This is a genomic window from Vibrio gallaecicus (genome assembly GCF_024347495.1).
GTDB classification, from domain to species: domain Bacteria; phylum Pseudomonadota; class Gammaproteobacteria; order Enterobacterales; family Vibrionaceae; genus Vibrio; species Vibrio gallaecicus.
Genome location: NZ_AP025490.1, coordinates 57,672 through 288,357, shown reverse-complemented (window position 1 = coordinate 288,357; position 230,686 = coordinate 57,672). Strand labels below are relative to the sequence as shown.

The 230,686-nt window shown below is 41.2% G+C and carries 201 protein-coding genes, 3 pseudogenes and 1 riboswitch; of the genes and pseudogenes, 66 read left to right on the top strand and 138 right to left on the bottom strand.

Annotated elements, in window-relative coordinates:
- Positions 1–44 precede the first annotated feature (44 nt).
- Positions 45–590, bottom strand: coding sequence for an oligoribonuclease (orn, locus tag OCU78_RS01270; protein ID WP_137374079.1), 546 nt, complete (start codon positions 588–590; stop codon positions 45–47).
- 152 nt (positions 591–742) lie between these two features.
- Here orn and rsgA point away from each other — a divergent pair, with 152 nt between their 5' ends.
- From rsgA to OCU78_RS01250, 4 genes are all read left to right on the top strand, one after another.
- Positions 743–1,798, top strand: coding sequence for a small ribosomal subunit biogenesis GTPase RsgA (gene rsgA / locus OCU78_RS01265; protein WP_137374078.1), 1,056 nt, complete (start codon positions 743–745; stop codon positions 1,796–1,798).
- 141 nt (positions 1,799–1,939) lie between these two features.
- Positions 1,940–2,869 (top strand): archaetidylserine decarboxylase, encoded by a 930-nt coding sequence (gene asd / locus OCU78_RS01260; RefSeq protein ID WP_137374077.1) that lies wholly within the window; start codon positions 1,940–1,942, stop codon positions 2,867–2,869.
- A gap of 325 nt (positions 2,870–3,194) precedes the next feature.
- Complete coding sequence (locus OCU78_RS01255) at positions 3,195–4,610, top strand: SLC13 family permease (protein ID WP_137374076.1); 1,416 nt, start codon at positions 3,195–3,197, stop codon at positions 4,608–4,610.
- Between the two features lie 225 nt (positions 4,611–4,835).
- The gene (locus OCU78_RS01250; protein ID WP_137374075.1) at positions 4,836–5,723 is read left to right on the top strand and encodes a DMT family transporter; all 888 of its coding nucleotides are present in this window, start codon (positions 4,836–4,838) and stop codon (positions 5,721–5,723) included.
- Between the two features lie 151 nt (positions 5,724–5,874).
- Here OCU78_RS01250 and epmA read toward each other — a convergent pair whose 3' ends face one another.
- Positions 5,875–6,846, bottom strand: a complete 972-nt coding sequence (gene epmA / locus OCU78_RS01245; protein WP_137374074.1) for an elongation factor P--(R)-beta-lysine ligase — start codon at positions 6,844–6,846, stop codon at positions 5,875–5,877.
- A gap of 452 nt (positions 6,847–7,298) precedes the next feature.
- Between epmA and frdA the strand changes: the two genes are divergently transcribed.
- Genes frdA through frdD form a run of 4 tightly spaced genes read left to right on the top strand, consistent with a single transcriptional unit; the run spans position 7,299 to position 10,720 of the window.
- Positions 7,299–9,167 carry a fumarate reductase (quinol) flavoprotein subunit gene (gene frdA / locus OCU78_RS01240; RefSeq protein ID WP_137374073.1) on the top strand — a complete coding sequence of 623 codons (1,869 nt, stop codon included), beginning with the start codon at positions 7,299–7,301 and terminating at the stop codon, positions 9,165–9,167.
- A complete protein-coding gene (locus OCU78_RS01235; RefSeq protein ID WP_137374072.1) occupies positions 9,167–9,931 on the top strand; it encodes a succinate dehydrogenase/fumarate reductase iron-sulfur subunit in 765 nt (254 codons plus the stop codon). Before frdA ends, OCU78_RS01235 begins: the two co-directional genes overlap by 1 nt.
- Before the next feature lies 1 nt (position 9,932).
- Positions 9,933–10,316, top strand: a complete 384-nt coding sequence (gene frdC, locus OCU78_RS01230; protein WP_137374071.1) for a fumarate reductase subunit FrdC — start codon at positions 9,933–9,935, stop codon at positions 10,314–10,316.
- An 11-nt stretch (positions 10,317–10,327) separates the two neighbouring features.
- Positions 10,328–10,720 (top strand): fumarate reductase subunit FrdD, encoded by a 393-nt coding sequence (frdD, locus tag OCU78_RS01225; protein WP_137374070.1) that lies wholly within the window; start codon positions 10,328–10,330, stop codon positions 10,718–10,720.
- A gap of 76 nt (positions 10,721–10,796) precedes the next feature.
- On the opposite strand, the gene OCU78_RS01220 is transcribed toward frdD, so the two are convergent.
- On the bottom strand, positions 10,797–12,200 hold the full coding sequence (locus OCU78_RS01220) for an SPFH domain-containing protein (RefSeq protein ID WP_137374069.1): 1,404 nt from the start codon (positions 12,198–12,200) through the stop codon (positions 10,797–10,799).
- A 300-nt stretch (positions 12,201–12,500) separates the two neighbouring features.
- Complete coding sequence (efp, locus tag OCU78_RS01215) at positions 12,501–13,067, bottom strand: elongation factor P (protein ID WP_137374068.1); 567 nt, start codon at positions 13,065–13,067, stop codon at positions 12,501–12,503.
- 33 nt (positions 13,068–13,100) lie between these two features.
- Here efp and epmB point away from each other — a divergent pair, with 33 nt between their 5' ends.
- Positions 13,101–14,123, top strand: coding sequence for an EF-P beta-lysylation protein EpmB (epmB, locus tag OCU78_RS01210; protein WP_137374067.1), 1,023 nt, complete (start codon positions 13,101–13,103; stop codon positions 14,121–14,123).
- Between the two features lie 82 nt (positions 14,124–14,205).
- Here the strand turns inward: epmB and OCU78_RS01205 are convergent, their stop codons facing one another.
- Entirely contained in the window at positions 14,206–18,075 is a 3,870-nt protein-coding gene (locus OCU78_RS01205) for a DUF6701 domain-containing protein (RefSeq protein ID WP_137374066.1), read from the bottom strand.
- A gap of 336 nt (positions 18,076–18,411) precedes the next feature.
- Here OCU78_RS01205 and OCU78_RS01200 point away from each other — a divergent pair, with 336 nt between their 5' ends.
- Complete coding sequence (locus tag OCU78_RS01200; RefSeq protein ID WP_137374065.1) at positions 18,412–18,900, top strand: MgtC/SapB family protein; 489 nt, start codon at positions 18,412–18,414, stop codon at positions 18,898–18,900.
- Positions 18,901–19,047: 147 nt separating this feature from the next.
- Here the strand turns inward: OCU78_RS01200 and OCU78_RS01195 are convergent, their stop codons facing one another.
- The 3 genes from OCU78_RS01195 to OCU78_RS01185 form a co-directional block, all read right to left on the bottom strand.
- A complete protein-coding gene (locus OCU78_RS01195) occupies positions 19,048–19,605 on the bottom strand; it encodes a VC2662 family protein (RefSeq protein ID WP_137374064.1) in 558 nt (185 codons plus the stop codon).
- A gap of 288 nt (positions 19,606–19,893) precedes the next feature.
- On the bottom strand, positions 19,894–21,540 hold the full coding sequence (gene groL / locus OCU78_RS01190; RefSeq protein ID WP_137374063.1) for a chaperonin GroEL: 1,647 nt from the start codon (positions 21,538–21,540) through the stop codon (positions 19,894–19,896).
- A gap of 53 nt (positions 21,541–21,593) precedes the next feature.
- Positions 21,594–21,884 (bottom strand): co-chaperone GroES, encoded by a 291-nt coding sequence (locus OCU78_RS01185; protein WP_137374062.1) that lies wholly within the window; start codon positions 21,882–21,884, stop codon positions 21,594–21,596.
- Between the two features lie 254 nt (positions 21,885–22,138).
- On the opposite strand from OCU78_RS01185, the gene OCU78_RS01180 reads away from it, so the two are divergent.
- A complete protein-coding gene (locus OCU78_RS01180) occupies positions 22,139–23,476 on the top strand; it encodes an MATE family efflux transporter (protein WP_137374061.1) in 1,338 nt (445 codons plus the stop codon).
- An 82-nt stretch (positions 23,477–23,558) separates the two neighbouring features.
- On the top strand, positions 23,559–24,035 hold the full coding sequence (locus OCU78_RS01175) for a methylated-DNA--[protein]-cysteine S-methyltransferase (protein WP_137374060.1): 477 nt from the start codon (positions 23,559–23,561) through the stop codon (positions 24,033–24,035).
- 82 nt (positions 24,036–24,117) lie between these two features.
- Here OCU78_RS01175 and gpmM read toward each other — a convergent pair whose 3' ends face one another.
- The 33 genes from gpmM to OCU78_RS01010 all read right to left on the bottom strand — a co-directional run bounded on the left by gpmM (position 24,118) and on the right by OCU78_RS01010 (position 63,098).
- Positions 24,118–25,650, bottom strand: a complete 1,533-nt coding sequence (gene gpmM / locus OCU78_RS01170) for a 2,3-bisphosphoglycerate-independent phosphoglycerate mutase (protein WP_137374059.1) — start codon at positions 25,648–25,650, stop codon at positions 24,118–24,120.
- Between the two features lie 243 nt (positions 25,651–25,893).
- Positions 25,894–26,313: a VanZ family protein gene (locus OCU78_RS01165; protein ID WP_218941045.1), complete on the bottom strand. Its 420-nt coding sequence runs from the start codon at positions 26,311–26,313 to the stop codon at positions 25,894–25,896.
- A 293-nt stretch (positions 26,314–26,606) separates the two neighbouring features.
- A complete protein-coding gene (galE, locus tag OCU78_RS01160; RefSeq protein ID WP_137374058.1) occupies positions 26,607–27,617 on the bottom strand; it encodes a UDP-glucose 4-epimerase GalE in 1,011 nt (336 codons plus the stop codon).
- A 261-nt stretch (positions 27,618–27,878) separates the two neighbouring features.
- A complete protein-coding gene (locus OCU78_RS01155) occupies positions 27,879–29,807 on the bottom strand; it encodes a polysaccharide biosynthesis protein (RefSeq protein ID WP_137374057.1) in 1,929 nt (642 codons plus the stop codon).
- Between the two features lie 312 nt (positions 29,808–30,119).
- Positions 30,120–30,671, bottom strand: a complete 552-nt coding sequence (locus OCU78_RS01150) for a sugar transferase (protein WP_137374056.1) — start codon at positions 30,669–30,671, stop codon at positions 30,120–30,122.
- Entirely contained in the window at positions 30,668–31,630 is a 963-nt protein-coding gene (locus OCU78_RS01145) for a UDP-glucose 4-epimerase family protein (protein ID WP_137374055.1), read from the bottom strand. The genes OCU78_RS01150 and OCU78_RS01145 overlap by 4 nt, the downstream gene beginning before the upstream one ends.
- The gene (locus tag OCU78_RS01140; RefSeq protein ID WP_137374054.1) at positions 31,627–32,796 is read right to left on the bottom strand and encodes a glycosyltransferase family 4 protein; all 1,170 of its coding nucleotides are present in this window, start codon (positions 32,794–32,796) and stop codon (positions 31,627–31,629) included. Before OCU78_RS01140 ends, OCU78_RS01145 begins: the two co-directional genes overlap by 4 nt.
- Entirely contained in the window at positions 32,793–34,433 is a 1,641-nt protein-coding gene (locus OCU78_RS01135; RefSeq protein WP_137374053.1) for a heparinase II/III family protein, read from the bottom strand. The genes OCU78_RS01140 and OCU78_RS01135 overlap by 4 nt, the downstream gene beginning before the upstream one ends.
- A gap of 8 nt (positions 34,434–34,441) precedes the next feature.
- On the bottom strand, positions 34,442–36,289 hold the full coding sequence (asnB, locus tag OCU78_RS01130; protein WP_137374052.1) for an asparagine synthase (glutamine-hydrolyzing): 1,848 nt from the start codon (positions 36,287–36,289) through the stop codon (positions 34,442–34,444).
- 36 nt (positions 36,290–36,325) lie between these two features.
- Positions 36,326–38,068 carry a hypothetical protein gene (locus OCU78_RS01125; protein WP_137374051.1) on the bottom strand — a complete coding sequence of 581 codons (1,743 nt, stop codon included), beginning with the start codon at positions 38,066–38,068 and terminating at the stop codon, positions 36,326–36,328.
- Complete coding sequence (locus OCU78_RS01120) at positions 38,068–39,267, bottom strand: hypothetical protein (RefSeq protein ID WP_137374050.1); 1,200 nt, start codon at positions 39,265–39,267, stop codon at positions 38,068–38,070. Before OCU78_RS01120 ends, OCU78_RS01125 begins: the two co-directional genes overlap by 1 nt.
- Entirely contained in the window at positions 39,261–40,625 is a 1,365-nt protein-coding gene (locus tag OCU78_RS01115) for an oligosaccharide flippase family protein (protein ID WP_167494049.1), read from the bottom strand. The genes OCU78_RS01120 and OCU78_RS01115 overlap by 7 nt, the downstream gene beginning before the upstream one ends.
- Positions 40,622–41,314: a hypothetical protein gene (locus OCU78_RS01110; protein ID WP_137374048.1), complete on the bottom strand. Its 693-nt coding sequence runs from the start codon at positions 41,312–41,314 to the stop codon at positions 40,622–40,624. The genes OCU78_RS01115 and OCU78_RS01110 overlap by 4 nt, the downstream gene beginning before the upstream one ends.
- An 8-nt stretch (positions 41,315–41,322) precedes the next feature.
- Positions 41,323–42,267, bottom strand: coding sequence for a Gfo/Idh/MocA family oxidoreductase (locus tag OCU78_RS01105; protein ID WP_137374047.1), 945 nt, complete (start codon positions 42,265–42,267; stop codon positions 41,323–41,325).
- A 14-nt stretch (positions 42,268–42,281) separates the two neighbouring features.
- Positions 42,282–43,244: a Gfo/Idh/MocA family oxidoreductase gene (locus tag OCU78_RS01100; protein WP_137374046.1), complete on the bottom strand. Its 963-nt coding sequence runs from the start codon at positions 43,242–43,244 to the stop codon at positions 42,282–42,284.
- The gene (locus tag OCU78_RS01095; RefSeq protein ID WP_137374045.1) at positions 43,237–43,938 is read right to left on the bottom strand and encodes an acylneuraminate cytidylyltransferase family protein; all 702 of its coding nucleotides are present in this window, start codon (positions 43,936–43,938) and stop codon (positions 43,237–43,239) included. Before OCU78_RS01095 ends, OCU78_RS01100 begins: the two co-directional genes overlap by 8 nt.
- Before the next feature lie 5 nt (positions 43,939–43,943).
- Positions 43,944–44,990 (bottom strand): nucleotidyltransferase family protein, encoded by a 1,047-nt coding sequence (locus OCU78_RS01090; protein ID WP_137374044.1) that lies wholly within the window; start codon positions 44,988–44,990, stop codon positions 43,944–43,946.
- 12 nt (positions 44,991–45,002) lie between these two features.
- Entirely contained in the window at positions 45,003–45,491 is a 489-nt protein-coding gene (locus OCU78_RS01085) for a GNAT family N-acetyltransferase (protein WP_137374043.1), read from the bottom strand.
- Positions 45,481–46,473, bottom strand: coding sequence for an aspartate aminotransferase family protein (locus OCU78_RS01080; RefSeq protein WP_137374042.1), 993 nt, complete (start codon positions 46,471–46,473; stop codon positions 45,481–45,483). Before OCU78_RS01080 ends, OCU78_RS01085 begins: the two co-directional genes overlap by 11 nt.
- Positions 46,457–47,620 (bottom strand): UDP-N-acetylglucosamine 2-epimerase, encoded by a 1,164-nt coding sequence (gene neuC / locus OCU78_RS01075; RefSeq protein ID WP_137374041.1) that lies wholly within the window; start codon positions 47,618–47,620, stop codon positions 46,457–46,459. Before neuC (OCU78_RS01075) ends, OCU78_RS01080 begins: the two co-directional genes overlap by 17 nt.
- Positions 47,620–48,618, bottom strand: a complete 999-nt coding sequence (gene neuB / locus OCU78_RS01070) for an N-acetylneuraminate synthase (protein WP_137374040.1) — start codon at positions 48,616–48,618, stop codon at positions 47,620–47,622. Before neuB (OCU78_RS01070) ends, neuC (OCU78_RS01075) begins: the two co-directional genes overlap by 1 nt.
- Before the next feature lie 11 nt (positions 48,619–48,629).
- Positions 48,630–49,625: a GNAT family N-acetyltransferase gene (locus OCU78_RS01065; RefSeq protein WP_137374039.1), complete on the bottom strand. Its 996-nt coding sequence runs from the start codon at positions 49,623–49,625 to the stop codon at positions 48,630–48,632.
- A complete protein-coding gene (locus OCU78_RS01060) occupies positions 49,622–50,776 on the bottom strand; it encodes a LegC family aminotransferase (RefSeq protein WP_137374130.1) in 1,155 nt (384 codons plus the stop codon). The genes OCU78_RS01065 and OCU78_RS01060 overlap by 4 nt, the downstream gene beginning before the upstream one ends.
- Positions 50,777–50,785: 9 nt before the next feature.
- Entirely contained in the window at positions 50,786–51,976 is a 1,191-nt protein-coding gene (locus tag OCU78_RS01055; protein ID WP_137374038.1) for a UDP-N-acetylglucosamine 4,6-dehydratase, read from the bottom strand.
- The gene (gene wecC, locus OCU78_RS01050) at positions 51,976–53,241 is read right to left on the bottom strand and encodes a UDP-N-acetyl-D-mannosamine dehydrogenase (RefSeq protein WP_137374037.1); all 1,266 of its coding nucleotides are present in this window, start codon (positions 53,239–53,241) and stop codon (positions 51,976–51,978) included. Before wecC ends, OCU78_RS01055 begins: the two co-directional genes overlap by 1 nt.
- 17 nt (positions 53,242–53,258) lie before the next feature.
- The gene (gene wecB, locus OCU78_RS01045; RefSeq protein WP_137374036.1) at positions 53,259–54,383 is read right to left on the bottom strand and encodes a non-hydrolyzing UDP-N-acetylglucosamine 2-epimerase; all 1,125 of its coding nucleotides are present in this window, start codon (positions 54,381–54,383) and stop codon (positions 53,259–53,261) included.
- A 181-nt stretch (positions 54,384–54,564) separates the two neighbouring features.
- Positions 54,565–56,736, bottom strand: coding sequence for a polysaccharide biosynthesis tyrosine autokinase (locus OCU78_RS01040; protein ID WP_137374035.1), 2,172 nt, complete (start codon positions 56,734–56,736; stop codon positions 54,565–54,567).
- Between the two features lie 137 nt (positions 56,737–56,873).
- Positions 56,874–57,314, bottom strand: a complete 441-nt coding sequence (locus OCU78_RS01035; protein ID WP_137374034.1) for a low molecular weight protein-tyrosine-phosphatase — start codon at positions 57,312–57,314, stop codon at positions 56,874–56,876.
- 60 nt (positions 57,315–57,374) lie between these two features.
- Complete coding sequence (locus OCU78_RS01030) at positions 57,375–58,511, bottom strand: polysaccharide export protein (protein ID WP_137374033.1); 1,137 nt, start codon at positions 58,509–58,511, stop codon at positions 57,375–57,377.
- A gap of 513 nt (positions 58,512–59,024) precedes the next feature.
- A complete protein-coding gene (locus OCU78_RS01025; protein ID WP_137374032.1) occupies positions 59,025–61,253 on the bottom strand; it encodes a YjbH domain-containing protein in 2,229 nt (742 codons plus the stop codon).
- Positions 61,253–62,068: a capsule biosynthesis GfcC family protein gene (locus tag OCU78_RS01020; RefSeq protein ID WP_167494048.1), complete on the bottom strand. Its 816-nt coding sequence runs from the start codon at positions 62,066–62,068 to the stop codon at positions 61,253–61,255. Before OCU78_RS01020 ends, OCU78_RS01025 begins: the two co-directional genes overlap by 1 nt.
- Before the next feature lie 21 nt (positions 62,069–62,089).
- Positions 62,090–62,749 carry a YjbF family lipoprotein gene (locus tag OCU78_RS01015; RefSeq protein ID WP_137374030.1) on the bottom strand — a complete coding sequence of 220 codons (660 nt, stop codon included), beginning with the start codon at positions 62,747–62,749 and terminating at the stop codon, positions 62,090–62,092.
- Positions 62,750–62,858: 109 nt separating this feature from the next.
- The gene (locus OCU78_RS01010; protein ID WP_261856020.1) at positions 62,859–63,098 is read right to left on the bottom strand and encodes a hypothetical protein; all 240 of its coding nucleotides are present in this window, start codon (positions 63,096–63,098) and stop codon (positions 62,859–62,861) included.
- 353 nt (positions 63,099–63,451) lie between these two features.
- On the opposite strand from OCU78_RS01010, the gene OCU78_RS01005 reads away from it, so the two are divergent.
- The 5 genes from OCU78_RS01005 to OCU78_RS00985 all read left to right on the top strand — a co-directional run bounded on the left by OCU78_RS01005 (position 63,452) and on the right by OCU78_RS00985 (position 67,888).
- Positions 63,452–63,886, top strand: coding sequence for a rhodanese-like domain-containing protein (locus tag OCU78_RS01005; protein ID WP_137374028.1), 435 nt, complete (start codon positions 63,452–63,454; stop codon positions 63,884–63,886).
- 87 nt (positions 63,887–63,973) lie between these two features.
- Positions 63,974–64,441 carry a protein-export chaperone SecB gene (gene secB / locus OCU78_RS01000; protein WP_137374027.1) on the top strand — a complete coding sequence of 156 codons (468 nt, stop codon included), beginning with the start codon at positions 63,974–63,976 and terminating at the stop codon, positions 64,439–64,441.
- A gap of 186 nt (positions 64,442–64,627) precedes the next feature.
- Positions 64,628–65,692 carry an NAD(P)H-dependent glycerol-3-phosphate dehydrogenase gene (gpsA, locus tag OCU78_RS00995; protein WP_137374026.1) on the top strand — a complete coding sequence of 355 codons (1,065 nt, stop codon included), beginning with the start codon at positions 64,628–64,630 and terminating at the stop codon, positions 65,690–65,692.
- A 101-nt stretch (positions 65,693–65,793) separates the two neighbouring features.
- Positions 65,794–66,615 carry a serine O-acetyltransferase gene (gene cysE, locus OCU78_RS00990; protein ID WP_137374129.1) on the top strand — a complete coding sequence of 274 codons (822 nt, stop codon included), beginning with the start codon at positions 65,794–65,796 and terminating at the stop codon, positions 66,613–66,615.
- Positions 66,616–66,796: 181 nt separating this feature from the next.
- Complete coding sequence (locus OCU78_RS00985; protein WP_137374025.1) at positions 66,797–67,888, top strand: murein hydrolase activator EnvC family protein; 1,092 nt, start codon at positions 66,797–66,799, stop codon at positions 67,886–67,888.
- Positions 67,889–67,924: 36 nt separating this feature from the next.
- On the opposite strand, the gene OCU78_RS00980 is transcribed toward OCU78_RS00985, so the two are convergent.
- Complete coding sequence (locus tag OCU78_RS00980; protein WP_137374024.1) at positions 67,925–68,569, bottom strand: TetR/AcrR family transcriptional regulator; 645 nt, start codon at positions 68,567–68,569, stop codon at positions 67,925–67,927.
- Between the two features lie 275 nt (positions 68,570–68,844).
- On the opposite strand from OCU78_RS00980, the gene rfaD reads away from it, so the two are divergent.
- From rfaD to OCU78_RS00955, 5 genes are all read left to right on the top strand, one after another.
- A complete protein-coding gene (rfaD, locus tag OCU78_RS00975) occupies positions 68,845–69,789 on the top strand; it encodes an ADP-glyceromanno-heptose 6-epimerase (protein ID WP_137374023.1) in 945 nt (314 codons plus the stop codon).
- Between the two features lie 133 nt (positions 69,790–69,922).
- On the top strand, positions 69,923–70,918 hold the full coding sequence (gene lpxM, locus OCU78_RS00970; RefSeq protein ID WP_137374022.1) for a lauroyl-Kdo(2)-lipid IV(A) myristoyltransferase: 996 nt from the start codon (positions 69,923–69,925) through the stop codon (positions 70,916–70,918).
- Complete coding sequence (gene waaF, locus OCU78_RS00965) at positions 70,915–71,976, top strand: lipopolysaccharide heptosyltransferase II (protein WP_137374021.1); 1,062 nt, start codon at positions 70,915–70,917, stop codon at positions 71,974–71,976. Before lpxM ends, waaF begins: the two co-directional genes overlap by 4 nt.
- A gap of 5 nt (positions 71,977–71,981) precedes the next feature.
- Positions 71,982–73,241, top strand: a complete 1,260-nt coding sequence (waaA, locus tag OCU78_RS00960) for a lipid IV(A) 3-deoxy-D-manno-octulosonic acid transferase (protein WP_137374020.1) — start codon at positions 71,982–71,984, stop codon at positions 73,239–73,241.
- A 13-nt stretch (positions 73,242–73,254) separates the two neighbouring features.
- Positions 73,255–74,256, top strand: a complete 1,002-nt coding sequence (locus OCU78_RS00955) for a hypothetical protein (protein WP_137374019.1) — start codon at positions 73,255–73,257, stop codon at positions 74,254–74,256.
- A 28-nt stretch (positions 74,257–74,284) separates the two neighbouring features.
- Here OCU78_RS00955 and OCU78_RS00950 read toward each other — a convergent pair whose 3' ends face one another.
- From OCU78_RS00950 to OCU78_RS00900, 11 genes are read right to left on the bottom strand one after another with little or no spacing between them, the layout of a single operon-like run.
- Complete coding sequence (locus OCU78_RS00950) at positions 74,285–75,223, bottom strand: Gfo/Idh/MocA family oxidoreductase (protein ID WP_137374018.1); 939 nt, start codon at positions 75,221–75,223, stop codon at positions 74,285–74,287.
- A 13-nt stretch (positions 75,224–75,236) separates the two neighbouring features.
- Entirely contained in the window at positions 75,237–76,199 is a 963-nt protein-coding gene (locus OCU78_RS00945; protein WP_137374017.1) for a Gfo/Idh/MocA family oxidoreductase, read from the bottom strand.
- Positions 76,192–76,893, bottom strand: a complete 702-nt coding sequence (locus OCU78_RS00940; protein ID WP_137374016.1) for an acylneuraminate cytidylyltransferase family protein — start codon at positions 76,891–76,893, stop codon at positions 76,192–76,194. Before OCU78_RS00940 ends, OCU78_RS00945 begins: the two co-directional genes overlap by 8 nt.
- Before the next feature lie 2 nt (positions 76,894–76,895).
- Entirely contained in the window at positions 76,896–77,942 is a 1,047-nt protein-coding gene (locus OCU78_RS00935; RefSeq protein ID WP_137374015.1) for a nucleotidyltransferase family protein, read from the bottom strand.
- Between the two features lie 21 nt (positions 77,943–77,963).
- A complete protein-coding gene (locus tag OCU78_RS00930) occupies positions 77,964–78,455 on the bottom strand; it encodes a GNAT family N-acetyltransferase (protein ID WP_137374014.1) in 492 nt (163 codons plus the stop codon).
- Positions 78,448–79,428, bottom strand: coding sequence for an aspartate aminotransferase family protein (locus OCU78_RS00925; RefSeq protein ID WP_137374013.1), 981 nt, complete (start codon positions 79,426–79,428; stop codon positions 78,448–78,450). The genes OCU78_RS00930 and OCU78_RS00925 overlap by 8 nt, the downstream gene beginning before the upstream one ends.
- A complete protein-coding gene (neuC, locus tag OCU78_RS00920) occupies positions 79,412–80,575 on the bottom strand; it encodes a UDP-N-acetylglucosamine 2-epimerase (RefSeq protein WP_137374012.1) in 1,164 nt (387 codons plus the stop codon). Before neuC (OCU78_RS00920) ends, OCU78_RS00925 begins: the two co-directional genes overlap by 17 nt.
- Entirely contained in the window at positions 80,575–81,576 is a 1,002-nt protein-coding gene (gene neuB, locus OCU78_RS00915) for an N-acetylneuraminate synthase (RefSeq protein WP_137374011.1), read from the bottom strand. Before neuB (OCU78_RS00915) ends, neuC (OCU78_RS00920) begins: the two co-directional genes overlap by 1 nt.
- A 9-nt stretch (positions 81,577–81,585) precedes the next feature.
- Positions 81,586–82,584, bottom strand: a complete 999-nt coding sequence (locus OCU78_RS00910; protein WP_137374010.1) for a GNAT family N-acetyltransferase — start codon at positions 82,582–82,584, stop codon at positions 81,586–81,588.
- A complete protein-coding gene (locus OCU78_RS00905) occupies positions 82,584–83,735 on the bottom strand; it encodes a LegC family aminotransferase (protein WP_137374009.1) in 1,152 nt (383 codons plus the stop codon). The genes OCU78_RS00910 and OCU78_RS00905 overlap by 1 nt, the downstream gene beginning before the upstream one ends.
- A gap of 10 nt (positions 83,736–83,745) precedes the next feature.
- Positions 83,746–84,936, bottom strand: a complete 1,191-nt coding sequence (locus OCU78_RS00900; RefSeq protein WP_137374008.1) for a UDP-N-acetylglucosamine 4,6-dehydratase — start codon at positions 84,934–84,936, stop codon at positions 83,746–83,748.
- Between the two features lie 205 nt (positions 84,937–85,141).
- Between OCU78_RS00900 and OCU78_RS00895 the strand changes: the two genes are divergently transcribed.
- A complete protein-coding gene (locus OCU78_RS00895) occupies positions 85,142–86,131 on the top strand; it encodes a hypothetical protein (RefSeq protein ID WP_137374007.1) in 990 nt (329 codons plus the stop codon).
- 52 nt (positions 86,132–86,183) lie between these two features.
- Here the strand turns inward: OCU78_RS00895 and OCU78_RS00890 are convergent, their stop codons facing one another.
- The 3 genes from OCU78_RS00890 to OCU78_RS00880 are packed head-to-tail and all read right to left on the bottom strand — an operon-like array spanning position 86,184 to position 89,157.
- On the bottom strand, positions 86,184–88,019 hold the full coding sequence (locus OCU78_RS00890; RefSeq protein ID WP_137374006.1) for a DUF3413 domain-containing protein: 1,836 nt from the start codon (positions 88,017–88,019) through the stop codon (positions 86,184–86,186).
- A gap of 15 nt (positions 88,020–88,034) precedes the next feature.
- Positions 88,035–88,769 carry a 3-deoxy-D-manno-octulosonic acid kinase gene (locus OCU78_RS00885; protein ID WP_137374005.1) on the bottom strand — a complete coding sequence of 245 codons (735 nt, stop codon included), beginning with the start codon at positions 88,767–88,769 and terminating at the stop codon, positions 88,035–88,037.
- A gap of 10 nt (positions 88,770–88,779) precedes the next feature.
- On the bottom strand, positions 88,780–89,157 hold the full coding sequence (locus OCU78_RS00880; RefSeq protein WP_137374004.1) for a diacylglycerol kinase: 378 nt from the start codon (positions 89,155–89,157) through the stop codon (positions 88,780–88,782).
- A gap of 105 nt (positions 89,158–89,262) precedes the next feature.
- Between OCU78_RS00880 and OCU78_RS00875 the strand changes: the two genes are divergently transcribed.
- Both OCU78_RS00875 and OCU78_RS00870 read left to right on the top strand, forming a co-directional pair.
- Complete coding sequence (locus OCU78_RS00875; protein ID WP_137374003.1) at positions 89,263–90,321, top strand: glycosyltransferase family 9 protein; 1,059 nt, start codon at positions 89,263–89,265, stop codon at positions 90,319–90,321.
- A complete protein-coding gene (locus tag OCU78_RS00870) occupies positions 90,311–91,099 on the top strand; it encodes a glycosyltransferase family 2 protein (protein WP_137374002.1) in 789 nt (262 codons plus the stop codon). Before OCU78_RS00875 ends, OCU78_RS00870 begins: the two co-directional genes overlap by 11 nt.
- Here OCU78_RS00870 and OCU78_RS00865 read toward each other — a convergent pair.
- Positions 91,068–92,102, bottom strand: coding sequence for a glycosyltransferase family 9 protein (locus tag OCU78_RS00865; RefSeq protein WP_137374001.1), 1,035 nt, complete (start codon positions 92,100–92,102; stop codon positions 91,068–91,070). The genes OCU78_RS00870 and OCU78_RS00865 overlap by 32 nt on opposite strands.
- A 105-nt stretch (positions 92,103–92,207) precedes the next feature.
- On the opposite strand from OCU78_RS00865, the gene coaD reads away from it, so the two are divergent.
- A complete protein-coding gene (coaD, locus tag OCU78_RS00860) occupies positions 92,208–92,702 on the top strand; it encodes a pantetheine-phosphate adenylyltransferase (protein ID WP_137374000.1) in 495 nt (164 codons plus the stop codon).
- 74 nt (positions 92,703–92,776) lie between these two features.
- Here the strand turns inward: coaD and OCU78_RS00855 are convergent, their stop codons facing one another.
- The 6 genes from OCU78_RS00855 to radC form a co-directional block, all read right to left on the bottom strand.
- Positions 92,777–94,759, bottom strand: a complete 1,983-nt coding sequence (locus OCU78_RS00855; RefSeq protein ID WP_137373999.1) for an LTA synthase family protein — start codon at positions 94,757–94,759, stop codon at positions 92,777–92,779.
- Positions 94,760–94,881: 122 nt separating this feature from the next.
- The gene (mutM, locus tag OCU78_RS00850) at positions 94,882–95,691 is read right to left on the bottom strand and encodes a bifunctional DNA-formamidopyrimidine glycosylase/DNA-(apurinic or apyrimidinic site) lyase (RefSeq protein WP_137373998.1); all 810 of its coding nucleotides are present in this window, start codon (positions 95,689–95,691) and stop codon (positions 94,882–94,884) included.
- Between the two features lie 58 nt (positions 95,692–95,749).
- Entirely contained in the window at positions 95,750–96,238 is a 489-nt protein-coding gene (locus OCU78_RS00845) for a hypothetical protein (RefSeq protein WP_137373997.1), read from the bottom strand.
- Positions 96,239–96,422: 184 nt separating this feature from the next.
- Positions 96,423–96,590, bottom strand: a complete 168-nt coding sequence (gene rpmG, locus OCU78_RS00840) for a 50S ribosomal protein L33 (RefSeq protein ID WP_002535344.1) — start codon at positions 96,588–96,590, stop codon at positions 96,423–96,425.
- A 13-nt stretch (positions 96,591–96,603) separates the two neighbouring features.
- Positions 96,604–96,840, bottom strand: coding sequence for a 50S ribosomal protein L28 (gene rpmB, locus OCU78_RS00835; RefSeq protein WP_004728407.1), 237 nt, complete (start codon positions 96,838–96,840; stop codon positions 96,604–96,606).
- Between the two features lie 292 nt (positions 96,841–97,132).
- On the bottom strand, positions 97,133–97,807 hold the full coding sequence (gene radC / locus OCU78_RS00830; protein WP_137373996.1) for a RadC family protein: 675 nt from the start codon (positions 97,805–97,807) through the stop codon (positions 97,133–97,135).
- A gap of 271 nt (positions 97,808–98,078) precedes the next feature.
- On the opposite strand from radC, the gene coaBC reads away from it, so the two are divergent.
- The 3 genes from coaBC to lpxL all read left to right on the top strand — a co-directional run bounded on the left by coaBC (position 98,079) and on the right by lpxL (position 101,002).
- A complete protein-coding gene (coaBC, locus tag OCU78_RS00825) occupies positions 98,079–99,320 on the top strand; it encodes a bifunctional phosphopantothenoylcysteine decarboxylase/phosphopantothenate--cysteine ligase CoaBC (protein ID WP_137373995.1) in 1,242 nt (413 codons plus the stop codon).
- 111 nt (positions 99,321–99,431) lie between these two features.
- Complete coding sequence (gene slmA, locus OCU78_RS00820) at positions 99,432–100,022, top strand: nucleoid occlusion factor SlmA (RefSeq protein ID WP_137373994.1); 591 nt, start codon at positions 99,432–99,434, stop codon at positions 100,020–100,022.
- 14 nt (positions 100,023–100,036) lie between these two features.
- Entirely contained in the window at positions 100,037–101,002 is a 966-nt protein-coding gene (gene lpxL, locus OCU78_RS00815; protein WP_137373993.1) for an LpxL/LpxP family Kdo(2)-lipid IV(A) lauroyl/palmitoleoyl acyltransferase, read from the top strand.
- Positions 101,003–101,159: 157 nt separating this feature from the next.
- Here the strand turns inward: lpxL and pyrE are convergent, their stop codons facing one another.
- The gene (pyrE, locus tag OCU78_RS00810) at positions 101,160–101,801 is read right to left on the bottom strand and encodes an orotate phosphoribosyltransferase (RefSeq protein ID WP_137373992.1); all 642 of its coding nucleotides are present in this window, start codon (positions 101,799–101,801) and stop codon (positions 101,160–101,162) included.
- A gap of 108 nt (positions 101,802–101,909) precedes the next feature.
- Complete coding sequence (rph, locus tag OCU78_RS00805; protein WP_137373991.1) at positions 101,910–102,626, bottom strand: ribonuclease PH; 717 nt, start codon at positions 102,624–102,626, stop codon at positions 101,910–101,912.
- A gap of 185 nt (positions 102,627–102,811) precedes the next feature.
- On the opposite strand from rph, the gene OCU78_RS00800 reads away from it, so the two are divergent.
- Positions 102,812–103,678: a YicC/YloC family endoribonuclease gene (locus OCU78_RS00800; protein ID WP_137373990.1), complete on the top strand. Its 867-nt coding sequence runs from the start codon at positions 102,812–102,814 to the stop codon at positions 103,676–103,678.
- A gap of 150 nt (positions 103,679–103,828) precedes the next feature.
- Here the strand turns inward: OCU78_RS00800 and OCU78_RS00795 are convergent, their stop codons facing one another.
- The 5 genes from OCU78_RS00795 to OCU78_RS00775 form a co-directional block, all read right to left on the bottom strand.
- The gene (locus OCU78_RS00795) at positions 103,829–104,962 is read right to left on the bottom strand and encodes a hypothetical protein (protein WP_137373989.1); all 1,134 of its coding nucleotides are present in this window, start codon (positions 104,960–104,962) and stop codon (positions 103,829–103,831) included.
- Entirely contained in the window at positions 104,963–106,405 is a 1,443-nt protein-coding gene (locus OCU78_RS00790; protein ID WP_137373988.1) for a DUF6844 domain-containing protein, read from the bottom strand.
- A 76-nt stretch (positions 106,406–106,481) separates the two neighbouring features.
- Positions 106,482–107,084, bottom strand: coding sequence for a penicillin-binding protein activator LpoB (gene lpoB / locus OCU78_RS00785; protein WP_137373987.1), 603 nt, complete (start codon positions 107,082–107,084; stop codon positions 106,482–106,484).
- A 9-nt stretch (positions 107,085–107,093) separates the two neighbouring features.
- Positions 107,094–108,476, bottom strand: coding sequence for a COG3014 family protein (locus OCU78_RS00780; protein ID WP_137373986.1), 1,383 nt, complete (start codon positions 108,474–108,476; stop codon positions 107,094–107,096).
- A 135-nt stretch (positions 108,477–108,611) separates the two neighbouring features.
- Positions 108,612–109,037: a phosphate-starvation-inducible protein PsiE gene (locus OCU78_RS00775; protein ID WP_167494046.1), complete on the bottom strand. Its 426-nt coding sequence runs from the start codon at positions 109,035–109,037 to the stop codon at positions 108,612–108,614.
- A 313-nt stretch (positions 109,038–109,350) separates the two neighbouring features.
- On the opposite strand from OCU78_RS00775, the gene OCU78_RS00770 reads away from it, so the two are divergent.
- Complete coding sequence (locus OCU78_RS00770; protein ID WP_240701753.1) at positions 109,351–111,474, top strand: bifunctional 2',3'-cyclic-nucleotide 2'-phosphodiesterase/3'-nucleotidase; 2,124 nt, start codon at positions 109,351–109,353, stop codon at positions 111,472–111,474.
- 94 nt (positions 111,475–111,568) lie between these two features.
- Here OCU78_RS00770 and OCU78_RS00765 read toward each other — a convergent pair whose 3' ends face one another.
- Entirely contained in the window at positions 111,569–112,939 is a 1,371-nt protein-coding gene (locus tag OCU78_RS00765) for an NCS2 family permease (protein ID WP_137373984.1), read from the bottom strand.
- A 60-nt stretch (positions 112,940–112,999) separates the two neighbouring features.
- Positions 113,000–113,099: riboswitch (purine riboswitch) on the bottom strand.
- Positions 113,100–113,398: 299 nt separating this feature from the next.
- Between OCU78_RS00765 and gmk the strand changes: the two genes are divergently transcribed.
- The 4 genes from gmk (at position 113,399) to recG (ending at position 118,939) form a co-directional block, all read left to right on the top strand.
- Positions 113,399–114,022: a guanylate kinase gene (gene gmk / locus OCU78_RS00760; protein ID WP_137373983.1), complete on the top strand. Its 624-nt coding sequence runs from the start codon at positions 113,399–113,401 to the stop codon at positions 114,020–114,022.
- A 119-nt stretch (positions 114,023–114,141) separates the two neighbouring features.
- Positions 114,142–114,414: a DNA-directed RNA polymerase subunit omega gene (gene rpoZ / locus OCU78_RS00755; protein WP_137373982.1), complete on the top strand. Its 273-nt coding sequence runs from the start codon at positions 114,142–114,144 to the stop codon at positions 114,412–114,414.
- Positions 114,415–114,470: 56 nt separating this feature from the next.
- Positions 114,471–116,597 (top strand): bifunctional GTP diphosphokinase/guanosine-3',5'-bis pyrophosphate 3'-pyrophosphohydrolase, encoded by a 2,127-nt coding sequence (gene spoT, locus OCU78_RS00750; RefSeq protein ID WP_137373981.1) that lies wholly within the window; start codon positions 114,471–114,473, stop codon positions 116,595–116,597.
- Between the two features lie 263 nt (positions 116,598–116,860).
- Positions 116,861–118,939, top strand: a complete 2,079-nt coding sequence (recG, locus tag OCU78_RS00745; protein WP_137373980.1) for an ATP-dependent DNA helicase RecG — start codon at positions 116,861–116,863, stop codon at positions 118,937–118,939.
- A gap of 131 nt (positions 118,940–119,070) precedes the next feature.
- Here recG and envZ read toward each other — a convergent pair whose 3' ends face one another.
- A complete protein-coding gene (gene envZ, locus OCU78_RS00740) occupies positions 119,071–120,375 on the bottom strand; it encodes a two-component system sensor histidine kinase EnvZ (RefSeq protein ID WP_137373979.1) in 1,305 nt (434 codons plus the stop codon).
- Positions 120,376–120,502: 127 nt separating this feature from the next.
- Entirely contained in the window at positions 120,503–121,222 is a 720-nt protein-coding gene (gene ompR, locus OCU78_RS00735; protein ID WP_137373978.1) for an osmolarity response regulator transcription factor OmpR, read from the bottom strand.
- Between the two features lie 163 nt (positions 121,223–121,385).
- Here ompR and greB point away from each other — a divergent pair, with 163 nt between their 5' ends.
- Complete coding sequence (gene greB, locus OCU78_RS00730; RefSeq protein WP_137373977.1) at positions 121,386–121,868, top strand: transcription elongation factor GreB; 483 nt, start codon at positions 121,386–121,388, stop codon at positions 121,866–121,868.
- Here greB and OCU78_RS00725 read toward each other — a convergent pair.
- From OCU78_RS00725 to OCU78_RS00710, 4 genes are all read right to left on the bottom strand, one after another.
- Complete coding sequence (locus OCU78_RS00725; protein ID WP_137373976.1) at positions 121,865–122,536, bottom strand: Crp/Fnr family transcriptional regulator; 672 nt, start codon at positions 122,534–122,536, stop codon at positions 121,865–121,867. The genes greB and OCU78_RS00725 overlap by 4 nt on opposite strands.
- Before the next feature lie 176 nt (positions 122,537–122,712).
- Positions 122,713–123,438 (bottom strand): nucleoside phosphorylase, encoded by a 726-nt coding sequence (locus tag OCU78_RS00720; protein WP_137373975.1) that lies wholly within the window; start codon positions 123,436–123,438, stop codon positions 122,713–122,715.
- A 66-nt stretch (positions 123,439–123,504) separates the two neighbouring features.
- Complete coding sequence (locus tag OCU78_RS00715) at positions 123,505–124,710, bottom strand: NupC/NupG family nucleoside CNT transporter (protein ID WP_137373974.1); 1,206 nt, start codon at positions 124,708–124,710, stop codon at positions 123,505–123,507.
- The gene (locus tag OCU78_RS00710) at positions 124,707–125,258 is read right to left on the bottom strand and encodes an NAD(P)H-dependent oxidoreductase (RefSeq protein WP_137373973.1); all 552 of its coding nucleotides are present in this window, start codon (positions 125,256–125,258) and stop codon (positions 124,707–124,709) included. The genes OCU78_RS00715 and OCU78_RS00710 overlap by 4 nt, the downstream gene beginning before the upstream one ends.
- An 849-nt stretch (positions 125,259–126,107) precedes the next feature.
- Between OCU78_RS00710 and OCU78_RS00705 the strand changes: the two genes are divergently transcribed.
- Complete coding sequence (locus tag OCU78_RS00705; RefSeq protein WP_137373972.1) at positions 126,108–128,441, top strand: Tex family protein; 2,334 nt, start codon at positions 126,108–126,110, stop codon at positions 128,439–128,441.
- A 136-nt stretch (positions 128,442–128,577) separates the two neighbouring features.
- Here the strand turns inward: OCU78_RS00705 and OCU78_RS00700 are convergent, their stop codons facing one another.
- Together OCU78_RS00700 and bioH are read right to left on the bottom strand one after the other, a co-directional pair.
- Positions 128,578–129,051: an ATP-dependent Lon protease gene (locus tag OCU78_RS00700; RefSeq protein ID WP_137373971.1), complete on the bottom strand. Its 474-nt coding sequence runs from the start codon at positions 129,049–129,051 to the stop codon at positions 128,578–128,580.
- 323 nt (positions 129,052–129,374) lie between these two features.
- Positions 129,375–130,160, bottom strand: coding sequence for a pimeloyl-ACP methyl ester esterase BioH (gene bioH / locus OCU78_RS00695; protein ID WP_137373970.1), 786 nt, complete (start codon positions 130,158–130,160; stop codon positions 129,375–129,377).
- 85 nt (positions 130,161–130,245) lie between these two features.
- Between bioH and OCU78_RS00690 the strand changes: the two genes are divergently transcribed.
- The 5 genes from OCU78_RS00690 to OCU78_RS00670 all read left to right on the top strand — a co-directional run bounded on the left by OCU78_RS00690 (position 130,246) and on the right by OCU78_RS00670 (position 135,794).
- Positions 130,246–130,962, top strand: coding sequence for a ComF family protein (locus tag OCU78_RS00690; RefSeq protein ID WP_137373969.1), 717 nt, complete (start codon positions 130,246–130,248; stop codon positions 130,960–130,962).
- Between the two features lie 108 nt (positions 130,963–131,070).
- Positions 131,071–131,655 (top strand): Fe-S biogenesis protein NfuA, encoded by a 585-nt coding sequence (gene nfuA / locus OCU78_RS00685; protein WP_137373968.1) that lies wholly within the window; start codon positions 131,071–131,073, stop codon positions 131,653–131,655.
- A gap of 245 nt (positions 131,656–131,900) precedes the next feature.
- Positions 131,901–132,470, top strand: a complete 570-nt coding sequence (nudE, locus tag OCU78_RS00680; protein ID WP_137373967.1) for an ADP compounds hydrolase NudE — start codon at positions 131,901–131,903, stop codon at positions 132,468–132,470.
- An 11-nt stretch (positions 132,471–132,481) separates the two neighbouring features.
- Entirely contained in the window at positions 132,482–133,309 is an 828-nt protein-coding gene (gene cysQ / locus OCU78_RS00675) for a 3'(2'),5'-bisphosphate nucleotidase CysQ (RefSeq protein WP_137373966.1), read from the top strand.
- A 292-nt stretch (positions 133,310–133,601) separates the two neighbouring features.
- Entirely contained in the window at positions 133,602–135,794 is a 2,193-nt protein-coding gene (locus OCU78_RS00670) for a DUF7151 family protein (RefSeq protein ID WP_240701752.1), read from the top strand.
- 75 nt (positions 135,795–135,869) lie between these two features.
- Here the strand turns inward: OCU78_RS00670 and OCU78_RS00665 are convergent, their stop codons facing one another.
- The 12 genes from OCU78_RS00665 to gspC all read right to left on the bottom strand — a co-directional run bounded on the left by OCU78_RS00665 (position 135,870) and on the right by gspC (position 147,518).
- Positions 135,870–136,649 (bottom strand): type II secretion system protein N, encoded by a 780-nt coding sequence (locus OCU78_RS00665; protein ID WP_137373964.1) that lies wholly within the window; start codon positions 136,647–136,649, stop codon positions 135,870–135,872.
- Between the two features lies 1 nt (position 136,650).
- On the bottom strand, positions 136,651–137,142 hold the full coding sequence (locus tag OCU78_RS00660; RefSeq protein ID WP_137373963.1) for a type II secretion system protein M: 492 nt from the start codon (positions 137,140–137,142) through the stop codon (positions 136,651–136,653).
- Positions 137,143–137,160: 18 nt separating this feature from the next.
- Positions 137,161–138,381 carry a type II secretion system protein GspL gene (gspL, locus tag OCU78_RS00655; protein WP_137373962.1) on the bottom strand — a complete coding sequence of 407 codons (1,221 nt, stop codon included), beginning with the start codon at positions 138,379–138,381 and terminating at the stop codon, positions 137,161–137,163.
- The gene (gene gspK / locus OCU78_RS00650; protein WP_137373961.1) at positions 138,350–139,453 is read right to left on the bottom strand and encodes a type II secretion system minor pseudopilin GspK; all 1,104 of its coding nucleotides are present in this window, start codon (positions 139,451–139,453) and stop codon (positions 138,350–138,352) included. Before gspK ends, gspL begins: the two co-directional genes overlap by 32 nt.
- Entirely contained in the window at positions 139,446–140,135 is a 690-nt protein-coding gene (gene gspJ / locus OCU78_RS00645) for a type II secretion system minor pseudopilin GspJ (RefSeq protein WP_240701755.1), read from the bottom strand. Before gspJ ends, gspK begins: the two co-directional genes overlap by 8 nt.
- A gap of 10 nt (positions 140,136–140,145) precedes the next feature.
- Positions 140,146–140,517, bottom strand: a complete 372-nt coding sequence (gene gspI, locus OCU78_RS00640; RefSeq protein ID WP_137373959.1) for a type II secretion system minor pseudopilin GspI — start codon at positions 140,515–140,517, stop codon at positions 140,146–140,148.
- Positions 140,504–141,112 carry a type II secretion system minor pseudopilin GspH gene (gene gspH / locus OCU78_RS00635; protein WP_137374127.1) on the bottom strand — a complete coding sequence of 203 codons (609 nt, stop codon included), beginning with the start codon at positions 141,110–141,112 and terminating at the stop codon, positions 140,504–140,506. Before gspH ends, gspI begins: the two co-directional genes overlap by 14 nt.
- Positions 141,113–141,247: 135 nt before the next feature.
- The gene (gspG, locus tag OCU78_RS00630) at positions 141,248–141,691 is read right to left on the bottom strand and encodes a type II secretion system major pseudopilin GspG (protein WP_137373958.1); all 444 of its coding nucleotides are present in this window, start codon (positions 141,689–141,691) and stop codon (positions 141,248–141,250) included.
- Positions 141,692–141,805: 114 nt separating this feature from the next.
- Complete coding sequence (gene gspF / locus OCU78_RS00625; protein ID WP_137373957.1) at positions 141,806–143,026, bottom strand: type II secretion system inner membrane protein GspF; 1,221 nt, start codon at positions 143,024–143,026, stop codon at positions 141,806–141,808.
- Entirely contained in the window at positions 143,027–144,529 is a 1,503-nt protein-coding gene (gene gspE, locus OCU78_RS00620) for a type II secretion system ATPase GspE (RefSeq protein ID WP_137373956.1), read from the bottom strand. It lies immediately after the preceding gene.
- A complete protein-coding gene (gspD, locus tag OCU78_RS00615; RefSeq protein ID WP_137373955.1) occupies positions 144,529–146,559 on the bottom strand; it encodes a type II secretion system secretin GspD in 2,031 nt (676 codons plus the stop codon). Before gspD ends, gspE begins: the two co-directional genes overlap by 1 nt.
- Positions 146,560–146,600: 41 nt before the next feature.
- Complete coding sequence (gene gspC / locus OCU78_RS00610; protein WP_137373954.1) at positions 146,601–147,518, bottom strand: type II secretion system protein GspC; 918 nt, start codon at positions 147,516–147,518, stop codon at positions 146,601–146,603.
- 307 nt (positions 147,519–147,825) lie between these two features.
- On the opposite strand from gspC, the gene hslR reads away from it, so the two are divergent.
- The 4 genes from hslR (at position 147,826) to OCU78_RS00590 (ending at position 153,215) form a co-directional block, all read left to right on the top strand.
- The gene (hslR, locus tag OCU78_RS00605; protein ID WP_137373953.1) at positions 147,826–148,212 is read left to right on the top strand and encodes a ribosome-associated heat shock protein Hsp15; all 387 of its coding nucleotides are present in this window, start codon (positions 147,826–147,828) and stop codon (positions 148,210–148,212) included.
- Between the two features lie 18 nt (positions 148,213–148,230).
- A complete protein-coding gene (hslO, locus tag OCU78_RS00600) occupies positions 148,231–149,109 on the top strand; it encodes an Hsp33 family molecular chaperone HslO (protein ID WP_137373952.1) in 879 nt (292 codons plus the stop codon).
- Positions 149,110–149,446: 337 nt separating this feature from the next.
- Positions 149,447–151,072: a phosphoenolpyruvate carboxykinase (ATP) gene (gene pckA / locus OCU78_RS00595; protein WP_137373951.1), complete on the top strand. Its 1,626-nt coding sequence runs from the start codon at positions 149,447–149,449 to the stop codon at positions 151,070–151,072.
- Positions 151,073–151,217: 145 nt separating this feature from the next.
- Positions 151,218–153,215: an AsmA family protein gene (locus OCU78_RS00590; RefSeq protein ID WP_137373950.1), complete on the top strand. Its 1,998-nt coding sequence runs from the start codon at positions 151,218–151,220 to the stop codon at positions 153,213–153,215.
- 119 nt (positions 153,216–153,334) lie between these two features.
- Here the strand turns inward: OCU78_RS00590 and OCU78_RS00585 are convergent, their stop codons facing one another.
- From OCU78_RS00585 to OCU78_RS00575, 3 genes are read right to left on the bottom strand one after another with little or no spacing between them, the layout of a single operon-like run.
- Positions 153,335–154,282 (bottom strand): bifunctional GNAT family N-acetyltransferase/hotdog fold thioesterase, encoded by a 948-nt coding sequence (locus OCU78_RS00585; RefSeq protein ID WP_137373949.1) that lies wholly within the window; start codon positions 154,280–154,282, stop codon positions 153,335–153,337.
- A gap of 17 nt (positions 154,283–154,299) precedes the next feature.
- Positions 154,300–154,734, bottom strand: a complete 435-nt coding sequence (gene dtd / locus OCU78_RS00580; RefSeq protein WP_137373948.1) for a D-aminoacyl-tRNA deacylase — start codon at positions 154,732–154,734, stop codon at positions 154,300–154,302.
- Complete coding sequence (locus OCU78_RS00575; RefSeq protein ID WP_137373947.1) at positions 154,706–155,647, bottom strand: virulence factor BrkB family protein; 942 nt, start codon at positions 155,645–155,647, stop codon at positions 154,706–154,708. Before OCU78_RS00575 ends, dtd begins: the two co-directional genes overlap by 29 nt.
- Positions 155,648–155,690: 43 nt before the next feature.
- Between OCU78_RS00575 and OCU78_RS00570 the strand changes: the two genes are divergently transcribed.
- Positions 155,691–156,332, top strand: a complete 642-nt coding sequence (locus tag OCU78_RS00570; RefSeq protein WP_137373946.1) for a DUF2959 domain-containing protein — start codon at positions 155,691–155,693, stop codon at positions 156,330–156,332.
- A gap of 110 nt (positions 156,333–156,442) precedes the next feature.
- On the opposite strand, the gene OCU78_RS00565 is transcribed toward OCU78_RS00570, so the two are convergent.
- Together OCU78_RS00565 and typA are read right to left on the bottom strand one after the other, a co-directional pair.
- Positions 156,443–156,982 carry an AAA family ATPase gene (locus tag OCU78_RS00565; RefSeq protein ID WP_137373945.1) on the bottom strand — a complete coding sequence of 180 codons (540 nt, stop codon included), beginning with the start codon at positions 156,980–156,982 and terminating at the stop codon, positions 156,443–156,445.
- 142 nt (positions 156,983–157,124) lie between these two features.
- Positions 157,125–158,957 (bottom strand): translational GTPase TypA, encoded by a 1,833-nt coding sequence (typA, locus tag OCU78_RS00560; protein ID WP_137373944.1) that lies wholly within the window; start codon positions 158,955–158,957, stop codon positions 157,125–157,127.
- Between the two features lie 561 nt (positions 158,958–159,518).
- Here typA and glnA point away from each other — a divergent pair.
- The 6 genes from glnA (at position 159,519) to add (ending at position 168,260) form a co-directional block, all read left to right on the top strand.
- Positions 159,519–160,928 carry a glutamate--ammonia ligase gene (glnA, locus tag OCU78_RS00555; RefSeq protein ID WP_137373943.1) on the top strand — a complete coding sequence of 470 codons (1,410 nt, stop codon included), beginning with the start codon at positions 159,519–159,521 and terminating at the stop codon, positions 160,926–160,928.
- Positions 160,929–161,175: 247 nt separating this feature from the next.
- Positions 161,176–161,742, top strand: a complete 567-nt coding sequence (locus OCU78_RS00550) for a DUF4124 domain-containing protein (protein WP_137373942.1) — start codon at positions 161,176–161,178, stop codon at positions 161,740–161,742.
- A 164-nt stretch (positions 161,743–161,906) separates the two neighbouring features.
- A complete protein-coding gene (gene glnL, locus OCU78_RS00545) occupies positions 161,907–162,983 on the top strand; it encodes a nitrogen regulation protein NR(II) (protein WP_240701751.1) in 1,077 nt (358 codons plus the stop codon).
- Between the two features lie 118 nt (positions 162,984–163,101).
- Positions 163,102–164,502, top strand: coding sequence for a nitrogen regulation protein NR(I) (glnG, locus tag OCU78_RS00540; protein ID WP_137373941.1), 1,401 nt, complete (start codon positions 163,102–163,104; stop codon positions 164,500–164,502).
- 105 nt (positions 164,503–164,607) lie between these two features.
- A complete protein-coding gene (locus tag OCU78_RS00535) occupies positions 164,608–167,148 on the top strand; it encodes a phosphodiesterase GepA (RefSeq protein WP_137373940.1) in 2,541 nt (846 codons plus the stop codon).
- Positions 167,149–167,255: 107 nt separating this feature from the next.
- The gene (gene add / locus OCU78_RS00530) at positions 167,256–168,260 is read left to right on the top strand and encodes an adenosine deaminase (protein ID WP_137373939.1); all 1,005 of its coding nucleotides are present in this window, start codon (positions 167,256–167,258) and stop codon (positions 168,258–168,260) included.
- Between the two features lie 118 nt (positions 168,261–168,378).
- Here add and hemN read toward each other — a convergent pair whose 3' ends face one another.
- The 5 genes from hemN to OCU78_RS00505 form a co-directional block, all read right to left on the bottom strand.
- Entirely contained in the window at positions 168,379–169,770 is a 1,392-nt protein-coding gene (hemN, locus tag OCU78_RS00525; RefSeq protein WP_137373938.1) for an oxygen-independent coproporphyrinogen III oxidase, read from the bottom strand.
- A 210-nt stretch (positions 169,771–169,980) separates the two neighbouring features.
- A complete protein-coding gene (locus OCU78_RS00520) occupies positions 169,981–170,469 on the bottom strand; it encodes a DUF2489 domain-containing protein (protein WP_137373937.1) in 489 nt (162 codons plus the stop codon).
- 6 nt (positions 170,470–170,475) lie between these two features.
- A complete protein-coding gene (gene yihI / locus OCU78_RS00515; protein WP_137373936.1) occupies positions 170,476–171,045 on the bottom strand; it encodes a Der GTPase-activating protein YihI in 570 nt (189 codons plus the stop codon).
- Complete coding sequence (locus OCU78_RS00510; protein ID WP_167494045.1) at positions 171,045–171,683, bottom strand: class I SAM-dependent methyltransferase; 639 nt, start codon at positions 171,681–171,683, stop codon at positions 171,045–171,047. The genes yihI and OCU78_RS00510 overlap by 1 nt, the downstream gene beginning before the upstream one ends.
- A 691-nt stretch (positions 171,684–172,374) precedes the next feature.
- Positions 172,375–172,992, bottom strand: coding sequence for a c-type cytochrome (locus OCU78_RS00505; protein WP_137373935.1), 618 nt, complete (start codon positions 172,990–172,992; stop codon positions 172,375–172,377).
- A 148-nt stretch (positions 172,993–173,140) separates the two neighbouring features.
- On the opposite strand from OCU78_RS00505, the gene yihA reads away from it, so the two are divergent.
- Positions 173,141–173,800, top strand: coding sequence for a ribosome biogenesis GTP-binding protein YihA/YsxC (yihA, locus tag OCU78_RS00500; protein ID WP_137373934.1), 660 nt, complete (start codon positions 173,141–173,143; stop codon positions 173,798–173,800).
- A gap of 437 nt (positions 173,801–174,237) precedes the next feature.
- Here yihA and OCU78_RS23045 read toward each other — a convergent pair whose 3' ends face one another.
- From OCU78_RS23045 to hemB, 4 genes are all read right to left on the bottom strand, one after another.
- Positions 174,238–174,285 (bottom strand): hypothetical protein, encoded by a 48-nt coding sequence (locus OCU78_RS23045; RefSeq protein ID WP_438356636.1) that lies wholly within the window; start codon positions 174,283–174,285, stop codon positions 174,238–174,240.
- 192 nt (positions 174,286–174,477) lie between these two features.
- Positions 174,478–177,276, bottom strand: a complete 2,799-nt coding sequence (gene polA, locus OCU78_RS00495; RefSeq protein ID WP_137373933.1) for a DNA polymerase I — start codon at positions 177,274–177,276, stop codon at positions 174,478–174,480.
- 630 nt (positions 177,277–177,906) lie between these two features.
- The gene (locus OCU78_RS00490) at positions 177,907–178,341 is read right to left on the bottom strand and encodes a GNAT family N-acetyltransferase (RefSeq protein ID WP_137373932.1); all 435 of its coding nucleotides are present in this window, start codon (positions 178,339–178,341) and stop codon (positions 177,907–177,909) included.
- Between the two features lie 66 nt (positions 178,342–178,407).
- A complete protein-coding gene (gene hemB / locus OCU78_RS00485) occupies positions 178,408–179,454 on the bottom strand; it encodes a porphobilinogen synthase (RefSeq protein WP_137373931.1) in 1,047 nt (348 codons plus the stop codon).
- 200 nt (positions 179,455–179,654) lie between these two features.
- On the opposite strand from hemB, the gene OCU78_RS00480 reads away from it, so the two are divergent.
- Positions 179,655–180,416 carry a TatD family hydrolase gene (locus OCU78_RS00480; RefSeq protein WP_137374124.1) on the top strand — a complete coding sequence of 254 codons (762 nt, stop codon included), beginning with the start codon at positions 179,655–179,657 and terminating at the stop codon, positions 180,414–180,416.
- Between the two features lie 285 nt (positions 180,417–180,701).
- On the opposite strand, the gene tatC is transcribed toward OCU78_RS00480, so the two are convergent.
- The 7 genes and pseudogenes from tatC to rmuC all read right to left on the bottom strand — a co-directional run bounded on the left by tatC (position 180,702) and on the right by rmuC (position 186,986).
- Positions 180,702–181,454: a twin-arginine translocase subunit TatC gene (gene tatC / locus OCU78_RS00475; protein ID WP_137373930.1), complete on the bottom strand. Its 753-nt coding sequence runs from the start codon at positions 181,452–181,454 to the stop codon at positions 180,702–180,704.
- A 213-nt stretch (positions 181,455–181,667) separates the two neighbouring features.
- Positions 181,668–181,965, bottom strand: a pseudogene (tatB, locus tag OCU78_RS00470) (Sec-independent protein translocase protein TatB); the annotation flags it as partial.
- Between the two features lie 3 nt (positions 181,966–181,968).
- Positions 181,969–182,211: a Sec-independent protein translocase subunit TatA gene (gene tatA / locus OCU78_RS00465; protein WP_137373928.1), complete on the bottom strand. Its 243-nt coding sequence runs from the start codon at positions 182,209–182,211 to the stop codon at positions 181,969–181,971.
- A gap of 51 nt (positions 182,212–182,262) precedes the next feature.
- Positions 182,263–183,897, bottom strand: coding sequence for a ubiquinone biosynthesis regulatory protein kinase UbiB (ubiB, locus tag OCU78_RS00460; protein ID WP_137373927.1), 1,635 nt, complete (start codon positions 183,895–183,897; stop codon positions 182,263–182,265).
- Positions 183,894–184,499 carry a ubiquinone biosynthesis accessory factor UbiJ gene (locus OCU78_RS00455; protein ID WP_137373926.1) on the bottom strand — a complete coding sequence of 202 codons (606 nt, stop codon included), beginning with the start codon at positions 184,497–184,499 and terminating at the stop codon, positions 183,894–183,896. Before OCU78_RS00455 ends, ubiB begins: the two co-directional genes overlap by 4 nt.
- Positions 184,500–184,599: 100 nt before the next feature.
- On the bottom strand, positions 184,600–185,379 hold the full coding sequence (gene ubiE / locus OCU78_RS00450) for a bifunctional demethylmenaquinone methyltransferase/2-methoxy-6-polyprenyl-1,4-benzoquinol methylase UbiE (RefSeq protein WP_137374123.1): 780 nt from the start codon (positions 185,377–185,379) through the stop codon (positions 184,600–184,602).
- A gap of 74 nt (positions 185,380–185,453) precedes the next feature.
- A complete protein-coding gene (gene rmuC / locus OCU78_RS00445) occupies positions 185,454–186,986 on the bottom strand; it encodes a DNA recombination protein RmuC (protein WP_137373925.1) in 1,533 nt (510 codons plus the stop codon).
- Positions 186,987–187,122: 136 nt separating this feature from the next.
- On the opposite strand from rmuC, the gene OCU78_RS00440 reads away from it, so the two are divergent.
- Positions 187,123–188,031: a DMT family transporter gene (locus OCU78_RS00440; protein ID WP_137373924.1), complete on the top strand. Its 909-nt coding sequence runs from the start codon at positions 187,123–187,125 to the stop codon at positions 188,029–188,031.
- A 107-nt stretch (positions 188,032–188,138) separates the two neighbouring features.
- Here the strand turns inward: OCU78_RS00440 and OCU78_RS00435 are convergent, their stop codons facing one another.
- From OCU78_RS00435 to OCU78_RS00375, 13 genes and pseudogenes are all read right to left on the bottom strand, one after another.
- Positions 188,139–188,969, bottom strand: coding sequence for an HDOD domain-containing protein (locus OCU78_RS00435; protein ID WP_137373923.1), 831 nt, complete (start codon positions 188,967–188,969; stop codon positions 188,139–188,141).
- A gap of 220 nt (positions 188,970–189,189) precedes the next feature.
- Positions 189,190–189,372, bottom strand: a pseudogene (locus OCU78_RS00430) (NAD(P)/FAD-dependent oxidoreductase); the annotation flags it as partial.
- 231 nt (positions 189,373–189,603) lie between these two features.
- Positions 189,604–190,434, bottom strand: coding sequence for an ATP F0F1 synthase synthase (locus OCU78_RS00425; RefSeq protein WP_137373922.1), 831 nt, complete (start codon positions 190,432–190,434; stop codon positions 189,604–189,606).
- Positions 190,435–190,436: 2 nt separating this feature from the next.
- Entirely contained in the window at positions 190,437–190,982 is a 546-nt protein-coding gene (locus tag OCU78_RS00420; RefSeq protein ID WP_180033718.1) for a hypothetical protein, read from the bottom strand.
- A complete protein-coding gene (locus tag OCU78_RS00415; protein WP_137373920.1) occupies positions 190,982–192,226 on the bottom strand; it encodes a restriction endonuclease subunit S in 1,245 nt (414 codons plus the stop codon). The genes OCU78_RS00420 and OCU78_RS00415 overlap by 1 nt, the downstream gene beginning before the upstream one ends.
- Positions 192,219–193,847, bottom strand: coding sequence for an HsdM family class I SAM-dependent methyltransferase (locus OCU78_RS00410; RefSeq protein ID WP_137373919.1), 1,629 nt, complete (start codon positions 193,845–193,847; stop codon positions 192,219–192,221). The genes OCU78_RS00415 and OCU78_RS00410 overlap by 8 nt, the downstream gene beginning before the upstream one ends.
- A 6-nt stretch (positions 193,848–193,853) precedes the next feature.
- Positions 193,854–197,030: a type I restriction endonuclease subunit R gene (locus tag OCU78_RS00405; protein WP_137373918.1), complete on the bottom strand. Its 3,177-nt coding sequence runs from the start codon at positions 197,028–197,030 to the stop codon at positions 193,854–193,856.
- Positions 197,031–197,657: 627 nt separating this feature from the next.
- Positions 197,658–198,125, bottom strand: coding sequence for a hypothetical protein (locus OCU78_RS00400; protein ID WP_137373917.1), 468 nt, complete (start codon positions 198,123–198,125; stop codon positions 197,658–197,660).
- Positions 198,126–198,283: 158 nt separating this feature from the next.
- Complete coding sequence (locus tag OCU78_RS00395; RefSeq protein WP_137373916.1) at positions 198,284–198,679, bottom strand: hypothetical protein; 396 nt, start codon at positions 198,677–198,679, stop codon at positions 198,284–198,286.
- Positions 198,676–199,521: a Panacea domain-containing protein gene (locus tag OCU78_RS00390; RefSeq protein WP_137373915.1), complete on the bottom strand. Its 846-nt coding sequence runs from the start codon at positions 199,519–199,521 to the stop codon at positions 198,676–198,678. Before OCU78_RS00390 ends, OCU78_RS00395 begins: the two co-directional genes overlap by 4 nt.
- 427 nt (positions 199,522–199,948) lie before the next feature.
- Positions 199,949–200,236, bottom strand: a complete 288-nt coding sequence (locus OCU78_RS00385) for a hypothetical protein (RefSeq protein WP_137373914.1) — start codon at positions 200,234–200,236, stop codon at positions 199,949–199,951.
- Between the two features lie 104 nt (positions 200,237–200,340).
- Entirely contained in the window at positions 200,341–201,720 is a 1,380-nt protein-coding gene (locus tag OCU78_RS00380; protein WP_137373913.1) for a DEAD/DEAH box helicase, read from the bottom strand.
- Positions 201,714–202,244, bottom strand: a complete 531-nt coding sequence (locus OCU78_RS00375) for a hypothetical protein (RefSeq protein ID WP_137373912.1) — start codon at positions 202,242–202,244, stop codon at positions 201,714–201,716. Before OCU78_RS00375 ends, OCU78_RS00380 begins: the two co-directional genes overlap by 7 nt.
- Positions 202,245–202,348: 104 nt before the next feature.
- On the opposite strand from OCU78_RS00375, the gene OCU78_RS00370 reads away from it, so the two are divergent.
- Positions 202,349–202,675 (top strand): helix-turn-helix domain-containing protein, encoded by a 327-nt coding sequence (locus OCU78_RS00370; RefSeq protein ID WP_137373911.1) that lies wholly within the window; start codon positions 202,349–202,351, stop codon positions 202,673–202,675.
- Positions 202,676–202,678: 3 nt separating this feature from the next.
- Here the strand turns inward: OCU78_RS00370 and OCU78_RS00365 are convergent, their stop codons facing one another.
- The 8 genes and pseudogenes from OCU78_RS00365 to ftnA form a co-directional block, all read right to left on the bottom strand.
- The gene (locus OCU78_RS00365; RefSeq protein WP_137373910.1) at positions 202,679–203,875 is read right to left on the bottom strand and encodes a BaiN/RdsA family NAD(P)/FAD-dependent oxidoreductase; all 1,197 of its coding nucleotides are present in this window, start codon (positions 203,873–203,875) and stop codon (positions 202,679–202,681) included.
- Positions 203,876–203,978: 103 nt separating this feature from the next.
- Complete coding sequence (locus OCU78_RS00360; RefSeq protein WP_137373909.1) at positions 203,979–205,475, bottom strand: tyrosine-type recombinase/integrase; 1,497 nt, start codon at positions 205,473–205,475, stop codon at positions 203,979–203,981.
- Complete coding sequence (locus tag OCU78_RS00355) at positions 205,465–205,974, bottom strand: hypothetical protein (RefSeq protein ID WP_137373908.1); 510 nt, start codon at positions 205,972–205,974, stop codon at positions 205,465–205,467. Before OCU78_RS00355 ends, OCU78_RS00360 begins: the two co-directional genes overlap by 11 nt.
- A complete protein-coding gene (locus OCU78_RS00350; RefSeq protein ID WP_137373907.1) occupies positions 205,964–208,162 on the bottom strand; it encodes a hypothetical protein in 2,199 nt (732 codons plus the stop codon). The genes OCU78_RS00355 and OCU78_RS00350 overlap by 11 nt, the downstream gene beginning before the upstream one ends.
- Positions 208,159–210,270 carry a hypothetical protein gene (locus OCU78_RS00345; RefSeq protein WP_137373906.1) on the bottom strand — a complete coding sequence of 704 codons (2,112 nt, stop codon included), beginning with the start codon at positions 210,268–210,270 and terminating at the stop codon, positions 208,159–208,161. The genes OCU78_RS00350 and OCU78_RS00345 overlap by 4 nt, the downstream gene beginning before the upstream one ends.
- Positions 210,271–210,396: 126 nt before the next feature.
- A pseudogene (locus tag OCU78_RS00340) lies at positions 210,397–211,416 on the bottom strand (NAD(P)/FAD-dependent oxidoreductase); the annotation flags it as partial.
- 208 nt (positions 211,417–211,624) lie between these two features.
- Positions 211,625–211,948, bottom strand: coding sequence for a universal stress protein UspB (uspB, locus tag OCU78_RS00335; RefSeq protein WP_137373904.1), 324 nt, complete (start codon positions 211,946–211,948; stop codon positions 211,625–211,627).
- A gap of 69 nt (positions 211,949–212,017) precedes the next feature.
- Positions 212,018–212,545, bottom strand: coding sequence for a non-heme ferritin (gene ftnA / locus OCU78_RS00330; protein WP_137373903.1), 528 nt, complete (start codon positions 212,543–212,545; stop codon positions 212,018–212,020).
- Between the two features lie 188 nt (positions 212,546–212,733).
- Between ftnA and uspA the strand changes: the two genes are divergently transcribed.
- Positions 212,734–213,168, top strand: coding sequence for a universal stress protein UspA (gene uspA, locus OCU78_RS00325; RefSeq protein ID WP_137373902.1), 435 nt, complete (start codon positions 212,734–212,736; stop codon positions 213,166–213,168).
- 53 nt (positions 213,169–213,221) lie between these two features.
- Positions 213,222–214,082, top strand: coding sequence for a carboxylate/amino acid/amine transporter (locus OCU78_RS00320; protein ID WP_137373901.1), 861 nt, complete (start codon positions 213,222–213,224; stop codon positions 214,080–214,082).
- A 96-nt stretch (positions 214,083–214,178) separates the two neighbouring features.
- Here OCU78_RS00320 and OCU78_RS00315 read toward each other — a convergent pair whose 3' ends face one another.
- The 3 genes from OCU78_RS00315 to OCU78_RS00305 all read right to left on the bottom strand — a co-directional run bounded on the left by OCU78_RS00315 (position 214,179) and on the right by OCU78_RS00305 (position 219,118).
- Complete coding sequence (locus OCU78_RS00315) at positions 214,179–214,817, bottom strand: hypothetical protein (RefSeq protein ID WP_137373900.1); 639 nt, start codon at positions 214,815–214,817, stop codon at positions 214,179–214,181.
- Between the two features lie 122 nt (positions 214,818–214,939).
- Positions 214,940–215,719, bottom strand: a complete 780-nt coding sequence (locus OCU78_RS00310) for a class I SAM-dependent methyltransferase (protein ID WP_137373899.1) — start codon at positions 215,717–215,719, stop codon at positions 214,940–214,942.
- 207 nt (positions 215,720–215,926) lie between these two features.
- Positions 215,927–219,118, bottom strand: a complete 3,192-nt coding sequence (locus OCU78_RS00305) for an EAL domain-containing protein (RefSeq protein ID WP_338117238.1) — start codon at positions 219,116–219,118, stop codon at positions 215,927–215,929.
- 98 nt (positions 219,119–219,216) lie between these two features.
- Here OCU78_RS00305 and asnC point away from each other — a divergent pair, with 98 nt between their 5' ends.
- Positions 219,217–219,681, top strand: coding sequence for a transcriptional regulator AsnC (gene asnC, locus OCU78_RS00300; RefSeq protein WP_137373898.1), 465 nt, complete (start codon positions 219,217–219,219; stop codon positions 219,679–219,681).
- A gap of 171 nt (positions 219,682–219,852) precedes the next feature.
- Here the strand turns inward: asnC and prlC are convergent, their stop codons facing one another.
- Entirely contained in the window at positions 219,853–221,895 is a 2,043-nt protein-coding gene (prlC, locus tag OCU78_RS00295; RefSeq protein WP_137373897.1) for an oligopeptidase A, read from the bottom strand.
- 161 nt (positions 221,896–222,056) lie between these two features.
- Between prlC and OCU78_RS00290 the strand changes: the two genes are divergently transcribed.
- The 6 genes from OCU78_RS00290 to OCU78_RS00265 all read left to right on the top strand — a co-directional run bounded on the left by OCU78_RS00290 (position 222,057) and on the right by OCU78_RS00265 (position 229,582).
- On the top strand, positions 222,057–222,911 hold the full coding sequence (locus OCU78_RS00290; RefSeq protein ID WP_137373896.1) for a 23S rRNA (adenine(2030)-N(6))-methyltransferase RlmJ: 855 nt from the start codon (positions 222,057–222,059) through the stop codon (positions 222,909–222,911).
- A 194-nt stretch (positions 222,912–223,105) separates the two neighbouring features.
- The gene (gene gorA / locus OCU78_RS00285) at positions 223,106–224,461 is read left to right on the top strand and encodes a glutathione-disulfide reductase (protein WP_137373895.1); all 1,356 of its coding nucleotides are present in this window, start codon (positions 223,106–223,108) and stop codon (positions 224,459–224,461) included.
- Positions 224,462–224,593: 132 nt separating this feature from the next.
- Positions 224,594–225,925, top strand: a complete 1,332-nt coding sequence (locus tag OCU78_RS00280) for a serine/threonine-protein kinase (RefSeq protein WP_137373894.1) — start codon at positions 224,594–224,596, stop codon at positions 225,923–225,925.
- 88 nt (positions 225,926–226,013) lie between these two features.
- A complete protein-coding gene (locus tag OCU78_RS00275) occupies positions 226,014–227,456 on the top strand; it encodes a chromosome partitioning protein ParA (RefSeq protein ID WP_240701750.1) in 1,443 nt (480 codons plus the stop codon).
- Complete coding sequence (locus OCU78_RS00270) at positions 227,456–228,028, top strand: ECF-type sigma factor (RefSeq protein ID WP_137373893.1); 573 nt, start codon at positions 227,456–227,458, stop codon at positions 228,026–228,028. Before OCU78_RS00275 ends, OCU78_RS00270 begins: the two co-directional genes overlap by 1 nt.
- Positions 228,029–228,031: 3 nt before the next feature.
- Complete coding sequence (locus tag OCU78_RS00265) at positions 228,032–229,582, top strand: hypothetical protein (protein WP_137373892.1); 1,551 nt, start codon at positions 228,032–228,034, stop codon at positions 229,580–229,582.
- A gap of 16 nt (positions 229,583–229,598) precedes the next feature.
- On the opposite strand, the gene OCU78_RS00260 is transcribed toward OCU78_RS00265, so the two are convergent.
- Positions 229,599–230,495 carry a PorT family protein gene (locus tag OCU78_RS00260; protein WP_137373891.1) on the bottom strand — a complete coding sequence of 299 codons (897 nt, stop codon included), beginning with the start codon at positions 230,493–230,495 and terminating at the stop codon, positions 229,599–229,601.
- Positions 230,496–230,686 lie beyond the last annotated feature (191 nt).

Genomic DNA, 230,686 nt, shown 5'->3' with positions numbered 1-230,686 from the left:
ATATGCTCTTTGCCATTCGCTCAAATGGTTTCGCCATACACAGACTAAATACTTATGATTGTTTTACGGTAATACTGTAATTCAGCGATAGATTCACGAATGTCATCTAGTGCAAGATGGCTTCCTGTTTTAGAAAAACCATCAAGAACTTCAGGTTTCCAACGACGAGTAAGTTCTTTCAAAGTACTCACGTCAATGTAGCGATAATGGAAATACTGCTCTAATTCTGGCATGTGTTTATACAAGAAACGGCGATCTTGTCCTATGCTATTTCCACAAATTGGAGATTTGCCCTTTGGTACCCACTTTTCCAAAAACTCAATAGTTTGGTCAATGGCATCTTGCTCAGTAACAGAGCTTTCTTTTATACGTGCAACTAAGCCACTTCCAGTGTGAGTAGTAGTACACCATTCATCCATTTTATCCAACTCTTCATCAGACTGATGGATAGCAAGTACCGGTCCTTCGGCGAGAATATTCAACTCGCTATCTGTAACGATAGAAGCAATTTCAATAATTTTATGAGTTTCAGGATCAAGACCTGTCATCTCAAGATCAACCCAAATTAGGTTCTGATCACTAAAGGACATAAGGGAGTTGCCTATTTGTTTACGTATAAAAGAGGTACTATACCCAAATATGTATACTCAAACTAGGTTTAGAGCAACTGAAATGCAGTCGTGCTAATTAGCACCTTGTTTGAGTCCCCTATCATCAATTTAGATGTGTTAAGTGGAAAATTGTGGCTAAAAAGAAAAAGTTAACCAAAGGTCAAGTACGACGCGTACGCAGTAACCAGAACAAACGTCTTAAAAAAGAAGATTCTATCCAATGGGATGAGAATATGCTTGGCGGCACTAAACATGGTCTTGTTATCACTCGATTTGGTCAACATGCTGATATCGAAGATCTAGAAACGAATGAAGTGCATCGATGTAATTTACGTCGTAGCATTGAAACATTAGTCTCTGGAGACAAGGTAATCTGGCGTGCTGGGCTTGAATCGATGGCTGGTATTTCTGGTGTTGTCGAAGCGGTTGAACCTCGAACGTCAATGCTAACTCGCCCTGATTACTACGACGGCTTAAAACCTGTTGCGGCAAACGTTGACCAAATGGTTATCGTTTCAGCTGTGCTACCAGAGCTATCACTTAATATCATCGACCGCTACTTGATAGCCTCTGAAACGGTGAATATTGCGCCATTAGTTGTGCTCAATAAAGTCGACTTACTGACAGAACAACAAATTAGCGAATACCGCGAAACGCTGAAAGTGTACGAAAAAATCGGCTATAAAGTGATGTTCGTGAGTAAAGAGTCTGGCTACGGTATCAAAGAGCTGGAAGCTGAATTAAAAGATCGCATCAACATTTTCGTTGGTCAATCCGGCGTGGGCAAATCCAGCCTAGTGAATGCACTTATGCCAACATTAGACATAGAAGAAGGCGCTGTTTCTGAAAACTCAGGGCTGGGGCAACACACCACCACGGCAGCACGTTTATATCACTTCCCTTCTGGTGGCGATCTGATCGATTCCCCTGGGGTACGTGAATTCGGTCTATGGCACCTAGAACCTGACGAAATCACTGACGCTTTCATTGAATTCAAACCATACCTAGGTGGTTGTAAATTTCGCGACTGTAAACACAATGACGACCCGGGATGTCTTCTGCGTGAAGCCGTTGAAGACGGAAAAATTAGCCGTTTACGTTTTGCTAGCTACCATCGCATTATTGAAACAATGGCTGACAACAAAGATAACCGTCAGTACTCACGAAGTAAGAAAGCGGATCTATAACCGCATTCTTGTGAACAAACATGTACATTTACTGACAAGTTGCGCGATTTTAAGTAACATCTCGCGCCCTAAATCGTCATTAATTCGTTTGCATTAAAAACGATTAGCATCAAAAACAAACAGCATCGGAAAATTAATACAATGGATAAGATTAAAGTTGGATTGCAATACTGGATTCCACAACACGGACTGACTCGTCTAGTCGGTAAACTAGCTTCTGCAAAAGCGGGCGGTTTAACCACAGCAATCATTAACTGGTTCATTAAACAATACAAAGTAAACATGGATGAAGCGCTGCACAGCGATCCTAAACACTTTAAAACATTCAATGAATTCTTTGTACGTGAACTCAAAGAAGGCACGCGTCCTATCGCTGAAGGTGATTCAGTTATTGTTCATCCTGCAGATGCTCGTGTAAGCCAATTTGGTCCAATTACTGATGGTCAGCTGATTCAAGCAAAAGGTCATGACTATTCTGCTCGTGAACTTCTAGGTGGCGACGCGGCACTAGCTGAAGAGTTTGCTGATGGTGAGTTCGCAACACTTTACCTATCTCCAAGTGATTACCACCGCGTTCATATGCCATGTGACGGTACACTTCGCCAGATGATTTATGTCCCTGGTGACCTATTCTCTGTTAACCCATTAACAGCAGAAAATGTACCAAACCTTTTTGCTCGTAACGAACGTGTTGTGTGTATTTTCGATACTGAGTTTGGACCTATGGCTCAAGTACTGGTTGGTGCAACGATTGTTGGTAGCATTGAGCAAGTATGGGCAGGCACGATTACTCCACCTCGTGGGAACAGTGTTTACAAATGGGATTACCCAGCAGAAGGTAACAATGCGATCATCCTGAAGAAGGGTGAAGAGATGGGCCGCTTTAAACTTGGTTCAACTGTTATTAACCTATTTGCTAAAGACTCAATCAAGTTTGATGAGACTATGGTCAATGGCGAAAAAACAGTACTAGGTACGCCTTTTGCGCACAACATTGTTAGTCAAGAAAAACAGGCTGAAGCTGCAGAAGAATCAAAAGAAGAAAGCAAAGACATTCAGTCAGCTGAGTAAAAACAGCATGCTTTCATAGCGCTCTAAAGCTATCTGGGCTTAATCGTTATTTTAAAGATACACGAAAGGCGAGTTTTTCATAACTCGCCTTTTTTATACCCAAAATTCAAAAGTTAGTCGGAATATCAATTTCAGCTCCCCTTATTGCAACTCAAACTTCGATTTCGACTTAAGCCAACACGCCTTCCAACTTAAAAGATTGACTAAAAACAAAACACCTGACGAATTATTAAACGAGTTTCATTTTTTATAACGCTTATCCAAGTACCGAAGTCAGAGATAACTTACTCTAATTGAAGTTATTTTTTCATAAGGTCTCGGTGTCATGCTTAAGCTCGATATTGGCGTTTTAATTAAGCTATTGATTTGCTTCTCTATCCCCCTTGGTGTGCTGTTTATGCCAATCGACTCCATACCAATTGAGAATTTAACCTTAATTCAGCATCGTTTGTTGGCTATATTTTTGCTCGCGGCATTGTTGTGGGTGCTTGAGCCCGTACCAGTTTTTGCCACTTCCATTTTGATCATCGCCCTTGAATTAGTCATGATCTCAGATAAAGGTTTGCACCTATTTCGAAACCCACCAGCAGGACATGACCTTGGTGAGTTAATCAAATATACCGACATCTTTGGTGCTTTTTCTTCGCCAATCATCATTCTTTTTATGGGTGGCTTCGCCTTAGCAATTGCCGCCTCAAAATACGAATTAGATAACAATCTAGCGCGAGTATTACTCAAACCATTTGGTACTCAACCTCGCTTTATAATGCTTGGTTTAATGCTAATCACAGCTGTGTTTTCAATGTTTATGTCCAATACTGCAACCACAGTTATGATGCTGGCATTATTAGGACCAATTGTCGCCTCTGCACCCAAAGGCGATATTGGTATCAAAGCATTGGTCCTATGTATTCCAATCGCCGCTAATACCGGGGGTATTGCAACACCAATCGGCACACCACCTAACGCAATTGCTTTACAGTATCTTACTGGTGAAAACAGTATTGATTTCCTATCTTGGATGATGATGGGGCTACCCTTTGTAATAATCCAACTCACAATTGCTTGGTTCCTGCTTCAAAAGTTTTTTCCTTCTCAGCAGCAAAATATGATTTTGAAGTTAGACGGAAAATTCAAGAAAAGTTGGCGTGCTATTGTTGTGTACGCCACCTTTGCCCTGACTATTATTTTATGGATGACCACAAAACTGCATGGCATGAATACCTACGTGGTTTCCATCATCCCATTAGCTGTCTTTACCCTAACGGGTATCATGGGCAAGGAAGAGCTAAAAATGATTAACTGGGATGTGCTTTGGTTAGTCGCAGGTGGTATTGCGATTGGTATCGGTTTAGATAAAACCGGGCTTGCGGTCGCACTCGCGCACGCTATTGACTATGAATCCTTATCTCCAACTTCCGTTGTTCTTACGCTGTCTATTGTATGTTGGTTAATGGCGAACTTTATGTCGAATACAGCAACAGCAAACTTATTAATGCCGATTGCAGCTGCAATTGGAGCTTCAATGGAAAGCTTAGTTGCGATTGGTGGGCTACAAGGGTTACTGGTTGTTGTCGCCTTCTCAGCTTCACTTGGTATGATCCTTCCAGTATCAACACCGCCTAACTCCTTAGCCTATTCAACGGGTCTTATTGAAAGTAAAGACATGGCAAAAATGGGGATAATCCTAGGGCTTGTCGGACTCGGAATTGTCTACCTTGCGCTGTTCATATTGACTTAGAATTTAAACACTGTGGCTTAAGCAAAGGCTACTGCGTTCTTTGATTAACTAAATTCGTTGGTTGACTAAGTTTTTTTGTTAACTGAACTCTTTGGTTAACAGAAAGAAGTAAGCTTAACTAGCGCAGTAATTAACTAAACCACCTTCAGATCAAATCTCACTTTGCTCTGAAGGTGGTTTAGTGCATATTGGATCACTACTTTCCCCTCATGGACGCTCTTTCAAATGGGATTTGAATGGCTAGCACTTGCTGCTGCATTTCTTTGGGCTATCGCAAGCCTATTATCGGTAAAGCCCGCTCAGCATCTAGGTTCGTTTGCCTATAGCCGATGGCGGATGGGTTGTACCGCCGTCATACTATCAACAATGGCCTGGGTAACTGGTGGCTGGTCTACTGTTGATAGCGCCCTTGTGACTCCCATGATGCTGTCTGGTTTGATTGGCATATTCATTGGTGACACCGCTCTATTTGCTTGCTTGAATCGAATGGGACCAAGACAAGCTGGTCTGCTATTTTCTTGTCATGCCGTATTCTCTGCCATATTAGGCTACTTCCTTTTTAGTGAAAGCATGACAGGCATGGAGCTAATCGGCTCAGCTTTAGTATTCAGTGGTGTATTAACCGCGATATTCTTTGGTCGTAAAGGGCAAACTCAAAATCAGCTAGAAGATATTAAAGGGAAAATTTGGATCGGCGTTGGCCTAGGAATCCTAGCGGCACTTTGCCAAGCGCTTGGGGGAATCATTGCTAAACCTGTTATGCAAACCAATATTGACCCTGTTGCAGCTTCTGCTATTAGGATGATCACTGCGTTTATTGCACATTCCCTTTTTCGTTTAACAGGGGCGAAGCTCTCACTTCCTATTAAACCAATGAATAGGCAAATGTTTGGTATTACTGCCATCAACGGATTCTTAGCAATGGCGGTGGGTATGACTTTGATTTTGTATGCTCTGCAAGAAGGTAACGTGGGTATGGTTGCGTTACTCTCTTCTACTACTCCTATTATGCTACTGCCTATTCTCTGGTACTACACCAAACAAAGACCGAATATCTATGCGTGGTTAGGCGCAATAGTCGCAGTAGTAGGAACCGGCATTCTGGTTCAATAAGTGAGAATAAAATTAGAGCCAAGAAGTTAAAGAGATTAAGAAGTAATAATGAATACTCTAAAAGCAGACTGCCATTGTCTGCTTTTAGTGAGACTCGTTACTCAAAAGCCACCATAGAACTAATGAGCTAATGAGCTAATGAGCTAAATCATTATGACCTAGGGAAAGGGAACGCTGTGACATCATCAATATGATCATACCCTAACGCCAGCATGATTAAGCGATCAATACCTAAAGCTACCCCTGCACATTCAGGCAAACCTGCTTTTAGCGCCTCTATCAAATGATGATCGATTGGCTGAGCAGCTAACCCCATTTCTAACCGTTTCACATTATCTTCTTCAAAACGCTTAAGCTGTTCTTGTGGGTTGTCCAATTCATGGAAACCATTAGCTAATTCGATGCCTTTAAAATAGACCTCAAAACGATCAGCAACACGCGAGTCATGAGCGTTTATTTTAGCAAGAGCCGCTTGTGAAGCTGGGAAATCAAAGATAAACGTAGGAACAACCTGACCAATCTTAGGTTCGACCCCCATACTGAAAAGTAGCTGTAACAAAGTATCTCTATCTTGTTCAGGATCGGCTATATCACGAAGCCCTAGTGGCGCTGCGACTTGCTTCAATTCATCCATAGACGCTTCTAATGGGCACACACCCAGCAAATCCACAAAAGCTTGCTGATACGTCATTCGCTGTGCACTTCCGCACTTCAAGACTTGCTGTAAGAGTGAATCCATTTCATCCATCAAATCATGATGATTGAAACCAACGCGATACCACTCCAACATAGTGAATTCAGGGTTGTGATAACGACCGTTTTCTTCGTTACGGAAAGACTTACAAATCTGATAGATACAGCCACTGCTTGCCGCTAGCAGTCGTTTCATATGAAACTCAGGGCTAGTCATAAAGAACAGCGGCTGACCATGCGCATAACCCGGTCCTACGAATTCAGTTTTGAAAGTATGTAAATGCACGTCCGTCACAGTGGCGTGACTCATCGCTGGTGTATCCACTTCCATCACGTTTCTTTCTGTAAAGAACTGGCGAATTTGACTAAGGATATCAGCACGTTGCTTTAACTGCTTAATGGTTGCTGCTGGTTGCCATGTAGAGTGCATTATTAAGTTCCATATCACTGAATTCTAGGCGATGAAATTACCACCTTTCATCTCTTTTGTAAGCTTCTATCTTTCTACAAATGAAAGCAAAATGTTGTTTTAATGAAGCCAGAAAATTACGTTCTACAATACAATCATCAATACAGTTTTCACATCAACATTGATAACAAAAATCATACTCAACAAGCCGTTAACACCACGCCTGCGGGTTAATCGTTTTCAACAATTCATTGCCGTGATTGCAGTCACATAACCTATAATTTCTATGCCTCCATATGCATTACCGACCTAAAAACCCAAATGCATCAACTTTTCCAATCCACTCCTCTCTTACACTGAACCTACCACTTAAGGCTTAGGGGTGATATACGGCTAATGCTGTTTCATTCTCCCTAAATTGGCTTTTTATAATAACAAGCGGAAAATTCCGCATCACACACTGGAGGATAACTGTGAAGGTAATCACCACAGATATCGCAGTCATCGGCGCAGGCGGCGCCGGTCTTCGTACTGCTATTGCAGCGGCTGAAGCTAACCCTGATTTAGAAGTAGCCCTTATTTCTAAAGTTTACCCAATGCGCTCGCACACTGTTGCAGCCGAGGGCGGTTCAGCAGCAGTAATCAAGGACGAAGATAGCTTAGATAACCACTTCAACGATACAGTTGGCGGTGGTGATTGGCTATGTGAACAGGATGTTGTTGAATACTTTGTTGAAAACTCGACTCGCGAAATGATCCAAATGGAGCAATGGGGTTGCCCATGGAGTCGTAAAGAAAACGGGGAAGTTAACGTACGCCGATTCGGCGGCATGAAAGTAGAAAGAACGTGGTTTGCGGCGGATAAAACCGGCTTCCATATGCTTCATACTCTGTTCCAGACTTCGATGAAGTACGACCAAATCAAACGATTTGACGAGTACTTTGTGGTAGACCTCATTGTTGAAAAAGATGAGAACGGCGAAGACGGTGAAATCCAAGGTCTTATCGCTATTCATATGTCTGAAGGTGAGCTTGTTACTATCAAAGCAAAATCAGTTGTTCTTGCAACTGGTGGCGCAGGTCGTGTTTATCATTGCAACACTAACGGCGGTATTGTAACTGGCGACGGTATGGCAATGGCTTATCGTCATGGTGTACCTCTGCGTGACATGGAGTTCGTTCAATACCACCCAACAGGTCTTCCTGGTACAGGTATTTTGATGACAGAAGGTTGCCGTGGTGAAGGCGGTATTATCGTCAACAAGAACGGCTACCGTTACTTGCAAGATTACGGTATGGGTCCTGAAACTCCTGTCGGCGAACCAAAGAACAAATACATGGAACTAGGACCTCGTGACAAAGTGTCGCAAGCGTTCTGGCATGAACAACAAAAAGGCAACACCATTAAGCATCCGCTTGGTGATGTCGTCCACCTAGATCTTCGCCACCTTGGTGAGGAATACCTACAAGAGCGTCTGCCTTTCATTTGTGAACTAGCAAAAGCTTACGTAAACGTCGATCCAGCAAAAGAGCCAATTCCAATTCGTCCAACGGTTCATTACACCATGGGTGGCATTGAAACTAACGGTACTTGTGAAACTCGCATTAAAGGTCTGTTTGCCGTTGGTGAATGTGCTTCTGTAGGTCTGCACGGTGCAAACCGCCTAGGCTCTAATTCATTAGCTGAGTTCGTTGTATTTGGCCGTGTTGCGGGTGAAGAAGCCGTGAAACGTGCCGCCGAGTTCAAAGGCTGGAATGAAGACGCTATTGCACAACAAATCAAAGCCGTTGAAGAGCGCATCGCTGGTTTGATGAATCAAGAAGGCGATGAAAATTGGTCTGACATTCGAACTGAAATGGGTCATACCATGGAAGCGGGTTGTGGCATCTACCGTCAAGAAGACTTGATGCAAGCAACCATCGACAAGATCACTGAACTGAAAGCACGCTACAAAAAAATCAGCATCAAAGACAAAGGTAAAGTGTTTAACACTGACCTACTTTACGCTATCGAAGTGGGCTACGGGCTAGAAGTTGCAGAAGCAATGGTGCATTCAGCGATTCTTCGCAAAGAGTCTCGCGGCGCACACCAACGTTTAGACGATAACTGCACTGAACGTGATGATGTGAACTTCCTTAAACACTCTCTTTCTTTCTACAAAGAAGATTCTGCACCGACTATCGATTACAGCGGCGTGAAGATTACTAAATCTCAACCTAAAGCTCGTTTGTACGGTGAAGCCGCAGAGAAAGCTGCTGCAGCCGAGAAAGCCGCAGAATCTGAAAAGTCTGCTAGCGAAAGTGCAAAGAAAGATGAGATAAGCGAAGAGGAGAAAGCATAATGTCAGCGAACCGTATCCAAAAAGTAGACATTCTGCGTTACGATCCAGAAAAAGACGCAGAGCCTCACCTTCAAGGCTTTGAGATTCCATTTGATGAAACGATGTCAGTCTTAGATGCGATTGGCTACATCAAGGATAACCTAGATAAAGATCTGTCTTACCGCTGGTCTTGCCGAATGGCTATCTGTGGCTCATGCGGCATCATGGTCAACGGCGTGCCAAAACTAGCCTGTAAGAGTTTCTTACGTGACTACCCTGATGGTTTAAAAATTGAGCCTCTATCGAACTTCCCAATTGAGAAAGATTTGATTGTCGATATGACGCCATTCATTGAGCGCTTAGAAGCTATCAAACCCTACATCATTGGTAATGATCGTACACCAGAAGACGGCACGAACATCCAAACGCCAGAGCAAATGGCAAAATACAAGCAGTTCGCAGGTTGCATCAACTGTGGTCTTTGCTACGCAGCATGTCCTCAATTCGGTCTAAACCCTGAATTTATAGGTCCTGCGGCTCTTACTCTTGCTCATAGATACAACTTAGACAGCCGTGATAACGGTCAAGCTGAGCGTATGGAATTGATCAACGGTGAGAATGGCGCTTGGGGCTGTACGTTTGTTGGTTACTGCTCTGACGTTTGCCCTAAAAAGGTAGACCCAGCAGCCGCAGTAAACCAAGGTAAAGTCGCTTCTTCTATGGACTTCGTAATCTCAATGTTTAAGCCAGACGGTAAACCAGTTAAATCGGCGGAGGAAGCGTAAGATGAGCAATCGTAAACCTTATGTTCGTGAGATGAAAAGAACGTGGTGGAGTAATCACCCGTTCTACCGCTTCTACATGCTACGAGAAGCGACTGTCTTGCCTTTGATCTTATTCACTATCTTCCTGACCTTTGGTTTGGGGTGTTTAGTGAAAGGGCCAGAAGCTTGGCAAGGATGGCTCTCTTTCATGGCAAACCCATTAGTTGTGGGCATTAACATTATAGCCCTTGCTGGTAGCCTACTTCATGCTCAAACCTTTTTTAGCATGATGCCGCAAGTAATGCCGATTCGATTGAAAGGCAAGCTGGTTGATAAGCGAATCATCGTACTGACCCAATGGGCAGCAGTCGCGTTTATCTCTCTTGTTGTTCTGGTTGTGGTGTAGGAGACGATTTGATGAACAGTACTTACAAAGTTGACCGTAATACGGTGAATAAGCACCCTCAACGTTCAGACGAACCAATCTGGTGGGGTCTATTCGGTGCAGGTGGTACATGGTTTGCCATGATCACGCCTATCACTATTTTAGTCTTGGGTATTTTGGTTCCAATGGGAATCATTGATGCTGATGCAATGAGCTATGAGCGTGTGTCTGAATTTGCCACCAGCATTATTGGTGCACTATTCATTATCGGGACGCTAGCACTGCCTATGTGGCATGCAATGCACCGCTTACACCATGGTATGCACGACTTAAAGATCCATGCAGGTGTCGCAGGGAAAGTAGGCTGCTACTTCTTTGCAGGCTTAATTAGCGCGCTGTCTGTTATTTTCATCTTCATGATTTAATAACACTCAGTACAAGCTCTAATAAAAAAGGCTGACGAACTATCGTCAGCCTTTCTATTTATGAGCAAATATTAAGTTATTGCTTCGTAATTTTCTGAGTTTGATCCATCACACCTAATGCGCCAAAAGCCGTAATCACATCAAGGTTACTTTTCAAAGCTCCATCACTGCTTCCGCCTACGTAATTCTGTGGCATTTCAACTTTGAAGTTTTGCAAATTATTGTACAAAACATTTGCCACATCACGATTTAGCTCTGCAAGGTAAACCTCTCGGTTCGCCCCCAGTGCAGCATATTTTTCTTTCAAGATCGTCGCTTCAGCGCGACCTTTCGCAATGATCGCTTTAGCTTCAAATTCCGCCGATAGAGCATTCGCTTTTTGAATCGCCAAATTAGCTTCAGCCATCGCTAATTCTTTCTCTTTCTCAACTTCAGCCAAATGTTTTGTTTTCTCGACTTCAACAATCTCACGCTCCGCAATATGACGAGCAACCGCAACATCTTTTTGTTGAGATATAATGGCTAACTCTTTTTGGCGTTGAGCATCTTGCACTTCACGAGTTCGTTGAATTTCTTTACGTAACTGTTCAGTTTCAGCTTGAGCTTTAGACGTTTCCTGCTCTTGAATCGCTCGAATTCGATCTGCAACTAAGCGTTTCTTATCCGCAAGTAACTGATCAAGTTGCTTTTCTGGCTGAGGATCTCCAATCGTTACTTGTGTCACTTGGATACCATATTGCTGAAGCGGATTTTCTTGCCTAATCGTATGACCTGACTTATCCGTAATAGGTACCGTTTTCCACACTAACTGCTTGGTTTTCTCTAGCTTATTGCCATTCGATTGCTGTATTCCGACGGGAGCTAAATCAATTTGTTCAATTTCAACCTGACGACGCTCTGTCGAATAAATACCTTCACGTAATTGGTCGCCCAATTTAGATTTGAACTGGTTCAAACCACCTTGGAAAAATTCTTCGCCAGTGTATTGAGTTGCGGTAATAACTGTCACATTACGCGCATTCTTCACTAATAAAGCATCGATCAAGTTACTGTTATTACGGAACTCACGGTGCATTTTTTTCACTGCTTCAGGGTCATTACTGAGTTTAAACCTGAATGTGACTGGGATTTGTCCAATATACGTATCCGCAAAACGAACTTGTACTGGGTCTAGCCTCTGGTAAAAGTCCTCTCCCATATTATTGCCAAAAGATACCGTGATCACCTGATCATACTGAGTGATCTTTGATAAAAATGGCATGCGAAAGTGAATACCAGGTTCCGTGAATACATCCAGTTCACCCGTCATATTGTTTTGGTGAACATAGCTATAACCAGCATCTGTCATTAACACTGAACTGTTAATGGTAAGCCCGAGAGCCAAAAGCGGCACTCCAAATACTGCAAATTTTAAACCACGGTGTAGCAATTGACGTCTTTCATCTACTTTAAGGCTTTGTCCTAAGCTTCTATTTTCCATTATTTTTTCCTTTATGTTGAACGATGTCGTTAAATCGAATAGGTAAAATGCACCGCCAACACAGGTAATGTAACAAATAATTACATTACGGAATATTCGAAAGATTCATGGAATTTATAAGATTTAGCCGAATATCACATAAATAGATATATTGAAAATCAAAACTGAGAAAAGAGACAAAAACAAAAAAAGGCCACCAAAGTGACCTTTCTTTCTTTACAACAAAACCTTTATAAACCATAACCTTGAAGAAACAGTTTCTACAAAAGCTTTAATTGCTACATGTTGTAATCAAATTGATTACTTAACACGACCAACGTATTCGCCAGTACGAGTGTCAACTTTCACAACTTCACCGATAGCGATGAATAGAGGTACGCGAACAACCGCACCAGTTGCTAGAGTTGCTGGTTTACCACCAGTACCTTGAGTGTCACCCTTAAGACCAGGGTCTGTCTCAGTTACTGCGATCTCAACAAAGTTTGGCGGAGTTACTGTGATAGGGTTATCATTCCACAACGTTAGAGTACAAACATCATTCTCAACAAGCCATTTAGCTGAATCACCCACTGCTTTTACGTCAGCTGCGATTTGCTCAAATGTTTCGTTGTTCATGAAGTGGTAGAATTCGCCATCGCTGTATAGGTAGCCTAATTCGATATCGACAACATCAGCAAGTTCAAAGCTTTCACCTGACTTGAATGTTTTCTCTAACACTTTGCCTGACAGCAGTTTACGAAGTTTTACACGGTTAAACGCTTGGCCTTTACCTGGCTTAACGTATTCGTTGTCGATAATTGAGCAAGGCTCGTTATCTAACATGAATTTTAAACCGCCCTTGAATTCATTGGTGCTTACTGACGCCATGATTTTCTCTTCCACATCTTTGAGTTAATTTCAATGCCGCATATCATAACCCGAAAAGTCGAATCTGTTGAGCAAAACTGGCTCAAACAACTATCGAATGCGATCTCAGACCCGACAAAACTGCTTAAAGCATTGGAAATTGACCCAACACCATGGGAGCAAGGTTTTGCCGCTCGTAACTTATTTGCTTTACGAGTTCCGCTAAGTTTTGTTGAGAGGATGGAGAAAGGCAACCCTCACGATCCATTGTTGCGCCAAGTTCTACCATTAAGTGAAGAATTTGAAGTGCACGATGGGTATTCAGCGGATCCACTCGAAGAACAAAATAATGCGCTGCCTGGACTTCTGCACAAATATAAAAATAGAGCTCTGATGATAGTAAAAGGCGGATGCGCGATTAACTGCCGATATTGCTTTCGCAGGCACTTCCCCTATCAAGACAACAAAGGCTCTAAATCGATTTGGAAAGACAGTATTCAATACTTTGCAGAGCACCCAGAAATCAATGAGGTCATCTTATCTGGTGGCGACCCTCTTATGGCAAAAGACAGCGAACTGGCTTGGTTAGTCAGCGCTATAGAATCGGTTCCTCATATCAATACATTGCGTATCCATAGCCGGTTACCCGTTGTAATACCAGCAAGAATAACGGCAGAGCTTTGTGAAACATTGGAAAGCACTCGCCTTCAAGTTGTGTTTGTTACCCATATTAATCATGCAAATGAAATCGACCATAAATTAAAAGCGGCACTATCCAAACTGAAACAAAGTGGTGCGATTCTTCTAAACCAAGGGGTCATGCTTAAAGGGATAAACAATTCGGTTGAGGCACTGACAGATCTTAGCGAAAGCCTCTTTTCTGCTGGAGTGCTCCCTTATTACATGCATGTGTTAGATAAAGTTCAAGGTGCGGCGCACTTCTATATTCCAGACACGGAAGCCAAGCATTTGTTCTCGGGGTTGATTGAAAATGTCTCTGGCTACTTAGTGCCTAAGCTAACCAGAGAGATTGGAGGCAGAACCAGTAAGACGCCACTCGATCTGCACTTAGAGTGAGTCATTTGGGAACTTGCTGTGCCACTAAAAAGGCACAGCGAAAATAAGAATTAATACTTATTCATTACATGGGGAAAAGCTTTTAGTACATTCCAGGTTCACCACGGAAAATGATCCTATCATTACCTCTGTATATACCAAATGTTACAACTGCAGTTGGGTTTTCATCCCCACGTCCATCCCAATTGTAATGTAAGTACTCCAACCCACCAGCATCTGAACCTACACAAGTTTGTCCATTTTCAAATGTACTAGGTGCCTGACCAATACGCAGCCATAATTTAACTTGTTCCCGTGCTGCATCACTAACTTGGTTTTGTTGAGCCATTAAATCACTGCTAAGACCATTAGTTACATTATTCACCCCAGAAGTGAAGCTTGCTAACGATGCTCCGCCTTCAGACCAAATAATTGTCCTACAATAATTAGCGCCATTAAACGCGCTATCATCGTCTAGTGTATTCGTTTCAAAGCGATTACTATCCCAATATTCAACCGTTAGCGGAACCGGCAATTCGGAAGCTGTGTTTCCACCAACATTCGATATACGCATTCGGCCGTATCGCATATCCAACTCTTCTGGCAAAGTTCTAATATCTTTATCGCCTGAGCCATCATTTCGATAGGCGTCGGTGCTATCAAAATAGGTGCAGCCTATCGTGGCACAATCTATACTTCCTGAGTTTACTTCCAATCCCATTTGTACTCGATACGGTCCATCAGGTGTCGTTTTTAACGGCGAAGATGATGTTTCTATTTTATTGAATATCAAAGTAGAAGCGCTAATACCTAACGTGCCACTAGACCAATCAGATTCCCAACCAGTCGCTATCGAGTCCATATCAATGCGGCTAGTAAGATCATTTTCTGCAGGTGACGTTTGACTCGCATCGATAGCTTTAAGCTGTATTGTCATGCGGTTGTTGTTGCTCGCATTGAAAATATCATAAGCAAAGGACTCATAGTTTTGAGTCACCGTTCCTGCAGCATTTTGTGCCTCAACTTCAAATGCCGCGCTATATCCTTGAAGCATATAAGTGAAGTCAGATTGACCTTCATTTACCACACCAGATTTTAGTGAGAAGTGATCTGGGTAAAAACGCCCAATAGCTGCAACGCCTTGCTCTACCGCACCTAGCATATAGTCAGAATAATCGGCTTGAAGCCATAAACTACCCACCTCGCTCCAGCTCAAACCATTAATGATGAGACCATCTTTTGCCTGCCCTGTATTAGCAAAGCTATAAGTTGCTTCACCCGTTAAATTACCGGGTTGACCTCCTAATGGAGTATGCAATGCATGAGATATGTTAACCCCAGCAAACAAGGCTCCATCAGTGTAATAGTTCGGAGTCGTACTCTTAGAACATAGTGCATCTGCAACAACATCATTATCTCCATCTCCGGAGCTATCGCCAGAAATAGCGGTACCCAACCACCTAACCGGTTTAATCGTAACGCTAAATGACTCACCCGCTTTGGCGAAACCATTACCTAAAGTCGTAGTACCGTTATAACCAGCATTCAACCCTGTAGAGGTGATATTACAGATTGCAAAGGTATGAGGTCTTGAATAGACAAGCATGTCTCCCTTAAACCCATCGCTAGCCTCTTGTATCGAAAGGCTTACTTGCCCCGCATCGACATAATTAACGGTTACTTGCGCTTCTCCAGCTATAAACGTTACATTTTGAGTTAATAGTGTTGCGTCATACGTTCCTGTGGAGGGGGTTATCTTTGAAGTTTCACTTATCGATAAAACTTTCGCTCCGTCATAGTCAGTAATGACATTCCCACTACTGTCTACGGCTTTAATCGTGGCGGTCGTATCTTGCCCTGCTATCATTCTTAAAGGGCTTGGTTCAAAGACATAGCCGTTATTTACAAAAGAATAAACTCCAGCACTGTCAGTCACCGTGTCCTTTTCAACCCAAGTAGCAGTAATGTTTACATCAACTTCAACGCTTGAATATAAATAATAAGTAACAATACCCGCTGAAATTGGGACAGATGAGGTATCTGAAATACAAGCACCAGCCTCCGAAGATTTCCAGCAAACATCTGAACCACCAGAGTGAGTAAGGTTAAGGTTGCCATAGACTGAACTATCTACCGCTCCTTCGCTATCCACGATGGAAAAAGTTACGGCAACGGCACTATCAATAATTTCTGAAGCTGAAGTAGGGCTAATAAGCATTTCTTGTACTGACACTTCATTACAACTGGAAATGTCACCGAGTAGCTGTCCAGTGTTATACATTTTTAAATATAATGAAGCTGCAGCGCCATAAACAATACTCTGCCCTCCATTGATATCAATAAGTGATTCTGAAATTATAAATGCCGCCGCTTTTGCCGAACCTGAGACATAAACCCCATTCTTAACCGAGTTATTATTGTTCAAATTTAAATAGTCGACGTTTGTGTCTATACCGTGAGATATCAAATGCAATTGATTAGGAGTCGTTGTTACAGCTCCCCCTGCAGTGCTGTAGTTAATCGAGGAATCTCCTGACAACTCTATTTTATGAGAATGGATTCTGACGTCACCTCTTACAAGAACGGTTGCTCCTCCGGTTACTAGAAAGTCCTCCATAAAATAATCACCGCTGCTCAACGTGACCGTTCTACCACCTTTGATGCTAATTTTTTTGTACTGACCAGGAACAAGTACATCCCCATCGGCAGGGTTCAATACACCATTACCCGGAGTGTAAGAAGCAAAATTGTATTGGGGGACTTTTAATGACGAGTCAGTGGCACATCGATAACCATCACAGAACTTAGGGTTTCCGCTTCCCCAATCAGGTTGAGTCAAATTATCAAATCCCACGCGACCATCAGGAACAGAACCCTCAATAATGACACTAGTGCCCAAGTCAATTTCACCATCAGAGCTCCAAGTTTGAGCTGCCCCAGTAAACTGAGTACATTGATTCACTTCAAACGGAACTTCAAACAAAATAAAACCAATTCGTTCTGCCACATGGCCTCGCTCAGAGTCAAGGTCCTGATCTTCATCAACCATAAAGCTCGCCCGCGCAGTTTCAAGCCGACATCGTCGAACAAAGGCACCATTATTACCTTGTCTTGAATTCATCTTTCCTATAATAACGGGGACAACATCAAGCTCATCATAAGTTGCAAAAGTTTCACAGCCTTGAGTAACTGGGTTACTTGAACTTAGTGAACTAGACGTTTGCTGGTTTCTGATTTGAAATTTTATGCCATCTTTTTCTCCTTGCCCTACGGCGGCAAGGTAAGCAATTTCTTCTGGTTGTTGGGGATAATCTCGATTCGCTAAAGACTTTCTACCATCTATCTCTAATCGCTCTAACGCAATATCAAAATTGTTCCTCGTTACTCTAGGAACAACAGAGGTAAGCCATAAATCATCTGGGTTATTCACCGTTTGGACTTGGTGCAAGATCGCAGGAGTACTTGAAAAAGAAAGTATCTCATTCGAAGATTCAGTTGCATAAAATGCTCTGACCCTACTATCCCTATTATTAGTAGGGTCAGAGTTATTAATTTTAGTTCTATAGCGAGCAGTATTAACAGAACCTACGAGGACTTTGACGCCATCGAAATCATGCACACCATGTTCGATAACTAAATAATCAATGACCATCATTGGTACTTGCTCCATATCCGCTGGAGCTCTTGAATTTGGCGGGTACTGTTGTTCAAACTCAACGTAGGTATCAGTGACGGTTAAGATCCTAATTGCTGAGGGAGCATCTTTTTCATTTTGAAAGCCGACTGTATCCATAAAAAAGACTGCTGGAGTTGAAGCATAGGTTTCTTCAAAATCGATTCGACAAACGGTATCAATACAATCGGCATGTGAATAAGCATTTACGTTATAACGACCGTATTCAAGCTCGAGTGACCAACTTGAAAAGCTTACTAGCAGCAATAATATAGTTAATAATCGGGTAACTAAATCCATCAATGATCAGCCTCAGGCTTTCTATTAAGCTTTTAAATAAGATTAGCCCATTATTCCACAAATATATCAAACAAATACATTAACTCTGCGAACTTTATCAACAAGAAAAGAGGCATATGATTTCAGTTCTTCATAAGTCATGAAACAAGCTAAAACCACTAGTAAATACAACTTAAAAACCGAAAAAACGGCTTAAAGTACGGTAATTACCTCAAAGAGAAAACTGTCATTTAATCGTCTGGATTAAAATTTTTTGTTCGATAGGCGGGTCTAATATCTGCATACTCCCCCATTTTCTTATTGCTACAAGTTAATGGCTGACCTTTGGAGGAGACTATGTCGCTATCGATTGAACAATTATTGGATCTCACCCCTTTTAGCTGGGCGGCTTTAGCCACTTGCATGCTATGTGGTGCACTAATTGGGATTGAAAGACAGACACGAGGAAAACCAGTAGGAATAAGAACGTCCATCCTAATTATCATGGGCACGTATTTCTTCCTAACGATGGCTATTAGTTTGTCCCCGAACTCCTTAGATCAAGCTCGAGTACTTGGTCAGATCATTACAGGTGTCGGCTTCTTGGGGGCAGGTGTGATGATGACGCTAAATGGCAAAATTCATGGTGTCACTTCTGCTGCCATTATTTGGGTATTAGCGGCTTTAGGCATGATGATCGCACTGAATCATTTACAGCAATCTATTTTGATCACTCTGTTGATGCTTTCTATCTTGCTCGGTGTTGATAAAGTTGAAAATAGCTTTCAGAGCCTGCGTAGAGGCGTCCATCAAAAATGGATGAGAAAAGGGAAAAGTAGAAAGTAGCCTTTATTCTTCAATCATATAAAGCACATAGAAAAACAGCCCAGAAACATCTCTGAGCTGTTTGTAATCGAAATATTATAACTACAGTTTCTATAGCAGAAATTTGTATAACTAAGCTTGGTATAAAAAGTCTGTCTTACTTATCAACTACTTCGCAAAGTTTATAATAGGGAAACAAGGGAAAAAGCCATTATCGGCACAGTTAATCAACCCCACTTGCACACCTTCAATTTTGGTCGTCTTATTAAATACACCCACCTGAACCGTCGATACTTCTGAAATATTCGCAGCGCCAACATCCACCATAGTGTCACCTTCAGAATAGTTAACGAAACTCACGTTGGCACCTTGTACATCATTAGTAATGTTTACTGCACCAAGGTTAAGACCCGTTGCTTTACCTGTATTCCAGTTAAAAAAGCCCAGTGATGCACCTGTCATTTCTTGGTTTACTTTCGACGCACCAAAGAAGCCTAGGTTTACACCTGTGGTTTTTTGCGTTTCAGACATGCCCACAATTGCGAGATCTAACCCTTTCACTTCATCAACTTGACCATGAAGTGCAGCGACACGCACTCCTGACACTTTACTTTCTGCCGGTGCATTAAAATCATTCACTGACGAAAACATAACTGGCGTAGATGCCATTGCTACCGGTGCTGCTACTGCGGCAGATATCGCTAGAACTGAAAGTAATTTTTTCATTGGGAGTCTCCACTGACTTAATTGAATTCGATGATATTTTAATTATCAATCAGATAGTTATTTTGCTTTATATAACAGCCATCCATGTTAGACCAATGTCATAACTGCCTTTTGAATATAAACACCGTTTCAAGCATGCGCAATTTTTTATAGAACAAAATACGAATATTAGATTAATAAAGATAAAAAAACCGAAGCATCGCTGCTTCGGTTTCTATTCATATAAGCTTATCTATACTGTCAGCTTTGATTTAAGTAGCCAGTATAAATGGTTAGCCTATGGGAGGATTACATCATACCGCCCATGCCACCCATACCGCCCATGCCACCCATATCAGGCATTGCAGGAGCTGAGTCTTGAGGCTTATCAGTGATCATCGCTTCTGTTGTGATCATAAGACCTGCAACTGATGCTGCGAACTGAAGTGCAGAACGCGTTACCTTAGTTGGATCTAGGATACCCATTGCAATCATGTCACCGTATTCGCCAGTAGCCGCGTTGTAACCGTAGTTACCTTCACCAGCACGAACGTTGTTAGCAACAACCGATTCTTCATCACCAGCATTCTTAGTGATTTGACGAATTGGTGATTCCATTGCACGTAGTGCAACGCGGATACCTACGTTTTGCTCTTCGTTGTCGCCTTCAAGGCCAGCAACTTTAGACGCAGCGCGGATAAGTGCAACACCACCACCAGCAACCACACCTTCTTCAACAGCAGCGCGAGTCGCGTGAAGTGCATCTTCAACACGGTCTTTCTTCTCTTTCATTTCAACTTCAGTTGCTGCGCCAACTTTGATTACTGCAACACCGCCAGCTAGTTTAGCTACGCGCTCTTGAAGTTTCTCTTTGTCGTAGTCAGACGTCGCATCTTCGATTTGTTGACGAATTTGAGCAACACGACCTTTGATCATCACTTCATCACCCGCACCATCAATGATAGTTGAGTTTTCTTTTGTGATAGTAATGCGCTTAGCTTGACCTAGGTCTTCTAGCGTTACTTTCTCAAGGTCTAGACCGATCTCTTCAGAGATCACAGTACCGCCAGTTAGGATAGCGATATCTTGAAGCATTGCTTTACGACGGTCACCGAAACCAGGCGCTTTAACAGCGGCTACTTTAACGATGCCACGCATGTTGTTCACAACTAGAGTTGCTAGAGCTTCGCCTTCTACATCTTCAGCGATGATTAGAAGTGGACGAGATGCTTTAGCAACCGCTTCTAGAGTCGGAAGAAGTTCACGGATGTTTGATACTTTCTTGTCGATAAGAAGAATGAATGGGCTTTCTAGATCAACAGAACCCGCTTCTTGGTTGTTAATGAAGTAAGGAGATAGGTAACCGCGGTCGAACTGCATACCTTCAACTACGTCTAGCTCATCTTGTAGAGCCTGACCTTCTTCAACCGTGATAACGCCATCACGACCTACTTTTTCCATCGCTTCAGCAATGATGTTACCCACTGTTGAATCAGAGTTCGCAGAAATAGTACCTACTTGCGCGATAGCTTTAGTGTCTGAACATGGAACAGAAAGGTTCTTTAGCTCTTCAACTGCAGCAATAACTGCTTTGTCGATGCCGCGCTTAAGATCCATTGGGTTCATGCCAGCAGCAACCGCTTTTAGACCTTCAGCAATGATAGATTGAGCCAATACTGTTGCTGTTGTTGTTCCGTCGCCCGCCGCATCATTCGCTTGCGAAGCCACTTCTTTAACCATTTGTGCGCCCATGTTTTGGAACTTGTCTTCAAGTTCGATTTCACGTGCAACTGAAACACCATCTTTAGTGATTGTTGGTGCGCCAAATGATTTATCTAAAACAACGTTACGACCTTTAGGACCTAGCGTTACTTTTACAGCGTCAGCCAGAACGTTTACACCTTCTAGCATTTTAATACGTGCGTCATTACCAAATTTAACGTCTTTAGCAGCCATCTTAATTTCCTTTAAAATTCTTTATTCAGTCAGTTCAATGTATGTGGCGCGGATTACTCTACGATCGCCATGATGTCGTTTTCAGACATGATAAGAACTTCTTTACCGTCGATTTTTTCAGTTTTAGTGCCGTAGCCTTCTGCAAAAATAACAGTATCGCCAACCTTAACATCTAGCGCTTGTACGCTACCGTTTTCAAGAATACGACCTTTACCTACCGCTAGGATCGTACCACGTGTCGACTTCTCAGCAGCAGAGCCAGTTAGGACAATGCCACCAGCAGATTTAGATTCAACTTCTTGGCGTTCAACGATAACTCGGTCGTGTAATGGACGGATATTCATTGGTCGTCTCTCCTGATAATTTCCATTTAATTTGATAAGTGCCGATATTGGCATGTGATTAGTAAAGTATGTTGGGGAGAAACCGCTAGATCCCAAGGGGGAGCAACGGAAAAAGTGTGATTAATTTAACGAAAAGGCGTGTTCACTCTCACACTCTGCTTCTAGGAGCTGAAGAGTGCTTCCTGTATCCTACGTTTTTGTTCTAGATGGTTTCGATATGTTGGGCTCACAAAGTATGCAGTTAGGTCACCAGTATGCAAGATAAGCATGGCTTACTCACCGCTCCCATACCTGAAACATTAAGAACGATGACCGTTCCGATGGTATTCGGCATGATCGCCATCTTGATGTTTAATCTTATCGATACTTTCTTTATTTCGCTGCTCGGCACACAAGCCCTGGCGGCGATCAGCTTTACCTTCCCCGTCACCTTCGCGGTAAACTGCATTACGATGGGCATTGGCGTCGGCATCTCTGCCTGTATCGGGCGCCTTTTAGGGCAAGGCAATTCCGCAAATGCTGCTCGTTTTACCACTCATGGTTTGTTATTGGCCGTCACCTTAGTCATTCTCGCATCGACTCTTGGGCTTTATAGCATTGAGCCGCTGTTTTCGTTACTAGGTGCCGAGCCCGACCTTATTCCACTCATTAAGCAATACATGCAAGTGTGGTATATCACTATCCCGTTATTGGTGATCCCAATGGCGGGAAACAGTGCTATCCGAGCCACAGGGGATACTAAAACACCCGCTAAGATCATGATGTTGGCAGGGTTCATCAATGGCATTCTCGATCCATTACTTATCTTTGGTTACGGTCCGTTTCCCGAACTTGGCATTCAAGGCGCTGCCATTGCCAGTGGATTCAGTTGGTTCGGAGCGCTTTGCGGATCTCTGTATGTACTTATCAAGCGTGAAAAATTACTGGCTTTGCCACGCTTTGATGAAATCATCAACGACTGGCGTACTATCTTAAAAATAGGCACACCTGCAGCATTATCTAATGCGATGAACCCATTAGCTGGCGCGATAATTATGATGATGCTCGCCAAACACGGTACGGAAGCGGTCGCCGCTTATGGTGCTGCGCAGCGTATTGAGTCCATTCTGATTTTGGTTCTCATGTCTTTAACCTCTGTGCTCACGCCTTTTATGGCGCAAAACTTTGGAGCGAATAACCCTAAACGTAGCTTTCAAGGCTTATTTATCAGTATGCGGTTTTCACTACTTTTCCAAGCATTGATCTTTTTGATGATGGTACCACTTAGCATTCCACTTGCAGCCCTATTTTCTCAAGAAGAAACCGTTCGAGATCTATTGTGGCATTACCTGTTGGTTGTACCTTTTAGTTATGGGTTCCAAGGCATTGTGATGATGTTAGTCAGTGGGCTGAACGCCATGCATCAGCCTTTAAAAGCTTTCCAGTGGAGCTTCATGCGGCTGTTCATTTTCACCTTACCTTTTGCTTGGTTGGGCAGTTACCTATACAGCATTGAAGGACTCTTCATTGGTATCGCGTTAGGCAATATTACCGGAGGGGTTTCTGGTTATTTATTTGCAGTTAGAGAGCGAAAAGCAGCCTTAGCTGAGTAACCTTACGCCGAGAATACGCTATTCAAAAAAGTGAAACGAGAGCACTTGCCCACTCTCACATTTAAAATATCCAAGGTAACCAATGAACACGAATACTTTTACTGCCGTTTATCAGGCACCTATTGGCACCATGGTGATTATCAGTAATGGCGATGCCATCATCGAAATTGACCATATAAACCATGAAGAACCCATTACTGAAAACCCAGACAAACTATGTGAGCAAGTTACCAAGCAGCTTGATGAGTACTTCTCAGGTTCTCGTACAGCCTTTGACTTGCCTCTCTCTTCTAAAGGCACACCATTTCAAGAAGCGGCGTGGCTTGCATTACAAACCATACCTTACGGGGAAACCATTAGTTATGGCGAGCAAGCAAAACGCATGGAAAATCCCAAAGCGGTAAGAGCGGTTGGCGGGGCAAATGGAAAGAACCCTTTTAGCATCGTAATTCCATGCCATCGTGTGATTGGTGCAAATGGCACTTTAACAGGTTATACCGGAGGCATGAGTCGCAAAGAGTGGTTATTAGACTTCGAGAAGCAAAACTCGGAGAAATAAAAAAGCCCCGCATACGAAGATACGGGGCTTTACATAATATTAAGCCATCAAAGCGACAGCATAATGAACGATTATGCGTTCATTATTTTACTAGTACATCACCAGACATTTCTGCCGGGATATCAATACCAGATAGAGATAGCATAGTTGGTGCTAAATCAGAAAGCTTACCGCCTTCTTTAAACTCAAGGTCTTTGTTACCTACGTAGATAAGCGGAACTGGAAGGTTAGTGTGAGCAGTGTGGATGCCACCTGTTTCTGGGTTAACCATCATTTCTGCATTACCGTGGTCTGCAGTGATAAGTAATTGACCGTCAACTTCTTTAATCGCAGCCACTACTTTACCAATACACTCATCTAGAGCTTCACTTGCTTTAACTGCAGCATCGTAAACACCAGTGTGACCAACCATGTCACAGTTCGGGTAGTTACACACGATAGCGTCGTATTTACCGCCTTTAATTGCAGCAACAAGCTTTTCAGTTAGCTCTGGCGCGCTCATTTCTGGCTGCAAGTCGTACGTTGCTACTTTTGGAGAAGCAACAAGCTGACGCTCTTCGCCTTCAAACTCGTCTTCTTTACCGCCGTTGAAGAAGAAAGTAACGTGCGCGTATTTTTCAGTTTCTGAAATACGTAGCTGAGTTTTACCTTCTTTAGATAGCCATTCACCGTATGTGTTCTCTAGAGAAGCCGGTGGGAATGCGCAAAGAAGTGGAATGTCTGCTGCGTATTGAGTCAGCATCACGAAATCGATCGCTGGGAATACGTTACGAGCAAAGCCGTCGAAATCAGGAACGAATGCACGTGTAATTTCACGAGCACGGTCAGCACGGTAGTTCATGAAGATAACCGCATCGCCATCAACGATAGCGGCAGACTCTTCGCCTTCCGCTTTGATTTCAGTCGCTTTCACGAATTCATCATTTTCGTCACGAGCGTAAGCCGCTTCAAGACCTGCAACAGCAGTCTCAAACGTGAACTCTGCTTTCGCTTGTGTAAGAAGGTCGTAAGACTCTTGAACACGATCCCAGTTGTTATCACGATCCATTGCGTAGTAACGACCAATTAGAGAAGCAACACGGCCTTTACCAAGCTTTGCAAATAGCGCTTGGAAGCGTGCTAGCGTGTTTTCAGCGCTGCGCGGCGGCGTATCACGACCATCTAAGAAAGCATGCAGGTAGATTTTTTCTGCGCCACGTTCCGCAGCCATTTCAACAGCAGCGTAGATATGATCTTCATGAGAGTGAACGCCACCTGGAGACATAAGCCCCATGATGTGAACCGCTTTGTCCGCTTTAACCGCTTTATCGACAGCATTAACTAGCGCTTCGGTTTGAGCGAATTCGCCGTCAGCAATCGACTTAGTGATACGAGTAAGATCTTGATACACAACACGACCTGCGCCGATGTTAGTATGACCTACTTCAGAGTTACCCATTTGACCATCAGGTAGACCTACATCTAAGCCAGAAGCTGAGATTAAAGTGTTTGGTTGGCTTGCAATAAGACCATCTAAAACTGGCGTATTTGCGTTCGCAATTGCGTTGTCTTGGTTGTCTTCACGGTAACCGTAACCGTCAAGGATCACTAGAGCCATTGGCTTCTTAGCTGACATAGGACTGACCTCGTTCAATTCAAAATAAATCGGTATAAAAACAAATTAGCGTAATTTTACTACAGTTTACAGTCAAAACTGTAGTGGAAGATCAAGAAAGGTGGCAGGTAGGATGACAAGATATGAAAAAAAGCATCATTTGATGAACAGCGAGAGGCTATTTATTCCTTCATGATAAGACGATTCTTAGCCGTTATTTTATATGATTAGCCATTCGAATAAAGCTAACCATACAAGCATTCTTTAAGCAGTAGCCCGACTTTTTTGATACATAAACGCGACTAAGTACGCCATAGTTAAACCCGTTAAGTTCGCTAGCCAATCATAAAAAGAGGCGTGACGCGTGGCTTGAGCCCCTTGTAATAGCTCAATACCACCGCTCATTGCCCAAAAGCCCACTAACGTTATGACAAAATAACTCCTTGGAAGCGCAGCAAAAGCCGTCAGCCCTAAAACAAAATACGCAAAGGCATGTTTAACTTTATCCGCGCCATCAAAGCTCATGATCGTCGCAGAATAATTAGGCGTAAGAGATAAATAAAAAATACCAGCAAGCACGCAAAGTAAAGCTAACTGACAAATAATAGAGAAAAGGCGTAGATGAAAAAGCCCAAACTTACGAGAACCTTTATTAGCAGCTATCGAAATATCATTAATTGGCATAAAGAGTCATTACTTAAAAAGGTGAGAGGTTCGGTCGTGTTTTATCTATCTAAAACCGCGGCGGATAGTGAAAGAGAAGCTTCAAACTAAAATCAGGGGAATTATACAAGGTTTAAGTGAAAGAAAAGGCATTAAGTACCGTTTTATCACACCGTAAAATTGATTCAGAATATTACAACGCTCATTACCACTCGTCCCTTTATAACTAAATTTTAATTTTCTAGTCAGGAAAAACAAAAGAGCTAGGTAATGAATACCTAGCCCTTTAAACAGACAATGCGATAAGTAATCGACTACTTATACCCTTCAGGGTTGTTCGATTGCCAGCGCCATGTATCTTCCACCATGGTTTGCAATGAACGCGTTGCTTTCCAACCCAGCACTTCTTCCGCGTAGCTTGGGTCTGCCCAGCATTCTGCTACATCTCCGGCGCGGCGCGGCATCACTTGATAAGGCACAGCGCGATTTGAAGCTTGCTCAAACGCGGCAACCATTTCAAGAACGCTATTACCCTGACCTGTACCTAGGTTAAAAATATGCAAACCCTGCTGGCTGCCCACTTTATTTAACGCAGCTAAATGGCCATCAGCCAAATCGACCACATGGATATAATCACGCACGCCCGTACCATCCGGCGTTGGGTAGTCATCTCCAAAAACGCCAAGCTTTTCACGGCGACCGACTGCAACCTGCGCCACAAACGGCAGAAGGTTATTTGGAATGCCTTGCGGATCTTCACCAAGTAAGCCCGATTCATGCGCGCCCACAGGGTTGAAATAGCGAAGCAGCGTAACGCTCCACTCTGGGTTCGCTTTATAGAAGTCCGTTAAACATTCTTCAACCATCAACTTACTGCGACCATATGGATTGGTTGCTGATGTTGGGAAATTTTCACGAATAGGCACGGAAGCCGGATCGCCATAAACCGTCGCTGACGAACTAAAGATGATGCTCTTTACGCCCGCTTTATCCATCTCATTGACAAGGTTTAAAGTGCCCGACACGTTGTTATCGTAATACATCAATGGCTTTTCAACCGATTCGCCCACGGCTTTGAGACCCGCAAAGTGGATCACTCCGTCAATGTCATGCTCAGAAAAAATGGTTTGTAAAATCGCAGGATCTCGAATGTCACCTTGGTAAAAAACAGGCGTAATGCCAGCCACTTGATTCACGCGCTCTAACACCATTAACTTACTGTTGTAGAGATTATCTAAAATGATGGGCGTGATACCCGCTTCAATCATTTGAATGCAAGTATGGCTGCCAATATAACCGGTACCGCCGGTTACTAAAATTTTCATTCTACTTCCCCATATTCTTAGTAAATAACTACGAATACTTAGAATATAGTTGTGAAATTAATTATTTACACTTGTATCGGGATAACTTTATTTATCAACAATAGGTTAAGCAAGCTTACACCCTAAAATAGGGTCGCTTGATTACAAAAATTGTCACATGCATTCTTCTTTTATTTCGAGAGATTTCCTACTGAGCCAACCTTATCCAAACCCATAAAAAAGAGCCTAGCAATTAAATTACTAGGCTCTTTCCAATATCAATCAGTTTTCAATGGTTTGTTTTTCTATTTGCTCGGCATTCCAAACCAGATCCCCAATTCCATCAGTTGGCTTAAAACCTGTCGGGGCATCGAGCAAAAGCTGACGAATCGTTTCATGTTCTAAATTGTGGCAAGCAAAGTCCAATGATTCCAGAAGCGCGTCATACTCGCTAATCGGTAAGAACACTTCTTGCGCTGTCATGATTCGTTCATGGGCTGTTCGCTCTACATTATCGCCAATCAGTAACTCTTCATAGAGCTTCTCTCCAGGGCGTAAGCCTGAAAATTGAATATCAATGTCTCCATGAGGATTTTCATCATTCTTAACGGAAAGTCCTGAAAGCTTAATCAGGTTCTCTGCAAGGTCAGTAATTTTTACAGATTCACCCATATCAAGCACGAATACATCACCACCTTTTCCCATCGCACCAGCTTGAATAACCAATTGTGCTGCTTCAGGAATTGTCATGAAGAAACGCGTAATATCAGGGTGGGTTACTGTAAGCGGACCGCCAGCTTTAATCTGCTTCTTAAATAACGGGATCACAGAGCCAGAAGAGCCAAGTACATTACCAAATCGAACCATACAAAAACGGGTACCGTTACTTTTTTGGTTCTCTTGCTCCGCTAATGCCTGTAAACCTAATTCCGCCATACGCTTGGTTGTACCCATCACGTTCGTCGGGCGCACGGCTTTATCAGTCGAAATAAGAACAAAAGACTCAACCCCAGCTTCAATAGCTGCTTTCGCCGTGTAGTAAGTGCCATACACATTGTTACGTACGCCTTCAACAACATTGTACTCAACAAGAGGGACATGTTTATAAGCCGCAGCGTGATAAACCGTTTGGACACCAAAGGACTTCATTGACGTCAGCAAACGATGCGAACGCTGCACTGAACCTAGTAGTGGCACAATTTCAACATCGTAACCATTATCTTCTTTCATTAAACAAAGTTCACGATCAATTTGGTATAAACCAAATTCAGACACCTCAAATAACACCAACGCTTTAGGTTGTTGTTTTAGGATTTGACGACACAACTCTGAACCAATCGAACCGCCAGCCCCTGTCACCATGACCACTTTATTTTTAATATTGGCCTCCATCAACACTTGCTGGGGTGCAACCGCATCACGACCTAATAAATCTTCAATGGGTACATCAGTAAGCTCATCAATCTTAGATTTGCCTGACACTATATCTACCATATCGGGGACAGTTTGGATCTCAACAGGTAATGGTGCTAATAAATCCAACACTTGTTTACGGCGTGCTCGAGATGCGCCTGGTATAGCGAGTAAGATTTTTGAAACGTCATGTTTTTCAATCAAACTCCCTACTTTACTCAAATCAATAACAGGCAAGCCTAAAATTATTGTATTTGTTAGTGTTTCATCTTTATCAATAAACGCTCTAATACGGTAATTTTCAGAAGCACGGAGTGCAACTGCTAGTTGTCGACCACCAGAACCCGCACCATATATCAACACTTCCTTACGAGTATCTTTTGACGTTGTCGCCACAAGGTTACGAACCACGAGACGAGACCCACCACACAACAGTGCTAAGTAAGCACCATAAATGATAGGTACTGTACGAGGGATCGGCTCTTGTAAGTAATAGGCAAATAGCGCTAAAGCCACCGACGATAATATTGCACCAGCCGTCACTACAAACAGAGCTTGAAATGTTAAGTATCTTAGAACTGCGCGGTAGAGCCCTATCTTAGTAAAGATAAGTACAGTTGATATGACGGTTAAGCCAATTAACAATAAATTGTCATTATCACTTAAAAACTTCACATCCCCCACCCTTGTCCACAAAGCAATATGCAGAGCAAACAGGATAAGTAAAGTGTCGATAGCCACACTGATAACCCGCTTATGTAAGCGAGAGAGTTGCCAGATAAAATTTAGACGTTGCATAAAGTTATTCTTATTTATTGGTATATTGTGAGTTACATGAAGAACATAAATGGGAATATAGTAAAGTGACGTTCATTCTCGAGCAAAGTAAATAAATCATAGATGCGGCTTACTCTATCTTCAATTTATGATGAATAAACACACTAACTCTCCCAAGATTGAATCCACCAGTAATATTGATAGTTTATTTCAAAAAGAAGATTTTTGACAATTAATCATCTCACGCCTAAAACACTCAAACCAATGGAAATTAAATGTAACAACGACAAATCCCAAAATCCTCTCTAATAGTGTCCACTATTACTATTAGAGCTACTTTTTCACAGCATCGCCCGAACCGCTGCCTGTAGCCGTCATTAAAATATACTTAAAGTAATCTTTTAGACTCAACGAATCTATCATCTGCTTATCGACTTTAGCCAATAGCTCCGGCGTAGACATATCAATGTTTTGAACTTGAGCTAACCCTGTCACCCCAGGTAAGACATCATACACACCAAGAGCATCACGCTCTTTAATCAACTCTTCTTGATTAAATAAGTTAGGGCGTGGACCAACTAAGCTCATTTCACCTTTAACTACATTAATTAATTGCGGCAATTCATCAATTTTAGTCTTACGCAGAAAGTTACCTAGCTTAGTAATTGAAGCGTTACTAGCTAAGTGACTAGCTACTGACTTTGTTTCAATACCCATTGTTCGGAACTTAATAAGTTTAAATGGTTTCTTATTGCGACCTACACGTTCTTGAACAAAGATTGGAGCCCCTGTGTCAAAAAAGCCGACGATTATTACAATCATTAAAATAGGCCATAAAAACAACAGACCCAAAAAAGCTGCGAAGAAATCAATTAAGCGGATCATATATCACTACCATTTTTCTGAGATTTTTGAAAAGAGTTCGCAGTTTCCTTAAAACCTACGTTTAATGTTTGTGGCGGAGTCCAATCCAAAGTATTCTTTGTGTGTGTAATATCAACTTGTAAAGAACCAGTTAGCCTATCAACTATCAATGCCTTATTAAATAGCTTACCAGCTAAGCTATAACACCAAATTGGAATAGGAAGCTGCCAATTAGACTTACCTAGGGCATTAGCCATCTGATAAACCATCTGAGTTGTAGATACATCATGACCATCAGAAACCAAAAAAACCTGACCGACTGCTTTTGGGTGGTCAATACATACCTTAATAAGATCGACTAAGTTGTAAACAGATACTAAGCTCCGCTTGTTCTCATTGATTAAACCAAATGGTAATGGAACACCCTTATCAACTAATCCCATTAAAGAGGCAAAATTCCCTTTTACACCTTTACCATAAACTAGAGGTGGGCGTATTATCACCACTTCCATTCCGGTTTCATCACCCAATGCTAATAATTGCTTTTCTGCTTCTGCCTTAGAGATCCCATATGGGTCTTCTGGGTTTGGCTTATCCGTTGCATTAAAAGCTGGCTTATCTGTTGTGCTTTCTCCATTTACTTTTATTGAACTCACAAATACAAAGCGCTTTACACCTGATTCTACCGCTTGCCTCGCAAGATTAAGCGTTCCCGCGGTGTTCACTAATCTAAACTCTTCTAGCGGGTTTTCTGTCGTATCACTCATAACATGTACTCGTGCAGCGATGTGCACAACGACATCAACATCCTGTAATACCGATGAATAATTAGAGTTAGGCTCAATACTTGCTTTTAAATACCTACGACATTTTGGAGGTGTAGTACGTCCAAGTAAATTAACATTTTCCAATGAGCCTAGTGCATTTAGTAAGTGACCACCTACAAACCCTGAATAACCAGTAATTAAAGTCCTATTCATGATTTACGCCCTAACGCAACAATTGAGTTACTCATCACCTTCATTATGTTCGCTCTGGTGTATTTTCCAATGAAAGCGCTCCTATCTGTGTGCATAAGCTCTAATTTATTCAATGCTGCAATTGCCCCTTTATGATCTCCAGGATAAAAAACTTCTGCATTAGGAACTTCCGACACTATAAACTCGGCCGCATATCCAGAAACCCCAGCTAAGATTGGCTTACCAGTTGCTGCATATTCAAATATCTTGGAAGGAAGCACTTTCTCAAATGCGGGGTAATCATTCAAATGTAAAAAGAGAATATCAGCACCTAAGTACTCTTCGATTAACTCTTGCCTGTTTACTGGTGGTAACAGTTCTAAGTTTGTTAGCTCAGATATACTGTCTATCAATTGCTGTTTTCGACCGCCATCTCCAATAACACGAATTTGAATGCCTTTATTTACTGAACGCGCAAATTCAGGGATAATAGTATGTAACCCTTGCCCTTCACCAATATTACCAGCGTAAACAAGACGCTTTAAATTCTCTTGAGATGCGGCTTCATTGTTGGCTGGAGGTAAATTCAAAAACTCACTGTCAATACCATTTGTAAACCAAGAATAATTAATCTTTGAGTAGCGATTTTTAAAATACCCGGCAAAGCCTTTTGATACGAGGTTAATATGTTTTGCCGAAGAAAAAGTGTATTTCTCAATTGCCGAAAGTATTGGCTTTAGAACCAAGACAGTCTTAGGAGGCAACACATCTTTGATGGTATCAACAAATATATCTCGTATATCTAAATACAGTGGAACCTTCTTGCTTTTCGCAACTCGAGCTCCCAGAAACGCAGTAAACAATCTAGAACTCGTAGCAAAAACTACATCATAATCCTCTCTTTTCACCAGTTTTTGTGCCTGTTGATAAAAAGATTTGAAAGATTTAATCTGGTCTAGCATCCCACCTTCATGTAACGGAAGATCAATACGCCGTATCCTTATGTTATCGTAAACTTCTTCCCTTTCTGCACCTTCATTAAAACTGGCATATCGATTGGGCATTGTTGTAACAACATCAATCTCAACACCTTTTTGCTGCTTTAATTGCTCAACCAAAGCGGTCGTTCGGAACGAACCAGCACACAGGTCTGGTTTAAAGTAAAATGATAAAACCAGTATTCTCACGAGTCCCTCTTAATTTTTTTGATTTCTGTTCTTAGGTGGCCACTAGTAAACACTATTTCTATTTTCTTATTTGCAATAGTTTTACCAAATTCAGGGTGCCAAGAGCAATCTTTAATCACTATGGGCTCAGTGCTAACAAAAACACAAAGTAATTCGTTATCATGCATTATTTTAAGTTCACTATCTGAAAGTTTAATGACATCCATATCTGGATGAAGATGTAGGTGAAAACAAGCAGGAACCTCTTTTGACAACGCATCATTGATAACCATATTATCGGGCGCACAATCTAAGGCTCTAGTATGCGTAACTCTTGGACTTTGCTGCATATAGCCGTTATGACTTGCTACAAGCTGCACTTGCTGCCCTTCAGTGCTGACTTTATCTAGTCGTGCATAAGCACGCTTTGCAACTCTGAACCCCGACCAAACCTGTGATGAATCCATCCCGGCAACTGAAACCGTATTATGAGCCGCAGTTTGTCGCTGTCTAACACGTTCAGCGCTGGTGCCATATAACGAAGTACCTGAGTTAACAAAAACTCGCTGCTTGCCAATCGACAACTCGAAACTCAAGGAATCAGCATGCGCATGGCCGGGAAGATAGTCAGGTCCTATCTTTGCGTGATCAAAGAAGAGTGTATATTCATTAGTTTTCACTCTACTATAACCGCTCTCTTTATTAGTAACCAAAAGCTCAGAACTAGCATCAACCTTTAAGCCCAGTTCTTCTCCATATTGAAAAATCAACTTTGGGTCGGCACCAATACCGAATGATCCATCATTAAAAAAGGAGATATCACCATCTGGATGAATCATAGAGACAAGCCAAGTCAATGCCTTTTTAGCAACTAGAGTCCACTTAGGAAGGCGTAACTTTAGCTCTAGAGCATCACTAGTTTTTGCTAAATTAATTAGATCGAGTAGATCCCAAAGAAGAATTTGATGATACATCGGCGAAAGCTCGAAATGAGCACCATCGAATAAAAATTGCTCATCAATTTCTTTATCTAAGATATTAAGACCCATATTAAGATAGCTCCTAGAATCACCAGATAACAAAAAGCTGCCTACAAAGGTAAGAGCCTTGCCGTTGGCAAATAAATGATTTCCTAAAATATGATACTCTAGCTGTTGGGTTAATGCATCGGCTTGCTGCCAAATACTATTTAATATAACACCATCTATATGTTTTTTCTTACTTAACCATTTTACCCAGTTTACAAGCCTCAAAGATAATGGGTAAGGTTCCCAACCATTACCTGCACATGGTGGATTCTCATTAATCCACCTAAGAATAATTGAGCTATGTATCTTTTCCCTTTCTTCACAATTATAAGAACTAAGATCATCAAAATAATGTAAGTTATACAGCCACAACTTGGATTTATTTTCATCATTCCAGATGTTTTTTGAAGATAAGCTAGAGCCCACCGAGAGAAAGTTCACACTAAAATCAGAAAAAACGCTTTGCTGATTAGGTTGAGGTGATTCAAAAACCCACAAATCCCGTGATATTTCATGAGAATAATAACTTTTAACCTCTGGTTTATATAACTTATAATATAACCGATACCAAATCTGGCCAAACTTAAGATGTTTAACTGTATTCCAAAAAAAAATAATTTTATTTAACACTTAGCAAGCTACCCTTTTATTACATTTTCATGCCAAAATCTGAAGTATAAAACTTGCCAAATCTTGTAGGAGTTATTATTTTCCCCGTTAAAATGCTCATCGATGAGACTATTGACAAAATTTAAGTTTATTACGTTATCAAGATAAGACAGTTCCTGCCTAATTCTTTCCTTTCCTATATTTTTGATTAAAGTGTCAATAGGAGGATTAAATCCAGTTTTTGGTCGATCGATCATATCTTTGGGAATATATTTACTAAGAAGTGTTTTCAACGGTAACTTTGAACCTTGAGAATTAATTAGATTTTTCGAAGATTCATTTAAACCATGAGCCACCAAAGATTCATCTAATAAAGGTACTCGAAGCTCTATACTTGCAAGCATACTTGCTTTATCAGATACAGTTAAATTATGAGAAAGAAATCCAAATCTATCCATATATTGGGCAAGTTTAACTTTATTGGATTTATTTCCTTCAAACTTACTAACCATAGAGTTCATTTCCTTCGAATAATAATCAAAGTATTTCTCTTCATGGCTACCAAATATTGCCTTAAGCTCTTCTCTACTAAAGTAGCCAAGTAATCTGGAATAAGCGACACCCCAACTTTCTTCAGATACATAAGAAACTAACCTTGCGAACTTCTTATCCAAACTTTTCGGAAAAACTTTAAACTTCAGCAGTACTCTTAGAATCGGAGATAACATGTTTAACATAGTATGATATCTTAAGACATGATATCTGGGATAACCTGCGAAGGCTTCGTCCCCTCCCATTCCACTTAACATCACTTTATAGCCACTATTTTTTGCAGCAAGCGACAACTGAAAAGTAGACCAGAATGTATAGTCAGAAATAGGCTCTTCAGTCTGTTCAGCAACAAATTTAACTTGATTTATCAATTGATCAACGTCTGCATCCGAATCACAAAATTTGTGTACAATCATTGTCTTTTTTAGATGTTCTGCAATTTTTCTTGAATATACTCTATCTATATCTGAAGATGGATCGGATGAATATTCTGCAAAAAACAAATCTACATCATTCGATACTCCTGCTAGGATGCTGGAGTCTGCACCACCACTAAAAAACATACCTAAAGGAACATCAGCAACAACTTGATTATTCACTGCTCTGTAAAGTTTTTCTTCAAAGCTATAATTTGAATTATAATTAGATAATGGTTTAAGCTTAGACTCCTCTTTCTCATTAGTTAATAAATTTATTGTGAGTATAGAGCCAGGCTTAATCTTCTTTATATTTTTAAAACCTGTATTTGGCTCATAAATAAAGCCTGTATTAAAGAAGGAATAAATATCATTACAATCAATATCAAAAGCATTATCTATATATGGTTTTAAGCCTTTTATTTCAGAGCTAACAAAAAAACCATCCTCATTTTCTGAATAATAAATCGGTTTGATCCCAATTGAATCCCGAGCAATATGTATCGATGATGTTTCTTTGTTAAAAATAATAACACTAAACATGCCTTCAAGCATTGAGAATGCTTCTATTCCATGCTGCTTATACAAATTTAAAATAACTTCAGTATCAGAAGAACCAGAAAATTTGCATCCGTTAAATTCAAGTGATTCTCTCAATTTCCTATGATTATAAATCTCGCCATTAAAAACTATCGACAAGCCCGATGTATCATGCATTGGTTGACTACCAAATTCAGATAAATCAATAATGCTTAATCTATTATGACCAAGTCCAACAAATACATCATCGAGTTTTGTTTCATATAGTCCAGTATCATCTGGGCCACGATGCTGAGTCAATAACAAACTTTTTCTTATTTCTTTTGTAAATGCCTTAACATTACTATAGTAAAAACTTATTCCACACATAATTAATTCTATATTCTACGAAAATTTATAAACACATCATAATTCAGATAATAGGGAAATGTCACTAACTACCTTTGGAGAGTATCCAAAAACCCTCTCACTTAACTTTACAACTTCATTATTAAGATGCTCTGAATTATACAATACACTTTTAAGATTAGATAAATCCTTAACATAACCAGCATATTCATCGTCACAACTTACAAAGTCCACATTTTTATAAGATTTCATTACATCAATAAAAACAAATGGCTTTCTGTATGAGAGCAACTCCATGACAATAGCACTGGGATTAGAGACACCGATATCAAATTTATCGAATAAGTCTTCATTCGAAATCATTGACGATGTGAACACCTTTTCGGCATGTATTATTTTTTCGTCAATCCAACTTCCATCGTCCCTGGGGTGTAATTTTACACAAAAGTTGAATTCAGGAATATTCAAGGTGATATTTTCTAATATGGATATAACATCCCTGTTTTGCTGTACATCATTGACGTGGGCAAAATAGCAAACATTATAATCATAACTTTCAGTTGATTTGTTTAAATCTTGATATTTGCTAGATAACTCTCGGATTGGACCTAGGTATCTTAATCTTTCAATATTTGTTGACCAATTAGAAGTAAATAACTCCTTTCTTTTGAGGGTATCTGTCACGAAAATATCAGCTACAATAGGATACGGTATATCAAGAGCACTTTGATCACATGCCATTAGCTGGATTGTTTTAAATCCAAACTTTTTTGCTGACGATATTTCAACGTAAGCGTGAGGAGACTTTTGCTCACATGTCAACAAAGTAGATTCAGCTGCTGCACTTGATAACAAGTTTTCCAACCTATTTCCATACAAAGAAATCTCGGAAGACATGTTTATTACTTCTCTGTATGCTTGACTGACATCAAGTTTAACAGAATCAAAGCTAAAATCATGATGACGTGAGGTTAACATTTTAAACAATGATGAAGCATAAGTTATTAATACATTTCGCAAATTAGACTCAGGCAAAGATACAACATTGATTAATGGATATTCACTTGTCCAAGTACATATGTCGTCCAAGAGGTCATGTCGTAGAAATGAGCTGGCACAAATTACTGTAACATTAGTCGATGAAGACTTTAATATATTCTTTACATTTTCAAATTGAGCATAAGTCCTTAGTATTATATACAAGTCACCATTCAATGTATCCATATTAGATTTAGATTGTATTGACACTCTACATGCTTTTATAAGCCTAATAGAGAAAACTGACATATCTCTAATTAAATTTTTAATTTTTTGTAAATTAATTTTTATTTTTTTGTACTTGCAATTCAGACCTAAATTGCTAATTTCTTTTTCTAGAGAGTACTGTAGTGCAGAAGACCTATCGTATAGAAATACACTTTGAGACTCATGTTCAGACAAATAGTAATTAACATTGCCCTTTCCTAATATTTTATTTTTAAAGAAAACATCATTATGCAATTTTGAAAAAAACTTAATAGCATAGAAGTATTGAAAGAAAATTAGTATAGAGCATTCTAGAAAATTATTGCCGTACCCTTGGATATAATTAGGATTGCCATCGCTAAACTTTTCAAAAAAAAATCTAACCTCATTCGATAGAGCTTTAGAATTAATTTCAGAGTAGAAATCAGTCACATCGTAAACATTATCACCATAGGTTACAGGCAATGAATCGGTATAAGATAAAATTACATCATCTTTCTTTGCTAAAAGTTGAAAATTAATAACTTCATCTTTACTAAATGCAACATATATCATTACAAGCCATCCTTTTTAATAGGTTCATTTCTTTTAATCGTATCAATATTAGTGTGTAAAGTAATCAGGATCCAAATAGCAGGAAATGCGGCTGAATAGGAAACAGACAAGTATAAAAAAGAAAAAAACTTAGCATTTAGACTACTCCTAGAAAAATAAAACAGTAGAAATGTCATATAAATCCAAAAGATAACCCCATATGAGATGGTTAGCACGGTAAAGGATGAGTTTACTCCAAAGTCTTTTCCACTTGAAGAATAAAAATCTTTAACAAATGGTGTTTCTATCATCAAATTTTTAGATTCAAACAAAGTAGCGCTATTACCCACACCAAATGGGTAATGGAAAATGGATACCAACCCTAAATAGAAGTCAACAACTCTAGTTAAGATTGAAGAATCTCCCTCAATTAGTGTTGCTGGATTACTAATTCTTAATAATATGTCCACTCCGCGACCAAGCGAGCCTGGTTCAATTTTATCCCCTAAAAAAATCAAGGAACAAATAGCGAAAGCTATGAAGGATAATGTCAATATTTTATATATTAACTTATAACTTCCAGAAAAATACTTAAACCCAATAAAAAGTATAAAATATAAATAGCCAGTACCCGACTTTGTCATTAACAACATAAACATTATCATTAAATATGATATACTCTTTGTTTTATTATTCATTGCTCCCTTATCATATAAAAAATCACATACAATCAGAAAGAAAACTAACAATCCTCCAAACAGTCCTGGCTCCGTAACTAAGGTTGTTACACCTCGATATGTAAAGTCCGATGCATTAGTATTTCTAATAACTAGATTTTGTATTTCAATCATCGGTCCAGTAAACAAAAGAAGAAGTAAGGTAAATACAAAATAGAAAGTAACTACATTAAAGAAAAAAGCTGATGTTAACGATTCTTTAGAATAGTAAAAGCCTACGATTATAAAAGCACCAAAGGTTAGAGATACAAGTTTCCCCAAATCAATGGTAATATCAGATGAAAATGGATTGTTATATACTAACAAAAATATAGGTGTGAGAATGACGACAAGAAGTATCGCATTAATTTTATTTTTAAAAAGTACTTCCTTTACAACTATCAGTGATGCAAAAATCCCAGCAAGAGGTTGGATATCACTCTCTATAGGATACGGTGATACAAATGGAAAAAAGCAACACAATAAAAAAACCTTATTTAACATACACTTTCTCGCCAACTTCTCACAGCCATAAATAAGGCCAAAAACAAAACAAACAATTCACACGCAACCATCACCGTCATATTTAAGTCAATAACCCCCAAATAGAAGTCAATCAATAACACCAATGTATAAAACACACATAACTTTATTACCTTGAGTGAAAATCCTGTGAATTTTATTTTTTTATCAAGAAAATAAAAATGCATAAAAAATAGCAATACAGTAGGAATAATCATCGATATTATCAATCCAACCATCTGATATTTAGAAATCAACACTGCGTTCAACGATACACTTATTATAGATATAAATATGAATATCTTCATTTGTAGTGCTGTTTGCTTATAAAAGTTGAACACTATACTGCTAGACACCCCTAATACTGCTGAAATGAAATTAACAAACATTAACAATGTTATATATTTTTGAATATCACTATACTCTTCACCCATGAATAAATTAAGAATATCTGGCAAAAAGAATGTTAGTGATAAAGATACTACAATTAAAAACTTCACATTCACCAACATAGTATTTATTGCATCGTCCTTATAGCCGTCTTTTAGCTTCCTAAATAATATTGGGGTTGCTACTAACGTAATAGCCTGAGTGAAAATAAAAAACGCCATTGCAACTTTTTGTGCAGCCGAAAAAACACCTATTTCATTTGCCTCTATACTCCCAACCATAAAAAACCTTGACGACCATGTTATAATCCAAGAGGCTAAAAGAGTTGGTACAAATGGCAAGGAATACCGCAGCATATCTCTAACAAAGGAGGTATCTCTTAACGTTGTAAGGTTTGGCTTAGTTATCCATAATGATATTGAAAATAACAAAAATGCCGACACCAAACTGGATCGAAGAAACGCACCTTCCTGCATATTAAGTGTATATAAAAAAAATGCAGAACTTAGCAAAAATGAAAGCGATTTTGTAACTGACACAAGAAAATAACATATTGGCTTTTCTGAGAATTGATATTTAACCAATACTATTGTTTGTAATACATAACTTGTTGCTACGAAGTATAATATTGACATCTCAACTTCTCCAATCACTTCCAAGTAATAACTAAGAAGCATTATTACGGGAAATAATGAGATTGATATTACTAAAGCGATCGTTGCTGAAGTCGAGATAACTTTATTAGGGTCTTTATCTAAATAAAATCTCTGGGATGATCGATCAATTGCACCACTAATACAAGATTGCAGAAGTAGAACCATCGTTTCGAATATAGCAATAGTGGCATACACATCAGGCTTTAACTCTGAAGTATATGCAAAAAGTGCTACAAATGAAAATATTTGAGCTAACCCAGTGGCTCCTCCATATAAAATAGTATTTTTATTCACTTTAAATAATCGCTCGTGTTGAAATCTTTCAAATATTCAATGATTTTTCTACTAACAACACTGTGCCCATATCTAGATAAGTGATGATTATCTTCAAGAAATAGTTTATCTAAACAGCATTCAATATATACATCGTCTTTATAATCGTTACCAAACACCTCCTTTTGGACCAAGTTATATAAGTTAACCCTTTCTTCAATTAAAGGATTTTTTTTCTTATATTCATTTGATGTTGGTGCTATAGGTATTACTAACCATTGCGAACCAGAAAACTTGGATTTTAACTCACTTAAGTTATTCCTATAATCTCCAATGGAAACATATGCAATATCTCTTCTTTTAACTAGATCCTTATAATAATAATTGACTATTTTCTTTGTTAATTTGTTTATATATGGAACCCTAGATAGGACTTGGAGTTCCATTCTTTTTAACGCTCTCGGATAGCAGTCTACAATGCCAACTTGAAGGATGATTAAGTCTGGATTGTAGCTCTTGCAATGATTGTCAACATCTCTCAGTAATGAACTTGTGTCTCTAAATGGTTTCATATCAAAATAAAATTCTACGCTGTAATCTTCTTTATTGACATGATTTCTGACACTATAAGTCCATACATCTTTTGCTGATGTCTCAAATCCATCAACTCTTGGGTATCCCAATGAGTCTGTAAGAAAAAGAATCTTCATTATGTTATTTACAACTTTTTATACCCTGCCATTTTCTCATATACAGAAAATAACGATAGTTGCTCTTCTAGGCTACACAGCTCTGCGTTAATACCCTGAAGAAACGTCTCAACTTGTTTAAACAATCCTGGTTTGAACTCTTTGTCTAAGCTGTCATCGATTTCCACCGCAATCAAAGGAATAGTTCCACGCTTCTGAACTTGCAACGCTTCCATCGGACGGAAAACATAACGGTTTTCTTTCGTCAGCATTTCTACCGACCAGCGACCAGCCGATTCCCAGTTAGCAGCATAGTTAAAGAGTGCACCTGATTCAGATTTCCCTGCGCCCGCAAACACAGAGCCCGCTTCATGCCAATTTAAGCGTCCTTCCACAAAGCTCACTAACTCTGAAGGTCTGCCGCCAAGGTAATACGCAAGATCTGCAACGTGTGTTGAGTTCGCAAGGAACCACTTACTCAGAACGTCTTCCGGCTTGTCAATTTTTTCAATCACATGAGCCCACTCAGTCAGCTCAAAGTTGAATGACGTAACCCCACCTTCTTCAGCAATACGTTTTTTCGCTGCCAGCACCGACGAGAAGAAACGACGGTTGTATGCAATATGTACATGAGCATCATGCTCTGCCGCCAAGTTTGACAAGGTCTCAATTTCACTAAGTGCCGTTCCACCTGGTTTTTCAACAAGGACCTGTTTTACACCACACTCGATCAACTGCTTAGTCGTTTCAAACAACTGCGCAACACCCACACTCACGATAGCATGTGTCGCGATTTCTGGTGAGCTTGCTACATATTGCGTTAAACCACCGACAATGGCTTCTTTTCCTGTTTTTGCCGTGAACTCATCTGCTGACGATTGACCACGACCAATGACAAGATAATCGCATTGCTGTGCATCCAGTACTTTCGCATAGTCCACAGACATTAAGCCTGCACCTACCAACCAAATCATGTCTTACTCCTGCGTTAGGTAATTGGGCAAATATCGAGGTCCCGCTTTAGCACTTTAGACATGTGCTGTAACAAGGCTTCAATATAAGGCGAGTGGATCTCACTCGATTCTTTATATGAGGTTAATGCACACAGGCCTTCATCGAGTAGTGCATCGATACTTGGACCCGTAAGCTGGCTTTGGTAAAGCGGCGCGTGTGGGTGCGTCACCGTTTCTTCTGAGCTGATATGCTGCCATGTTCCACCCACTTCATTCACGATGTGCTTGTCCGTGCCTTGTGTCAGAACTAACTCCAGTGAAGGCGTTGTGTCCGTGCCACTGTGAACACGCACTGTATGTGAGCCTGCACTGAACTCAATCTCACCCGTGACTTCATAAAAGCCAGCACGTTTACTCTCAATCAAAGTGTCATCAAGCTGCGATTTGATCACTTTCAGATCTGAATGACCCGATAGGTACGCAAACACATCGAGGAAGTGGATACTGTTACATGCCATACCCCAAGCATGCCCTGATACATCCATATGAATTGGCGTAACTTGCGAAAGCGTCTCTTTCAAAGAGGTGTACGTTGGGAAAACACGACGAGGGCAGTTCACCCAACCAGTGGTTTTGCTGCTTTCAAGCAACGCATCAATCTCGGTGTAATCTGTTAGCGCTTGGAACAGGACTTTTTCGAAAATGATGTGGGTGACTGTATTGGTCGCCAACAAAGATTTTGTGACGTTGGCGCGAACCTGCGCTGCAGTCGCGATCACGCACACATCGAACGATTGATGGCTTGGCAGTTCAGTCTGATAAGTCACCTGACTCTGTTCATTGCCCACCTCTACCTGACCTGCTCGCTCACGCGCAATAGAAAGTGACGCTTCTGATGGGTCCACTACTGTCAGGTTTAAAGCTTTGTTGCTTGCCAGCGCTCCCTGTAAATGGCGACTACCCAATTGACCAGCACCGATAATTAATACGTTATTCATAACTGTCCTTATATTTCAAAATCGTTTCTGCGAACAAGAAATCGAGCTCATGATCAATATCAACCGAGCTTTCTCCATCCATGACATAAGCATAGATATTAGATGACAAGAATAAAGAATGCTCGTCAAAGAAGCGCGAGACCTTGGTGATATATATGGCTCCGTTTAGGCGAAAGTAATCTGGCAAATCCTGACTGCGAGTATTTTTCAGTTCAGGTCGAATAAAACCATCCATCGACTGGTCGTCTGGTAGCGTATTGGACCACAATGGTGAGTGGTTACACTCACACACCGACACTACAGCATCCGCTTGTTTCTCTTTCAACAACTCAATGGCCCCTCGAGTATGCTGTGCGTTACGAATAGGCGAGGTTGGCTGAAGCAATAACACGTAGTCAAAGTGCTCACCTTGCGCTTCATAATAGCGCAACGCATGTTTAATCGCATCCGTGCTAGAGCTGGTATCACTGGCTAACTCTTCTGGACGCAGAAATGGCACTTCCGCCCCGGCTTGTGTCGCAATATCCGCAATGTCAGGACAATCTGTAGAGACAATGACGCGACTGATTTCTGCAATGTCTGATGCCGACTCAATTGCCCACTGGATCAATGGCTTACCATGTAAACGTTTGATGTTTTTTTTTGGTAGACGCTTGCTTCCACCTCGCGCAGGTACAATGGCTAGTATTTTCATTCGAGTTATAGCCCTAAAGTCAAAATATCAACTTGTGCACGTTTAAAGTCATCCATGCGTCCTATATCCAACCAATATTCGTGGAAAGGGAAAACATGGGTATCATTTCCAATATGCGACTCAAATAAAGTCGGCATATCTAGGTATTCCTCTTTTTTTACCTTTGAAATCAGCGACTTGTTAATTACATAAATGCCCGCGTTAACATGAAAACGATATGTTGGTTTCTCCACAATGTCGGTGATCTTAAAATCACTTTCTTCAACCACCCCGAAAGGAACCTGATACTCAAACTCTCGTACACACATAGTGGCGTTAGATTGCTTGCTATTATGGAAGGCGAGCACATCCTCAAAGTTGATCTTTGTCAACACGTCTCCATTCATCACAATCACAGGTAAATCAGGTAAGCCCTTCGGCAGTAATCCAAGTGCTCCTCCCGTTCCCAATGGAGTATCTTCATGAATGTACTGAACTTTCACGCCCCATCGAGAGCCATCACCAATCGTGTCTTGGATCATTTCAGGCAAATAATGTGTCGAAATATAAAAGTTGGTAAAGCCTGACCGGATAAAGCTCAGGATCACTGTTTCCAAAATTGGTCGTTCACCTACTCTCAACAGCGGTTTCGGACATTTGTCTGTTAGAGGTTTCAGACGTGTACCAAACCCTCCCGCCATCAAAAAGACAGGGTTATCATATTGCGGCTTATGCAACAAACCATGCAGAGTTTCTAAACCAATAACGACTTGGTTATTAAGAACAGGGATCGCATGAAGCTCCTTCTTCTCCATCAGCGATAAAATGCTCTCACGAGTCATGCTGATATCAGCCGTGGCTGGGTTGGTATTCATCACTGTCGCCACTTCATCTTCTAATGAAGCATCACTCAAAATGGCCCTGCGAATATCACCGTCACTTACAGTTCCAAGTAACTTCTCTTCTTGATCAACGACTAAGGCAAGCTTAAAAGCTTGTTGATCGATAGTCCTTAAAACTGAACGAATTGTCTCTGAAGGGGAGACTAAGATTTTTTTCCAATTATGGCTCATAACGCTGCCTTATTATGTTTGGCGACAGTATTTGTAGAACTTAACTTGTTCTGAAAATTGTTCCAACTGTCGATATTCGAATTCTGTACTGCGTAAAAAACCTAACGACTCTGCGCATTTCATCGACGCAATATTGGTACCTGCAATCCAAGCAATTTGGGTCGTGTATTTGTCTTCATACAGCGGTAAACCCATACCAATCATACGTTTTGCTAACCCTCTTCCCGCATGATACTTAGATACCCCATAAGCAAATTCCGCCACATGGGTCTTATCAAAATGATCAATATAGAGATAACCCAGTGTATTTCCTTCTTCCTTGAGCAGGTAAATATCCCTCGTTTGACTATTTAAGGCGCTATCAAAATGTCCTTGTAGCTTTTCTTTAACTGGAGGTGTAGAAAATCCAGACCAAAGGATGTTCACTGGCTCCGACTTAAGAGCCAGAAATGCCTCAAAGTCACTTTCTTGCGCTAAACACAGTTGTAATTCATGCGTCATCCATCAACTCCAGAATTTTATGGCATACGAAGGCGATATCCTCTGACGAATAACACGAGTCAAGAGGGAGAGATAAGATGGAATCACTGAGCGAATTTGGCACCCCTTCCACTTCTGGCCAGTGAACGGCTAAAAAGATTTGGTTTGCCATTAATCCACATCTTACCTTATCTCTCTGAGGCAGAAAGATCGGTAAAAAACTTGGGAATTCTATCGGGGCATCCGCATAGAGTTCAACGGGTAATATCACTTTCGCGGTCGCTAGGTTTTGCAATCTGCGCTCGCATTCCTGGCTTGCTTGACGATAAAACTCGTTGGCTAATACGCTGCTCTTCGCACTTGGTAGGCAAATCGCTTTGGTTTTATTGAGGAGCGATTCACCCTGATTGAAAAGCGTTAGATACGCTTTTTCCTCTCCTCTGCCATGCAAAAGAGAGTCGGTCTTAAGGCTTTCCGCTTGGTACTTTACCTGAGAGAACTCAGGCAGTAACGCAGGCTGAATCGACACCAATGGCTGATTCGATATCAGCTGGCTGTAATCCGCGATGGGCGATATTTTTCTCAAGCTATTAAAGTAACACCACGGCTGTTGTGTCTCTATGACGGGTGGCTCAATCCCAAATACGTCATCGATGATCAAAGGCTTTTGAGCATCGTTAATAGCCTGGCAAAGTGCCGTCGTGTTCATCCCAAAATATCGAATCAGGTAAATCGCATCACTCGCTTCTATCATTTCTTTAGAAAGAGAAAAAGAAAAATCTTTATCAACAGCGTAAGTAATCGTCTTTATCTGCTGCTCTTGCAACACGTCAGTGATGATTTCGCAAAGAAAATCAGGCAACAGGACTGTTTTACCTGAAAGATCTAAAGAAGCCAGAGCCCAGCGTAGTGAAGAACGCCCCGAGTTGGTGACGCCATAATGTAGGGGAGCAACAAGCTCTTGCTCCCCACCAATAGACTTAATCTTAGAAGCTGATGTCATAAAACTTCTTAGACTTTAGCGTGGATAAATCGACCGTTTTAAGCACTTCAACCAAACGCTGAGAGCTATCGCCTTGACCATACGGGTTCACTACACAGCTTAACGACTCTTGGAATGATGTCGAGAATACGTGCTGTAAGGCTTCAATGATTGCATCGGTATCCACGTCGACATTTACAGTGCTTGCTGCTTGAACCCGCCCTTTCTGGCGATCACCAATGTTCACGGTCGCGACTTTGAAAGAAGGGGCTTCGACGATGCCACTCGAAGAGTTACCCATCACCACATCCACATGCTGCAGAGCCGATAAGTATCTCAACTGCCCTAACGACGTAAACGCAATCGTTTTTTCTCCGTTTTCAGCAACGTAGCCATCAATCATACGATTGATCAGGCGACCACCGACGTCCGCATTCGCTTTGGTAAAGATAATTAAACTCTCTTCCAACTGCGATAGTGCCGCTAAGATTTGATTAAAATCATGTTCCACCTCTTCCACTGTTTGAGTCGTTTCAGGGTGATAAGTAAACAGGATCGTTTTTTTCGCTAGGCGTGTCTCAATGGAAGCTTCAAAGGCATATTTGGAAAGCAGTTCCATACGTAAGATGTTGTCTAGCCCAACCTCTCCAACGGTAAAAACGTTCGCTGGCTGCTCACCCATTTGAATCACGCGTTGGGTATATTCATCCATTGCCGTGAAATGCAATTGGGATAACTTGGTCAGCGCATGACGAATCAATTCATCAATAGCCCCTTCCGTAAGTTCACCACCATTTAAGTGAGCGACAGGAATACGTGCAATATTGGCAGCCGAGACAATTGGGATCAACTCATAGCGGTCACCCAATACCAGAATAACATCAGGATTCAACTCATCAAATACTTCGGCAAAACTGATTTGCGCCAGTCCCATGCTTTTGCTAACACCAACAGGGGTATCGGATGAGAGCAAGATCTCCACTCGCTTGTCGATATGGACACCGTCTTGCTGAATCTGATCCACCGTTAGGCCAAACTCTGGAGACAAATGGCTGCCAGTAACAACCAATTGCAATTCCAGCAGTTTATCTTGAGCAATGTCATCAAGTAAGCATTTAAGCAGTCCGTATTCCGCACGGGTCGCCGTTACTACACATATTTTTCTCACTAGATCAGCTCCCCAGCTTGGTAGCGTTTTTTCGCTTTGCTGCCGACCACTTCATCCCAACGTGTAGGGGAAATTCCGTCACCTGGGCGTTTAATTTCAAGCATGCTTTTCGTTAAGATCGTGCCTTCTTCAATGGTTTGCGCCGCGACGATACTCTTGCGTACTACTTTACGGTTGGCTTTTTCGACGACCGTCGGCACTTTCCAACCTGAACCTAGTGCGGTTTCTACGTTACGAATCGCCGATACCATAGCGGCTAACTCTTCAGGCTCTAAGCTGGCTTTGTGATCAGGGCCTTCCATTGTTTTATCTAATGTGAAGTGTTTTTCAATCACTTTCGCGCCAATCGCTACCGCAGCAACTGGGATCTCGATGCCGAGTGTGTGGTCCGAATAACCGATCGTTACACCAGGGAACGCGCGACCAATGGTCTGCATTGCTTGAAGGTTAACGTCTTCTGGAGCGGTCGGGTAATCGGTCGTAGCGTGCAACACAGTGATATCCGCTAAGCTTAATCCTTCGTCTTGGAGAACTAACAACGCATGCTCAACTTCGGATAAGTATCCCATGCCAGTTGACAAAATCACTGGCTTGCCAAAACGGGCAATATGGCGTAAAAACGGGGTATTGGTCAGCTCACCTGAGCCAATTTTGAAGGTGTCTTGAACGTCGTTTAGGAAGGTCGCGCTCTCTTCTTCATCTGGTGTCGACAAAAATAAGATGCCTTTATCATCACAGTATTGTTTTAGCTCTGTGAAGTCGTCATAGCTCAACTCCAAGCGCTTCAGCATGTCGAACTGTGACTCTTCTTTTTGCGTATTATCAACTTGATATTCCGCCATTTGAGCGTCTGGTGTTACCAGTAATTCCGTTTTCCAAGTTTGGAATTTTACGGAATCTACGCCCGCATCTGCGGCCTCATCAATCAATTTTTTCGCCAAACGGATATCACCATTATGGTTCACCCCAGCTTCAGCAATAATAAAAGTTTTGTCCATAGCTATGTCCTCTAGACTCGATATAACTGGAATAGTTTTGGCGGTTCTGACTCTGCCTTTTTTTCTACCCACAGGGCGTTCAGTTCTTTTCGTTTTTCAGGCAGAAAGTCTAAACCCGCAATATAAAACGGTAAGTGGGTCGAAGAGAATTTACTCTTAAATTTGAACAAGCTGTCATCAGGTGAAGAGGTTCGACCTCCTCCCAGCATCATGTACTTGCACCCTTGTGCTTTCGCATGGTCGAAGGCGGCATCCAACAAAAGATAATTGCCATTTTCTTTGCTGAGTTCGCTGTTGTTCGCAGACAAATGATAATGTGCCAATTCACCACCACACATGAAGTACCCGGTAGAGGCGTACTCTTCATCTAATTGGGTGCCCATTAATGACACGCCAGAGGTACGAGACAACTGTTCAAAGTAAGACTCTTCAAAGTAGAAAAAGTCCGTTGCTTGGTTCTTCGTCATTGTCTGGTAGTACATATCTTTAAACGCACTGACGTCACCTTCAATTGGCCCCGCAGTTAAGCGCTTCGCCGCACGTTTGACGATGTTTCGTGTGGTTTTCGAGTATTGAGCGCGACGCTCTTCTTGCGACAGCGCTAAGTCGACAACGACAACACGACGCTCTTCAAAATGCATATCAAACAGTCCACCTTCCGCCCCTAACGGGTTGAATGGGTGGAAACGAATGAATTCACACACAATGTTTTCGTTTTGACAATGCTCGCGATATGCAACAAAAGCACGTTGCAGAAACTCAGCATCGAATGAGGTGCTAAGTGGGCCGCCGTAGCCATAAGGCGTTTCAAGGTCATACAGGGCATCACCTACAATCGGCTGACCGGCGACTTTTTCAATACGACGCTTTAAACCTCGAAAAACCACAGAATGATCAACCTCTGAGAACACAAACTCAAACAGTTCAGATTCCCCAGTGTAGAGCTCTGCATACTCGCGTTGGTAGTAGATGTCTTGATCTAGATTATCAATCGTCAATTGCGTCATTTTTTCACTATCTCGACCGGGGTGCTTGGAATGTTCACCAAATGTGCTTCAATAAATTCGGAATGCGTTAAGTCACCACGCAACGCATTCTGGAACATAGGTAAGCGGTGCATCAATTGCCAAATAGGACGGGTCATCACCCCTGCCGCATTAGTTTGTTCCAATAACTGATCACGAGATGACTTATTTGGACAAATGATTGCGTTTAACCAGTAGTTCGATTGTGCGTACTCTGGTTCTCGAACAAAGGAGTATTCCGACCCTGCGAATAACACGGCGTATTGCTCAGCAAGCACACGTTTTTTTACTAGGTACGCCTCCAACACTTCCATTTGCGCACAGCCCAGAGCAGCGTTCAGGTTTGGCATTCGATAGTTAAAGCCAGGCTCATCATGGTAGAACTCAAACGGGTGTGGCACTTTCGCTGTGGTGGTGACGTGTTTTGTACGAGCGCCTTGCTCTTTCGTGCGACACAGCACCATACCGCCACCGCCTGTAGTGATCACTTTGTTGCCGTTAAAACTGATAGCCGAGTAATCACCTAGGGTACCAGTGTGCTTACCTTTGTAGAATGAACCTAGGCTTTCTGCCGCATCTTCCACTAAGACCAGTTGCCATTTGAGACACACGGCCACCAGCTCATCCAACTCAACAGGATGACCAAACGTATGCATCGGCACAACAGCGCGGATACGTTGACGTGTTTTCTTATGCACACAGCCTTGTTCTGTTAACTCTGCATACTCACCAAGGTAAGTGTCTACGGCTTTTGGGCACAAGCCCAAGCTCACAGGAGAAACGTCCACAAAAATGGGCTCTGCGCCCATGTGATAAAGTGCATTGCACGTTGCCACAAACGTCAAAGCTTGAGTGATTACCAGGTCACCACGCTCAACACCTGCCATATAGAGCGCCGCATGCAAAGCTGCAGTACCATTCATCGTTGCTACCGCTTTTGCACTGCCTGTGTAAGCCTCAATTTTTTGCTCAAATTCATCCACAAACTTGCCAACACTGGAAACAAATGTACTCGCAATAGTCTCGTTGACATACGCTTTTTCATTGCCACTAAAAGTTGGTGCATGCAGTGGAATGAATTTGTCGGTTTGATACGTATCACGAACAAATTCTACGAGCGTTGTTGGTTTCATCATGCGTTCCTACATCTTACTGTCGAGGTATTTGCCCGTTTCTTTGTGCCCAAAGTCAGGGATCATGGTAAAAAAGAGTTTTACAACTTGTTCTTTGGTCCAAGCACACTCACCTTTCATCTCTGAAATGCTGTCTTCAAATAGAGTCAGCAACTCTTGCTCATAAAGAGGTTCATTTTTGATAATGCCTAGATTTTCAAATCGGGACATATCCAACTCTTCTTTGTCTGTAAAAAACTCTTCGAAGTCTTTCTCACCCGTAGTATCACTAGTAGTAAAAAGACATGGCCATTTTCCTTGTTCAGGGAGCGTCTTAGCTAATTGGCGAGCCTCTTCTTCTGTTTCACACAGATGGGGCTCATAGCCAAGCTGCTCTAAGTACTTCACTGCAATATCAGCAAACGAAATAAGGTGAAGGGCTTCACTCAACTTAGGGAAGAAAATGTCACGATTCTCACCAAATATACAAGACATTAAACAAAGTTCGCCTGACTCTTGTGGTGTTACGAAGTAACGCTTGATATCGTTTGGAGCTACGATAGGCTGGCGTTTTTGAATACGCTGGTTGAATCCATGCAACAATGAACCGTCCGAAAACGCAACATTGGCAAAACGAGCTGTTGAGATAGCCATCTGTTCACTTTTTCGCATTAGGAACATTTCCATAATGCGTTTAGAAGCACCCATCATATTGACCGGGTTTGCCGCTTTATCTGTAGATACACAGAAGTATTTCTTAGCGCCAGCATCAATAGATTGTTGAATGGTTTTATCTGTATTAAATACGTTTACATCGATCATTCGCATCAATGTATAAGGGTCTTTCTCGCTTCTAACATGCTTAAGTGCGGATAAGTTCAACACATAATCAAACTTGCCATCAGCTTTAATGAACGCATCGTACTCTAGAGAGCCTATATCCAAAGCGAATGTTTGGAAGTCTCCATTGATGTAACCAAATGAGCTACGAATATCTCGAACCAGCTCTACCATGTTGTTTTCACTAATATCAACAACATGCAGCTTTTTAGGGTTGCGTTTGAAAATTTCTTTGGTTACAGCTTGCCCTATAGAGCCAGCTCCACCAAGGACTAAAAAGCGTGATTCAGAAACGATACGTGAAAGCTCTTTCCCATAGTCTTCAATATCTTGAATGAATAAAGCGTCAGTACGCCCAACTAAAGGCAAAATAGTGTTCATTACCAAACCCCCTTAGTATCAACTAAATATGGTGAGTTCAGTGATTCAGCTTTAAATTCTTTATGATCTACTAACATTACGTGAATATCGGCTTCCGATTGCGCAACATCAAAACTCTGAAGCTCAACTTGCTTCAAAAAGCTTGGTAATTGATGGATATTTGGTTCAACTGCAATTACTTTTCCAGTATGGAAAGAAGCAATTTCTTTAACTATTAGCATTGCAGGGCTTTCACGTAAATCATCGATATCAGGCTTAAAAGCTAAACCATAACATGCAATCGTAATATCTTTTGCAGCTGTATTAGTATTCTCTTGTAAGAAGTCTGCAATAGCGATTTTAGTTTTACCTACAACCCAACCAGGTTTGCTATCGTTAACTTTTCGTGCAGTGTGAATAATCTTAGCTTCATCTGGTGTTTTTGATACAATAAACCAAGGGTCAACTGCAATACAATGACCACCGACACCAGGACCTGGCTGAAGAATGTTAATACGTGGGTGACGGTTAGCTAAGGAGATCAACTCCCACACATTAATATCTAGCCTGTCACATATAATAGATAGTTCATTTGCAAACGCAATCTGTACATCACGACACGAATTTTCAGTCAACTTGGCCATTTCTGCAGTACGAGCATTTGTAATAACACAGTCTCCCTGTACAAAGGTTTTATACAACTCGACACTACGTTCTGAACATTTAATTGTTAATCCACCAATAACACGATCGTTCTCAACTAGCTCCCTCACCACATACCCAGGTAAAACTCGCTCTGGACAATGAGCCACATTTACATCAGCCTCTTCACCTGCATCTTGAGGAAATGATAAGTCATTTCTAGCCTCAGCCAACCATTTAGACATTTTTTCTGTTGCACCTACTGGAGAGGTAGATTCCAAAATGATCAAGTCACCTTTTTTGAGAACAGGAGCTATTGCTTTACTTGCAGCTTCTATGTATTTCAAATCAGGTTCAGGTATTTCACCTTCTGCACACTCTTTGAAAGGAGTCGGCACTGCAATTAAAAAAGCATCAGCAGGCTCCGGTTCAGTCACGGCTTTTAAGTAACCTTCCGTAACCGCAGCACGTACAAGCATATCTAGATCTGGCTCTACAATATGAATTTCACCACGATTAATCGTATCTACAGCATATTGGTTTACATCCACACCAATCACTTTTTTCTTACGAGAAGCAAACATCGCCGCCGTCGGCAACCCAATATAGCCTAAGCCCACTACTGAAATCGTTTCAAATGACATTACTTATACCTAAACATTTATTTTGATAATTCATCTAATATGCGAGTACACGCTTTGCCGTCACCGTAAGGATTATGGGCAAAACTCATTTTTTTATATTCTTCTTCGCTGCTTAATAATAAATCAAGACTAGTCGTGATTTTGGCGACCTCAGTCCCAACTAGCTTTACAGTACCAGCGGCTACAGCTTCAGGTCGCTCTGTCGTATCTCGCATCACTAACACCGGTTTTCCAAGTGAAGGCGCTTCCTCCTGAATACCACCAGAATCTGTTAAAATAATATGGGAGCGGCTCATGAGATAGATAAATGGTAGATATTGTTGAGGCTCAATAAGATGAATGTTATCAATATCAGCAAGAATACGATTAACGGGCTCACGTACATTTGGATTAAGGTGCATCGGATACAGGATTTGCGTATCTGGATGGGCTTTAGCAGTAATAGCAAGCGATTCACAAATGCGCTCAAAACCACCACCAAAGCTTTCACGGCGATGACCCGTAACCAAAATAAGCTTTTTATTTGCGTCTAAAAACGGGAACTGAGCAGAAAGTGTTGCGTTCAAATCGCTATCTGAGTCAATTTTGTCTTTCACCATCAGCAAAGCATCAATTACGGTATTACCCGTTACTGAAATATATTCTGGATTAAAGTTCTCTTTTAAAAGGTTTTCTTTTGATGTTGGCGTTGGTGCAAAATGGTACTTGGTTAATGCTCCCGTTAAACGGCGATTACCTTCCTCAGGCCACGGTGAGTAGATATTGCCAGTACGAAGACCTGCTTCCACGTGACCTACTGCGATTTGCTCATAGTAAGCGGCTAAGCTTCCAGCAAATGTTGTCGCCGTGTCACCGTGAACTAAAACCACATCAGGTTTGAATTCTTCTAGTACTGGTTTAAGCTCTAACAAAATAAGCGCGGTGACTTCATTGAGCGTTTGACCCGCTTTCATTAAGTTCAAATCGTAGTCTGGCGTGATTTCAAATAACTCTAAGACTTGGTCAAGCATTTCACGATGTTGAGCGGTCACACAACACTTTGCTTCAAAGCGTTCATCAGCCGCTAGAGCATGAACAAGAGGTGCCATTTTGATGGCTTCTGGACGCGTGCCAAAAACCGTGAGGATTTTTTTCTTAGTCATTTTATGAAATTCCCAACCGACAGGTGAAATGAAAAGAGGTGATTATTATAACTTTGGGTCTCAGTATTAAAATTACACTGAGACAATTTTTATTCATGTTGAGACAGTCTATCTGGGACAATCTCTTATAAAACCTAGATTCTACTTACTTTTAAAAAAGGACCCCAATAGGTCCTTCCTTTTATTTTTTATCGCTTGAGTATGAATAATTGTAATATCCATAGCCGTAAGAACTTGAAGCTTTCTTCTCTATCGCATTGAATATCACACCTTTCACTTCAATGCCAGATTGTTCAAATCGATTACGTGCGACTTCAATTTCTTTTATTGTATTTTGCCCATAACGAGCAACCATCAAGGTCGTACCAGCAAAGGCCCCAACAATACTTGGGTCAGTCACTGCAAGTACTGGTGGAGTATCAACAATAACTAAGTCATATTCTTTTGATGCCCACTCTAACAACTGAGCAAAACGGGAATGCATTAATAACTCTGACGGGTTTGGTGGCACTTGTCCGCGAGTGATAATGTCTAAGTTGTCGACCGTTGTTGTTTTTATTACATTCGAGAATTCATCAGTAGTCGATAAAATATCAGACAAACCATTATCCCACTCCATGCCAAAGCTTTGTTGCAAGTAGCCTTTACGCATATCGGCATCAATCAATAGTACTTTTTGACCCGTTTTAGCGGCAACAGCAGCAAAGTTTGTTGAAATGAACGACTTACCGATACCAGGAGCAGGACCTGATATCATCAATACATTATTTTTTGCCTCTAACATCGCAAAGTGCAGGCTAGTACGAAGACCTCTTAATGCCTCTACCGACAGATCTGCTGGGTTTGATTCAGCAAGTAAACTTTGAGTACCTTTTGTTTTACGACGCTTTACTTTGAAACGGTTTGTTAGTTCGATCTGCAAATCAGATTTAGGTACTGCTGCATAAACAGGCAAGCCAATCTGTTCAATTTGATCTGGGCTTTCAACACCACGATGAAACGCAGCTTTAACTAATACAAATGCAACACTTAACATCCCACCCAATAAAGTTGCTAATACAACTATAAGAGGCTTCTTCGGTTTTACTGCTCGGCTATAAGCTTGTGCATCATCTAGAATACGTACATTGCCAACCGTACCCGCTTTGATAATACTCAACTCTTGAACTTTATTAAGTAACTGAATATAAATTTGTTGATTTACTTCAACGTCGCGCGTCATGCGTAAAACTTCACGCTGAGTCTTAGGTAACTTTTGAACTTGCTTATTTAAACGCTCTTTTTCACCAAGTAACGTTTCACGTTTATCAAGTAGTGACTTATAAGCCGGGTGATCTTTCGTAAATCGTTGGCTAATTTCACTTTCTTTAAAGGTCAGTTCATTTAATTGAGCTTCTAATTCGACCATAACCTTTAAAGTTGACTGAGCTTCTAAACCTAGATCTATTGATTCATTTTCTTGTCGATAGTTATTTAATACGTCTTCAAAAGTTGTTAACTGGGTTTTAATGCCAGGCAGGTGCCCTTCTAAGAATGACAAGCTCTTTTCAGCTTCTGCAGAGTTACGTTTAACATTTTGCAAAAAGTAAATTTGGCTAATATGGTCAAGAATTTCAGAGATTAACTGTTTATCCTCGCCCTCAAAGCTTAGCTTCAAAATCCCAGTTTGCTTACCTTGCTCAGCAAGAGACAGAGAGCGCTTCAGCCATTCAATTGCTTCCAATTTACTGCGTTTGCCAATTGAAAATTCAAAGTCAACTTTGGATTCAAAACCTGCAACAAAAATACCGTACTCATCTGTACTAGCTAGGCTGCCAACCTTTCCTTCAAGAATGACTCTTTCATCATCTCGGATAAGTTGGTAAGTGCCTTTATCATGGTCAATAATTTTTATGGTATGTGCATATGCCTCAGCATAACCAGGCATGGTAAAACGGCTTACAGATATGCGGTTAACATCCGAACTTAAACGAGCAAAACCTTTACCCACTAATGGTAGATAATTCGGTGATACAACAGTCGTTAAATTAAACTTATCGACAGTTTCCCCTAAGATCATTCGTGACTTTATAATTTCAACTTCTGTCGTCGCCGAAGATTCCGATGAAAAAAGCTCTCCCATATCTCCAACCATTGAAGATATACCGCCTGAACTTTTTTCTTCTATTTGAATCAATGCATCAGCTTTATAAATAGGTGTTGAAAGCACAGCAAAGGCTATGCCTCCCACCGCAAATATAAAGGTCGTTATGATAATCCACCATTTAGCATCAAGTAGAATACCAAATAATTTTCCTAAATCGATTTCATCTGAATTGTCAGCTTGTGATTGATGGGATTGTTGCTTCATCATTAGTTTACAAATTCCTAAAACTTTCGCGTATTATCACTGACGAATATATTGTCGGTGTTCATTTTCATTCAGCGTTCAATAGCTAAACACCTATTACGTTCTTCTTATGTACTTTTTTCATGTTACTGCATTTTTTACTAGAGTTTTTTAACCCAAGCTTGAGCCGATTCATTAATTAACTTATAAGCATGCTCAAATGCTTCTCGACTTTGTCGGTATGGATCTGGGATATCTTTTTGCCCAACCCATTGACCAAAAAGCATCGCTTTTCCTCGAGCTTCAGGTGATATTTTAGTTAATGCTTCTAAGTGACCTTTTTCCATAACTAAAATCAAATCGTATCGAGCACATAGTTCAGAAGTAAGTTGCTGAGCTTTATGATTATCTACATTGACACCATTCTCAGCAGCAATTTCAATGGCTGTCTTATCTGCAGGCTTGTCAAGCAAACGGCTACTTTCTGCAGCAATACCAGCTGAAGCAATTTCTTTGTTGGGTAGTAGATTCTGCAAGACTCGCTCACCCGTGGGTGAACGACAAATATTACCTACGCAAACTACTAAAATTTTATTAAACATCAGCTCTTCCAATCATATAAATAAGGCCACATTTCTGCAGCCCTATCATTTATTTATAGCCTATGGCCAATTTCTAATGCGCAGTACACCTTCAGTCAGCTCATTAAACCCAGTAATGGTTGGTACTAGCTGACCAATCACACGATTCCATCGAGTAATTGGAGCTGCTGTCACGTATACAATATCATAGGGTTTTAGGTCAAATTCTGTGCCAATAACCAAAGCTGAAGCATCTTGAATGTTTAGCTGATAAATGTCGGCCATGCGTTTAGATTTATCATCAGACGTTCGAATCACAAACACACCAGTGGCATCTGCAGAGAGTTGATTAATACCGCCCACATTGCTTAGAGCTTCTGTCAAGCTCATACCCACACGATCCATTTTCAGAAGTTGAGGCTCATTGACCTCACCCATAACAAACACTTTCTGATTATCGTTACGTGGTACATGAATGATATCTCCAGCTTGCAACAAACGATTTTGAGTCAAATCACCACGTTGCATCAAAGCGTAGAGTGAAATATTTTCTTCGGCACCATTTCGAGTGAGCGACACATTTCGCCAATCAGCATCTTCGCCTAAACCACCAGACCGATTAACTGCATCTAGTAGAGTTAAAGGTATATTGGTAATCGCTTGCTGCCCAGGACTCCCGACTTCGCCCGTGATGTATGTTTTCTTTGAACGAAATGCAGCAACGTTAACATCAACTTGCGGGCTTTCAATAAACCTAGCCAAGCGACTAGATAATTCCGAACGAATCTCACGAACCGTTTTCCCAACAACCTCTACCGTTCCAATGTACGGATAAAAGATAGTACCGTCAGCATGAACCCAGTTACCTGCCTCTGTTGAACTGCGGTAAGAGCCTGCAGGGATCGTTAACTCTGGATGGTCCCAAATAGTCACATTTAAAATATCACCGACCCCAACCTTGTATTCATACTTTGCGATTTCAATATCTAAATCAGCATTTGCTCGAGACACAACAGGTACAGCATTTTGATATTGAGAAACAGTTTGAGCAGAAAGAGGGTATAAATTTACGATATCTGACACGTCAGATTCTTGTTGTAACTCTTCAGAAGCAATAACATTTTTGTTATCAGTTGAAAGGTACGTTCCTGGGGTGGTACACCCTACGAGTAGAACAGGAAGAAGAGTAAAGAGAAGCCGATTTTTCTTAATTTTCATATTAACCAAATCATATAATGTGTAATCACTTCCAAGTGATTTTAACCAATGCTATTAGCTAGGCACTTATAACAAACCAACAATAGACCTAGCTTTACATCAGGCACAAAGGAATTAGTATTCTGTATGGCTAGTATCAATTGGATACGCTACCGCCCATTGATATAACGCGACATCACACTACGCAAGCTAATCTTTTCACTGTTAGGTCTATGATTTTATTAGCCTAAAGTGTTATCAAATTGAACTAATGAATTCAATCCGCACGTATTATCCACATTTTATGTAGCCATATCAACCTAGTTTCAAATTCAAAATAGCCTAGATTAACTAACAATAAACTGAATAACAGGAGACCAGTTGTAGTCTATATCGCCACGAATAGCATCCGAATATTTGTAAAAAAGCTTTATAGATCATCCTATAAAGCTTTTTACATAATAATTATCAATACAACATAACTATCGATAACAAAAGGTTAACCATACACAGTGACTAGCACTCAATCATAAACTACTTAACTGAACTTGGTCTTTGGAACCATGTTGAACGAGCATCTGTTTGATTGAATAACTCATATTGCTTATTCAGCATTTGACCGCCATCACGAGTGATCGGCAACCAAGTAAATCCGGCACGGCTTGCACTTGGTTTCACTGTCAATAAATCAAATGGTATTGAGATGTAAAAGCCTTTGGTGTAGCTCCCTTCTCCATAATCTTCAGTGCTCATATCCGTTAAGCTGACAAAAGCACCTGCAATAACACCACTTTTAAATTGTTTCGAAAAATCAATACGTGTACCGATGTCTCCAGCTAAGAATTTACCCACACCAACTTTTAATAAAGTACTGTCAAGGAATTGCCATTGAGGCATGTAATAACCCGTAACAAACCCGGTAGTACCTTTGTCTATTACTTTATAATAGCGACCGTCGTCGTCATGATATTGCAGCTCTTCATCAAATGTCCCAAACCAACTTTCAGGATCTCTCTGGCTTATCAAATTTGCATCAACCCCAACCGCCCAATTACTATTGAGAGGTCGATATAAAATCTCACCACCTACACCAGCAAACATACTTTCGAGATACCCAGCATAGGCTTGACTATAAATCCCTGAGCCATAATCTTCGAACCAAGTCAGTTGCAGGCGATCTAGGCGCACAGGATCTTCAACATATGAGCGGAACATAGTACGTACTCTTGGAGTTTGAGCGGTACCATCTTCTGGAACGGTATAAGTAAACTGGTCATAATTGTCGATTAAATTGACGTAAAGTGAGCCAGACAGCTCCACATTGTCTAATGCCCAAAATGAGGCGTTCGTATACAACCCAAGGCTATACAAGTAAAAATCTTCTGCTGAGCCAAAAGATTGAGCTAAGTGTGGCGATATATACGTATCAAACCTTTCTCTTGTATCATAGTGGCTTACAGCTTGATTGCTTTCTAGCTCATGTAAAGTCGCCGCATCTGCAACTTCCGTATTGATATAGTGTCCACTTGCAACCGCTATAAATTGCTTCGAGTCGATACTGGTTTCCGTTAATTCTACTGAGCTATCCGTTTCTACAATCTTGTAAGTTTCTATGTAGCGTGGAACATGGTTAGCAATGACAGTAGCACCACGCTCCAATGCAATGTCTCTGTCTCTGTATTTGACTTGCTTACCTTTGACTATAAATGTATCACCATCAACCAACAGCTGCGTCTGTTCGTATCCAGCAACGGTCTCTAATTCTTCAGCAAGTTTAGCCATGTCAACATCTTCAATCGAAGATACTTCTGTTGGGCGAAGTGTTTCTACTTCACTATCACGCCAGATCGACTTAATGTCATTAAAGTTGGTATTTAAATTAAAGCCTAGAGTGAGGGTATCACCACGTTCATAACTGACTTTAGCAGCGCCCCAGTCATCCAATCTGTAAATAGCACCTACGTTCCAGGGCGTATGCTGAGTCATATCTACCCCGCTTGCAGTAGGGAAGTCCGCACTATAATCATTGCTATCGTATTCAACTTTTAAAGTGAGAGGTTTATAAGGGGTTTGATATTCAAGACCACCATATATTGCTGCATCTCCTTTAAACCAACGTTCAAAATCAATGCTACCTCCATTTCCTTTGAAATCAGACTGGCGATAACAATACTTGTCACTGGCTTTACAGAAAGGATTCGTAATATTGCCACTTTGCCCCATATAACCCCACCCCATGCCTAAGGTGAAATCAACCGGACCAAACCGTTTCGTGCCCGCAACAAACTCCCCATCAAATAGACCTGTTCCGCCAAAATCACGCACACCAGCTGAAACTTCAGGTAAATAATAACTTTCTTCAATCAAACGTATTTTAAAGTCGATACCTTTATCTGCATGTTTATTACAACCGCTGAATGTATTATCTGAACAATCACCCGTGCCAGAGCCGCTATAAAGCACATCTTGAGTTTGGGTATATCGAACCGTTGCTTCCAACCACGGCATTAACTGCAAACTTGCACTGTAAAAATAATATTCATTATTAAATGAAGCGCCAAAATTAAACTCACCTTCGGGAGCCATACGTCCAGTTGGCATCTGCATTAGACCGACACCACCAAAATCCATTTGAGATGTCTTTAGTTCAGGGTGATCAAATGGGTCAGATTCCGCATTAGCCGAAAAACTGTTCGTCATCAAAAGTGCACTAATAACGGAAACGCTGAGTATTGATAAGGAAAACGATGGATGAGAGTGCATTAAAAGTTCACCTTATTGCGTAGTAGTTCCGCGATATCTTGATTAAGAGAAGAGTATGAGGATGGTAACGAGCCAAAGCCAATGAAGATCATGGCGCCTGGGGCTAAATACGTTGGTGAATTATTCCAATACGCATAAGGCGCTTTTATAATATGACCGTCAGGTTGAATAACATAAACAAAACTATTATCAGCAGTTGTACCAAATGAACCTTGTGGTATTAACTTAAGGTAATCGTTGATATAACCATGCTCAATAAGAGGGATCGTCAATGGATTATCGAGTGCCCCTATAACCTGTACATTTTCAGGACGCTGTTCTAGATAAAGGGAAAAGTGTAAAGGTACTTTCAGATCTTCCACTTGGTATCGTCCAATCAGCATTGGATTTTTACCCAGCTGAGAAATCACAATATTACGATCTAAATTAATAAACTGCCTAGGTGCAAACTCATACTTCGATAATTGCTCTTTAACTTGCAGGGCTTCAGGGTTTATAGACGCATATTCAGTAAGCAGGCTTAATACTTTCTCTGTCTGAATTTGAGGTGAAGAAGAGTCAGACAAATCAAACAACTGAGCTGAAAGTGGAAAGTAATTCCCAGCCCCCTGCACGGCAACATCATTCAAAACTTGTTCAAGACGCACAGGGTGAGGGTAAGATAACGTTATCCCCTGTTTTGGAACGTCAACAGTTAGTTTTTGATGTCCCATTAACGTATCTATTGGTGCATTTGATGCGTGACTCGTAGAAATAGAAGCTAACATGAAAAATGTATAAAATAAGCTTCTTATAATCGATACTGAATGTTTCATTGTATTGTCCATAATAGCGATTTACTGTCCGTTAAAGTCTTTTACAATGGTAAGCTCTAAGTGAGTCATACCAGGTCCAATAGATTGCATAGTTTTAACAACTCTGCCATTCGCATCAACCCAGTATGTATTTTCAATTTCGGCTTTTAGAGCAGGGAAGCTAACGGTTTCGATATATTTTTTTGTTTGAATCGACGTGAGTGGTGTCGTGACTATTTCTGAACCAATATAGCTACGTACTATGTCTGCGGTATAACCAAATCGGTATTCTGGTTGCCAATCATATCGGCTTTGCCACTGTTGTGATTTTGGGTTAGCTGACACATCAAAATTTGGGGCATTGTTCTCGATTGAGACTAAGTTTTCGTATGGCAATAACAAAGTTTGAACAATACGACCATTTTCGGTAGTGATCATGGCTCTATCTGAAGACATCCACTTTAACTGCTGAACTTGCGTTTCAGGGTTAGCTTCAGCATATGCTAGCACCATGAGAATCTTACCTTGATCATTGATTTCAGCGAACATACTAGAGTATGACAAGTTCTGAATATAACTTGCAGTTACTTGAACGTCATCACTTCCATATATCACTTCATATAAAGTTGCATTCACATCTTGAAACTTCTGAGAACAACCAAATAATGTAAAGCTAAGTGTTAATAAGATAAATATTTTCATCAAACCTATGCCTGTAATTCACGGGTATAAACAAATTATCACTAAAAAAAAACCACTCCTACGGTTTAGCAAGAATGGTTTTCAATAATATTCACTACTACATCTACAACTAGTTAGTGTTTGTAGTAGTTGTCGTTGTCGCAGTGCTGTCGTTATCTGATATAGCTACTGCTGCAGCTACTGCTAGTGCACCGACACCGACGGCTGCGCCTGTCGCGGCACCTGTTGCGCCAGCTACGGCACCACCAGCACCACCAGCACCACCAGCACCACCAGTTGCAGCGACTTCAGCGAAAACGCCACTTGAAAAGCTAACAGCTAGTGCTGCTACTAAAGCAATCTTTTTCATAATCTTTCCCATTTATATAAACGTTTATAATTAGGAGCTAAACCGTTAATGGTAGCCCCTTTTGATTGCTCAGCTTAAACAACCAAGTGATTATGATAGGTAAAGTTCTTGATCAAGTAAATGCATAAATACTGAACAAACAAAGTTTTTATAAGCAACCAGTTACGAGAAATAGAATATTTAGCGAAATTTAAAGCCTTTTTCTTCGATTTTACCAATTTGCTAACGCTTACTATTCGAGATTGTCATGCCTTTTACTCTATCGACAATCGCCTTCTTCTGTATTCTATTAATCATTCTAGCTATACTCTCGCCCTATACATTAAGTCCAACTAACGATAAGAGTTTCAGACATGCAAGATTTGGTACCATTTGTTCAAGAAAATATGATTTTAGCCATTGTGTGGATTGGCTTAGTTGCAGCTATCATCATGAACACCGTTAAAACATCTACCGCCGCTTATAAAGAGATTACTGCAGCACAGACGACTCAGTTAATGAACCGTGAAAATGGTGTTGTGGTTGATATTCGAACAAAAGATGAATTTAGAAAAGGCCACATTACTGACGCACTTCACATTTTGCCATCAGAGATTCAAGCAAATAACTTGGGAAGCCTTGAAAGCCATAAAGCAGACCCAATTATTGTGGTATGCAAGACAGGTCAAACTGCTCAAGCAAGCGCTAACTTATTAGCAAAAGCTGGATTTGAAAATGTAAGCTTACTAAAAAATGGGTTAGTCGCTTGGAGCGAAGCAAACCTGCCATTAGTAAAAGGCAAAAAATAGTTACCAAGGTTTGGTTACCCATTGAAGACATTATTTATTGGGAACATGTAACGAAACCTCAAAGTTAAATTTTTAAGGATTAAGAAAATGGCTGAAGCAGCACCACAAGACGCACAACAAAACTTCGCAATTCAACGTATCTTCCTGAAAGATGTTTCTTTCGAAGCGCCTAACTCACCAGATATGTTCCAAAAAGAGTGGAATCCAGATGTTAAACTGGATCTTGATACTCAAAGCCGTGAGCTTGGTGAAGGTGTGTACGAAGTAATTCTTCGTCTTACTGTTACTGTAAAAAACGCTGAAGACACAGCTTTCCTTTGTGAAGTTCAACAAGGCGGTATTTTTACAGCAGGCGCAATGGAAGCTGGTCAACTAGCACATTGCCTAGGCGCATTCTGCCCGAACATTCTTTTCCCTTATGCTCGTGAGACTATCTCAAGCTTAGTAGTTAAAGGTACGTTCCCACAACTGAACCTTGCACCAGTAAACTTTGATGCATTGTTCATGAACTACCTACAAAACCAAGCTCAACAAGCGGAAGGTGAGCAAGCTTAATATTAGCTAGCTTTCAAAACTTGTTATACAAATACGTTGTTATATAAGTAAGTTGCGCCTCAGCCTTCTGAAAAATATATAGCAAATTAAAATGCACAAAGCGTCTTAACATCTAGATGCGATGTGCATTTTTTATTTATACTCAGTAACACTCTTCTCGTTCCTTAATCACTTTCAGGTGGAAGCATGACAAATACAACTCCCCGAGATGACTCTACAAATACTAGCGCAGCGACCAACGCTTATGGCCAAGAGATAGCCATGACAGTGATCGGGGCCGGATCTTACGGAACATCTTTGGCTATCTCCTTAGCTCGTAACGGCGCTAATGTTGTATTGTGGGGACACGATCCAAAACACATGGCACAGCTTGATGAAGATCGTGCTAACCATGAGTTCTTACCTGGCATTGGTTTCCCAGAAAGCCTAATAATCGAATCAGATCTTGAGAAAGCCGTTTCATCTAGCCGTGATTTATTAATTGTAGTTCCAAGCCACGTATTTGGTCTCGTTCTAAACAGCGTAAAACCTTTCCTTACAAGCGAATCACGTATTTGTTGGGCAACCAAAGGCCTGGAACCTGAAACTGGGCGCCTTTTAAAAGACGTTGCCAACGACATGCTGGGTGATAAATATTCTTTAGCAGTACTTTCAGGTCCAACATTTGCCAAAGAACTCGCAATGGGCATGCCTACCGCAATTTCTGTCGCTTCCCCTGATGACCAATTTGTTGAAGATCTCCAAGAAAAGATCCACTGCAGTAAAACATTCCGTGTTTATGCAAACTCTGACTTTACGGGGATGCAATTAGGAGGTGCCGTTAAGAATGTCATCGCCATCGGTGCTGGTATGTCTGACGGAATCGGCTTTGGCGCTAATGCACGTACGGCTCTTATTACTCGTGGCTTAGCTGAAATGACTCGCTTAGGTGTCGCTCTAGGTGCACAACCAGAAACCTTTATGGGTATGGCTGGCTTAGGTGATTTGGTACTGACTTGTACTGACAACCAATCTCGTAATCGCCGTTTTGGTTTAGCGTTAGGCTCAGGTAAAGATGTCGACACTGCCCAAGAAGAAATTGGGCAAGTGGTAGAAGGCTATAGAAATACAAAAGAAGTCTGGTTACTTTCTGAAAGAATGGGCGTGGAAATGCCTATTGTTGAACAAATTTATCAAGTATTGTATCAAGGGAAAGATGCTCGATTAGCAGCACAAGATTTACTTGCGCGAGATAAAAAATCAGAGCGTTAATTTTCAAGCTTAATAAGATTGATTTAAAACTAAATACATCAGCAATAAAGACGGCGTAGTTTCGACTAATAATGGATGATGGTCAGATCTAGGAAATAATGATGAAACATTGTGAACAACAAAAAGTATGGCAGTGCATTGTCCGTGAAGCTCGTAAGCAATCAGAGCAAGAGCCTATGCTTGCTAGCTTTTATCACGCCACTATCATAAATCATGAAAGCCTAGGTGCTGCGCTAAGTTATATCCTTGCTAATAAATTAAAAACAGCCTCAATGCCAGCAATGGCAGTAAGAGAAGTTGTTGAGCAAGCATTCGCACAAGATCAAAGTATCATTGATGCGGCGGCATGTGACATCTGCGCGACGGTAATGCGCGACCCTGCAGTAGAAATGTATTCAATGCCATTACTGTACTTGAAAGGCTATCACGCTTTGCAAGGTTACCGCGTTGCCAACTGGTTATGGAAGCAAGGTCGAATTGCATTAGCGACCTATCTGCAAAATCAAATATCAGTGGCTTGCCAAGTAGATATCCACCCGGCCGCTCGTATTGGTAAAGCCATCATGCTCGACCATGCCACAGGAATTGTGATCGGTGAGACGGCTGTTGTCGAAAATGACGTCTCTATTTTGCAAGACGTGACATTAGGCGGAACAGGTAAAGAAGGCGGCGACCGTCACCCTAAAATTCGTGAAGGTGTAATGATTGGAGCTGGGGCTAAGATCCTAGGCAACATCGAAGTCGGTGAAGGTGCAAAAATTGGCTCCTGCTCAGTAGTACTTCAGCCAGTCCCACCTCACACAACCGTTGCCGGAGTTCCTGCCAAAATTGTAGGTAAGCCTAAAACGGATAAGCCATCACTCGACATGGATCAAGCTTTTAACGGTCGTTCGCAAAATTTCATTTATGGTGATGGCATCTAAGCGCAGTGAGTATTTTGTAATGAGAGACACCAATAGCGCTTTGCTTAACTCTTACACTGAAAGCCTTATTTATTCTATAAGGCTTTTTTCTACTGCGTACAAATCTCTATTCCCTTTATTTCAAAGCCATCAACCAGCTCTATTACACCGATCAAAGTTAAATCTGCTTCTAGTTCTGGTCATGACCTGGGGTTCTATTTCAACAACCAGTTGGGCTGCATCTCAAAATGAACTTAAAGGTGTTAAGGGCGAAATATCCCGCCAAAAGAAAGATTTAACATCACAACAGAAAAAGTTAGACAACCTTCAAAATAGCCTTAAAAAACAAGAACTCTCGATTATTTCACAAGAAAAAGAGATCAAAGAAACCAAGAATAAACTGCTTACCGCTAACGCTAACCTAGATCTACTCACAAAAAACATTGCAGAACTCTCTTCACAAAAACAAGTGCAGTCAGAGAAACTCGAACAGCTGATTCAAACTTACTATATGACGCGAAGAGCCAAAGCACCTTCCGATATTCTTAATACCGGTGTTGAAGAAGATCGCATCAGCCAATATTACCAACATCTAGCCAAAGCACGTTCCACTACTATTAAGAGCATTGAAAAAACTCAAATAGCGCTTCAAGAAAGCCGGAAACAAAGACAGTTAGAACAAATCCAAATTACCAAGTTACTCAAAGAACAAACGAGTAAAAGAAATCAATTAGCCAAGACTCAGTCTAAACGTAAAACTACCGTCGGCAGTATCAAGAAAAGTATCTCAGGGGATAAAAATTACCTAGCGGAATTGCAGCGCAATGAAACTCGATTAAAAGCCGAAATAGCCAAAGCTAAAAAAGCGGCACTCGAAAAGCGCAATGCTATTCCTATGGATGGTTTAGCAAAACGCAAAGGTAAACTGCCATGGCCAATTAAAGGCAGAGTCTTACATAGCTACGGCTCACAGCAAACAGGGCAAGTTAACTGGAAAGGCATGGTCATTAATGCTCAATATGGTCAGCAGGTGAAGTCCGTTTACTCTGGGACAGTGGTATTTGCAGAATACTTAAGAGGTTATGGTCTTGTTGTGCTACTCGACCACGGTAAAGGTGATATGACCCTTTATGGCTTCAACCAAGCGTTGCTCAAAAAAGAAGGGGATAAAGTAAAAGCAGGAGAAGCGATAGCGTTAGCCGGTGATACTGGCGGGCAAAGCCGTGCTTCCCTCTATTTTGAAATTCGCCGAAATAGCCAAGCTCAAAACCCTAAGCGCTGGTTAGTGAGATAAAAATTACAGTGAAAGCTATCTTACATAGCTTTCGCTCTACTTTGTTCGAGAGTTAAGGGCTTTAACACCATCTTCAAGCAGTGTTAACTCTTCCACACCTTGAGTTGTGGCTATCGGCTTCACAACTGCAATCATATGCAACATTCCCTGATGCACCACTTGCTCTGTAATTTTCGCCTTTGGTGACATGGCAGACTGATAAGCTAACCAACTCGACGCAATTATGTGCAAAGACGTCACCATAGGCTTCATTTCTTGTTCCGAAATTACTAATAACTTCAAATCAACAAACGCTCTCATGATATCCACAAGGTTCGCCTGTAGCTTTTCTTGAACAGCCATATATTCCAAATGAAGCTGTTCATCTCTTGAAAGAATTTCAGGTAGGTTCGCGTAGAAAAAACGGTACTTCCACATTAAGGTGAAAATAGAATCAAGATAATGCCTTAATAAGGTCAAGCTTTCTTGTTGCCCTTGAATAGGAGTAAAACGTTCAAGTAGCTCCGCTGAATATAGGGCAAAAATATCACGAACAATTTCTTGTTTATTGCGGAAGTGGTAGTACAAGTTACCAGGGCTAATTTCAATATGTTCAGCAATATGATTCGTCGTAATACTACGCTCACCATGCTCGTTAAATAATTCCAAAGCCGCGTAAACAATCTTGTCTCGTGTTTTCATTATCTATCAGTATCCCTATCTGTTTGGAAATCAGTATATAGATACTACACAGATAGATCGAGCGACAGAAATGCTGGAGCAATAGAATAGCCAGTGATCAGATCAGTCGCTACCTCTACTCAGTCAAACCTATCAAGAGAGAACATACCTCACGAAGAAGGAATGCAAATAGGCGATATCTGCAACTTAATGTTAAGGCATGATTCCACTAGCCCGTTTTATTCATTACTTGCTATACTCGCGATAGTTTTGTATTCAAAAAGAGTAAGAGAATTATGATCATCGTAACTGGCGGTGCTGGCATGATTGGCAGCAATATTGTTAAGGCACTCAACGAGGCAGGTCATAACGATATCCTTGTAGTGGACAACCTTAAGAATGGTAAAAAATTCAAAAACCTTGTTGATCTAGATATCACTGATTATATGGATCGCGATGATTTCCTTACTCAGGTAATGGCCGGTGATGATTTCGGTCATATTGAAGCTATTTTCCACGAAGGTGCTTGCTCAGCAACGACTGAGTGGGACGGGAAATACATGATGCTCAACAACTATGAATACTCAAAAGAGTTACTTCATTACTGTGTTGAAAGACAAATCCCATTCTTATATGCCTCTTCTGCTGCAACTTACGGTGAAACAGATACCTTCATTGAAGAGAAAGAATACGAAGGCGCACTCAACGTTTACGGTTATTCTAAGCAACAGTTTGATAATTATGTTCGCCGCTTCCAAGCCGATGCTGCAGCGCACAACGAAACCCTTTCTCAAATTACAGGGTTCCGCTACTTCAATGTATACGGACCACGTGAAGAACATAAAGGTAGCATGGCTTCTGTAGCTTTCCATTTGAACAATCAAATGAATGCGGATGAGAACCCTAAATTATTTGCAGGTAGCGAAACATTCAAACGTGATTTTGTTTACGTAGGTGACGTAGCTGCCGTAAATTTATGGTTTTTAGAAAGTGGCGTTTCTGGCATTTTCAACCTAGGTACAGGTAATGCGGAATCATTCCAAGAAGTCGCAAAGGCGGTAATTAAGCACCACGGCAAAGGGGAAATTGAGACAATTCCATTCCCTGAACACCTAAAAGGTGCTTACCAAGAGTTTACTCAAGCCGATCTGACAAAATTACGTGCAGCAGGTTGTGATATTGAATTCAAAACCGTGTCTGCGGGTGTTGCTGAATACATGACAATTCAAAACCCAGCTTAAAAAGTACAGCCCTGAGTTAGTCACTTGGGGCTATATTATTTTTGTACTTCCAAGCCATATGCTCTAAGCGATACCAACCTTCCCTTTCTTGCTTTAGCAACCAAATAAATTCACTAATCCAGATCGAGTTAATATGACAGATAAACGCGATGATTTTGACCCTAACGCCTATAATCCAACGTTTGAGTGGTCTTTTCTTGCCCCTAAATTTTGGGGAACATGGCTAATTGTTCTGGTTGGTCTCCCGCTCGCGCTATTTCCTCATAAAGCAAAACTATTCATTGCGACCAAGCTCGCTCGAATGCTGATTAACAAACCAAGCAGAACCATCAATAACGCTTGGGTAAACCTTTCAGTTTGCTTTCCTGATAAATCAGAGCAAGAAATAAAAGCACTCTTAGAGAAAACGCTTGTAACGGCAGGAACCTTCCTACTTAGCTTTGCAAGCTTGACTCTACGCAGTGCTAAATGGCTACAAAACAATACAACTATCAACGGTATGGAGCATTTACAATCCACCCTTGATAGCGGAAGTAAGGCAATTTTACTCGTACCACACACGTGGGGTATTGATATTCCAGCAGTTGTACTCGCTTCACATGACCTGCCTGTTTCTGCGATGGCGAAAAGACAAAAAAATCCGGTAATGGATTGGTTGATGCACCGTCAACGAGTACAGTATGGTGGTCGAGTTTACGAACGTGATAACGGTATAAAGCCTTTTATCAAATCAGTACGTGATGGTTACTTAGGTTACTACCTACCCGATCAAGATCATGGGCGCGATCATAGTATCTTTGTCGACTTCTTCAATATTCCAAAAGCAACACTGCCCGGATTAGGCAAGTTGTCGAAAGTCAGCCGTGCAAAAATCATCCCAGTCTTTTCAGTGTTCGATGCCGAATCAGGAAAGTACGTAATAAATATTAGCCCAGCATGGGAAGACTACCCTTCCGCTGATGAGCATATCGACACTCGAAGAATGAATGCGTACATTGAAAGTGAGCTAAACAAAACACCAGAACAATACATGTGGGTTCTAAAATTTCTTCATACGCAAGAAGATCCAAAAAGTTTTGCGTCACCGTATAATAATGAAAAAAACTGGATGGCAGGCTATAAACGATGAAGAAGATTTTAGTAATCGGTCCATCTTGGGTTGGTGATATGGTGATGTCTCAAGCCCTATACACAACCCTAAAGCAGCAAGATCCTGACTGCATTATCGATGTGATGGCACCGGCATGGTGTAAGCCTATCTTAGAGCGCATGGTTGAAGTTAACCAAGCGATTGAAATGCCACTTGGTCATGGCGATTTTAACTTTTTAGGTCGCAGAGCCTTGGGGAAACAGCTAAAGCGTGAAAACTACACTCATGCTTTTATCTGCCCAAACTCTGCTAAATCTGCTCTTATTCCTTGGTTTGCTGACATTCCAAACCGTACCGGCTGGAAAGGCGAAATGCGCTATGGTCTATTAAATGATTTACGCCCCAATAAGAAAGCTTTCCAATACATGGTTGAGCGATATGTCGCTTTAGCTCACCCTAAGAAAACCATGGTAGGCTCGGAATCATTAGGCGGTTTAGAAACGCTTCCAAAACCGAACCTATCTATAGATTCTGAATTACAGCGGAACACCATACAAAAATTTCAGTTAACTCACTCAACTGACATCATTGGTTTATGCCCAGGTGCAGAGTTTGGTCCAGCTAAGAAGTGGCCTGAAAATCATTATGCAGAAGTTGCACATACCATGTGTAAGCAAGGTCGCCATATCTGGCTGTTTGGTTCACAAAAAGATGTTGATACCTGCAATGGAATAAAACAAAAAGTACCTGAGCAATTTCATTCACAAATCCATGTACTTGCCGGGCAAACCAGCTTAATTGAAGCAGTGGATTTGCTTGGAGCCTGCCAAACCGTTATCAGTAATGACTCAGGTTTGATGCACGTTGCAGCGGCTGTTGGCTGTAATGTGGTGGCGGTATATGGTTCAACATCCCCGAAGTACACACCACCTTTAGCTAAGAATGTCGATATTGTTCATACTGACATTGATTGCCGTCCTTGCTTCAAGCGTGAATGTGAATTTAAACACTTAAAATGCTTAACAGAGCTTACGCCTATCTCAGTCATTGATAGTATTCGAAAGTTAGAATCGATTGCCGTTATTGAGGTGTCTTAGGTCATATGTTTGTTCGTATTTTATATACCATTATTCTTTGCTTAGCTGCGCCCTTTCTTCTTTTAGGGTTATATAAAAGCAAACCAAACAAGCCTAAGTTTGGTTCTCGCTGGAAAGAGCACTTTGGTATTACTCCCCAGCTCAACTCAGCTAAAAGTAAGCCTCTGTGGATTCACGCCGTTTCTGTCGGAGAGTCAATCGCTGCGATTCCGCTGATCAAAGCCTTGAAAGAGCAAAACCCAGAGCAGACTATTGTTGTAACAACAACGACGAGCACTGGCGCTCAAGAAATTCAAAAGCTGGGAGGTTTAGTTGAGCATCGCTATATGCCGATCGACTTTAGCTTTGCGGTTAAAGGCTTCATACGCGCGATACAACCAGAGAAGATGCTAATCATTGAGACAGAGTTGTGGCCGAACACTTTACAAGCCGTTCATACAGCCAACATTCCAATCATTGTCGTCAATGCTCGTCTATCTGAAAAATCCTGCCGTAATTACGCGAAAGTTCAGGCTTTATTTAACCAAATCCACCCAAATCTAAATAAAGTACTATGCCAATCCCAAGCCGATGCAGACAGATTCAAGCGACTCGGCATTCCACAGGATAAGCTTGATGTAACTGGTTCAATAAAGTTTGATATAAAAGTCTCGCCAGCAGTGATTGAAGAAGGTAAGGCTTTACGAAATGATTTAGGCTCAAAGCGCCCGGTATGGATAGCAGCGAGTACACACAAAGGTGAAGATGAAAAAATCTTATCGGCTCATAAGACTATTTTAACATCCCTTCCAGATGCTTTGCTTATTTTAGTTCCCAGACACCCTGAACGCTTTAAAGAAGTCTTCACTTTATGTGGAAGCCTCGGTTTTCAAAGCGTAACAAGAACATCCCAAGAAACAACCACGAATGACACTCAAGTTTATGTTGGTGATACGATGGGAGAAATGCTAAAACTCATTGGTGCTGCTGATGTGTGTTTCATGGGAGGAAGCTTAGTTGGCGATAAAGTTGGAGGGCATAATGTTCTTGAACCTGCGATTTTAAGCGTACCTGTCATTACAGGTCCTAGTTATTTCAACTTCAAGGAAATTGTCCACGATTTAGAATCAGAACAGGCAATAATAATTACGACTGAAAGTACCTTGATAAGTTCGACTCTGCTTTTATTGACTGATTCACAAATCAGAAAAACACAAACATCCCGAGCACTGCATTATTTAAATAAAAACCAAGGAAGCTTAAGTAAAGTACTTAGCTATCTTTAGGGGTTCCATATTTATGAATATTTTTGTTGCAACATCACCATTCCAGTACATTTGTGCAAATGAAGCTAGAGCTGCTTACAACACCAAAAACAACATCCTTTTTCTTGTAAAGCAAAATAGAGAACCCGGCATTAGCCAACTAAATAAAATTTTTTGCTCTGAAGATTGGGATCATGTTATTTGGGTAGAAAGACACCAACGTACTTTAAATGTTCCTAAAGCTATTAAAGACGCTATCAAGATCAACAATGGCAGTTCGAACTTTGATAGTTTTTTCTATGCTGAATACAACGCATGGAGAACAAAGCTAATTCGTAGAAATATGACCTTTTCACGAGAAGTATATTTTGATGATGGAACAACGACAGTTTTTGAATATGAGCAGTATATAAGAGATGAGAAAGTATTCTATAGACCAAGGTTCCTACAAGACTTACTAATCCGTCTACAAGGTTTAACTCCCATTGGTAAAATGGGGCATTTCAAAAACTTTGAGATATTTTCAATATTTGAATTACTAGACCCTATACACCCTAGCAAAAAGAATCATTTTCTAGCTCTTAAAGAAAAATATGGGAACACCAAGGTTTTCAACAAAGATGCCCCCGCTGGCTTTTTAGGACATGGTGCCGTTGGCGGAAAAAATGGTAAGTGCATAGAAACGTACTTGGAAGAAGTCACTCAGTTTATGCAGCATGTCGATAACAAGATACTTTACTTCCCGCATCGTACTGAACTACCAGAAGTTGCCGATTCACTTAAAAAGATGCCTAACATTCAGTACCATAACTCAACACTACCATTAGAAGTTGAGCTATTAGATAAAGACATCAAATTATCAGCCCTTTACGGTACTTACTCTAATGCTCAATACAGCATCTCTGTCCTTTACCCAGATGTTCCAGTGTTCAACATAATTCCATCAGGCAAAGGAATAAATGAAACCAGGCAAGAAAGCTATACAGTGATCCATAAGCTTTTTGAAAAAATAGCCATTCCTAATGTTCAAATGTAAAAAAGCCCTGCTTAGCAGGGCTTTTTTATTAAAGATAACCAGCCATTTTCTCGTAGCTAGGAAATAGTATAAGTTGCTCTTCAATACTGCATAACAGTGCATCATCACCAGATAAAAAGGCTTCAACTTGCTTATACAAGCCGGGCTTAAACTCTTGATCTAAAGAGTTATCAACCTCAACGTTTATACAAGGAATTGTTCCCCTCTTTTGTACCTGTAGCGCCTCCATAGGGCGGAAAACATAACGATTCTCTTTCGTTAATACTTCCACTGACCATCGACCAGCCGATTCCCAGTTAGCAGCGTAATTAAACAATGCACCACCTTCACTGATTCCGGCACCCGAAAATACAGAAGATGAAGGGTGCCATTCAAGGCTACCTTGAGTAAAGCTAGCAAGCTCTTTCGGTTTACCACCAAGGTAAAACGCTAAATCGGCAACATGGGTAGAGTTTGCTAAGAACCATTTATTCAAAACATCTAATGGCTTATCTATTTTCTCAATTACATGAGCCCATTCAGTTAACTCAAAATTAAAAGAAGTCACGCCGCCTTCTTCTGCTATTTTTTCTCTTGCAGCAAGCACAGAGGAAAAGAAACGGCGGTTATAAGCAATGTAAACCTTACAAGCAAGCTCTTCACTGCGTTCTTGTAGAGTCGTAATTTCCGCAAGTGTCATTCCTCCTGGTTTCTCAACCAAGATTTGTTTTACACCGCTCTCAATAAGTTTTAACGTCGTTTCAAATAATTGTGCAACACCTACACTAACAATTGCCGTCTCCGCTAATTCAGGCTTTGAATCTAAAAACGAATTCAACCCGCCCTGAACTACCTCTTTGCCCGTTTTATTTGTGAACTCTTCAGCAGAAGCTTCACCACGGCCAATAACGATATAGTCATGCTTTTGCGCTTCTAGAACTTTCGCATAATCTACAGACATGAGGCCTGAGCCAATTAACCAAATCATTTTTTATCCTCAGTTAGGTAATAGGGCATGCATCTAATTCTTTCTCAAGAACTGCTGACATGTGAACAAGTAATGCGTTAATGAAAGGCACATGCAAATTACATGACTGTTCAAAAGGTGTTAGCCCACATGTATTAGAGCTAAGTAGCTGATCAACTGTGCCACCTGTTAACTGACTCTGGAATAATGGCTTATGGGTAAATTGCTCTGTATCTTCACCCTGAGATTTAGTCCAAACACCTTCAACTTCATTAACTACAAAGCGAGTTTCTCCGTTAACCAAAGATACTGACAACTGAGGTGTCTCTTCTTGACCACTTTGTATCGTTAATGTGTGATTACCCGCTGTAAATGACAATTGACCCGTCGTTTCATAAAAGCCAACACGCTTACTCTCAATAAGTTCAGAATCTAACTTTGATTCAACAAGCTCTAACGTTGAGTTTTCCGCTAGAAAAGCAAAGACATCAAGGAAATGAACACTGTTACAAGCCATTCCCCAAGCATGACCGTCAACGACCATATTGATTGGCTTAGATGTATCTAATTGCTGTTTCAAAGCTGTATACGTTGGGAATAAACGTCTAGGGCAATTTACCCACCCCGTCGTTGAGGTCTCAGCAAGCAAAGCTGATATCTCAGAATAATCAGCAATTTTTTGAAATAGAACCTTTTCAAAGACAATATGCTCCACTTGATTTTTATCAAGCAATTGTTTTGTCACAGCAGCGCGCACTTGAGCAGCTGTAGCGATAATGCACACGTCTACGTTTTCATTCAGAGGTAATTCATTGCTATAGCTGACTGTAGAATTCTTATTGCCGTACTCGACTTGCCCAGCTCTTTCCTTTGCAATATTCAATGACTCTGAAGACGGATCAATAACTGTAATTTTCAGTTCATTTGGACTAAGAAGTGCACCTTGTAAATGTCGACTACCTAGTTGCCCCGCACCAATAATTAAAATGTTATGCATGTTTTTCCTTATACTTCAAAACTGTTTCTGCTAATAAGAAATCTAACTCGTGGTCGATATCTACAGAACTTTCATTATCCATTAAATAAGCGTAAATGTTTGAAGATAAAAATAGAGAATCCTCTTCATAAAAACGACTCACTTTCGCAAGATAAATAGCCCCATTCAAACGATAATATGGCTGTAAATCTTGGCTTCTTGTGTTCTTTATTTCGTCTTTAATGAAATGATCCATTGCCAAATCCGAAGGCAAGGTGTTACTCCATAAAGGGGAGTGATCACATTCACAAACCGATACTACTGCATCCGCTTTTTTATCTTTCAGAAGATTTATCGCTTGCTCATTATGTATGGCGTTACGAATGGGAGAAGTTGGTTGTAACAATAAAACAAAATCAAAAACCTCCCCTTTTTCTTTATAGTAATCAAGAGCATGCCGAACAACATCAGAGCTAGAACTTGTATCTGTTGCTAAGCTATCTGGTCGTATAAAAGGCACTTCTGCACCAGCTTGTAATGCTATATCAGCAATTTCCTGGCAATCAGTACTTACCATCACTTTACTGATGTCTTTATTACCTAGCGCAGACTCAATCGACCACTGAATGAGCGGTTTTCCATTTAAAACTTTAATATTTTTACGAGGTAGCCTCTTACTACCACCTCTAGCTGGAACTATCGCTAAAATTTTCATGCTTATAAACCCAATGTAAGAATATCAACCTGAGCACGTTTAAAATCATCCATTCTTCCAATATCTAGCCAATATTCATGGAACGGAAATACATGCGCATTATTACCAATTAAAGACTCAAAAAGAGCTGGCATATCCAGACATTCATTCTTAGCAACATCAGCAACGATTTCCTTATCAATAACATAAATACCCGCGTTCACATGGAAACGATAGGTTGGTTTCTCAACAAGCCCTGTGATTTTATTATCTTCAGCCTCAACCACACCAAAAGGAACTTGGTAATCAAACTCTCTAACACACATCGTCGCTTTTGAGTTTTGCTTAGTATGAAACGAAAGCAGTTCTTCAAAGTTGATTTTAGTCAAGACGTCGCCGTTCATAACAATAACCGGTAGATCAGGCAGATCATCAGGTAACAAGCCTAATGCACCTCCAGTACCTAATGGGGTATCTTCATGAATATATTGAACATTAACTCCCCACTTAGAGCCATCACCAATAGCCGCATGAATCATTTCGGGTAGATAGTGAGTAGAAATATAGAAATTAGTAAAACCTGAGCGGATAAAACTCAATATAACGGTTTCAAGGATCGGTCTTTCACCCACTTTAAGTAAAGGTTTAGGGCATTTATCTGTTAACGGCTTTAATCGCGTTCCAAAGCCGCCAGCCATGAGGAATACTGGATTGTCGTATTGTGTTTTCTGCAGTAACCCATGTAATGTTTCTAACCCAACCACTTGACCATTGTTCAAAATTGGAATTGCATGCAACTCCTTTTTTTCCATTAGTCCTAAAAGGCTTTCTCGCGTCATACCAACATCAGCAGTGGTTGGCTGACGATACATTACAGTTGAGATATCATCTTCTAGAGATGCATCGCTCAAGATAGCTCTACGAATATCACCATCACTTACAGTACCAAGCAGCTGATCATCTTCACCAACTACTATCGCGAGTTTAAGCGCCTGCTGATCGATAATCTTCAAGGCACTACGAACAGTTTCACTTGGTGATACTAGGATTTTTTTCCAGTTATGGCTCATAGACTGACCCTTTATTATTTGCTATTTGTTATTTCGGGAAAATTTTACAAACTTCACTTTATCGGTGAATTGCGCGAGAGCTCTATATTCAATATCAGAGGTACTTTCAAAGCCAAGTGCTTGAATTGTCTTAATTGAAGGAATATTAGATTCCGCAATCCAAGCGACTTGCGTAGAAAACTCAGCAGCAACTCTCTCTAAGCCAAGTGAAATCATAACTTTAGCTAAACCTTTACCCGACTGATATTCAGACACACCGTATGCCAGTTCAACCGTTTTATCTTTCGGTAAATGATCGACATATAGGTAACCTACAACCAAGTCAGTGGTTTTGAGTAAATAAATATCTCTTGTCGTACTGTTAATTGCCGTTTGAAAATGGCTAAAAAGCTTACTTGCATTAGGAGCCTCTTCAAAACCAGACCAGTAGATATTTGCAGGCTCTGATTTAAGACTTAAATAAGCATCAAAATCAGGTTCACTTGCCAACTCTAAAACAAATTGGTTATTCATCGACTAACTCCTGTATTAGGTGGCAGACACGCTCGATGTCACGTTGGTGATATCGGGAGTCGAGAGGAATTGAAAGTATGTTTCGAGACAATAGATTTTGAACTTGATCAGTCTCAGGCCAATGCACCGCAAGGAAAATACCTTCACTCATTAAGGCTCGCCTAACTTTGTCTCTATTTCCCAAAATCAAAGGTAGAAAGCTTGGAAATTTAGGTGAGATATCAACATATTGAGATGGCTTCAATAATTGTTTTGCTAATGACAAATTATGACGACGAACTTGGGTTTCAGCTTCAATTGTTCGATAGAAGTTTGAGGCGTGATATAAGCCAATGTCACTTGGCTGATAAATTAATTCAGCACCATTTAGTACAGATTCACCGTCTGCAAATAGGTCTAAATAGTCACCTTCTTCACCCAAAGCATTATTGATGTAATTATATTTAGCATTTTTTGCAGCATACTTAGCTTCAGTGAAGTTGGTTAATTCAACCTTATCAACATCACTTAAAGGTAAAGTAGATACCACTTGGCTATAATCCGCTACCGCTGAAATTTTTCTTAAACTGTTAAAATAGCACCACGGTTGAGTTCCACTTAACGTTGGCGCTTCAGTGCCAAAAACATCATCAATAATAGTCGGCATCGTTAAAGGTGCTTTCAGAATCTCAGGATCTTCACCAAAGTAACGAATAACATACAGAGCATCGCAAAGGGCTTCCGAGTTATTTATTTCGTAAGAGAAATCAGAGCCTACATTGTAGAATATCGGTTCTATGTCATATTCATTGAGTACATCAAGAACGATCTGACATAAAAAGTCAGGCACGAGCACCCGCTTTCCTCTTAAATCCATAGATTCAAGAATCCAGCGCAATGAAGAGCGCCCACTATTTGTTACCCCATAAAACAAGTCATGAGAAGAGAGTTCTTGCTCTCCCCCCATAGATACATAGTTAGTATTCGACATCATAAAATAATTTTGATTTTAGGCTCTTCAACTCGACATTCTTCAAAACTTGTACAACTTTTTGAGAACTATCACCTTGCCCATATGGGTTTGTAGTGTCTTTTAGCTTTGATTGAAATTCATCAGTATAGACAGACAGTAGCGCCTTCTGAATGCCTTTCTTACAAACATCAACATCCAGCGTGCTCGACGCTCTAACACGACCTTTTTGTCGGTCGCCAATATTAATAGTAGCGACTTTAAAAGAAGGAGCTTCGACAATACCGCTAGAAGAATTACCAACAACGACATCTACATACTGTAGAGCGGACAAATATCTAAGCTGACCTAAGGATGTAAACGCAATTGCCTTATGACTGTTTTCAGCGACGTAATCATCAATCATTCTATTAATCAGACGCCCACCAACATCAGCGTTTGCTTTCGTGAAAATAAGCAATGTATCTTCAGTTTCATCTAATGCTTGAAGAATCTGAATAAAATCGCTCTCAATTTCAGATATCTCTTGAGTGGTTTCTGGATGGTAAGTAATAAGCAAGTTATTAGTTTTAAGCTTACAATCAATCGCTACTTCAAAATCTTCACGAGAGAGTAAAGTCATTCTTTGTAAATTATCTAACCCAACTTCACCAACATTAAATACTCTACCTGGTTGCTCTCCCATTTGAATAACTCTTCGGGAATACTCATCCATAGCGGTAAAATGAAGGTGAGATAGTTTTGTCAGAGCATGACGAATCAATTCATCAATAGCTCCCTCTGTCAGCTCCCCACCGCTAAGGTGAGCAACAGGGATTCGGGCAATATTTGCAGCCGTCACGATAGGGATTAATTCGTATCGATCGCCTAAAACAAGTACTATGTCAGGCTTTAGCTCATCGAAAGCCTCAGCAAAGCTAATTTGAGCAAGCCCCATACTTTTGCTTACACCAATCGGTGTATCTGATGACAGAAGGATTTCAATTTTCTTGCTGACAGCGAAGCCATCGGCTTCGATTTGTTGATTAGTTAAACCAAACTCTGGAGATAAGTGTGTTCCAGTAGAGATAACCTGTAGCTGTAGTTCATCATCCACTCTTATGTCATCCATCAGACATTTAAGCAGACCATATTCAGCTCTTGTTGCTGTTACAACACAAACTTTACGCACTAGATTAACTCTCCATCTTTGTAGTCTTTTTTAGCAACAGAGCCAACTACTTCATCCCAGCGAGTTGGCGAAATACCATCACCAGGTCGTTTAATTACCAAATGCTCGCTCGTGATAATAGTTCCACAAGCAATATCACCAGCCGCTACGAGACTCTTACGAACAATGTTTCTATTCTGCTGCTCTGTTGGTGTTGGAACTTTCCAACCAGAGCCTAAAGCGACTTCAATATTACGAATCGCTTTAACCATCGCGTTCAATTCATCAGGTTCTAAACTAGCTTTATGATCAGGACCTTCCATTGTGTTATCTAACGTAAAGTGTTTTTCTATCACTTTCGCTCCCATTGCAACTGCAGCCACAGGGATTTCAATACCTAATGTATGATCCGAGTAACCCACCATAACACCCGGAAATGAGCGACCAATAGTAAGCATTGCATTAAGGTTTACATCTTCTGGAGCTGTAGGGTAATCAGTGGTCGCGTGTAAAACCGTTATGGCATCAGTAGAAAGCCCCGATTCCTGCAAAGTGAATACCGCATGTTCAACTTCAGATAAATATCCCATACCAGTAGATAAAATCACTGGCTTCCCGAAACTTGCAATGTGTCTAAGGAAAGGGGTATTGGTCAACTCACCAGAGCCGATCTTAAAGATATCTTGAAGGTCATCCAAAAACGTAGCACTCTGCTCTTCATCAGGAGTCGACATGAACAGAATATCTTTTAACTCACAATATTCTTTCAATTCAGAAAAGTCGTCATAGCTCAATTCCAATCTTTTCAACATTTGGAACTGAGACTCTACTTTCTTTGTATTATCAATCTGGTACTCAGCCATCTGAGCATCTTCAGTTACTAATAACTCTGTCTTCCAAGTCTGGAATTTTACCGCATCAACACCAGACTCTGCTGCTGCATCAATCAATTCTTTAGCTAAAGAAATATCACCATTATGGTTAACTCCAGCCTCAGCAATAATAAAAGTATGGTTGCTCATAAATTCCCCTTAAGCTCGATATAACTGAAATAATTTAGGTGATGGCTTATCTTTATTTTGGCTAACCCACAGAGAGTTTAAGTGAGCACGCTTCTCTGGCATAAAATCTAACCCAGAGATATAAAATGGCATATGTGTTGACGAAAATTTTGATTTAAATTTGAATAAATTGTCATCAGGAGATGATGTTCTCCCTCCACCAAGCATCATGTACTTACAACCCTTAGACTTAGCTAAGTCAAAAGCAGAATCTAGGAGTAGGTAGTTGCCGTTCTCTTTAGATAGGTTGGGGTTATTTGCAGACAAATGATAATGTGCAATTTCTTTTCCGCACATAAAATAACCGATGGCAGCTAATTCATCTTCTAATCGAGTTCCAATTAGAGAAACACCATCGAGCTTCATAAGATCGGTGAAGTAATTTTTTTTGAAAAAGAAAAAATCATCCGCCGCATTTTTTTCCATCGTTTGATAATAAACCGACATGAAATCATCAGCCGTGTTCACGTCAATATCGACAGATAAGCGTTTAATCGTTCTTTTTACAATATTACGCGTGGTTTTTGAGTATAGCTTACGCCTTTCTTCATCTGAATTTTGCAAATCAACAATAACGACTTGGCGTTCAGCAAAGTGCATATCGAATAATTCGCCTCGGCTCGCCATAGCATTAAATGGATGAAAGCGAATAAACTCACAGACAATATTTTGATTTTTACAATGCTGTTTATAGCTAGCAAAAGCTTTTTGCAAGAATGCTTCATCGCTAGAGTTAGAAACCGGACCACCATAACCATATGGTGTTTCAAGGTCATACAGTTCTTCTTCAACTTGCACACCAGCAACATTTTCAATTAAGCGTTTAATTGCTCGAAACTTAACAAAGAGATCACCTTCTGCGTAGGTGTATTCAAAAATCTCACCATCACCACTCGTTAGGTAGAGATTTGAATACTCTTTCTGGTAGTAAATATCAGACTCAATGTCGCTAACTATTGGGGTACTCATCATTTCTCCAGCAGTACAGGGCTACTTGGCAAATTAATCAAATGCGCTTCTATATGCTCAGATTGAGTCAAATCACCACGCGGCACATCTTTAAACATTGGCAAACGATGCATTAACTGCCAAATTGGTCGAGTCATGACTCCAGAGTCATTCGTCTGCTTAAGTAGCTCGTCACGAGCCTCTGCTGATGGGCAAATCAATGCATTAAGCCAGTAGTTTGATTGGGCATATTCAGGTTCAACCACAAATTGGAAATCACTATTTTCAAAGAATGAATGGTATCGATTCGCCAACACTCTCTTTTGTGCTAAGTATTGATCTAGGACTTCCATTTGAGCACAACCGAGCGCGGCATTTAAATTCGGCATTCGATAATTAAAGCCAGCTTCGTCATGATAAAACTCATACGGATGAGGTACTTTCGCTGTCGTAGTAATATGCTTAGTTCTCGCCCCTAACTCTTGGGTTCGACATAAAACCATACCACCACCGCCAGTTGTAATAATTTTATTTCCGTTAAAGCTCACAGCACCAAAATCACCAAAAGTACCCGTATGTTTGCCTTTATAAAATGAGCCTAAACTCTCGGCCGCATCTTCAACTAATGCAATATTCCATTTTTGACAAACTGCCAGCAGTTCATCAAGTTCAACGGGGTGACCAAAAGTATGCATAGGCACAACAGCCCTCACAGGTCGTTGCGTTTTCTTATGGATACATCCTGACTCTACAACTTGGCAGTGCTCTGTTAAGAACTCATCCATCGCTTTAGGACATAGACCTAGGCTCACAGGAGACACATCAACAAAAATCGGCTCAGCACCCATATGATGAAGAGCATTGCAAGTTGCCACAAATGTCAAGGCTTGAGTAATGACAAAATCCCCTCTTTGAACACCGGCCATGTAAAGTGCAGCGTGAAGTGCGGCAGTGCCATTAACGGTTGCTACTGCTTTTTGAGTACCCGTGTACGCTTCAATATTTTGTTCAAACTGATCGACAAACTTCCCTACACTCGAAACAAAAGTACTTTCAATGGTTTCTTGTACGTATTTTTGCTCGCTACCATTAAATGTAGGGGCATGCAGCGGAATAAAATCATCGGTTTGATATATGTCACGGACAAATTCAACTAGAGACGCAGGCTTCATATAACCTCTCCTACATTTTGCTATCTAGGTATTTACCCGTTTCTTTGTGGCCAAAGTCTGGGATCATAGTAAAAAAGAGTTCAACAACTTGCTCTTTGGTCCACTCACGGTTTGATTTCATTTCACCGATCGTATTTTCAAATAAAGTTAGCAGTTCTTGCTGGTAAAGAGGGTCATTTTTGATGATGCCTAGGTTTTCAAAACGCTCCATATTCAGCGTTTCTTTATCAGTAAAGAACTCTTCAAAATCCTTTTCACCTGTGGTGTCACTAGATGTAAACAAACATGGCCATTTGCCCTGAGCAGGGAGAGTCTGAGCAAGTTCTCGAGCTTCATCTTCGCTATCAGTTAAACTTGGTTCATAACCGAGTTGTTCTAAATATTTAACAGCAATATCAGCAAACGAAATCAGATGAAGAGCTTCACTTAATTTAGGGAAAAATATATCTCGGTTTTCACCAAAGATACATGACATCAGGCATAGCTCGCCCGACTCTTGTGGTGTCACAAAATAACGTTTGATGTCGTTCGGTGCAACAATTGGCTGTTTTTTCTGGATGCGCTGATTAAAACCATGCAGTAAAGAACCATCTGAGAATGCAACATTCGCAAATCGTGCGGTTGAAATTGCAATTTCCTCACTTTTTCGCATTAAGAACATTTCCATAATACGTTTGGAAGCTCCCATCATATTGACTGGGTTTGCCGCTTTATCTGTTGATACACAGAAGTACTTTTTCACACCAGCATCGATAGATTGTTGAATGGTTTTATCCGTATTAAAGATATTCACATCAATCATTCTCATAAGTGTGAATGGATCTTTTTCACTGCGAACATGTTTTAGTGCCGAAAGGTTAAGTACATAATCATACTGACCATCTGCTTTGATAAATGCGTCGTACTCAACAGAACTAATATCTAGAGCAAACGTCTGAAAATCACCATTAATGTAACCAAAAGAACTACGGATATCTCTAACCAATTCCACCATATTATTTTCACTGATATCAACCACATGAAGCTTCTTAGGGTTGCGTTTGAAAATTTCTTTTGTTACCGCTTGACCGATTGAACCTGCACCACCTAGTACAAGAAAGCGTGATTCAGAAACAATATTCGATAGCTCTTGTTCGTGGTTCTGGATGTCGCCACTAAAAAGAGCTTGGGTACGCCCAATAAGAGGTAAAATGGTGTTCATAACTGTCTACTCTGACTGAATTTGATACTTCTATTGTACTATAAAGATTTCGTTGATTGCAGTTCTAGTCCAATTTTATGAACAAAGATTCGTTGGGTTTGTTAAAGGCTCTCATCTCTCAATAAAGCACCTAGACCTTTCATATTATTCGCTTAAAATACATAGATATCTGCCATTTCAATAGAATGACGTCTAAACTATCACTATGAATATCTTCCTAACCACATCACCATTACAGTTAATATGTGCAATAGAAGCTAAATCAGCATACAAAACTAAAAACAATATACTCATAATTAGAGATGAAAAAACTGAATCTGGTAAAAAACAAATTAAAAACCTATTAGTCGACAACCAATGGGATCATATAATAAAACTAGGTAGGAAAAATAAAATATGGAACACATCAAAAGTAATATGGCGATTAAAAAAAATAAACCCTTCACTTTCTTTTGATAATTTCTTCCTAGCGGATTATTTTGCCTGGCGTAGTAATGTTATTCTTGCAAACATAAAAACAGAAAATGAAATAATTATAGATGATGGTACTAATACCATTCAAACTTATAATTACTTATCAGTTAAGAGTAATAAAACTCATAGAAACAAACCCTCATTAGATCGCATGCTTTCATTATTAAACATAAAAAAACCGAGGGAGATATCATACAAAGATAACCTTTCGGCATTTACAATGTTTAACTTGAAAGAAAGTACAATTAAAGTTCAAAAAAACACCTTTAATCAACTTCAAATTAAATTAAAGACTAGTGATAGTTATGATAAAGATGGGAAGGTTGGGTTTATTGGGCAAGGGCTTGTTAATGCTAGAGGTATAAACTTAACAAGTTATTTAGAAATCTTAAATTCAATTTTAAATAAACACCCTCAAGGAATCATTTACTTCCCCCATAGAAGTGAAACACAAGAAGTATCTGATGCTATAAAAGAGTTAGATAATATAGATTTCCACAATTCAAAAAGCCCTCTTGAATTTGAAATTTCAGAACAGAAAATAAAATTATCGGCTATATATGGAATAACATCTGCAGCATCTTTCACAATTAGTAAGATATATAAAGAATTACCTGTTTATGATATACAGGTTCCAGTATCTGAATATGGCATGGAAGAATTAGGAAAGACCATTAACTATTTACATAAAGAAATTGGTCTTCCTATTGCAGATTTATAACAATATGTATTGTTATAAATAAAATGGCTTCGATTAAGAAGCCATTTTTATTTTACTTATTAAAACGACTAATTTGCTCTAGTGCTTCTTGTAGGTGAACAAAATTCGGCTGTTGGTCTTTTACTTGGCGATTCGTCTTATCCATAAACTGATACTGCCCACCAGCGCCAACTTCTAGGATATTGTCATCAGTGATTACCGCATAGCCACTATAACTAGAAGAGATAACCCAGTTTCTATCTACAGGCTCACCCAGTAAATCTTCACCAACAGAGTAATCTTTAATATCACTCGTCACGCCTAAGTAGTTTTTCATCAGAGTTGGAACCACATCTTCATGAGACGTGAGGCTATCAACATCCCAACTGATGCTATCAGGAGAAATTCCAGGTCCAAAAATAGCAAACGGCACCTTAACTTGAGCATCCGTAAAGTTACTATTGTGTCCCCAGAAGTTAAGCTTATTGTCATTCATCTCTTGGCCATGGTCACCAGTAATGATCACCACGGTATTATCTAGATCACCGCTTTTTTTCAATGTATCTAAAACCTGAGTAGCGACACTATCAACATAGCGAACACTGGTTTTATAACGATTAAAGAATGGGGTTGGATCCGTTTCATTATTCAACTTCAAGTAATTAACAACTTGCAGCATCGGCTCGTATCTAGGCTCAAAACCTTTAGGGAAGTCATAGCCATGTGGAGCATCATAAAACAGGAATGAGAATGCAGGTTTTGACTGATCGCGAGTGCCATACCATTCAAGCCAATCTTTTGTTAAGTCGGCATCAAGGGCAGAAGGACGATTACCTTTGGAGCCATTACGGAGATTTTCAATATTGGTAAAGACGGTTTGATTAAATTCAGGCTTCTTCAACTGAGCGGCTGTAAAAATACCCAGTTCATAGTCAAGCTCTTGAAGGCGATCAATAAACACTGGGCTTTGCTGGTTAGCTAAGAAGCCGTGCCAATAAGTACCAGGTAAACCATAAAACAGCCCAAAAATACCAGTACGTGTGGAGTTACCTGTCGCCATGTGATTATTCAATACCACACCAGATTGAGCGTATTCCCACATTTTAGGCGTGTTATCTGCATTGAACGTATCGTAGCGCCATGAATCAACCACTAGGAACATGATGTTTAATGGCTTCTGCACCACTTCTTTTTGTAATGGAGCAAGAGGATAATTTAGGTCACTCTTACGGTTCATCGTTAAAGCTTTTTGACGAGCGATCGCTTCTTCATCGATCCAGCCACGTTTTTTCATCATGCTGTTTGATGTCGCCGGGTAAAACAAAGGTAAGTAACGCTTCACCATAGTCACAGGCTGGTACGCATGAGCCGCAGCCCAGATATGGATACCGTTGGTTGCGAGTAAAGATAAGAAGGTTACAAATGCGAACTTACGACCTAACTTTAGTTTACGAACTGGAGCATCATTTTCTAGCCAGCGGATAAGCAACCATTGCCCAGCAATTAACGCTGCAACACCACCAAGTACCATTACCCAAGTCACAAGAGGGAAGCTAACAATTTGCCCCGACATGACTAAGTCAAGAACGACAGCATTAATATGAAAGCGATATTGAGCAAAGACGATCGTATCTATAAATAATGTGGCAATCCCTATTGAAGCGATTAAACACTGAATACTATTGCGAAGGTTTTTAGGCAAAAATATGCTAGGTAAAGAAATTAAACCTATTAATGCTGCAATTAAGGTCATTTGACCAAAAGTACCAACAAGAATAAAAATAATACCTAGAGGTTCTGATGGGAATTCCGGCAAAAATGCAAAGTAACGACTAGCAATACCGATCGCAAGTAGCGCATTAACTAGAATAAACCAGCCATGTACATGCAACCTTTGTTTCAAAGACATATTAATTTCCTAAATCTAACTTTCTTTTGATGCAGACTGCGCTGCTAAAAAATCATCGTAACCAGCCAAGAGGTGAGCAAACTCTGACTCTTGCCAGTGAATTTGTCGCTTTCCAACTTCTTTAATAAATGAACGCTTTAATCGAGATAAGTTTTTGGTTTTCCATTCATCCCCGGTTTGCTGGCTGCATTTATCAAAATCGATAATCCAAACCTTGCACGCGGAATCTAATAGAATGTTATGGATATTCAGATCAGTGTGATTGACTTGAGCTGCATGCATTTGAGCAACTTGCGCCCCGATAGTTCGATAAACATCCGATGAAAGGCTGTTTTTTTCCAGTACCGCAACAAGGTCTTGAGCATTAGCTATTTTTTCACTGAGCAAGTCTGCACGGTAAAATACACCTGTTTTAAGCGCACGAGCAGCAAGGGGTTTTGGCACATTAACACCGGCTTCATCCAAGCGTTTAAGCAACATAAACTCTTGATGGCTGCGAGTCCTCTCCCACCCAGTGAACCAGTAATTATCTTTTACGATTTTGCCAAATAACCCACCGCGACGGTAATGTCTTAAAGCGGCTGCGATTAATTCAGTTTGTATGAACCAAGTCGTTCCCCGACCTTGTGCACTGCCAATAACTTTACCTTCTTGATGCCAATATTCGGCATCAAACACGCGCTCTATTGGCTCTTTGACTAACGCTTCATCAAACCAAATCGCTTGGTCTTTTTTGATTATTTGCTTCATTACTCAGTCATTACCAATAATAGCTTAGTAAGATATACGCCCACGAAAAGCCCGCAAAAGTGAGAGCCACCAATACTGCAGCAGAACCGATATCTTTTGCGCGCCCACTTAATTCATGATGCTCAACCCCTACACGATCAACTACCGCTTCAATCGCCGAATTGATCAATTCAACAATCAATACTAAGACCACAACACCAAGCATAATGATTCGTTCAACTACGGTGACATCAAGCCAGCACAGCAAACCAATCGCAATAACAAGTAAACACAACTCTTGGCGAATAGCGGCTTCATGCTTAAACGCAGCCTTCAAACCTTGAATAGAGTAACCTGTTGCTTTAATAACTCGTTTTATTCCGGTGTTACCTGGTTTTCCTGATGACATAGTCGATAATCTTAAGTTGGGGGCTCTAGAACATAATGAGTGCCATTTTACATTTATCGAGACTGTCTGCATAATCTTAGCGAATTAATTTTAAGAGCTTCAACTATGCCTCTCTTTTCTAAAGCGCCTAAATCTCTCTGCTTTTTGCGCTTATCTGCAATTGGTGATGTCTGTCATGCCGTTTCGGCAATACAAGCCGTACAACGCCATTGGCCAGAAACTAAAATTACATGGATCATAGGAAAAGTAGAAGCTCAGCTCTTAGATGGCTTAGAAAATGTTGAATTAATCGTCTTCGATAAAAAATCTGGTTTTCAGGGAATGAAATCAGTTTGGGCGCAACTTAAAGGTCAAAACTTTGATGCTTTAATCCACATGCAGTTAGCCTTAAGGGCAAGCCTTCTTACGCTAGGTATTAAAGCTCAATATAAAGTTGGTTTTAATTTTAAACGAGCCAAAGAAGCACAATGGTTATTTACCAATAAAAAAATAACCGACACACAATCTCAGCATGTACTTGATAGTTTTTATGCTTTTATTGAGTATTTAGGCGTACCAAAGTCACCCCCTACGTGGTCAATGCCTATTTCGCAAAATGATTATGCCTTTGCAGAACAAACCATTGCCAACAAACCCACATTAGTAGTCAGCCCTGCCGCCAGCAAAGATGAGCGGAACTGGATAACTGAACGCTATGCCCAATTTGCAGATTATGTCATTGAACATGGCTACCAAGTGATCATTTGCGGGTCGCCAGCAGAACGAGAGAAAGTATTAGCGGAAGAGATTCAAAAGCAAATGACTCATACCGCAATCAACCTCGTTGGCAAAACTAATTTAAAACAACTAACAGCGATTTTGCATCGAGCAGACGTTGTTCTTGCTCCTGACTCTGGTCCTGCACATTTAGCAACCACACAAGGTACGCCAGTTATTGGACTATATGCTCATAGCAACCCCAAACGTACTGGTCCTTATAATAACTTGCAGCATGTTGTGAGCGTATATGAGCAACATGCAGAAGAGCAGCATGGAAAGCCTGTTTCACAGTTATCATGGAGCACTCGAGTCAAAGGTGAACATGTTATGGCAGATATTTCATTTGATGCCGTAGTCCAATCATTTAATTCCATTACACAAGGTAAACAGCTTAATGCAAACTAATTCAAAGCCCACTCTCGCTGTCGCACTCATTGTTAAAAATGAGGCTCAAAACCTTGATGCATGTTTAAAAACCGTGGCTGATTGGGTAGATGAAATTGTAGTTCTTGATTCTGGCAGCACAGATGAAACCGAAGCTGTTGCTCGTCAATATACTGAAAAATTCCATACCAATATTGATTGGCCTGGGTTTGGTCCACAAAGACGAATCGCACAACAATATGTTGAGTCAGATTTTGTTCTTTGGCTTGATGCCGATGAACGTATCACGCCTGAATTACAAAGCAGCATCCAAGCCGCCGTTGCTAAGAATGAACCAAATACCCTCTATAATATTTGTCGATTAAGCTGGGTGTTTGGCCGATATATCCGCCATTGTGGTTGGTACCCAGATCGCGTTGTTCGCTTATATCCAACGAAGCTTACTCAATATGACGGCTCGCTAGTCCATGAGAAAGTGGAAACCACTTCAGACATGCAAGTAAAAGAGTTATCGGGTGATGCCATCCATTATACCTATAACGACTTACACCACTATTTGGTTAAGTCTGCAGGTTACGCTAAAGCATGGGCTGAACAGAGAGAGAAGCGCGGTAAAAAAAGCAGCATTTTAGAAGGTATGGTTCATGCCCTCGCGTGCTTTGTGAAGATGTATATCGTTAAAGCGGGCTTTTTAGATGGTAAGCAAGGGTTCTTGTTATCTGTATTATCAGCGCATTCCACACTTGTGAAATACGCTGACCTTTGGATTAGGACAAGTACTGAGAAGCCCAAGGATTAAGTGTCTCTAGAGTCGTATCTACATTGATACGGCTCATATCCGCTTCCTGTTCAGCACCGCCGCCTTTCGGTGGACAAAACGCTAAATGGCGACCTTCTGAATTCAGTGGCAACCAACGAAGTGGTGTTGAAGACCGCTTGCTCGGGAAGAAGCCAACCGTTGGTACATCAAGAGTAGCAGCAATATGTAAAGGACCTGTCGACCCAGCCATAAACAGATCAGCGCAAGCAATTGAACGAGTAAAATCGACTAGCCCATCGTTTTTTGCATAAACTACTCCAGAGCCACCTTTCTTTTCAACCAGCTCCAACAATTGAACCGCTTTTTCTTCTTCACCCGGTCCTGCCGTCACAACCAACTCATAGCCTGTATTCATACCAACTAGAAGGTCAGAGTATTGATCTAAAGATAAATTATTAGCAGAACCACCAGTGCCTGCATGTACAAAGACCCATGGTTTTTTATGAGAGAGACCAAGATTAGCGACTAGCTTCTGCTTTTGCTCAAGCAAGTCTTTCTCATCGAATGTTAAATATGGCGTACCAGGTTCAACAACGGTGCAATTGTGATCTTTCAAGAATGCACGTATCAAATCTAAATTGTATTGATATTCTGGTTTAACAGATTGAGATCGCTTTTGCTTAATTCTGTGATTATAAAAAATTTGAGCAATCTTAGTCGCAGGAGCAAGGCGATATTTAATTCCTGCTTTCCAAACTAGTAAAGCGTTATACGTCGTTGAGAATAGGTTAATAGACGCATCAAATTGACCGGCTTTAATATCGGCAATCAACTGCTTTTGTTTCGATTTATCCGCTTTCGCTGTGCAATCAACAATCACCTCGTCAATCCAAGGACATAGCTTCGCAAGCTGCACCGTGTAATTGGGAACTAAAGCTGTAATATGACAATCAGGCATAGATTGCTTGAGCATGGCAAAGCTTGGCCAAGCCAACATGAAATCGCCAATTTTATCGTTTCTGATCACTAATATTTTTTTCATTTCAGTATTCGCTGTCTACTTTTCTCTCACTATCATACCTACTTAAATAGTTAAATAAGAGTGCTTTTGATAGCATGGTGGAAACTAACTTTTTGAGAAAACACTGTGTCTAATAAAATCATTTCTCGCGTCGTCTACCCTGGCACTTTTGATCCATTAACTAACGGGCATTTAGATTTAATTGAACGTGCTTCAAAAATGTTTGATGAAGTGATTATTGCTGTTGCTGCTAGTCCAAGCAAACAAACCATGTTTACACTTGAAGAGCGTGTGAACTTTTGCAAAGAAGTGACTCAGCATTTAGACAATGTATCAGCACAAGGCTTTAGTGGTCTCATGGTTGATTTCGCTAAGCAGGTTAATGCAAATATACTGATTCGTGGGCTGCGAACTACTGTTGATTTCGAATATGAGTTTGGTCTAACCAATATGTATAAACGCTTAATGCCCTCTCTCGAAAGCGTATTTTTAACCCCAGCTGAAGAGTACGCATTTATTTCTTCAACGATTGTTAGAGAAGTGGCTATACACGGTGGAGACGTTACTCCTTTTGTTCCTGAAATTATTGCCGACGCATTACACGGTAAAAAAAGCGTTTAACGGCTTCACATGAGAGTTTCATTTCCTTCTGAAACTCTCATAACCTACACCAGTTAAATAACCAATCTCAAAAATTACTGCTTAATAATTTGCGAACGTAAGTAATAGTTTTGAAGCTTTCTATATTCACTTCCCCATTCTGGTTCTTCATTTAATTCAGACTGAGGATTAGACAACAGCTCGCTATGCTCATTCCATGAATACAACTGTTCAGGGTTTGCATTACTGTACGCACCAGACTCTTTTATCGTCCTTGAATTATTGTACCCAATATTACTAATACCTTTCGCAGACAATAAATTTTCTCCACCCAATGAGATATAACTCTGATCCGATAAACTGAAACTGTACAACGTTGGGAAAATATCACGGTGTGAACCAATTCTTGTACGATCAAATGAGTATTCAGTATTTTTTAAAATGCTATCTGGTACATACATATAAAGTGGAACACCAAAAGTTAAACCAAACTCATCTTTACTGTCGGTTGTTAGATAACGCATACGGTGATCGCCTGATGCCGCAATAACCGTTTTATCTCCAAGAACAGACGCTTTGATCCCCTTAACAAAAGCCCCCAAAGAGTCGCTTGAGTATTGGTACACTTTGAGTAAGTCTTCACCTTGATCTTGCATAGGACCCAATAAAGTATTCAGTCTTTCACTTACTTTGACTGGTTGCGCTTGGTAATAATCCGGCGCTCTGAATGGAGAGTGGTTGGTCACTGTCATAATGTAGACCATCAGCGGCTTATTCGATTCATCCAGCAACTTACGTGCAAATTTGAACGTATATTCATCAGGTACACCCCAAGTATCGGCATCCTCTTCAGCATCAGGAAAAGCTTTTTTAATACTATTTTCATCGTAAACCTTATCAAAACCTTGGCGAGGCAAGTAGTTCGATAAATTCCGCCACATACTGTTTCCGCCATAAATAAATACGACGTCGTACCCAGCTTCTTTATAAGGCAATACCGCAGAGCTTGGTAAGACTTTTTTCTGCGCACTAGAATGACTAATGGTTGGAATATCACTATGAAATAACATCATCACAATGCTATCTATCGTAGCGGAAGTGCCAGCCATAAAGCGTTTAAAAACAAAGTCACTCTCAAACCCTTCTCTTAACGAACCCAAAAGATCATTGGTCTCTTTATCATCTTCAATCAAGATGTTATTGCCCATGCCTTCCATTAAAGCCATCACAACATGAGGGGGGTTATCAGCTAAGTAATCATTCTTAGGTGTTTGGTAAACTGGGGTTGGTTGACCGAGTACTTTCACCATCTGAGCTTCAACCGCTTCATCAGAGATAGGCTCAAACTTCGACTGTTTTTTATAATCACTTTTTGCCCAGTCCAATGCCATAAAAGCATTTGGCGTAACAATATTTAGAACCTTATATTGAGAAACGTTAGCATGGTAACGCTTTAATGGAAGTGACCCGACAGAGCCCCGAGCCGCGACCACATATACAGCAATAGCAACAATGACAGACACAATTGTGATTGCCCAATGGCGAGAACTGAACTGCCATTTGGAAGATATTTTTAATAGATATCGAGATGATATATAAGCAGATATGGCAATACAGAGAGCCGTAAAGAATGAGCGTAATATAGGAAAATCCGCCCATGCGTTGCTGAGTACCGCTTTAGTATCATCGTCTACTAAGCCAAAAACAAACACATCAAAATAGCTGCCGTAAGTGACGTAATAGTAATAGTTGGCAATCGAGACACCCGCGAGTAAGAAAAAAATCACTCCGCTATAGGCGGGAATAACACGAATAAATCGACTGAATATTTTTGAAAAAGAAGCAGTAAATAGACCAAACAAGAAGATTGGAGCAAAGGCAATCGCAACAATTTTTAAGTCAAAACGCGCACCAACAAAAAAAGCACGCCATACATCGGAACTCAGCCCAGTTAGCTGAGATACTTCGACAGCTTGTATAAAGAACAAAGCGCGGGCAAGAAATAAAAGTAAAACACCACTAAGGATGTGTATTAAGGTAATGCGGCTCAAAGAGCGATAGTTATGCGAAAAAATCATCTGCTGGTACTTAAAAATTATAGTTATTTTTCTGATGTGGAATAGTATTCACGAATCATCAGGCGGTCGTTTGTTTTAATCGAGGCTTATGCTGGCTGAAGCTTATTACAATCTATGCCTCTCTACTTTTGGCACTCACCACAAAAGAAGGTATTTCGTTGCCCGATTTTCTGCTCTTCTATCCGAGATTGGCAATTAGGGCATTCTTTTCCCGCTTTACCATACACTTGTAGCTCTTGAGCAAAATACCCGGGCTTGCCGTCCGCCTGTGCAAAATCTTTTAAAGTCGTCCCACCTTGTTCAATAGCAGTCGCCAGTACAGACTTTATATTTTCCGTTAATGCTTGCCACTCGGTGAGACTCACTTTATTTGCAGGGCGCAGAGGATGAATTCGAGAAGTAAACAAAGCTTCGTTAGCGTAAATATTGCCAACCCCTACTACTACTTTGTTATCCATGATGAACTGTTTTAGTGCCAGTGTCCGTTTCTTTGCTTTTTCAGCAATATATTGAGCATTAAAGTCATCAGTTAACGGTTCAGGTCCAGAGCCCTCAAGTACCTTATGACTTTCACCAGGAGCGCACCATAACCAAGCTCCGAAACGACGAGGATCGTTATAACGTAAAATTTTTCCATTCGTTAATTTGAGATCCACATGATCATGCTTTGCCGCTGGGAAGTCAGCATCAAGTACTCGAAGTGATCCAGACATACCCAAATGCACAATAGCAGTACCAGCATTGGTTTCAATCAGCAGATATTTTGCTCTGCGGGAAATAGATTGAATGGTTTCACCTTCAAGGCGTTTTAGCTCAGCTGGTATATCCCAACGTAATTTAGGAGTGCGGAAAGTCAATGACTGAATCATTTGCCCGACTAAGTGAGGGCTAATCCCCATTCGGCTGACTTCGACTTCTGGTAACTCAGGCATAAAAATCCTTTATAAATGTCGTAAACGTAAAATTGGTACTTAAAGCGCTTCTAGGTAGTTAACTTTTAAGGGGAGTGGGAGATAAATATTCTTCCGCAACTGAAATGGCGATCCACTTACCCTGCCAATTCTTCAATAACCAAAAGTCCGGTAATTGGTAATAAGTGATTCTATGAGGCTCTTCTTGATCTTGGTACCACACTTCTACAGTTTGAGGCTGACCTAACTTCTCTCCCAAAGTCTGATACGTTTCCTCATCAATTTCCGTCCCTACGACACTTTTCCAGCGACTGATTAACTCATTTGCACCAATAGGTAAACGAACAGAGCTTGGTCTAACTTGCCACTGATCATTGCTTTGTTCGATGGAGAATGAAGGAAAGTGCATAGATTGAAGGTCAAGTGACGGACTAAGCAGGTAAGGGTAAGCGCTCTCTTCCGGTTCAATAAGATAGGTTTTAATGATGGCAGGCAGGTTAAGCACACCGATAAATGCAACCACACATAACATTAAGATGTTGTTCCATTTACGTCCGCGGTATCTCATTGTTCATTCTCTATGTCCAAATTTTGTGCTCTATCGATTATATCCTTGATTGACACATATCGCTAACTTGGCTGAAACCCGAAACTTCACTTAGATCTCGAATTTTAGATATAAAAAAACCCAGCCAAAAGCTGGGTTTTTAATTTTACTCTTCTACTAAAAGAAGAGGCAAAGGAGCTATCAATTACTTGATTTTAGCTTCTTTGTACATAACGTGCTGGCGAACTACTGGATCAAACTTTTTGATCTCAAATTTACCTGGCATGTTACGCTTGTTCTTGTCAGTTGTGTAGAAGTGACCAGTTCCAGCAGAAGATACTAGACGGATTTTCTCACGAATGCCTTTAGCCATTGCTTAATTCCTCTTAAACGTTTTCGCCACGTGCACGGATATCAACAAGAACAGCATCGATGCCTTTCTTATCAATAATACGCATGCCTTTAGCAGTTAGACGTAGTTTAACAAAACGTTTTTCGCTCTCTACCCAGAAACGGTGAGTTTGTAGGTTCGGCAGAAAACGACGCTTGGTAGCATTGCGTGCGTGTGAACGGTTGTTACCCGTTACTGGACGCTTACCAGTTACTTGACATACTCGGGACATGAATGTCTCTCCAAATCGTTTCAGCTCGATATCAACCTTGGTGGCCGAACCTCTCTATCAATTCTGAAAATAGAGGTAAAAACCATAATGGAAAATCCATTCAAGGCTATCAAAGGTCGCGTATTATACTAACTTGACATGCATTGCTCAAGACCCGAACAGATCCTTTTTAAGGATTTCGTGATCTTTTTTTGAACAGAGCAGCTATTTGAGTAATCAGAGCTGATTTAAGGTTCTAAAATGTGGTCGGGATGATAGCAGATTTCTATCAACTAACAAGCCATAATGTGATTCAAATCCACCCTCTTTCTGCAAAAGACACAACTTCACCATCTCCAACAACAAAATGGTCAAGGATTTGTATGTCTACCAACCCTAAAGCATCACTTAATCTACGGGTAATTCTTCGGTCTGCATTGCTAGGCTCTGCAACGCCTGAAGGATGGTTATGCGCTAAAATTAAAGACGCCGCATTATGATATAAAGCGCGTTTGACTACTTCTCTTGGATAAACCGATGCAGCATCAATCGTCCCTTCAAATAAAACTTCGTCTTTTATTACTCGGTTTTGATTATCTAAAAATAGAATATAGAAGGCTTCTCGCTGTCGATCACGTAAAACACTCGATAAATACAACTTTGTGTGGCTAGGACTCGTAAGAGCATCTCCTCGAGTTAAGGTTTCTGCCAGATACCGCTGAGTCATTTCTAAAACAGCCTGCAATTGCACATATTTGGCTTGCCCCATCCCTTTATGAAAACAGAACTCTTCTTCACTCGCTGAGAACAGCTTCCTCAATGATCCAAAATCATTAATCAGTTGGTCCGCGAGCTCAAGAACATTCATCCCTTGAGTACCCGTCCTTAAAAAAATCGCGAGAAGTTCAGCATCACTTAAAGATTCAGGTCCTCGTGCAAGTAACTTTTCTCTGGGCATCGACTCTTTGGGCAGACTTTTTAATAACATAATAGATAAATGCACTCAGTAGATGGAATGAAAGATGAAGAAGAAAGGTCTTATTATGTGAATCAGACTACAAACACACTTTAATAAGATCTTTGAACTCAGCATTTTTATTCCACCGATCTAACATGCCGATGTAATTGACTATTTTATTAGACACTATTTGATGATCGTCAAAGGTTGTTGATTGATGCACAGAGAGCCAAAGCATTGCTCTGGGAACACAAGCGTTACTCTGATATCGTAAGTCGCAGAAAATTTAAGGAATAAAAGCATGCAAAAATTGGGTAATGAACAGAGCCTGGCAGGGAAAAAAATACTGCTCGGTATTAGTGGTGGTATCGCAGCTTACAAATGTGCAGAGCTGACACGTCGTCTTATTGAACGCGGCGCTCAAGTGCAAGTCGTCATGACTCACGCAGCGAAAGAGTTTATTACCCCATTAACCATGCAAGCCGTTTCTGGCAGACCAGTATCAGACAGCTTACTTGATCCTGCTGCTGAAGCATCAATGGGGCATATCGAGTTAGCCAAGTGGGCTGATCTCGTTCTTCTCGCGCCTGCCACCGCGGATTTAATTGCGCGCATGGCTGCAGGTATGGGCAATGATTTATTAACCACATTAGTACTTGCCAGTGATGCGCCGATTGCCGTATCACCTGCAATGAATCAGCAAATGTACAGTCACCCAGCAACGCAAGAAAATATTCAGACTTTATCTCGCCGTGGGTGCCTGATTTGGGGACCAGCAGCAGGCGAACAGGCATGTGGTGATGTGGGCATGGGTCGTATGCTTGAGCCAATGCAACTGGTTGGTTTATGTGAAAGCTTTTTCCAGCCAAAACTACTAGCCGGGCGTTCTGTCTTAATCACAGCAGGTCCGACTCGTGAAGCCATCGATCCAGTACGCTATATTACGAACCATAGTTCAGGAAAAATGGGCTATGCCATTGCTGATGCCGCAGCCAAATTAGGTGCACAAGTGACTTTAGTTAGCGGCCCTGTTGCTTTAAGCGCACCCAATGGCGTTCAGCGAATTGATGTTGAAAGCGCGCAAGACATGTTTGATGCTACAACCAGTAATGCAAACTCACACGATATTTTCATCAGCTGTGCTGCTGTTGCAGATTACCGCCCCGATGTGATTGCTAAGCAAAAAATCAAGAAAACGGATGCAAATAATGACATGAGCATCCACATGGTGAAGAACCCAGATATCGTAGCAACCATTGCGGCAATGACAGAAAACCGCCCTTTCACCGTTGGCTTTGCGGCTGAAACCCAAGACGTTGAGCATTACGCTCGTGGGAAGTTACAAAAGAAAAATCTAGACATGATTTGCGCTAATGATGTGTCTGTTGAAGGGCAAGGTTTTAACAGTAGTGATAATGCTCTGTATTTATATTGGAAAGATACTGACAAATGGGAAGCGGGAGAAAAGTCCTTACCATTAGACAGTAAACAAGCGTTAGGCTTTCAAATTTTAGAACAAATTCAAAAACTCTCGTCCCTTTAGGTCTTTACGGCTACACATCACTCGATTCTGTTCCTAGTAAGTAGAAGCGGAATCGATTGATGTTTATAATCCCCACTCTCAAACCTCATATCTAGCAAAGGAAGTAAATAGATGGCTGGTACTCGAAAATCAAACCGTCGTGAGGAAATCCTTCAAGCTCTAGCACATATGCTCGAATCAGCAGAAGGCGCTTCTCGCATTACAACGGCTAAGCTGGCTAAACAAGTTGGTGTATCAGAAGCTGCTCTCTATCGACACTTCCCAAGTAAAGCTCGCATGTTTGAAGGGTTAATCGAATTCATTGAAGAGGCATTAATGTCTCGTATTAATCGAATTCTTGATGAAGAAAAGGACACGTTAGAACGCATTAGACTTGTTCTACAACTCATTCTTGTCTTCTCTGAGCGTAACCCTGGCTTAACTCGAATTCTTTCTGGGCATGCGCTTATGTTTGAAAATGAAAGACTGCGCGAGCGCATTAACCAATTATTCGAACGTATTGAAACTCAGCTAAGGCAAATACTTCGAGAGAGAAAGATCCGTGAAGGCAAGGCATTCCCTGTTGATGAAAAAATTCTTGCAACACAACTGTTAGGTCAAGTGGAAGGCAGCTTAAACCGCTTTGTACGTTCAGATTTCAAATACCCGCCAACTGCAAACTTTGAAGAATACTGGGCACTGTTGAGTGCTCAAATCAAATAAAAATAGTGAGACTTATGACGAATAAAACAGCCGGACAGTACGTTATTACCAAGCCCACTTTTACCTTGTCTCTTCTACACCCAAAAAATTGGGGCGTTTGGCTTGGTTTCGGTTTGCTGGCTTTGGTCGTCAATATGCTGCCCTACCCTGTTCTACTCTTCATAGGGCAAAAGCTCGGCAGCCTTGGGGCTAAATTCGGAAAGAAAAGAGTCGCAATCACGGCTCGAAATCTAGAACTGGCCTTTCCTGATAAACCTGAGGAAGAAGTTAGCACACTCGTTGCTGAAAACTTTAAGAACACTGGGCTTGCATTAATAGAAACTGGAATCGCTTGGTTCTGGCCAACATGGCGCTTAAAACGCATTCTAGTCGACAAAAACACACAAGCCCTACGAGATAATTGTGCAAAAGGAAAAGGCACACTACTTTGCTGTGTGCATGCACTCAACTTGGAAATTACAGCTCGTGGGTTTGCTGTCTTAGGTATTCCTGGGCTTGGGGTTTATCGCCCGCACAATAACCCTGCTTATGAATTTATCCAATATCGTGGACGTACTCAGAATGGCAACCGACTGGTCCATCGTAAAGATGTGAAGCGGATGATTAAGATCCTACGTAAAAACGAGGTGCTTTTCTATCTGCCCGACCATGACTACGGTCGTAATAAATCTGTCTTTGTTCCATTTTTTGCCGTGCCTAATGCCTGTACCACCACAGGTACCAGTATTCTAGCTTACGTGAGTAAGTGCGCGCTGATACCGGGTTCTGGATTTAGAAACTCTGAAGGGAAGTATGAGCTTATCGCAGAAGAGTCCATTGAAGGTAACTACCCACAAAAAGATGAAAAAGCCGCAGCGGCTTACATGAATCGCTACTTAGAAAAGACGATTTTAAGAGCTCCAGAACAATGGATGTGGATACACAAGCGTTATAAAACGATGGAAGATCCAAGCCAACCAAAAGATACGCTCTACAAGTAAGAGCTTAATGGCTTTCAGGCATTAAACTACTCATAAATCAAAAATTCCGAAAATCAAAAGGGCTGATAGATAACTATCAGCCCTTTTCTATATAAAGCATCCTACTACAACGAGAACTGTCTTACTTATTGCCCATTGCTTTGAGCATGATTAAGAACTAAATACCATATTCAGCACGATACGCTTTAACCGCTTCAAGGTTAGCTGCATCTGTACCTTTCTCTTCAAGGAAGGTAACAAGGTCAGTCAGACTAACAATTGAAATGATAGCGCAGCCAAAGTCACGTTCAACTTCCTGAATTGCAGACAGCTCACCTTTACCTTTCTCTTGGCGGTCAATCGCAACAAGAACACCAGCCAAATCAGCACCGTTAGCTTGGATAATTTCCATAGACTCACGAATTGCAGTACCGGCTGTAATAACGTCATCCACCAGCATGATACGGCCTTTAAGCTCGCTACCGACTAGGTTGCCACCTTCACCGTGGTTTTTCGCTTCTTTACGGTTAAAGCAGTAAGGCGTGTCTACATCGTGGTGATCAGCCAAAGCAACAGCAGTCGTTGTCGCAATTGGGATGCCTTTGTATGCAGGACCAAACAGTACATCGAATTCAATACCTGAATCAGCCAATGCTGCCGCGTAGAAACGACCTAGACGCGCTAAATCACGACCTGTATTAAACAATCCAGCATTGAAGAAGTAAGGGCTCTTACGGCCAGACTTTAAAGTAAACTCACCAAACTTAAGTACTTCTTTTTCTAGTGCAAATTCAATAAATTCACGTTGATATGCTTTCATGTTCTTCCTCTACGGTTATTCAATAAAACTTAACTTACGCTCTGCATTACCCTTTCGGGTTTTACAGACAAAAAAATAGCCCCTTATGAAAGGAGCTATTAAAAATGATTAGTCGGCCAACGCGGCTTTCTGAGCGACGACGATATCGGCAATACCCTTATTTGCCAGGGCTAAAAGCTGCATCAGCTCTTCGTGGCTAAACGGTTCGCCTTCTGCGGTGCCTTGAATCTCAATCATCTTACCGTCTTCCGTCATTACAACGTTCATGTCGGTATCTGCTGCTGAATCTTCTACATACTCTAAATCACACAAAGCCTCTTGCTTAACAATGCCTACTGAAACAGCCGCAACATGGCCTTTCATTGGGTTTTTCTTAAGCTTACCTTTTTCGATTAAGCTTTGAATCGCATCCGCTAAAGCAACGCTTGCACCAGAAATAGAAGCAGTACGAGTGCCGCCATCCGCTTGGATAACATCACAATCAACAGTGATCATTATTTCCCCCATCGCTTTTAAATCGACAACAGCGCGTAGGCTACGAGCGATCAAGCGTTGGATTTCCATAGTACGACCGCCTTGCTTACCGCTCGCCGCTTCACGACGGTTACGAGTGTGCGTTGCACGTGGCAGCATGCCGTATTCAGCCGTTACCCAGCCTTTACCTTGGCCTTTCAGCCAGCGAGGAACATTTTCTTCCACAGAGGCATTACATAAAACTTTGGTATTACCAAACTCTACTAATACAGAACCTTCAGCATAAGCTGTGTAGTTACGAGTAATTTTAATTGGACGAATTTGATCTACAGCGCGGTCATTTGGACGCATTAGCATCTACCTTGTTATCTATGTAAAGAATGGGGGTGAGACGGATTTTATTGGGGCAGGATTATATAGGAAAAGAACCTCTGTGGCGAGTAGGCATCAACAGCCTCACCTTCGTTTTCCTCACTAGTTTATGTGCTACTATTGCCGCGCGTTATTTTCAGAATGATAAAAGACAGGAAAATTCGATGATTTATAGTATGACGGCTTACGCACGTAAAGAAGTGAAAGGCGATTGGGGCAGCGCAGTATGGGAAATCCGTAGTGTGAACCAGCGTTACCTAGAAACTTACTTCCGTATGCCAGAACAATTCCGTGGTTTAGAGCCAATTTTACGTGAGCGTTTCCGTAAACGCCTAGCGCGCGGAAAAGTAGAATGTAATCTACGTTTTGAAGCAAACCCTGCGGCGAAAGGTGAACTAAGCATTAATGAAGGTTTGGCTCAGCAAGTAATCAATGCCGCTAACCAAGTGATGTCGATGACTGGTGAAGAAAGCCGCCTAAACCCATTCCAAATCATGAACTGGCCTGGCGTAATGGAAACACCAGAGCAAAACATGGATGCGATTAACAAAGATTTATTGAATGCATTTAACGATGCAATTGGTGAGTTTATTGATGCTCGTGGTCGTGAAGGCGACAACATGAAAGTTCTGATTGAGCAACGTTTAGAAGCAATTACTGAAGAAGTCGTGAAAGTACGTGCTCGTATGCCTGAAATTCTAGAATGGCAACGTGAACGTCTGATCAATAAGTTTGAAGAAGCTAAAGTAGAACTTGAAGGTTCTCGCGTAGAACAAGAGCTTATCTTATTGGCTCAAAAGTCAGATGTTGCGGAAGAGCTTGATCGCTTAGACTCTCACGTAAAAGAAGCGAATGCAGTGCTTAAGAAAGGCGGCGCATGTGGCCGTAAACTTGATTTCATGATGCAAGAGTTCAACCGTGAATCTAACACGCTAGCATCTAAGTCTATCAGCACTGATATCACAGCATCAGGTGTTGAACTGAAAGTACTTATCGAACAGATGCGTGAACAGATCCAGAATATTGAGTAATCACTAACTCATTTATTCCAATTAAATAAAAAGCCTCTGAATTTCAAAGGCTTTTTTATGCAAGCTATTCAAGAACTAAACAAAGTTCGAGCTAATTATCCAGCTCTAATTAATCGAGCTCCAGTAAGCATAGATCTAATTAACTTAGCGTTAAAGAATGATTCCGCCTGCAGATGGCGTGTCATCTTTTTTCTTAACGGGTGCTGCTTTAGGTTTTGCTGCTGATTTTTTTGGTCGAGGAGCATAAGTAGACTTTCTCGCTATACTCTTCGTTTTAATCGCACTGGCATCCCCTTTCACTACAGTAACGTACGCTAGTTTAGGTAAAACCTTCGTCACTTTTACTGTTCCCACTTTGACTTCATCACGACCAAGGCTTTCTTTAGTCACAGGATCAACAAACTTTTCACCTAGACTAAATACATCGTAGTACTGACCTTTCTTAACCGTTGAACCACCCGAGTTAAGCACCATTGAACCATTATCACCAACAAGCAAAACTAAAGGGTAGATATTGTCTTTCAATTGGGTAAAGACTTTCTTCGAAGCAATATCGACAAGTAAGCTTAAGTTATTTCGGCTTGAAGTGGTTGGGATCGTCGCTGACCATTTAACTTGGTTATTGACGACATCCACAATGCGAAACTCAACTAACACTTTAGAACTGTAGTAAGTCTTCACATCTTTGATGTTCTCACCTGTTAATTCAACTGTGCGAGAATTATCCACAACACGCTTATGCGTCTTAGCCGTCAGTACCTTGCCCGTAACAACGTATTGAAGCGCTGGATCTTTCTGGTTACTTAAGACTTTAAACTTACGGTCTTGAACAAGAAATTCTTGTACTTTTTTACCGATAGTCGAGCCTTTAGGTCCTGAAAATTGCCCTACAGCAATAGTACGACGGTTAGAGTTAAGGTCTTTTATCTTATCTCTTGGGTCAACTTTCACGCTAACTTCAAGCTTCACATTACAGAAGTCATTTAAGCACTGTTCATTTAAGATTCGGTACTTAACGTTTCCTTTTGCGGTCGTATGAATACCATCAATCATCGCCTCTTTCGCTTCGCTTTTATCTCCATTTGAAGAATAAGTCGTAGTCGAAATTCGAGAGCTATCAATGGAAACGCCAGACACTTGTTCTACAGCTCGACGTAACCCGACATCAATCGCTTGATCTAACGTTTCGCCTTGCCCTGTAGTCACTACTTTTTCGTAACTCGCAGCCTGCACAGAAGATGCACCGAATAGAAATGCACTAATTAATAAAAGCTTTTTTATCATTTAGAAATCCGCCGCATCAAACGTATCTTCAGATTCAGCAGAATGTCGAGAACCCACCACCTCTTCTTGTACTGCTTGATCTAGCTGCGCTTCGCTCTTACCACTGGCTAAGTTCTTCGCATTCGTCACTTTCTTTGGATGCCATACCAGTACAGAACCGACCATTTCATGACCCGTTACTGGGTGCTTACGACGCCAGTCATATTCAACACTCACACCTGTCATATTTCGCATTGAGGACTGCATTGAGGCACGTTTTTCCATGCTTTCATACATTGACTGCGTTAAGCCTGAAGAAGTAGAACGAACAGAGTCGATAATCAGTTCAAATTTCTCACTTTCACTTTCTTGTGCTTCAACTGACGTAGAGCTTTTTAGATCACCGTTAAGATTGTACGCACGAGTCAAATTTGCCCATGCATTATTAGTCGCAAACTCTTTCGCTACTTTGCGCTCAATTTTTTTCTTAGTCGAAGACTTAGAGTAAGTCACTCCCGACTGGCCATAAGCAACAATAAGAGGGTAACCTTCCGAATCGTACAAAACGTCGGTTCCTGCTTTTAGGTATAAAGAGTCTTTCTTAGATGAAAACATCTGTTGTAATGATGAAAATTGAGTATTCGCTTTCTCAGGTTGAGGAGCAACTTCACCATGCGATTCGATCATCGCTTTAATTTCGTCACGTTTAGTCGCAGACAAAATCATTACTACACCAATGGTTCCGTGGCCAGATTCCGTGATTTCTTCGTACTGCTTAACCACTACCATGCCTGACAGGTCACCATAAGAAGTACGGACAGTTTGCTCAACTACAGATTCTTTGTATAAGTCACGCTTAATTGCAGGTGGAGCAGCATTAAACTGCTTAGGGTCAATGCCCATTTCTTTTAATTCACTGTCGAGCTTGCCATCGATAACAGCGATAACTTTATCGAGGAAGCCTTCCATTTGTGAATCAGTTTTAAAGTCATCAACCGTTGGGATCGGTAGACCACTCATACTATTCATAGAATAAATAACATTGTTCGCAGGGCTCGTATTTAACGTCGATAAATAAGAGATTCGAGCATCTAAAACTGCTTTTTCTAAAGCCCTTTCTCGATACTTCGACCAACGAGGATCGCTACTACTAACACTCAATTCAGCCGTACCTGAATATACAAAGACTTTATGGGCTTTGCCTGATTTTTCTAAGCTACTTTTCACTTTAGTGATATAGCGATCGAGCTTACCTTCAACAACATCTAGGGTATCAACGTCTTCTTCTACTTGAACAACATCTTTATCCGATTGCTCGCCTAAGACTTCTGCCGGTACTTCTGCCGTTGTTGTTGTATCCACTAATTCTTCTGCGGCTGTCGTATCAACCGATTCTTCGGCTAAAACAGCTGGAGCGCTTGCGCCTGTCAGCATCATCGCTAATAGAAGTTTATTAAATTTCATAGGTCACCTAACTTTCTTAATAATAATGGATAGCCGAAGCTATCCATTTTTTATGTTTTACTAATCAATCACTCTACTACCAGCTTACGCTAGAGCCATCAGCAACTTTGCCGACAACGCGTTCGCCTTCCCAATATGCCAGACCATTTTCTACATTAGTCATTGATAGCTGGAAGTAGTATTCGATACGTGTGTCGTCATTATCTAACGATGTATTACGTTGTAGGATTTTGCCTGACAGGCTGAAGTCTGGTGCAAACACTTGGTCATCACCCTTCACTGTCGACTGCTTAACCATTTTTGAATCTTTTAGCTCACGCATCTTCTTAGTTGCATCGTCTTCACCAAATGCAGTCGTTACTAAAAACTTACCTGATTGAAGTAAGTTAACGCGCAGACCTTTTGTTAGTTGGTCAGTGTCTAAACGCTGCATCGTATCGTTTTCGATATCATTTACGTAAACGATGTAACGACCGCCTTCATCAGCTTGAGGGTGCGTCATTAATTTACTTGCGACGATCTCTTCCGCCATTTCATTCGCTGCTTTTGAGAAGTCAGCGTAAGACAGAGCTGCAACTACATTTGTTTGAGTGTCTGATGCATCGATATACGCTGTTTTTGTCGCACAACCAGTAAGTGTTAGAGCTGCAACTGCGGCTGCAAGTGCCAATTTTTTCATGATATGTCCTTAGATATTAACTACTTTGATTGTCGGCTCAATTACCGGAGAAATCGCTTTTACATAAATGATGTGTTTGCTTGAATCTGCATCAAGTTCAACAGGAATCGTGAATGCCCCTGCTTTAATTTCAACTGTGTTATTTTTTGCATCGATACGTGTTGCTTGATACTCGCTTGGTAATGCCGAGAATGAACGAATATCAGCACCCGTTGTTAACATTTGCACAATTGCAAATGCATCACCCAGCAATGCGTTTTCGTCTTTCACTTGTTTTTGAGCGATAGTTTTCAACGTTACACGAGTAATTTCACGAGCAAGGATGTATGGGAAATCTTGGTCGAATTCAGCACCAATGATCTTATCCATATCTGCGATAGTTTCAGTGTCGTTGCCTTCGATAGTGATGTTATTTAGCGCTTTACCGCGTTCTTTTAGACGTGGAATGGCAATACCAGTGTATGAAACATTGTCAGAAAGGATGAAGACAGGGAGGTCGATTCGCTTTTCTTCACGTACTGTCGATTGACCATTTTCAAAGATAACCCAAACTTTATTAGCAAGTTTGTCTTGGTTATTTGAACGAGCCATCGAACGAGCAAGCTCATAATCGGCTTTCGCCGCTTTTGAATCGGTTAGTGAGTAAACACGCTTGAAAGAATCAGCTGCCTTCTGGAAATCAGATTTGCTCTTACCAGTAAGAAGAAGGTTTAGACCGTAAGAATAAGTAGTAAAAGGGTTTACATAGCCTTCATAAGGTTTCCACTGACCTTGCTCGATACCAGCATCTGCTAGAATCTTTTTAGTTTCTTCAGATTCCATAGATTGCTTAACAAGCGCACCAGATTCGCCCGCCTCTTCTTTGATTTCAGCTCGGCGTTCTTTAATCACATCAGCGAAGTGCTGAGCTGCGCGGCGTTGGCGCTCTTCAGCACGGTTTAATTCAACGCGAGCGTTTTGGTAATCATTTTGGGAAATGAAGTTCCAAGCTTTAATGGTGTTAGACATTACGCCATCGTAATGAGCTTGTTCATAAGCAAGCATCGCATCATTACCCAGCATAGAGCCAACCAGCTCAGCGCCTTCTACCACTGTGCTTTCAGTATCTTCGCTCTTCATCATATTTTCTGTAGAATCTAATAACTTAGTGGATAAGTCATACTGCCCTACATAGTTTAATGTGGCGCCAGCTTGAAGCGTCCATAGAAGATCATCGGTTTCACCAGACTCTTCATCATAACCTGCATGATCAAGAGCCACTTCAGCAGCTCCATTATAATCACCGGTATTGAGCTTATTGTTAAAGCTCTCAAAATCATCTTTTTGCATCATTGACGTACAGCCTGAAAGCATAACCATGCTCACCAAGCCACTGACAAGTTTTAATTTCATAGCACAACCACTTATTTTTTATAATTAAATTTTTGGTCGTGAATATACTCGAATTATAAAACCATTCACACTGCCACTTGGTTGGTATTTGACCTGTTGCATTAATATATAAATATTTCTTTTGATTTTGTGGAGTTATTCATCAGGCTGCTTGGTTTTTCTATCAACATATGGCCAATAATGATGACCGACTCGAATTAATAAGGTTGCTGCCGCTAAGATAAAGGCTGCGACAGAAAGCCAAACTACTAGCACCGCATCCAACTCTTTCATGCCTAATGTGATGTACCTAGCTATCGCCATCATTGCAATATAAATAGGGTAGCGAACAGGGATCTTACCGTTCATCACAAATTGCTGGACCATCGCTAATACTTCAAGGTAAATGAACATCAGCAATATATCGGTAAGCTGGACTCTCTTTTCTACAAAAACATGTACAAATTCATCTACCATCGCAACCAAAGTTGCTAGCGTAATTGCAACCAGCAATACCGCTTCAAGCATATGGAAAATTTTGAGAAATGGTTTACTAAACGAAGGGGGAAGATGAGAAGGCATAATCACTATTCATAATTTATGAGCTAAAGAAATCAGTTTATCACGCCCTTTTGCATATTCACTCGATGTAATAAAAAATGATTCATTTAACTTACCAATGCTTTGATAAAAAAGCCATGTGACAAGCCCCTCAGTAAAAACCTCAGATTAAACATACGTATACGATTGCCTTATCAATAACAATAAAACAATCAACAAAACAATTACTTACACATTAAACCGTGATTCATATTGTAATAAAGATCCCATGTTTCTGTAACAATTCCCCTCCAACATAAACCGCATTTAAACCATATTTAAATTTGAGGTAAACATGAAAAATTCGGGGAAAATACTACTCTCGGCAGCGATAGCAATGGCACTAGTGGGCTGTAGTGATTCAGATGATGATTTTGTCAGCATCGACTTACGCTTGATGGAAACAACCGACTTGCACGGTAACATGATGCCGTATAACTATTTCAGTGACAGTGACAAACAAAGCTATGGATTTGCTCGTACTGCTCCGGTTATCCGCGCTGTTCGTGAAGAAGCTAAAAATAGCATGTTGTTTGATAATGGTGACCTTATTCAAGGCAGCCCAATGGCTGACTATATGGCGAGCTTAGGTGAAGACAACTTGCAGTCAAACCTTCACTCCGTTTATAAAGCCATGAATTTACTCAATTATGATGCGGCTAATATTGGTAACCATGAATTTAACTACGGTTTGGATTATTTGAAAGCGGCGATTCAAGGGGCAGACTTCCCTTATGTTGTGTCGAATGTATTCAAATATGACGACACTCTACTTTCAAGCAGCGATTTTTCGAGCCAATCATGTGAGCCTCGTATCGATGAAGAATTCCTATCTCAAGCTGAAAATGCTTTTACTCCTTATCTCATTCTAGAACGTAACTTTGAAGGCAGTGATGGCAAGATGCACCCGGTGAAGGTCGGTGTCATTGGATTCACACCACCAAACATCATGAGCTGGGATAAAACCAATTTAGAGTGTCAGGTCGTTGTCTCTGACATTAAAACCACCGCCGAATTCTATGTTAGTAAAATGAAGGCTGAAGGCGCTGACATCATCGTCGCGATTCCACATTCAGGCCTTTCTGGTAGTGATGCTGATGTACCATTTATCGATAATGCAACATGGGGGCTTGCCAATATTGATGGTATTGATGCCATTATGTTTGGTCATGACCACAACAACTTCCCAACCACAACAGACACATACGATGGCATGGAAGGTGTTGATGCCGAAAATGGTAAGATCTTTAATAAACCGGCAGTCATGCCAGGCTACTGGGGAAATAATGTCGGTATTATTGACCTGAAATTGGAGTCGACTAACTCTGGTGGGACTTGGAGCGTCAATTATGATCAAAGTACCGCTGAATTGCGTGGCTTATATGAAGACACAGAAATCATGGCCCAAGATGTGGTTGATGCAGTGGCAGATGACCACCAAGGTACCATCGACTACATGCAAACCCCTATCCTAAAAATTGACCAAAAGATTAATAGTTTCTTCTCAGCAATCGAACCTGATCTATCTGTACAAATCGTCAATGAAGCCCAATACAACTGGGGTATGACGGTGACTCAAGATGGCACTGTTCAGATGGAAGATGGCGCTATCTTATTGTCAGTATCTGCACCTTTCAAAGGTGGTCGTGGTGGCGCTGAAGATTATACCAACATTGATGGTAGCGAATTAACCAACGCCAGCGTTGCTGACCTTTATGTATTTGATAACAACACGCCAGCAATTCTTAAATTGACCGCAGCTGATGTTAAAGAATGGCTAGAGACTATTGCATCACAACAATACCAAACGGTTAGTTCTGGTGGTGATTACCTTCTGCACCAAATGTTCCGCAGCTACAATTTAGATGTGTTCTATGGCGGTTGGAAAGCAGATGGCAATTCGAACAGCTTAAATTACACAATTGATGTCGGCACCCCACCTCGTTACTACATAAATGCTAATGGTGAGTTAATCAACGACGCTGACGATAAGCCACAACTTAATCCAAATGGTGATTACCGCCGTATCAGTGACATTACTTACAACGGTGTGGTCCTTGAAGACTCGCAAGTTCTTTATGTCGTAACCAATAACTACCGAGCTTCAAACAATTGGATTCCTGGCGTAGATCAAGCTGAAGTTGTTCATGAAGATGGCGCATTCTCAAACCGAGAGTTAGTTGATCAATACCTAAAAGGTATCGCTTCTGAAAGTGCAGAAGAAGTGCCGCTACACCGTTTTGACAATGCTGAGAACTTCTCATTAACGGGATTAACATCAGGCACAGCCGTGAAGTTCTTATCTTCTCCAAGCGGCGAAACATTTGCTGGTGAGGTCCCTTCTGTGGCATTCACATCAGAAACGGGTAATGTCGGTGATAACACTGGATTTAGTGTGTATACCTATACCTTTCAATAAGAGCACGTTTAATTAACACGAGCTAAAAACCGTAAAAACAAAAATGGCTTTACATAACGTAAAGCCATTTTTTTATACTTGCGAAGTATGTAAATTAAAGCAGCACTAAATATGCCAAGAAAATTACCGAAAGTGCATAAATTAATGGGTGAACTTCTTTACCTTTGCCTGCAACAATCATTGTGAATGAATAGCTGATAAAGCCCATAGCCATACCATTCGCAGGAGAGAAGCTCAGAACAGTAAACATAATGGTAAAGAATGCCGCAATACGTGACTCTTTCTTTTCCCAATTAATCTGACCTAAGCGACCGACCATGTAGATACCTACCACTACCATCGCTGGCGCAACCATCGCCGCCGAGAAGATGGAAAACAGTGGGTATAAAAACAATGACACTAAGAACAAACCAGCCACTACAACCGCCGCTAGACCTGTTTTTGCACCTTGAGAAGAAGCAATACCAGATTCAGAGAACGCAGTAATTGAAGTAGTACCTAAAACAGAACCAATCACAGTACCACCAGCATCTGCTACAAGGGCTGATTTAGCGTTAGGCACTTTGCCATCTTTATCAATAATACCGGCGTCACGACCCACACCAACAATCGTGCTTAACCCATCAAAGAAATCGACAATCAAGAAAATCATCACGACAAACAGCAAATCAAAAATTTTCTCTGCAGTGAAGTGAGAGAAATCAAAAATTGCCCCAAACGTACCCGACATACTTGGCGGCATAGACACGAATTGCTCAGGAATAGGAGCGTTAGATGTACCCATGAAAACGTCAGCAAGAATGGTCAAAACGATTGCAGAAATGAAAGAGATAAAAGTCGCTAATTTAATGTCACGAACCATGCAGCCCAAAGCAATAAAAATACTGATGTAAGCGATAATGACCGTTGGATCTGAGATGTCGCCTAAACCCACTAAAACAAACGGGTTTGAAACGATAATACCGGCGTTTTTTAAACCTAAAAACGCAATGAACAAACCGAGGGAAACGGTAATCGCCAACTTCAAGTCTTCGGGAATCGACTCAATCATCGACTTACGAATATTGGTCATCGAAAAAGCCAAGTACAAAAGACCAGACAAGAAAATCCCAAAAAGCGCTTCATTCCACAATAAAGCCACAGAGCCGCTGAGTAACATTCCCTTGAAAAAACCATTCATACTCATGCCTGGCGCAAGCATTACTGGGTAGTTACCCCAAATACCCATAATCAAAGTTGCGATAGCAGCAGACAAAGCAGTAGCAGTAAATACCGCGCCTTTATCCATTCCAGGAATCCCTCCCAGAATTGCAGGGTTAACCGCAAGAATGTAGCTCATCGCCAAAAAAGTAATAAAACCCGCATACAGCTCAGTGCTGATATTGGTTTTTCTTTCTGAGATTTTAAACAGTGCATCAAGCGAACCAGAAGACTTCTGGGCTTTGAGGGTTGATTCAGTACTCACAGCGAAACCTTTGCAATTAATTAATAAATTTGAAGATTGAAATGCTGTGTGAAATAGACGTACTTCTACACTAAAAACTGTAGTCACCAAGATAGGCTTGGTAGTAGAAACATCTAATCCATTTCATTAGATATATACAGCATTTAATCGTTTGCGCGGATTGTAAGGTTTTCGTTTAAAAGTTCAACGCCTTTATATCTAGATCACATTAAAATAGTGAAATTACATTTTATTGCACAACGGTTTTACGCTTTACGATCATGAGGAAGATCTTTTGAAAGCAAATAACGATCAAGATGATTGTTCTCAAGGATCGAAATATGCTACTCTTCGCCTCCATTTTTCTGACCTAATTTTCATCAATTCGCATTTTTATTGCTTAGTGTTGATGAGGCAGAACTATCTTTTTGTGCTGGCTTGTCAGCCTGCATTCAATCCAACAACAGTGGAAACATACAGATGGGCAAAGGTACTCTTTACATCGTATCTGCACCTAGCGGCGCAGGTAAATCGAGCTTGATCTCAGCAATGCTAGAAACCAATCCTACCTACGCAATGAAAGTGTCTGTTTCGCACACCACTCGTGGCATGCGCCCAGGTGAAGAAAATGGTGTTCACTACCACTTTGTAGAAAAGCATCACTTCGAAGACCTAATCAAGAAAGATGAATTTCTTGAGTACGCTGAAGTATTCGGCAACTACTACGGCACTTCACGAGTATGGATTGAAGAGAATCTAGAGCGAGGCATTGATGTCTTCCTAGATATCGATTGGCAAGGCGCACGTCAAATCCGCGAAAAAATGCCTTTAGCGAAGAGTGTGTTCATTCTTCCGCCATCAAATGGTGAGCTAGAGCGTCGTTTAAATGTTCGCGGTCAAGATAGCGAAGAAGTTATTGCGAAACGCATGAGTGAAGCGAAATCAGAGATCTCTCATTATAATGAGTATGATTATGTGATCGTAAATGATGATTTTGATGCTGCCTTAATGGACTTCAGAGCTATCATCCGTGCGGAACGCTTAAAAGAAGATAAGCAAGCGGCAAAATACAGCGGCATGCTTACTGCACTACTAGCGGAATAATCTAGAAGCACTAGATTTTCCATTGAGATAAGTATACGGTGAGCTAGAAAGTCTCTAGTTAAACTTGTATACTTTCTCGTCATCAAAAATTTATTAGTTAATTACTATTTGGAGTCCTCATGGCACGCGTAACTGTTCAAGACGCTGTTGAAAAAGTTGGCAACCGTTTCGACCTAGTTCTTATTGCGGCTCGCCGCGCACGTCAAATGCAAACTGGCGGTAAAGATTCACTAGTGCCTGAAGAAAACGATAAGCCTACGGTTATCGCTCTTCGCGAAATCGAAGACGGTCTTATCACTAAAGACGTACTAGACGCTCGTGAGCGTCAAGAGCAACAAGAGCAAGAAGCGGCTGAACTTGCAGCAGTTAGCAGCATCGCTCACACTCGTTAGCTCATATTCGTCGCTAATAGCGTCATTCGAACTAATTAACCTTCCGGGCCTTTAATTTGTATCTATTCGATAGCCTCAAAGACGTTGCCCAAGAATACCTAACAGAGCCTCAAATTGAGGCTCTGCGTCAATCTTATGTGGTAGCGAGAAACGCCCATGAAGGGCAAACCCGTTCAACGGGTGAACCATACATTATCCATCCTGTTGCTGTTTCAAGAATCCTGGCAGAAATGCGTCTGGATATCGAAACCCTGCAAGCCGCCCTACTCCATGATGTAATTGAAGATACTGAAGTTACAAAAGAAGAGTTAGAAGCTCAATTTGGCAATACAGTTGCTGAATTAGTGGATGGTGTATCTAAGCTGGATAAGCTTAAATTTCGTGATCGCAAAGAAGCGCAAGCAGAGAACTTCCGTAAGATGGTTCTCGCCATGGTGCAAGACATCCGCGTTATCTTGATCAAATTAGCTGACCGAACTCATAACATGCGTACGCTTGGGGCACTTCGTCCTGATAAAAAGCGTCGTATTGCACGTGAAACTCTCGAAATCTATTCTCCCCTCGCACACCGCCTTGGTATTCATAATATCAAGACCGAGCTTGAAGAGTTAGGTTTTGAAGCGCTCTACCCTAACCGCTATCGCGTTCTTAAAAACGTAGTGAAAGCGGCGCGTGGTAATCGTAAAGAGATGATTCAACGTATCCATAGTGAGATTGAAGGTCGCCTTGAAGAAGTCGGCTTACCTGCTCGCGTACTTGGTCGTGAAAAGAACCTGTTCTCCATCTATAACAAGATGAAAACGAAAGAGCAGCGTTTCCACACTATTATGGATATCTACGCTTTCCGCGTTGTAGTTGATACCCCAGATACTTGTTACCGCGCACTTGGTCAGGCTCATAGCTTGTACAAGCCACGCCCTGGCCGCATGAAAGATTACATCGCGGTACCAAAAGCCAACGGCTACCAATCTCTGCATACCTCAATGATCGGCCCTCACGGGGTGCCTGTTGAAGTTCAGATCCGTACTGAAGATATGGATCAAATGGCTGATAAAGGTGTCGCGGCGCACTGGTCTTACAAAGGTAATGGCTCACGTAGCAGCAATGGGACTACCGCACAGGTTAAGGCACAGCGTTGGATGCAGAGCTTACTTGAGCTGCAACAAAGCGCTGGCAACTCATTCGAATTCATCGAGAATGTTAAGTCTGATCTCTTCCCTGATGAGATTTTCGTCTTCACGCCAAAAGGTCGCATCGTTGAACTTCCAGCAGGTGCAACAGCGGTCGATTTTGCTTACGCGGTGCATACTGACGTCGGTAACATGTGTGTAGGTGCTCGTGTAGACATGAACCCTTACCCACTAAGTAAATCGCTTAAGAATGGTCAAACGATTGAGATCATCAGTGCTCCGGGCGCACGTCCGAATGCAGCATGGCTCAACTACGTGGTGACATCACGTGCGCGCACTAAGATCCGTCAGGTTCTGAAAACAATGCGCCGTGAAGAGTCGATCACGCTTGGTCGTCGATTACTTAACCATGCGTTAGGTGAACTATCGATTAGCGATATCGCTCAAGAAAACATTGAGCATGTGCTGTCTGACCTTCGCCTCGACAATCTCGAAGACTTGCTTGCATCGATTGGTCTCGGTGAACTAATGAGCATCGTGATTGCGCGCCGCCTATTAGGTGATGCTGACGAACTGACTGAAGTCGCGAATACTAATGGTACTACGAAGAAGAAACTTCCGATTCGTGGTGCAGAAGGGTTACTGCTCACTTTTGCTAATTGTTGTCACCCAATTCCTGGCGATCACATCATAGCCCATGTCTCTCCGGGTCGTGGCTTGGTTGTTCACCGTGAAACTTGTCCAAACGTACGTGGTTACCAAAAAGAACCAGATAAGTACATGGCGGTAGAATGGTCTGAGGATTATGATCAGGAGTTCACAGCAGAGCTTCAGATTGATCTTCAAAATCACCAAGGTGCATTAGCAGAATTGACCAATGTCATTTCTAAAACAGGCTCCAACATTCACGGTATTTCCACGGAAGAACGTGACGGCCGCTTGTATACCGTGACAATACTGCTAACGACTAAAGATCGAGTTCACTTAGCGAGCATTATGAAAAAGCTGCGTGTGATGCCACATGCGCTAAAAGTAAGACGCCGTAAAAACTAAGTGATACGAGAATAGCAAGTAAGGCTGAGCTTAATTTAGCTTAGCCTTACTTCCTTACTTCCTTACTTCCTTACTTCCTTACTTCCTTAGCTACGAAACATTTAAAATCTCCTTAAAGTGACAAACTTTAAGGAGATTTTTTGTATCGGCTTATCGACCAAACATTCAACTTCATCCTTTACCCTCTCCCCTACAATTCTGCCTGTACAAAAATCCAGTAAAATGATTGAATAGCTTGTCACTCTTATGTTTGCGAGCCATGTATGTCACAACTTTTATCTGCCATCCCTCTCACGTCCTTATCTGGTGTTGGAGCGAAAGTCGCTGAAAAACTCGAAAAAGTTGGGCTCAATAATGTACAAGATTTACTTTTCCACCTTCCATTACGTTATGAAGACCGCACTCGTATTTACCCAATAGCTAAACTTCACGCCGGTTTATGGGCAGCCGTGCAAGGAAAAGTCATGAGCGTAGACACGACCTTCGGTAAACGTAAAATGCTGACCGTAAAGATCAGTGACGGAAATGGCACAGTTACTCTGCGCTTTTTCAACTTTACAGCTGGGATAAAAAATAACTTCTCTGAAGGTAAACAAGTTTACGCTTACGGGGAGATAAAACGGGGTGGTATGGGGCTAGAAATAGTACACCCTGATTACAAGTTTTTCGCCCCAAGGCAGCAGCCTGATATCGAACAAAACCTAACGCCTGTTTATCCAACAACAGAAGGATTAAGGCAGGTCACTCTACGTAACCTAACCGATCAAGCATTAGCACTACTCGATAAAGCGGCGGTTAAAGAATTACTTCCTGCAGGTTTATACGACCATCAAATCACGCTTGGTCAGGCTCTGCATACTATACACAGACCACCACCTTCGATAGATATTGAAGCCTTTGATGAAGGCAAACACCCTGCTCAACTTCGCCTGATCATGGAAGAATTACTCGCACAAAATTTATCTATGCTTTCTGTGCGCAGTAAAGGTCAATTAGATAAAGCTTTACCTCTTCCAGAAGTAAACGAACTAAAAACTCAGCTACTTGCCCAATTGCCGTTTTCTCCAACTAATGCGCAGAATCGAGTAGTGAAAGAAATCGAAGCGGACTTAGAAAAAGCACACCCTATGATGCGCCTAGTTCAGGGTGATGTGGGTTCAGGTAAAACATTAGTCGCCGCTTTGGCTGCCGTAAGAGCTTTAGAGCACGGGCAGCAAGTCGCGCTAATGGCACCGACAGAGTTACTGGCTGAGCAGCATGCTATTAACTTCGCTAACTGGTTTGAGAGCATGGGCATTCAAGTTGGTTGGTTAGCCGGAAAATTAAAAGGCAAAGCAAGGGAAAAAGAGCTCGCTAGCATTGCCAGTGGTGAAGCAAAAATGGTGGTTGGAACTCATGCTTTGTTTCAAGAACATGTGGAGTTTAATAACCTCGCACTTGTCATTATTGATGAACAGCACCGTTTTGGCGTCCATCAGCGTTTAGAGTTACGAGAGAAAGGGGCAAAGCAAGGTTATTACCCGCATCAACTGGTTATGACAGCGACTCCAATCCCAAGGACTTTAGCCATGACGGCTTACGCCGATTTAGAAACATCTATCATTGATGAACTTCCACCAGGAAGAACGCCAATTCAGACGGTCGCGCTGCCTGACACTAAGCGTGATGATATTGTCCAACGAGTAAGAAACGCCTGCCTTAATGAAGGTAAACAAGCGTATTGGGTGTGTACCTTAATTGATGAATCAGAAGCTCTAGAAGCCCAAGCCGCCGCTGACACGGCAGAAGAATTACAACGCACACTGCCAGACGTAAAAATAGGTTTAGTGCATGGGCGAATGAAACCAGCCGAAAAGCAAGCCGTGATGCAAGAGTTCAAAGAGAACAAGCTTCACTTACTGGTAGCAACCACCGTAATTGAAGTTGGGGTTGATGTACCCAACTCCAGCCTGATGATCATCGAAAACCCGGAGAGGCTTGGTTTAGCACAATTACACCAATTACGAGGCCGTGTCGGTCGTGGTTCAGTTGCGAGCCACTGTGTACTCTTGTACCACTCACCTTTGTCTAAAACCGCTCAGAAACGTCTAGGGGTTTTACGAGAAAGTAATGATGGGTTTGTCATTGCGCAGAAAGATCTTGAGATTAGAGGGCCGGGTGAGTTACTTGGAACAAAGCAAACAGGGTTAGCCGACTTTAAAATTGCAGATTTAATGCGAGACCAGCGTTTAATCCCTGAAGTGCAACGAATTGCTCGTCATATTCATGATCAATACCCAGACAATGCATTGGCTATTATTGAGCGCTGGTTAGGCGAGCGAGACGTTTACTCTAAGGCCTAACTCTTATTAAACCCGCTAAGTTCGTTTTAACCTAACTCAATTCAGCAGCTGTTAATCAATAAATATCAAAAACGGGCTCTATTTTAGAGCCCGTTTTATTATTTTAGAAATTATACCTAACTGATTATAATTTAAGACTTATATGTCGGAAAACTGATCTGCGCTTTTAAGCCACCTTGACTGCGATTATTCACCACAACGGCTCCTTGGTGTTGGCTAACAATCCTTTTTACGATTGCTAAACCTAATCCTGTACCCTCACTACCTCGTGCGGTATCACCTCGGGTAAAGGGTTCAAACAGTTTACTTATTTGGTCTTGTTCAATACCAGGACCATTATCTTCAACCGTCACCCACACTAGTTTGTTATCTGCGGTCATACCCGTTGAGATCTTGACCCAACCATTACCATAGCGAAGTGAATTCACCACCAAGTTACTTACCGCTCGCTTAATCGCAATCGGGTTACCTAAAGCCGCTTTCATTGACTCAGCAATATCCGTTTCTATCTGAACTTCATACCCACCTTCAGAGCTTGCTACTTCACGGGCAATATCATCAAGGAATACATTGGTGAACGACTCGGTATTCACTGGCTTCAAATAGTCCATAAACTGGCTAATAATCTCATTACACTCTTCAGTATCACTGATGATCCCTTCCGCTAGATAAGCATCTTCCGGAGACATCATTTCTGTCGCTAAACGAATACGAGTTAATGGGGTTCTTAAATCATGGCTAATACCAGCCATTAGTAGCGCTCTGTCCTCTTCGAGCTCTTGTATTCCTTTGGACATACTATTGAATGCTCGAGTTACCGAACGAATTTCAGATGCACCTTTCTCAGATAATGGAGGTGGAATTTCACCCCGCCCAACCCCTTTAGCCGCTTTTTCTAATGCAATCAAAGGTCGATTTTGTAACCGTATAAACAACCAACCTCCAGCAATAATCAGCAACGCCATAATCAGGCTGTTTCTAAAGAGTGGTGCGAAATCTTCTTCTTGTAGTTCAGAGAGAGGAATACGAATTAGTGAATTGGGCAACGCATCAATATCCATCCACAATACGTAGCTTTCTGCACCTAAAATCAACCGAACTTCCGTTTGAGAACCCAACTCCTTACTCATCTCCTCGCTCATTAGATCAATAGTCACTGCGTGAAAATATTCCTCTGAAATAGGACCATCTTTTGCATGAACCGTAACTCCTAATTGCTCTAATACACGACGCCTTAATGGGGCATCCATCTCTAAATCTTCCCCGCTACTTTCATCCAAAACTAAATTCAGCTCATGAGCTAAAATTTTGTTGAACTGCTGGAGACTCGGCATCAATGCGTAATTGAACACCGCGTAGTAAGAAAACACTTGGCTAGCGATTAATAGAGAAAGAAATAGAACAATAGATTGAGTGAAGGAACTACGGATACGCATAGGAAACCTTAGAAGAGCAGATAATGGAAAGCTGAGAGGCACAAGCCTCAATCATAATGTATAAACAACAAAAAGACCGAGAAACAAAAAGGCCATCGTAAATAAATACAATGGCCAGACATTTTACTTAAACCGCTTTTCCATCAGGAACAAAGACATAACCTAAACCCCAAACGGTTTGGATGTATCTAGGTTTGCTTGGATCTTCTTCAAGCATACGTCTTAGGCGAGAAATTTGAACGTCAATCGAACGCTCCATCGCTGAATATTCACGACCACGAGCCATGTTCATCAACTTATCACGAGACATTGGCTCACGAGCATTCGTCACCAAAGATTTCAAAACAGCGAACTCACCAGACGTTAATGGCATTGGCTCTTCACCACGGAACATCTCACGAGTCCCTAGATTCAAACGGAATTCACCAAATTCAACTATTGATTCTTCAGTACTTGGTGCGCCTGGTGCTTCAATCACTTGGCGACGCATAACGGCTTTAATACGAGCCAGTAGCTCACGCGGGTTAAAAGGTTTTGGCAGATAGTCATCTGCACCTACTTCTAAACCGACAATACGATCGACTTCATCGCCTTTTGCCGTCAGCATTAGAATTGGCAACGTATTATTCGCATTACGTAAGCGGCGACAAATAGATAAACCATCTTCACCCGGTAGCATTAAATCCAGTACCATCAAATGGAAATTTTCACGAGTCAGTAGGCGGTCCATCTGCTCACTATTTGCCACGCTACGAACTTGAAAGCCCTGCTCCGACAAATAACGCTCAAGTAATGCACGCAAACGAGCATCATCATCGACCACTAAAATTTTATAGTTTTCTTGCATGTAATGATTCCACCTAATAAAAGCTTACGCCTGAAAATTTATGATTTGGGGTAAGGCATTAAAAATGTAACATTCTTAGCGCAAATGTCGCCCAAAGAATTGTTAACGTATGTTGCCTTTCTATATATTCTATCTTAGAACATGATTTAATTTAGTCAGAGTTATGAAAACAAACTTAATCACTCGTGAGGGTTATGACAAACTCACAAAAGAACTGAATTTTCTGTGGCGAGAAGACCGCCCAGAAGTCACTAAAAAAGTAACTTGGGCTGCAAGTCTAGGTGACCGCAGTGAAAATGCAGATTATCAATATAACAAAAAACGCCTTCGAGAAATCGATCGTCGTGTGCGCTATCTCAGAAAACGCTTAGACCAAGTTAAAGTTGTCGACTATTCGCCACAACAAGAAGGCAAAGTGTTTTTTGGAGCTTGGGTCGAAATAGAAAATGAAGACGGTGATATCAAGACGTTTAGAGTTGTAGGTCCTGATGAGATCTATGGTGGCGTCAAAGATTACGTTTCGATTGATTCACCGATGGCACGCGCATTACTCAAAAAAGAAGTGGATGATGAATTTATCGTGAGGACGCCTGAAGGTGATAAAGAATGGTTCATTAACGCGATCCGTTATGATGGCAAACCTTAAGAAATAAACGCTTCTAGCCGAGCCATATCGCAAATATGTATTTGATTACCTCGCTTTTCAATCAAGCCTTGCTCTATCAAGGTATTGAGAGCGCGACGGTAAACTCGGCTTGAAGTGCCAAATCGTTCCGCTTCAAACTCTACCTTATCAAAAGCATCCAAAAAGACATTTTGACGCGCCCTATGCCAAAGGTCATAAGCGATATTATACGCTATCGAGTGCAACACTCGGTTAGTGTAAATCTCCATTGATTCTTCGTAATCATAAGCCAATGCCGACGCAAAGAAGAGCGCTAAGTTGGGCTTATCGGTAATACACTTTTGTAGTTGATTCGCGCAAATCACATCAGCTTCAATGTCATCATCCGCAACCACATTCCATTGACATGCGTTACCAGAAAAAAACTCCATCTCACCAAAAATATGATGATCACACTTCACTTCACCTAATTGAAAACGTCGGCTATTCACCGCACAAATATGCATCGCTACTCGCCCGACCGAGATAATATAGAGTTTATTAACAGGCTGACCTTGCTCTAAAATCGTGTCACCACGACTAAAACGTTGGGTGCCAACCCGACATTGAAAAAGAGCCGCTTCAAAATCACCGTATTGCTGTTCTAATAGAGGAGTAAAGCGTGTATTGGCATAAGGACGTAGCTGCATTGGATTCTTCATAATAATGGAGACTGCAAGAACATACGCATTTGAGAAGGGCTTTGGAATAGATGATGTCAAAAATTGACACAATAGCACCCATTACAATGGTCTAATTATCACAAGAGCCCCCACTTAACTGAGCAGCTCTTGTAATTCGATGGCTAAGTTAATAACTAAAAAAGCTATCGCGTTAGAGCATACAGAGCCGCCAGCGTAGCGTTTTGCTCGCCTTGTGATGTCAGTGTTCCTTCATCGACATAATCGCTAATGCCTTGCTGAACATCTTGCTCGTACAGCACAACGTTATTCAGAACCGATGCAACTTGCACGCCTCTTAATCGACCCACAGTTAATAGCGCAGATGTCTCCATATCGGCACCTAATACACCTTTTTCATGCCAATACCGGCATACATCAAGTTCATTATCGATGTAAAAACTATCATGAGAACGTACGACTCCACGATGAAAGTTCTGCAGCATTTTGTTGCTAAACTCCACCAGCCCACTCACTAAATCTATATCGGAATAGGCAGGATAATTAGGTGAAATATAACTCGCCGACCCACCTTCATCTCGTACCGCAGCTTCTACAATGATCAAGTCACCCATCGCAATATCATGCTGCAAAGCACCAGCGGAACCAACACGGATGACTTGTTTGGCACCGCACATTACTAGCTCTTCAAGGGCAATAATAGCAGAAGCCGCGCCAATACCTGTACTACAAACAGTAATATCTTGTTGATTGTATCGCCCTCGTATCAAGCGAAATTCTCGATTGTTAGCCAGTGACACCACGTCAGATAAATGTTCTGCAATGCGATCTACACGTGCAGGGTCACCACACACAATGACCTTATCAGTAACTTGTGTTTCATCGACACACAAGTGGGGTTGTTTGTTCATAATCTACCTTACTGCTCAACGACCTTACTCATCATGGTAGACTGCGCGATACGCAGCCTCATTCAATTACACAAACAGGCCAACAACCGCCGCGTTCATTAAGTTTGCTAGTGTTGCCGCCAATAGAACTTTCATGCCCAGTTGACCAATAACACCTGCACGCTGTGGGATCATTTTACTCAATGCGCCACATACCATTGCCACCGAACCGATATTGGCAAAGCCACACAGTGCAATGGTCATAATAGCGGTGGAACGTGGGGTCATTTCAACGCCACCCATACTTGCAAAAGCAACAAATTCGTTAAGTGCGATTTTCTGACCTAAGAAAGAACCCGCAATACCCGCTTCTTCCCAAGGAATACCAATTAGCCATGCAACAGGCGAGAAAAACGTTCCTAGAATGACATCAACCGTTAGGTCTGGCTTCCCAAACCATTCGCCAATCGCTCCTAAACCTCCATTTAGCATCGCCATTAAACCGATACATGAGATGATCACAGCACCGACAATAGCGGCAATTCCCATACCTGCTATCGCACCTTTTGCAACCGCATCAATAAAGCTGCTCGGCTTTTCATCGTCTGGAAGTTCTGGAACTTCATCAACGGTCTCTTCTGTTTCAGGGATCAATAATTTAGCAAACATCAAACCAGCTGGAGCCGACATGAAACACGCCATAATCAGGTAATTAAGGTCCACTCCCATACCCGCTAGACCAGCCAGAATAGAGCCAGCAATAGAGGACAAACCGCCAACCATCACAGCAAAGATTTGAGAACGAGTTAGTACACGGTGGTAAGGCTTCACCAATAAAGGTGCTTCCGTTTGCCCCAACACAATATTGCCAGCTGCATTCATTGACTCGGCACGAGAAGTACCTAATACACGCTGTAAACTGCCGCCAATAATACGAACGAACCACTGCATAATGCCTAGGTAGTAAAGCAATGATGTTAACGATGCCGTAAAGATGATTTGTGGCAATACTTGCAGAGCCCAAACAAAGCCAATGCCATCGACACTAAAGTTCACTAAGCTACCAAAAGCGAAACGAATACCTTCAACTCCGTAGCCAAAAACATTCCCCACGGCATTAGACACAGACAGCAAGACACTCGCACCAACATCCGTTACTAGTACGAAGAAAGCAACACCAATAATGACAACAAAAGCACCACCAACTGCACGCCAGCTTATTTTGCTGCGGTTTTCAGAGAAGATAAAACCAACACTCAATAGCGCGATAATTCCGAGTAAAGACTGGATCATTTTGAAACCTCTAAAGATTGATTAACGACTTGAATAAGGCGTTGTGCATGTTGGTGAGAGAGTTCTAAAGTCATGGCTTTATCACCGCCTTCTTCTGGGGTAGCGTTCATTTCAAAGGTCACTATCGTATCGACAATGTTGACCTCTGCCGCTCTGAATGGATGTTCGTACGCGACTTGATAGGCTAAGAGGGGTAAAAAATTGAAGCCAGTTTCGCTGTATGACTCTTCTGTTGCACCAGCAGTGACAGAAAACAACACCGGCTTATCTTTAAGCTTGCTACCCTCTGGACCAAAGGCAAAGCCGTATGTGAATACTTCATCAATCCAACGCTTAAGTACAGACGGATACGTACTCCAATAAAGTGGGAACTGAACCACGATTAGATCTGCTATTTGCAGCGCAGTTTGTTCCGCTTCAATATCACCATTAAAATTTGCAACGTGATTAACATGCCACTCGGTTTGCTGAGTAAGGTCAGCCAAAATTGTGGCATTTGCGACTGACTTGGATAAGTCAGGATGACCATCTATCACTAAAATATTCATAATTATGTCCTTGAAGTTACGCTCATTTCGCACAACACATAGCCACTCGATTACCATAGAAAAAGGTTTATCGATTATTGGCTGAATTATAAATAATAAAAATGGTTGGGCAGGAGGACATTTGTCCCCTCACGAATGAGGCAGATCATAATCTTTGACGAAACAAACAGAGTAAATAAATAAACTGGAGATAAAAGGGAAGGGATATGTACAACCTAAATAAAAGAAACCCCGCTAAGCTTTCGCCTAACGGGGTTATGGTTCTTTTGCAGCAATCCGGCTACTGTTCATCTTATGAGGTTTCCCTTCAATAAGACTGATGCTCCCTGCATCTATCCTTGACTGTGGCTAAATCCTTTAACCGATTTCCATAGTTCATCGCCATCCTAGCGGTGTCCATATTGCCCATCATCCTGACTGGCTAATCTCATCCAAAGATATTACTGATTCAGTATTTTACTTCCTTGCTGATAACTCATCCTAAGTCACCAAATCTTCATCCTGAAGATACCTATTCCTTTAGGCTTTGTCCTGTTCCTGCCAACTCCCTGTCGACAAAGTGAATATTACGCGGATTGTTTGACATTCACAGAGGCTAAAAACAAAAATTTATCTGAAACATTAATTAAACAAAATTAAAGTCAAATTAAATCAACCGGTTATAATAAAATTCGAGACATTTCATGATAAATGCGAAGCGTATTCTCACATTAGCTGTGAGAGATCTCTTACAAGCCCCATAACAGATAGAGAAACCTGCTCTAGCCCATATTATTCGGGGTTAACTCTAGAAAACACCCAAGTGACTCCCCATATTACTTCTATGATACTAAATAAGAGATTCAACGGATGAGCCACGCTATCTGTACATTGATTGCCCAGGAACTGAATGTTCGCCCTGAGCAAGTTATCGCTGCTGTAAACCTCATTGATGACGGCAACACTGTTCCATTTATTGCGCGTTACCGTAAAGAGGTCACTGGAGCATTAGACGATACCCAACTGCGTAACTTAGACAGCCGACTTTCTTACTTACGTGAATTAGATGATCGCCGTCAAACGATCCTAAAATCAATTAAAGACCAAGATAAGCTGACACCTGAACTCGAAAAAGACATCAATCAAGCAGACAGTAAGACTCGCCTTGAAGATTTATACCTTCCTTATAAACCCAAGCGCCGTACCAAAGGGCAAATTGCCATTGAAGCAGGTCTCAAACCCTTAGCCGATTCCCTTTGGAACAACGCACAACAAGATCCTGAAACGGAAGCAAATCATTATATATCTGCAGATAAAGGCATCGCAGATACTAAAGCTGCACTTGATGGCGCACGAGCGATCATCATGGAACGTATCGCAGAAGATGCAAACCTACTTGAAAAAATCCGCCAACACTTAACCCGTAATGCAGAACTGGCGGCTCGCGTCGTTAGCGGTAAAGAACAAGAAGGTGAGAAGTTTAAAGATTACTTTGAACATAATGAAGCAATGAGCAAAGTCCCTTCACACCGAGCTTTAGCTATGCTACGCGGTCGTAATGAAGGCTTCTTAACGTTAGCTATGAATGCCGACCCAAGCCAAGATGAAAGCATTCGAACTTCATATTGCGAAAACATCATTTCTGATCATTACGGTATTCATTTAAGCAGCGCCCCCGCCGATGCATGGCGTAAGCAAGTGATCAGCTGGGCATGGCGTATAAAAGTTTCTATGCATATGGAAACTGAACTTATGGGTTCAATGAAAGAACGCGCTGAAATTGAAGCCATTGAAGTATTCGCGACCAACCTTAAAGATCTACTCATGGCAGCGCCTGCTGGTCCTCGTGCGACTTTAGGTCTCGACCCTGGTTTACGTACGGGTTCTAAAATTGCGATTGTGGATGCGACAGGTAAAGTGCTCGCGACAGATACGATTTACCCTCACCCACCACAAAAGCAATACGACAAGTCGGCTCATGTTGTTGAACAATTAGTTCGCAAATACAATGTTGACCTTATTGCGATTGGTAACGGTACCGCTTCACGTGAAACCGACAGCTTTGTGGCTGATGTGATCAAGCGTGGCAACCTAAACGCGCAGAAAATTATCGTCAGTGAAGCTGGAGCCTCTGTGTATTCAGCATCAGAATTAGCGGCGAAAGAATTTCCGAATATGGATGTATCGATTCGTGGCGCCGTGTCGATTGCTCGCCGATTACAAGATCCTCTCGCAGAGCTTGTGAAAATTGACCCGAAATCCATTGGTGTGGGTCAATACCAACACGATGTAAGCCAAACTATGCTTGCTAAACGCCTTGATGCGATTGTAGAAGATTGTGTGAATGCCGTTGGTGTAGACGTCAATACCGCTTCTGCTGCACTACTGACACGTGTGGCTGGGCTGTCTACAACCATCGCTCAAAATGTTGTGGATTACCGCGATGAGAATGGTCGATTCGAAGCGCGTACGACTCTAAAGAAAGTCGCTCGACTCGGACCAAAAGCATTTGAACAATGTGCGGGCTTCTTAAGAATTATGGATGGTAAAAACCCACTTGATGCATCATCCGTTCACCCTGAAGCTTATCCTGTCGTGAAAGCCATTGCAGAGAAGAACCAAAAAGACATTAAGTCTCTTGTTGGGGATACGGATTTCTTACGTGGTTTGCACGCGATTGATTACACCAACGACAATTTTGGTGTTCCGACGATTACCGACATCATTAAAGAGCTTGATAAGCCAGGCCGAGACCCGCGTCCTGAGTTTAAAACCGCGACATTTGCAGATGGCGTAAATAGCATGTCTGACTTAGAACTCGGCATGATATTAGAAGGTGTTGTCTCTAACGTGGCAAATTTCGGTGCTTTTGTGGATATTGGTGTTCACCAAGATGGCTTAGTACATATTTCTGCGCTGACTGATCGCTTTGTCTCTGACCCTAGAGAAGTCGTAAAAGCCGGTGATATCGTTAAAGTCAAAGTCATGGAAGTGGATGTTCAGCGTAAACGTATAGCTCTGACCATGCGTATGAAAGATGAACCAGGACAAGACAATAAGTCACAACGTTCTAGTTCACCTCGCGATCAGCAATCTAGACCTCGAAATCAAAATGCTCAAGGTAACCAGCGTCGTCGTGAAGAACCACAAAACGCGGCTATGGGTGGTGCATTCGCTGCTGCTTTTGCTAAAGCAAAGAAATAAGCTGAATAGGTAATAAACCGAAGTAAGCCGTTACAAAAGCGATCAATAAACATAAGTAATCACCAAAAAAAAAAAGCCTGACCTTCCATAAAATGGGAAGAGTCAGGCTTTTTTCTTAAGTAGCCAAAGATCTCCGTCATAAAACCGCTATAACTTCTGATGGCGTATGAGGCGCTACCGCATGACCATAGTGATACTTAATGATCTTACGCCGTTTATCCATCTGATCTTGCCTTATCGCCGCATCTAAAACATGCCTAGGCAGTCGAAAACGCATCGTGTAACCTTTTCCTTGATCGGCACTGTATGTCTGTAATGCTAATAGACCAAATAACCGATCTAAGATGTCTTTGGGTTCTTCATGATAAATCGAACTGGCTTCCGACTCGTTATCCATCTCATAACCTGGGTGATCAGAGGGATCCCATGCCGACTGCTTTCGTCGTTTCTCATCAGACTTAACCCTACGTTCTGCATTAGTTTTTGCCATTGCAACCGTTGGGGCTATTGGTTCACGAACTCTATTATCGCGCGCAACTTGCTCTGTTTGCACATTAACTGATGGGGCGATCAATGGCACACTTACAACTGATGCAGGTGGCACTATCATCGCGAAGTCTCCTCAGAATCGCCCAACGTTTTATGCTTTCTTGCTTATCTATTTATCTATTTATCTATTTATCTATTTATCTATACAGCTTTATCTCATCGATAAATTATTCTCGTTATACTCTTTTGCTTGGCTTTGACCTGGTATGGTCTCCTACCTACGAATATCTATAGATATATCTAGACCAGCAAAGAAACAACTCCCATTGATAGCCAGTTACTTAACAACTCACCTCGTTGGTTAGCTTATATATCGACCAGTTTGATCATAAATTTAGCATTTAGTTTCTCTTCAAATAAAACAATAATCATTTGAAGTAGTTATCACTGGGGCGTTATCTCTGCAAAATTGAGTAACTGGCTGCAAAATGCTTCCGCTTCAGTCATGAATGGTGCATGCGATGATTGAGTAAAAATAAACTGCTCCGTATGAGGCAAAGCTTTATCTAAATCTTTAGCCACTTTAATCGGAACTAAGCCGTCTAAGCGACCATATAAGCGCAGCATTGGAACCGATATTTCCGGTAGTTGCTCTCTTAGATCTACATCAGATAACATCTTCAAACCCGCTAATAATGATTCTGGATTTGGCAACGGACGAGATAACACCGCTTGCTTTAACTGTTTAACATCTTGCCTCGCTGAAGGACTACCCATCGCTTGTAAAGCCATAAATCGTTCAATGGTGGTTTGAAAATCTTCTACAAGCTGCTCAGTGAAAGCCGTCAATACATTCGGCTGAATACCACGCCACATCACTGGTGTTTTCTCGGCTGAAAATTTAGGTGAACTGGCAACCGTCACTAATTTACGAACATAATCTGCATGGTGCAAAGCCATATGAGTAGCAACTAAACCACCTAGAGACCATCCGACCCAAATAGCATTTTTAGGTGCCTCTGCAATCAGTAAATCAGCAATACCTGCAAGATCTTTAGCGGGGCTGTGAGAACTGTGCCCGTAGCCAGGAAGGTCGACGACATGAACCGTAAAATGACTTTCTAGCGTTTTAACGGTTTGCTGCCAAACGGCGCCATTCATCCCCCAGCCATGAACCAAAACTAAGTCAGGACCTGAACCTGATACATGCCAATACAATGCTTTACTCATTCTTGCAGTGTCTCCTACTTTTTTCAGCCACGTTAGCCAAACACGCCACTTACTATTAATGATTGTCCTTTAAAGAATTGAGCTCATGTTATCTGATTGGCTACAAAAGAACACCCAACGCCTGTTCACGCCTCTGTGCCCATTATGCCAACTAAAAAAGTCGGACGCAGATAGTGCTTCAATCTTTTGCAATACGTGTATGGAGTTTATTGCCTCAACGACTCGCTGCTTACGCTGTGGGTTAGAAACACCTTCAACCATTGAGCAATGCGGCAGTTGCTTATCTGACCCTCCGCTATGGGACAGGCTATATTGTGTGAGTGACTATACCTTCCCTACGTCTTCTTATATTCATAAATTCAAATACACCAAACAGTTTTGGCTAGCTCGGGATTTAGCTTCACTCATTTCAAACCGTATAGACCAACCCGCACCGCTGATCACAAGCGTCCCTTTGCATTGGCGACGCTATCTACAACGCGGATTTAATCAGAGCGATTTACTTGCCCGTTACACAGCGAAAACACTGACGACAAAAGAAATGAAAATTAAAAGCAAAACACTTTTCAAACGAATAAGAGCGACGGCAACTCAGCAAGGCTTATCTAAGCGCCTTCGACAGCAGAACCTCGCCAATGCATTCACACTAATAAAAACGTCATTACCTAAACACATTGCCATTATGGATGATGTGGTCACAACAGGCAGTACCGTGAACTATTTATGCCAGTTACTACGAGAAAGAGGGGTTGAAAGAATTGATATCTATTGTATTTGTCGGACGCCCGAGCCAAGTAAATAAAGGCGACGAGCTTGATCTGTACAGCAATCCAACAAAAAGAGGCTGAATTACAATTCTGACCGGAGTAGAATGTCCGGAATAGCCTACAAATTTACTCAGGTATTAGTCGTGTCAAATATTACAATTACAGAAACAGCTCAAACTCACTTTGCCAATCTGCTTTCACAGCAACCTGAAGGCACAAACATTCGTGTATTCGTGGTAAACCCAGGAACACAAAATGCTGAATGTGGCGTATCTTACTGCCCAACAGACGCTATTGAAGCTTCAGATACTAAACTGTCTTTTGAAGCATTCGATGCTTATGTAGATGAGCTAAGCTTGCCATTCCTAGACGAAGCAGAAATTGATTTCGTTACTGACAAAATGGGCTCTCAGTTAACTCTAAAAGCACCAAACGCAAAAATGCGTAAAGTCTCTGATGATGCACCACTACTTGAGCGTGTTGAATACGCAATTCAAACACAAGTTAACCCGCAACTTGCAGGTCACGGTGGTCACGTAAGCCTTGTTGAAATTACTGAAGAAGGCGCTGCTATCGTGGCATTCGGTGGTGGTTGTAATGGTTGTTCAATGGTTGATGTAACTTTGAAAGAAGGCATCGAAAAAGAACTACTAGAACAGTTCCAAGGTGAACTGACTGCCGTTCGTGATGCAACAGAGCATGATCGCGGTGAGCACTCTTACTACTAGTCCACACTAGAAGTAACACCAAACAAACAGCAAAAGGTTGATGTGTAAGCATCAACCTTTTTTAATGCCTTATCTCATCCTATTATTGAATAAGTTCATTGAATGAATGATCAACTCTCAGGCATTCACCCTAAGAATTTTGCATAAGGTTCAGAATTAAGTCGAAACACAAAACCCGCCAGTATCAATCCATGCCGTTTTTTCATATATTGGGGGTATCTAATTAAAGCTAAGGAGCGAGCGTAATGACAAAAAGGAAAGTGCCAGAAATTTTGGCTCAGCAAACTGTCGCTCAATCAAAACTTTTCTCTATTGAATCTCTCGATTTACGCTTCTCTAATGGTGAAGAAAGAACTTACGAACGCATGAAGCCTAGCGGACGAAATGCCGTGATGATGGTTCCAATCTCTGAGCAAGGTGATCTATTACTGGTTCGCGAATACGCTGCAGGTACCGAGCGCTACGAACTTGGCTTCCCCAAAGGGCTAATTGACGCCGGAGAAACGCCTTCAGAGGCAGCAATCAGAGAGCTTAAAGAAGAGATTGGATTCGGATCGCATAAGTTAACCCCTTTAAAAGAAGTCGTTCTTGCTCCTTCCTATTTTTCGAGCAAAATGACGCTGTTCATTGCTGAAGACTTATACCCTGAAAAGCTTGAAGGTGATGAACCTGAACCTTTAGACATCATACGCTGGCCACTTGCTCAAGCCGAAGAATTACTCACTCATCTCGATTTTAGTGAAGCTCGCTGTATTACCGCCCTACTACTAGCCCTCAGAACATTAAAAGAACAAGCTAGTACATTAGAAGAATAAGAGTTAGCCCTATGCCAATAACAAAAGATCTATCCCACCTCTTACCTTCCGTCATTGAAATTGCTCGTTCTGCTGGGCAATTGATTCTCGAAATCTATGAAAAAAAGGATTACGAAGAATTTACGAAAAGCGATGACACGCCTGTAACCAGTGCCGATTTGGCCGCACATAAGCTTATAGAACAGCGCTTAACGGAGCTCACTCCTGATATCCCAGTGCTTTCTGAAGAAGCTGCTGACATTAGTTTAGAGCAACGTAAACAATGGGATCGCTACTGGTTAGTCGACCCACTCGATGGCACTCAAGAATTCATCGCGCGTAGTGGTGACTTCGCGACCATCATTGCACTAATTGAGCATAATCGACCTGTGATGGGGGTTGTGTATGCGCCGGTATCAGGTGTGACTTATTACGCTTATCATGGCAAAGGGGCATGGAAAATCCCAGAACTAGCTGACAGTGTGAAAATTAAAACACATCATCATGAGCTGCCAAACCAATCTATTGCGATGGCGATTAGCCGCCGCCAAGATATAAATCGAATCACCAGCTGCATGAGTTCAGCATGGAACTATGATTTAGTGCCTTTGGGCTCTGCGGCACTAAAGGCATGCTTAGTGGCGGAAGGCGCGGTTGATTGCTACCTAAGATTAGGGCCAACTGGTGAATGGGATACGGCTGCTACTCAATGTATCGTTGAAGAGGCTGGCGGGAGGATTTTAAGTACTCAATTAGAGCCTCTTTCATACAATGAGAGAGAAACATTAGAAAACCCAAACTTTATTGTTTTAGGGGATGAGAACCTACCTTGGGATGAAATTCTTACGGTTAAAAAGTAGAACGTACACATTCTAAAGCTTTATCTAAACCGCTCAATTCAATTGCCGTAACCTTGTTACGGCTTTTTTATGCCTCAAATAGCCACTTTTAATTTTATAAAACCTATCAATGATAACGATTACATTTGAAATAATGAAATTGAGTTAATTATCATTAACAATCAAACAATTAATGAAGTCTGATTTTTTTAATTCAGTTAACAAATAATGTTTACAAAGTGACTCTAGTTTCATAAAAATACCATTCATAAAATCTATACCTAAAAAGTTACTAAAGGAAATGGTAATAAATATGAACGTTCAGTGGTCTAAAAAAACATTAATCGCAACATCTGTAGCATCAGTCTTACTTTCTGGCTGTGGTGGTGGCAGCGACGGTGGCACAACAACAACGCCAGTCGAAGCTCAAAAAGATGCTTTAATTACAACTTTATCGTTACCTGCTGGTAATGCGGAATGTGTAAATGGCGGTCTCAAAGTTATCGCAGGGTATGACGACAATGAAGATGGTGCTCTTGCAGAATCCGAATACGTATCAAATAAAACAATTTGTCATGATGGTACTCAGCAAACCGATCAAGAAGGCAGTGAAATCTTTGATCAAGCCCTTGTCTCCATCGCTCTCATTGCAAAAACGGACTCTCGCTGTGCCGCTGGTGGACAACTAGTTTCTGCTGGTATCGATAAAAATAAGAATAATATTCTTGATGAGTCTGAAATAGAGTCAAAGGAAGTGTTATGTAGTATTGGAGCTGACTTTGCACCAAGCGCAATTATCAACTCTATTACAGCAAACCCTGCAATTGTTGCCCCGAATGGCGAAACAACCCTCACAGCAACTATCACAAACCTACTTCCTACCGACAAGATCACATGGCTGGATGAAAATAATCAAGAACTCACTCCGGACGTAAACTCTCCTGAACAATTGAAAGTTCAAGTGGGCTCTCAAGCAGGTCAAGTTAGCTACACTTTAAGTATTGAAACAACAAACGCTGATGGAAAAAGTGTCATACAAACTAAAGACATCATCATATCAATAGCTGAAGCACCTGCTCCTACACAATCAGTCGTTTTAGATAGCAAGCAAGTCTTCTTACCTGACGGTTATACAACAGCCAGTTTAACCGGTGATATAACAGGTACCGTTATATACGCAGAGCCAGCAACTACAATTGCAGCTCAAAGCTCACAACCTACACCAAACAATACAGAACTAGTTGGATTTGTAGCAGAAAACAGTGCAATGCAAAGAGGTTCTACCGCCGAAGAAATTCTAACCTCAAGTATAAGTGCTTTTGCTTCAAGTATTTCAGGAAAAGTGACGCAGACATCGCAGACTATTCTGACTAATGGTGACATCAATGCTACTTATAAAATAAACCTATCAACCGGTCTGAAACTAACTGATTTATTAAACACATTAATCAATCAAGTTGCCGTTAATAAAGTAGGCGGTGTTGCTTCAACTTTGATCCCTTCAGCATCTGAAACAGAGCTAAATGATTACCAACTAGATATCACGACTAGTTACAACCCAGCAGATGACAGTGTTGTAATTACGAGTACCTTAATACAAAGTGATAGAGTAGCTGCATATTCAGACCTAATCGTCTCCACAACTTCAGAAAGTATTCAAGCGTCTAAAGATGCAAAATTATTGGTTGAAAATGACACATTCTCAGCACTAGACCAAACAGCATCTAAAGCTGACTTCCTCTTTGTAATCGATAACTCAGGCAGTATGTCTGATGAGCAGAATGCGATCAGTGATTTAACCCAAGCCTTTACTGATACTATATCAAACGCAAGTGTTGATTTTATGGTTGGTACCATCACGACAGATTCAGAGACACTTAGAGGGAATGGCTACACAAATGATATCACGCAAATCGCGAGTGATTTCAAACCTGGGACAGGTGGTAGTGCAACTGAAACAGGTATTTATTACTCAGAGAAATCACTGACAACTGATGGTACATCGGTTACTGCAGGCTACCCTAGACCTGGAGCTTCATTATCCGTTGTAATTATGAGTGATGAGAAAAGTCAGTACGAGCGTAGAAGTAATACTGCATTTGATACCAGTAATAATATCTTCATTGATAATGGATATCGCGTGTACTCAATTGTCGATCCAAATGATGCTTACAACAGCCAGTATGATGACCTAGCGACATCGACACTAGGTAAAACACTGAATATCAATGTAACTAGTGAATATAAAGCCTTTGTCGAAACAATGGCTCAAAATGCTGGTGCAACAAGTGCAGGTTATAAGCTAACTCAAGCTGCAAATAACCACATACTTTCGTCATCAATTAACGTCACTGTTGATGGAAATGTCGTAGAAAGAAAATCTTCGAATGGTTGGCAGTACTACCCACTTTCAGAGTCTATTGTATTTACTGGTACAGCAATACCAAATGAAGGTTTAGAGATTGTAGTGGCGTATCAGTATGTCGAAATAAAACAAGCAAATTAAAAATCAGTACTTAACAAAAAGGCTAGAATAAATTCTAGCCTTTTTTATCCGCTCTTACTGAACAGTATGCATTAACTAAAAGCGCCCTTGATAGGTAAACTGGTATTTACCTTGTGAGTCAGGGTTACCTAGCCATTTCAGTTGGCTTTGCATTGCAGCAGGGAATTCAGCACCAGGCTTAAACCAAGCCGAAGTCTTATAGCGTTTATTCGGTGTTAATTCAGCAGAGAACTCACTTGTTACGTTCGGGCTATTCTGCTCACCTTTTGCAGATATTATATTTTCTTGGCAAGTAATATCAGCGATAACTGGACCAAGATCCAACGCACCAATTGGCGACTCAACACCCGCACTTGACCATGCTAGTGTACCTTCGGCTTCTTGGCACCATGGCTGACCATGTAAAGCATGTTTAATCGTTAGCTCAACTTGCCCAGCAACAGAAACAGGGACTGGAATGCTCGGAGCATAGTCGAGCACCTTTTCTGCCGGAATCGTAGCTACTAAGTTCTCAGCGTAAATACCCGCTAGGCTATAGCCGACATTACCTTTGCCGCGGAGAGTCATATCACTGTTACGGCCAAAACGTACCGCTAGCTCAGCTTTTGCCTGAAGCAATTTACTGAACTGAAAATCCCACTGTACCGAACCATAATTAACTCGTTGCCATGATATATTCTGAGCACTGCCCTTCCATAGCGAACCTTCTACCCCTTCAATACTCAAACCACGAACAGATGGCACTTGTTTCAAGGCAAAAGAAGCCGGCAGGTGAAGAATGAGGCTGACTGAAAAGCAACCGACAAAAACACTACTAAATAGCAGCCCACGTTTAGTAAATAAACCTAGCTTCACGTTATCCTCGCTTAAACTGTAGGCGGTTAATTTCAATAACACCCGGGCTTTCAGCACGGTCAATATCCATAAACTCTACTTCAACACCCTGCTTTTCCTTTAGATACGTTATCCAATCTATGAACTGGTTAAATGAAACCGGGTTTATCCACACTTGAAGCATTTCACCGCGAGGCTGAACACGAATTAAATCGATTTTATAACGACGTATTGAGGATGATACAACTTGGTTCAGTGGTTGATTTGAGGCTTTCAGCCCACCACTTCCGCGCAGTTCAACAATTTCATCTGCTTTATCTGTCACCCATGCCAATAGCTGCTTTTCACTCTGAATGCGAGTTTGAGCAAGCTCTGCTCGTTGGCTTAAGGGTTGTAATACCCCCCAATAAATCAATCCAACCACAAGCAACAATGAACATGCGATCATTAATCGCTGTTCTCTCTGGCTTACTGAACTCCACCACGCTTGGAGTGGCTCAATCATTTTTTTCATCACTGATCTCCTAACGTTTTATTGACGAGCTTTTAAAGTGAAGCTACCAAATACCGACTCACCATTACGGTTCAACGGACCTTGTTCAACATCAAATTGCTCTGATAGTTTGGCATTAGCGCTTTCAAAACTTTGGAAGTCAGCACTCTTCGCTTGCAGGCGAACCTCTGAACGATTGCCATCATACTTAATGCTTTCAATCTCAATCGCCGTCACTGTGCCTAATGTTTTAGGCAGTAAAGTCAGCCAGCTAAGTAAAGATTCATCCGATCCAGAACCACCCAAACTGCTTGCCTCATCATTCATCTGACGCTTTAAATAGCTTACTGTTGGGATCTTACGTTTATTAGGAAATACCGTTCTGAATATCCGCTCACTTTCCGTTCGGTAAGCTTGAGCTTGTGTTTCATACTGCTGAACTAGTAACACTTGCTGAGTCACTAAAACAGCAATTAATAACGACGCAGCAATCGCCACTTTTTGCCAAATTCGCCAATACTTACTAAAAGATGATTTCGCTTTAAAGCTGCCACTCAACAAATTAATACTGCTGGTAATGGCTTGCTGGCTTAGCAAAGACATGATCAATTCAGCAGGCTTTGCTTGCCACGCCACACGGCTTTGTTCAATCACTTCTGGGCTTGGTAACGACGTATAACAATGAATGCTTGGTCCATTTTCATGATCCAGCCAATCTGTTTGTAGAAACAGTGCAAGCCAATCATTATCGACAGAAACCGCTTGATATTCACCTTGACGAAGCAACCACTGAGAATCGATTTGTACAGCCGACACTCCTTCGTCTTCAACAGGTAATGCCAAAATATCAGGAAGGACTTTACGAACGGTAATGTTCACTTGTTTAAAGTCATCCATGATTTGGCTTAACCACGCTCTATCCACACCACATACCGTGGCATGAGTGGCACTCTTTTCCAAGATAGTAAAATGAAGGTCTTCAACATCTTGCGCGATTTCATCTTCTAATAAAAAAGGCAACATGGAATCAAACTGTCTTGCTGCCCCTTTCGGGATTTCGACATGATTCAGTAAACAATCATTACCAGACAACAACGCAATACAAGTGCGTTGCTCGGCATAAGGTGTCAATTCTTCTAATTGATGCCAACCAGCAAGCTCACCACTTGCGATGACTTCCTGTTGACTTGTCGACCAGACCAACCATGGTACTGGGCTTTGTGGTTCGCTACTCAGCCGAACGGTCAGAAACTCGCTCACTGATCCCTCCAAAACGACGGCGTACTACCGTCACGGTTTTTCGATTATCACTATAGAAAAGGCTGCGAATTCTCACGCGAGACTTTTCCACTAAAATTTCTGCATCTAACTCAAAATAAGCACTATCAACAGCCAAATAAGACTTGGCTGACTTTTTAACAGCAGAGCTCACTGCGGCAACAGACGCCTCCGCCATAAAATCATCAATGCTATCCCAACCATCAAATGGTCTATTTTTAATGAGCTCTTTGGCATTACTTTCACTTAAATTTGGCGAAAACATTGCCACTAAAATAGGAGCTTGCTTTTCAGATAAGGTATTCACATTTAGGCGAAAGTCGTCAGTAGGTAAAGCGCACACGAAAGGGGCGACTTTTTCTATAACATCACCTGACACTTGATAAATCGCTCGAAGTTCAGAACTGTCAGCAAGCAAACCATTCGCAGCAACATACGAAGGGCTCATAGATTCATAAGTGCTGTCTTCCACACCTGTGGATGAAGAAGTGCTGCTATTACTGTCAACAAACTCCCATGTGGAGTGTGCAATCACTTCTGCCTGATAAGGCTCAACTTCGACTTCTTCAAGCAAGGCTTGCCACACAGTGACTAAGTAAGGTGATTTACTTGAGCCTGTACTACTTTTTGCTTCAGCAAGCGCATTCAGATTAAAGCACGCTTGCTTATCAAGGATTCGACCAGAAACTTGTCCATAGTCCAAAGGAAACACTTGCTCTTCCAATGCCCAAGGCTGGTTTAGGTTGACTGTATCGCTATCTTTATAGCTTTGTTCAATACCCACTTCAGCTAAACTTTCAATACCAATGCTGTACCAGTAAGCTTGCTGATAATTGAGTTGGTTTCCTACTCGTTTGAATTGAGTAAAAAGACGCTCAGACATGCTACCAGCGATGCCCGCCATGATCGCTAACAGCATCAAAATTACAATTAAAGCCACACCAGACTGACGATGCTTAGGCCTTAAAGACCTAGACTTTAGGGTGCCCGCTTTTGAATTGCTAGCTTTTGAAGTATTAGCTCTTGAAGTACTCGCTCTTGGAAACTTATCCATTGTCAGAACCTTCTGAGCTATCACTATCACTGGCACGAGTCACTTTTCCGTCTGGTGTTAAATAAACTCGCTCAACGTCACCATAGTCTTCTAGTGTGAGGATAAATTTCACGGCTTTGGGTAACGTTAGCTGCGCAGCCCACTCTTTTAGCCAGTTTTTTCCATCATAGAATTCCAACTCAAAACTTTCGACATTCGACAGCATGGGCGTAATAACGCCAAGTTGACCTGCTGGTGTATCTGGGTAACGCCACCAAACTCGCTCTAGTGCCTTTTCCTTTATGCGATAACCAACCTTTGTGACTTCACCGCGTGGAAATTGTTGTTGAGGGTTATGCCAACCTAACCGAGTAAACATCACTCCGTTACTGTCTGAATCTAATAAATAAGGCTGGGAAAAAATCAGCTTAGAAGATGCGTTTTCACCGCCCGTTCGAAATTGGCGTAATGCCATTTGGCGAAAATCATTGTCTAAGATGACTAAAGATCGTTGTAGCTCATTCAACCGAGCACTACGTTCTATGGATACTTCATTACTGCGCTGAATTTGGCTCACAACCTGATAAGCAGCCATACTCAAAGTGGCAAAAATCGCAATAGATACCAAGACTTCAATCAGTGTGAAGCCTTTGTTTCTAGACTTAGATGGAAGTGACTTTAGACTAGCTTGATAAGTATTCATCTGGTGCTTATTAATTCGGGACATAGCTGCGCACCGTCACAACAGGAGAGGAGGTTTTACTTGTTGCAACACTGACATCAAAAGCTTTCAACAAACTATCACTAGTCGCGATAGGGGTAACGGTCCAAAACCACTGGCGACCTGCCATTTCTTGTTCACCCTTAGATTTTTTTAATTTATCAGGATGTAACATCACCATCGCCATTTGGTTATCGACCACAATTGAGGCAAATGTTTTTTCTTCCAAATACCCTAATGTATTGATGTGCTGAGTCACCGCACGAATAACACTGATCGCTGCGGTTGCAAAAATTGCTAATGCTACAAGCACCTCTAGTAACGTCATACCACGAGTAGCATGAAGGCGTTTACTTTTCTTCATCAAGTATTTCTCCTGGTGCCAGCAAGGTTATCACCCCGTTATCTGTTACTTGAATACGCCAACCATCTTCGACGGTGTCACCCACATTCGGATGGAATGAAAGAATAAAAGGCGTGATTTCAGCACTCGAAAGAATAAAAACTTGAGGAGGCTTAGGTTTGCTTTTCTCTTCAACCTCAGCAAACATGTCTTCATCAAACAGGCTTCCAGGAGTAAATAGCCTGTCGCTATCAGCCCAAGCTCCACCACCTAATGTGAGTGATAAAGATTGATCTTCAGACAATTCAGTTAAAGACGGGATCTTTTCAAAATCAGTATCTTGCCAGCCATCGGAATTAAGGGACATCAAGGTATAAGTGGATTTTTTCTCATCAATACGTATCCCAAAATCCAATCCACTTAATATAGCTTCTTCATTGAGTAGTTGAATCCGCTGATAAAAACTCTGCGCATAACGCTTAGTTTCATCTTTGCTGTTGGTTGGGATTGTTGCAATAACCGCCATGGCAGTCACTGATAGCAACACGAGTACCAATAATATTTCAATTAAAGTAAAACCTTGCGAGTGCTGGCGAGAGCGAGAGGCTTGGAACATATTGGTTCTTAAAGCCCCTTTATCTTTTGGCAAGTCACTCAACTTATTAGGTTCACTTACACAATGAAACCTTGTTGGTTTTCGCATCACTATCAATCTATGCAAACTGCGTTGACGTATTCAACAAGCCAAAGCTTATTGATAGTCTTGCATGTTCCAGTTACCGATATCTGCCATCACACCTTCACCACCTTCTTGACCATCAGCACCAAGCGTAAAGATATCAATGTTGCCATTGTCACCAGGGCTTAAGTACTGGTATGCGTTGCCCCATGGGTCATTAGGTAGACGTTTGATGTAGCCACCATCACGGTAGTTACGCGGTTCTGGGCTGCTTGGCTTAGAAACCAAAGCATCCAAACCTTGATCTGTTGTTGGGTAAACACTGTTATCCAGCTTATACATATCCAATGCATTTTCTAACGCAACAATATCTGTAATGGCTTTTTGTTGATCCGCTTTCTCTTTGTTTCCTAGCAAATTAGGTACAACAAAACTGGCTAATACGCCTAAAATCACAACAACAACCATTACTTCAAGTAAGGTAAAGCCTGACTGTTTCTTCATTTTATTTTTCATTATTTTCTCCATATTACGGGCTAAGGTATTAGATCAAGATGACCTCTACTCCTTAGCTCCAAATTGTTCGACAAGTGCTATTGGTCGTTAACCATTAATATTAGCTATTAACTATTAGCCACTCATCAAATTATTCATTTCCAGCATTGGCATTAAGGTTGCCATTACAATAAACAAAACCAAACCAGCCATCAAAGCAATTAAGGCTGGGGTAAAGATGCCTAAAGCGATATTTACCGTTGATTCAAAGCTTTGATCTTGGTTATCTGCCGCGCGAGTCAGCATCGACTCTAACTGACCACTTTGCTCACCACTGGCAATCATGTGTAGCATCATTGGCGGAAACAACTTAGTTTGATCCAGTGCTTTTCGTAAACTCGCACCTTCTCGCACACTGTCTGATGCCAGTAAAACCTGCTGCTTAACATGATGGTTAGACATGACATCAACGGCCACCTTCATCCCTTCAAGAATCGGAATGGCGCTTGAAGTACATATGGAAAGCGTACGAGCAAAACGCGCCGTATTGATACCTTTCGCAATTTTACCAATTAAAGGTAAAACCAATAACTTTCTATCCCAACTCATTCGTACTGACGGTTTCTTCAATACCGTTTTTAGCAGCATAAATGCACCGACTGTCAGCAATAACAGTTGGATGCCCCAATTCTGAATAAATTCACTGGATGCGAGTAAAAATTGTGTGGATTGAGGAAGCTCTTGTCCCATCTGAATAATGGGTTCGACAATTTTTGGCACAACCGTAGCAAGAAGAAATGACACGATTGAGACAGCAAAAACCACCAGCACAACCGGGTAAATCATGGCTTGCATCAGCTTTGAACGCATCTTTTGGCGATTCTCTGCGTAGTCTGCCAATCTTTCGAGCACAGCATCTAAATGCCCTGATTTTTCACCAGCGGCCACCATTGCACGGAACAGCTCATCAAAAATATGAGGATAATCAGCAAGACTATCTGCCAGCGTATAACCCTCTGTTACTTTTGAACGAACGGCTAACAACATGGTACGAATACGAGGTTTTTCTGATTGCTCAGCGACCGCTTTTAGACACTCTTCAAGTGGCATACCTGATTGAACAAGTGTCGATATCTGACGAGTAATCAGCGCTAGATCTGGCGTGCTGATACCACGTTTGAAGCCCGTTGATTGTCCACTAGACTTGGTCGACTTCGCTTTCGCTTCGGTCATATCTACAGGAATCAAACCCTGCTCTTTTAGACGTTGGCGAGCTTGGCGAGCATTATCAGCTTCAATCGAACCTTTTTTATGTTTGCCTTTCGAGTCCAAGGCTTTGTATTCAAACGCCGCCATCTATACTTCCTTGGTCACTCGCATCACTTCCTCAAGAGATGTGATGCCTTGTCTTACTTTCAGCAAACCGTCATCACGAATACTTGGAGTCGTGCTACGAATCGCTTTCTCAATAGCCTGCTCACCCGATTCACTATGGATAAGCTCTTGTACTGAATCATCAATCATCAACAACTCATGAATACCGGTACGACCGCGGTAACCTTTTTGATTACAGTGTTCACACCCTTTTGCATGATAAAGTGTTAAGTCATCTTTCTTTTTCAGACCAAAGATTTTCTTCTGTTCTTTGTCCGCTTCATAAGGTTCTTTGCAATCCTTACATAAAGTACGAACCAATCGTTGGGCTAATACGCCAAGTAAAGAAGAAGAAATAAGGAAAGGCTCAATGCCCATATCACGTAGACGAGTAATCGCACCCACTGCGGTATTGGTATGCAGCGTAGACATAACCAAGTGACCCGTTAAAGACGCTTGAACCGCAATTTCAGCGGTTTCTAAATCACGAATCTCACCGATCATCACGACATCAGGATCTTGACGCAAAATGGCACGTAAGCCGCGCGCAAAAGTCATATCAACTTTAGGGTTAACCTGTGTTTGACCAATGCCATCAATATCAAATTCAATCGGGTCTTCAACGGTCAAAATATTTCGTTCGTTGCTGTTGAGTTCTTGCAGACCAGCATAAAGCGTGGTGGATTTACCTGAACCCGTTGGACCAGTAACCAAGATAATACCGTGCGGGCGTTGGATCAGCTTACGGAAATTTTCGTGATTTTCACCAGTCATACCAAGGCTGTGGAGATCCAGACGCGTAGCATTTTTATCAAGTAAACGCATTACCACGCGCTCACCATGCGAAGAAGGCATGGTGGATACACGAACGTCTACTGCTCGTCCCCCAATACGCAACGAAATACGACCATCCTGTGGCACGCGTTTTTCTGCAATGTCCATTTTAGACATGACTTTTACACGAGAAACCAACAAAGGTGCAAGCTTGCGACTTGGTGCCAATACATCACGTAAAACACCATCAATACGGAAACGAATACACAAAGACTTTTCAAAAGTTTCGATGTGGATATCCGATGCGCCTTCTTTGATTGCTTCACCAAGCATCGCGTTGATTAATTTGATGATTGGAGCGTCATCTTCCGACTCTAGTAAGTCTTCATCTTGTGGCAATTCTTCCGCTAAAGAAAAGAAATCATCACTATCCGCGCCGATATCTTCCATTAACTGGCGAGCTTCTGAAGAATCTCGCTGATACGCTTGAGTAAGTTTAGTATCAAAGTCACTAGCTGAGATTGCAATAGGTGTGAAGCCACCTTTCACCACTCTACGCACTTCTAAAATGGCAGAAGCATTAAGAGGCTCAACAAAGTAAAGACTTGGTGGACGTTCAGGGTGCTGATATTCCAGCACCATTTTATAACGGTTTGCGAAGCTAAACGGTAAACGTTGATAAGCTCGCGCCATATCGACCATTTCTGCCATTATTTCGCTTCCATTTGCATTTGATCAATAAAGGCTTGGATTTCAGCCGGGTGCCTGATGTCATCACCAAACTTAGGTAGAACTGGAATATTGTCATTGTCCATCAGCTTCAGACCTTGCTCGAGTTTGAACAATTGCTCTGCACGAATGTAGTTGTATTTACGCTGTGTAATACCATCGGCAGTCATACCATCGCGGATGATTGTCGGCTTAATGAAGACCATTAGGTTCTTCTTCTCAACCTGAGTGCTGGTTGATTTAAATAGGTGACCGATTACTGGGATATCACCTAATAGTGGCACTTTTGATTCACTTTCAAGCGCACGTTCATCAATCAAACCGCCAAGTACTAGCATTTGTCCATCTTGTACAATCACTGATGTGTTCAGTTGGCGTTTAGCAAAACGTACATCCACTGCGCCATTTGCACCTAAAACGTTAGACACTTCTTGTTCGATATTCAGCTGAACAGAATCACCTTCGTTAATCTGTGGCACCACTTTTAGTTTGATACCCACTTCTTTACGATCAACAGTTTGGAATGGGTTGTCGTTGCTTGAACCCGCCGTTGAACCCGTTAGTACTGGCACTTCTTCACCTACGATGAAAGAGGCTTCACCGTTATCCATCACTGTAATACTTGGAGAAGACAGAATGTTCGAGTTTGAGTCTGTCGCTACTGCACTGATTAATGCTGTCCAGTCACCCATTGCTAAGCTTACCGCAGCCCCATTCACGCCAGAAAGTGCAGATGCTAGAGTTGAGTAATCACCTTCTTCTGTTGTAGTTTCATTACGTAGGAACTTACCATCCGAGTCATAAACAGCAGTGGTGGTTGTGGTGTCTTTTGCTTCTTCTAAGCCAACCATTACACCGCCAATTGACGCACCAGTGTTTCCATATTGGATCATGGCACCCGTTTCTAGATTACCCCATTGAACACCGAGGTTAACGCCATCACCTTCCGCCATTTCTACAATTAAAGCTTCAATCAATACTTGAGCTCGACGAATATCAAGCTGAGCGATCACGTCTTGTAGAGCATTCATAATGTCTGGTTGAGCAGTAATCACCAGTGAGTTGGTTTCTACATGAGCCGCGATCATCACTTGGTTACGGTTTGCATTCTTGCTCTTACTTGACGACTGCTTTTCAGATTGTAGGTTATCTGACACACCTTTAAGTACATCAACTAAATCTTCTGCTTTAGCATATTTTAGGTAAACAACTTGGTTATTACCTTTTGTCGCCATCTCTACATCTAGCTGCTCAATCAGCTTTCTTAGACGGCTACGAACTTTAGGATCACCAGAAATAAGAATAGAGTTAGTACGATCATCAGCGACTAGTTTTGGCTGTAAGAAAGCAGGAGTACTTTTCGCGTCTGTTGTCTTATTTAAAGCATCGACGATTCTTACCATTTCAGCAGCCGATGCATTTTTTAGATCGACAACTTCAATTTCTTTATCACCCGCTTGGTCAACACGTTTAATGATTTCCGCAAGACGGTTCACAACCGCGGCACGACCAGTAATCAAAATGATATTCGCTGGATCATAGTGAACAACGTTACCAGCGCCAGCATTATCATTTAGCTGACGTAATAGCGGTGATAATTCACGAACCGATACATTACGAACCGCAACAACACGTGTAATTACGCTATCGCCTTGGATAGAGTCACGATCACCAACCACAGGAATGGCTGAAGTTTTAGAGTCTTTTGCTTTAATGATCTTAAGTACGCCAGATTCCATTTCAACAACAGCGTAGCCATACACTTCTAATACGTTGAGGAAGAAGCTGTAGTATTGCTCTTCATCAAGTACGTCGTAGCTGCGTACATCAATTTTACCTCGTACCGAAGGGTCAACGATGATCGTTTTTTCTAGGTTACGTCCAACAATATTAATAAATTCTTGGATATCTGTGCCTTTGAAGCTTGCACTAAAATCATTGGCGATAGCGGCTGGTGAACAAACCAAGCTTCCTGCTAGTAACCATGCACTTTTCTTAAACCAATGTTTCACGTTTTTCTCCTGCATTTTCGCCCAAATTCTGGCAAAAAGTCTTAAAATTCAATAAATATATCATGTTGCTGACCGTCTCTTTCAACAGTAATGCTGAGCTCTGATTGTTCTTGTAATGTACGAAATACCTTGCCCATAGCGGCAGGATCTGTGAGGTCATTACCATTCAACTGAATTGCAATATCACCCGATTCGAGCCCAACAGACTTAAATAGTTCCGGCGCTTTACCAGGACTAACACGATAGCCCAGTACGTTTCCATCTCGCTTAACCTGCGATAAACGAACGTACTGAAATAGCTGCTGTGGGTCCTTAGCGATAAGTGCTTTAATTTCCGACAATTTATCAGCAGAACTTGGGTTATTTCCACGGTTAGAAGGGGCCGGCTTTGCTTTCATTTGTGTAGCTGAAAGCTTTTTATATTCACGCCCATCTAACATTAAAGTTTCATCACGACCTGAATTATCAATAATTACACGGTCAATAAGTACGGCTTTGAGTTTTGCTCTCGTACCTTCAATTTCTTCATTGATCCCGTAAGTCGCTTGCTTACCGCGATTGGCAATAACGGCAAGACTAAGATTTGGATTAGAACTCGCCACCGCCCCAACTAACACTAAGTTAAGTCGTGTTTTCGGTGCGTCAGTCACCACGGGCTGCTCAACAACGGGCGCAACTACTTGGCTGTAAGCACCAAATAGATTGCCTTTCTGTAAAGCTGAAATATCTAAAGATGCTTGCTGACGGTTCGATGAGGAGATACTGGCTTTCCAAGGTGTGACAGATTGCTCTGATGGCTGGATAAACCATACTAACTGACCTAAGATCCATGCTGTGATACCAAGTAGTATGCAGCAAGTTAGTACACTGATCTTTTGCTGGAATACTGTTCCATTCTGTAATAACCGGTTTAATGCAGGAAACCTATCAAGCCCACTACCGAGTTCTAATAACTTCACTCGTCTACAATCCTTTCAATACTCTAAGGGCCACAATGTTGTCGCTCTCAACTGACTAACCTTAGTGACAATATATAAGCCACAATGATTACAACATCATATAGTCATAGGTTTTTCGACTATACCACAAACCCCAATTTCGCAAGTGACTCAGCAGCTATTTTGCAATGAACCTTGAAAAAAATAGGTCGCGACACCACTTTAGCTTCTACGAAATGATTGCTCAGTCCCTTATCGTGATTTTACACACAACAATACTGAATAATTTATATCTACAATATTTCAATATAATGAGGCGCAGCGCCGTATGAAAACTCCTAATGAAGCTGTCAGGCTAGATAAATGGTTATGGGCAGCTCGCTTTTACAAAACTCGCTCAATTGCTCGTAATATGGTCGATGGTGGTAAAGTCCACTATAATGGTCAACGCAGTAAACCAAGCAAAATTGTCGAACTTGGGGCCGTAATTTTACTGCGTCAGGGTAATGAAGAGAAAACCGTTACGATCGAAAAAATTTCCGATCAACGACGTGGAGCTCCAGAAGCTCAAACTCTCTACGCCGAAACGCAAGAAAGCGTAGCAAAACGTGAAACATTCGCTGAGCAACGAAGGTTACACGCACAAAACCCAAGCCCTGAGCGCCGACCTGACAAAAAGCAGCGTCGCGACATCATCAAATTCAAGAGTCAATAAGCTGGAAGGAATAGCCACATGGCAAATAACGTTTTAAATCGCTACCTATTTGAAGACCTATCTGTACGCGGTGAATTGGTGCAACTGGATGAAGCATACCAAAATATCATTTCTAGCAAGGAATACCCTGTAGCGGTTCAAAAACTACTTGGTGAGCTATTAGTTTCTACGACTCTTCTTACTGCAACATTAAAGTTTGAAGGCTCAATCACAATGCAACTGCAAGGTGACGGTCCTGTTTCCCTTGCTGTGATTAATGGCGACAATGATCAAAAAATCCGTGGTGTCGCTCGTTTTGAAGGTGAGATCGCAGATGATGCTGGTCTTCACGATTTGATGGGTAAAGGTCACTTAGTGATCACTATCGATCCGAAAAAAGGCGAACGCTATCAAGGTATCGTAGGTCTTGAAGGCAATACATTAGCTGAAGTACTTGAAGGGTACTTTGCTAACTCTGAACAGCTAAAGACGCGCCTATGGCTGCGTACTGGCGAACATGAAGGTAAAGCTCACGCTGCTGGTATGCTTCTACAAATCATGCCGGATGGCACTGGCTCTCCAGATGACTTTGAACATTTAGAGCAATTAACAGATACAGTTAAAAATGAAGAGCTCTTCTCTTTAGAAGCGAATGATCTGCTTTACCGTTTATACAACCAAGAAAAGGTTCAGGTGTTTACACCACAACAAGTCGAATTTTTCTGTGGGTGTTCTCGTGAACGAAGTGGTGCTGCGATCATCACCGTTGCTCAAGAAGAGATTTACGACATCATCAGTACTGAAGGCAGTGTTGCACTTCACTGTGATTACTGTGGCACAAACTACGCGTTCGACAAAACTGATGTGGACGCTTTATATGCTCAAGCGGCAGATAAAGGCAATAATACGGTTCATTAATTTCACCCGTACAGTAAAGACGTAATTTACCCAAAAAAAGGTCTGCACTACGCAGGCCTTTTTGTGATCTAAGGTCAGTAAATACGGGACTTTAACGTAAGAAAAGCACCGCTTAATTTTAGTCAATTAATAAAGCATTTTGCTCTAGCGCAAAGGTTTGCGCACAGGATAGACTAGCTAGGCCAATATGTGACGAGACACTTAAAACCCTATGGTTGATATGGATATTTTTTGAGCTATATCCCTGTTTTCCCCCAGTCTCGTTGCTAGCATGGTGAGCAGATAACAATAAAAAATTAATAAAAAATCCCTACAAAATATCCTACAAGGAGCACCTATGACTGTTATGGAACATACAAAGGCTGCACAAATTGATCTAACTAAGCACGGACTTACTGGCGTTACTGAGGTTCTTCGCAACCCAAGCTACGAGCAGTTATTCGTTGAAGAAACACTTCCAGGTTTAGAAGGCTACGAAAAAGGTGTAGTCACAGAGCTTGGTTCTGTTGCTGTTGACACTGGTATCTTTACTGGCCGCTCACCGAAAGATAAATACATTGTAAAAGATGACACAACACGTGATACCATGTGGTGGTCAGATCAAGGCAAAAATGACAATAAAGCAATTACTACTGAAGTATGGAGCGAGCTAAAAGAATTAGTTACGACTCAACTATCTGGTAAACGCCTATTTGTAATTGACGGTTATTGTGGTGCAAACCCAGACACTCGCCTAAGTGTTCGAATTATTACTGAAGTGGCATGGCAAGCTCATTTCGTTAAAAACATGTTCATCCGCCCATCAGAAGAAGAATTAGCAACGTTTGAACCAGATTTCGTGGTAATGAATGGTGCTAAAACAACCAACCCTAACTGGGAAAAACAAGGTCTTAATTCAGAAAACTTCGTCGCATTTAACCTAACTGAGCGCGTACAAGTCATTGGCGGTACTTGGTATGGCGGTGAAATGAAGAAAGGCATGTTTGCAATGATGAACTACTTGCTACCTCTGCAAGGTATTGCATCAATGCACTGTAGTGCTAACGTCGGCGAAGAAGGCGATGTTGCGGTATTCTTCGGTCTTTCTGGTACAGGTAAAACAACACTATCAACAGATCCTAAGCGTCAACTCATTGGTGATGATGAGCACGGCTGGGATGATGACGGTATCTTCAACTTTGAAGGCGGTTGTTACGCTAAGACCATCCGCTTATCTAAAGAAGCAGAACCTGAAATCTACAATGCGATTCGTCGTGATGCTCTATTAGAAAACGTCACCGTTCGTGGCGATGGCTCTATCAACTTTGATGATGGTTCTAAAACAGAAAACACTCGTGTTTCTTACCCAATTCATCATATTGATAACATTGTTAAACCAGTATCAAAAGCGGGTCATGCTCAGAAAGTTATCTTCTTAACAGCCGATGCTTTTGGGGTTCTACCACCAGTGTCTAAACTGACACCAGAGCAAACGAAGTACCACTTCCTATCTGGCTTTACAGCGAAACTGGCAGGTACAGAGCGTGGTATCACTGAACCAACACCTACGTTCTCTGCGGCATTCGGTGCGGCATTCCTAACTCTTCACCCAACTCAGTACGCTGAAGTGCTTGTGAAGCGTATGGAAGCGGCTGGCGCTGAAGCTTACCTAGTAAATACTGGTTGGAATGGTTCTGGTAAGCGTATTTCAATTCAAGACACACGTGGCATCATTGATGCGATTCTTGATGGCTCTATTGATAATGCTGAAACGAAAGTTATCCCTATGTTTAACTTAGAGATCCCACTTTCTTTGCATGACGTTGACCCAACGATTCTGGACCCTCGTGATACCTACACTGACCCACTACAATGGGAAAGCAAAGCGAAAGATCTAGCAGAACGCTTCATCAACAACTTTGATAAGTACACTGACAACGACGAAGGTAAAGCACTGGTTGCAGCAGGTCCTCAGCTAGACTAAGCGAATAGCTAAACTGGCTTCAGACTTGTGTTAAAAGTGATATTTTTGTAGCAAGCCCCTCTTTTGAGGGGCTTTTTTGTTGCTGTAACACTTTTTTTGCTCCACTCTACTTCAAGGCTTAATGAGACTTTAAGGTATTCAAGGAATGAAAAAAGCACTGATGGCTTTTGGTATTGTTTTATCAATAATGATAGCAACCGTTGCCGCGTTGCTATTAAGCCTGCAAACCTCTTATCGTGTAGATATCGCCAACTCGATTCTTAAACAAACGGCGACTTACCCTATTACGATTGAAGACATTGCTTACAACGCCCCTTATCAGCTCTCGCTATCAGGAGTTCAACTTGGGCAAGAGAATCCCTTATATATTGATCAAATCACGCTGTGGTTAAGCTCCGATACGTTTAAAACGAGAAGCTGGATTTTCGATAGCGTACTTATCGACGGTCTTAACCTTCAACAAACTAGATCGTCACTACTATCCACTTCGGCTTTTCTTAACAAGCACAACATTCTTCTTCATCAATTAGCATTCAATAACCTCGACTTTGCCCACGAAGGTGTATCTCCAGGTGAAACCTTTAGCGCCCGAAGCCTCAACCTACAAATTACTGAGCCCACTTGGGAAAGTGAACAACAAGTTTTTCCCTACGGAAAACTGCAGCTAAGTGCTGAGCAAATTTACTGGCAAGATGAGGCCATAGACAATTTATTAATTGATGTTGACTACAAACCTAAAGACAGCACCGCTTACGGGGTATCTTTTTTATGGCGAGACGCGCAAGTTTCAGGACAAGCAGAGCAGTTTGACCAAGCTTGGTCATTAATCAACGTCACTATTGATGGATTAAGACTTAATGAGCAACAAGCCAAAAATATTCTTACGAAAGATTGGAGCCTAAGTGCTTTTAAGATCAACCATCTCAATAGCGTCGATATATTACGCAGTGATGTTCAGTGGCAAGGTGGGCACTTTGCTGGGTTTGATATTTCACTAGAAAATATCCAACTTCCATTGAAACAATGGCAACAAAATAAAGGCAGTATTTCCATTCAAGCGAATAGCTTAACTTTAAGTCAGCATATTTGGGTGGAACCGAGTGTGAAGCTAAGTTTAATGCCAAACACTATCATTGTGGATGACTTATTTACTCAATGGTTGCAAGGCAGCATTCAGCTCAGCGGAGAAATCACTCCAGATTCAATGCGTCTTAATCAACTCTCAATTCAGGGGGTTAAATGGTTTAAAGAGGAAGCTAAAAATCAAGTTTTACCTTCATTCATTAACTCTGAGTGGTTAAGTGACCTCAAAGATTTATCCATAAACGAGCTCAACATAGAGCGCAGTCAGTTTATCCAACTTGCCCAGCATCCCTATTGGCAAGTTTCCGGTTTTAATGTTGAAGGTCAGCAATTAACAATAGTAAAGAATCGCAAGCTGGGGCTATGGCAGGGGCAACTTAGAGCCAGTGCTAATAATGCCAGTTACCAAAGCATTGTGAGTTCACATCCTTTGCTCGAAATGAACAGTAATCAAGGTGTATGGCAATTAACGCGCTTCTTTGCTCCACTTGAGCGTGGATATGTGGATGCACACTCAACGTTTGATTTTTCGAAGCCAAGTCAGCCTTGGAGTCTATCTCTCACAGCTGATGGATTACCCATCACACCATTCACCAACTTGCTAGCTCTGCCATTTGAAGTCACAGGGCTTAGTGAATTTGAACTGCAAGCCAGCGGTTTAGGCGGTGATCTGTTGATGTTTAGCCACACTCTCGACGGTCAGGTAACCGGTAGCATTAGAAATGGAGAATTGGTTTTTCCTGCACATCATTCTCAAACCGATCAACCTCGAATCGAAAATGCGAATTTTGAAATTCCAGAGTTAGCAATAAACGCAGATAGGGGACGATTGGAGCTATCTCCCGCAGAGATATCAGGGAAAGATTGGAATGGAGATATAAGAGGGAAACTTGATTTGTCACAGGTACAAGAAAGTACATTATTCATGTCGTTAAGCAACGAATGTGCTCGTTATAGTGGTAAACCAAACGATATTAAATTCTCACAAGATACCCAATGCCAATCAAAAAACGCTGATCAACTAAATGCCACTCAACTAAACGCCACCCAACCAGAGTAGCGTTTATTGTTAAGATGCATGTCCTCAGTGCAAGTCAATCACGTGAGCCATAATTAGGCTTTAACCCATAATGAAAGCGTTAAGCAGTAATAACTAGAGTAATACGGTAATAAACAGCGTTATGCAGTAATGGGTTCATCGGTATTTTCTGGAACCGTCAGCACCTTCTTATAGTCAGGAAGAAGCATGTAAGTGCCCACAAAATCGACTGCCGCGACGTCGCCACTAAAAATGGTCACATGAATGATAATTCGAGCTTTACGACCAGAAGCTAAACGGTCTAAATCACCACTGATACCGTCTAGTGATGTTGAAGCCACTGGATTTTGTTCAACAGGATGTCGATAGCGAATATTACTGTCTGCTAAAACGATATCACCCGTGAGGTTGCGCTCTTTCATGAGTAACCATGTCATCCCCCACCCAGTTAATGTAGCTAAAGTGAAAGCAGAGCCTGCAAACATTGTATTATGTGGGTTCAAATTAGGGTTCAGCTGAGCACTACATTCAAATTGATAACCAGTATATTGGTTAATTTTGATTCCCATCTTATCGCTGATAGGGATTTGATGTTCCCAACGCTGCTGCAACTCATTACACCATTCAGGCTTTCTCAATACATCTGCCATTGGGTCTAAATGCTTCACCATTTGCTGGTGACGAACAGGACCACGCTGGTCATTAATCTCACCTCGGCGCTCAAAGCTATTTTTCTCATAAAATGAGATGGCATCTTCACGGGCGTTACATACTAAGCGTTTAGCGCCTTCTTGCCTCGCTAATGACTCCAAAGCAACCAAGATCAATGAACCCATACCTTTACTGCGACGGGAATTTTTTACCGCCATATAGCGGATTTGGCCTTCAGAATCAGACGTTATGTATAAGCGACCAATCGCCATTGGTCGGCCTCGACCATCAACAATCATTCGATGGTGGCTCATGGGATCATACTCATCACGTTCCGATCCAACTGGCATACGCCAAGGCTCTCGGAGCATTTGCCATCTAAAGTGGTAATACTTGTTGAGTTGATTTTCAGTTGTCGGAGTAATGAGTTTAAACATGCTTGTCCTTTTTAAGCCTAAACTTGTAGCCAGAATGTCACCGGTCCATCATTGACGAGCGACACTTTCATATCCGCCGCAAATTGACCGCGCTCTGTGGGCAGTACTAACTCGCATTGTTCAGAAAAATAGTCATAAAGACGTTCAGCTTCACTAGGGTGAGCACCACGAGAAAAGCCCGCACGCGTCCCTTTTTTAGTATCCGCAGGTAACGTAAATTGTGATACCACGAGTACCTTACCATTAACTTGTTGAACATTAAGGTTCATCTTACCTGCTTCATCCTCAAAGACGCGGTAAGTTGTCACACGTTCTACTAGACGTTTAGCTTTTGCTTCATCATCATCACGCTCAACACCTAATAATACCAATAGACCTTGGTCTATTTCGCCAACAACCTCACCATTTACTCGAACGGCGGCTTCACTCACTCTTTGGATCAGTGCTATCACTCGGATTCCCTTTTACTACAACGGTAGAATTATCAAGAGAGTGTACCATTTCTTGATTCTCTCTCCACTGTTCCTGCTCCCCTAGCGCAGCCGTCACTTCGGCACCAACCAAAACAATTAACCAGCATAAATATACCCAAACAAATAAGATTGGAATTGCCGCGAGTGCACCATAGATCAATTGATAAGAAGGGAACTGAGTAATGTAAGCAGCAAAACCCTTTTTACTGAGTTCGAATAGAATAGCGGCAACAAGAGAACCAATGACCGCATGAGAAAAATGTACTTTTTTGTTCGGCACTAGTAAGTACAACCCAACAAATGCACAGAATGACAAAATAAAAGGTAATTTACGTAATAAGGTATGGTAGATCCCAGACACAGCTTCATGCTGTATCACATTTAAAGACGTAATATACGAGGTTGCCGCAATACTGGCACCAACCAAGATAGGACCAAGAGTCAACACCATCCAATACATAGAGAATGACAAGACAGCACGTCTTTTGTCTGTCACTCGCCAGATATAGTTCAGGTTTTTATCTATATTGGATATCAACATCAATGCAGCAACAAACAAGAAAGCACTACCAACTGCCGTCATCTTGCCGGTATTTGCAACGAAATCTAACAATGCACCGTGAACAGCGTCTCCGGCGGCTGGCACAAAGTTATTAATAATAAAGCTCTGTAGCACTATACCGACATCAGAGAAAACAGAAAATGAAGACAAAATAGACAATAAAACCGTCAGCATAGGGACAATTGATAGCAAGGTTATATAAGCCAAATAACCGGCATTCACATTTACTCTGTCGTGTTTCATTCGCACAAGTAAATAACGAAAAAACATCATCACGAGTGCCATTCCCTTTGCAATCTTCAACTTGTAACTCCTTTGTAACTCGTTCATAGTTCTAAGTAATACTTCCGCTATTTACCAATAGGAATCAAGGATGCCTTATTTACTCGTCATTATGCTATCTATTTTTACATTGACTGGATGTCAATCGGCATATTATTCAGCGATGGAGCAAGTCGGTTACCACAAGCGTGACATCATGGTTGATCGGGTAGAAGACGCTAAAGAGTCTCAACAAGATGCTCAAGAGGAATTTACCAGCGCCTTAGAAGCCCTCACTGCATTAACAAAGTTTAATGGTGGTGAACTGGAAGGCATGTATAACCAAGTCAATGATAAATACCAAAACAGCGAAAAAGCCGCTCAAAATGTCAGTGACCGAATTGCAGCGATAGAAGATGTATCAGACGCATTATTTGATGAATGGCAAGCTGAATTAGAACTCTACACAAGCAGTTCACTTCGCCGTTCCAGCGAGCAAAAGTTACGAGAAACTAAAGCCTCATACAAAACCATGCTTTCAGCAATGAAACGAGCTGAAAAGAAAATGGACCCAGTACTGAACACACTAAGAGACAATACTTTGTATTTAAAACATAACCTTAATGCTAGTGCGGTAGGTTCTTTACAAGGTGAGTTCATGAGCTTAGAGAAAGACATTGCTTATGCGATCAAGCAAATGAATACCGCGATTGCCGAGTCAGATAAGTTTTTAGAGCGACTCAATACTCAATAAAATTAAGCTCAGCCATATTGAACTAAATAACATTTTAAAAGACAGCTCTATACTCTTCATAGGGTTGTCTTTTCCAAAAGCTATAACCCCCACTCTATGTTATCTCACGCCTAAACTTTCTCTGTTTGTAAGTTAAGATACTGCTCAACAAAACTCACTCGTTCAGCTACGTTTCCCCATGGCACATCGACCACTTCAAAACCCACCTCTTGATACGCCTCAATTAAAGCTTGGTGAATTTCTAATGCTCCATCAAATGGATAGGGACGAACATCATCTTGAACATACACAGATACTTCAGGTCGGCAGAAAAAGACTTGGCTATGATAACCTTGGCACTCTTCAATATAACTCGCCGGAATAGTCAGATTCTGTTGCTTTAAATACCCGAAAATATCTGGGATAGCACGGTCTAAAAATACAGTATCAACGTGGCCCGATTGTCTCTTTTGCTGCCTCATATAAATAAAACATAACTCAGCAAAAGCCTTCATATTAGCCCATGGAAGAATGCCATGACCTAGCTGACTTTGCTCTTCAATGAGAACACGAGAAACCTCTGGATACGTAGTATAACCAGCACTTGAAAGTGCATTAATCAGCGTCGTTTTCCCAGCGCCTGGTCCACCTGTGATGATAATCGGCAGCATGGTTTTCCATTATGGTTGTTTGTTATAAAAACAGTGCAGTATGTAGGCAGAAGAAGTAAGCCTATAAAACAAAACCCCGAGCAGCCAAGCTACTCGGGGTTTCTTATTCTAAAATAACCTAACGGTTACATTAGCAAATTAATTAAGCTTTAGCAGGACGTGCTGCACGCTTACGTTCGTTTTCAGTAAGAAGCTTCTTACGGATACGTACGTTAAGTGGCGTTACTTCAACTAGCTCATCTTCATCGATAAACTCAAGAGCTTGCTCTAGAGTGTGTTTGATCGGTGGAGAAAGAACTTGTGCTTCATCAGTACCAGATGCACGAACGTTCGTTAGCTGTTTACCTTTCAGACAGTTTACTGTCAGGTCGTTTGAACGGTTATGAATACCGATTACTTGACCTTCATAAACTTCATCCGCGTGCTCTGCAAATAGGCGACCACGAGCTTGAAGGAAGAACAATGCGTAAGTCAATGCTTTACCAGTTGCGTTCGAAACTAGAACACCGTTGTTACGCTGACCAATGATACCGCCCTTGTAAGGACCGTAGTGATCGTATGAGTGGTAGATAAGACCAGAACCAGACGTCATTGTAAGGAATTCAGTTTGGAAGCCGATAAGACCACGAGAAGGCATCATGAAGTCCATGCGAACACGGCCTTTACCATCTGGAGCCATATCTGTTAGCTCACCCTTACGAAGACCGATGCTTTCCATGATTGCACCTTGGTGCTCTTCAAGTACATCGATAGTAACCGTTTCGAACGGTTCCATCTTCTGACCATCTTCTTCTTTGATGATTACTTCTGGACGAGATACAGCTAGCTCGAAACCTTCACGGCGCATGTTTTCGATCAGGATAGATAGGTGAAGTTCACCACGACCAGATACACGGAAACGGTCTGGACTATCAGTTTCTTCAACACGCAGTGCAACGTTGTGTACTAGTTCTTTTTCTAGACGCTCAAGAATGTTACGTGAAGTAACGAACTTACCTTCTTTACCAGCGAATGGAGAAGTGTTTACTTGGAATGTCATTGTTACTGTTGGTTCATCAACAGACAGTGCTTCCATCGCTTCAACATTGTTTACGTCACAGATAGTATCTGAAATTTTCAGCTCACCAAGACCTGTGATTGCAATGATGTCACCAGCATTTGCTACTTCAACTTCGTGGCGGTCAAGACCTAGGTAACCAAGAACTGTACCTACTTTACCGTTACGCTTTTTACCTTCAGCATTAACAATCGTTACTTGCTGGTTTGGTTTAACACTACCGCGAGTTACACGACATACGCCGATAACACCAACGTAAGAGCTGTAATCTAGTTGAGAAACTTGCATTTGTAGTGACCCATCAAGGTCAACTGCAGGCGCTTCAACTGTATCAACAACAGCTTGGAATAGTGGTTCCATGTTCTCGCCAGTAACACCTTCTTCCATTGTTGCCCAGCCATTAAGAGCTGATGCGTACACAGTAGTGAAGTCTAGTTGCTCATCTGTAGCACCTAGGTTATCAAACAGGTCAAAGATTTGATCCATAACCCAATCAGGACGAGCGCCTGGGCGGTCAATCTTGTTGATTACAACGATTGGCTTAAGACCGTGTGCGAATGCTTTTTGCGTTACGAAACGAGTTTGAGGCATTGGGCCATCAACTGCGTCAACGATAAGCAGAACAGAGTCAACCATAGACATGATACGTTCAACTTCACCACCGAAGTCCGCGTGTCCCGGAGTATCTACGATGTTGATACGGTAATCATTCCAGTTAATTGCTGTGTTCTTAGCAAGGATTGTAATGCCACGCTCTTTTTCGATGTCATTCGAATCCATGACACGCTCTTCAGCTTCACCACGAGACTCAAGAGTGCCTGACTGTTGTAGCAGTTTATCAACCAAAGTCGTTTTACCGTGGTCAACGTGCGCGATGATCGCGATATTTCTTAACTTATCAATCTGTGGAGTAGACATGGATTCTCGATTCACTCATAAAAGTAGCCGCATATAACCTCTGAAAATAGAGGAAATGCCACTAGCTTGATTTAAAAAACGGTCAATAATATACCAGATTTTAGACAAAACCCCAGAAATATGTGATCTGATACAAACGTTTTTTTATTTTTTTGATTCGCCTTGTTTTAAGTTCAACCATTTACTGGTTTTAACCTCTAATAATTTTGAACATTATTCTCTAAATCACACCATTAAAAAATGAATGCCTCGTGAAATGAAAAAAGTGGATTGACAATAAGTGCAATTCATTGCTGAATGGTATCGGGTTTGTGGTTCACATTGGTGCAAAACAACCAATTAGCACCAACTTGGTGCAAGCGCAGATCATTTTGGTGCACAGAAAGTGCAATCACACGTACCAAATCAAGTAACACATTGAAATTAATGGAATAATTTTTTTGGCATGATTTTGGCTTTAATGAATTCAGCATCGATTAATGCAAATGACAGACATTAATCAATGCTGGTTTCATCCGAATCTAGCTAATACCGATTTAATAACACTGGAGGTTATCCAAGATGTCAGTAGAAAATGTACTATCGCTGATCCAAGAAAACGAAGTTAAATTTATCGACTTACGTTTTACCGATACAAAAGGTAAAGAGCAGCATATTTCTATCCCTTCTCACCAACTAGACGCAGACTTCTTTGAAGAAGGCAAAATGTTTGACGGCTCTTCTGTAGCTGGCTGGAAAGGTATCAACGAATCTGACATGGTAATGATGCCTGACGCATCATCTGCCGTTCTTGACCCGTTCACAGAAGACGCAACGCTAAATGTTCGTTGTGACATTCTTGAGCCTGCAACAATGCAAGGCTACGACCGTGACCCACGCTCAATCGCTAAACGTTCTGAAGAATACCTACGCTCAACTGGTATTGCAGATACAGTTCTAGTTGGTCCTGAGCCAGAATTCTTCCTATTTGATGATGTTAAATTCTCAAATGACATGTCTGGTTCTTTCTTCAAAATTGATGACGTAGAAGCAGCTTGGAACACAGGTTCTGACATCGAAGGCGGTAACAAAGGTCACCGTCCTGGCGTTAAAGGCGGTTACTTCCCAGTAGCTCCTGTAGATTCTTCTCAAGACATCCGTTCTGCAATGTGTCTAGTAATGGAAGAGATGGGTCTAGTTGTTGAAGCTCACCACCACGAAGTAGCAACTGCGGGTCAAAACGAAATCGCAACTCGCTTCAACACGCTAACAACAAAAGCTGATGAGACTCAAATCTACAAGTACGTTGTACACAACGTTGCTCACGCATTTGGTAAAACAGCGACATTCATGCCTAAACCACTAGTTGGTGACAATGGTTCAGGTATGCACGTTCACATGTCTTTAAATAAAGATGGCGTTAACCTGTTTGCTGGTGATAAATACGGCGGCCTATCTGAAATGGCACTGTTCTACATCGGCGGTATCATCAAGCACGCCCGCGCAATCAACGCATTTGCTAACCCAGCAACAAACTCATACAAGCGTCTTGTTCCTGGTTTCGAAGCTCCGGTAATGCTTGCTTACTCAGCACGTAACCGTTCTGCTTCTATCCGTATTCCAGTAGTACCAACTCCGAAAGCACGTCGTATCGAGCTACGTTTTGGTGACCCTGCAGCTAACCCTTACCTTGCATACTCTGCAATGCTAATGGCTGGTCTTGACGGCATTAAGAACAAGATTCACCCAGGCGAAGCTATGGATAAAGATCTATACGACCTTCCAGCAGAAGAAGCAGCTGAAATCCCAACAGTAGCTGAATCTCTACAAGAAGCTCTAGCAGCTCTTAACGAAGACCGTGAGTTCCTAACAGCTGGCGGCGTATTCTCTGACGATTTCATTGATTCTTACATCACTCTGAAATCAGACGACGTACAACGTGTGAACATGGCTACACACCCACTTGAATTTGAACTGTACTACTCAGTTTAATTTGATTGTCGGTATTGCATAGCCTCGATTTAGTCAGGTAATGCAAAATGTAACGTAGTTACAATTTATTAGGCTCGCCTCGCAGGCGGGCCTTTTTTATACTTAAAATCCTGATTCTTCTCGTAATATATTGTCGGCAACAGCTCATTATCGGCAAAAGATTAAGCTGCCAACACAAAAATAAAAACAATACAAATCCAATACGTAAACAACCTTACTAAGTGCTGAATCCAGAAGGTAGAGAAGAATGAAACAGATCCTAATATTACTTGGACTAGCCTTCGCTATTCCTACAATACATGTTACGACCTTAGCTCATGCACAAACTGTGTATACATGGGAAGATGAAAACGGTGTGCTTCATTTCAGTGATTCACCAATACAAAGCGCTAAGCAAATTACTCTACCTCAATTAGAAGCATCAGCCCCTGCCCCAAAATTTGAGTCATCCACTCCCGTCGATCCCCCTAAAATGGACGCACAGAAAAAGCCGCCTAAAAAGAAAGATAAACCAAAAAAAGATCTAGAACTCATGCTCACTATGCTTTCTCCTCAGCATGATGAAACCATTCGTAGTAACCGTGGAAACCTTACGATACAGATAGAGTTAAACCGTAAGTTGGGGATAGGTGAACAATTGCAACTAATACTCGATGGTCGTCGATATGGCGCTCCACAGACCCAAGCAATATGGCAATTAAAAAATATTGATCGAGGCACTCATACCTTATCAATTCAAGCACATAGAAGCGGCAAGCTTATTGCATCTACTAGTCCTGTCACTGTGTTTTTACACAGAGCGACAATCAAGTAGGTCAATCGGTTTAAAAAGGGAATAAACAAGTACATATTCCCTTCTTTTCCTCAATAATCAGCCTCTATTATGAATTATCTTTAGCTTCTGATTGATATGCGCCATACTTGAATTTACCACGCACCAACTTGGTGCAAGGATAAAGCCAGTTCAAGGATGCGACAGTGAACCGTTCAATTCAAAGCGACAGCATAGATACCCATCAGCTTTCTAACGCCATTCTCGATAATATGGTCACGGCCATTTTATTACTCGATGAGCAACTGTTCATTCGTCATGCTAATCCTGCAGCTGAGCAGCTTTTTTCTCAAAGTGCTAAACGTATTGTTGATCATCCTCTCACCCAGCTTATTCAGCATGCTTCATTGGATTTAGCCTTGCTCACTCAACCCCTACAAAGCGGTCAAAGTATTACTGATAGTGACGTTACATTCGTTGTCGATGGTCGCCCTCTTATGTTGGAAGTGACAGTAAGCCCAATATCTTGGAACCGTGAGACACTGCTGCTAGTCGAGATGCGTAAGATTGATCAGCAAAGACGTTTAAGCCAAGAACTGAACCAACATGCGCAGCAGCAAGCCGCTAAATTATTAGTTCGGGGATTAGCACATGAAATAAAGAACCCTTTAGGTGGGTTAAGAGGTGCGGCTCAGTTACTTGGAAAAATGCTGCCAGAACCATCCTTAAATGAATATACGCAAATCATTATCGAACAAGCTGACCGCCTGAGAATGCTCGTTGACCGGCTACTTGGTCCACAAAAACCAGGTAAAAAATCAGAAGAAAATCTTCACCAAATACTAGAAAAAGTTCGTCAGTTAGTTGAGCTTGAGGCGGGACCAGCCCTCACAATTGAACGAGATTACGACCCGAGCTTACCCACTTTTCTGATGGATCCAGCTCAAGTAGAGCAAGCCATGCTAAATATTGTTAGCAATGCCGCACAAATTTTGTCCAAGCAAGAACGGGCTAGAATCACCATTCGCACCAGAACGGTGCATCAAGCCAATATTCATGGGAAACGTTACAAGCTCGCGGCACGTGTCGAAATCAATGATAACGGCCCAGGAATTCCATCAGAGCTGCAAGACACCTTGTTCTACCCGATGGTCAGTGGCAGAGAAGGTGGTACGGGATTAGGGTTATCCATATCTCAAAACTTAATCGATCAACACCAAGGAAAAATCGACGTAGAGAGCTGGCCGGGTAATACAACTTTTACTATCTATTTCCCAATATGAGCTTCATAAGCTCGCGAAACGACAAGTTCACGGGCAAGTAAAATTGAAGATATAAAAACAACAACGCATAAAAAATATAAATTCGCACATTAAGCAGTTGCCGCAAAGGAATCACATTATGAGTAAAGGGTATGTTTGGGTGGTTGATGACGACAGTTCAATTCGTTGGGTTGTAGAAAAAACACTGTCATCCGCCAATATAAAATGCGAAACATTTGCTGATGCAGAAAGTGTGTTGCTAGCACTTGAGCGTGAAGCACCAGATGTACTCGTGTCCGACATTCGCATGCCAGGAATGGATGGTATTGAGTTACTTAACCAAGTTCATCAAAAATCCCCAGACCTCCCAGTCATTATCATGACTGCGCACTCCGATCTCGACGCTGCAGTGAATGCTTACCAAAAAGGGGCATTCGAATATTTACCTAAGCCTTTTGATATTGACGAAACCTTAACACTTGTTGAGCGTGCAATCGCACACAGTCATGAGCAAAAACGCGACCAAGCGAATGAGATCACCGACAGCAATCCACCTGAAATTATTGGTGAAGCACCTGCGATGCAAGAGGTGTTTCGTGCTATTGGTCGTTTATCACGATCCTCTATCTCTGTTCTAATTAATGGTGAATCAGGTACAGGTAAAGAATTGGTTGCTCATGCTTTACATAGGCATAGCCCTAGAGCCAAGAAGCCATTTATTGCACTTAATATGGCTGCCATCCCTAAAGACTTAATCGAATCCGAGCTATTTGGTCATGAAAAAGGCGCTTTTACAGGCGCAAATAGCGTTCGCCAAGGCCGGTTTGAGCAAGCAAACGGCGGCACGCTTTTTCTTGATGAGATAGGAGATATGCCTCTCGATATCCAAACAAGGCTATTAAGGGTCCTATCTGATGGCCAGTTCTATCGAGTAGGGGGTCACTCAGCCATAAAAGTAGATGTACGTATCGTGGCAGCTACCCACCAAGATCTTGAGCGATTAGTGAATGAAGGTGACTTCCGAGAAGATTTATTCCACCGACTGAATGTCATTCGAATCCATATTCCCGCACTGAGGGAACGTAAACAAGACATTGAGAAGTTGACTCAACATTTTCTTGTGCTTGCGGCTGAAGAGCTAGCCGTCGAAGTGAAAACGTTGCATAAAGATACAGTTGCAACGTTAAACAAACTAACTTGGCCCGGAAATGTGCGTCAACTTGAAAATATATGTCGTTGGTTAACTGTAATGGCAAGCGGTAGTGAGATTTTACCTTCCGACCTTCCAACAGAATTACTCGAAGAGAAAAAAAACATTTCCAGTCAAGGCACTGAAAACTGGCAAGAAAAATTAGGTGATTGGGCAAAGTGTGCGCTTGCTTCAGGAGAAAAAGAAATACTTTCTTATGCGCTTCCTGAATTTGAACGTATACTTTTAGAAGCAGCCCTAGATCATACAAATGGTCACAAGCAAGACGCAGCGAAAGTTTTAGGCTGGGGCAGAAACACCTTAACTCGAAAATTAAAAGAGCTTTATTAGTTCGACCACCCCTAGCGAAGTAGCTAAATTTTAATCAAAAATAGTTCGCTAGGGAGACTTTGAGTGGGTACAATTACAGTACAACATACATAGTTATAGCCAAACATGTCCATAAAAGCACAAATTACATTAAGAACTGCCGTTGTTCTGCCTTTCGTGATGATTTTTCTCTTCACTATTGGTGTAATTGTGTTCGCTCAAAAGCAAAACTATGAAGAAATGGTGACTGACATTAGCGCTAGGCAGCTCACGTCATTAACTGAAAACGTAAACAAAAGCTTAACGGTTTTTCTCCAAGAACCCTTTAACGCAGCACTGGCACTAAGCCATACCATTGGCTATCACGGCTTATATAAGCCCGGTGAAACCGAAGATATTCAACACTACATGTTTGAAAGCTTTTCAAACTTGTACAGTTCAATACCACAACTTGACGTATTAGGTTTTGGTTCTGAGGATACCAATTATGTAGGTTTTCGAAAGGAATCTAATAATGGGTATACCCTAATGATTCAAGATGACCGTACAGAAGATAAGCTCGTTATTTATAGAGGAAGTCAGCTTAGCAGCGACATTCGCTCTGTTATATCCGGTTATGACCCGAGAATTCGCCCTTGGTATGCTCCGGTTGCGGCATCCAAGAAACCACTTTGGTCATCCATTTACGCCAATGCTGATGAAAGACAAGAGATCACCTTATCTGCACTTTCCCCTATCTTCGATAATCAATCCTTTATCGGCGTATTTGTCGCAGATATTAAGATCGATACTTTTAACTACTTCCTAAAAAGCATCAAAGATAAAACTGATACTTCCGTATACATTATTGATAAAGAACAGCGCCTAGTCGCTCACTCAAGCGGTGGCAGTGTGCTTTCTTGGGGTACGGACAAAACGGAAAAAGGGGTTCGATTACTAGCCACTGAAAGTTCCAACCCAATCATCAGTGAAAGTGCAAGCTATGTTGAACAGCTTAATCTAACAGCAAACAAAAACGCACAGCGCTTTAGCTTCAAGCTCAATGGTGAGCGCTACTTCAACCAAATAACGCCTTATGAAGACGAATATGGAATCACTTGGTTCATTGGCATGTCTATTCCTGAATCAGACCTACTCGGCGATTTACCGGAAAACCAACGTAATAGCTGGATAATTGGGTTAATTGTTAGCTTAATTGGCATCGCACTTGGATTAGTCACTTTCAATCACATAACACGACCAATCACTTCAACAGCCGCAGCAGCTAAGCACCTTGCTAAAGGTGATTGGGAAAGCAATATGCCGCAGCCAGGGCATATCTATGAAACCAGTATGCTAGTGTACGCTTTTACAGAAATGGCAAACAATTTGAAAGCGTCATTTAATGCTCTTCAGTCCCAGTTAACCTATGACTCCCTGACTAATTTATACAGTAGAGAAGGGTTCATTGACGCTTACAATAAGCTAGAAGATAAGAGTTGTGGCAGCCTCTATCTAATCGGGATTGACCGATTTAGAGATATCAATGACAGTTTGGGGCACTATAACGGTGATCAACTACTAATTATTGCAGCGTCTCGATTAAGAACCACATTATCGGAAGAGTACTTACTCGCACGAACGGGTGGTGATGAGTTTGCTATCTATGCGCCGGCAATAACTCAGAAAGACGACATCAGCTTACTTTCGCACCGATTAGTGCAAACTTTTGCTTCTCATTTCAGTATGGAGGCTGAAAATGTTGTAGTGAATGTCTCTATTGGTGTGGTGAAATTCACTGAACAAAATGACATGACGCTCGGGTTACGTAATAGCAGTATTGCATTAAGTAATGCCAAACAAGATAAAACACGCATCAGTATTTATAGCTCTGAAATGGGTGAGGCTTCACGCCACCGTACTACTATGCTGGCTCGTATTAATACTGCAATTGAACGCCAACAATTCGAACCTTTCTATCAGCCTATTATTGATTTAGAAACAGGAGCAACAGTTGGAGCTGAAGCTTTAGCGCGTTGGATTAGCGATAAAGGCATAATTTCACCGTTGGAATTCATCCCATTAGCGGAAGAAAGCGGCTTAATTAGCGATATTGGGCACCAAATCTTACACAAAGCATGCCGTGATACCGCCAGCGCGATTGAATCAGGAAAATGGGACCTGGATTTCACAATCCACGTGAACCTATCTGTTGACCAACTGATTCAGAAAAACTTCATCCAAGATGTGAAAAATACTCTTCAGTCCACACGACTACCTGCAAGAAACCTGACACTAGAAATAACGGAATCACGTATCGTCGACAATAATCCAATCATCATTGAAAACATGCTCGCATTGAAGTCATTAGGTATTTCCATTGCCATTGATGATTTTGGTACCGGTTACTCTTCTTTGGCTTACTTGCACAAGCTTCCTTTTGACTGCTTAAAGATAGACCGCAGCTTTGTCAGTAAATTAGAAAAAGAAAATCTCGACAGCTCTATCGTTGCTGCCATTGTAAATATCACAAAAGGCTTTAAAGCGAACCTGGTAGCTGAAGGAGTGGAGACACCATTACAAGCGGAGCTGTTATCCCAATTAGGCTGCCCTCAAGCGCAAGGCTTCCTATACAGCCGCCCTGTCCCCTTCAATGAGTGGCCAACAGATTTGGTGAACATGAAGTAGAAAACAGCGAATTTCGCTGCTTTACAACGCATTTGTTACTGACACAGCTCTTATTCATTTTTATACTGATACCACCGCACACACATTCTCGATCTGGATACTTTCTAATGATAACTAAAAATTTGCCCCTTACTGATTTGCACCGCCATTTAGACGGTAACATTCGTACTCAAACTATCTTAGATTTGGGTCAGAAGTTTGGTGTTGCGTTACCGGCTTATGACGTTGAAGCTCTCACTCCACACGTTCAAATTGTTGAAGCAGAACCATCACTAGTGGCATTTCTTTCTAAACTTGATTGGGGTGTAGCGGTACTAGGTGATTTAGAGGCTTGTCGTCGTGTTGCTTACGAAAATGTAGAAGACGCACTGAATGCTCAAATTGACTATGCTGAACTACGCTTCTCACCTTACTACATGGCAATGAAGCACAAGCTTCCAGTTGCTGGTGTGGTTGAAGCTGTTGTAGACGGTGTCGAAGCTGGTATGCGTGACTTTGATGTAAAAACGAACCTAATTGGTATCATGAGCCGTACATTCGGAACAGACGCATGCCAACAAGAGTTAGACGCGATTCTTACTCAAAAAGACAAAATTGTAGCTGTTGATTTAGCTGGCGATGAACTAGGTCAACCTGGTGACCGCTTTGTTACTCACTTCAAACAAGTGCGTGATGCTGGTATGAATGTCACCGTTCACGCAGGTGAAGCTGCCGGTGCAGAAAGTATGTGGCAAGCAATTCAAGAACTAGGTGCAACACGTATAGGTCACGGCGTGAAAGCTATTCACGACCCTAAACTAATGGATTACCTTGCTGAAAACCGTATTGGTATTGAGTCTTGCCTGACTTCAAACTTCCAAACAAGTACGGTTGAAACTCTTGCTAACCACCCTGTTAAGCAATTCCTTGAACACGGTGTGATGGCTTGTTTAAATACGGATGATCCAGCAGTTGAAGGCATTGAGCTACCGTATGAATACGAAGTTGCAGCACCACAAGCTGGTTTAAGCCAAGCACAAATTCGTCAAGCTCAAATCAATGGTCTTGACCTTGCTTTCATCTCTGATGTTGAGAAGCAAGAACTAAAAGACAAAGTAGCCAATCGCGCTTAATGACTTAATGCTATAACACTTTAGTGCTTTAGTGCTTTAGTGCTTAGCAAAGTCTAAAAACAAAAATGCCAGCTTAATGCTGGCATTTTTTATGGAGTCGAATATTTAACGCAACAAGTTAAATCACTCGTGAGAACTGTTGCTGACGAGCTTTGGCACGTAAGTATTTATCGAAACACATACAAATATTTCGGATCAATAATCGACCACGTAAAGTCACTCTAATCTCTTTATCATCCACTTCAACTAGCTCATCATTAATGAACGTCTGTAGAAGACCTAGGTCCTCTTTAAAGTATTGATTAAATGTGACTGCAAATTCAGACTCAATCTTCGTTTTATCCAATTTGAAATTACAAATTAGCTGTTTAATCACTTCACGGCGAAGTAAGTCATCGCCATCGAGCGCAACCCCTTTCCATAAAGCATGGCGTAGGTCATTGACTTGCGCATAGTACTTCTTCAGATCTTTTTGGTTTTGCGCGTAAGCATCCCCCATCATAGAGATAGCAGATACACCAAAGCCAACCAAATCAGCTTCACCTTGTGTGGTGTAGCCTTGGAAATTACGATGCAAAACACCTTTTCGCTGAGCAACTGCCAATTCATCATCAGGTAAAGCAAAGTGATCCATACCGATGAACTGATAACCCGCGCCCGTTAGAGTCGCGATCGTATCTTGTAAAATTCCCATGCGCTCTTCAGCAACAGGGAGATCTTCTTCTTTTATTTTACGTTGCGCAGCAAACAATTGCGGCATGTGCGCATAGTTAAATACAGATAAACGACCTGGCTGCATTTCTAGCACTTGCTTTAATGTTTCAGCAAAAGAGACTTTTGTCTGCTTAGGTAAGCCATAGATTAAATCGAGGTTCGTCGAACGGAAACCTAGGTCTTTTGCACGCTTAACCATAGCGATAATGAAATCTTCATCTTGCTCACGGTTAACCAGCTTTTGTACTTCTTTGTTGAAGTCTTGAACACCAATACTTAAACGGTTGAACCCTTCATTGCGTAGGTGATCAAGCATATCTAGCTCGATTTCACGAGGGTCAACTTCAATACTGATTTCAGCCGTTTCAACAAAGTTAAACTCATCATGAATGATCTTCATTAGACGAGTAATTTGCACTTTATTTAAGAATGTTGGCGTACCACCACCAAAGTGCAACTGAGTCACATTGCGGTCATGTAATAGAGAAGCGCGCTGGCGAATCTCATGCTCAATCACATCAAGGTATTCATCCGCTTTGTGAGAGTGGCGGGTGATCACTTTATTACAACCGCAGTAATAGCAAAGTTTATGACAAAATGGGATATGCACATACAAAGATAGTGGTCGATCAGGGTATTGGGTACACGCCATGTCGTAGTCTGCTACGGTGAACGCTTCATGAAATTCCAACGCCGTTGGATATGAAGTGTAGCGCGGTCCAGAATAGTTGTACTTGTCTAAGATGGCTTGATCCCAAACGATTTGCTGGTTGGTTACGACTGGCTGACTCGACATGATGGTATTTCCGGTTAAGATCAGATGCGCATGGCGCTCACTGATCAGTTTTACATACTTAAAATTATAGACTGGCTATTCTGCCATATGACTTTCAAAGCAGTTTGATGCGACAACAAGTTTTGGCAATTAATATTCAGAACTGCTAGCACGATCACTCATGCTTGCTTTAAAACAAAAAGGCTTACCGGTTTCAGTAAGCCTTTGGGGTTATATCATTTGGATGTTGATTTGATTATTGAGTGGCTGCACCTTTTTCTGGAGCACCTTTAACTCTTCAATAATCGCATCATTCAAGCGGGTTTCAGCTTTATGCCGTGCTAAGTTTTGCTCCATACGCTCTTTCTTCTCAAGCGCTTGTCTGTCTTCACCACGAGCCATATTTTCTACAATATGGAACAGCTCAGACGTTGCTGGATACTCCGTGTCAAAGTCGACACGCTCATCACCTTGAACATTATCCATAATGTAATAGATACGAATGCTCAATTCTGATAGGTCACACTGACCTTGGATTCCAGCTAAACATAGTGTATTTACATTTTCGTAAATGTTCGCGTTGCGCTTTTCAATCGCTAACGCTTGATGCTGTTTTTGCAGTTCCGTCTGCTTCTTTACTTGAAGTAGAAGGTAACCTGCATAAGCACCTAAGCCGAGAATGATCACTCCACCAGCAATGGCTAATAAGGTTACATTCATTCGATATTACCCTTTGAAGCTGTCTAGATCGAAGTCTTCAAACTGAGATAACAAGTCCTCATCAGAACTCGCTTTCTTTTTCTTCACCACTACAGGTGCTTCTTCAAAGATTTCATCTTCAGATTCTTCGTCTTCTTCTGGCTCTAATAAGCCTAAGCGACCCATTAGATGTTCGATACGATCCAGCTTCTCATCAACAAATTTCTGTAGACCAGCACCTAGGTTTTCACCATTTTCAATGCGATCTAGCAGAGTATTTAGTTGAGCATCGTTCTCAAGCATTTCAAGCTCTTGCTCGTTAGAAAGCTTACGCTCTTGCTTATTCGGCTTCTTAGCCGGCTCAACGATCAATGGAATTTTTTTCTTACTGCCTAAACGAGGATCACGATTTTGTGCTGCTTTACGCTGCTGTGCATCGCTACCATCTGAATGACGGCTACCTGACTTTAAGCCTTTACGCTTTTTAATACGCTTACGTTCACGACCTTCAACGTTAGACTCACTACGGTTTCTTGTTACCATAGGCTCTGGAGCACCTAATGCTCCCGGCTTTCTTGATTTTTTACTACGACCCATTACTGCAGTTTCCTCAGTAAAATTACATCATTTCCAACAAATTCTAGTTCGAGCTTATCCCGCTCAGCCAAAAACTGGAATGTTTGACGACTAAAGAAGACTACATGCGTAGGATCATTCTTATAGTGCCAACCAGCAAACGCATCCACGTCTATTACTAGCTTGGTCATAAGACCAATCCAGCCTTTTGGCTTAACTAAATTTAACCATTGCTGCCAAACTTTATCCGGTTGATAGAGATGCTCTATTACCTCAGTGGCAGTCATAAAGTCGTACGTTTTTTCCAACACCGAAGTTTCGGGATGGTAATAGATATCGTACAAATCCATGGTGTGTCCGGCTTCTTCTAACATAATAGATAATGTAGGACCGGGACCACAACCAAAATCCAATCCATGTGAATTGGATGAAATTTTGCCTGTTAATGGCTCAGCTATACGAGATAAAAATCGACGATAGCCTGCATCATTCGGATCGTTCTCATGGAGATCGTATTGCGCTTTTTCTTCGCTTGCAGCTAATCGTTGCCGAGGATTAACAAATACCAACTCACATTGCTGACATTGCAAAAATTCTCTGCGTTTGTCTTCAAAGTAGTGATTCACATCATCGTGATGGCATAAGGGACAAGTATACATGCGCACATCCTTAAACAGGGATGCGAAACATACCAGAAAGTGCGTATATAGTGGAGTGGTATTGGGTGTTTTTTCATCAAACCAATAAAAAAAGCGATAGGAAAACCTATCGCTCTCTAAATCTGCCTATTATGGCCAAAGTTTGTATACTCAACTTGGTACACAAATCTCCATTTGTTCTTGGTGCTTTCCTTGCCAAATTTGTTTGTTGGTCATCGTCCTGATGAATTTTGGCTTTCCTTTTCTAACATCTTGTTACTGGGCTATCCTAGCCTGATCCGTTTCTGTCTATACCTTCAGACAAGTCGATCATCCATATCTAGTTCAGCTCCTTGCTGATGGCGGATACTCTACCCTCATGGGCTTAGACTGCAATGGCTTAACTTCACAGTTTTCGAACGTTATTCCATCAACTTATAAAACATCTAATTTTCATTATCTTAGAAATTAAGACCTATGATCGTGCGGTAAATAATAGTCGATCTCTCACAAACAAAGAGGGGAAATAGAACTTCGCTCAACCACTCCCTACAGCCATCTATCGAAAACAACTTCATAAGCACTCGTGAATTATATATTTCCCATATAAAAGAAACGCCCCTATCGTATTCCGATAGGGGCGTTTCTCAATTCTGTGCTCGAACGTATATGTAATTCAGACCTATTTATTATTTTTATAGGTTAAGAATGATTAGTGTAGGCCACCAACATATTTAGATAGGGTGTCGATATCTGCATCTGTTAACTTTTTAGCAACATCACGCATCATCGCATTCATATCATTATTACGGCTACCATCGCGGAACTTTTCTAGCTGCGCTTTGATATAATCAGCATGCTGACCTGAAACTTTAGGGAAACCTGAAAGTTCAGTACCGTTACCACGCGCTCCGTGACACGCAATACAAGCGGTAATTCCACGCTCTGCATCACCAGCGGTATATAAAGCTTTACCTTCCGCAACCACGTTTTCTGGGGTTGAATTGTTTGAAATTGGTAAAGAGGCATAATATGCCGCCAGATCTGCCATATCTTCTTCAGATAAAGGCATCGCCATTGCACCCATTACAGGTTCATACCGACCTTGCTTACCACCACTAGTCATACCTAGCTTAAGCTCTTTTAACTGCTTCTCTAGATACTTAGCATGTTGACCAGCCAGTTTAGGGTACTGTGTGATCAGGCTGTTGCCGTCAGCACCGTGGCAGGCAACACATGTTTGTGATTTAGCTTTACCAGCTTCAATACTGCCTTCCGCCCATACTGAGCAGCTGGCTAAAAGACTCAAAATTAGCGCTAATTTCTTCATGACATTCCATTATAATTATCAAGCTTCCAGTACCACTCTATGTTGCCACTCATGGTACAATAGGCGACCTTATGCCGAGCACGGTTATTTTACACAAATTCACAAAAAAGTAATCAATCGACTACACAAAGTCGAGATGGAGTTAACAGTGAGCGTAAAAATTCATTATCAAAAGACGCATTTCATTACTAGTGCACCCGATATTCGTCATTTACCAGAAGACGAAGGTATCGAAATTGCGTTTGCAGGACGCTCCAATGCTGGTAAATCTAGTGCACTAAATCGCCTAACCAACCAGAAAGGTTTAGCGAAAACCAGTAAAACACCAGGTCGAACTCAACTTATTAACCTATTTAAGGTTGATGAAGGCTGCCACATTGTCGATCTTCCTGGATATGGATTCGCACAAGTTCCACTAGAGCTAAAGAAAAAGTGGCAACAGTCTCTTGGTGAGTACCTACAACGTCGTGAGTGCTTAAAAGGTCTTGTCGTGTTGATGGATATCCGTCATCCGATGAAAGATCTCGATCAGCAAATGATCTACTGGGCAATCGACAGCCGTATTCCAGTACAAGTTCTATTAACTAAAGCTGACAAATTAAAAAGTGGTGCTCGTAAAGCACAACTTCTTAAAATCCGTAAAGATGCCGAATCTTTTGGTGGTGATGTGAACGTTGATGTTTTCTCTTCACTGAAAGGTTTAGGGGTTGATCAGCTGCGCAGTAAACTTGACTCTTGGTTTGCACCTGCATTTGTTCATCTTCTAGAAGAAGATCTGGATAACGATGTAGATTCAAACGACGAATAAACACTATCGCAATAACTGCTTTATAAATGACAGCGGTTAAAAGAGATAAGTTCAAAGAAAAAGTTAAATATAGCCTCGCATCATTGCGGGGCTTTTTTATGCCAATTGAAAATTGATGAAGGTAAGGAAAAGGAAACCTACCCTCCCAACAGCGAATAAGAAGAAAGAATAGTTAAGCCTAGTATCGGGCGAGATAAGCAGATAAGCAGATAAGCAGATAAGCAGATAAGCAGATAAGCAGATAAGCAGATAAGCGATCTTGATTTATAAAGAGAAATAACCCAATTAGAAAAGAAATAAACTTACAAATAGGAATTTTTCGTTAATAACGGATAAGTGCTAAAGATAAGAAAAATAGAGAGGGAAAAGAGACTTGTAGAAATTTTCTTTGCCACAAGAAAAAACGCCCCAGTCAAATACTGACTGGGGCGGCTGAATCAGCCTAATCCAATAACGTGAAACAAAAGGTCTGAAAGATAGAACATCTTACCTCTGTACCCTACGAGATTAATGTACAACAATTGCTCAGAAATGGAAATAGATTTTGTAGTTTTTTTTCACTTAAGTTTTATTAAAGAACACAATAGCCATTCATTGAATAACTTTTTTTTAGACAAAAAAAAGCCAGCGTTTGTGCGCTGGCTCATGCTAATTATGTCAATAAGCTCTATTTTTGACTAATGAGCTTGGTCCCAGTTGTCTCCACTCCCAGCTTCGGCAACTAAAGGTACTTCTAGATTCGCGGCAGATTCCATCAATTCTTGTACTTTACTTTCAATTTCAGCCAAAGCTGACTCTTCAACTTCAAAAACCAATTCATCGTGAACTTGCATAAGAAGTTTCACACGACCATCACCTTCCGCTTGAATCCACTCATCAACGAGTAACATCGCTTTTTTGATGATATCCGCAGCGGTACCTTGCATTGGAGCATTAATCGCAGCACGCTCGGCGGCTTTACGACGCATACCATTACGTGATGAAATTTCAGGAAGGTGTAATCGACGACCATAGATAGTTTCAACAAAGCCTTGCTCAGATGCATTACTACGGGTGTCTTCCATATATTGCATGACGCCAGGGTAACGTTCGAAGTAAGTATCCATATAGTGCTGCGCTTCACCACGTGGAATGCCTAACTGCTTCGCTAAGCCAAATGCACTCATGCCATAAATCAGACCGAAGTTAACGGCTTTAGCACGGCGACGTTGCTCTGTAGTGACATCATCAATGCTTACACCAATAATTTCAGCTGCAGTTGCCGCGTGAATATCTTTACCTTGTTGGAAAGCTTCTAATAATGCTTTATCGCCAGATAAGTGCGCCATAATACGCAACTCGATTTGAGAGTAATCGACTGCTAAAATTTTCCAACCGTGAGGTGCTACGAATGCCTGACGAATTCGGCGCCCCTCATCGTTACGAATTGGGATATTTTGTAAGTTTGGATCGGTCGAAGATAAACGCCCAGTTGCCGTAACAGCCTGATGATAAGAGGTATGCACCCGACCAGTTTCAGCATTGATCATCTTAGGCAACTTATCAGTATAAGTAGACTTCAGCTTCGCCAAGCCGCGATATTCAATAATCAATTTAGGCAGCGGGTAATCTAATGCTAGCTCTTGAAGCACTTCTTCATTAGTAGAAGCAGCACCCGATGGGGTTTTCTTAATAACGGGCAAGCCCATCTTTTCGAATAAGATAGCTTGAAGTTGCTTAGGTGAATTCATATTGAATTCTTGCTCTGCAATCTCGTAAGCTTTTTGCTCTAACTCATCTAAGCGAACTGCGATTTCTTGAGATTGAGCCCCCAGCAGCATGTCATCAATAAATACACCAGTACGTTCAATTCTCGACATTACTGGTACAAGAGGGATTTCAATCTCCTCATAAATGGTTTTCAGCTTTTCATCTTGCTCAATGTTTTCCATTAAACGATTGTGCAGACGTAAAGTGACGTCAGCATCTTCAGCCGCATATGGCGATGCTTCTTCAATATCGATTTGATTAAATGTAAGCTGCTTTTTGCCCTTACCTGCAATCTGCTCGAATGAAATGCAGCTATGTTGTAGGAAACGAAGCGCTAAGCTATCCATATCATGCTTACCACCTACGCTATTAAATACGTAAGACGCCAGCATGGTGTCGTGCTTAATTCCTTTCATTTCAATATCGTAACGAGCAAGTACACTTGCATCGTATTTTAGGTTCTGACCGACTTTAGCTTGAGCGTCATCTTCTAAAATAGGTTTTAACTGTTCTAATACCCAATCACGATCAAGTTGCTCAGGAGCATCTAAATAATCGTGGGCAACAGGTACATAAGCCGCAATACCTTCTTCTGTCGCAAACGACAAACCAACTAGGTTAGCCACCATGTAGTCTAAATTGTCAGTTTCCGTGTCAAAGGCAAATACATCGGTCGCTTTAAGCTTATCTAGCCACTGATTAAAAGTGTCTTGATCAAGAATGGTCTCATATTGGCTGCGATCGATCGTCACTGCTGAAGTATTCATTTCAGCGGCAGAAGATGTAGCAGGCGCATTGCTACGTACCGCTCCCGACTTTTCATCCGCTTCTACAACGCCACTGCCACCTTCAAGTAACTCATTAAGCCATGACTTAAAGACTAATTGACCATAAAGTTTGATCAGTTCATCAGTATTAGGCGTTGCTTTCACTAGTGATTCTGGCGTCTCTTCCAGCTCCACATCAAGCTTAATAGTGGCCAGTTCATAAGACATAGTTGCATTATCTTTGTTATCGATAAGCTTTTTCGCCATGGTTTTAGAACCACGAAAACCAAGTGCTGCTATGTCATCAAGGTTTTCGTATAACTTCTCGATACTTCCTATACCTTGAAGTAAAGCCGTTGCCGTTTTATCTCCAACACCTGGTACTCCAGGAATGTTATCAACCTTATCGCCCATAAGTGCGAGGTAGTCGATAATAAGCTCTGGTGGAATACCAAACTTCTCTATCACGCCTTCTCTATCCATCACAACGTTAGTCATTGTATTGATAAGAGTGACGTTCTCATCCACCAATTGAGCCATATCTTTATCACCCGTACTGATCAGCACAGGGATACCGGCTTTAGAAGCTTGCGAAGCTAAAGTGCCAATCACATCATCGGCTTCTACGCCAGAGATAGAGATAAGAGGTAAACCCATAGCTCGAATAACGTTGTGCAAAGGTTCTATCTGACAACGTAAATCATCTGGCATTGGTGGGCGATTTGCTTTGTACTCTGGATACATGTCATCACGGAACGTTTTTCCCTTCGCATCAAAGATTACTGCAATACGATCAGAAGCAAACTGGCGCATCATGCTTCGAAGCATGTTCACCACACCGTAAACGGCATTTGTTGGAATATCACCATTACTCATGGTGCCTGGGTAGGCATGAAAAGCACGATAAAGGTAAGAAGAGCCATCAATAAGGATCAATGGATTATCAGGAATACGAGCCATAATATTTGTGTATCCAGTAAGTACAGAAATGATCTGTTAAGGATGCCACGTCTCATGTTTTGATGCTACGTTATCAGACTTACCGCACCAGCTTTAAAGTTAATACTTTTTATCCAAGACTCACCTAAATTGTGGATAACTCTGTTTATATTATTTATACACACAATCTAAACAATGCAAGTTAAGAGCGAAAATTGCATTTAAGTGATTGATAAAAATAAAAATAAACACAGATCGAACAATACAACAATGATCTTTTTTCGATCTTGCTCTGTGGAAAAAAATACTGGTGTTGTTTTATTCACAAGAAATGAAGATTTGGTTTGCGCAAATAGAAAAAAAGCGACACCCGAAGATGTCGCCTAGCAAAAAGCGGTAAAGCCATTCAAATTGAATACTACAGCTCTACCAAAAAGCTATAAATTACACTGGAAGCAATGTGAGCAATGTCGTGTCAAAAAAGAACTTAGTACAAGTTCGCTAGAAATCTGTTCTCAGCCAGTCTAAACAAGCTGATTCAACATCCTTGTGAACTGTTTCCTCATTCCCTAAGACGTGGTTAATAATAATGATTCTCATTTAATAGTCAACATCTAAATGAGAAAAAGTCTCATTTAATTTAATGTGGCACTACAACTGCTTTATAAAATGGATACGATTTTCTAGTAAAATCTCTTTTTTTTCATAGTGTTCAATAAGATAACCATTACGAAGTAACAGCCTTAGCATAGCGGGAAATTGATTACGAGATTTCACCTTTAAGCACTTATAGCCCTTATCTCTCACCCACAGCTCTTGAGCTTCGAGTTGTAATTGCGCCACTCCCTTATTTCTCGCTAATGGAGATACACCACCAAACCAACTATAAAAAGTGTGTTCATTTAATTGATAACCAATTTTAAAGCCAAGTAATTCACCTTCTTCCTCCGCAATCAATATTAAAGATTTTTTTCCTTCAATACGGGAAGCTAAAGACTCGACAGTTTCTTTGTGAAGAAATTCATCAACCTGATCAACAACATGAATCACTTCTTCTAACGAGCCTTCTCGAATCAATACAGCCATAATGCCATTCCCCAATGAAAAAGAGCCGGTATAAACCAGCTCTTTGTGTACTCAATGCCTAACCGATTATTCTGTTGCAGATAAATGCTCTGCAGCTTGAGCATTATCCTCAGCAAGCCACTCTGCTACATCTTTAGCAAAGTAAGTTAAAATACCGTCAGCACCCGCGCGTTTGAAACACAGTAGAGACTCTAAAACGGTCTCACGCTCTTTTAACCAACCATTCTGAATCGCCGCTTTGTGCATCGCGTATTCTCCAGAAACTTGGTATGCAAAAGTAGGCGCCTGAAGCTCATGCTTCACTCGGCGAACAATATCCAAATACGGCATACCAGGCTTCACCATCACCATATCCGCACCTTCGTTAAGATCCATAGCCACTTCATGAATGGCTTCATCACTATTCGCCGGATCCATTTGGTAGTTTTTCTTATCACCACCTTTAAGGTTTGAAGCACTGCCCACTGCATCACGGAAAGGTCCGTAGTAACAAGAAGCATATTTTGCAGAGTAAGCCATTATTTGAGTATGAATGTGACCCGCTTCTTCTAGCGCTTCACGGATCTTACCAATACGACCATCCATCATATCTGATGGAGCAACGACATCAGCACCGGCTTCGGCATGCGAAATCGCCTGTTTGATCAAAACTTCGGTTGTTTCATCATTTTGAACATAGCCTGTTTCATCGATGATGCCATCTTGACCATGAGTCGTGAATGGGTCTAAAGCCACATCCGTAATGACACCAATTTGAGGGATGTGCTCTTTTAGTGCACGGACGGCACGTTGAACTAAACCTTCAGGGTTATAAGATTCAACCGCACACAAGCTTTTCGCATCTTGATTCACGACGGGGAATAACGCGATAGCTGGAACGCCTAAATTCGCTAAGTATTGCGCTTCTTCTAGCATTAGGTCGATAGATAAACGTTCGATACCCGGCATAGATTCAACGGTTTCGCGACGATCTTTACCCATTAAGATGAACATTGGGTAAATTAAGTCACTTACAGATAGTTGGTTTTCTGCCATAAGGCGACGGCTGAAGTCATGTTTACGCATACGGCGCATACGACGACCTGGGAATTGACCTTGAATTGAAACAGACACGAGATTCTCCTTGCCTAGTCTAAACATCAATATGCCTAGATATGAAAGTGCTAAATACTGATAAAAGCATATCACCGATGGTTACAGACGCTAACAGTAAAGCTCAGATCTGAATGAAAAAATCGAACAAATGACAAAAAATGACCTTCCTCTCACACTACCGTATACTCAGCGCAACTTTAGATTTTCAGGACAGCATGATGATTGACACTCACGCCCATATTTATGCCAGCGAATTCGACAATGACCGTGAAGAAGTGGTGCAGCGAGCTCTTGCACAAGGAATCGATACAATTCTTCTCCCGAATATTGATCTAGACTCTATCGAGCCGATGTTAAACACAGAAAAACAATTTCCTAATGTCTGTCGTTCAATGATGGGGCTGCATCCGTGTTATGTAGACGCGAATATTGAGCAAACCTTAGCGACAATTCGCGGTTGGTTTGAAAAACATAACTTTATTGCTGTCGGTGAAATTGGGATTGATCTGTACTGGGATAAAACATTCAAAGCAGAACAAGAGTTCGCTTTTGTGACTCAACTGCAATGGGCAAAAGAACTCAACCTGCCTGTCGTAATCCATACTCGTGATTCAATCCAAGAAACGTTATCACTTTTACAACAAGAACAAGATGGCAGTTTACGTGGTGTTTTTCACTGTTTTGGTAGCAGCTTGGAAGAAGCACAGGCTATCAATGCATTAGGTTTTCATTTAGGGCTTGGAGGAGTGTCTACCTTTAAAAACTCAGGAATGGATAAGGTGATACCTCACTTAGATATGGAATACGTTATTCTTGAAACTGACTGCCCTTATCTAGCTCCTACACCAAATAGAGGAAAACGCAATGAGCCAGCCTACACAAATCTTGTCGCAAAACGTGTCGCAGAGCTCAGAAATATAAGTCTAGAAGAAGTTAACCGCATTACAACCAGCAATGCAAAAAAATTATTTTCTCTTTAAGTATTAATTTTTATAATATTTTTTTATCTTGACGACTTGAGTTGCATAGTCAACAACGTTAATATTCGCGCTCACTTTAAAATAATACTAAAGAGTGAGTTATATGTGTGAACACGATACCATTCACTTACAACGTCAACATCGAACATTTTGGCACAAAATCATTGGCATCAAAGAAATTTACGTATGCCAAATTTGCGGTCACAAAGTAACAGTCCGATAGTTAAAATAAAAAAGCAGCCATAGGGCTGCTTTTTTATTTTAACGTGATTGCTTAGTCTACGTTTACTCTTCTATTTCTTCTTCGCCTTCCACAGGTTTTCGTACATAAAAACGAGCGAAAAACAGACCAATTTCAAACAATATGCACATTGGAATGGCAAGTAATGTTTGAGAAATCATGTCTGGCGGAGTAAGCATCATACCGATAATGAATGCACCCACGACAATATACGGACGCTTTTCAGATAAAGCTTTCGGAGTCGTAGCACCCGTCCAGCATAGCAAGATAATGGCCACTGGCACTTCAAACGCAATACCAAAAGCAAAAAACAGCGCTAAGACAAAATCTAGATAACTGGATATATCGGTCGCAAATTCAACTTGCCCGAGAGAAATAGCAGTAAAGAAGCTAAATACCAAAGGGAAAACAACAAAATAAGCGAACGCAACACCACAATAGAAAAGCAATGAGCTAGAGGCCAGTAATGGCATGATCAAACGCTTTTCGTGCTTGTACAGCCCAGGAGCAACAAACGCCCACACCTGATACAAAATAAACGGGACAGCTACAAAAATCGACGCTATCAATGTTAACTTCAAAGGTGTGAAAAATGGTGACGCTACATCAGTAGCAATCATTGTTGCTCCTTCAGGTAAACGATCTACCAAAGGTGCTGAAACAAACTCATAAATATCATTAGAAAAATAAATTAGCCCAACAAAGATTACAAGAACCGCAACAATTGCGCGCAAAAGTCGGTTACGTAGTTCAAGTAAATGGCTAATCAAAGGTTGTGTCTGCTGAGTCGAAGACATGTCAAACCTCTATAACAGGAAGATCGAAAAGGAGCCAATCACATGCACATTACACAAAGCATTGTGTTGCATGAGCTTATTGTGGCTCCTCCTTGCGAGACTATTCGGCTTTTTTATCTGACGCTACTGAAGCTTCTTTACGAATTTGAATACTTTCATTCTCACTCGTTTCGGTGATTGGCGTCGTTTCCACTTCACTTGCTTTTTCAGTATCAGGCTTCGCATATGGTCTTTGAACAGTAGCAGCAGCCTGCTTTAGTTCATCAACCGATGCTTTTAGATCTGGAGATAAATCTTCCATACCCATTTGCTCAGCCTTACGCAGGTTCTCTTGCAATTCTTGAACTTTAAGCTCGTGAGAAAGTTCATCTTTCACACTGTTTGCCATGCTTTTTGCAGTACCAATAAACTTGGATACACTGCGAATAGCAACAGGCAAACGCTCAGGTCCTAAAACAACTAACCCGACGACAGATATTAATACCAGTTCCCAAAAACCGATATCAAACACGACTTACGCCTGCTCTTTGTCTTTCTTTGTTTCAGCAGTAGCGTCTGTTTTCTGCTGTTCAATATTTTTTGGTTCAAAGTCTGCGTCTTTTTTATCGGCAGGCTTGTCTTCATCGCTCATTGCTTTTTTAAAGCCTTTAACCGCTGAACCTAAATCACCACCCATGCCACGTAGTTTCTTAGTACCAAATAGTAAGATTACGATTACAGCAATGATTAGAAGTTGCCAAATACTGATACCACCCATTGTATTGTCCTCGGGTTTGTCTACACAAAAATTATTAAGGGAGTCTACCGTTTAACGACGGTAAGCTCGCCAACTTAGCAGCCAAAATGTGACACCAGCGATGCCACAGCCCATGCTTAGCTGCTCGTAAGGGCTTGAAACTAATATTGCGGAGCATACGACTAAAGTTGCTCCAATACCAAACAAAAACTTACCCGTTGCTTGTTGGCGCTTGCTATCACGGTAACCTTGGTAAAGCTGATCCATACGTTGGTTCATAGCTTTACCTTGGCGCAAGCTATCATATAGAAGCTCAGGTAATTCAGGTAATTTTTCAGCCCAAAATGGTGCACGCTCTTTCACCGCGTTGATCACAGCTTGCGGACCAACTTGGTTCATCATCCAAGTTTCTAAAAATGGTTTTGCCGTTGCCCATAAGTCGAGTTGCGGATACAACTGACGACCTAAACCTTCTACATACAATAACGTCTTTTGCAATAAAACCAGCTGAGGCTGTACTTCCATATTGAAACGTCTTGCTGTGTTGAATAGGTTCAATAACACATGACCAAATGAAATTTCACCAAGCGGTTTAGCAAAAATAGGTTCACATACGGTACGAATCGCGAATTCAAATTCATTCACATTTGTATTGTGAGGCACCCAACCAGAATCAACATGCAGCTCTGCAACTTTTCGATAATCACGATTAAAGAACGCCAATAAGTTTTCGGCTAGATAACGTTTGTCTTCACTATTTAACGTTCCAACAATACCGCAATCTAAACCAATCCATTGTGGATTCTCTGGATTCTCTGGGTTTACAAAGACATTCCCCGGGTGCATATCAGCATGAAAGAAGCTGTCACGAAATACTTGTGTAAAGAATACTGTGACGCCACGTTCAGCCAATAACTTCATGTTAGTGCCATTAGCTTCTAACATGGGAATATCCGAAACTTGGATACCGTAAATCCGTTCAGATACCATTAAAGATTCACTGCTTAAATCAGTGATAACTTCAGGTACGTATAATTCTTCACTGCCTTCAAAGTTACGGCGAAGCTGAATAGCATTAGCCGCTTCTCGGCGTAAATCCAATTCATCAATCAATGTCTTTTCGTACTCTCGTACTACTTCAACAGGCTTCAAACGACGTGCTTCAGGCAGTGCTTTCGCGACTATACTCGCCATTCGGTGCATCAGTTTTAGATCTGCATCAATGACAGGACGAATATCAGGGCGAATCACCTTCAGAACAATTTCGCGACCCGATTCTTTTAGTTTAGCAGTATGCACCTGAGCGATCGAAGCTGAAGCTAATGGCTTGATATCAAAATCAGTGAACCAGTTATCTAAACTACCACCCAGCGCTTCTTCCATATGCTGCTTAGCCAATTCACCATTAAATGGGGCAACTTGGTCTTGCAGTAATGCCAGTTGATCAGCGATATGAGGCGGAAATAAATCCCGTCTTGTCGACATCATTTGACCAAATTTGATCCATACTGGACCAAGCTCTTGAAGCGCTAAACGAAGGCGAAGACCTAATTCTTTATCTGGATGCTTATTCTTTACCCAAAATAGCGATTTTCTTGCCAGCAAAGGCGCTTTAGTCAATTGGTGAACCGGCATTAATTCATCAAGACCGTACTCTAACTGTACCTTGATAATATGATAAAGACGTTTCAATTCAGTTGGGGTCATGCTTTCTCCAACAGCGCGTTTAGTTTTGCTTCCAAACGAGCCGTTGCACTTTTCACATCGTCTACTTGATCACAGAAATAAGCAATCTCTAACGGAGCTGGAGCAATTTTCCACTCTTCCGTTAGCACTTGAGCAATATGGTTTTGGTGCTTAGTCGCTTGCTTAGAAACGAAGCCACCCACGTTTTTCACACCTTGAACTAAAGTATGTGCCACCACATCTCCAGTAATGCGGGATAACCACTCTTCAAGATCAGGTTTGCAGTCTGTCATGAGCTGTGCAAATTTTTGCGCGAGTTGAATATCACCTTCTAAAATCAGTTTATCTTGCTTGATTAGCTTGGTGATATTGGACTGTTCACGTAATTCAGGTAGTACCGAAAGATTCAGCGACAAATAACAATCAGGCTGACCTTCATAATCGCCCAATACATCAATCTGTTGGCTGAATACGAAAGTAAGCGTTTTATTAAGCTCTTTTAAATTAACTTGGATTACTTGCCCCTTTAAACGAGATAAACGACGCACCAATTCTGGGTCGTCGTTTACGAAGGTATTTAAAGAGGTTTCAATAACCGCAGTCACTAATGGATCAAATGGCATGACAGTCCTTAGCTTGTATAAAAGATAAACGTCATAACGGATGAATAGTCACTCATCCGTTTTAATCATTTCATTGAATACGTTTATCTCGAAATCCGAGTTAGAACTTATAACCGCGGTGTAAGGCAACAATGCCACCCGTCAGGTTAAAGTACTTAGTATTTTCGAAACCGGCACCTTGCATCATGCCTTCCAGAGTCTCTTGATCTGGGTGCATGCGGATAGACTCCGCTAGGTAGCGGTAACTGTCAGCATCGTTTGCAATCAACTCGCCCATTTTAGGCAGCAAGTGGAATGAATACGCATCGTACACTTTAGATAAAGGCTCAAGAACCGGCTTAGAAAACTCAAGAACCAGCAAACGACCGCCCGGCTTTAACACACGATACATCGAACGTAATGCTTTATCTTTGTCTGTTACATTACGTAAGCAGAAGCTAATCGTGATGCAGTCAAAGTAGTTATCTGGGAAAGGCAGTTCTTCCGCATTCGCTTGTACATAGTGCACATTACCTACAATGCCGCTGTCGCGAAGTTTGTCACGACCGACGTTAAGCATTGAGTTGTTGATATCAGCCAGTACCACATGACCTTTCTCACCGACAATACGTGAGAACTTAGCCGTTAGGTCACCAGTACCTCCACCAAGATCAAGAATACGCTGACCAGGGCGAACGCCACTGCAATCTATTGTGAATCGCTTCCACAAACGGTGAACACCACCCGACATAAGATCATTCATGATGTCGTATTTAGCGGCTACAGAGTGAAACACCTCTGCTACTTTTGCGACTTTTTCGTCTTTCGCGACGGTTTCAAAACCAAAGTGTGTGGTTTCTGATTCTACTGCTGAATTTGTCTGCACGCTTGTGTCCATAATGCTGTTATCTACCATGGTAAGTTTTTCATCGACAGCGCGTGATACCTCAATACATCTAAGGGCGCTGCGGTCGATTAGTTTACTTTATCCTCAGCAAGTTGTCTTTCTACTAACGAGGCATTTTCTGAAAAAGCCTCATTTTGCGCGATCTCGGTAAGGTTTATCGAAATTGGTTTCTTCACCTCTACCCCTAATTCTTTAAAGCTTTCCGCTTGGCGAATCACATTGCCACGCCCTGTTGCCAGTTTATTCATAGCACCTTGGTAGTTTTGATTCGCTCTGTCTAAAGCCCCGCCAAGCCCTTCCATATCATCAACAAACAAGCGTAATTTGTCATAAAGCTTGCTTGCGCGATCCGCAATTATTTGTGCATTTTGGTTTTGACGGTCATTTCTCCATAAATTATCAATCGTTCTCAGTGCCACCAGCAAAGTGGTTGGGCTCACCAAAATGATATTTTGTTCCATGGCGTCTTTGACCAAGCTTGGATCAGCTTGAATAGCGACTTGGAAAGCCGGCTCAACAGGGATGAACATCAAGACGTAATCTAAACTTTGAATGCCCTTTAGTTGATGATAATCCTTCTGACTCAACCCTTTAATGTGCGCTCGCAAAGCAATTAAATGATCACGTAATGCTGAATCTCTCTGCAGATCATTTTCAGCATTGAAATAGCGTTCAAAAGCGACCAATGCCATTTTTGAGTCAACCACCACTTGCTTTTCTTGTGGCAAATGCACAATGACATCAGGTTGATAGCGCTTACCTGCATCATTTTGTAGGTTCACTTGTGTGTGGTACTCATGCCCTTCTCGCAGACCTGACTCGGCTAATACACGAGCTAGCACTACTTCCCCCCAATTGCCTTGTTGCTTGTTATCTCCTTTCAAAGCTTGAGTCAGGTTTGTCGCTTCACGTGTCATGGTTTCATTTAAGCGCTGTAAATTTTTCAGCTCATGCACCAAAGTATGTCGCTCTTTGGCTTCTTGACCAAAACTGTCGTTCACTTGCTTTTTAAAGCCTTCTAACTGTTCACGCAATGGGGACAAAAGCCCTTCTAAGCTTTGCTTATTTTGCTGATCCACTTTGGCTGTTTTGGTTTCAAACAGCTGATTGGCGAGAATTTCAAATTGTTGTTTCAAACGAGATTCAGCTTGCTCCAACAACTGTAGTTTTTCACTGCTGGCTAGGTTTTCTTGGTCATGCCGAGCTTCTTGCTCGCGTAATTCTGCCTCTAACTCAGATTTTTGATCTTTTAGGTGATTTATCTCATCTGCATATTGCTGACGCTCTTGCTTCACCGCTTCAAAATATCGCAGCTTTTCTACCGCCGCCATCACTTTGCCATGAGCTTGTTTAAGTTCAAACGCGGCTTTATCTCGCTCATCATCCAATTCATCTAACTCTTTTTGCGCTTGTTCTAGAGATGATTTGAGTTGCTGAGCTTGGGATTCATGCAATTGCTTGTCAGATTCAATCTGCTGCTCTAAAAGCTGTTGCTGGAAAGAAAACTTCTGTTTTACCCACCAACTGACCGCGATACCACTTGCGAGAGCGCTTGATATAGCAGTGATAAGTGTCATTTGATGTTCAATAATCCATTGCATGATAAAGATTTAGCCTATTTAGGAGTGACTCTTTAAATGGTATTTTGATACTGGATAAATGTCCAGTTTGCCGTATTAAATTTCGACAGATAGACTAGGTCTCCGTATCCTATTCCAACAATAATAATGAGTTACTATGAATGAACGTCGCGCCTTAGGTTTTGGCCTTTCTGCCGTATTACTTTGGTCAACGGTTGCTACCGCCTTTAAGCTCACCCTTGCGGAGTTTTCACCTATTCAAATGCTCGCGGTCGCCAGCGTTGTTTCTTCCTTCGCCCTTATCGCAGTTTGCTTTTTCCAGGGTAAGCTTTCTCAACTCAGCACGACCTTTTTCTCTAACCCTTGGTACTACTTATTATTAGGGCTCGTAAATCCACTAGCCTATTACCTGATACTTTTTAAAGCCTACGATTTATTACCGGCATCACAAGCTCAAGCCATTAACTACAGTTGGGCCATCACCCTCACTCTTATGGCTGCCGTTTTTTTGGGGCAAAAGATTCGTAAGCAAGATTGGGTGGCCTGTACCTTCAGCTACTTGGGAGTCGTGGTTATTGCCACAAAAGGTGATCTCTTAGGTCTAGAATTTGACAGCCCATTCGGCGTTGCACTTGCTCTGGTTTCTACATTGCTTTGGGCGGGTTACTGGATCCTCAATACCAAAAATAAAGCTGATCCAGTTGTAGGTGTGCTTTTAGGTTTCCTAGTAGCACTACCACTTGCGATTGGTTTAGCGATTTATGAAGGTAACAGTTGGGCGCATATCACAGCAAAAGGCTGGATGGCGGTGACTTACGTAGGGCTTTTTGAGATGGGTATTACGTTTGTGTTATGGCTTTCAGCGTTAAAACTAACCAACAATACCGCTCGCATCAGCAACTTAATTTTTGCATCACCTTTTATTTCATTAATGCTGCTGGCCACCATTATTGGGGAGGACATTCACCCTTCAACGTTATTCGGCTTAGTGCTGATCATCGTGGGGTTAGTGATACAGCAAATTAAGTTTTCTAAAAAGAACGCGGTAGAGAGCCCAAGTTCTTAAACGCTCACTTCCCCTTTCAAGCCTTACAAAATAAAGAATGGCGAGTTCACCTTCCAATGAACTTGCCGTTTTCTCGTTAATAAATAAAGTTAAGTGCGCTCTCTTGTCTAATCAGAAAACAGTTCATACGCCAATTCACTTCCCTGACCACGTACACTATCAATCACTGCAATCATTTCATCAGAAATATTCAGAGCTTTAGCCGCAGGGTGACTTTGTAGGAAATCTTGCTTTTCGGCATCATCTAAAAATGAATCCCAACGATCATTAACTGCCCTTGAAAAATACAACAAACAAGCTAGTTTCTTAGACACGCGCGCCTTACCCGGTCTATTGACGTTTGCAATCGCATCCACCATTTCCGCTGGGAATTGCCAAGCTTGTGCCAAACGAGCACCGAGTTCTGGTGCATCTGTCAATAACACATCTCTTTGTACCTTCAACATGCTTTCACCAGCTTCAACCCGTTTAGATATTTCAACAGCTTGCTCTGGTACAAGAGAATGAATCATGAGTTCACCAATATTGTGCAGCACACCAGTGGTAAATACTTCATTGGGATCTAAGTCGACACTAGGTGCAAGTTTGCTGGCGATCATCGAGATTTCAAAGGTGTTTGACCAATAATCTTTCACATTGAGAGTTTCAATTTTAGGAAAGGTACTTGAAAGGATAGAGGAAGAAACAAGAGTACGAACCGCACCGCTTCCGACTCTGATGATGGCATCATTAATAGAAGAGACCGATTTATTACCGCCAAATTGAGCAGAATTCGCCATCCTCAAAATGCGGGCACTTAAGACCTGCTCCATCGACATTTTCCTCGATAGTTCATTGAAATCGACGTTTTCTTTATTCACCATTTCAAGCAGTTCTTGCAGGATGCTCTCAATGCGAGGTAATTCATTGAGACGAGAAATCAAGGCTTGCTGGCTCATTAGCTCACTCCTTTAGCATGTCACTATTCTTAATATAGAACAGATTTAATGCTTTGGAGTGAGTCATTGCAGGAACTGACAGTGTTATCAGTAAAGTTTAGAATGGCGCATAGCAATCAATATTGGACGGCTATGCGATTTTAAAGCACCACATTTATTACTCAGGGTACTTTATTGCGTCACTTTGTTTGCGGACAAACTTTATTGTCTCTACACAAAATTATGCCCACTGCCCAGCAACATAGCCGCTAGACCAACACCATTGGAAGTTATACCCACCAAGCCAGCCTGTCACATCCATCACTTCACCAATGAAGTACAAGCCAGACACTGTCTTACATTCCATTGTTTTAGAAGATAAATGGTCGGTATCCACTCCACCTAACGTGACTTCTGCCGTTTTCCTAACACAGTCCATAAGTTGTCAAAATACAATTTATCAATTCTGTATTTTATACTTCAAACTTAACTTGCAGCACTGTAAGTTCTCAAGAAACCGAACTGATGCAAAAACCAAATTAGCAGTTCAACAATGGTTATACCCACATTTTTGAACCGCATTGGGGAGATGTAATGGGCTTTGCTAAGAACCCGAGAACATCAAATAGCAATGCATAACTATTCAACTAGTGTATTACATTGGTTGGACTGAATTAGCCAAACGCTTTTCATGCCCTAGAGGTGTAGTGTAAAACCGCTGCTCAATACCATAGAGCAAATATTTCAGCTCATCGTCTGAGTTGATTTCAAACTTACTGCTTTCTTTATCGAACGTTAGCTTTTGCTCACAGTAACTATGGATATACGAGTACATTTGATCTCGTTCTTCCACTGGTAATGCCGCCAGTGTATCCATTGCCAATGCGATACGTTTACGATTAGGCTTCGATACTTTAGACGTATCATAGCCATCAGACAGTTCAATAAAGTCCTCCTCTAAGAACTTTTCAACCTCTTCTTTTGTGGCTTCTTTGTAGAGCTCATCAATACCTTTAAAGATGCTAGATATTGTCGCTAGACTCTTAAATACTAACTTATCCTGCGCTTTGTAGTAGACAGCATCGGCGACTTGATTAACTACCAAACGCTTTTCAGTACTTTCAAGCTCCGCGGCTTCGCCGAATGCAATCATCTTCTTGGTAACAAAAAGAGAAGGCGTTATTTTTTGAAAATAAAAATTATCGCCTTGAATAGCATAAAGCTGAACAATATCTTTGAACTTAGCTTTTGGAAGGTCGTCATAATCTTTTGAATCAAAATCGACTTTAAGAATATCAAGACAGTATGGCTGTTGACTAAAGTTATCGATTTTAAACCACGAATCCTCGTCTAGGTTGTGGTCAGGGGCATAATCGACACAGGCATCATCAGTAACGAGCAACTCCTCGAACAGTGTTTCGTCGGAAAGCAACTTAAAGACATTCTTTTTATTGCGACCTTTAACTTTAGTCAATACTGAATCCACGATCACCCTCGCTCAATAAATGTATAATTATTAATACGATAAGCTTTGCCTATCACTATATCACCTGGTGTTTTATAGCGCTCTCGGCTTATCAAAAAGATGGTTGCACCATTTTTCGTTGTGATGTTGTAGAACTCAAACCCAAACAATAAAAATAGTGGGTTGAAGTAAAGCGCCTGTGATAAGAAGGTAAACACGAACAGGACACCATAGACAAAAAACAAGGTTTCCCAGTTGCCGATACTTAATGCAACAAAAAAGTAGCCTAAGTAGCTAGGAAGAAAGCTGTTATTAGCATGTTCAACCTCAACCACCTGTCCCGCTTTGAACTCATCTTTACCAAGGTATCGACTGAAGAAAATACTCAGCCCACTTAACGAGATTGGTATTAGGAGGTAAATAATGTATGAAATTGCGTTCGGCAAGGTGGCTAAGTATGTGCAATTATCAAAAAAGTAACCTAACGTGTAGCCCTTCTGCACCACAAATATTATCAACAACAAGGATGTTGCGGTAACAGTGAGCAGTAACCGATACGCAATATTCATCATTTAACAGTCGCTTGACCATTCATAAATATAGGAACAAGGTTATCAATTAACTCTAAAAGCTCACTATTTTCATTGCGTCGAACCATAATCTGCTCCAGTAAGGAATCAAAAAAGTCCATTTTTTCATTTACGGCACTTGAGTTAGATATCAAAACATTCAGGCCATTCACATCATCAGCACTTAAGTGTCCGACTGTGGTTCTCGACACATTTTTCTCTCGCGCTTTGATATATGGCTGTATTTGGTAGTAGGCTTGGAAAAGAGAAATAGTAGATTCTGTTTTTTTTCTTACTCGAAAGCATCGCTGATTTAGATAACACCCATTTTTACTCCAAAAGTTGATATGAAAGTTACCATCCATTCCCACTAAAAGGTCGCCTTTCTCTATCAGGTATTTATCGTCTACATTTTCTGTTGAATACATTGAAATGCTGTTATCTAGAATGTTTCGAATCCTAGCGACAGGTGCTCCGAGTTTTTTCTCATTAAATTGCTTAGTACTAAAAGGATACCCATACTGCACGTCCATCTCATCAACCAAAGACCTTGTAAACCATCCTTCTGGGATTTCACGTTTAGTATCATTGCAATAAACCATCTTGCCACCGGACGACTTATAAGGGTTTCCATTTGAGTCTGGAAAATCGAACTGAACAAACCAATAGTCGTACAAAGCCTTAGTCATTGCTTCTAGCTCAGAATTAATCTTGTTGTTGGTATCAATTTTTCTGGACAGGTTATATAGGAAATCACCAATTTTCACCTGTTCTTCATAATCTGGCAGCCATAATTCAAGATAAGAAAAGATATCTTCATTTAAGCTTGCTCTTAAGGTCATGACAGCATTGTTTGTCATCGTCTTTCTAAATAATGAACTTCTTAAGTAAAAGGCCATAAACTTAGAATAACTGATATCACTCTGAGTAGGACGCAAGCGTTTTAGGAAACCGCTATATGTCGCATTAGGATAATCTTGGGTTGCCACTGAACTCATAGCAAGTTCATCAACTACCTCACTCGTCCTGGTTAAGAAGATATCCCCTTTTTTTATCGAATACGTTTCTTGCTGTTTTGCCGACGCATCCATAAGATCTTCTAGTTCATCAGGAACAAAGTAATTATTAAAAACAGCTGAAAACGATAAAAATGGCGCACCATGACCAGCTTGCTCTTTAGTAGAAGAAATCCCCGATGACATCGAATACAAATCACTAAAGCGGTGTTTCGTTAACTTACTCATATTTCAAACCTTTTAGCTGTTCTTCAATCTTTGCTTCCAAAGCTTTTGATTGATTAAATAGCGCATTCAAGTTTGATGAATAGGTCTCCATTTTTTGTTTAAATTCTCTTTCGGTAATATCTGTATATTCAATTTTAACATCAAAATACTGACCGGCACTGAAAGAGTAATTCTTAGCCGCTATGTCTTCGTAACTAACCACGACAGACAAATCATCGACACTTTTAGTGTGATTAAACACTTCAATAATCTGTTGTTCTTCCAAGTCACTTAAGACTGTTTTTTGGTTTTTACCTTCTTTAACCTTTGTGCCTAAGTTAGAGGCATCAACCAAAACCACGCCACCTTTGTTACTCGCGTCAATAAACAATATTGATACATTAGTCCCTGTTGTAGCGAAAATATTTGATGGCATTGAGACAACACCTGCCAGCATTTTATTGTCAATCAGATGCTTACGGACTTTAATATCAATAGATTTTGCAGTGATGAAGCCTGTGGGTACGACAACCGCAGCTTTCCCGCCTGGCTTCAGAGAGTAGATAATATGCTGCAAAAACAATTGATAAATCGCCATTTTATCTTTCGCTTTTGCTGGAATTTTAGGTACGCCAGCAAAGAAACGTTTCTTATGTTCTTTACCTTCCAACTCTTCATGAATTTCACTGAAATCAAGCTTAAATGGAGGATTCGATACGATGTAATCAAACTGCTTTAGATTAGCGCCATCTTTGTGGTGAGGATGACGCATAGTATCACCTTCAATCACATTAGGAATTGAGTGAACTAAGTTATTGAGAATTAGGTTTAATCGTAGAAGGTTCGATGACTTTTTCGAGATATCCTGAGTAAAGATAGAACAGCGGCTTTCACCAATGGCGTGTGCAACATTCATCAACAAAGTACCTGAACCAGCTGATGGATCGTAACAACTTACGTTACTGATTTTTCCTTGCTGTTCTTCTGGCACAAGAATATTAGCCATAATACGAGCCACGGCATGAGGGGTATAGTACTCGGCATATTTACCCCCTGAATTACTGTTGTAGTCTTTGATTAAGTATTCAAAAATCACTGCATAGAAATCGTACTTTTGGGTAAAGATTCGCTCAAAACTGAACTCAGCAAGGCTGTTAATGATTGCGCGACAGAAGTCATCACGCTTACTAACGGTCACGTACTCACTGATCGATTCGAACAGTGCCACCTTCTCGCCAGAATCAGTCATTACTGAGAAGGTGTCACTGTTGAGCATGGAGATATCGCGTAGTGTGTCATCGAACAACTTGGCGAAGTCGGCTTCATTTTGTTTAGCAAATAAGGTTGAGATGAAGTGCTCTTGTTTTAGCTCCGCTGCATCGGCTGGCAACTGCATCGCCAGCATTGCTCGCTCATCATCACTTAGTGCGATAAACGCTTGTTCCCAGTTGTCACTGCTTGCTAGCTTGGGTTCAATTTGTTTCGTTTCATAGGTGAACTTATCGTTCAGTAGCTTATACAAGAACACCTGAGTAATGATCTTAAACTCACTCGCGTCATTACCTAAACCATTACGGGCACATGTTGATTTTAAGTCATCAATCAGCTGTTTAGTTTTACTTTGGAAATCTTGTTCTACCATTTTGTCCTACCACGGCGCTCTGCCGTTAAATTCGTTTAAATACTCACGTACCACCAACATATTGATCTGCTTTGCAGCTACGGGAGTTAAATTGATTTTTTGCTCCATTTTGAACTGCTTGATGGTGTTAGGCATCACTGTACGTTCAAAATAGCTCTCGTTATTAAGCAACTGCTGATTGTTCAACACTTGCTCATCAGTTAACTGCTTGATTGCTGCTAGCGCTTCAAAGATACGGCGTTCGACAAGGTTTTCTACACTTTCAAACAACTTGCTATGCTGGCCTTCCCCGCGCTTTCCTTCAAGAAGTCGCTTATGAGTTCTCGCGTACTTTTCATCCCCTAGGTACTTAGACTTAAGGCGGCTATTTTCTAAGTTAAGCACCTTCACTCGTTCATGAATTTTTCGCAGTGCACCAATGTTTTTGTCCATCTGTTCCTGACTGACTTCGCTTAAATTCTTGGTTTTGAATAGGCGTTCTAACTCTTCTTTTAAGGCGATAAACTTAGGGTCAGCTTGATCTATGTTACCAGCCAGCGCCTCACGGGTTTTACGTAAGGTGTTTTTGAACTCGTCAGCTAACTTGAGTTCACTTTCTCCAACCTTAGTAAACATAAATACGACATCTTCTAGCGCCGCGTTCAGTAAGTTGGTGGTATCCGTGCTGTTCTCTATTTGCAGTTTAAGGTTCAAATTACCTAAGTGATCATTAGCATATCGGTACAATAGGTTAAGCTTAGCGAAATCCAGCTCTTGGAGCTGCTCAGTATCCCCTTGCAGGCGGATGAGATTATACAGGTCTTTGGCACTTTCTAATGCTTTCTTTAAGACTAATATCTGTTTGCGATCTGAGATTTGGCTAATCTGCTGTTGGAACAGTTCTGCATTCTCAGTATCAAATTGAAATAGTACATCTTTTATGTGCTCTATCTCTTCATGCACTTCTTCATGACTTTTGAACAGATTTGAATAGCTGTCCATTTCATCGCCAAGCTCGCCCTTTAATTCATCAAAATAGGCTTTGTTGGTTGCATCAAACTCAGCGCTGATATCAGCAAAATCGACTACGTAACCATAGCGGAATTCTTTATAGGTACGGTTAACACGCGTTAACGCTTGCAGTAGGTTGTGCTTTTTAATCACTCGACCTAAGTACAGCTTTTTCAATCGTTTCGCATCAAATCCGGTAAGCAGCATGTTGTAAACAAATACAAAATCTATCTCACCGGCTTTAAATTTCTCAACCCAATCCTTGCGCTCATCTTTACTGCCGACGTCATGTAAAATCAAAGCTGCTGAATGTACTTGGCTATCACGTTTTAGCTTTTCGTTGTAACTAGCTTTTGGCTCATTTATGGCACTTTCTTTTACTACAGCCTCTTCAGACTTTGAGCTGGCAGGTAAAATAGGCTTTGTGGCATAAATCTCATTGAACTGCTTGAACAGTTCTTTTGCTTGCTCAGAGCTATCACAAATCACCATTCCACCAATGCTGTGATCTCCCCAGGTCGAGCGGCTTTTTTCAAAATCCTGAACTATATAGTTCAACATGGGCTCTACGAATTTTGAGTGGGCATAGGCTTGCTTTTTGTCGATACTGCCTTGCTGTAACTCGACCTCTTGCAAAGCTTCACGCATTGCCATTACATAGTTGCTGGCAATTTCTTCACGGATCAAGCGTAAAGTATAACCATCTGCAATTGACGCGTTGTAGTAATACTTGTGGATGTAGTTACCAAAGATCTGTTTTGAGCTAAATGCTTTTGACTCTTTCGTCGGATCTTTATCTTTTTCCGCCAGCAGTAACGGGGTACCTGTTAAGCCAATCTTAATGGCATTGGGATCTGACTGGGTGAGGTTGGCTAAGAAACTACCTTTAGGGTTGTAGCTACGATGCACTTCATCTAAAAAGTAAACACGTTGAATATTGACATCATAATCTACTGTTCGTACTACGCTAGGGTCATCCTCGAACTTTTGAATGTTAACAACGGTGATCTCCGGCTTACCCGAGTCATTATGAATCACCTTAGTTGCCTTGATGCTCTGAGCAAAAGCTTCTCTAGAGTTCACGGTATGAACCATTAACCCACGACTCGTAAATTCACGCTGTGCCTGAATAAGTAGATCAATCCGGTCAACAATAAAATAAAACTTAGGGATGATATGTTGCTTTTGATAGTAGTCGGTTAAGTGCCTTACGTTGTAATAAGCCAGAGCCGTTTTTCCACTTCCCTGGGTATGCCAAATAATGCCTTTCTTAATGCCCTCACTTAACTTATTTTCAATCGCTTTGGTCGCAAACAGCTGCGGATAGCGCATTACGTGTTTTTGTAGACCATCTGTTTCTTTAACATACGCTAGAGAATATCTCAGCATGAACGCAAGGCGCTCAGGATTGAGTAGTGATGTGCATATTCTATTGGTTGGCGCATCATGGTCTTTGTTGGTGATGAACTCAGGGCTATGTTTAATAACGGTATAGTTATTGTCTTTTAAAACAGAGTTCTCAGTATCATCGGCTAAAGGCTTAAGTAGCTTAGTAAGGTTAAGTACTTCCTCTTCTCTGAAGTAGTTGAAGATAGGCTTTGTATAAGACGAGCTCGCATAGAACGCACCTTGAATAGGCTCTGAGCTACCATCATCGTATTCCATGTTATTAGAAAACAGCATGAGCTGAGTAATGTTAACGAAGCGTCTAAACTTTGGATTTTGAAAACGAGTGTTGATTCGATTTCTCTCGGCTATAACTCCGTCTTTATTGTTTGGCTTTTTCACCTCAATAAAGACTAAAGGCATACCGTTAATGAGCAGAATGATGTCTGGACGAAACTCTTCATCGCCGTTCTTGTATGTAAGCTCTGTTACTACGTGTAGGCTATTTTTTGAGAAGTCATCAAAATCAATGAGTTTTGTACCGGAACGACTTGTCAGTTTTTCATAAAAAGCACGGCCTAGATCTTCATTGTCTAAGCTTAACTTCAAGTCATCCAAGCAACGTTCAATATCCCCACCATCCATTCCAGGATTAATACGTTCAATCGACTCTTTGAAGATATCCGGGAAAATGTTGGTATCAGTGCACCAAGTAGCCTGCTTTAAAGATAAGTATTTATACCCTAAGCGGGTAAGGTGCAATATGGTTGGTATCTTTACCCGTGTATCTTCGTTTTGTTTAGTCATGATGTTCCTGCTCTGAAGTAAAGCCTTCATTCAATCTAAATTCCAGCCACACAGAGAATATTTGAAAATCTATCACCTGACCACAATTAGGTGCATATATGAATCAATAACGTTAATCCTATCTCTTACATGACCGTTGCAGGAACAACCAAATTAAAAACAAGACACTAGTTGGTTTTCATTCCACATCGCAAGTTGCGATGTGGATAGTAATGTTAGAATCTTCAGGGAAAAATGAGCTAGTTAGTATCGAATTCATAACTGACGGGCATTCCTAATGCCAGCTAATGCTTCAATGATTTGTCTAGTGCTCAATCAACAATTTGATTAACTCAAGGCGTTCTATTGGGGTTGTATATGTTGCTGATTGTCTGGTCGGTAGACATAGTTTGAGCTGTTTCTAGGAAAATTGGGGCAAAACTGAGTAAGCGCGATGACTAAATGAACATCAAGTGAATTACTTAAGGTATGGAAAGGTAGATTAACACTAGTACCGTTCACCTTGATAAGAATTTCAAAGGACAGGCAACCAAACTAGATAGCAAAATCTACCTATTCGAGCAGTTAAACGATCGGGGGTTAGTGTTGCCTACACAACACCTTAATCCTTATTAATTAGTACTCTACTTAGAGTAGTGGAATATTTTTATCATCTTTCTTGGGATTGTAATCTGAAAACAGAAGTCGCTTTGGTTCACTGTGCCGATAAAACCATGGCTTTGCTTCATATTTTGCGCGATCCCAATCATGCTTTAATAACAAAGCAATACGTTCGACAAATTCACTGTGTTTTTCAGGACAATAAGTGCCTTCTTTAAACTTAGATAACAACTTAATAATTTCATAGTCCTCACCTTCAAGTGGATTGAGAAGGTGGGAAAACTCGGTAGTCAACAAGCTCAGTTGGGAGATAGACTTATTGTCAATTGCTTGAGTAACACATTTAGCTTTTTCTCGTACCTTATCACGCCAAACTTGTCGCTGTTGAGTAATGTTCTCAATCGCAATTTTTCGTTCAGTAGTCCTAATGGTTACTAAACCAGCTACTAAACCAGCTATGACGCCAGAACCTAATATTGTTACTAATTCAGTCATTTATAAATGTTTCCTTGTGCGTAACTAGAATGAGTGTCAGCCGCATTAAGGTGATGAGCAACGCTAGCCACCAAACCTAAACTATAAGCACAAGACCCAACCTTGGGCTGGAAATACCAAGCGTTGGGGGCAGTTCTTAAATTACTACATAGTGTTTATTAAAGGTTTTTAAAAGTTGAATTGTTTCTTAGAGCCGTAGTGACGGCGGCTTTCTTTTTACCTTTAATCAGAGAATGAGATTCATTTGGTGTGAAGATATTACCTTCTTGTTCAGATAATGGATCGTATACAACCACTTGCTCCCATGCTGGAACAACTTCACCAACCCTTCTAGGGTTTTTGGGAAAACGAATATCCTCACAAACATTGATAGATATTAACAAACTTCTTCCAGAGGTCACGTGGGGAGATGATTCAGGAGATTTCTGGTATTTATCCCAATCACATGACATTTCTTTGTCATTGAAGATCGATAGCGGTAATTCTTCCTGCCCTTCTGGCAAAATTTTGGGGTCTGCGTATCTAAACAACGTCTCGCCATCCAAGATCATCATACAACCCCCTCTAAGAATAAGCTTATTTCTTCACCAAACTGTTCCAGACTAACTTCATGTTCTGTAAAGCTATCGTTCTCTTCAACTGAAACATCTACTTGTTTGTCATTATAAAAACTTACATAAACGTTTTTATTTTCAGAATGAAGTTCAATACCAACACCACCAGATGGAATTGGCCCCATTACCAGTTTGGGAATAGTTGGTACAGCATGTGTTGAAAACAAATTTTTTGTAAAATAACGAAGAAACTTTATACATGCTTCGCAGATTTCCTTCGCTGGAGCTTCAGCCCCGCCAGATATCCAATTTTCACCTAGTGACGGTAAATTCGTCAGATATTCTTGACGAGCTGAAATCAAAGTTAAAAACCCAAGCTTTGCTTCCGCACTCTGTACATATTCTTGGTGTGAATCAAAGTTATTGAAGAATTCCTTAATTTGCTCTTGTGGGATTCTTTTATTTATACCCGCGATGTAATTGCTTTCCCATGTATAGTCAGTATGGGACATATCAATTAACTTTGACTGCCCGAGCACTAGGAAAGTAGCCAAAATAGCTGACAAAAAAGCCTTCTTGGCATTATCTAAAGTCTTTGTTTCAGCGCCAGGAGATACATATAAGTTATTGTAGCCAAATTCCCTGAAACGCCCCCAAATACTGTTATTTACAGGGCCAAATTGCCAAGCGTCAAACTCGGCGTCAAATAAGGGTTCATCATATTCAGCTAAGTAAAAACCTTGTGAATAATACAGAATTTTTTGAAGCTCTCTGTGCGTGATGCCAATCTCATTATTTTGAATCAGATAAGTTGCAACATCATCGATAGTAGAGACTGCCATAATGTTTTCCTTCCTATTATCAGTTGGTTGTATCTTACAGTAAAACTAAACGCATATCATACAATACACCTAACAATTCTTAAATCGAGTAGACCTAAATTCAAGTAGCGAATTTTGAGGCCGTTCCGATAAGTTTTGAGGCATAAGTAAACTTGCCACATTCGGTTCTTAGCTTTAACCTAACGTTGAGAGCCTCGGGTATCCCTGCTTTTTCTTGGAGTTACTACTTACTGTCTGATCAGAAGTAATGGTCTCGAATTGAACTTGGCTTAATTGCAAAGCAGACCACCGAGGACATACGATAGCCCAACCCTCTTTCGCTTATAGAGTATTGACCACAGGTTGCGCGTAATAGAGCCACTACAATTAGTGGCTCTTGTCGTTTCTGGCATTCGGAAAAAGAAAAGCCCCTACGCCATCGTTAAGCTTACTTATAGTACTGATAACGTCGTTTTGAATTATGCTTCCAACTTTTTGCTAGGTCATGCACATACGCTGGATAGTCATCCCACGGGCTAGCCAAAGCTCTTCCTCGCGCAGCGCGTAATTTAATCGGGTACCCTCTGCACTCAATCATGTGAAGAAAGTAATAGCCCTTTTCCTGTTTTGTTGAAAAGTGCTTGTGGGTTCCACTGCGAATGCTGGGATAAAAACCCCAAAGATATTGACGCTGGCATTTAATACGTTTTCGGTACTGCTGTTTCAGTTTTTTCATTTCCCCTCCAGGTTTACATTACCTAGAAGGGGTCCTCTGCAAAGTAGTTCATTTCGTCACCTCTACGCACCTATAATTAATCAACCTAGCCCATGCGACCCCGTTCACATAGAGGTAAAAGCCGAAATCACTCTCTGTTTAAAAGCACCAAGCCGCAATTCATCAAACGTCCCTAGTGTCCCGTAAAGGTTGTTTGAATTGCCGGTACGGCTTTCCCAGGATACTGTTGCGTCGATACTATTTAGAGGCTCTCTCGAAAGCTTAGCAGTTAAATTATTCTGTCGATTAACTAGCTCTGTCTCCATTGGTTTTCCCATATTCACATAGATACAAGATTCTGGAATATCATCTTCAATTCGCTCTGCAAACTGAATGAGGTTTTGTTCCGCAAACGTAAATAGCCATGCTTGCCTAGCCATGGAAGAGTCTATACGAAGAATACGTCCTAGTACTTGTCTGAAATATAATTCCGTTTTGACAGAACTCATATGGCAGCACACTTGGAGTCTAGGTATGTCTGTCCCCTCACTTATCATTCCGACACTAACAATCCATTGAGAGTCACCTTGTCGATAACGGTCTATTTCTGCGAGTGGTTCTTCATGCCTATAAGTGACAATTGAAACGGTTTGGCCAAACTTTAAAGAAAGTATATCTTTGATAGCTTGAGCATGTTGAACCGACGCAGCAACAGCTAATCCACCGGCATTGGAAGAGTCAATACGTATTTTTGCTAGCCGATCACATCCTAAACCGAGTAAATACTCCATCGCTTCTTGGTTATGTATCACACTCTGATAAGACGCTTTCGTCTGTTTAAGCATCTCTAAGATCGATGAAAATGACTCCACTTTTTCGCTACTACAGACAGACAATTGCTCATTATCAACTAATACAATATTAGGTGCTCTACAGACACCATCATCAATAGCCTGTTTAAGGGTGTACTGGAAGTCGACAAGGAGCTGTCCGTCTGGGTCACTGTATTCACCCATAACAATAGGTAAAGAGTCAGAGCGCCACGGAGTCCCCGACATCGCAAGAGTATAGGTCGCTAGTCCCTGAATCTTAGTGAGTACTTGCTGCCCCCAGACGTTCGCATTTTCAAGCTCAGTCCCAGAACAATGGTGGATCTCATCAAATACAACAAACACTCGATGATTACGTAACGTCTCCCAAAACTCATCGTTAAGGAATTGAATGGATTGATATGTTAACGACTGCCCAATAGAACCTAGACCACCGTTAAAAGTGCAATTGAGAGTCTGAGAAAAGGTTTTTTTAATTCCCTCAGAAACCGTTAAAGATGGGGAAAAACACAATACGAGATCGACCATATCATCATTAAGCAATCTTGATGCGACAGTTGCAGCGAGCACCGTTTTTCCAGAGCCTGGTGTTGCTTGGCAAAAGAAGTGTTGTCGGTTTCCTCTAAATTTCTGCAACGCATTTTCAGAACATTCAACCTGCCATTGCCTCAACACGAGTGGCTGCCCTCTGAAAGAGCTTTAAGAACATTGTCTAATCCATTCATCTTTCCAAGCAAGTGCGCAGAGCGTTCTCTTGCATGTTGTAACAATGGCATTAATTGGCTCTCGAGTTCAGGAAACCGACACCTTAATGATTGATATTCATCTATTTCACCAAGAACGAGCTCCAATTCACCTTTGTATTCGTTACTCTCTCGAAATAACACGGAATAATCCGGTGTAGTCTGTTTTGTAGAAGCTTCTCGTTCAACTTTTCTTCGAGGCGCGGCTTCAAGCTCCATAAATTGCTCAGTTTGAAAGTATCTTTTGTTTCTTCCTTCTCCTTCACTGCGCAGCCAACCCCTTTGTTGGTATTGCCATATTTGCCGATAAACCTTCTTCCGAGCTTCATCAAGGTTTTGTGTACCATCCCCATCATTTAATGAAGCATCCCTTGCCTCTATAACAGAAAAACCATCTATTCTTTTTTCAATCAACAGCTTAAACATTACCGCACTGATTCTAGTAGAACGTTTCACTTACTGCCTACACCATTCAAAAATACTAAGGATTGCTTAGTATACAGAAATCAGTAAAACTAAGAAAATCTTAGTTACATAGAGCCTATTAATATGAATTCTAAATGTCGATCGACAACCCTATTCCTGTGCGGCTCAAAGAAGTTCGCAAAAAAGCAAAGATCTCCCAAAAAGAATTGGGGATGCGTATTGGTATCGATGAAAGTTCGGCTAGTGCGCGAATGAATCAGTATGAAAAAGGGAAACACACTCCAGATATCAGTACATTAAAGAAAATGGCTGACGAACTTGGCGTACCTTTAAACTACTTTTTTTGTGAGGATGAAAGCTCGGCAGAACTAGTTTGCCTGATAGCAAAAATGAGTAAGGCTGAAAAGCAGAAGCTCATCAACCTTATAGGTGAAAATATTCAAGATATTGAAAGTAGATAAGTCTTATGCGTTTTGGCCTGCGACCCAACCAGACGACCAAGCCCATTGGAAGTTAAACCCTCCAAGGTGACCTGTCACATCAACACACTCACCAATAAAGTAAAGCCCTGGTATATCTCTAGCTTCCATTGTTTTAGACGATAAATAATTGGTGTCAACACCACCAATGGTCGCTTCTGCTGTTCTATACCCTTCCGTCCCATTAGGTTTAATTTCCCAAGAGTGAAGAGCAGAGCTAATATTCTCTATCTCTCGTTTATTCAATTGGCGAAGTGGTTTATTTTCAAACACATTAAGTTCGATAAAATACTCGACAAGGCGTTTAGGTAATACTTTAGACAGCGTTGTTTTAACCTCTTGTGCTGGGTTGTTTGCTGCAGCTTTTTCAATCAGTTCAATAGCGTTCAAACTAGGTAGCCAATCAACTTGAACTACATCGCCAGAGTTCCAATACGAAGAAATTTGCAATACTGATGGGCCAGAGATACCTCGGTGAGTAAATAAAAGAGCTTCTAGGAACTCTTGATTGTTGCAGCTAATTCGGACAGGGAGAGCAGTTCCAGTTAATTCTGTTAACCCTTTTTCTCGACCATCTAATGTAAACGGTACCAAGGCTGCTTGAGGAGAAACAACCCCTAAACCAAACTGTTCAGCGACTTTCCAGCCCAAAGGGGTTGCCCCTAAACGTGGCATTGAAAGTCCACCCGTTGCGACAACCAAAGACTTACAATTAAAAATTCCATTGGAAGTCTCTACTTTAAAATGGTTATCTGCTACACGTTCAATTGAAGTAATTTCACATTGGTACTTATATTTCACATTACCAGTTTCATCACACTCATTAATTAGCATTTTTACGATATCTTTCGAGTCATGATCATTAACACAAAACAATTGCCCATGATCACGCTCTTCAAACTCAATACCATGCTTGTAGATCATCGAAATGAAATCCCAATTGGTATATTGAGCCAGTGCAGATTTAACAAAGTGGGGGTTTTGACTTAAAAAGTTTTTTGCTGTGACATCATAGTTGGTAAAGTTACAACGCCCACCTCCAGCAATAAGAATCTTACGACCAGGCCGCTTACCATGATCAAGCACAAGAACTGAACGCCCGCGTTGGCCTGCACTAGCTGCGCACATTAAACCGGCAGCGCCTGCTCCAATAACAATAACATCTGACTGAATAGCTGACATGAAATAAGACTCTCAGGGCTATGAAGTGATAAATAAAAGAGCGACATAGTACGGAAAAAGGCATTCACCAGCAACAAGCTCACGCAGGAATCAACACACCTAGTCACTTATCAACTAGAAGGTTCGACTCTTCTTCAATCGCATTCAAGTTTTCTATTATAGGTTCTAAATCAGCCTCACTACAATTTAGCTCCTTTATCTGTGCTCGAGCATCACTCACCAGTTTCGATATTGCATTAAAACGATTATGTAAGTTTTTGACTTCATAAGCATATTCAAATACATCGAGCTCTTCCCATGCTAAATCAATATACTCATTTAAGCTTTTGGGGTCCTTATGGTCTGTAAAGGTAGCTACCTTTTTTAGAATTGTTTCATAGTCTTTATCGTTGAAGTTATGTGAATTTTTCAATGGACTCTTGTCCATGAAAGAAACTAGATGTAGTTTAACCATATTGGTAATAAAGCGATGCCTAAACATACTTTGACAAGTTTTTGTCTCGATGTTTGCACGCTTGCTTAACCTTCTGAAGTCCATATAAGCTGCTGATTGCTTGACTGACTTACCAGTTTCTGGATTAAGATAAATGACATCATCTATCTCAGACTCACTAGATATTAGCTCATACTTCAGCAGACGTTTTATGAGATTCTGACGATGAAGAGACATGAATAATTCAAGCCTCATCGCAACACTACGTTCTAGAGGAATTACGCGAAATCGTGCCTCTTCACGTTTGTATGTAGGAATTTCAAGCCTTGCACCTTCAATGTGTTCTACATTTAAACTATAGGGGATGCGAACCAGTTCTTTTGGCCTAAGCCCTGTAGCTTCAAGCAACTCAAGTTGAATGCGCCTTCTGTGATACATATAGTCGAGATGTTCCTTTTGATCCTCCTCATCAAACTTCTGGGACAAACGACTATTGAGCTGCATTTCCTCTCTAGTGTCATTCAATGTATCCCATAACCTCTTAATAACCGAAGCTGCAATTGGTGCTTTGGACTTAGTTGCAGATGTAGGCAAACGTGTAGGAAACACTTCTGACGGCCCAAAGTTCCGCCCATTCCTACCTCTTTTTTGAACGACTTTAAGCTTAATTTGGTATCTTTTTTTAGGCACATCGACGCCAATCAGATATTGAGTAGGGCAATGTTCTGTTTGAAACCACTTTATAAAGGCTACAAATTTAGGAAGAATTATGAGCCTAATAGTGTCATTGTTACGTGCTCGCGTTAACCCATCCTTTTTCTTTTCAGCAACTAACTCGCCAACTAGCTCTTCGATATGTGCAGTTGTTAGCTCCCAAAATTCAACATTATTCTTATAACAGTAACGGGCTAGATGAGACAAGGATGATGCATATGTTCCAACTGTTCCACCATCTTCCTTGGTGATAGTTACTCCGCCTTCTGAGACCAAATGTGCAAGATACATTTCAATAGGAAAGCAAGTTGTTCCATCAGGCCAATGAAATAGATAGATGCCTTTAGACATATCTTTATTTGTTAATACCTCCCCTGAGCTCTCATCAAAACGAAGAACAGAAGGAAACTCGACATCAGGAATGAAAGTGTATAGTTGATTTTTAGTTTTCATTATCAACCTCTTTCTTTATTCCAAAATAATCTGCATACAACTTTTGATGCTTGTTATATTCAAGAGCATTTCCATTCGAACTAGCTAGCAAATCAAGTACTAAACGATTTAGGTCGTTATAGGCTCTAACCAAAACAGCTTGGTTACGTCGCAAGTTATCTATCTGTTGTTTAGCCTCCTCTATCGGCGTCAGGTTTGGTCCTTCATTATTTGATTCTAAAGGGATATTTTTATGCTTTTTTATTAGTTCCTTTCTAAGGTTATCAACGACTTCATAACCATTGAGGTTCCCTTCACATTGAATATAGTCTGTACAATACTTCTTGAAGGAGTTCAGAGACATCCCTTCAATGCCTCTTCCCTTACGCTTAAGATTGGCAAGGCTTTCTTGACGATCACATTTCGAGATTAGCCATGTATAAGTATTAGAGTTGTCATTGATGGCTTTTTTCATCTCACTGTATAGATTAATGACTGACTGAGCTTTTTTATTTAACATTACTTTCCTCCTCATCAACTTTGGTTACTTGGAAAGCAACTTTTGCCTTTTCAATCAACCCATTACACTCACCAATACTATAGAAAAGAATCGAAAACTTACCTTTTCTCAAACGAAGCGCTATGTAAGCTGCAAGATCATCTTCAGGGATTGATGTGTAATCTTTAACCTTAAAGTGCTCACAAACAAGCCTATATAGTTCCTCAGTGTTTTTCATTTCAAGTAAAGAACTTTGTTCATGAAAGTAGGTGACTTGTTGACGAGCATAATCAGCTTCTATCTCTGTCATTTCAGAGCCTGGATTGTTGGATTCAATATAAGAAAGGATATGTTCTGAGTTGGCATGACCTGCGATCCATCGGCATGCATCGATTGAGGAATGTTTAAAAGACCAAAAGAATGTCAGTAAAAATGTTTTCCTCATTTCGTGAACATTAATATACCAACGTCGACCGAATTCATCGACAGTCGTCTGGTGGTAATCACAAAACCGTTCCAGAGCTCCAATAATCGAATTTGAATCAAGGATACTTCCCATTCTATTATCTGAACCTGTATTTAATTGATAAAGCAGGTAACCCGACTCCCGCTTACTCACTTTATCAGCAAACTTCTGTGTGATTTTATTGAGTTTTTGTAAAGTCTGAATCGCTCTTGCTGTAATCTTAGGAATCGGTTTAGCTGTTTCAGGAAGCTGGTCATTCACTCCAGACTTCATGAGAGAATGAACCATCCAATAGCCATCACCATCTTTGTGAAACAAACAGTTGTATGGCAAGCGAACAATTTCTTCCATGCGAATCGGTTTTAAGCCCGCAATCAAAATAAAGCAAGACGCTTTCAATAACTCCAAGAGGCATACAAAAGACAACCCTGTTCGATCTTCGTCCTTTTTATTCTGTGAGTACTTTTTAAACTCTTCATCAAGACGAGAAAAACTTACAATATTAAAGTCATCTTTTATTTCACTGGGTAGCAGGGATTTCAATACATCAGTTTTTCTGTAGTTGTAATTATTGCCTCTATCCAAGTGCCCCTTAATATCAAGTTCTGTTAACAAAGCCTCGTAGAACTGAACGATGTTATCTGCATGATTAATTATCATATCGATAGACTTATTAAGAGTAAGTAGACTTGTTTCCAAAGGTATCCAAGGAGTATGTTTTTTGGGTGTAGATACCCTAGAAATGTAGGTCGAAAACTCCCCAAGCCTTATTCCATCGGGGTTTGGTAAAAAAGTTTTAAACATCTCCCAATACTGAAAGCCTTTACGGAAAAGCGTAACAATCGCTACTGCTGCCGTATCTGTATACACTTTCCCTCTAACATCTTTCATTAGTGGGGTTCGGTGGGATGGGAATTCGGTATTTTGAGTTACAGGTAATAAAACCTGATTGTTTTGCTCAAGTAGCTCTGGTTCGAACTGCCTAAAGAACAAAGTTCCGGCATGCCCATAGGCATCTTGCTTAGAAAGCGAGGTGCCTTTATAGAAATTTTGTCTATCAACCACCTTTTTACCATTACTATTTTCTCGATATAACTTGTTACTTTCAAAAAACAAAATACCTTCTTTTATCGTTTGTTCATCTAACGCCAAAGGGTCAATGTTATGATCTAAGTGTAGACCGATCTCAGCCATTACACGATGACCAAAGCGAAGGGCACCGAATGAACCACCAGATATAATTTCTTTTAAAAACAGCTTGATATCTGACTGTGATAATTTAGAAAAGCCAAATTTGCTCGGATCAAACTTGTCTTTATGAAGGAACAGCCAGCTCACGAAGGTTAACAGTCTTGACCCCATATGTTGAATGGATATTGAAGCCATTCTGTCTTGATTAATAGGGTCATCGATGATTAAAAAGAACCACTTTTGTAACTGATGTAGGAAAGACTGGTTAACTATATCCGTGAGGGTTGTTCCGTCAGGCAAACGTCTATTCCAGTTAACACTCACTGTATAGCGGTATATCTCTCCTGTTTTTTTGAGTCGCTCTTTGTTATTTTTTCTAGTTTTTGATGTTCTAACAACCCACTTTTCAGCATGAATATCCGAAAGTAGCCACTGAGCTTTGTAGTCCGTATAAATAAGGTTATCTATAGCATCAAAAGCAGAAAGAAAGTCTATAATTTCGGCTTCTAAATGCGCTTGGTTCGGTCCGATATGAACATTGATAGGCTTCATTGCACTTTCCCCTTAGATACAAATAAATTACACCAGCTTGTTTTATTCAATAGCATGGCAGCATGTTCTGTAGCTCTTATGTGCATTTGACTTATGCGTGATTCTTTACTGGTAGGAAGGGAATTTATGAGATGTTCTGCAAGTGTAATAAAAGCAAAAGGCGATAGCCGAGTTGCATCATCCACTATAGATAAGCTCTTTGAGCTCACCGAGCTATTTAGTGCGGCTAGTCGATATAGATATAGTGCAGTCAGTGTATTTTCAGAAAGTGGAACATCTAACTTTCCTTTCATCTCACCGCTTGTACCTTCCGAAGATAGACTACGTAAATGCTCAATAAGAGGACTTTTATTACCCTCATCCTCTAGGATCGTCAAAAGGAAGTGGTGTATTTCTTGCCAAGAATTAAAATCGACAGCCTCAAGACAGTACTCTTCCTTGAAGGTTGCTGTCATGATAAGTAGATTCTGAAACCGTCGAACTAACCTTGTATTGTATTGAGCGATCAAAGGCTCAGGAATATAGTACTTGAGGGCTACTTTTTTTGTGTTTCCTAAAACTCGTGAGACTGAAGCTATCGAACCTGTCCTGAACCACTCTAAAACACCCTCAGATGCTCGTATCTTAGAGTGGTTTATTGCGCCAAGCCCTAATCCAACACCAAGCAATGAAGGAAAATGACTTGATAGGTGTGTCTGCTTGCATCCTTGCTCAGTTGAGGATTTAGATTCAGTTCCTGTTATGATTTTATCCACCTTACAAGAATCAGGATTAACTAACCCTTTACTCTTTCGGGAGTAAGCCAAAAATAGAAAGTTTTCTTGCCTCTTATTTTTTATTAAATGAAGGTGTTTTTCGCGAACCTCATGAAGAAATTCTATTATTCCTAGGCTAACATCATCAAGGCTTTCTTTTTTCATATCTGATGCACGAGCTTTAGTAATAGAGAACGACATTCCTAAATCATCCAGCTCCAATAACGGCGTGTCATCTATATATTTTACCTTAGCTTGCAACAGTGATATGTACGTAAACTTGGGGTTTAGCATCATCAATAACGCTATCAAGCAACCAATGTCTGCGTTGCGCAGGAAACCGAAGCACCAATCAAATCGGTGAGAGAGGTCTATATTCTCGGAAGATTCAAAACCCAACTCAGGTAAACACACAACATCATCACTTGTGATTGCGGAATCAGATATCTTGTTGGGTAACTTCACTTTGGGAAGCTCATGTATAGTGAAAATGCCATTACATTCAGAACCTACAACATACATAAGCAGCATTGAGCCAAATAATGACGTTGGATTAGCTATATGTTTTCTGCGCGGAGGTTTTGGTTTACCATTTTTACCTAAATCATTCTTGTCGTAGAAGTAATCATACAGATCACCATTTTTATAGCGTTCCAATAATAGAGGGTGTTTCTTAGGAAAGTCTTCCATCAAAGATTGAGCAAAGTCATAATGTGTTTTGATAGCTTTCCAATATTTCATCAAGCTATCATGCAATGCGTTCCTTGAACGCTTCAAATCAAACTGTATCTCATCAAGGTATTCGGCATCACTTCTAGAAAGAGAAATTGGAACTAAGACATTGTTAATGGTGTCATCGACTTTAACTTCAGTTGCTTTTTTTTCACCTATTAACACCGCCTTAAAACTACTTTTCTTAGTAAGTTCACCTGTTTTTTTCATTCTAGGAATAATCACGTGAGGAGGTATCACGTCCCGATCTTTCAAGAACAGTAGGAAAGGTTTGAGATTTTTGTTCCACTCATCAACACGAGTAGATAACGCTTTGTTGTTTGGGGAGACTAGTGTTTTAGCATACGCTTGCTTCACTAATTCACGCCATCCAGTCACGTTAGTTGGTAGGCAGTCTATGCGTATATATTCTAATGTTGCATATAGTGTACTGTTGATGCGTTTAATCCAAGACACATAAGATGCAGATCTCTTGCCTTGACAATAAAGAATCATTAGGTCAGATAGGACATCTCTATCTTTAAGCTGGAAGTGATAAGTTGAAAGTTCAATAAATCGATCGATTCCACGATCGCAAGTGTAGTTAAAGCCTGGTTTACCATTTTGGACATGATATTTCATGAACCCACCTAATTGTCATTATTTCAATCAAAAATAAACACTTAAAATTCAAGTAATATTATTATATAACATAAACTTAAGTTAAGTATTAACTCTGATTTTGACAACTTAGTGTGTTAGGAATAATGCCGTTCTATAGCCTTCAGTGCCATTTGGGGCAATTTTCCAGTTCTCTAAGTACTCTGTGATCGCCTTTAGCTGCTTTTCATTAAACTGTTTCAGCGGTTTATCTTCTAGCTCTTTACGCTCAATTAATACTTCAACTAGACGCTTTGGCAGCACTTTTGCGAGTGTGTTTTTTAAACTTTGATTAGGATGTTGCTCACGAGATTGCTCCAATAACGCATCCACATCGGCTTCTGGTACCAAGTTGATTGAAACCGCTTGACCTGCTTTCCAAAAAGATGAGATTTGTAATACAGAAGGTCCGGACAACCCTCGGTGAGTGAACAATAATGCTTCTTTAAATAGAGTCCCATCTTGAGCGGTAATCTCAGCGGGTACTGCAATACCAGAGAGCTCAGCAAAGTCTTCTTTGTCTGCTTTATGCAATGTGAAAGGGACTAAACCCGCGGTCGTTGGGATGATAGACAAACCGAACTGTTCAGCAACTTTATAGCCAAATGGAGTGGCACCTAACTTAGGCATTGAAAGCCCACCAGTCGCCACCACTAGTGATTCACATTCGACGACATCTGTATTTAAGTGCAATTTAAAACCGGACTCTTGCTTCTCAATTGAGTGCACATCACAGCGATAACGCTGCTCAACATTCGCTTGCTTACATTCTTCTAGCAGCATGCTCACGATGTCTTTTGCCGTAGAGTCATTTACACAGAATAACTGGCTATGATCGCGCTCTTCAAAATCAATACCGTGCTTGCATACCATTGAAACGAAATCCCAGTTGGTATACTGAGATAAAGCAGACTTAACGAAGTGTGGGTTTTTACAAAGGAAGTTATTGGCTGTCACATCGTAGTTAGTGAAATTACAACGACCACCACCAGAAATCAGGATTTTTCGCCCTGGCTTTTTCGCATGATCGACCACAAGCACTCGGCGTCCACGTTTTCCCGCTTCTGCTGCGCACATTAGACCGGCTGCGCCAGCGCCAATTACGATTACATCAAATTTTTCACTCATAGTGGTCTGTTTTAACTCTTCACTTACTGATCAGCCGAGCTACGTCCTGTAGTGGTGATTTCACCAATAAAAAAGGATGTGCATTAACAGCACATCCTTACTAATTTGTCGCTATTTTAGCGGCAAAACTTAACTTTGCAATTGATGATCAATTACCCAGCTCAGTGGCAACCCAAAACGGTTCCACTCTATGTCTATTTGCTTAGCTCTACACTATGAATGCAGCAAGCAGTGTTACCCCAAGTAAAGATACCGATAAGATAAACAGCTCTCTTACTCGGCTACATTTAGTGATAAACATAGTATCGTGATGATGGTGATACTCTTTACTTTTAATATAACTAAATAAGCGAACTTGCTTAGTCATATTGCCATGCGTGGTGAAGAACCCACCGCCATCTACTTGTTGATAAAGTAGCGGGTGAGCTTCTCGCATAATGTAGATTAATGTACGTAAAGCCGTTAAATAACGAGCCCAGTTAACGCATGTCACAAACATAAGCGCAAATAGAATAGTGTCTCCGCTGATCATCCTTTCCTCCCTACATCTTCATCGACGCTCAAAAGAAAAAGACAATCAGCTGACTATTTTCTTACAACTTTACGCTGCAGGAGCTTCCATAATTGAAGATGAACCATCTTTTGCCAATTGAGCTAAATCTTTATCAATGAAGAACAACGCTTTACCGTCTTCACCAACAAGCTCTAACTTGTCTAGAACGCCTTTAAATAACTTCTCTTCTTCGTGCTGCTCAGCCACGTACCACTGTAGGAAGTTAAACGTTGAGTAATCTTGTGATGTAAAAGCAACGTGAGCCAGTTTGTTGATTTGTTGAGTAATCATCTGCTCATGTTCGTAAGTTTCACGGAACACATCACCTAAACTACCAAATTCATGTTTTGGAGCTTCAATAGCACCTAAAATTGGCATTGCACCGGTCTCACTCACGTAAGTGAATAGACGTTGCATGTGTTCCATTTCTTCTACGGCATGAACACGCAGAAACTCAGCTGCACCTTCAAATCCTTTATCTTCACACCAAGCACTCATTTGTAAGTATAGATTGGATGAGAAAAATTCTAGATTAATTTGCTCATTCAGTTGTTCGACCATAGTTTTAGATAGCATTAAAGTCTCCTAGTTACCTCTTTAATTTGGTTTACTATATCACTATTTAAGCGATATCTCTTAGTCCAATACTTCACCGAACAAGATTAGTATTCCTACGCAATACAATGGATATGAGATCACTCTGGCAAAAAAACGTACAGGACGGTGCTAATCTATAATAAGACCGATAATAGGGAGATAGCAGTATGAGTTACCAACATATTTTAGTCGCCGTCGATTTGTCCGATGACAGTAAGCTATTGGTAGATAAGGCGGTAGCGCTCGCCAAGCCGTTAGGTTCTAAAGTGTCTTTTATCCATATTGATATCAATTATGCGGAGCTTTATACCGGGCTTATTGACATCAACATGGCTGAAACCCAACATAACGCAATGGAAGCTTCTCGTATTCAACTGCAAAATTTTGCGGAGCATGCACAGTATCCAGTCACTCATACTTTAGTCGGAAGCGGCGATTTAAGTAATGAACTCTGTGACACGATTAATGAATTCAACGTTGATTTAGTCGTTTGCGGCCACCATCAAGATTTTTGGAGCAAACTACTTTCGTCCACTCGCCAACTGATCAATGCCTCTCCTGTCGACATGCTGGTCGTACCCCTGCGGGATTCTCAAGACTAAGATTACAAGATTCGGTAGACTGCAGAACATTCATTTAACAAATAGATCGATTTATGAGTTATTTAGCTGCAGTCACCCTACTTTGGGCGTTTTCTTTTAGCTTGATCGGCGTTTACCTCGCAGGTCAGGTAGATGCTTGGTTCTCGGTATTAATGCGCGTTGCCTTAGCAGGCTTAGTCTTTTTACCTTTCTTAAAATTCCGTAATGTCCCTAAACCTTTAATTGCTAAACTAATGTCAATTGGGGGTATTCAATTAGGGTTAATGTATTGCTTCTACTATCAATCTTTCTTACTACTTTCTGTACCTGAAGTGCTGTTGTTTACGGTTTTCACCCCAATTTACGTCACTCTTTTTTATGACTTCCTAAAAGGTCGCTTCTCTCCTTGGTATTTAGTCACAGCTGCAATTGCGGTAGTTGGCGCAGTATTCATAAAGTTTGCCGGTATTAATGAAAATTTCTTAATGGGCTTTTTGGTGGTGCAAGGTGCGAACCTGTGCTTTGCGATTGGTCAGGTGAGCTACAAAGTGGTGATGGAGAAAGAATCAATAGATTTGCCTCAACATACCATCTTTGGCTACTTCTACTTAGGCGCATTATGTGTGGCATCTGTCGCTTTCATGCTCCTCGGTAATCCAGACAAATTACCGACGACACCATTACAATGGGGCGTACTTATTTATTTAGGGCTAATAGCTTCCGGTTTAGGCTATTTTGTGTGGAACAAAGGCGCGTGCATGGTTAATGCAGGTGCTTTAGCAGTGATGAATAACGCATTAGTCCCAGCAGGGCTTGTGGTGAATATTTTGATTTGGAATAGAGATGTTGATTTAGTCAGGCTTTCTATTGGTGGCGGTATTATTTTACTTTCATTGTGGGTCAATGAAACTTGGGTAAAAAAGCGAGTAGCATAAGCACACTAACAAATAAAAATAGCGACTGGTGACAGTCGCTATTTTTTGATCTTTATAATTACTTAATAGGGCTAATTACCCGTTTGTTATTTCCAGTTAGTGGATATGCTTGGTTGAGTCTGAAATTTGCCTTTCATTCAATACTACACTTTCGATATGTGCGCTCATTCTTTCGAATTGGCTTTCAAGCTTCTGACTCTTTTTAAGCAGCTTTCTGTGCTGCTTCACTACTTTTGCTAGCTTTTTATTGTATTTCTCACGCTTTTTAAGCGATTTTTTCGCACGCTTCAGTTCTTTACGCCCCAGCTTATCATTTTTTTCTAGCGTTAGTTTTTGCTCTAGCACTAATGCTTCAACACCAATTTTGGCTGCCTTTTTCACTTTTTTCTTAGAAACATTAGTCTCTAAAACAGCCTGCTCTTCTAAAGGTGTAGGTTCGAAAATTTGTACCACTTCAGCTTGAGGCTCCGCAAATGACACGGGAATTTGATCAACTAAGGTCAGTTCAGGAGTTGGAAGAGTTTCAGCAAGCAAACCACAAGCGGCTTTTTCTGCTACCGACTTAGTTTGGCAACCCACAGGTGGTATTGCTGATGGCTTGCATAGATTGGCTTTATCTGCAGATGAACGGGCACAAGAACGGCACACAAATTTAGGTTCCGTCACCAAGTTATGGATTTCACCTAAATGTTCAGTGATGTCTCGTCGGTTCAGCTTACAAAAACGTTTAGCCATTTCTACAACTCCAGCTAAGAATGGTAATAATTCTTAGTTAGATATACATCTAGATTTCACCGACCGCAAGCAATAAATAGTAATTTTTCGTATTTATGTCGGTTAAATAAAACAGCCTTTCGCTAAGTCATTGAAGCCTTTACATACACATCAAAACGGTTCTTTTTTGTCTCAATAGCCATACTTGGTTTTTTATCATCTAACCAGTCTGCGTAATCTGGTCTTTTCACGACCACTCGCTTGCTGGCCAGTAGTAATGCAGGCTGTAATAAACCATCAGCGTCTAAATCTGCTCCCACTAAAGACTGGAAAACTCGCATTTCTTTTTTGACTAACGCGGATTTCTTTTTATTTTCAGGATGTGGGTACATAGGGTCCAAGTACACTACATCTGGTTGTTGAAAATTTGAATCATTGGCGAGTTTATCTAAAGCGTCATGGCTTGAGGCATGAATTAAGCTCATGCGTTCGCTTACCCATGAACCAATGCCTGCGTCTTGCTTGGCACGCTCTAAACCATCATCTAATAAAGCGGCGACGACCGGATGGCGCTCAACCATTTGAACTTTGCACCCTAAAGATGCCAATACAAAAGCATCACGCCCCAAACCAGCAGTACCATCTAAAATAGTGGGAGTTGCCCCTTTATTTAACCCAGCGGCTTTGGCAATAGCTTGACCTTTCCCGCCACCAAACTTGCGTCTGTGACCTACAGCCCCACCGACTAAATCGACATAAATCGCACCCAGTTTAGGTTCATCTACCTTGCGAAGTTCTAACCTTTCACAGGTCAGCACCAAGGCAAAATCACTGGCATCATCATGAGATAAGTTCCAACGTTCAGCTAAATCATTCAGGCGATCAGTTTGATTAGCATCTTCGCAGATCAGTTGTAGGTGCAAGGTCGTCTCCAGCAGGTCGATATTCAAATCTCAATCAAATTGAGAGGGCAAATAAATAAGGCAAGCAGTTTACCTGATTGCCTCAAAAATAAGTATTAGATGGTGTGGCGATAAATGCACATTTCTTCAATGCTTTAATATTCAGCTTAATGATTACGCCTTACCATAGCTATCTCTAGAGTTATGCCAGCCACTCATTGAGCATTCTTAGATGTTCTTCTCTCTAATCAGCTCTTCCACCAGCTCCGCTAATGGCTTAGGTTTGCCGATGATATAACCTTGAGCATAATCGACCCCAAGCTCCATGAGTCTGTCGATAATCTGAGTATTTTCAACAAATTCAGCGACCGTTCGTTTGCCCATTTGTTTCGCTAAGTCATTAATAGAGCGAACCATCACTCTATCCATTTCATTGACATCAATATCCCGTACAAACAAACCATCAATTTTTACAATGTCGACAGGCAATTTTTTCAAATACCCAAACGAAGACAAACCCGAACCAAAGTCATCTAATGCAATCAAACAACCAAGCTCTTTCACTTTGGTGAAAAACTCAATGGCTTGATTCATATTACTCATGGCGGCAGTTTCAGTAATTTCTAAGCAAATCTTACAGTTCGGTACCCTAGTTGTTTTCAAGCTTTCTAAAAAGAAATCAATGAATTCTTGGTTCCCCATCGAGTGACCCGATAAATTAATTGAACATAGCCCCAAGTCATTAAAGGTTTCAAAGTTATCTTCTAACCATTGCAAGGTTTGCTTTATTACTTGGCGATCAATGTTATGTGCGACGTTATAGCGCTCAGAGGCTGGTACAAAGATCCCCGGTGAAATGTATTCACCTTTGCTGTTTTTGATTCGAGCTAAGATTTCAAAGTGCATCTTGTCATGATCACTATCTAGACCCAGGATTCGCTGAGCAAACAACTCTAAACGATCATGAGCCAATGCATCATGAACCAAATTCACACATTCCATTTCTAAATGGCGACGACGTAAATCCTCATCATCTTGATGATAAAGGTTATAACGATTACGACCTTCCTCTTTGGCGATATGACAAGCCGCATCTGCTTGTGCGTGAACCATTTGTGGCGAAGAAGCCGTATGATCAATTAAGCGAATACCTATTGAACTGGTTAAATTTAGGCGAATGTCATCCCACAAGAATGGGGCTTCTCTCATCGTCGAAATAATGCTGCGACAGACATTGATAGCATCTCGTTCTGTGCAATCTTTAAGTAACACGGCAAATTCATCCCCGCCCATACGCGCTAAAATGGCGTTATAAGGCAAGACATCTTCAAGCAGCCCTGCGCAAAATAAAATGGCGGCATCTCCGGCTTCATGCCCTGCGGTGTCATTCAATACTTTCAGTTGGTCGAGATCGAGAAATAACATCGCATGAGTTCTCATATGACTCGCGACTTCTTTCAGTGCTTTTTCAAGCTCTTGCTCGAAATGATTACGATTAAACGTATTCGTTAATAAATCATAACGCGCTTGGTATTCAAGTTGCTCCGACAGCGCATGTGTTTCACTGATGTCTTCTCCAACAATCAGCAGCTGGTCCGAATCGACTAACGGGCGAATATTTTCACGAATCCAAATAGTGTGTCCATCTGCGTGGCGATATTGAATATCTCGTCGCCATACTCCTTTCAAAGACTGCTGAGGTAGCAACAAGACTTGGCGAGGAATCATTACGTTTTTTTCTAAATAGAACTCTCTTGGGCGATGACCTAATAACTCATCGAGTGGATAACCCAATAATTGCTCAGCAAATTGGTTCGCCTGTTGAATTCGGTTATTTCCATCTAGAGTAATCATCATGACAGGCTGTTTGTCGTAGTACAGCTTCAAATTCGCCTCTCGCTGAAACAACTTATTTTCGGTTAATTTACGAGAAGTGATATCCCTTGCTTCAAGTAAAAACTGAACGTCTTCTAAATCTGAATTTGGCATTGGCTTCAGCGACACTTCCAACACCATTGAACCTCGGTCTTGGCACCATACTTCCCCTTCAAACCTAAGAGCTGAATGTGGTGTGCCAGCAGCAAAATAGTCTTTTAACGTTTGGCTCGCAGAGTCTTCCCAATGTTGATGTTCAAAGAGAGGAGAACCCAATTTATAGCCTTGGTTATAAAGCAGTTCATGCAGTTGTGTATTACTCGACACAAGCACCCCATTCTGTTCAACAATCCCCATAAACTGAAGGCTTTGATCAAAAATGGATTCTAGAAGTAATTGATTTTTTCGGCTGTTTTTTTCGCTGATTCGTAAGCGATTCACATAATAGATCAAGATGAAAATTACGATTGCCATCAATAGAAACACGCTACCAATAGTGCGTATCTCATCTCGATAGCGGGCAATAAATGACTCGGGTTTATTCAATAATGTTACTGACGCTTCAGTTTCAGCACCTAAATTCCAACGGTTAAGTTGTTGATGATCTAACTTAACTTCAGAAGAACCGGATTTGGCTCTTGGAAGTGGCTCATTTGGCGATGCTAATACATCAACTAACACTTCCCCGGTTTCTCGACCTTGAGATGAACCACTTTGGATAACCCCACCAACAGCACCAAAACCTAACCCTAAATCATGGACCATATAGATAGGAACATTCGTTAACTGGTTTAGCTTGCGCCAATCATCTTCACTACTGATGTAGCCATTTTTATCTCGGTAATACACCCAAAACAACACACTATTTGTCATGTCGCTTCGTTGTGCAAACTGAATGAGCTCTTGGTAAGTATCAGGAGTGAAGTGTTCAACCAAGTCATCAAACTCAGGATTCTGAGCCAAGAAACCATCAACTTGGGCACGCACTGCTTCTCCTGTCACAGAGTAGTCAGACACAATATAAACGGTATCTACAGACGCTTGCAGGCGTTGAATGAGATTTAGGTTATTAAGGATATCGATATCTTCGGTGACGCCTGTCGCGTTTAGGTCTTTGTGCATCTCTGGTGAGTAATCATTAATCCCCCCAAAAATTACCGGTGTGCCTTTTAGCTCAGGAGCTAAACGCTGCATTAAATGCAGTGCAATATTATCGCTCACCACCACTGCAGAGAATTCTTCATGAGAAAATTTTGATTTATAAAGCTGGTACACTTTTTCTAAGTACGCTTGGCTTTGCACTCGCTTGGCATCTAGGTAAACAACTCGATAAGAAATCCCTTCGTCATTCAACGGCTTTGAGAGTCCCTCTTGAAAACCATCGGTCCAGAAGAAGCCTTGATGATACGAATGCACAACCAAAACATCTTTCGGTTTCGCCATTTCTTTCTGTTGTGCTATTTCTTTCGGTTGTGCGATTACCTTCTGCTGTGCAATAGCAAAAAAACTGCAAACCATCATGAGAATAAATAACGAAAAGCGCACTGAGTTAACCTTATCAATGTAGATACTGTTAATATTATCACCCTTGGCTATGAAATGTACTCTAGCTAACCATTTTTCACTCTGTACAAGGACTTTGCATGTCGACAACAACAGCCCGCTTAGATGACCTGGATCGCGCTATTCTAAAAACCCTGATGGAAGACGCACGTACCCCTTATGCAGAAATGGCAAAGCAATTTGATGTTAGCCCTGCCACCATTCACGTTCGTATCGAAAAGATGAAAGCCGCCGATGTCATCGAAAAAACGGAAGTGGTCGTCAACACAAAAAAGCTGGGCTATGACGTTTGTTGCTTCATTGGGATTAACCTCAATGCCGCACGAGACTACCATTCCGCCATTGAAAAGCTGAATGCATTGGATGAGGTTGTCGAGGCATATTACACAACAGGTGCTTACAATATCTTTGTGAAGCTGATGTGTAAGTCGATTGAAGAGCTGCAATTTGTATTGATAGATAAGCTACAAGCGATTGATGAAGTGCAATCCACAGAGACGCTGATTTCTCTGCAAAACCCAATTAACCGTAATGTGAACCCTTAGCTCTCTAGCGATATTTTTCGGTAATAACGATAAAGCTAAGTCACAACGAGAAGGCTTATTCATCACGATAGAGTTTCAGAAGGATGAAGCTTTTGGTCAATAAAGCAAAAATAGACACATACAAAAAAGGCTGAACTCATAAGTTCAGCCTTTTGCTTTATACAGTTTTAATTACGCTTCAATACCAGCGTGACGCAACATCGCATCAATTTGTGGCTCACGACCACGGAAACGTTTGAATAGCTCCATTGGTTCTTCACTACCACCCATTTCAAGAATGTTATTCAAGAAGCGTTGACCGGTTGCTTCATTGAAAATACCTTCTTCTTCAAATGCAGAGAATGCATCAGCCGACAAAACTTCAGCCCATAAGTAGCTGTAGTAACCTGCGCTGTAGCCACCAGCAAAGATATGCCCAAAGCTATGCGAGAAACGGTTCCATTCAACACTTGGTAGTACCGCTACTTTCGCTTTTACATCTTGCAGAGTTTCTAAAACACGTGCGCCAATTTCAGGATCGTATTCTGCGTGTAGAGTGAAGTCGAATAAGCCCAATTCTAACTGACGTAAGATAAACATCGCTGATTGGAAGTTTTTCGCTGCCAGCATTTTCTCTAGCATTTCTTTTGGTAGCGCTTCGCCTGTTTCGAAATGACCAGAAATGAACGCCAGTGCTTCTTCTTCCCAACACCAGTTCTCTAGGAATTGACTTGGCAGTTCAACGGCATCCCAAGGTACACCGTTAATTCCTGCTACTGCGCCCGCTTCCACTTGAGTCAGCATATGGTGGATACCATGACCAAACTCGTGGAACAAAGTAACGACTTCATCATGCGTAAACAGTGCTGGCTTATCACCAACAGGTTTATTGAAGTTACACGTTAAGTAAGCAACCGGAGTTTGCAGCTCACCAGATTCCGTAATACGGCGACCACGGCAATCATCCATCCACGCACCACCGCGCTTATGCTCACGAGCATACAGATCAAGGTAGAAGCTGCCACGTAATGTGTCAGTTGCATCAAAAATATCAAAGAAACGTACCGACTCGTGCCAAGTATCCACGTCTGTGCGTTCTTTTACTGACATACCGAATACACGGCTCAGAACTTCAAACAAACCTGAAACTGCTTTTGCTTCTGGGAAGTATGGGCGCAGTTCTTCGTCTGAAATTTCAAACAAGTTTTGCTTTTGCTTTTCGCTGTAATAAGCGATATCCCACAATTCAAGATTAGCGACACCAAATTCTTTTTCAGCAAACTGACGCAGTTCTTCGACTTCTTTCTCACCTTGAGGCTTAGCTTTTACTGCAAGGTTGTTCAGGAAGCCTAGAACTTGATCCGATGTTTCAGCCATTTTCGTCGATAGTGACTTTTCGCTGTAAGTCGCGAAACCAAGCATACGCGCGATTTCATGGCGCAATTTTAGCTGTTCAGTGATCAACTCTGAGTTATCCCATTTACCTGCATTTGGACCACGATCAGAAGCGCGAGTTACATAAGCTTCATAAAGCTCTCTACGTAATTCTTGGCTATCACAGTAAGTCATGACTGGTAGATATGAAGGGATATCAAGCGTCAGTAGGTAACCTTCTAACTCTTTAGATTCAGCGGTTGCTTTTGCTGCCGCAAGTGCTGATTCAGGCATACCTGCAAGTTCAGCTACATCAGTAATATGCTTACTCCAACCCATGGTTGCATCCAGCACATTGTTTGAAAATTGAGAGCCTAGCTCAGACATGCGCTTGCTGATTTCACCGTAACGGTATTGCTCATCAGCAGGTAAACCAATTCCTGATAATTCAAAATCACGCAGTGCATCGGTAATTGTCTTTTTCTGAGCTTGCGTTAGCGTCGCAAATTCATCACTCGCTTTAATCGATTTGTACGCTTCAAATAAGCCTTTGTGTTGGCCAACCCATGTACCGTATTCAGAAAGAATAGGTAAGCAACTTTCATACGCATCACGTAATTCATCGCTATTTACTACCGAATTCATGTGGCTTACTGGTGACCAAATTCGACCTAGGCGATCATCTACTTCATCAATTGGCGCAACAAGGTTGTCCCAAGTTGGCGAAGTATTACCTTCTAATACTTGTTCGATTTTTTTGCGGCAGTCGGCAATCACTTGCTCAACAGCAGGCTTAACGTGCTCGGGTAAAATTTTAGAAAATGGAGGTAAGTCCGTGAAAGTCAGTAATGGATTAGACATGAGGCATCCTTTTAAATTTCGTCTTTTTTATCATTTATACGTCTAATAAATGTAGGCAGCTTATGCAAATTTCAATAGTGGCGTATAATCATTCACATTAGTTTGTTTGGAGTACCAGTTGATGAGACTCCACGGTTCATTCAGTTAAGCGAGAAATCATTTTGCTAAGTTATCGTCACAGTTTTCACGCAGGCAACCATGCGGATGTGGTTAAACATATCGTACAAAGCCTTATTCTTAATTCACTTAAGCAAAAAGATAAACCTTTTGTTTATCACGACACTCACTCAGGCGTGGGTCGCTACGACCTAACGCACGAATGGTCTGAAAAGACTGGTGAATACAAACAAGGTATTGCTCGCCTTTGGTCGATGAATGAAGAAAACCAAGACGGCCTTCCAGAAGCGTTACAAAGCTACCTAGATTCTATCTCAACGCTAAACAACGGTGAGAAGTTACGTTTCTATCCGGGTTCACCACGTGTGGCTCGTGCTCATTTACGCGAGCAAGATCGCATGGTATTAACCGAGCTTCACCCAGCGGATCACCCGTTGCTAGAGCAAGAATTTCATCGTGACCGTCAAGTGTCTATCTACAAAGAAGATGGGTTTCAACGTTTGAAGGGCAGCCTACCTCCAAAAGAGCGTCGCGGTTTAGTACTGATTGACCCTCCATACGAGCTTGCAAAAGAGTACCGAGATGTCGTGACAGCCATTGCACAAAGTCACAAACGTTGGGCAACAGGTATCTATGCTATTTGGTACCCAGTGGTTAACCGTTGTGATATTGAAGACATGATTGAAGGGTTAGAAGGGTTAGGCATTCGTAAAATCTTACAAATTGAACTCGGTGTTTCCCCTGATACTAACGAGCGCGGTATGACAGCATCAGGCATGATCGTCATTAACCCACCTTGGATGTTAGAAAACCAGATGAATGAAATTTTACCGGTTTTAAAAGAAGCAATTGCACCGGCAACCGGTCATTTCAAAGTGGAATGGATCGTTCCAGAATAAATATTCCTGAATGTTCACTACTTTGCCAAGAGAAATGAAACCTCTCATTGCGCACAAAAAGAACAATAATTTTAAGGATAGATTGAGTTCAACCGATCTATCCTCCATATAAAATAAATAAAACAAATTCATGTTGAGATCGTTACGCTAGCAATCCAAGCAACGCTCTCACTCAATAAAAATTGGAGAAAGTAATGGCTACTCATTTTGATTACATTTGTATTGGCGGCGGTTCAGGCGGTATTGCATCGGCAAACCGTGCTTCTATGCATGGCGCTAAAGTGGCACTAATTGAAGCTCAAGACCTAGGTGGTACTTGTGTAAACGTTGGTTGCGTACCAAAGAAAGTGATGTGGCATGGCGCGCAAGTCGCTGAAGCTATTAACCTTTACGCTGAAGATTACGGCTTTGATGTAGATCTTAAAGAGTTCAAATGGAACAAGATGATCGAAAATCGCCAGGCGTACATTGGCCGTATTCACCAATCTTACGATCGCGTTCTTGGTAACAACAAAGTAAACGTAATCAAAGGGTTTGCTAAGTTCGTTGATGAGAAGACAGTAGAAGTAAATGGCGAACTATACACAGCTGATCACATTACCGTTGCAGTCGGTGGTCGCCCAACTATCCCTAACATTCCAGGTGCAGAGCACGGCATTGATTCAAACGGCTTCTTTGAGCTAATGGAACAACCTAAGCGCGTTGCTGTTATTGGCGCAGGCTACATTGCCGTTGAGATTGCTGGTGTATTACACGCACTAGGTACAGAAACTCACCTTTTCTGCCGTAAAGAGTCACCACTACGTAGCTTCGATCCTATGATCATAGAAACGTTAGTAGAAGTAATGAATACGGAAGGTCCAACACTTCACACACACTCAGTGCCAAAAGAAGTGGTAAAAGAAGCGGATGGTAGCCTGACTCTACATCTAGAAAATGGTGAAAGCCAAAACGTAGATACACTTATTTGGGCAATTGGTCGTCACCCAGCAACGGATGCAATTAACCTTGCGTCTACAGGTGTTGAAACGAACGATCGTGGCTACATTAAGGTCAATGAATACCAAGAAACAAACGTGAAAGGTATTTACTGTGTTGGCGACATCATGGAAGGCGGCATTGAGCTGACTCCTGTTGCGATTAAAGCGGGTCGTCAATTGTCTGAGCGTTTATTTAACGGTCAAACCAACGCGAAAATGGATTACAACTTAGTTCCAACGGTTGTATTTAGCCACCCGCCTATCGGCACCATTGGTCTAACGACACAAGAAGCTGAAGAGCAATACGGCAAAGACAATATCAAAGTCTACACTTCTGGCTTTACTGCTATGTATACAGCAGTAACGAAGCACCGTCAGCCTTGTAAAATGAAGCTAGTGTGCGCTGGAGAAGAAGAAATGGTTGTTGGTCTACACGGCATCGGTTTTACTGTTGATGAAATGATCCAAGGTTTTGGTGTTGCAATGAAGATGGGCGCAACAAAAGCCGATTTCGATTCAGTGGTTGCGATTCACCCAACCGGTAGTGAAGAGTTTGTAACAATGCGTTAATTGTTGATAAATTTTATAAAAAACCCAGTTGATGCTGGGTTTTTTTGTATTCATTTAAATAATATCTTCAAGATGGAGCCGTCTTTCTTATAGAATGCAAAACTAATAAATACAATATTATCAGTAGTAACAATGTCAGCTCAAAGTCCCACAGAGGTCTTTTATCACCTCATGGATTTATCCGTCTCAGACAAAGAAGTGTATCTAAAAAAATTAAAATCACTTCAACCTGAGCTTTTCAAGCAAGTTTCTCCACTGCTTGCGGTGAATAAAGAATCAGAGCAATTTACCGAATTGCTCGGCTTTCACGCGCACCAAGCAACGAGTATCGAATTAGACTTAACCAATACTCTTATTCATAAATACCATATTACTCATGAATTGGGTCGTGGTGGGATGGGGATTGTTTACGCCGCCAGCCGTGCTGATAAAACATTTGAGCAAGACTTAGCCATTAAATTCATCCAGCCAGCATTAACCCATGTTCTGGGTAAAAAGTCGCTTTTTGATGAAGCTCAACTGTTAGCTCATTTAAACCACCCTTACATCGCTAAAGTTTTCGATGGTGGTGTTTATGAAGGCTCAGTCTATATTGTAATGGAGCGTGTTGAAGGTCAGACTTTATGTCAGTACTTAGCCTCTACACCCCTCACGCAGAATAAAAAGCTCAATCTCTTTAAAGATATTTGCTTAGCAATTGAGCATGCTCATCAGAATCAGATCTTACATGCTGACTTGAAACCTGAAAATATACTCATTGATGCGAATACATCACCAAAAATACTCGACTTCAACTTGACTCAAAAAGTCAGCCAGTCGAGTAAATCAAAACACACCCTGCTCACGGCATACAGCAAAGCCTATGCGAGTCCAGAACAAATGGCTGGCGACTATTTGACTCAACAAAGCGATGTGTATTCATTAGGTAAAATTCTCAGCCTGCTATTCCCTATAGAGAAGCCAACGTCTGACATTGCTCATATCACCTATAAAGCAATACAGCACCAGATCAAAGATCGCTATTCAACCGTTGCAGAAATGCGCCTCGATATTGAAAGCCTATTAGCATGCCGACCAATATCGCAAAAAGCACACTTGCCTTTCTATACGGCTAAAATGCTTTTCTGCCGCAGACCAGTTCAATGTGCACTTTCTTGTTTGTTGCTGCTTTCTGGCACCACACTTTCTAGCATGCTGATTTATCAAAACCAGCAGTTGGCACAAGAAAAACAGATTGCAGAAAACATGATGTATGAAGTCACCAGCTTGCTCTTCCATGCCAAAGGCAGTGATTCTGCCCAAATGTCTGTCAACAGCATGTTGGAACTGACTCGTAGGCGTATTTTATCTAATCCAAATATACCGAAAGACATCAAGCAGAAAATGTTGCTAGCCATGCTAACTCCTACACCGGAAAAGCAAGTACTGAAAAGGAACTGCACTGAAGGCTGCACAACACCATAGCTTTATAGCTTTATAGCTTTATAGCTTTATAGCTTTATAGCTTTATAGCTTTATTAAACACCTAAATAGAAGGATTTTAAGAATAATAATGAAGGCTTTTTATTTACTCGCAGCGTTAAGCTGCTTTTCCAGTTTCGTAGTCAGCGCACAGCCAGAAACTCAAACTGGATACTTTATTGATTCACCAGTCTCTGGTTTGTATTACGAAACTAGCTCTAATTTATCAGGTACCACTAATAAAGGAGCCTTTGAGTACAACCCCGGTGACATCATCAGTTTCTTCATCGGCAATGATAACTCGGGCTACCTTTTAACAACGTTATCCGCTCAACAAGTCATTACCCCGACCCTTTCGTCCACTAAGCCAAGTCGCAGCATTAATATGACTCGGCTCTTGTTGTCGCTAGATAGCACACCCGAGAACCGTGAGGAGATTGTACTTGCTAGTAAAATTTTATCTGATGTTGAATTTCAAAAAAAATTAAAAAGCATTGATATCAGTTATTTAGACAGTATTGGGTATTCTCTTGGGTTAGAGCTAGTATCAACCAAAGAGGCCACCGAACATTTAAACCAAAGCCAGCAGTACATAAAGAAAAATTTCACTTCAGATGAAGTCATCTTTTCGCCTAAAAACATCAAGATGAGCAATATCATCATCATGAAAAAAGATTGGGCGGGCAGAACTTGTATGTATGATTTAGCCCATGCAAACAACCCAAAATATCATGGTCCAATCGGCAGTACTGATTACAAAGTAACAGACGATGAACTCATTCAGTACCCGAGCATTGGCGATTATTTTAAAGGGTGCAACCTTGTCCCGGGCAAGCTAATAAGTGAGATAATAAGAGAGCCGATAGAGAATACCGAAGGCTGGAGTGGTCTGATCGGGTGCGCGGCAAAAGGTTGTACTCGTAATGATCTCAGTGGCTTCGCCATTGAAGATTATGACGACGAAGGCGACTGGAAGTATAGAACCGTTGCGCTAGATTTTGATCCAACTACTCAACTGTTGATGGAGAAAATACAAGGGTTGGGAAAAAATGAACACATTAGGCATTCCAATAAACGCGAAATGATCTGGTTCACCTACCCAGCATCAGGCAAGGGTGACACTATTCCTTACCAAGGGTTCTGGCAACACACCATATATGAGCAAACTGATATGGTTCAGCAATGCTTATACATTAATAACAAAACCATCTTGCAGGCAGAAATAATTGAGGATAGCTGCTCTACAAATGCTGCACACTATATCACTGATGTCACTCAACAATACGGTGATATGTGGTGGTTAAATAACCCAGAAAACACGGCATCTTTAGCGCAATTAAACACTCAAGTTCGTTGGTATGACTCAGTACCCAATCAACATTTTACGACTTGGGAATATCTTCCAGCAGGAAAAGAGTGGGACGAAGGGATCTTGTATCGATTCCGTCAATCTATCTCGCTAAACGGCGATGGCTCCCATAAAGTCGACACATTGTCAGTTTCCGAATTCCACAAAGTAGGGTCGAATATCTAATGGCTACAGCAACGGCAGATCTCACTCAAATCATAAATGAATGGCAATCAGGTAACAAAAGTGCAGAAACTGAACTGTATAAATTCGCTTACCTTCAGCTTCGCCATATTGCTCTCGAAGAACGTGTTAGAAACGCACAAAAATACGGGGATGATAACCAAGTATTAAACGACAGTATGAACAGTACGACAGCACTCATACATGATGCTTACCTTAAAATGTCGTCATCCAACTTACAGTCGATTAGCAATAAAAGAGATTTCTTTTTAATGGCCGCCAAAGTCATGAGACAGATCTTAATCGATAATGCTCGCCACCTTCAGGCTCAAAAAAGACAACAACTTACCTTGGTCAACGCTGATAACGACGACAGGTTTGAGCAATTTGTCATCATGGATAAGGCTCTTGATAGCTTCAGCCTGCGCTACCCTCGCCAGTCTCAAGCATTAAAGCTCAAATACTTAATGGGGATGCGTAATCAAGAAATCAGCCAATTACTGGAATGCAGCGATAGCCTAATCGAAAAAGACCTTAAGTTTTCTCGAAGCTGGCTTCAAAGCAAACTGGTATAACGAATGAAAAAGAGAATAGGCTTTGTCATTGTGGCTGGGTGTGCGGTTCTTATCAGCTTACCTTCTTTTCTATCATCGAAAGAAAGTAATGAGGTGCCATTCACCGATACTGTGAATACAGAACCATCAAATGCCGGTGAATACTCTCACAACGGTTCAACGACTAAGTTTCACTCACCAAAGCAGAATGAGCCTGAAACATTAGTAAAAGATAATGATAAAGAAGCGCAAAACACTAATAATATTTCCTCTTCTCCTATCAAACAAAAGCAAGAAACAACTGAGCCCCTTAGCTTTTCTGGCTCAGGGGAAACATTGGTCATCAAAACCGATGACCCAACTCAGCTAAAAGATAAAAATCGCAAACCTGAAATTAACCTAGCGACGCAACAAAGCATTCAAAATGAAATAAACCAATGGGTGTTCACTGAAAGCTCGCCAGTTAATTACTCTTTGGATATTTCGGGGTTATTTGAAGATCCTGATGGTGATTTGCTCACCACTCAAATGACAATCAATCACCCTTCATTCTCTGTATCGGGAAGCTCTGGGAACCTTCAAATACAAGGCACACCAAAAGCTGGAAAACCGCCAACTCAAATTATTATACGAGCAAAAGACAGCCACCATGGATCAGAAGAAGATGCATGGGTATCTGTAACCTTTCAATTACCTTTCGTTTATTCCGGCTTAGAAGAAGACACTTCACACCCACTAATTGGTCACACTTGGTTTCGCCTAGAAACGACCAATAATTTAGCGGGGAAGAATTACAATTACGAAGTGGTTTACTGTGAAGCGTTTAAGTTTATCAATGACGAGGTGTTTTTCGCCGCCTCAAAAACATTAACGACTTGCCCACAAGAAAATGATCTACGTTTAATCGGTAACTACCATGTCAGCGAAGGTGATTTAATCGCCACTAGCAGTCTGTCTCCTTTTGATTCCGACATGACATGGCGAATTCTTGAGGAATATCCTGACTCACCTAAGTACTCGACCGCTTATGTCGCCAGTGTTCTCACTGGTAAGCATTATGAAACTTACACTTTAGGATCCAGCCGAACACAGATAGAGCAACGCATTAACACTATAACTGGGCAGCACAGTTTGCAAATGACACCCCATGACTACATGTACTTAGCGACAAATGGGCGCTATTACCTTGGCGTTATTGGTATGCACCTCAGTAACTACCAACAATCTAATCCTAGCAACCCTGATATAATGGATGGTGATTTAAACATCCAATCAAAACAAATTAACGTTACATGTAATGATTTGCTTACCGGCTTTAATTATATATCTGTGGCAGGGCAAGGTGTTTACGGTGACATTATTGGTCAAACGACTGGAGAACAGAATGAGCCAATAGAATGTGCGGAGGTTTTTGTCCCTCAATGGCAAAAATGGTACTCATTTTTCGACGTCGACTTCTTAAACTATCACGAGTTTAAAGACGGAGAAATATTCAGTATTATTCTCCGCCCTAGAGCCGAGTTTACTCATAAAGTTGAAGAAATTAAGATGAACGTTAAGTATGTCACCCCTTAATCCTTGACCCTTTATCTTAGAAACTCCACAACGCCTGCAAGCCTGTACTGAAAGTATAAGTATCGGCTTCAGGCAGAGTCGCTTTTTTATTTTCGGTAATCATTTCCGTACACTTACCATCAACCATAGTATTACAGTAACTGGTTGTCACAGTCTCCGGATCTGATTCAAAGCGCTTTTCATAACCAAGCATCGCATACCAACCTAAATGAAAGCCAGGTGCCACTTCATAACTGACCGTCCCTTCTAGTGCAGTTCTAAAGCCAAAGTCATAAAAATCCGTATCTGGGAATTGCGTATTGCTGGTCACACTCCAAACGGGTAAGCCGACTGTCGCTTTGCCACTCACATGCCATTTGTCATCTCGGTATAGAGTGCCGTCATCATAGGCGATACCTACATCAAGAAAGATATCGGTTGAGGTTTCTTCCCAAGTTCCATAAAAAAACTTATTGCCGTCCGCAGTATGGTTTTTCACACCGTAGCGAGTGAAGGTTTGATACGTAAGAGAAGGCCCACCAATGATTCTCCAGCGATCATTCACCTTATAATGCAGCTGTATATTGGTGGCTGTTTTTAAATATTCCAGCTGATTGTTTTGAATAACGCTACCATTGTTAGTCCAATCTTCAGTACCATTTTGAGGAGAAAAAGAGGCTAGCGCATCAATAGAAAAGTCATACTTATCATTAATGTAATACAGACCGCCAGTATTAAGAACAGGGTTGGTCACCGTCACTTCAGACGTTAATCCACCAAAGTATTCTTGGTATGTGACGTTCTCAATTCCTACAGTAAAGTAAGAGTACCCGTAACTATCTTTACTGCTATCCGTTTGGCTGCTATTTAAACGATCATCATCCTGAGCCAAAACCGCCATTGGCATTAAACCTAGGCATATCCACTTTTTCATTTTACATCCCTAACCTTTCATTGATGGGCGGAATAGTAATGAAAAGAAAACCTCAACTGAAGGTGATAGATGGAAATAAAATTCAATTAAATTTTACGGTTTTTTTGTGATTTTACGTGCATTGAATTTATTAAATTCACCTGTTAAAACATCGCCAAGATAAATGGATGTTAACTCAAAATAACAATGAG

Coding starts and splice junctions, on each gene's coding strand:
- orn (WP_137374079.1), bottom strand. CDS start 590: ATGTCCTTTAGTGATCAGAACCTAATTTGGGTTGATCTTGAGATGACA.
- asd (WP_137374077.1), top strand. CDS start 1,940: ATGGATAAGATTAAAGTTGGATTGCAATACTGGATTCCACAACACGGA.
- OCU78_RS01255 (WP_137374076.1), top strand. CDS start 3,195: ATGCTTAAGCTCGATATTGGCGTTTTAATTAAGCTATTGATTTGCTTC.
- OCU78_RS01250 (WP_137374075.1), top strand. CDS start 4,836: ATGGGATTTGAATGGCTAGCACTTGCTGCTGCATTTCTTTGGGCTATC.
- epmA (WP_137374074.1), bottom strand. CDS start 6,846: ATGCACTCTACATGGCAACCAGCAGCAACCATTAAGCAGTTAAAGCAA.
- OCU78_RS01235 (WP_137374072.1), top strand. CDS start 9,167: ATGTCAGCGAACCGTATCCAAAAAGTAGACATTCTGCGTTACGATCCA.
- frdC (WP_137374071.1), top strand. CDS start 9,933: ATGAGCAATCGTAAACCTTATGTTCGTGAGATGAAAAGAACGTGGTGG.
- frdD (WP_137374070.1), top strand. CDS start 10,328: ATGAACAGTACTTACAAAGTTGACCGTAATACGGTGAATAAGCACCCT.
- OCU78_RS01220 (WP_137374069.1), bottom strand. CDS start 12,200: ATGGAAAATAGAAGCTTAGGACAAAGCCTTAAAGTAGATGAAAGACGT.
- efp (WP_137374068.1), bottom strand. CDS start 13,067: ATGGCGTCAGTAAGCACCAATGAATTCAAGGGCGGTTTAAAATTCATG.
- epmB (WP_137374067.1), top strand. CDS start 13,101: ATGCCGCATATCATAACCCGAAAAGTCGAATCTGTTGAGCAAAACTGG.
- OCU78_RS01205 (WP_137374066.1), bottom strand. CDS start 18,075: ATGGATTTAGTTACCCGATTATTAACTATATTATTGCTGCTAGTAAGC.
- OCU78_RS01200 (WP_137374065.1), top strand. CDS start 18,412: ATGTCGCTATCGATTGAACAATTATTGGATCTCACCCCTTTTAGCTGG.
- OCU78_RS01195 (WP_137374064.1), bottom strand. CDS start 19,605: ATGAAAAAATTACTTTCAGTTCTAGCGATATCTGCCGCAGTAGCAGCA.
- groL (WP_137374063.1), bottom strand. CDS start 21,540: ATGGCTGCTAAAGACGTTAAATTTGGTAATGACGCACGTATTAAAATG.
- OCU78_RS01185 (WP_137374062.1), bottom strand. CDS start 21,884: ATGAATATCCGTCCATTACACGACCGAGTTATCGTTGAACGCCAAGAA.
- OCU78_RS01180 (WP_137374061.1), top strand. CDS start 22,139: ATGCAAGATAAGCATGGCTTACTCACCGCTCCCATACCTGAAACATTA.
- OCU78_RS01175 (WP_137374060.1), top strand. CDS start 23,559: ATGAACACGAATACTTTTACTGCCGTTTATCAGGCACCTATTGGCACC.
- gpmM (WP_137374059.1), bottom strand. CDS start 25,650: ATGTCAGCTAAGAAGCCAATGGCTCTAGTGATCCTTGACGGTTACGGT.
- OCU78_RS01165 (WP_218941045.1), bottom strand. CDS start 26,313: ATGCCAATTAATGATATTTCGATAGCTGCTAATAAAGGTTCTCGTAAG.
- galE (WP_137374058.1), bottom strand. CDS start 27,617: ATGAAAATTTTAGTAACCGGCGGTACCGGTTATATTGGCAGCCATACT.
- OCU78_RS01155 (WP_137374057.1), bottom strand. CDS start 29,807: ATGCAACGTCTAAATTTTATCTGGCAACTCTCTCGCTTACATAAGCGG.
- OCU78_RS01150 (WP_137374056.1), bottom strand. CDS start 30,671: ATGATCCGCTTAATTGATTTCTTCGCAGCTTTTTTGGGTCTGTTGTTT.
- OCU78_RS01145 (WP_137374055.1), bottom strand. CDS start 31,630: ATGAATAGGACTTTAATTACTGGTTATTCAGGGTTTGTAGGTGGTCAC.
- asnB (WP_137374052.1), bottom strand. CDS start 36,289: ATGTGTGGAATAAGTTTTTACTATAGTAATGTTAAGGCATTTACAAAA.
- OCU78_RS01125 (WP_137374051.1), bottom strand. CDS start 38,068: ATGATATATGTTGCATTTAGTAAAGATGAAGTTATTAATTTTCAACTT.
- OCU78_RS01120 (WP_137374050.1), bottom strand. CDS start 39,267: ATGTTAAATAAGGTTTTTTTATTGTGTTGCTTTTTTCCATTTGTATCA.
- OCU78_RS01110 (WP_137374048.1), bottom strand. CDS start 41,314: ATGAAGATTCTTTTTCTTACAGACTCATTGGGATACCCAAGAGTTGAT.
- OCU78_RS01105 (WP_137374047.1), bottom strand. CDS start 42,267: ATGATTTGGTTGGTAGGTGCAGGCTTAATGTCTGTGGACTATGCGAAA.
- OCU78_RS01100 (WP_137374046.1), bottom strand. CDS start 43,244: ATGAATAACGTATTAATTATCGGTGCTGGTCAATTGGGTAGTCGCCAT.
- OCU78_RS01095 (WP_137374045.1), bottom strand. CDS start 43,938: ATGAAAATACTAGCCATTGTACCTGCGCGAGGTGGAAGCAAGCGTCTA.
- OCU78_RS01090 (WP_137374044.1), bottom strand. CDS start 44,990: ATGAGCCATAATTGGAAAAAAATCTTAGTCTCCCCTTCAGAGACAATT.
- OCU78_RS01085 (WP_137374043.1), bottom strand. CDS start 45,491: ATGACGCATGAATTACAACTGTGTTTAGCGCAAGAAAGTGACTTTGAG.
- OCU78_RS01080 (WP_137374042.1), bottom strand. CDS start 46,473: ATGACATCAGCTTCTAAGATTAAGTCTATTGGTGGGGAGCAAGAGCTT.
- neuB (WP_137374040.1), bottom strand. CDS start 48,618: ATGGACAAAACTTTTATTATTGCTGAAGCTGGGGTGAACCATAATGGT.
- OCU78_RS01065 (WP_137374039.1), bottom strand. CDS start 49,625: ATGACGCAATTGACGATTGATAATCTAGATCAAGACATCTACTACCAA.
- OCU78_RS01060 (WP_137374130.1), bottom strand. CDS start 50,776: ATGAAACCAACAACGCTCGTAGAATTTGTTCGTGATACGTATCAAACC.
- OCU78_RS01055 (WP_137374038.1), bottom strand. CDS start 51,976: ATGAACACTATTTTGCCTTTAGTTGGGCGTACTGACGCTTTATTCATT.
- wecC (WP_137374037.1), bottom strand. CDS start 53,241: ATGTCATTTGAAACGATTTCAGTAGTGGGCTTAGGCTATATTGGGTTG.
- wecB (WP_137374036.1), bottom strand. CDS start 54,383: ATGACTAAGAAAAAAATCCTCACGGTTTTTGGCACGCGTCCAGAAGCC.
- OCU78_RS01040 (WP_137374035.1), bottom strand. CDS start 56,736: ATGATGAAGCAACAATCCCATCAATCACAAGCTGACAATTCAGATGAA.
- OCU78_RS01035 (WP_137374034.1), bottom strand. CDS start 57,314: ATGTTTAATAAAATTTTAGTAGTTTGCGTAGGTAATATTTGTCGTTCA.
- OCU78_RS01030 (WP_137374033.1), bottom strand. CDS start 58,511: ATGAAAATTAAGAAAAATCGGCTTCTCTTTACTCTTCTTCCTGTTCTA.
- OCU78_RS01025 (WP_137374032.1), bottom strand. CDS start 61,253: ATGCACTCTCATCCATCGTTTTCCTTATCAATACTCAGCGTTTCCGTT.
- OCU78_RS01020 (WP_167494048.1), bottom strand. CDS start 62,068: ATGAAACATTCAGTATCGATTATAAGAAGCTTATTTTATACATTTTTC.
- OCU78_RS01015 (WP_137374030.1), bottom strand. CDS start 62,749: ATGAAAATATTTATCTTATTAACACTTAGCTTTACATTATTTGGTTGT.
- OCU78_RS01010 (WP_261856020.1), bottom strand. CDS start 63,098: ATGAAAAAGATTGCTTTAGTAGCAGCACTAGCTGTTAGCTTTTCAAGT.
- OCU78_RS01005 (WP_137374028.1), top strand. CDS start 63,452: ATGCAAGATTTGGTACCATTTGTTCAAGAAAATATGATTTTAGCCATT.
- secB (WP_137374027.1), top strand. CDS start 63,974: ATGGCTGAAGCAGCACCACAAGACGCACAACAAAACTTCGCAATTCAA.
- gpsA (WP_137374026.1), top strand. CDS start 64,628: ATGACAAATACAACTCCCCGAGATGACTCTACAAATACTAGCGCAGCG.
- cysE (WP_137374129.1), top strand. CDS start 65,794: ATGAAACATTGTGAACAACAAAAAGTATGGCAGTGCATTGTCCGTGAA.
- OCU78_RS00985 (WP_137374025.1), top strand. CDS start 66,797: ATGACCTGGGGTTCTATTTCAACAACCAGTTGGGCTGCATCTCAAAAT.
- OCU78_RS00980 (WP_137374024.1), bottom strand. CDS start 68,569: ATGAAAACACGAGACAAGATTGTTTACGCGGCTTTGGAATTATTTAAC.
- rfaD (WP_137374023.1), top strand. CDS start 68,845: ATGATCATCGTAACTGGCGGTGCTGGCATGATTGGCAGCAATATTGTT.
- lpxM (WP_137374022.1), top strand. CDS start 69,923: ATGACAGATAAACGCGATGATTTTGACCCTAACGCCTATAATCCAACG.
- waaF (WP_137374021.1), top strand. CDS start 70,915: ATGAAGAAGATTTTAGTAATCGGTCCATCTTGGGTTGGTGATATGGTG.
- waaA (WP_137374020.1), top strand. CDS start 71,982: ATGTTTGTTCGTATTTTATATACCATTATTCTTTGCTTAGCTGCGCCC.
- OCU78_RS00955 (WP_137374019.1), top strand. CDS start 73,255: ATGAATATTTTTGTTGCAACATCACCATTCCAGTACATTTGTGCAAAT.
- OCU78_RS00950 (WP_137374018.1), bottom strand. CDS start 75,223: ATGATTTGGTTAATTGGCTCAGGCCTCATGTCTGTAGATTATGCGAAA.
- OCU78_RS00945 (WP_137374017.1), bottom strand. CDS start 76,199: ATGCATAACATTTTAATTATTGGTGCGGGGCAACTAGGTAGTCGACAT.
- OCU78_RS00940 (WP_137374016.1), bottom strand. CDS start 76,893: ATGAAAATTTTAGCGATAGTTCCAGCTAGAGGTGGTAGTAAGAGGCTA.
- OCU78_RS00935 (WP_137374015.1), bottom strand. CDS start 77,942: ATGAGCCATAACTGGAAAAAAATCCTAGTATCACCAAGTGAAACTGTT.
- OCU78_RS00930 (WP_137374014.1), bottom strand. CDS start 78,455: ATGAATAACCAATTTGTTTTAGAGTTGGCAAGTGAACCTGATTTTGAT.
- OCU78_RS00925 (WP_137374013.1), bottom strand. CDS start 79,428: ATGATGTCGAATACTAACTATGTATCTATGGGGGGAGAGCAAGAACTC.
- neuB (WP_137374011.1), bottom strand. CDS start 81,576: ATGAGCAACCATACTTTTATTATTGCTGAGGCTGGAGTTAACCATAAT.
- OCU78_RS00910 (WP_137374010.1), bottom strand. CDS start 82,584: ATGAGTACCCCAATAGTTAGCGACATTGAGTCTGATATTTACTACCAG.
- OCU78_RS00905 (WP_137374009.1), bottom strand. CDS start 83,735: ATGAAGCCTGCGTCTCTAGTTGAATTTGTCCGTGACATATATCAAACC.
- OCU78_RS00900 (WP_137374008.1), bottom strand. CDS start 84,936: ATGAACACCATTTTACCTCTTATTGGGCGTACCCAAGCTCTTTTTAGT.
- OCU78_RS00895 (WP_137374007.1), top strand. CDS start 85,142: ATGAATATCTTCCTAACCACATCACCATTACAGTTAATATGTGCAATA.
- OCU78_RS00890 (WP_137374006.1), bottom strand. CDS start 88,019: ATGTCTTTGAAACAAAGGTTGCATGTACATGGCTGGTTTATTCTAGTT.
- OCU78_RS00885 (WP_137374005.1), bottom strand. CDS start 88,769: ATGAAGCAAATAATCAAAAAAGACCAAGCGATTTGGTTTGATGAAGCG.
- OCU78_RS00880 (WP_137374004.1), bottom strand. CDS start 89,157: ATGTCATCAGGAAAACCAGGTAACACCGGAATAAAACGAGTTATTAAA.
- OCU78_RS00875 (WP_137374003.1), top strand. CDS start 89,263: ATGCCTCTCTTTTCTAAAGCGCCTAAATCTCTCTGCTTTTTGCGCTTA.
- OCU78_RS00870 (WP_137374002.1), top strand. CDS start 90,311: ATGCAAACTAATTCAAAGCCCACTCTCGCTGTCGCACTCATTGTTAAA.
- OCU78_RS00865 (WP_137374001.1), bottom strand. CDS start 92,102: ATGAAAAAAATATTAGTGATCAGAAACGATAAAATTGGCGATTTCATG.
- OCU78_RS00855 (WP_137373999.1), bottom strand. CDS start 94,759: ATGATTTTTTCGCATAACTATCGCTCTTTGAGCCGCATTACCTTAATA.
- mutM (WP_137373998.1), bottom strand. CDS start 95,691: ATGCCTGAGTTACCAGAAGTCGAAGTCAGCCGAATGGGGATTAGCCCT.
- OCU78_RS00845 (WP_137373997.1), bottom strand. CDS start 96,238: ATGAGATACCGCGGACGTAAATGGAACAACATCTTAATGTTATGTGTG.
- rpmG (WP_002535344.1), bottom strand. CDS start 96,590: ATGGCTAAAGGCATTCGTGAGAAAATCCGTCTAGTATCTTCTGCTGGA.
- rpmB (WP_004728407.1), bottom strand. CDS start 96,840: ATGTCCCGAGTATGTCAAGTAACTGGTAAGCGTCCAGTAACGGGTAAC.
- radC (WP_137373996.1), bottom strand. CDS start 97,807: ATGTTATTAAAAAGTCTGCCCAAAGAGTCGATGCCCAGAGAAAAGTTA.
- coaBC (WP_137373995.1), top strand. CDS start 98,079: ATGCAAAAATTGGGTAATGAACAGAGCCTGGCAGGGAAAAAAATACTG.
- slmA (WP_137373994.1), top strand. CDS start 99,432: ATGGCTGGTACTCGAAAATCAAACCGTCGTGAGGAAATCCTTCAAGCT.
- lpxL (WP_137373993.1), top strand. CDS start 100,037: ATGACGAATAAAACAGCCGGACAGTACGTTATTACCAAGCCCACTTTT.
- pyrE (WP_137373992.1), bottom strand. CDS start 101,801: ATGAAAGCATATCAACGTGAATTTATTGAATTTGCACTAGAAAAAGAA.
- rph (WP_137373991.1), bottom strand. CDS start 102,626: ATGCGTCCAAATGACCGCGCTGTAGATCAAATTCGTCCAATTAAAATT.
- OCU78_RS00800 (WP_137373990.1), top strand. CDS start 102,812: ATGATTTATAGTATGACGGCTTACGCACGTAAAGAAGTGAAAGGCGAT.
- OCU78_RS00795 (WP_137373989.1), bottom strand. CDS start 104,962: ATGATAAAAAAGCTTTTATTAATTAGTGCATTTCTATTCGGTGCATCT.
- OCU78_RS00790 (WP_137373988.1), bottom strand. CDS start 106,405: ATGAAATTTAATAAACTTCTATTAGCGATGATGCTGACAGGCGCAAGC.
- lpoB (WP_137373987.1), bottom strand. CDS start 107,084: ATGAAAAAATTGGCACTTGCAGCCGCAGTTGCAGCTCTAACACTTACT.
- OCU78_RS00780 (WP_137373986.1), bottom strand. CDS start 108,476: ATGAAATTAAAACTTGTCAGTGGCTTGGTGAGCATGGTTATGCTTTCA.
- OCU78_RS00775 (WP_167494046.1), bottom strand. CDS start 109,037: ATGCCTTCTCATCTTCCCCCTTCGTTTAGTAAACCATTTCTCAAAATT.
- OCU78_RS00770 (WP_240701753.1), top strand. CDS start 109,351: ATGAAAAATTCGGGGAAAATACTACTCTCGGCAGCGATAGCAATGGCA.
- gmk (WP_137373983.1), top strand. CDS start 113,399: ATGGGCAAAGGTACTCTTTACATCGTATCTGCACCTAGCGGCGCAGGT.
- rpoZ (WP_137373982.1), top strand. CDS start 114,142: ATGGCACGCGTAACTGTTCAAGACGCTGTTGAAAAAGTTGGCAACCGT.
- recG (WP_137373980.1), top strand. CDS start 116,861: ATGTCACAACTTTTATCTGCCATCCCTCTCACGTCCTTATCTGGTGTT.
- envZ (WP_137373979.1), bottom strand. CDS start 120,375: ATGCGTATCCGTAGTTCCTTCACTCAATCTATTGTTCTATTTCTTTCT.
- ompR (WP_137373978.1), bottom strand. CDS start 121,222: ATGCAAGAAAACTATAAAATTTTAGTGGTCGATGATGATGCTCGTTTG.
- greB (WP_137373977.1), top strand. CDS start 121,386: ATGAAAACAAACTTAATCACTCGTGAGGGTTATGACAAACTCACAAAA.
- OCU78_RS00725 (WP_137373976.1), bottom strand. CDS start 122,536: ATGCAGCTACGTCCTTATGCCAATACACGCTTTACTCCTCTATTAGAA.
- OCU78_RS00720 (WP_137373975.1), bottom strand. CDS start 123,438: ATGAACAAACAACCCCACTTGTGTGTCGATGAAACACAAGTTACTGAT.
- OCU78_RS00715 (WP_137373974.1), bottom strand. CDS start 124,710: ATGATCCAGTCTTTACTCGGAATTATCGCGCTATTGAGTGTTGGTTTT.
- OCU78_RS00710 (WP_137373973.1), bottom strand. CDS start 125,258: ATGAATATTTTAGTGATAGATGGTCATCCTGACTTATCCAAGTCAGTC.
- OCU78_RS00705 (WP_137373972.1), top strand. CDS start 126,108: ATGAGCCACGCTATCTGTACATTGATTGCCCAGGAACTGAATGTTCGC.
- OCU78_RS00700 (WP_137373971.1), bottom strand. CDS start 129,051: ATGATAGTGCCACCTGCATCAGTTGTAAGTGTGCCATTGATCGCCCCA.
- bioH (WP_137373970.1), bottom strand. CDS start 130,160: ATGAGTAAAGCATTGTATTGGCATGTATCAGGTTCAGGTCCTGACTTA.
- OCU78_RS00690 (WP_137373969.1), top strand. CDS start 130,246: ATGTTATCTGATTGGCTACAAAAGAACACCCAACGCCTGTTCACGCCT.
- nudE (WP_137373967.1), top strand. CDS start 131,901: ATGACAAAAAGGAAAGTGCCAGAAATTTTGGCTCAGCAAACTGTCGCT.
- cysQ (WP_137373966.1), top strand. CDS start 132,482: ATGCCAATAACAAAAGATCTATCCCACCTCTTACCTTCCGTCATTGAA.
- OCU78_RS00670 (WP_240701752.1), top strand. CDS start 133,602: ATGAACGTTCAGTGGTCTAAAAAAACATTAATCGCAACATCTGTAGCA.
- OCU78_RS00660 (WP_137373963.1), bottom strand. CDS start 137,142: ATGAAAAAAATGATTGAGCCACTCCAAGCGTGGTGGAGTTCAGTAAGC.
- gspK (WP_137373961.1), bottom strand. CDS start 139,453: ATGGATAAGTTTCCAAGAGCGAGTACTTCAAGAGCTAATACTTCAAAA.
- gspJ (WP_240701755.1), bottom strand. CDS start 140,135: ATGAATACTTATCAAGCTAGTCTAAAGTCACTTCCATCTAAGTCTAGA.
- gspI (WP_137373959.1), bottom strand. CDS start 140,517: ATGAAGAAAAGTAAACGCCTTCATGCTACTCGTGGTATGACGTTACTA.
- gspH (WP_137374127.1), bottom strand. CDS start 141,112: ATGTTCCAAGCCTCTCGCTCTCGCCAGCACTCGCAAGGTTTTACTTTA.
- gspG (WP_137373958.1), bottom strand. CDS start 141,691: ATGAAAAATAAAATGAAGAAACAGTCAGGCTTTACCTTACTTGAAGTA.
- gspF (WP_137373957.1), bottom strand. CDS start 143,026: ATGGCGGCGTTTGAATACAAAGCCTTGGACTCGAAAGGCAAACATAAA.
- gspE (WP_137373956.1), bottom strand. CDS start 144,529: ATGGCAGAAATGGTCGATATGGCGCGAGCTTATCAACGTTTACCGTTT.
- hslR (WP_137373953.1), top strand. CDS start 147,826: ATGAAAACTCCTAATGAAGCTGTCAGGCTAGATAAATGGTTATGGGCA.
- hslO (WP_137373952.1), top strand. CDS start 148,231: ATGGCAAATAACGTTTTAAATCGCTACCTATTTGAAGACCTATCTGTA.
- pckA (WP_137373951.1), top strand. CDS start 149,447: ATGACTGTTATGGAACATACAAAGGCTGCACAAATTGATCTAACTAAG.
- OCU78_RS00590 (WP_137373950.1), top strand. CDS start 151,218: ATGAAAAAAGCACTGATGGCTTTTGGTATTGTTTTATCAATAATGATA.
- OCU78_RS00585 (WP_137373949.1), bottom strand. CDS start 154,282: ATGTTTAAACTCATTACTCCGACAACTGAAAATCAACTCAACAAGTAT.
- OCU78_RS00575 (WP_137373947.1), bottom strand. CDS start 155,647: ATGAACGAGTTACAAAGGAGTTACAAGTTGAAGATTGCAAAGGGAATG.
- OCU78_RS00570 (WP_137373946.1), top strand. CDS start 155,691: ATGCCTTATTTACTCGTCATTATGCTATCTATTTTTACATTGACTGGA.
- OCU78_RS00565 (WP_137373945.1), bottom strand. CDS start 156,982: ATGCTGCCGATTATCATCACAGGTGGACCAGGCGCTGGGAAAACGACG.
- typA (WP_137373944.1), bottom strand. CDS start 158,957: ATGTCTACTCCACAGATTGATAAGTTAAGAAATATCGCGATCATCGCG.
- glnA (WP_137373943.1), top strand. CDS start 159,519: ATGTCAGTAGAAAATGTACTATCGCTGATCCAAGAAAACGAAGTTAAA.
- OCU78_RS00550 (WP_137373942.1), top strand. CDS start 161,176: ATGAAACAGATCCTAATATTACTTGGACTAGCCTTCGCTATTCCTACA.
- glnG (WP_137373941.1), top strand. CDS start 163,102: ATGAGTAAAGGGTATGTTTGGGTGGTTGATGACGACAGTTCAATTCGT.
- OCU78_RS00535 (WP_137373940.1), top strand. CDS start 164,608: ATGTCCATAAAAGCACAAATTACATTAAGAACTGCCGTTGTTCTGCCT.
- add (WP_137373939.1), top strand. CDS start 167,256: ATGATAACTAAAAATTTGCCCCTTACTGATTTGCACCGCCATTTAGAC.
- hemN (WP_137373938.1), bottom strand. CDS start 169,770: ATGTCGAGTCAGCCAGTCGTAACCAACCAGCAAATCGTTTGGGATCAA.
- OCU78_RS00520 (WP_137373937.1), bottom strand. CDS start 170,469: ATGAATGTAACCTTATTAGCCATTGCTGGTGGAGTGATCATTCTCGGC.
- yihI (WP_137373936.1), bottom strand. CDS start 171,045: ATGGGTCGTAGTAAAAAATCAAGAAAGCCGGGAGCATTAGGTGCTCCA.
- OCU78_RS00510 (WP_167494045.1), bottom strand. CDS start 171,683: ATGTATACTTGTCCCTTATGCCATCACGATGATGTGAATCACTACTTT.
- OCU78_RS00505 (WP_137373935.1), bottom strand. CDS start 172,992: ATGAAGAAATTAGCGCTAATTTTGAGTCTTTTAGCCAGCTGCTCAGTA.
- polA (WP_137373933.1), bottom strand. CDS start 177,276: ATGGCTCGTATTCCTGATAATCCATTGATCCTTATTGATGGCTCTTCT.
- OCU78_RS00490 (WP_137373932.1), bottom strand. CDS start 178,341: ATGGCTGTATTGATTCGAGAAGGCTCGTTAGAAGAAGTGATTCATGTT.
- OCU78_RS00480 (WP_137374124.1), top strand. CDS start 179,655: ATGATTGACACTCACGCCCATATTTATGCCAGCGAATTCGACAATGAC.
- tatC (WP_137373930.1), bottom strand. CDS start 181,454: ATGTCTTCGACTCAGCAGACACAACCTTTGATTAGCCATTTACTTGAA.
- tatA (WP_137373928.1), bottom strand. CDS start 182,211: ATGGGTGGTATCAGTATTTGGCAACTTCTAATCATTGCTGTAATCGTA.
- ubiB (WP_137373927.1), bottom strand. CDS start 183,897: ATGACCCCAACTGAATTGAAACGTCTTTATCATATTATCAAGGTACAG.
- OCU78_RS00455 (WP_137373926.1), bottom strand. CDS start 184,499: ATGCCATTTGATCCATTAGTGACTGCGGTTATTGAAACCTCTTTAAAT.
- rmuC (WP_137373925.1), bottom strand. CDS start 186,986: ATGCAATGGATTATTGAACATCAAATGACACTTATCACTGCTATATCA.
- OCU78_RS00440 (WP_137373924.1), top strand. CDS start 187,123: ATGAATGAACGTCGCGCCTTAGGTTTTGGCCTTTCTGCCGTATTACTT.
- OCU78_RS00435 (WP_137373923.1), bottom strand. CDS start 188,969: ATGAGCCAGCAAGCCTTGATTTCTCGTCTCAATGAATTACCTCGCATT.
- OCU78_RS00420 (WP_180033718.1), bottom strand. CDS start 190,982: ATGAATATTGCGTATCGGTTACTGCTCACTGTTACCGCAACATCCTTG.
- OCU78_RS00415 (WP_137373920.1), bottom strand. CDS start 192,226: ATGAGTAAGTTAACGAAACACCGCTTTAGTGATTTGTATTCGATGTCA.
- OCU78_RS00410 (WP_137373919.1), bottom strand. CDS start 193,847: ATGGTAGAACAAGATTTCCAAAGTAAAACTAAACAGCTGATTGATGAC.
- OCU78_RS00405 (WP_137373918.1), bottom strand. CDS start 197,030: ATGACTAAACAAAACGAAGATACACGGGTAAAGATACCAACCATATTG.
- OCU78_RS00400 (WP_137373917.1), bottom strand. CDS start 198,125: ATGACTGAATTAGTAACAATATTAGGTTCTGGCGTCATAGCTGGTTTA.
- OCU78_RS00395 (WP_137373916.1), bottom strand. CDS start 198,679: ATGATGATCTTGGATGGCGAGACGTTGTTTAGATACGCAGACCCCAAA.
- OCU78_RS00390 (WP_137373915.1), bottom strand. CDS start 199,521: ATGGCAGTCTCTACTATCGATGATGTTGCAACTTATCTGATTCAAAAT.
- OCU78_RS00385 (WP_137373914.1), bottom strand. CDS start 200,236: ATGAAAAAACTGAAACAGCAGTACCGAAAACGTATTAAATGCCAGCGT.
- OCU78_RS00370 (WP_137373911.1), top strand. CDS start 202,349: ATGTCGATCGACAACCCTATTCCTGTGCGGCTCAAAGAAGTTCGCAAA.
- OCU78_RS00365 (WP_137373910.1), bottom strand. CDS start 203,875: ATGTCAGCTATTCAGTCAGATGTTATTGTTATTGGAGCAGGCGCTGCC.
- OCU78_RS00360 (WP_137373909.1), bottom strand. CDS start 205,475: ATGAAAACTAAAAATCAACTATACACTTTCATTCCTGATGTCGAGTTT.
- OCU78_RS00355 (WP_137373908.1), bottom strand. CDS start 205,974: ATGTTAAATAAAAAAGCTCAGTCAGTCATTAATCTATACAGTGAGATG.
- OCU78_RS00350 (WP_137373907.1), bottom strand. CDS start 208,162: ATGAAGCCTATCAATGTTCATATCGGACCGAACCAAGCGCATTTAGAA.
- OCU78_RS00345 (WP_137373906.1), bottom strand. CDS start 210,270: ATGAAATATCATGTCCAAAATGGTAAACCAGGCTTTAACTACACTTGC.
- uspB (WP_137373904.1), bottom strand. CDS start 211,948: ATGATCAGCGGAGACACTATTCTATTTGCGCTTATGTTTGTGACATGC.
- ftnA (WP_137373903.1), bottom strand. CDS start 212,545: ATGCTATCTAAAACTATGGTCGAACAACTGAATGAGCAAATTAATCTA.
- uspA (WP_137373902.1), top strand. CDS start 212,734: ATGAGTTACCAACATATTTTAGTCGCCGTCGATTTGTCCGATGACAGT.
- OCU78_RS00320 (WP_137373901.1), top strand. CDS start 213,222: ATGAGTTATTTAGCTGCAGTCACCCTACTTTGGGCGTTTTCTTTTAGC.
- OCU78_RS00315 (WP_137373900.1), bottom strand. CDS start 214,817: ATGGCTAAACGTTTTTGTAAGCTGAACCGACGAGACATCACTGAACAT.
- asnC (WP_137373898.1), top strand. CDS start 219,217: ATGTCGACAACAACAGCCCGCTTAGATGACCTGGATCGCGCTATTCTA.
- prlC (WP_137373897.1), bottom strand. CDS start 221,895: ATGTCTAATCCATTACTGACTTTCACGGACTTACCTCCATTTTCTAAA.
- gorA (WP_137373895.1), top strand. CDS start 223,106: ATGGCTACTCATTTTGATTACATTTGTATTGGCGGCGGTTCAGGCGGT.
- OCU78_RS00280 (WP_137373894.1), top strand. CDS start 224,594: ATGTCAGCTCAAAGTCCCACAGAGGTCTTTTATCACCTCATGGATTTA.
- OCU78_RS00275 (WP_240701750.1), top strand. CDS start 226,014: ATGAAGGCTTTTTATTTACTCGCAGCGTTAAGCTGCTTTTCCAGTTTC.
- OCU78_RS00270 (WP_137373893.1), top strand. CDS start 227,456: ATGGCTACAGCAACGGCAGATCTCACTCAAATCATAAATGAATGGCAA.
- OCU78_RS00265 (WP_137373892.1), top strand. CDS start 228,032: ATGAAAAAGAGAATAGGCTTTGTCATTGTGGCTGGGTGTGCGGTTCTT.
- OCU78_RS00260 (WP_137373891.1), bottom strand. CDS start 230,495: ATGAAAAAGTGGATATGCCTAGGTTTAATGCCAATGGCGGTTTTGGCT.